Annotated in this window: 206 protein-coding genes, 1 tRNA gene and 1 pseudogene (1 of these 208 cut by a window edge); 78 read left to right on the top strand and 130 right to left on the bottom strand. The window is 38.8% G+C overall.

Features of this window, described 5'->3' with window-relative positions; all coding sequences use genetic code 11:
* Window positions 1–506, top strand: partial view of a trypsin-like peptidase domain-containing protein gene (locus J8L70_RS06010; RefSeq protein ID WP_211054631.1) — the final stretch only. Its footprint begins 574 nt before the window's first position; 506 of the gene's 1,080 nt are visible here — the last part of the coding sequence; its start codon lies off the left edge, out of view; the stop codon is at window positions 504–506.
* 1,101 nt (window positions 507–1,607) lie between these two features.
* Here the strand turns inward: J8L70_RS06010 and murA are convergent.
* From murA to J8L70_RS05975, 7 genes are read right to left on the bottom strand one after another with little or no spacing between them, the layout of a single operon-like run.
* Window positions 1,608–2,867 (bottom strand): UDP-N-acetylglucosamine 1-carboxyvinyltransferase, encoded by a 1,260-nt coding sequence (gene murA, locus J8L70_RS06005; protein WP_211054630.1) that lies wholly within the window; start codon window positions 2,865–2,867, stop codon window positions 1,608–1,610.
* Between the two features lie 14 nt (window positions 2,868–2,881).
* A complete protein-coding gene (locus tag J8L70_RS06000; protein WP_211054629.1) occupies window positions 2,882–3,139 on the bottom strand; it encodes a BolA family protein in 258 nt (85 codons plus the stop codon).
* 5 nt (window positions 3,140–3,144) lie between these two features.
* Window positions 3,145–3,438 carry an STAS domain-containing protein gene (locus J8L70_RS05995; RefSeq protein ID WP_211054628.1) on the bottom strand — a complete coding sequence of 98 codons (294 nt, stop codon included), beginning with the start codon at window positions 3,436–3,438 and terminating at the stop codon, window positions 3,145–3,147.
* Complete coding sequence (locus tag J8L70_RS05990; protein WP_211054627.1) at window positions 3,431–4,111, bottom strand: ABC transporter substrate-binding protein; 681 nt, start codon at window positions 4,109–4,111, stop codon at window positions 3,431–3,433. Before J8L70_RS05990 ends, J8L70_RS05995 begins: the two co-directional genes overlap by 8 nt.
* Before the next feature lie 4 nt (window positions 4,112–4,115).
* Complete coding sequence (gene mlaD / locus J8L70_RS05985; protein WP_211054626.1) at window positions 4,116–4,664, bottom strand: outer membrane lipid asymmetry maintenance protein MlaD; 549 nt, start codon at window positions 4,662–4,664, stop codon at window positions 4,116–4,118.
* A 14-nt stretch (window positions 4,665–4,678) separates the two neighbouring features.
* Window positions 4,679–5,458: a lipid asymmetry maintenance ABC transporter permease subunit MlaE gene (gene mlaE, locus J8L70_RS05980; RefSeq protein ID WP_211054625.1), complete on the bottom strand. Its 780-nt coding sequence runs from the start codon at window positions 5,456–5,458 to the stop codon at window positions 4,679–4,681.
* Complete coding sequence (locus J8L70_RS05975; RefSeq protein ID WP_211054642.1) at window positions 5,458–6,273, bottom strand: ATP-binding cassette domain-containing protein; 816 nt, start codon at window positions 6,271–6,273, stop codon at window positions 5,458–5,460. The genes mlaE and J8L70_RS05975 overlap by 1 nt, the downstream gene beginning before the upstream one ends.
* 266 nt (window positions 6,274–6,539) lie before the next feature.
* Here J8L70_RS05975 and J8L70_RS05970 point away from each other — a divergent pair, with 266 nt between their 5' ends.
* The 12 genes from J8L70_RS05970 to mgtE all read left to right on the top strand — a co-directional run bounded on the left by J8L70_RS05970 (window position 6,540) and on the right by mgtE (window position 15,768).
* Window positions 6,540–7,508 (top strand): calcium/sodium antiporter, encoded by a 969-nt coding sequence (locus J8L70_RS05970; protein WP_211054624.1) that lies wholly within the window; start codon window positions 6,540–6,542, stop codon window positions 7,506–7,508.
* Between the two features lie 3 nt (window positions 7,509–7,511).
* Window positions 7,512–8,483, top strand: coding sequence for a KpsF/GutQ family sugar-phosphate isomerase (locus tag J8L70_RS05965; RefSeq protein ID WP_211054623.1), 972 nt, complete (start codon window positions 7,512–7,514; stop codon window positions 8,481–8,483).
* A complete protein-coding gene (kdsC, locus tag J8L70_RS05960) occupies window positions 8,483–9,034 on the top strand; it encodes a 3-deoxy-manno-octulosonate-8-phosphatase KdsC (RefSeq protein WP_211054622.1) in 552 nt (183 codons plus the stop codon). The genes J8L70_RS05965 and kdsC overlap by 1 nt, the downstream gene beginning before the upstream one ends.
* Entirely contained in the window at window positions 9,031–9,585 is a 555-nt protein-coding gene (gene lptC, locus J8L70_RS05955) for an LPS export ABC transporter periplasmic protein LptC (RefSeq protein ID WP_211054621.1), read from the top strand. The genes kdsC and lptC overlap by 4 nt, the downstream gene beginning before the upstream one ends.
* Window positions 9,575–10,114, top strand: a complete 540-nt coding sequence (gene lptA, locus J8L70_RS05950; protein WP_211054620.1) for a lipopolysaccharide transport periplasmic protein LptA — start codon at window positions 9,575–9,577, stop codon at window positions 10,112–10,114. Before lptC ends, lptA begins: the two co-directional genes overlap by 11 nt.
* Window positions 10,111–10,836 carry an LPS export ABC transporter ATP-binding protein gene (lptB, locus tag J8L70_RS05945; RefSeq protein ID WP_211054619.1) on the top strand — a complete coding sequence of 242 codons (726 nt, stop codon included), beginning with the start codon at window positions 10,111–10,113 and terminating at the stop codon, window positions 10,834–10,836. Before lptA ends, lptB begins: the two co-directional genes overlap by 4 nt.
* Window positions 10,837–10,904: 68 nt before the next feature.
* Complete coding sequence (locus J8L70_RS05940; protein WP_211054618.1) at window positions 10,905–12,404, top strand: RNA polymerase factor sigma-54; 1,500 nt, start codon at window positions 10,905–10,907, stop codon at window positions 12,402–12,404.
* A gap of 25 nt (window positions 12,405–12,429) precedes the next feature.
* Entirely contained in the window at window positions 12,430–12,717 is a 288-nt protein-coding gene (gene hpf, locus J8L70_RS05935) for a ribosome hibernation promoting factor (RefSeq protein ID WP_211054617.1), read from the top strand.
* A gap of 4 nt (window positions 12,718–12,721) precedes the next feature.
* Window positions 12,722–13,174: a PTS IIA-like nitrogen regulatory protein PtsN gene (gene ptsN / locus J8L70_RS05930; protein WP_211054641.1), complete on the top strand. Its 453-nt coding sequence runs from the start codon at window positions 12,722–12,724 to the stop codon at window positions 13,172–13,174.
* Window positions 13,175–13,192: 18 nt separating this feature from the next.
* Entirely contained in the window at window positions 13,193–14,038 is an 846-nt protein-coding gene (gene rapZ / locus J8L70_RS05925; RefSeq protein WP_211054616.1) for an RNase adapter RapZ, read from the top strand.
* Window positions 14,039–14,067: 29 nt separating this feature from the next.
* A complete protein-coding gene (locus tag J8L70_RS05920) occupies window positions 14,068–14,340 on the top strand; it encodes an HPr family phosphocarrier protein (RefSeq protein ID WP_211054615.1) in 273 nt (90 codons plus the stop codon).
* Window positions 14,341–14,409: 69 nt separating this feature from the next.
* Window positions 14,410–15,768, top strand: coding sequence for a magnesium transporter (mgtE, locus tag J8L70_RS05915; protein WP_211054614.1), 1,359 nt, complete (start codon window positions 14,410–14,412; stop codon window positions 15,766–15,768).
* Between the two features lie 1,201 nt (window positions 15,769–16,969).
* On the opposite strand, the gene J8L70_RS05910 is transcribed toward mgtE, so the two are convergent.
* Both J8L70_RS05910 and J8L70_RS05905 read right to left on the bottom strand, forming a co-directional pair.
* The gene (locus J8L70_RS05910) at window positions 16,970–17,650 is read right to left on the bottom strand and encodes a Fe2+-dependent dioxygenase (protein ID WP_211054613.1); all 681 of its coding nucleotides are present in this window, start codon (window positions 17,648–17,650) and stop codon (window positions 16,970–16,972) included.
* Between the two features lie 86 nt (window positions 17,651–17,736).
* Window positions 17,737–19,917, bottom strand: coding sequence for a TonB-dependent siderophore receptor (locus tag J8L70_RS05905; protein ID WP_211054612.1), 2,181 nt, complete (start codon window positions 19,915–19,917; stop codon window positions 17,737–17,739).
* Between the two features lie 221 nt (window positions 19,918–20,138).
* Here J8L70_RS05905 and J8L70_RS05900 point away from each other — a divergent pair, with 221 nt between their 5' ends.
* From J8L70_RS05900 to J8L70_RS05875, 6 genes are read left to right on the top strand one after another with little or no spacing between them, the layout of a single operon-like run.
* Window positions 20,139–20,915, top strand: a complete 777-nt coding sequence (locus J8L70_RS05900; protein ID WP_211054611.1) for a DUF3450 family protein — start codon at window positions 20,139–20,141, stop codon at window positions 20,913–20,915.
* Window positions 20,912–22,216, top strand: coding sequence for a MotA/TolQ/ExbB proton channel family protein (locus J8L70_RS05895; protein ID WP_211054610.1), 1,305 nt, complete (start codon window positions 20,912–20,914; stop codon window positions 22,214–22,216). Before J8L70_RS05900 ends, J8L70_RS05895 begins: the two co-directional genes overlap by 4 nt.
* Window positions 22,209–22,589: a MotA/TolQ/ExbB proton channel family protein gene (locus tag J8L70_RS16045; protein ID WP_211054609.1), complete on the top strand. Its 381-nt coding sequence runs from the start codon at window positions 22,209–22,211 to the stop codon at window positions 22,587–22,589. Before J8L70_RS05895 ends, J8L70_RS16045 begins: the two co-directional genes overlap by 8 nt.
* 6 nt (window positions 22,590–22,595) lie before the next feature.
* Window positions 22,596–23,000, top strand: coding sequence for a biopolymer transporter ExbD (locus tag J8L70_RS05885; protein ID WP_211054608.1), 405 nt, complete (start codon window positions 22,596–22,598; stop codon window positions 22,998–23,000).
* A gap of 1 nt (window position 23,001) precedes the next feature.
* Window positions 23,002–23,652, top strand: coding sequence for an energy transducer TonB (locus J8L70_RS05880; RefSeq protein WP_211054607.1), 651 nt, complete (start codon window positions 23,002–23,004; stop codon window positions 23,650–23,652).
* A 12-nt stretch (window positions 23,653–23,664) separates the two neighbouring features.
* The gene (locus J8L70_RS05875; RefSeq protein WP_211054606.1) at window positions 23,665–25,074 is read left to right on the top strand and encodes a tetratricopeptide repeat protein; all 1,410 of its coding nucleotides are present in this window, start codon (window positions 23,665–23,667) and stop codon (window positions 25,072–25,074) included.
* A 1,125-nt stretch (window positions 25,075–26,199) separates the two neighbouring features.
* Here J8L70_RS05875 and lpdA read toward each other — a convergent pair.
* From lpdA to ampD, 6 genes are all read right to left on the bottom strand, one after another.
* Entirely contained in the window at window positions 26,200–27,624 is a 1,425-nt protein-coding gene (gene lpdA / locus J8L70_RS05870; RefSeq protein WP_211054605.1) for a dihydrolipoyl dehydrogenase, read from the bottom strand.
* Between the two features lie 187 nt (window positions 27,625–27,811).
* Entirely contained in the window at window positions 27,812–29,698 is a 1,887-nt protein-coding gene (aceF, locus tag J8L70_RS05865) for a pyruvate dehydrogenase complex dihydrolipoyllysine-residue acetyltransferase (protein WP_211054604.1), read from the bottom strand.
* Window positions 29,699–29,709: 11 nt separating this feature from the next.
* On the bottom strand, window positions 29,710–32,376 hold the full coding sequence (aceE, locus tag J8L70_RS05860; protein ID WP_211054603.1) for a pyruvate dehydrogenase (acetyl-transferring), homodimeric type: 2,667 nt from the start codon (window positions 32,374–32,376) through the stop codon (window positions 29,710–29,712).
* A gap of 90 nt (window positions 32,377–32,466) precedes the next feature.
* Window positions 32,467–33,216, bottom strand: a complete 750-nt coding sequence (gene pdhR / locus J8L70_RS05855; RefSeq protein ID WP_211054602.1) for a pyruvate dehydrogenase complex transcriptional repressor PdhR — start codon at window positions 33,214–33,216, stop codon at window positions 32,467–32,469.
* 255 nt (window positions 33,217–33,471) lie between these two features.
* On the bottom strand, window positions 33,472–34,320 hold the full coding sequence (gene ampE / locus J8L70_RS05850) for a beta-lactamase regulator AmpE (protein ID WP_211054601.1): 849 nt from the start codon (window positions 34,318–34,320) through the stop codon (window positions 33,472–33,474).
* A 1-nt stretch (window position 34,321) separates the two neighbouring features.
* Entirely contained in the window at window positions 34,322–34,885 is a 564-nt protein-coding gene (ampD, locus tag J8L70_RS05845; protein WP_211054600.1) for a 1,6-anhydro-N-acetylmuramyl-L-alanine amidase AmpD, read from the bottom strand.
* Between the two features lie 158 nt (window positions 34,886–35,043).
* On the opposite strand from ampD, the gene nadC reads away from it, so the two are divergent.
* The 8 genes from nadC to yacG all read left to right on the top strand — a co-directional run bounded on the left by nadC (window position 35,044) and on the right by yacG (window position 43,208).
* Window positions 35,044–35,895 (top strand): carboxylating nicotinate-nucleotide diphosphorylase, encoded by an 852-nt coding sequence (gene nadC, locus J8L70_RS05840; RefSeq protein WP_211054599.1) that lies wholly within the window; start codon window positions 35,044–35,046, stop codon window positions 35,893–35,895.
* A gap of 419 nt (window positions 35,896–36,314) precedes the next feature.
* A complete protein-coding gene (locus J8L70_RS05835) occupies window positions 36,315–36,746 on the top strand; it encodes a pilin (RefSeq protein ID WP_211054598.1) in 432 nt (143 codons plus the stop codon).
* 58 nt (window positions 36,747–36,804) lie between these two features.
* Window positions 36,805–38,148, top strand: coding sequence for an O-antigen ligase family protein (locus J8L70_RS05830; RefSeq protein WP_211054597.1), 1,344 nt, complete (start codon window positions 36,805–36,807; stop codon window positions 38,146–38,148).
* 141 nt (window positions 38,149–38,289) lie between these two features.
* On the top strand, window positions 38,290–39,519 hold the full coding sequence (locus J8L70_RS05825) for a type II secretion system F family protein (RefSeq protein WP_211054596.1): 1,230 nt from the start codon (window positions 38,290–38,292) through the stop codon (window positions 39,517–39,519).
* A gap of 111 nt (window positions 39,520–39,630) precedes the next feature.
* Window positions 39,631–40,524: an A24 family peptidase gene (locus J8L70_RS05820; protein WP_211054595.1), complete on the top strand. Its 894-nt coding sequence runs from the start codon at window positions 39,631–39,633 to the stop codon at window positions 40,522–40,524.
* Window positions 40,525–40,530: 6 nt separating this feature from the next.
* Window positions 40,531–41,169 carry a dephospho-CoA kinase gene (coaE, locus tag J8L70_RS05815; RefSeq protein ID WP_211054594.1) on the top strand — a complete coding sequence of 213 codons (639 nt, stop codon included), beginning with the start codon at window positions 40,531–40,533 and terminating at the stop codon, window positions 41,167–41,169.
* A 116-nt stretch (window positions 41,170–41,285) separates the two neighbouring features.
* Entirely contained in the window at window positions 41,286–42,962 is a 1,677-nt protein-coding gene (gene pilB / locus J8L70_RS05810; protein ID WP_211054593.1) for a type IV-A pilus assembly ATPase PilB, read from the top strand.
* A gap of 18 nt (window positions 42,963–42,980) precedes the next feature.
* Entirely contained in the window at window positions 42,981–43,208 is a 228-nt protein-coding gene (yacG, locus tag J8L70_RS05805) for a DNA gyrase inhibitor YacG (protein ID WP_211054592.1), read from the top strand.
* A gap of 74 nt (window positions 43,209–43,282) precedes the next feature.
* Here the strand turns inward: yacG and J8L70_RS05800 are convergent, their stop codons facing one another.
* A complete protein-coding gene (locus tag J8L70_RS05800; RefSeq protein ID WP_211054591.1) occupies window positions 43,283–43,792 on the bottom strand; it encodes a Spy/CpxP family protein refolding chaperone in 510 nt (169 codons plus the stop codon).
* 162 nt (window positions 43,793–43,954) lie between these two features.
* Here J8L70_RS05800 and J8L70_RS05795 point away from each other — a divergent pair, with 162 nt between their 5' ends.
* Genes J8L70_RS05795 through J8L70_RS05785 form a run of 3 tightly spaced genes read left to right on the top strand, consistent with a single transcriptional unit; the run spans window position 43,955 to window position 47,015 of the window.
* Window positions 43,955–44,650 carry a response regulator transcription factor gene (locus tag J8L70_RS05795; RefSeq protein WP_211054590.1) on the top strand — a complete coding sequence of 232 codons (696 nt, stop codon included), beginning with the start codon at window positions 43,955–43,957 and terminating at the stop codon, window positions 44,648–44,650.
* The gene (locus tag J8L70_RS05790; protein ID WP_211054589.1) at window positions 44,628–46,043 is read left to right on the top strand and encodes an ATP-binding protein; all 1,416 of its coding nucleotides are present in this window, start codon (window positions 44,628–44,630) and stop codon (window positions 46,041–46,043) included. Before J8L70_RS05795 ends, J8L70_RS05790 begins: the two co-directional genes overlap by 23 nt.
* 3 nt (window positions 46,044–46,046) lie before the next feature.
* Complete coding sequence (locus tag J8L70_RS05785; RefSeq protein ID WP_211054588.1) at window positions 46,047–47,015, top strand: alpha/beta fold hydrolase; 969 nt, start codon at window positions 46,047–46,049, stop codon at window positions 47,013–47,015.
* Here J8L70_RS05785 and J8L70_RS05780 read toward each other — a convergent pair.
* Window positions 46,967–47,866 (bottom strand): cation diffusion facilitator family transporter, encoded by a 900-nt coding sequence (locus tag J8L70_RS05780; protein ID WP_348772130.1) that lies wholly within the window; start codon window positions 47,864–47,866, stop codon window positions 46,967–46,969. The two genes, J8L70_RS05785 and J8L70_RS05780, sit on opposite strands and share 49 nt — an antisense overlap.
* A gap of 111 nt (window positions 47,867–47,977) precedes the next feature.
* On the opposite strand from J8L70_RS05780, the gene trmL reads away from it, so the two are divergent.
* Window positions 47,978–48,442 carry a tRNA (uridine(34)/cytosine(34)/5-carboxymethylaminomethyluridine(34)-2'-O)-methyltransferase TrmL gene (gene trmL / locus J8L70_RS05775; RefSeq protein ID WP_211054587.1) on the top strand — a complete coding sequence of 155 codons (465 nt, stop codon included), beginning with the start codon at window positions 47,978–47,980 and terminating at the stop codon, window positions 48,440–48,442.
* Window positions 48,443–49,164: 722 nt separating this feature from the next.
* Here the strand turns inward: trmL and rlmJ are convergent.
* Window positions 49,165–50,004: a 23S rRNA (adenine(2030)-N(6))-methyltransferase RlmJ gene (rlmJ, locus tag J8L70_RS05770; RefSeq protein WP_211054585.1), complete on the bottom strand. Its 840-nt coding sequence runs from the start codon at window positions 50,002–50,004 to the stop codon at window positions 49,165–49,167.
* A gap of 214 nt (window positions 50,005–50,218) precedes the next feature.
* On the opposite strand from rlmJ, the gene zapB reads away from it, so the two are divergent.
* The 7 genes from zapB to J8L70_RS05735 all read left to right on the top strand — a co-directional run bounded on the left by zapB (window position 50,219) and on the right by J8L70_RS05735 (window position 55,496).
* On the top strand, window positions 50,219–50,449 hold the full coding sequence (gene zapB / locus J8L70_RS05765; protein WP_211054583.1) for a cell division protein ZapB: 231 nt from the start codon (window positions 50,219–50,221) through the stop codon (window positions 50,447–50,449).
* Window positions 50,449–50,754 carry a cell division protein ZapA gene (locus tag J8L70_RS05760; protein WP_211054577.1) on the top strand — a complete coding sequence of 102 codons (306 nt, stop codon included), beginning with the start codon at window positions 50,449–50,451 and terminating at the stop codon, window positions 50,752–50,754. Before zapB ends, J8L70_RS05760 begins: the two co-directional genes overlap by 1 nt.
* Window positions 50,755–50,815: 61 nt before the next feature.
* Window positions 50,816–51,838 carry an MBL fold metallo-hydrolase gene (locus J8L70_RS05755; RefSeq protein ID WP_211054575.1) on the top strand — a complete coding sequence of 341 codons (1,023 nt, stop codon included), beginning with the start codon at window positions 50,816–50,818 and terminating at the stop codon, window positions 51,836–51,838.
* Window positions 51,839–51,892: 54 nt separating this feature from the next.
* On the top strand, window positions 51,893–53,359 hold the full coding sequence (locus J8L70_RS05750) for a LysM peptidoglycan-binding domain-containing protein (RefSeq protein WP_211054574.1): 1,467 nt from the start codon (window positions 51,893–51,895) through the stop codon (window positions 53,357–53,359).
* A gap of 64 nt (window positions 53,360–53,423) precedes the next feature.
* A complete protein-coding gene (locus tag J8L70_RS05745) occupies window positions 53,424–53,912 on the top strand; it encodes a peptidylprolyl isomerase (protein WP_211054572.1) in 489 nt (162 codons plus the stop codon).
* A 19-nt stretch (window positions 53,913–53,931) separates the two neighbouring features.
* Complete coding sequence (locus J8L70_RS05740; protein WP_211054570.1) at window positions 53,932–54,660, top strand: SDR family oxidoreductase; 729 nt, start codon at window positions 53,932–53,934, stop codon at window positions 54,658–54,660.
* Entirely contained in the window at window positions 54,657–55,496 is an 840-nt protein-coding gene (locus J8L70_RS05735) for an amidohydrolase family protein (protein ID WP_211054639.1), read from the top strand. Before J8L70_RS05740 ends, J8L70_RS05735 begins: the two co-directional genes overlap by 4 nt.
* A gap of 71 nt (window positions 55,497–55,567) precedes the next feature.
* Here the strand turns inward: J8L70_RS05735 and J8L70_RS05730 are convergent, their stop codons facing one another.
* From J8L70_RS05730 to J8L70_RS05705, 6 genes are all read right to left on the bottom strand, one after another.
* Window positions 55,568–56,743, bottom strand: coding sequence for a mandelate racemase/muconate lactonizing enzyme family protein (locus J8L70_RS05730; protein WP_211054568.1), 1,176 nt, complete (start codon window positions 56,741–56,743; stop codon window positions 55,568–55,570).
* A 9-nt stretch (window positions 56,744–56,752) separates the two neighbouring features.
* Window positions 56,753–57,520 carry a class II aldolase/adducin family protein gene (locus J8L70_RS05725; RefSeq protein ID WP_211054567.1) on the bottom strand — a complete coding sequence of 256 codons (768 nt, stop codon included), beginning with the start codon at window positions 57,518–57,520 and terminating at the stop codon, window positions 56,753–56,755.
* Between the two features lie 134 nt (window positions 57,521–57,654).
* Window positions 57,655–57,978: a c-type cytochrome gene (locus J8L70_RS05720; protein ID WP_211054565.1), complete on the bottom strand. Its 324-nt coding sequence runs from the start codon at window positions 57,976–57,978 to the stop codon at window positions 57,655–57,657.
* 89 nt (window positions 57,979–58,067) lie between these two features.
* Window positions 58,068–58,607 carry a DUF2058 domain-containing protein gene (locus J8L70_RS05715; RefSeq protein ID WP_211054563.1) on the bottom strand — a complete coding sequence of 180 codons (540 nt, stop codon included), beginning with the start codon at window positions 58,605–58,607 and terminating at the stop codon, window positions 58,068–58,070.
* A gap of 133 nt (window positions 58,608–58,740) precedes the next feature.
* Window positions 58,741–59,244: a prolyl-tRNA synthetase associated domain-containing protein gene (locus J8L70_RS05710; protein WP_211054561.1), complete on the bottom strand. Its 504-nt coding sequence runs from the start codon at window positions 59,242–59,244 to the stop codon at window positions 58,741–58,743.
* A gap of 1 nt (window position 59,245) precedes the next feature.
* Window positions 59,246–59,662 carry a hypothetical protein gene (locus J8L70_RS05705; RefSeq protein WP_211054560.1) on the bottom strand — a complete coding sequence of 139 codons (417 nt, stop codon included), beginning with the start codon at window positions 59,660–59,662 and terminating at the stop codon, window positions 59,246–59,248.
* Between the two features lie 172 nt (window positions 59,663–59,834).
* Here J8L70_RS05705 and J8L70_RS05700 point away from each other — a divergent pair.
* The 4 genes from J8L70_RS05700 to J8L70_RS05685 all read left to right on the top strand — a co-directional run bounded on the left by J8L70_RS05700 (window position 59,835) and on the right by J8L70_RS05685 (window position 66,793).
* Window positions 59,835–59,910: transfer RNA gene (locus tag J8L70_RS05700), tRNA-Ala, on the top strand.
* A gap of 141 nt (window positions 59,911–60,051) precedes the next feature.
* Complete coding sequence (locus J8L70_RS05695) at window positions 60,052–61,314, top strand: extracellular solute-binding protein (RefSeq protein WP_211054559.1); 1,263 nt, start codon at window positions 60,052–60,054, stop codon at window positions 61,312–61,314.
* The gene (locus tag J8L70_RS05690; protein WP_211054557.1) at window positions 61,314–64,544 is read left to right on the top strand and encodes an ATP-binding protein; all 3,231 of its coding nucleotides are present in this window, start codon (window positions 61,314–61,316) and stop codon (window positions 64,542–64,544) included. Before J8L70_RS05695 ends, J8L70_RS05690 begins: the two co-directional genes overlap by 1 nt.
* Window positions 64,545–64,582: 38 nt before the next feature.
* Entirely contained in the window at window positions 64,583–66,793 is a 2,211-nt protein-coding gene (locus J8L70_RS05685) for an EAL domain-containing protein (protein WP_211054555.1), read from the top strand.
* A 74-nt stretch (window positions 66,794–66,867) separates the two neighbouring features.
* On the opposite strand, the gene J8L70_RS05680 is transcribed toward J8L70_RS05685, so the two are convergent.
* A complete protein-coding gene (locus J8L70_RS05680; protein WP_211054554.1) occupies window positions 66,868–68,115 on the bottom strand; it encodes a glutamate-5-semialdehyde dehydrogenase in 1,248 nt (415 codons plus the stop codon).
* Entirely contained in the window at window positions 68,112–69,218 is a 1,107-nt protein-coding gene (gene proB, locus J8L70_RS05675) for a glutamate 5-kinase (RefSeq protein ID WP_211054553.1), read from the bottom strand. Before proB ends, J8L70_RS05680 begins: the two co-directional genes overlap by 4 nt.
* A 791-nt stretch (window positions 69,219–70,009) precedes the next feature.
* Between proB and J8L70_RS05670 the strand changes: the two genes are divergently transcribed.
* Window positions 70,010–71,851 carry a sodium:proton antiporter gene (locus J8L70_RS05670; RefSeq protein WP_211054551.1) on the top strand — a complete coding sequence of 614 codons (1,842 nt, stop codon included), beginning with the start codon at window positions 70,010–70,012 and terminating at the stop codon, window positions 71,849–71,851.
* Between the two features lie 61 nt (window positions 71,852–71,912).
* Here the strand turns inward: J8L70_RS05670 and J8L70_RS05665 are convergent, their stop codons facing one another.
* The 15 genes from J8L70_RS05665 to cutA form a co-directional block, all read right to left on the bottom strand.
* The gene (locus J8L70_RS05665) at window positions 71,913–72,551 is read right to left on the bottom strand and encodes a tetratricopeptide repeat protein (protein ID WP_211054549.1); all 639 of its coding nucleotides are present in this window, start codon (window positions 72,549–72,551) and stop codon (window positions 71,913–71,915) included.
* 122 nt (window positions 72,552–72,673) lie between these two features.
* Window positions 72,674–73,987 (bottom strand): adenylosuccinate synthase, encoded by a 1,314-nt coding sequence (locus J8L70_RS05660; RefSeq protein WP_211054548.1) that lies wholly within the window; start codon window positions 73,985–73,987, stop codon window positions 72,674–72,676.
* Between the two features lie 205 nt (window positions 73,988–74,192).
* The gene (hflC, locus tag J8L70_RS05655; RefSeq protein ID WP_211054546.1) at window positions 74,193–75,071 is read right to left on the bottom strand and encodes a protease modulator HflC; all 879 of its coding nucleotides are present in this window, start codon (window positions 75,069–75,071) and stop codon (window positions 74,193–74,195) included.
* 5 nt (window positions 75,072–75,076) lie between these two features.
* Entirely contained in the window at window positions 75,077–76,246 is a 1,170-nt protein-coding gene (gene hflK, locus J8L70_RS05650; RefSeq protein ID WP_211054544.1) for an FtsH protease activity modulator HflK, read from the bottom strand.
* 106 nt (window positions 76,247–76,352) lie between these two features.
* Entirely contained in the window at window positions 76,353–77,636 is a 1,284-nt protein-coding gene (hflX, locus tag J8L70_RS05645; protein ID WP_211054542.1) for a ribosome rescue GTPase HflX, read from the bottom strand.
* Window positions 77,637–77,651: 15 nt separating this feature from the next.
* Window positions 77,652–77,918 (bottom strand): RNA chaperone Hfq, encoded by a 267-nt coding sequence (gene hfq / locus J8L70_RS05640; protein WP_211054540.1) that lies wholly within the window; start codon window positions 77,916–77,918, stop codon window positions 77,652–77,654.
* A gap of 78 nt (window positions 77,919–77,996) precedes the next feature.
* Window positions 77,997–78,914 (bottom strand): tRNA (adenosine(37)-N6)-dimethylallyltransferase MiaA, encoded by a 918-nt coding sequence (gene miaA / locus J8L70_RS05635; RefSeq protein ID WP_211054638.1) that lies wholly within the window; start codon window positions 78,912–78,914, stop codon window positions 77,997–77,999.
* Between the two features lie 10 nt (window positions 78,915–78,924).
* Window positions 78,925–80,751 carry a DNA mismatch repair endonuclease MutL gene (gene mutL / locus J8L70_RS05630; protein WP_211054539.1) on the bottom strand — a complete coding sequence of 609 codons (1,827 nt, stop codon included), beginning with the start codon at window positions 80,749–80,751 and terminating at the stop codon, window positions 78,925–78,927.
* A gap of 27 nt (window positions 80,752–80,778) precedes the next feature.
* On the bottom strand, window positions 80,779–82,122 hold the full coding sequence (locus J8L70_RS05625; protein ID WP_211054537.1) for an N-acetylmuramoyl-L-alanine amidase: 1,344 nt from the start codon (window positions 82,120–82,122) through the stop codon (window positions 80,779–80,781).
* Between the two features lie 16 nt (window positions 82,123–82,138).
* Complete coding sequence (tsaE, locus tag J8L70_RS05620) at window positions 82,139–82,603, bottom strand: tRNA (adenosine(37)-N6)-threonylcarbamoyltransferase complex ATPase subunit type 1 TsaE (RefSeq protein ID WP_211054535.1); 465 nt, start codon at window positions 82,601–82,603, stop codon at window positions 82,139–82,141.
* 131 nt (window positions 82,604–82,734) lie between these two features.
* Window positions 82,735–84,075, bottom strand: coding sequence for an acetyl-CoA carboxylase biotin carboxylase subunit (gene accC, locus J8L70_RS05615; RefSeq protein WP_211054533.1), 1,341 nt, complete (start codon window positions 84,073–84,075; stop codon window positions 82,735–82,737).
* Between the two features lie 26 nt (window positions 84,076–84,101).
* Window positions 84,102–84,569, bottom strand: a complete 468-nt coding sequence (gene accB, locus J8L70_RS05610) for an acetyl-CoA carboxylase biotin carboxyl carrier protein (RefSeq protein WP_211054531.1) — start codon at window positions 84,567–84,569, stop codon at window positions 84,102–84,104.
* Window positions 84,570–84,646: 77 nt separating this feature from the next.
* The gene (gene aroQ, locus J8L70_RS05605) at window positions 84,647–85,099 is read right to left on the bottom strand and encodes a type II 3-dehydroquinate dehydratase (RefSeq protein WP_211054529.1); all 453 of its coding nucleotides are present in this window, start codon (window positions 85,097–85,099) and stop codon (window positions 84,647–84,649) included.
* Between the two features lie 251 nt (window positions 85,100–85,350).
* A complete protein-coding gene (locus J8L70_RS05600; protein WP_211054528.1) occupies window positions 85,351–87,153 on the bottom strand; it encodes a protein-disulfide reductase DsbD in 1,803 nt (600 codons plus the stop codon).
* Window positions 87,153–87,473: a divalent-cation tolerance protein CutA gene (gene cutA, locus J8L70_RS05595; protein ID WP_211054526.1), complete on the bottom strand. Its 321-nt coding sequence runs from the start codon at window positions 87,471–87,473 to the stop codon at window positions 87,153–87,155. The genes J8L70_RS05600 and cutA overlap by 1 nt, the downstream gene beginning before the upstream one ends.
* 174 nt (window positions 87,474–87,647) lie before the next feature.
* Here cutA and J8L70_RS05590 point away from each other — a divergent pair, with 174 nt between their 5' ends.
* The 3 genes from J8L70_RS05590 to groL all read left to right on the top strand — a co-directional run bounded on the left by J8L70_RS05590 (window position 87,648) and on the right by groL (window position 90,221).
* A complete protein-coding gene (locus tag J8L70_RS05590) occupies window positions 87,648–88,127 on the top strand; it encodes an FxsA family protein (protein ID WP_211054524.1) in 480 nt (159 codons plus the stop codon).
* Window positions 88,128–88,236: 109 nt separating this feature from the next.
* Window positions 88,237–88,524: a co-chaperone GroES gene (locus J8L70_RS05585; RefSeq protein WP_211054522.1), complete on the top strand. Its 288-nt coding sequence runs from the start codon at window positions 88,237–88,239 to the stop codon at window positions 88,522–88,524.
* A gap of 47 nt (window positions 88,525–88,571) precedes the next feature.
* Window positions 88,572–90,221 carry a chaperonin GroEL gene (groL, locus tag J8L70_RS05580; protein WP_211054520.1) on the top strand — a complete coding sequence of 550 codons (1,650 nt, stop codon included), beginning with the start codon at window positions 88,572–88,574 and terminating at the stop codon, window positions 90,219–90,221.
* Window positions 90,222–90,403: 182 nt separating this feature from the next.
* Here the strand turns inward: groL and J8L70_RS05575 are convergent, their stop codons facing one another.
* Window positions 90,404–91,246: an AraC family transcriptional regulator gene (locus J8L70_RS05575; RefSeq protein WP_247664709.1), complete on the bottom strand. Its 843-nt coding sequence runs from the start codon at window positions 91,244–91,246 to the stop codon at window positions 90,404–90,406.
* Between the two features lie 260 nt (window positions 91,247–91,506).
* On the opposite strand from J8L70_RS05575, the gene J8L70_RS05570 reads away from it, so the two are divergent.
* The 5 genes from J8L70_RS05570 to J8L70_RS05550 all read left to right on the top strand — a co-directional run bounded on the left by J8L70_RS05570 (window position 91,507) and on the right by J8L70_RS05550 (window position 95,820).
* Window positions 91,507–92,457: an SDR family oxidoreductase gene (locus J8L70_RS05570; protein WP_211054497.1), complete on the top strand. Its 951-nt coding sequence runs from the start codon at window positions 91,507–91,509 to the stop codon at window positions 92,455–92,457.
* A 37-nt stretch (window positions 92,458–92,494) separates the two neighbouring features.
* The gene (locus J8L70_RS05565; protein ID WP_211054496.1) at window positions 92,495–93,190 is read left to right on the top strand and encodes a fibrobacter succinogenes major paralogous domain-containing protein; all 696 of its coding nucleotides are present in this window, start codon (window positions 92,495–92,497) and stop codon (window positions 93,188–93,190) included.
* Window positions 93,191–93,198: 8 nt separating this feature from the next.
* Window positions 93,199–93,939 carry an alpha/beta fold hydrolase gene (locus J8L70_RS05560; protein ID WP_247664705.1) on the top strand — a complete coding sequence of 247 codons (741 nt, stop codon included), beginning with the start codon at window positions 93,199–93,201 and terminating at the stop codon, window positions 93,937–93,939.
* A 590-nt stretch (window positions 93,940–94,529) separates the two neighbouring features.
* Entirely contained in the window at window positions 94,530–95,036 is a 507-nt protein-coding gene (locus tag J8L70_RS05555) for a hypothetical protein (RefSeq protein WP_211054495.1), read from the top strand.
* Between the two features lie 241 nt (window positions 95,037–95,277).
* Window positions 95,278–95,820: a redoxin domain-containing protein gene (locus J8L70_RS05550; protein WP_211054494.1), complete on the top strand. Its 543-nt coding sequence runs from the start codon at window positions 95,278–95,280 to the stop codon at window positions 95,818–95,820.
* 71 nt (window positions 95,821–95,891) lie between these two features.
* Here J8L70_RS05550 and J8L70_RS05545 read toward each other — a convergent pair whose 3' ends face one another.
* Window positions 95,892–97,076 carry an NAD(P)/FAD-dependent oxidoreductase gene (locus tag J8L70_RS05545; RefSeq protein ID WP_211054493.1) on the bottom strand — a complete coding sequence of 395 codons (1,185 nt, stop codon included), beginning with the start codon at window positions 97,074–97,076 and terminating at the stop codon, window positions 95,892–95,894.
* Window positions 97,077–97,281: 205 nt separating this feature from the next.
* Here J8L70_RS05545 and rsuA point away from each other — a divergent pair, with 205 nt between their 5' ends.
* The gene (gene rsuA, locus J8L70_RS05540; RefSeq protein ID WP_211054492.1) at window positions 97,282–97,980 is read left to right on the top strand and encodes a 16S rRNA pseudouridine(516) synthase RsuA; all 699 of its coding nucleotides are present in this window, start codon (window positions 97,282–97,284) and stop codon (window positions 97,978–97,980) included.
* Here rsuA and J8L70_RS05535 read toward each other — a convergent pair.
* Together J8L70_RS05535 and J8L70_RS05530 are read right to left on the bottom strand one after the other, a co-directional pair.
* Window positions 97,970–98,743, bottom strand: a complete 774-nt coding sequence (locus J8L70_RS05535) for a YggN family protein (protein WP_211054491.1) — start codon at window positions 98,741–98,743, stop codon at window positions 97,970–97,972. The two genes, rsuA and J8L70_RS05535, sit on opposite strands and share 11 nt — an antisense overlap.
* Before the next feature lie 169 nt (window positions 98,744–98,912).
* Window positions 98,913–101,342, bottom strand: a complete 2,430-nt coding sequence (locus tag J8L70_RS05530) for a zinc-dependent metalloprotease (RefSeq protein ID WP_211054490.1) — start codon at window positions 101,340–101,342, stop codon at window positions 98,913–98,915.
* A 167-nt stretch (window positions 101,343–101,509) separates the two neighbouring features.
* Between J8L70_RS05530 and J8L70_RS05525 the strand changes: the two genes are divergently transcribed.
* The gene (locus J8L70_RS05525; protein WP_211054489.1) at window positions 101,510–102,481 is read left to right on the top strand and encodes a class 1 fructose-bisphosphatase; all 972 of its coding nucleotides are present in this window, start codon (window positions 101,510–101,512) and stop codon (window positions 102,479–102,481) included.
* A 1,140-nt stretch (window positions 102,482–103,621) separates the two neighbouring features.
* Here J8L70_RS05525 and J8L70_RS05520 read toward each other — a convergent pair.
* A complete protein-coding gene (locus J8L70_RS05520) occupies window positions 103,622–103,957 on the bottom strand; it encodes a hypothetical protein (RefSeq protein ID WP_211054488.1) in 336 nt (111 codons plus the stop codon).
* A gap of 39 nt (window positions 103,958–103,996) precedes the next feature.
* Between J8L70_RS05520 and J8L70_RS05515 the strand changes: the two genes are divergently transcribed.
* The gene (locus J8L70_RS05515; RefSeq protein ID WP_211054487.1) at window positions 103,997–104,362 is read left to right on the top strand and encodes a DUF5522 domain-containing protein; all 366 of its coding nucleotides are present in this window, start codon (window positions 103,997–103,999) and stop codon (window positions 104,360–104,362) included.
* A 135-nt stretch (window positions 104,363–104,497) separates the two neighbouring features.
* On the opposite strand, the gene J8L70_RS05510 is transcribed toward J8L70_RS05515, so the two are convergent.
* The 4 genes from J8L70_RS05510 to J8L70_RS05495 all read right to left on the bottom strand — a co-directional run bounded on the left by J8L70_RS05510 (window position 104,498) and on the right by J8L70_RS05495 (window position 110,205).
* Window positions 104,498–104,923 (bottom strand): adenylyltransferase/cytidyltransferase family protein, encoded by a 426-nt coding sequence (locus J8L70_RS05510; RefSeq protein ID WP_211054486.1) that lies wholly within the window; start codon window positions 104,921–104,923, stop codon window positions 104,498–104,500.
* 69 nt (window positions 104,924–104,992) lie between these two features.
* On the bottom strand, window positions 104,993–106,060 hold the full coding sequence (locus tag J8L70_RS05505) for a CDP-glycerol glycerophosphotransferase family protein (protein ID WP_211054485.1): 1,068 nt from the start codon (window positions 106,058–106,060) through the stop codon (window positions 104,993–104,995).
* A 346-nt stretch (window positions 106,061–106,406) separates the two neighbouring features.
* Window positions 106,407–108,716 carry an EAL domain-containing protein gene (locus J8L70_RS05500; protein ID WP_211054484.1) on the bottom strand — a complete coding sequence of 770 codons (2,310 nt, stop codon included), beginning with the start codon at window positions 108,714–108,716 and terminating at the stop codon, window positions 106,407–106,409.
* A 385-nt stretch (window positions 108,717–109,101) separates the two neighbouring features.
* Window positions 109,102–110,205, bottom strand: coding sequence for a phosphoribosylaminoimidazolesuccinocarboxamide synthase (locus J8L70_RS05495; protein WP_211054483.1), 1,104 nt, complete (start codon window positions 110,203–110,205; stop codon window positions 109,102–109,104).
* A 191-nt stretch (window positions 110,206–110,396) separates the two neighbouring features.
* On the opposite strand from J8L70_RS05495, the gene J8L70_RS05490 reads away from it, so the two are divergent.
* The 3 genes from J8L70_RS05490 to J8L70_RS05480 are packed head-to-tail and all read left to right on the top strand — an operon-like array spanning window position 110,397 to window position 112,950.
* Window positions 110,397–111,083, top strand: coding sequence for an ABC transporter ATP-binding protein (locus tag J8L70_RS05490; protein ID WP_211054482.1), 687 nt, complete (start codon window positions 110,397–110,399; stop codon window positions 111,081–111,083).
* Entirely contained in the window at window positions 111,080–112,435 is a 1,356-nt protein-coding gene (locus J8L70_RS05485; protein WP_211054481.1) for an ABC transporter permease, read from the top strand. Before J8L70_RS05490 ends, J8L70_RS05485 begins: the two co-directional genes overlap by 4 nt.
* A gap of 14 nt (window positions 112,436–112,449) precedes the next feature.
* Complete coding sequence (locus J8L70_RS05480; protein ID WP_211054480.1) at window positions 112,450–112,950, top strand: DUF3299 domain-containing protein; 501 nt, start codon at window positions 112,450–112,452, stop codon at window positions 112,948–112,950.
* 104 nt (window positions 112,951–113,054) lie between these two features.
* Here J8L70_RS05480 and J8L70_RS05475 read toward each other — a convergent pair whose 3' ends face one another.
* Entirely contained in the window at window positions 113,055–113,981 is a 927-nt protein-coding gene (locus J8L70_RS05475) for a manganese-dependent inorganic pyrophosphatase (protein WP_211054479.1), read from the bottom strand.
* Between the two features lie 118 nt (window positions 113,982–114,099).
* On the opposite strand from J8L70_RS05475, the gene J8L70_RS05470 reads away from it, so the two are divergent.
* Together J8L70_RS05470 and mutM are read left to right on the top strand one after the other, a co-directional pair.
* On the top strand, window positions 114,100–114,606 hold the full coding sequence (locus tag J8L70_RS05470) for a hypothetical protein (RefSeq protein WP_211054478.1): 507 nt from the start codon (window positions 114,100–114,102) through the stop codon (window positions 114,604–114,606).
* The gene (mutM, locus tag J8L70_RS05465; protein ID WP_211054477.1) at window positions 114,606–115,415 is read left to right on the top strand and encodes a bifunctional DNA-formamidopyrimidine glycosylase/DNA-(apurinic or apyrimidinic site) lyase; all 810 of its coding nucleotides are present in this window, start codon (window positions 114,606–114,608) and stop codon (window positions 115,413–115,415) included. The genes J8L70_RS05470 and mutM overlap by 1 nt, the downstream gene beginning before the upstream one ends.
* Before the next feature lie 134 nt (window positions 115,416–115,549).
* On the opposite strand, the gene fdx is transcribed toward mutM, so the two are convergent.
* From fdx to trmJ, 8 genes are all read right to left on the bottom strand, one after another.
* Complete coding sequence (fdx, locus tag J8L70_RS05460; RefSeq protein ID WP_211054476.1) at window positions 115,550–115,888, bottom strand: ISC system 2Fe-2S type ferredoxin; 339 nt, start codon at window positions 115,886–115,888, stop codon at window positions 115,550–115,552.
* 10 nt (window positions 115,889–115,898) lie between these two features.
* On the bottom strand, window positions 115,899–117,761 hold the full coding sequence (hscA, locus tag J8L70_RS05455; RefSeq protein ID WP_211054475.1) for a Fe-S protein assembly chaperone HscA: 1,863 nt from the start codon (window positions 117,759–117,761) through the stop codon (window positions 115,899–115,901).
* Between the two features lie 45 nt (window positions 117,762–117,806).
* Window positions 117,807–118,334 (bottom strand): co-chaperone HscB, encoded by a 528-nt coding sequence (gene hscB, locus J8L70_RS05450; RefSeq protein WP_211054474.1) that lies wholly within the window; start codon window positions 118,332–118,334, stop codon window positions 117,807–117,809.
* Between the two features lie 75 nt (window positions 118,335–118,409).
* Window positions 118,410–118,733 carry an iron-sulfur cluster assembly protein IscA gene (gene iscA / locus J8L70_RS05445; protein ID WP_211054473.1) on the bottom strand — a complete coding sequence of 108 codons (324 nt, stop codon included), beginning with the start codon at window positions 118,731–118,733 and terminating at the stop codon, window positions 118,410–118,412.
* A gap of 9 nt (window positions 118,734–118,742) precedes the next feature.
* On the bottom strand, window positions 118,743–119,126 hold the full coding sequence (gene iscU, locus J8L70_RS05440) for a Fe-S cluster assembly scaffold IscU (RefSeq protein ID WP_008131649.1): 384 nt from the start codon (window positions 119,124–119,126) through the stop codon (window positions 118,743–118,745).
* A gap of 41 nt (window positions 119,127–119,167) precedes the next feature.
* Entirely contained in the window at window positions 119,168–120,385 is a 1,218-nt protein-coding gene (locus tag J8L70_RS05435; RefSeq protein ID WP_211054472.1) for an IscS subfamily cysteine desulfurase, read from the bottom strand.
* A 24-nt stretch (window positions 120,386–120,409) separates the two neighbouring features.
* Entirely contained in the window at window positions 120,410–120,901 is a 492-nt protein-coding gene (gene iscR / locus J8L70_RS05430) for a Fe-S cluster assembly transcriptional regulator IscR (protein ID WP_211054471.1), read from the bottom strand.
* A 185-nt stretch (window positions 120,902–121,086) separates the two neighbouring features.
* Window positions 121,087–121,809, bottom strand: coding sequence for a tRNA (cytosine(32)/uridine(32)-2'-O)-methyltransferase TrmJ (trmJ, locus tag J8L70_RS05425; protein WP_211054470.1), 723 nt, complete (start codon window positions 121,807–121,809; stop codon window positions 121,087–121,089).
* A 327-nt stretch (window positions 121,810–122,136) separates the two neighbouring features.
* On the opposite strand from trmJ, the gene J8L70_RS05420 reads away from it, so the two are divergent.
* Window positions 122,137–123,225, top strand: a complete 1,089-nt coding sequence (locus J8L70_RS05420) for a GGDEF domain-containing protein (RefSeq protein WP_211054469.1) — start codon at window positions 122,137–122,139, stop codon at window positions 123,223–123,225.
* An 18-nt stretch (window positions 123,226–123,243) separates the two neighbouring features.
* On the opposite strand, the gene J8L70_RS05415 is transcribed toward J8L70_RS05420, so the two are convergent.
* From J8L70_RS05415 to prlC, 3 genes are all read right to left on the bottom strand, one after another.
* The gene (locus J8L70_RS05415; RefSeq protein ID WP_211054468.1) at window positions 123,244–123,999 is read right to left on the bottom strand and encodes a class I SAM-dependent methyltransferase; all 756 of its coding nucleotides are present in this window, start codon (window positions 123,997–123,999) and stop codon (window positions 123,244–123,246) included.
* 59 nt (window positions 124,000–124,058) lie between these two features.
* Window positions 124,059–125,264 (bottom strand): response regulator, encoded by a 1,206-nt coding sequence (locus J8L70_RS05410; protein WP_211054467.1) that lies wholly within the window; start codon window positions 125,262–125,264, stop codon window positions 124,059–124,061.
* A 101-nt stretch (window positions 125,265–125,365) separates the two neighbouring features.
* On the bottom strand, window positions 125,366–127,417 hold the full coding sequence (gene prlC, locus J8L70_RS05405) for an oligopeptidase A (RefSeq protein ID WP_211054466.1): 2,052 nt from the start codon (window positions 127,415–127,417) through the stop codon (window positions 125,366–125,368).
* Between the two features lie 130 nt (window positions 127,418–127,547).
* Between prlC and gorA the strand changes: the two genes are divergently transcribed.
* Entirely contained in the window at window positions 127,548–128,909 is a 1,362-nt protein-coding gene (gene gorA, locus J8L70_RS05400; protein ID WP_211054465.1) for a glutathione-disulfide reductase, read from the top strand.
* Window positions 128,910–129,001: 92 nt separating this feature from the next.
* Here the strand turns inward: gorA and tldD are convergent, their stop codons facing one another.
* The 25 genes from tldD to J8L70_RS05275 all read right to left on the bottom strand — a co-directional run bounded on the left by tldD (window position 129,002) and on the right by J8L70_RS05275 (window position 158,243).
* Window positions 129,002–130,441: a metalloprotease TldD gene (tldD, locus tag J8L70_RS05395; RefSeq protein ID WP_211054464.1), complete on the bottom strand. Its 1,440-nt coding sequence runs from the start codon at window positions 130,439–130,441 to the stop codon at window positions 129,002–129,004.
* Complete coding sequence (locus J8L70_RS05390) at window positions 130,438–131,265, bottom strand: carbon-nitrogen hydrolase family protein (protein ID WP_211054636.1); 828 nt, start codon at window positions 131,263–131,265, stop codon at window positions 130,438–130,440. Before J8L70_RS05390 ends, tldD begins: the two co-directional genes overlap by 4 nt.
* Entirely contained in the window at window positions 131,258–135,106 is a 3,849-nt protein-coding gene (locus J8L70_RS05385; protein ID WP_211054463.1) for a YhdP family protein, read from the bottom strand. The genes J8L70_RS05390 and J8L70_RS05385 overlap by 8 nt, the downstream gene beginning before the upstream one ends.
* Window positions 135,106–136,578 carry a ribonuclease G gene (rng, locus tag J8L70_RS05380; RefSeq protein WP_211054462.1) on the bottom strand — a complete coding sequence of 491 codons (1,473 nt, stop codon included), beginning with the start codon at window positions 136,576–136,578 and terminating at the stop codon, window positions 135,106–135,108. The genes J8L70_RS05385 and rng overlap by 1 nt, the downstream gene beginning before the upstream one ends.
* 1 nt (window position 136,579) lies before the next feature.
* Entirely contained in the window at window positions 136,580–137,149 is a 570-nt protein-coding gene (locus tag J8L70_RS05375; RefSeq protein ID WP_211054461.1) for a nucleoside triphosphate pyrophosphatase, read from the bottom strand.
* Window positions 137,149–137,628 (bottom strand): rod shape-determining protein MreD, encoded by a 480-nt coding sequence (gene mreD, locus J8L70_RS05370; RefSeq protein ID WP_211054460.1) that lies wholly within the window; start codon window positions 137,626–137,628, stop codon window positions 137,149–137,151. Before mreD ends, J8L70_RS05375 begins: the two co-directional genes overlap by 1 nt.
* Entirely contained in the window at window positions 137,621–138,463 is an 843-nt protein-coding gene (gene mreC / locus J8L70_RS05365; RefSeq protein WP_211054459.1) for a rod shape-determining protein MreC, read from the bottom strand. Before mreC ends, mreD begins: the two co-directional genes overlap by 8 nt.
* Window positions 138,463–139,506, bottom strand: coding sequence for a rod shape-determining protein (locus J8L70_RS05360; RefSeq protein ID WP_211054458.1), 1,044 nt, complete (start codon window positions 139,504–139,506; stop codon window positions 138,463–138,465). Before J8L70_RS05360 ends, mreC begins: the two co-directional genes overlap by 1 nt.
* Window positions 139,507–139,651: 145 nt before the next feature.
* Complete coding sequence (locus J8L70_RS05355) at window positions 139,652–141,676, bottom strand: formylglycine-generating enzyme family protein (RefSeq protein ID WP_211054457.1); 2,025 nt, start codon at window positions 141,674–141,676, stop codon at window positions 139,652–139,654.
* A 117-nt stretch (window positions 141,677–141,793) separates the two neighbouring features.
* Window positions 141,794–145,561 (bottom strand): H-type lectin domain-containing protein, encoded by a 3,768-nt coding sequence (locus tag J8L70_RS05350; RefSeq protein ID WP_211054456.1) that lies wholly within the window; start codon window positions 145,559–145,561, stop codon window positions 141,794–141,796.
* Entirely contained in the window at window positions 145,558–146,046 is a 489-nt protein-coding gene (locus tag J8L70_RS05345; RefSeq protein ID WP_247664704.1) for an agglutinin biogenesis protein MshP, read from the bottom strand. The genes J8L70_RS05350 and J8L70_RS05345 overlap by 4 nt, the downstream gene beginning before the upstream one ends.
* Entirely contained in the window at window positions 146,036–146,878 is an 843-nt protein-coding gene (locus J8L70_RS05340; RefSeq protein ID WP_348772129.1) for a type II secretion system protein, read from the bottom strand. Before J8L70_RS05340 ends, J8L70_RS05345 begins: the two co-directional genes overlap by 11 nt.
* Window position 146,879: 1 nt before the next feature.
* The gene (locus tag J8L70_RS05335; protein WP_211054454.1) at window positions 146,880–147,428 is read right to left on the bottom strand and encodes a type II secretion system protein; all 549 of its coding nucleotides are present in this window, start codon (window positions 147,426–147,428) and stop codon (window positions 146,880–146,882) included.
* Window positions 147,415–147,906 carry a type II secretion system protein gene (locus J8L70_RS05330; protein WP_211054453.1) on the bottom strand — a complete coding sequence of 164 codons (492 nt, stop codon included), beginning with the start codon at window positions 147,904–147,906 and terminating at the stop codon, window positions 147,415–147,417. Before J8L70_RS05330 ends, J8L70_RS05335 begins: the two co-directional genes overlap by 14 nt.
* Before the next feature lie 9 nt (window positions 147,907–147,915).
* Window positions 147,916–148,452: a prepilin-type N-terminal cleavage/methylation domain-containing protein gene (locus tag J8L70_RS05325; RefSeq protein WP_211054452.1), complete on the bottom strand. Its 537-nt coding sequence runs from the start codon at window positions 148,450–148,452 to the stop codon at window positions 147,916–147,918.
* A gap of 20 nt (window positions 148,453–148,472) precedes the next feature.
* Complete coding sequence (locus J8L70_RS05320; protein ID WP_211054451.1) at window positions 148,473–149,072, bottom strand: agglutinin biogenesis protein MshB; 600 nt, start codon at window positions 149,070–149,072, stop codon at window positions 148,473–148,475.
* A gap of 1 nt (window position 149,073) precedes the next feature.
* Window positions 149,074–150,294, bottom strand: a complete 1,221-nt coding sequence (locus J8L70_RS05315; RefSeq protein WP_211054450.1) for a type II secretion system F family protein — start codon at window positions 150,292–150,294, stop codon at window positions 149,074–149,076.
* Window positions 150,281–152,008 carry a GspE/PulE family protein gene (locus J8L70_RS05310; protein ID WP_211054449.1) on the bottom strand — a complete coding sequence of 576 codons (1,728 nt, stop codon included), beginning with the start codon at window positions 152,006–152,008 and terminating at the stop codon, window positions 150,281–150,283. The genes J8L70_RS05315 and J8L70_RS05310 overlap by 14 nt, the downstream gene beginning before the upstream one ends.
* Window positions 152,005–153,198: a tetratricopeptide repeat protein gene (locus J8L70_RS05305; protein ID WP_211054448.1), complete on the bottom strand. Its 1,194-nt coding sequence runs from the start codon at window positions 153,196–153,198 to the stop codon at window positions 152,005–152,007. The genes J8L70_RS05310 and J8L70_RS05305 overlap by 4 nt, the downstream gene beginning before the upstream one ends.
* On the bottom strand, window positions 153,195–154,097 hold the full coding sequence (locus J8L70_RS05300; protein WP_211054447.1) for an AAA family ATPase: 903 nt from the start codon (window positions 154,095–154,097) through the stop codon (window positions 153,195–153,197). Before J8L70_RS05300 ends, J8L70_RS05305 begins: the two co-directional genes overlap by 4 nt.
* Window positions 154,098–154,100: 3 nt before the next feature.
* Window positions 154,101–155,759 (bottom strand): pilus (MSHA type) biogenesis protein MshL, encoded by a 1,659-nt coding sequence (gene mshL, locus J8L70_RS05295; RefSeq protein WP_211054446.1) that lies wholly within the window; start codon window positions 155,757–155,759, stop codon window positions 154,101–154,103.
* Entirely contained in the window at window positions 155,743–156,066 is a 324-nt protein-coding gene (locus J8L70_RS05290) for an agglutinin biogenesis protein MshK (RefSeq protein ID WP_211054445.1), read from the bottom strand. The genes mshL and J8L70_RS05290 overlap by 17 nt, the downstream gene beginning before the upstream one ends.
* Window positions 156,044–156,724: a type II secretion system protein GspM gene (gspM, locus tag J8L70_RS05285; protein ID WP_211054444.1), complete on the bottom strand. Its 681-nt coding sequence runs from the start codon at window positions 156,722–156,724 to the stop codon at window positions 156,044–156,046. The genes J8L70_RS05290 and gspM overlap by 23 nt, the downstream gene beginning before the upstream one ends.
* Window positions 156,721–157,320 carry a PilN domain-containing protein gene (locus J8L70_RS05280; RefSeq protein WP_211054443.1) on the bottom strand — a complete coding sequence of 200 codons (600 nt, stop codon included), beginning with the start codon at window positions 157,318–157,320 and terminating at the stop codon, window positions 156,721–156,723. Before J8L70_RS05280 ends, gspM begins: the two co-directional genes overlap by 4 nt.
* Window positions 157,317–158,243, bottom strand: a complete 927-nt coding sequence (locus tag J8L70_RS05275; RefSeq protein WP_211054442.1) for an MSHA biogenesis protein MshI — start codon at window positions 158,241–158,243, stop codon at window positions 157,317–157,319. The genes J8L70_RS05280 and J8L70_RS05275 overlap by 4 nt, the downstream gene beginning before the upstream one ends.
* Before the next feature lie 93 nt (window positions 158,244–158,336).
* On the opposite strand from J8L70_RS05275, the gene J8L70_RS05270 reads away from it, so the two are divergent.
* Window positions 158,337–159,230, top strand: coding sequence for a pyridoxal-phosphate dependent enzyme (locus tag J8L70_RS05270; RefSeq protein WP_211054441.1), 894 nt, complete (start codon window positions 158,337–158,339; stop codon window positions 159,228–159,230).
* Between the two features lie 107 nt (window positions 159,231–159,337).
* Here J8L70_RS05270 and J8L70_RS05265 read toward each other — a convergent pair whose 3' ends face one another.
* From J8L70_RS05265 to J8L70_RS05240, 6 genes are all read right to left on the bottom strand, one after another.
* On the bottom strand, window positions 159,338–161,002 hold the full coding sequence (locus tag J8L70_RS05265; protein WP_211054440.1) for an EAL domain-containing protein: 1,665 nt from the start codon (window positions 161,000–161,002) through the stop codon (window positions 159,338–159,340).
* A gap of 577 nt (window positions 161,003–161,579) precedes the next feature.
* Window positions 161,580–162,491 (bottom strand): hypothetical protein, encoded by a 912-nt coding sequence (locus J8L70_RS05260; RefSeq protein ID WP_211054439.1) that lies wholly within the window; start codon window positions 162,489–162,491, stop codon window positions 161,580–161,582.
* Window positions 162,492–162,504: 13 nt separating this feature from the next.
* Window positions 162,505–164,058, bottom strand: a complete 1,554-nt coding sequence (locus J8L70_RS05255; protein WP_211054438.1) for a serine protease — start codon at window positions 164,056–164,058, stop codon at window positions 162,505–162,507.
* Window positions 164,059–164,211: 153 nt separating this feature from the next.
* Window positions 164,212–164,478 (bottom strand): ATP-binding domain-containing protein, encoded by a 267-nt coding sequence (locus tag J8L70_RS05250; protein WP_211054437.1) that lies wholly within the window; start codon window positions 164,476–164,478, stop codon window positions 164,212–164,214.
* A 155-nt stretch (window positions 164,479–164,633) separates the two neighbouring features.
* Window positions 164,634–165,338, bottom strand: coding sequence for a single-stranded DNA-binding protein (gene ssb / locus J8L70_RS05245; protein ID WP_211054436.1), 705 nt, complete (start codon window positions 165,336–165,338; stop codon window positions 164,634–164,636).
* Window positions 165,339–165,358: 20 nt separating this feature from the next.
* Window positions 165,359–166,726, bottom strand: a complete 1,368-nt coding sequence (locus J8L70_RS05240; RefSeq protein WP_211054435.1) for an MFS transporter — start codon at window positions 166,724–166,726, stop codon at window positions 165,359–165,361.
* Between the two features lie 202 nt (window positions 166,727–166,928).
* Here J8L70_RS05240 and uvrA point away from each other — a divergent pair, with 202 nt between their 5' ends.
* Window positions 166,929–169,757, top strand: coding sequence for an excinuclease ABC subunit UvrA (gene uvrA / locus J8L70_RS05235; RefSeq protein WP_211054434.1), 2,829 nt, complete (start codon window positions 166,929–166,931; stop codon window positions 169,755–169,757).
* 118 nt (window positions 169,758–169,875) lie between these two features.
* Here the strand turns inward: uvrA and trpS are convergent, their stop codons facing one another.
* The 3 genes from trpS to rpe are packed head-to-tail and all read right to left on the bottom strand — an operon-like array spanning window position 169,876 to window position 172,262.
* A complete protein-coding gene (trpS, locus tag J8L70_RS05230; protein WP_211054433.1) occupies window positions 169,876–170,880 on the bottom strand; it encodes a tryptophan--tRNA ligase in 1,005 nt (334 codons plus the stop codon).
* Window positions 170,881–170,914: 34 nt separating this feature from the next.
* Window positions 170,915–171,580 carry a phosphoglycolate phosphatase gene (locus J8L70_RS05225; protein ID WP_211054432.1) on the bottom strand — a complete coding sequence of 222 codons (666 nt, stop codon included), beginning with the start codon at window positions 171,578–171,580 and terminating at the stop codon, window positions 170,915–170,917.
* Window positions 171,570–172,262, bottom strand: coding sequence for a ribulose-phosphate 3-epimerase (rpe, locus tag J8L70_RS05220; RefSeq protein ID WP_211054431.1), 693 nt, complete (start codon window positions 172,260–172,262; stop codon window positions 171,570–171,572). Before rpe ends, J8L70_RS05225 begins: the two co-directional genes overlap by 11 nt.
* 192 nt (window positions 172,263–172,454) lie before the next feature.
* Between rpe and J8L70_RS05215 the strand changes: the two genes are divergently transcribed.
* Entirely contained in the window at window positions 172,455–172,721 is a 267-nt protein-coding gene (locus J8L70_RS05215; RefSeq protein WP_211054430.1) for a hypothetical protein, read from the top strand.
* Between the two features lie 81 nt (window positions 172,722–172,802).
* Here the strand turns inward: J8L70_RS05215 and J8L70_RS05210 are convergent, their stop codons facing one another.
* The 9 genes from J8L70_RS05210 to J8L70_RS05170 form a co-directional block, all read right to left on the bottom strand.
* A complete protein-coding gene (locus tag J8L70_RS05210) occupies window positions 172,803–173,654 on the bottom strand; it encodes a Dam family site-specific DNA-(adenine-N6)-methyltransferase (RefSeq protein WP_211054429.1) in 852 nt (283 codons plus the stop codon).
* 53 nt (window positions 173,655–173,707) lie between these two features.
* Window positions 173,708–175,045, bottom strand: a complete 1,338-nt coding sequence (locus J8L70_RS05205; protein WP_211054428.1) for an AAA family ATPase — start codon at window positions 175,043–175,045, stop codon at window positions 173,708–173,710.
* Window positions 175,045–176,115, bottom strand: a complete 1,071-nt coding sequence (aroB, locus tag J8L70_RS05200; protein ID WP_211054427.1) for a 3-dehydroquinate synthase — start codon at window positions 176,113–176,115, stop codon at window positions 175,045–175,047. Before aroB ends, J8L70_RS05205 begins: the two co-directional genes overlap by 1 nt.
* A gap of 29 nt (window positions 176,116–176,144) precedes the next feature.
* A complete protein-coding gene (gene aroK, locus J8L70_RS05195) occupies window positions 176,145–176,663 on the bottom strand; it encodes a shikimate kinase AroK (RefSeq protein WP_004589350.1) in 519 nt (172 codons plus the stop codon).
* A gap of 185 nt (window positions 176,664–176,848) precedes the next feature.
* A complete protein-coding gene (locus tag J8L70_RS05190) occupies window positions 176,849–178,939 on the bottom strand; it encodes a type IV pilus secretin PilQ family protein (protein WP_211054426.1) in 2,091 nt (696 codons plus the stop codon).
* Entirely contained in the window at window positions 178,926–179,465 is a 540-nt protein-coding gene (locus J8L70_RS05185; RefSeq protein WP_211054425.1) for a pilus assembly protein PilP, read from the bottom strand. Before J8L70_RS05185 ends, J8L70_RS05190 begins: the two co-directional genes overlap by 14 nt.
* The gene (locus J8L70_RS05180) at window positions 179,462–180,067 is read right to left on the bottom strand and encodes a type 4a pilus biogenesis protein PilO (protein WP_211054424.1); all 606 of its coding nucleotides are present in this window, start codon (window positions 180,065–180,067) and stop codon (window positions 179,462–179,464) included. Before J8L70_RS05180 ends, J8L70_RS05185 begins: the two co-directional genes overlap by 4 nt.
* Window positions 180,057–180,629 (bottom strand): PilN domain-containing protein, encoded by a 573-nt coding sequence (locus tag J8L70_RS05175; protein ID WP_211054423.1) that lies wholly within the window; start codon window positions 180,627–180,629, stop codon window positions 180,057–180,059. The genes J8L70_RS05180 and J8L70_RS05175 overlap by 11 nt, the downstream gene beginning before the upstream one ends.
* Entirely contained in the window at window positions 180,617–181,696 is a 1,080-nt protein-coding gene (locus tag J8L70_RS05170; protein ID WP_211054422.1) for a pilus assembly protein PilM, read from the bottom strand. The genes J8L70_RS05175 and J8L70_RS05170 overlap by 13 nt, the downstream gene beginning before the upstream one ends.
* Window positions 181,697–181,827: 131 nt before the next feature.
* On the opposite strand from J8L70_RS05170, the gene J8L70_RS05165 reads away from it, so the two are divergent.
* The gene (locus tag J8L70_RS05165) at window positions 181,828–184,326 is read left to right on the top strand and encodes a PBP1A family penicillin-binding protein (RefSeq protein ID WP_211054421.1); all 2,499 of its coding nucleotides are present in this window, start codon (window positions 181,828–181,830) and stop codon (window positions 184,324–184,326) included.
* A 72-nt stretch (window positions 184,327–184,398) separates the two neighbouring features.
* Here J8L70_RS05165 and metL read toward each other — a convergent pair whose 3' ends face one another.
* Together metL and metB are read right to left on the bottom strand one after the other, a co-directional pair.
* Window positions 184,399–186,744, bottom strand: a complete 2,346-nt coding sequence (metL, locus tag J8L70_RS05160) for a bifunctional aspartate kinase/homoserine dehydrogenase II (RefSeq protein ID WP_211054420.1) — start codon at window positions 186,742–186,744, stop codon at window positions 184,399–184,401.
* An 8-nt stretch (window positions 186,745–186,752) separates the two neighbouring features.
* Window positions 186,753–187,949 (bottom strand): cystathionine gamma-synthase, encoded by a 1,197-nt coding sequence (metB, locus tag J8L70_RS05155; protein WP_211054419.1) that lies wholly within the window; start codon window positions 187,947–187,949, stop codon window positions 186,753–186,755.
* Window positions 187,950–188,148: 199 nt separating this feature from the next.
* Between metB and metJ the strand changes: the two genes are divergently transcribed.
* Window positions 188,149–188,469, top strand: coding sequence for a met regulon transcriptional regulator MetJ (gene metJ, locus J8L70_RS05150; RefSeq protein ID WP_211054418.1), 321 nt, complete (start codon window positions 188,149–188,151; stop codon window positions 188,467–188,469).
* Window positions 188,470–188,534: 65 nt separating this feature from the next.
* Here the strand turns inward: metJ and J8L70_RS05145 are convergent, their stop codons facing one another.
* Window positions 188,535–189,776, bottom strand: coding sequence for a malic enzyme-like NAD(P)-binding protein (locus J8L70_RS05145; RefSeq protein WP_211054417.1), 1,242 nt, complete (start codon window positions 189,774–189,776; stop codon window positions 188,535–188,537).
* A gap of 569 nt (window positions 189,777–190,345) precedes the next feature.
* Window positions 190,346–190,561 (bottom strand): 50S ribosomal protein L31, encoded by a 216-nt coding sequence (gene rpmE / locus J8L70_RS05140; protein ID WP_008115018.1) that lies wholly within the window; start codon window positions 190,559–190,561, stop codon window positions 190,346–190,348.
* 230 nt (window positions 190,562–190,791) lie between these two features.
* Between rpmE and priA the strand changes: the two genes are divergently transcribed.
* The 5 genes from priA to J8L70_RS05115 all read left to right on the top strand — a co-directional run bounded on the left by priA (window position 190,792) and on the right by J8L70_RS05115 (window position 195,909).
* Window positions 190,792–192,978, top strand: a complete 2,187-nt coding sequence (gene priA / locus J8L70_RS05135) for a primosomal protein N' (protein ID WP_211054416.1) — start codon at window positions 190,792–190,794, stop codon at window positions 192,976–192,978.
* Window positions 192,979–192,996: 18 nt separating this feature from the next.
* On the top strand, window positions 192,997–193,530 hold the full coding sequence (locus J8L70_RS05130; RefSeq protein WP_211054415.1) for an SPOR domain-containing protein: 534 nt from the start codon (window positions 192,997–192,999) through the stop codon (window positions 193,528–193,530).
* An 80-nt stretch (window positions 193,531–193,610) separates the two neighbouring features.
* The gene (gene hslV, locus J8L70_RS05125) at window positions 193,611–194,129 is read left to right on the top strand and encodes an ATP-dependent protease subunit HslV (RefSeq protein WP_211054414.1); all 519 of its coding nucleotides are present in this window, start codon (window positions 193,611–193,613) and stop codon (window positions 194,127–194,129) included.
* Between the two features lie 11 nt (window positions 194,130–194,140).
* Entirely contained in the window at window positions 194,141–195,469 is a 1,329-nt protein-coding gene (gene hslU / locus J8L70_RS05120; RefSeq protein WP_211054413.1) for an HslU--HslV peptidase ATPase subunit, read from the top strand.
* 65 nt (window positions 195,470–195,534) lie between these two features.
* Window positions 195,535–195,909, top strand: a complete 375-nt coding sequence (locus J8L70_RS05115; RefSeq protein WP_211054412.1) for a gamma-butyrobetaine hydroxylase-like domain-containing protein — start codon at window positions 195,535–195,537, stop codon at window positions 195,907–195,909.
* 296 nt (window positions 195,910–196,205) lie between these two features.
* Here J8L70_RS05115 and J8L70_RS05110 read toward each other — a convergent pair whose 3' ends face one another.
* Window positions 196,206–197,240, bottom strand: coding sequence for an MJ1255/VC2487 family glycosyltransferase (locus tag J8L70_RS05110; RefSeq protein WP_211054411.1), 1,035 nt, complete (start codon window positions 197,238–197,240; stop codon window positions 196,206–196,208).
* Window positions 197,237–197,776 carry a phosphatase PAP2 family protein gene (locus J8L70_RS05105; protein WP_211054410.1) on the bottom strand — a complete coding sequence of 180 codons (540 nt, stop codon included), beginning with the start codon at window positions 197,774–197,776 and terminating at the stop codon, window positions 197,237–197,239. The genes J8L70_RS05110 and J8L70_RS05105 overlap by 4 nt, the downstream gene beginning before the upstream one ends.
* Before the next feature lie 194 nt (window positions 197,777–197,970).
* Here J8L70_RS05105 and rraA point away from each other — a divergent pair, with 194 nt between their 5' ends.
* Window positions 197,971–198,468 carry a ribonuclease E activity regulator RraA gene (gene rraA / locus J8L70_RS05100; protein WP_211054409.1) on the top strand — a complete coding sequence of 166 codons (498 nt, stop codon included), beginning with the start codon at window positions 197,971–197,973 and terminating at the stop codon, window positions 198,466–198,468.
* 70 nt (window positions 198,469–198,538) lie between these two features.
* Here rraA and J8L70_RS05095 read toward each other — a convergent pair whose 3' ends face one another.
* Both J8L70_RS05095 and J8L70_RS05090 read right to left on the bottom strand, forming a co-directional pair.
* Complete coding sequence (locus J8L70_RS05095) at window positions 198,539–200,218, bottom strand: GGDEF domain-containing phosphodiesterase (protein WP_211054408.1); 1,680 nt, start codon at window positions 200,216–200,218, stop codon at window positions 198,539–198,541.
* 220 nt (window positions 200,219–200,438) lie between these two features.
* Window positions 200,439–201,209 (bottom strand): NADP-binding protein, encoded by a 771-nt coding sequence (locus tag J8L70_RS05090; RefSeq protein WP_211054407.1) that lies wholly within the window; start codon window positions 201,207–201,209, stop codon window positions 200,439–200,441.
* Between the two features lie 114 nt (window positions 201,210–201,323).
* Between J8L70_RS05090 and J8L70_RS05085 the strand changes: the two genes are divergently transcribed.
* From J8L70_RS05085 to mutT, 3 genes are all read left to right on the top strand, one after another.
* Window positions 201,324–203,351 carry a methyl-accepting chemotaxis protein gene (locus J8L70_RS05085; protein ID WP_211054406.1) on the top strand — a complete coding sequence of 676 codons (2,028 nt, stop codon included), beginning with the start codon at window positions 201,324–201,326 and terminating at the stop codon, window positions 203,349–203,351.
* 338 nt (window positions 203,352–203,689) lie between these two features.
* The gene (secA, locus tag J8L70_RS05080; protein WP_211054405.1) at window positions 203,690–206,398 is read left to right on the top strand and encodes a preprotein translocase subunit SecA; all 2,709 of its coding nucleotides are present in this window, start codon (window positions 203,690–203,692) and stop codon (window positions 206,396–206,398) included.
* Window positions 206,399–206,490: 92 nt separating this feature from the next.
* Window positions 206,491–206,904 carry an 8-oxo-dGTP diphosphatase MutT gene (gene mutT, locus J8L70_RS05075; RefSeq protein ID WP_211054404.1) on the top strand — a complete coding sequence of 138 codons (414 nt, stop codon included), beginning with the start codon at window positions 206,491–206,493 and terminating at the stop codon, window positions 206,902–206,904.
* Here the strand turns inward: mutT and J8L70_RS05070 are convergent.
* Window positions 206,858–207,820 carry a 2-dehydro-3-deoxygalactonokinase gene (locus J8L70_RS05070; RefSeq protein ID WP_211054403.1) on the bottom strand — a complete coding sequence of 321 codons (963 nt, stop codon included), beginning with the start codon at window positions 207,818–207,820 and terminating at the stop codon, window positions 206,858–206,860. The two genes, mutT and J8L70_RS05070, sit on opposite strands and share 47 nt — an antisense overlap.
* Before the next feature lie 2 nt (window positions 207,821–207,822).
* The gene (locus tag J8L70_RS05065) at window positions 207,823–208,581 is read right to left on the bottom strand and encodes an SDR family NAD(P)-dependent oxidoreductase (RefSeq protein ID WP_211054402.1); all 759 of its coding nucleotides are present in this window, start codon (window positions 208,579–208,581) and stop codon (window positions 207,823–207,825) included.
* A gap of 177 nt (window positions 208,582–208,758) precedes the next feature.
* Here J8L70_RS05065 and J8L70_RS05060 point away from each other — a divergent pair, with 177 nt between their 5' ends.
* On the top strand, window positions 208,759–209,460 hold the full coding sequence (locus tag J8L70_RS05060) for a FadR/GntR family transcriptional regulator (protein ID WP_211054401.1): 702 nt from the start codon (window positions 208,759–208,761) through the stop codon (window positions 209,458–209,460).
* Window positions 209,461–209,530: 70 nt separating this feature from the next.
* Here J8L70_RS05060 and J8L70_RS05055 read toward each other — a convergent pair whose 3' ends face one another.
* The 7 genes and pseudogenes from J8L70_RS05055 to J8L70_RS16040 form a co-directional block, all read right to left on the bottom strand.
* Window positions 209,531–211,666, bottom strand: coding sequence for an alpha-galactosidase (locus tag J8L70_RS05055; RefSeq protein ID WP_211054400.1), 2,136 nt, complete (start codon window positions 211,664–211,666; stop codon window positions 209,531–209,533).
* Window positions 211,667–211,840: 174 nt separating this feature from the next.
* A complete protein-coding gene (locus tag J8L70_RS05050; RefSeq protein WP_211054399.1) occupies window positions 211,841–213,295 on the bottom strand; it encodes an SLC5 family protein in 1,455 nt (484 codons plus the stop codon).
* Window positions 213,296–213,355: 60 nt separating this feature from the next.
* Window positions 213,356–214,117, bottom strand: coding sequence for a SapC family protein (locus tag J8L70_RS05045; protein WP_211054398.1), 762 nt, complete (start codon window positions 214,115–214,117; stop codon window positions 213,356–213,358).
* A gap of 10 nt (window positions 214,118–214,127) precedes the next feature.
* Window positions 214,128–215,651, bottom strand: coding sequence for a tryptophan halogenase family protein (locus tag J8L70_RS05040; RefSeq protein ID WP_211054397.1), 1,524 nt, complete (start codon window positions 215,649–215,651; stop codon window positions 214,128–214,130).
* A 69-nt stretch (window positions 215,652–215,720) separates the two neighbouring features.
* On the bottom strand, window positions 215,721–218,465 hold the full coding sequence (locus J8L70_RS05035) for a TonB-dependent receptor (protein WP_211054396.1): 2,745 nt from the start codon (window positions 218,463–218,465) through the stop codon (window positions 215,721–215,723).
* 187 nt (window positions 218,466–218,652) lie between these two features.
* Window positions 218,653–219,624 carry an aldose epimerase family protein gene (locus J8L70_RS05030; RefSeq protein ID WP_211054395.1) on the bottom strand — a complete coding sequence of 324 codons (972 nt, stop codon included), beginning with the start codon at window positions 219,622–219,624 and terminating at the stop codon, window positions 218,653–218,655.
* A 190-nt stretch (window positions 219,625–219,814) separates the two neighbouring features.
* Window positions 219,815–219,901, bottom strand: a pseudogene (locus J8L70_RS16040) (acyl-CoA thioesterase); the annotation flags it as partial.
* Window positions 219,902–219,922: 21 nt separating this feature from the next.
* On the opposite strand from J8L70_RS16040, the gene J8L70_RS05025 reads away from it, so the two are divergent.
* Both J8L70_RS05025 and J8L70_RS05020 read left to right on the top strand, forming a co-directional pair.
* Window positions 219,923–220,627 carry a 2OG-Fe(II) oxygenase gene (locus tag J8L70_RS05025; RefSeq protein WP_211054394.1) on the top strand — a complete coding sequence of 235 codons (705 nt, stop codon included), beginning with the start codon at window positions 219,923–219,925 and terminating at the stop codon, window positions 220,625–220,627.
* A 128-nt stretch (window positions 220,628–220,755) separates the two neighbouring features.
* Window positions 220,756–222,108, top strand: a complete 1,353-nt coding sequence (locus tag J8L70_RS05020; protein ID WP_211054393.1) for a M24 family metallopeptidase — start codon at window positions 220,756–220,758, stop codon at window positions 222,106–222,108.
* Window positions 222,109–222,171: 63 nt separating this feature from the next.
* Here J8L70_RS05020 and speD read toward each other — a convergent pair whose 3' ends face one another.
* The 8 genes from speD to J8L70_RS04980 all read right to left on the bottom strand — a co-directional run bounded on the left by speD (window position 222,172) and on the right by J8L70_RS04980 (window position 230,109).
* Complete coding sequence (gene speD / locus J8L70_RS05015; RefSeq protein ID WP_211054392.1) at window positions 222,172–222,984, bottom strand: adenosylmethionine decarboxylase; 813 nt, start codon at window positions 222,982–222,984, stop codon at window positions 222,172–222,174.
* A gap of 93 nt (window positions 222,985–223,077) precedes the next feature.
* Window positions 223,078–223,485: an OsmC family protein gene (locus J8L70_RS05010; RefSeq protein WP_211054391.1), complete on the bottom strand. Its 408-nt coding sequence runs from the start codon at window positions 223,483–223,485 to the stop codon at window positions 223,078–223,080.
* Window positions 223,486–223,564: 79 nt separating this feature from the next.
* Window positions 223,565–223,906, bottom strand: coding sequence for a DUF3802 family protein (locus J8L70_RS05005; RefSeq protein WP_211054390.1), 342 nt, complete (start codon window positions 223,904–223,906; stop codon window positions 223,565–223,567).
* A gap of 145 nt (window positions 223,907–224,051) precedes the next feature.
* Window positions 224,052–225,521, bottom strand: a complete 1,470-nt coding sequence (astD, locus tag J8L70_RS05000) for a succinylglutamate-semialdehyde dehydrogenase (protein WP_211054389.1) — start codon at window positions 225,519–225,521, stop codon at window positions 224,052–224,054.
* 16 nt (window positions 225,522–225,537) lie between these two features.
* Complete coding sequence (gene astA, locus J8L70_RS04995) at window positions 225,538–226,554, bottom strand: arginine N-succinyltransferase (protein WP_211054388.1); 1,017 nt, start codon at window positions 226,552–226,554, stop codon at window positions 225,538–225,540.
* Between the two features lie 80 nt (window positions 226,555–226,634).
* Window positions 226,635–227,840 carry an aspartate aminotransferase family protein gene (locus J8L70_RS04990; protein ID WP_211054387.1) on the bottom strand — a complete coding sequence of 402 codons (1,206 nt, stop codon included), beginning with the start codon at window positions 227,838–227,840 and terminating at the stop codon, window positions 226,635–226,637.
* 489 nt (window positions 227,841–228,329) lie between these two features.
* Window positions 228,330–229,487: an HDOD domain-containing protein gene (locus tag J8L70_RS04985; RefSeq protein WP_211054386.1), complete on the bottom strand. Its 1,158-nt coding sequence runs from the start codon at window positions 229,485–229,487 to the stop codon at window positions 228,330–228,332.
* Window positions 229,488–229,527: 40 nt separating this feature from the next.
* Window positions 229,528–230,109, bottom strand: coding sequence for an aminodeoxychorismate/anthranilate synthase component II (locus J8L70_RS04980; RefSeq protein WP_211054385.1), 582 nt, complete (start codon window positions 230,107–230,109; stop codon window positions 229,528–229,530).
* Between the last annotated feature and the right edge of the window lie 577 nt (window positions 230,110–230,686).

Raw genomic sequence — 230,686 nt, 5'->3', positions numbered from 1 at the left:
ATTTATTACAAATGGATGCTGCTATTAATGTTGGTAATTCAGGTGGCGCATTGGTTAACTCAAATGGCGATTTAGTCGGTATCACCTCAGCGCAATTTAAAGCGCGAGAAGATTTAAATATTCAAGGAATATTTTTTGCTGTGCCGTATTCTTTAGCTAAAAAAATCATGAAAAAATTAATTCGCCACGGACGTGTAGTGCGTGGTTATTTAGGCTTTGAAGGTATTGCAGTAGATAGTACGGGCAAAGAAGTAAGCGACAGTCTAACAGCAGTTACAGGCATGCGTATTAGAAACTTAGATCCCCTCGGCCCAGCTTGGCAAGCGGGTATAAAAGATCAAGACATTGTGACAAAAATAGCTGGATTAAGCGTATCAAACCCACAAAAAGTACTCGAAACAATAGGCAATACTGAACCAGGAAAAGAAATTGAGTTTGAGCTATACCGTAACGGAAAAATAGAAAAAGTGATGGTAACGGTTGCTGAATTAGAAACTAAGTTATAAATACCTTACAAGTATTGTGTATAAACACGTGAATAAAACAACACCACAATACTGAATCACAGCTCTTAAGCGACTATATTTTAATTACTTAAAAACCAAAGACAAAAACCATTGCTCACAAAGAGCAGCAAATGAGAAGCCTAAAAACGATTCAGTTACTAAATCACTTCTCTAAAGCGCAGCGTCTCTTTGTGCATAAATGTCTTAATCACTTAACGACTTAAAAACCAAAGACAAAACCATTGCCCACAAAGAGAAGCAAATGAGGGCAAATGAGAAGCCAAAAACACAACTAAATCACTAAATCACGACTCTAAAGCGCAGCGTCTCTAAAGCGAAGCGCCTCTTTGTGCAAATAATCGCTTAATTACTTAAAAACCAAAGACAAAACCATTGCTCACAAAGAGAAGAAAATGAGGGTAAATGAGACGTGAAAAACACCTTCTAGTCACTGAATCACTACTCTAAAGCGCAGCGTCTCTTTGTGTAAATAATCACTTAACTACTTAAAAAACAAAGACAAAACCATTGCCCACAAAGAGAAGCAAATGAGGGTAAATGAGAAGCCAAAAACACAACTAAATCACTAAATCACTACTCTAAAGCGCAGCGCCTCTAAAGCGAAGCGCCTCTTTGTGCAAATAATCACTTAATTACTTAAAACCAAAGACAAAAGCCAATGCTCACAAAGAGCAGCAAATGAGGGTAAATGAGAAGCCAAAAAACGATTTAGTTACTGAATCGCTTCTCTAAAGCGCAGTGTCTCTAAAGCGAAGCGCCTCTTTGTGCAAATAATCACTTAATTACTTAAAACCAAAGACAAAAGCCAATGCTCACAAAGAGCAGCAAATGAGGGTAAATGAGACGTGAAAAACACATTCTAGTCACTGAATTACTACTCTAAAGCGCAGCGTCTCTAAAGCGAAGCGTCTCTTTGTGCATCAATAGCTAATCACTTGCTTTAATAATAAAAAAGCGATGCTCACAAAGCGAGTTATATAAAAGGGGAAAGGGAGCGTTAAAATAACGAAACACGTTTATAACGTGTTTTGTAGGTTAGCTCCTTTAACCTACAAAAATATATTAACAGTTAAGCATCGCTTAACTAGAGCGGCGTTTAATATTTGCGCCTAATGCACTGAGCTTGTCTTCAATGCGTTGATAACCTCTATCAACATGGTAAATACGATCAACAACCGTTTCACCCTGCGCCACAATACCTGTGAGTATTAAACTTGCAGAAGCACGTAAATCGGTAGCCATTACTTGCGCTCCGGTTAAGCTTTCTGTATCACCACAAATAGCAGTATTACCCTCTAAGCGAATATTTGCTCCCATACGCTGTAGTTCAGGTACATGCATAAAGCGGTTTTCAAAAATAGTCTCGGTAATGGTCGCACTCCCTTTAGCAACCACATTCAATGCCGTAAACTGCGCTTGCATATCGGTTGGGAAACCTGGGTGTGGGGTCGTTTTAATATTTACCGCTTTAAGTTCACGATTACGCATATCAAGATAAATACTATCGTCGTTCACTTCAAGTAACGCATTAGTCGCACGTAACTTCTCAATCACAGGCTCTAATGAGTGAAAGTCAGTATTTTTACAAAGTACTTCGCCACCCGCCATCGCTGCTGCAACTAAAAATGTACCTGTTTCAATTCGATCAGGTAAAATACTATGCTCACAACCCGCTAAGCGCTCTACACCTTCAATTTCGATACGACTTGTACCGGCTCCTGAAATAATAGCGCCCATTGCAATTAAGCAATTCGCTAAATCGGTTATTTCTGGCTCTCGTGCTGCATTTTCAAGTACGGTTTTACCATCGGCAAGAGTCGCGGCCATAAGTAAGTTTTCTGTAGCGCCAACACTCACCATTTCCATAAAAATTTCAGCGCCTTTTAAGCGCCCTTCTACGGTGGCATTAATATAACCATTTTCAACATTTATTTGCGCACCCATGCGCTCTAAACCTTGAATATGAATATCAACGGGGCGAGCTCCAATTGCACAACCACCAGGAAGAGAAACTTGCGCTTCACCAAAGCGAGCAACTAATGGACCTAAAGCTAAAACAGATGCACGCATTTGTTTTACTAACTCATAAGGTGCAAGTGTTTTATTAACACACGATCCGTCAATAACTAAACTATCACCATGCCATTGGCAATCGGCGCCTAAGGTTTCTAATAGCGCCTCTGTGGTTACAATGTCACGCAGGCGTGGCACATTTGAAAATGTACTTTTACCATCAGCAAGTAAGCTGGCAAATAAAATTGGTAGCGCCGCATTTTTTGCGCCCGAAATGGTCACTTCACCTGCAAGCGTAGTACCACCTTGTATTACAAATTGATCCATTTAAGGGGCCTTAATCATTGCGGTAAAATAAATTTTTGCTCTCGTTTCCACTCTGTAGGAGTAAAAGCACGAATAGAAACAGCATGAATAGTCCCGTCTGAAATAGTCTCCATTAATGGCCCATAAACCAGCTGTTGTTTTTTTACTCGGCTCAGTCCATCAAAGCATTCACCAACGGCAATCACTTCATAATGGCTACCATTGGCTTTTACTTGTATGTGTTCTAATTGTAGTTCGTCGCGTAATAATATTTCGACTTGGCTAGTTTCCATAACTCTCACTCAAATAAAGTTGTTACATGACCCAATTGCATTAAATTTTGCAGTTGTTCAGGTATGTTTTGCAATTCAAGGTGTATGCCTTGCTGCTTAAATTGTGCAAAAGAGTGAATTAACCAAGCTAAACCTGCTGTGTCAACCCTAGTTAACTCACAAAGGTCAAAATAGCAGGTTTTATGCTCATTTAATGCCTGTTTGTTTAAAAATTGGTCATCACCAATTGAGTTTCGAGTTAACTCGCCAGATACTTTAAATTGCTGCTCCCCTAGCTGAGTCACTGCTAATTTAGTCATCTGAGTTACTACCTCTAAATTGCACAGGCAACTCACTTTTTTGCTCAAGAAGTTCGCTCACACGTTTAATACCTTGTTGGCGTAATACACCTTGTAGCTCGCTTTGCTTGGCATCTAATAAGCTAATACCTTCGGCTATCATATCGTAAGCGCGCCAGTGGCCTTCTCTGTTTTCACGTACTTTAAAGTGTATTTTTATATCGGGCTTACCACTTTCAACAATTTTAGTTTTAACCACTACAACATCTTTGCCTTTATATTCTTCTGGTGCACCAAACTCAACCTGTTGATTAGAGTATTGAGTAAAAACACCTGCATAGGTTGCAACTAAATACTCTCTAAATACCATAATAAAATGCTGAATATCTTTAATCGCTTGCGCTTTTTCTTCTTTGTCTTCAATTGCTCTAATTTTAGATACTTCACTACCTAAAACACGTAAGGCGGCATATTTATAATCGATATAAGGCATTAGCTCTTGTTCAACAATTACACGTAAATGCTCTTTATCAGCAGCGATTAACGCCTGATCTTTTGCAATACGGGCAAATGTTTTATCAGCTACGGCTCGAATCATCTTGTTCGGATCTGTCAATTCAATCTCTGCAGCATCAACAAATTGAGCAACGAAAAGCACGCTAAAAACGGTAAATAAAATAAATTTTTTCAACATAATATTACTCACTACTTTGATTAAATAAGAATTGCCCAATTAGCTCTTCTAACACAATTGCTGATTTGGTATCTGATACGGTATCACCATCACCAAGCGCTTTACTTTGAACACCAAATAAATCATCGATCGCTTGGTCTTGTTCGGTACTTACAATATCTTCACCTAAGCAACGTTTTTCAGCTGACTCGGGAGCAATAACGGGGTTAATTCCTAAGTATTGCTCACCTAAAATACCCGACGTTAATATAGAGACCGAGCTAGTATCCGAAAAACGACATAAATACTGCGCATCTATGGTCATATTAACCACAGGAACAAACTCTTTTGGATGAACATAAATCGACTCCACTCGGCCAATAACAACCCCCCCTACTTTTATTGGAGCGCGTGTTTTTAAAGACCCTATATTTTCAAACTTCGCATTAAGCGAGTATGTTTCTCCCGTTCCTGCTATTCCTGAATTGGCTACTTTAAGTGCAAGCATAGCAAATGCTAAAATCCCTAATGCGACAAAAAAACCAACTAAAATTTCTAATTTACGTGAATTCATTATTTATATCCTAATTAGCTGGTAAACATTACCGCTGTCAAAATAAAGTCAAAACCTAATACTGCCAGTGAAGAGTGAACCACTGTTTCGGTGGTTGCTTTACTAATCCCTTCTGAAGTGGGAACACAATCATACCCTTTGTATAATGCAATCCAAGTAACAACGATGGCAAATACAAAGCTTTTTATTATCCCGTTTAATATGTCTTGAGTGAACGATACCTGCGATTGCATAATTGACCAAAAGCTACCTGTATCAACCCCAAGCCAGTCAACCCCCACTAAATGGGCACCTATAATTGCCACTGCAGAAAAAATAATAGCCAATAAAGGCATACTAATAAAACCAGCCCAAAAGCGAGGAGCAATAATACGTTTTAATGGGTCAATCGCCATCATTTCTAATGATGATAACTGCTCTGTTGCTTTCATTAAGCCTATCTCGGCGGTTAGCGCACTACCTGCACGACCGGCAAATAATAACGCAGTCACTACAGGACCTAACTCGCGCAATAAACTCAAGGCAACCAGAGGCCCTAAACTATCCTCAGCACCATAGCCAACTAATACGGTATAGCCTTGTAACGCTAAAACCATACCAATAAATAATCCAGAAACCATAATAATCAGTAACGATTGCGAGCCAACCATATACAGTTGGCGCACTAATAATGGCGTGCCTTTTTTAACGCTCGGTACATTTACCAATGCGCTAAATAACATATACGCTGAACGCCCAAGTGCAGCAAAGCGGCCTAATGTTTTATGACCCAGCTTTTGTAATACATCTAACATTAGCGACTTTCCCCTAATAGCTCATCAGCATAAGGCTGTGCGGGGAAATGAAATGGCACAGGGCCATCAGATAAACCCTTTAAGAATTGTTGAACTAACGGTGATTCATGTTCAAGCATTTGTGCAGGCGTACCACTACCAATAACACCTTGCTTTGCAATAATAATGACATGATCAGCAATGCTCATCACCTCGGTTACATCATGCGTCACAATTAATGACGACAAGCCCAACACTTCGTTCAGTGATTTTATAAGCTTAACCAACACTCCCATCGAAATAGGGTCTTGTCCGGCAAAGGGTTCATCATACATAATTAATTCGGGGTCAAGTGCAATAGCACGAGCCAAAGCTGCACGGCGCGCCATCCCGCCCGATAACTCAGAAGGCATTAAATCTTTAGCACCACGAAGGCCAACAGCTTGTAGTTTCATTAATACAACAAGGCGAATTAACTCTTCTGATAACTCTGTATGCTCACGAATAGGGAATGCAACATTATCAAACACCGACATATCGGTAAATAAAGCACCACTTTGAAATAACATGCTCATTTTAGTGCGCGCCTCATAAAGAGCTTTGCGCGACATGGCAGGAATACTTTCTCCTTCAAAGAAAATATCACCGGTATCGGGTTTTAATTGACCACCGATTAAACGCAACATGGTCGTTTTACCAATACCGCTAGGGCCCATAATGGCGGTTATTTTCCCTTTAGGCACACTAAAGCTCATATTTTCATATATGGCTCTATTGCCTCTAGAAAAGCATACATCCTTGACTTCTACTATTGATTGCGACAAGTCGCTCTCCATAACATTTCTCACTTTATATCCTATTTTAAGGGTTTTTGTTGCAAGATGGAAAACACAAATCGTAAGATTTTGTAATACCTAAATACAAATCAGTCTAAGCTTGACCGGCTTTAACTTAACATTCGCTTAAAAAGCGACTAAACAACAAAAAACAGCGCGCTTTTATAACATTATAATACACTAGACCCTACTCTTTTATTTATACTTTCAGGTTTGCATTTGTTACTATTCGCGCCAACTCAATTTTGAATACTTGGCTACATAACATGCTTACCTCTTTTGTTATTTTAATTATTGGTTTTGCCGGCTTAGTGTGGAGTGCTGATCGCTTTGTTTTCGGCGCTGCCGCTTTGGCCAAAAATCTGGGTGTACCAACATTAATCGTTGGTTTAACGGTCGTAGCAATGGGATCATCAGCGCCCGAAATGATGGTTTCAGCATCGGCTGCATTAGCCAATAAAACAGATACTGCCGTGGGTAATGCGGTGGGCTCAAATATAACAAATATTTTATTAGTACTGGGTATTACAGCACTATTACGACCATTATCAGTGTCTTCAAGTACTTTAAAACGCGAAATGCCATTAGTATTACTCATTTCATTGGCAAGTTGGTATATTTTTTCTGATAACTATTTTTCCTTAAACGAAGGTATTGCACTGCTAATTGGCTTTGTTGTATTTATTGTTGGCTTAATTATTATTTCGTTACGAGCTAAAGCACAAGATGACCCCTTTGTCGCCGAAGCATGCGATGAAGTCCCAGACAATGTACCAACCAAAAAAGCCGTATTTTGGTTAATTATCGGTATAATTTTATTACCCGTTAGCGCACATTTTTTAGTAGGTTCAGCCGTCGACATTGCAAAATATTTTGGCTTAAGTGATTTAGTCATCGGCTTAACAATTATTGCAATAGGTACTAGCTTACCCGAACTAGCAGCATCAATTGCTGGGGTATTAAAAAATGAAGATGACTTAGCATTAGGTAATATTGTTGGCTCAAATGTATTTAATATTCTCGCGGTATTACCTTTAGCCGGTATTATAAATCCTTCCGCGGTTGACTCATCTATTGCCACTCGCGATATCTTAATTATGTTAGGCGCAACGATTGCCTTAATTGTTATGTCATTGAACTTTAAAGGACGCCAACGTATCAATAGAATAGAAGGCGGCCTATTACTCACCGCATTTGTGGCGTATCAGGGCTATATTTTTAGTCAAGTAGGATAGTTCATGACACAGCAAAACTTTATTAAACAAGGCTTGCGTGTATTAGCGATAGAGCAACAAGCACTTAGCGATATAGCACAGTACATAAATGATGATTTTAATCACGCATGCCAGCTTATGTATCAATGCACAGGTCGTATTGTTGTTATTGGTATGGGCAAATCAGGTCATATTGGTAATAAAATAGCAGCTACTTTAGCAAGTACAGGTAGTCCTGCTTTTTTTGTACACCCCGGTGAAGCCAGTCATGGTGATTTAGGTATGATCACCGAACACGATGTCGTAATGCTAATCTCCAACTCTGGAGAGACCAGTGAAGTATTAAATATTATTCCGGTGTTAAAGCGAATCGGTGCAAAAATTGTTGCAATGACAGGCAATACAAACTCCACTATGGCTACTTTTTCCGATGTTCATATTTGTATTAAAGTTGAAAAAGAAGCATGCCCATTAGGCCTTGCACCGACAGCAAGTACCACGGCTACCTTAGTTATGGGCGATGCACTAGCTGTAGCCCTATTAGAGGCTCGCGGCTTTACAGCAAATGACTTTGCTCTATCACACCCAGGTGGCAGTTTAGGTAAACGCTTATTACTGAGTATTAACGATATTATGCACAGTGGCGATCGCACGCCTATTATTACACTCGCACAAACGATAAAAGATGCCTTAATTGAAATGTCAGCTAAAGGATTGGGCATGACCGCCATTGTCGATGAAAAGCAGCAATTAGCGGGGTTATTTACTGATGGTGATTTACGACGTATTTTAGAGCAACGCGTAGATATACACAGCACATTAATCAGTGAGGTCATGACAACTAAATGCACCACGGTCCCTGCACATATACTTGCTGCTGAAGCATTGAATATTATGGAGCAAAAAAGTATAAATGGACTCATTGTTATTAATGAACAAAACCAACCTATTGGTGCACTTAACATGCAAGACTTATTAAAAGCGGGAGTTATATAATGCAATTTGAAGACCTTTACCAACCACTTAGTCTTGACGTACAAGCCCGAGCTAAAAAAGTAAAACTACTTATTTGCGACATTGATGGCGTGTTTTCAGATGGCCGAATTTATTTAGGCAACCAAGGTGAAGAGCTCAAAGCATTTAATACCAAAGATGGATTTGGTATTAAAGAGATCATTAATAATGGATTTGAAGTTGCTGTAATTACCGGGCGCCATTCAAAAATAGTACAACAAAGAATGCAAAGCTTAACGGTACCACATATTTATCAAGGCCAAGAAAATAAGCTTTTAGCCTATCAAGAACTCAAAAATAAATTAAACTTAAGCGACGATGAAATTGCTTACATTGGTGATGACGGTCCTGATATGCCAGTAATGGAGTTGGTTGGTTTTGCTGTTGCAGTCAACGACGCTCACCCTTTAATCAAACGTATCGCTCATTATACAACCCTGTTACCAGGCGGTTTTGGTGCAGTAAGAGAGCTAACTGATTTATTAATGCTCGAAAACAATAAAGCCTTAACAACTAAAGGCACTAGCTCATGAATTCAGCTCGTATTGTCTTATTCGTTGCTTTTACCGGTTGTATGATATGGCTGTGGTTGCCTTATTTTACTCAACCAACCACAACCCAAAGCACCGATGCCGAAATACTTGCCAAACCCGATTACACAGCCAAAGCGTTAAAACAAACCGCTTATGACAAACAAGGTAATTTAAGCCACCAAGTTACAGCAACAAAAATGGAGCTTTACCAACAATTGGGTTTTACTCATTTTGAAAAACCCATTTTTACCTTATACAACAACGATCAAACATGGCAAATTAATGCTAACGAAGCTTCTTTGTATGAAAACCAACAACTCATTTTAGAAGGTGACGTTGTTGCAACAAACATGACAGAAAACGCCATGATTGAAAAAATTCATGCAGATAACATTCATGTTGATATAAACTTATTAACAATGAGTTCAGAGCAGCCCGTTATAATCACTGGCCCCAACTTAAAAGTAATAGGGAAAGGACTTCAAGCTGATTTAAACACCGAAGTGATCGAACTTATTAACCACACGCGAACTATATATTATGACCAATAAGCTATTAAAATTATTTATCGTCCCTGCGCTATTATTAAGCATGCCAAGCTATGCAAACACCGCAGAAGCTACACCAAATGCCAACCAAATTTCGATTAGTTCAGATACCCAACAAGGGCAATTAAAAGAAAATGTAGGTATTTTTGAAAAAAACGTTGAAATAGTACACGGTAACCGACTAATCAAAGCGGATCGCCTTGAGGTACATAAACGTGATAACTTAGGTAACGATAAGCAGTTATTGATTGCAACAGGAACCCCCGCTTACTTTGAAGAAAAGCAACCTGACGGAACAATAATCAGTGCCAGTGCAAACGAAGTTCGTTACGATGTTTCTACACGTACCTTAGTTTTAAATGGTGATGCAAAAATCACCCAAGCAGGTCAAAAAATACAGGCTAAAAGTATCACTTACGATATTGAACAACAGTTAATTAATGCCGAAAAAGACGAAGATTCATCAGAACGAGTACACACTATTTTAGTACCCGTAGAAAAAAAATTAAAAGGCGATGAAGGTCAACCATGAGTACACTAAAAGCAGCATTACTAGCAAAAAGCTATAAAGGCCGCCAAGTCGTAAAAAATGTTGGCTTAGAAGTAGAAGCAGGCAGTATCGTTGGGTTATTAGGGCCTAATGGCGCCGGAAAAACTACAACGTTTTATATGATTGTTGGCTTAGTTCCGAGCGATAAAGGCACAATAAGCATTGATGATAACGATATCACCTTATTGCCTATGCATAGTCGCGCGCGTTTAGGTATTGGCTATTTACCGCAAGAATCATCTATTTTTAGAAAACTCACTGTGTATCAAAATTTAATGGCTATTTTAGAAACTCGAAAAGAACTGAGTAAAGCCGACAGAGAAAATACATTAAACAGTTTACTTGATGAATTTAGCATTCAGCATATTCGAGATAGCCAAGGCATGGCATTATCTGGTGGTGAGCGCCGACGGGTCGAAATAGCGCGCGCATTAGCAGCAGATCCAAAATTTATTCTTTTAGATGAGCCTTTTGCTGGTGTTGACCCCATTTCAGTGTTAGATATAAAGAAGATAATCGAACACCTTAAAAATCGTGGTATTGGTGTGCTTATAACCGACCATAATGTAAGAGAAACACTTGATGTATGTGAAAAAGCCTACATAGTATCTCATGGTGAGCTAATAGCGTCGGGTACTCCTGAACATGTATTAAGTGACAAAACAGTGCGCGATGTTTATTTAGGCGAACAATTTAGACTATAACTTTAAGATAAGTCTAATAAGCATCTGCTAGTATTAATTCATATCAAAAAAAGGATTGTTAGAGATACATGAGGCAATCATTACAGCTGCGCATGGGCCAGCAACTTACAATGACTCCACAACTGCAACAGGCTATTCGCTTGCTGCAGTTAAGTACGTTGGATCTTCAGCAAGAAATCCAAGAAGCGCTCGATAGCAACCCACTACTTGAAATAGAAGAACAAGATTACACGCAAGAAACTGCTGGAAAAAATGAACAAAAATCTGAAAACGATGAAGTAACCGTTAGTGCCTCCGCAGATGAAAAACCCAGCGAGTATGAGCAAGACGCCGGCGAAGCACTTACCAAAGATACGGTAAGTGATGAAATGGCTATGGATGTAACGTGGGATGAATACATGAGCGCAGCACCAGGGTCATCATCAGGCCCAATGCCAGAAGATGAATCTATTTATCAAGGCTCTTCAAGCGAAACTCTCCATGAATATTTAATGTGGCAATTACAGCTCACCCCCTTTAGCCCTACCGATGAAGCCATTGCGATTGCGATTGTTGAAGCGGTTGATGATTCGGGGATTTTAACGCTCAGCTGTGAAGAAATTTTAGAAAGCTTTAATCAAGAAAACGTAGAAGAACAAGAAGTTGAATTAGATGAAATTGAAGCGGTATTAAAGCGCATTCAATTATTCGACCCAGTTGGGATTGCAGCTCGCAGCCTACAAGAGTGCTTATGTATTCAGCTCAATCAATTTGATCAAGACACCCCATACTTAACCGAAACAAAAATGGTGTTAACCGATCATATCGACTTACTGGCAGCGCGTGATTATCGTACGTTAATGAAAAAAACAAAGCTTAAAGAAAATGAGCTTAAAGAAATAATGACACTCATTCATACGCTTAATCCAAAGCCTGCAGATACCATTGTGCGCGAAGAGTCTGAATATGTTATTCCTGATGTGTCAGTAAAAAAAGCAAAAGGACGCTGGATCGTAGAACTAAATCCAGACAGCATGCCTAAAATAAGAGTGAACAACCAATACGCAGCAATGTCTCGCACAGTCAAATCAAGTGGAGATAGCCAGTTTATTCGCTCTCACTTACAAGAAGCAAAATGGTTTATTAAAAGCCTTGAAAGCCGTAACGATACATTACTCAAAGTAACCAATTGTATTGTAAAACAACAACAAGCATTTTTTGAACATGGTCCTGAGGCAATGAAGCCAATGGTACTTAACGATGTTGCTGAAATGGTCGAAATGCACGAATCAACGATTTCGCGTGTTACAACACAAAAATACATGCATACGCCTCGTGGTATTTTTGAATTAAAGTATTTTTTCTCAAGCCACGTAAGCACAGAAAATGGCGGAGAATGTTCTTCAACCGCTATACGCGCACTAATTAAAAAGCTAATTGCTGCAGAAAACTCAGCTAAACCATTGAGTGATAGTAAAATTGCAGATATATTGGCAGAACAAGGTATTAAAGTAGCTAGACGCACAATAGCAAAATACCGTGAATCGCTAGCTATTCCACCGTCAAATCAGCGAAAAAGCTTGATTTAAGACGAAAACAAAGAGGAAAACGCTTATGCAATTAAACTTAACTGGTCGCCATGTAGAAGTTACTGATTCTTTAAAAGATTATATTAATACTAAGTTTGCGAAACTACAAAGGCATTACGACCACATCAATAACGTACACGTAATACTCGATGTAGAAAAGCTAAGCCAAAAAGCAGAAGCGACAATTCATGTCAGTGGGGCCGAATTATTTGCATCCACTGAGCACCAAGATATGTATGCAGCCATTGACTCGTTGATTGATAAGCTAGATCGACAAGTAATTAAACACAAAGAGAAGCTTGCTCGACACTAATATGATGAAATTAAGTTCACTAATATGTCAGGACTGCAGCAAGGCTGCGGTCCTTTTTAATAGTAAAAAACGGATCTTAGAGTTCATCAGTGAGCTTGCGCATAATAAATTACCGTATTTAGCGCAGCAAGATATTCTAAATTCATTAATGGCCAGAGAAAAACTTGGTAGCACCGGAATTGGCCGAGGCATTGCAATTCCTCACGCAAGAATGAACGGGGCACAAGACCCTCTTGCGTTAATATTAATTAATGAAAAACCAATCAGTTTTGATGCAATTGATAACCGCCCTGTCGATATTTTTGTTGCTTTAATCGTACCCGATGGTGATAACAGTCAGCATTTAAAAACGCTATCGACTATTGCTGAAAAACTCAATAATAAAGAGTTTTGTAAGCAATTACGCAGTGCGCAAAGCGATGAATCTTTGTACCAAATTATCGTAGAACAATCGTAACTAACAATGGAGAGTTAAATGGAGTTAATCATTATAAGTGGCAGTTCGGGTTCGGGAAAATCTGTTGCTTTAAGGGTTGTAGAAGATCTCGGCTATTACTGTGTAGATAACATTCCATTAAACTTATTACCTTCATTAGTACGCAGCGTATCTGATAATTATAATAAAATAGCCGTTAGTATAGATGTACGAAATCTACCTAAAGAACAACAAGAATTTAATGAAATTTTAGAGTACCTACCGGCCTTTACAAAACCCACAATATTTTATTTAGATAGCGAACATCAAACACTCATTAAACGCTTTTCTGAAACCAGACGATTACACCCATTATCAATGGATTCTTTACCGCTAGACATCGCCATAAAAAAAGAAAAAGAATTACTCGATGTTTTAATTTCAAGTGCCGACTTTATTATCGACACCACCGATTTAAGCGTACACCAATTAGCAGAATCAATCCGCGAAAAAATTCTCGGGAAAAAAGACAAAAAACTCATTATCACGTTCGAGTCTTTTGGTTTTAAACACGGTATTCCTAAAGAAGCCGACTATGTGTTTGACGCACGCTTTTTACCTAATCCACATTGGGAGCCAGAGCTAAAACCCCTTACTGGGTTAGACCAACCCGTTAAAGACTACTTAGCGAATCATAGCATAGTGCAAAAATTCACATGGCAAATCCAAACGTTTGTACAAACTTGGTTGCCGCATTTAGAACGAAATAACCGTAGCTACCTCACAATTGCTATTGGGTGTACAGGCGGTCAACACCGCTCTGTTTATTTAGCTCAAACAATAGGGGAAAGCTTTTTAACAAGTCACCCTAATGTAAAAATTAGACATCGCGAACAAGAAAAATAATTAAAGGTTCATATTAAACAAGGTAGTATATGCGCTCTGAAGATACTTTTTTAATACAAAACAAACTTGGTTTACACGCAAGGGCAGCCACTGTACTTGCACAGTTAGCAGTAAAGTTTGATGCCAGCATTACTTTATATCAAGATGAAAAAGAAGCCGCAGGCGATAGCGTGTTGGCACTGATGTTACTTGAAAGTAGTAAAGGTAAAGAAGTAAAAGTAGTTTGTGAAGGCCCCGATGCTGCACCAGCACTGGAGGCAATTGGACAATTAATAGCCCAACGATTCAACGAACAAGAATAGCCATAGCACACGCCAATTAACTAATATACACTAATAAGGCCTTGCTAAAATAAACAACTAAGGACGCCAATGCCTGAAGCTTTTGAACAAGATTACCCACTACAACAACTTAAGCAAGTTACACAATCGCTTAATAGTGGTCAATTTGTTCAAGTGCGTCGTACCTTAGCCAAAACAGCCCCCTGTGATACCGCCCTTTTACTTGAATCTTCGCCGCATAAAATACGTCGTTTATTATGGAAATTAGTCGACCCTGATGTTCAAGGTGACGTACTTGAAGAGCTTTCTGAAGATGTACGCCTAGGCATTATTGCACGAATGGAACCTGAACATATCGCTGCGGCAACAGAGGATATGGATCACGATGATCTAGGTGAAGTATTACGTAGTTTACCCGATACCGTATACCAAGACGTTGTAAGCGCAATGGACAGCCAAGATAGAGAAAGAGCAACTCAAGCCCTCTCTTATCAAGAGCGTTCAGCTGGGGCACTAATGAACACCGATACGGTCACCATTCGCCCCGATGTCACCCTCGATGTAGTATTACGCTATCTTCGCTTACGCTCAAAACTGCCTGAAGGCACCGATGACTTATATGTCGTCGATAAACATAATTGTTTTTTAGGCGCTTTATCGCTCAGCACTTTACTGACTAATCCGCCTGAAAAAATAGTTAAAGACTTAATGGATGAAGACTGTGAGTCAATTCCTATTTCGATGGATGAAAGTGAAGTAGCTCAATTATTTGAACGCCACAATTGGATTTCGGCTCCGGTTGTTGACGACAACGCACATCTGTTAGGCCGTGTCACCATTGATGATATTGTTGATGTTATTAGAGAAGATGCCGAGCACAGTTTATTAAGTTTAGCGGGCCTTGATGACGAAGAAGACACCTTTGCACCGGTATTAAAAAGCTCTAAAAAGCGCTCGGTATGGCTAGGTGTTAACTTATTAACCGCTTTATTAGCGGCGTTTGTTGCTAGCTTTTTTGAAAGCACACTCGATATTTTACCTATTCTTGCCGTGCTCAACGGGATTGTTCCTTCAATGGGCGGAGTTGCTGGCAGCCAGTCACTTACCCTTGTTATCCGCGGGATTGCCGTAGGTCATATAAACCAAACCAACCAACGATTTTTAATGGCTAAAGAGCTCGCTATTGGCGCACTCAATGGTATTTTATGGTCGGTGTTAATTGCCGGTGTTATTGCACTGTGGCAATGGGATTTTATGTTAGGCGGCGTATTAGCCTTTGCCATGTTTATGAACTTAGTTGTAGCGGGTGTTGCTGGCGCTAGTATTCCTATTATTTTGAAAAAAATGAAGATAGACCCTGCTTTAGCTGGCAGTGTTGTATTAACAACAGTCACTGATATTGTGGGTATATTTGCCTTTTTAGGCACCGCCACCTGGTTGTTAATATAAAATACAGCCGCTAAATGAACAACCAAAGCACAGGTTCTAGTCACTAAAGCACCAAGTTACCACTCAAAAGCTCAGCATCTCTAAAGCGCAGCGTCTCTTTGTGCACAAATGTCTTAATCACTTAACTACTTAAAAACCAAAGACAAAACTATTGCCCACAAAGAGAAAAAAATGAGGGTAAATGAGAAGCCAAAAACACGAAAAAATCACTAATCACTAATCACTAATCACTACTCTAAAGCGCAGCGTCTCTAAAGCGAAGCGCCTCTTTGTGCAAATAATCACTTAATTACTTAATTACTTAATTACTTAATTACTTAATTACTTAATTACTTAAAAAAGACAAAACCATTGCCCACAAAGAGAAGTAAATGAGGGTAAATGAGAAGTGAAAAACACGTTCTAGTCACTAAATCACTAAGTTACTACTCTAAAGCGCAGCGTCTCTAAAGCGAAGCGCCTCTTTGTGCATAAATGGCTTAATCACTAAAAACCAATGCCCACAAAGAGAAGAAAATGAGGGTAAATGAGAAGTGAAAAATACGTTCTAGTCACTAAATCACCAAGTTACTACTCTAAAGCGCAGCGTCTCTAAAGCGAAGCGCCTCTTTGTGCAAATAATTACTTAATTAATTAAAACCAAAGACAAAACCATTGCTCACAAAGAGAAGCAAATGAGGGAAAATGAGAAGTGAAAAACACCTTCTAGTCACTGAATCACTTCTCTAAAGTGTAGCGCCTCTTTGTGCAAATAATCACTTAACTACTTAAAAAACAAAGACAAAACCATTGCTCACAAAAAGAAGAAAATAAGGGTAAATGAGAAGCCAAAAACACGACAAAATCACTAATCACTAATCACTAATCACTAATCACTACTCTAAAGCGCAGCCTCTCTAAAGCGAAGCGCCTCTTTGTGCAAATAATCGCTTAATGACTTAAAAAAAGACAAAAAGCATTGCCTATAAAATATCACCACGTACACCCAGTGATATGACTGCATATTATACTGTACCAGAAAAAACGCTAATGGAGCTTGATTGGCAAGCCGAATACGGTATTGATACCATGATGTAAGATACATGGTGATAGCAATCTAATCACCCCAGTAAGTATCAAAAATAGTAAGCTAGCAACTAAGGTTAAAGTGCTTTTTAGGCTTTAACCTTAACAAAATATTCGGTGTTATTTTAAGTTGATGCTAGGTGTGTGCCCATTGACGTAATAAATTGTGATAAACACCGGTTAACTGAATAATCTCGGGGCTATCTGCTACTTTTTCACGTAAGCCTTGAATAGACATATCTAAATCAAATAGCAAACCGCGCTTTTCATCACTATTAACCATACTCTGCAGCCAAAAGAACGAAGCCAAACGGCGGCCTTTGGTCACTGGAGTCACTCGGTGTAAACTGGTCGAAGGGTACAACACCATACTGCCTGCAGGGAGCTTTACACTGTGCGAACCATAGGTGTCTTCTATTACTAATTCACCACCTTCATATTCATCAGGCTCATTTAAAAATACCGTCATCGATACATCTGTACGCACTTTTACGGGGGTACCTGGCACTTGTCTAATAGCATTATCAACATGCACACCAAACGATTGTCCTCCTTGGTAGCAATTAAATAATGGAGGGAAAATCTTCGCGGGCAGAGCTGCCGACATAAATAGATTATTACGTGCCAATGCAGCCATAATAATCTCGCCCAACTCTAGTGCCTCTGGACTGTTTTCTGGTAATTGTAAATTATTTTTTGCTTGGCTAGATTGATAACCAGCAGTAATACTACCATCAGCCCACTGTGCTTTTAATAGCTTTTCATAGCAGTATGCTACTTCTTCTTTGGTGAGTAAATCTGGTACTTTAATTAACATGTGAGCCCCTTCACTAAATGTAAAAAAATAAGGGTAGTTATCAAGCCTACCCTTATATTTACTGCGCTATTTAATACTCAATTATATTAAAACGAGTAGCTTGCCGTTAAGCTAAATTTACGTCCACTACCTGGTACAAAGTGGCCGCCGCCCAATTGGTCAACGTAATCTTTATCGCCAAGGTTTTCACCATTTAGCTGTAAACTTAAATCAGCACTAACGTCATACGCTACCATAAAGTCAAAAATAGTATAACCCGCAGCGCGTGAGCGTGTTGCAGTTGTCCCATTAAAGCGCTCGCCTACATACTGAGCACCAAAGCCAAACGACAATTGTTCTGACATATCATAAGTGGTCCATAAACTAGCACTGTTTTTCGGGGTACGTGCTAGCTCATTGCCTATTTGTGTAACGTCATCACCCAAGGCTTTGGTTACTTCACTGTCTTGATATGTGTAAGACGCAATTACCGTCCAGTCTTTAGTAATAATACCTGTTGCTGAAAGCTCTAAACCTTGTACACGTTGTTCGCCGCCAAGAATTTCATCGCTCGCACTATCACCAAATGGGTCATCAGTAAGGGCATTGGTTTTTTCAGTGCGAAATAAAGCAGCATTAGTTTGTAGTTGGCCATCGAATAAGCTCCACTTAGTACCAAACTCGTAGCTCTTGCTTTTCTCTGCATCTAGCTCCGCGGCATTAGTACGAGTAGAAACGGTCAATCCTTCCGCCGACGGGTTGTATGAATTACCTGCACCTAAATAAATACTACCGTTCGCATTCGGTTTGTATACCACTGCTGCATTCCAGCTGGTTAAGTCATCACTGGTCGTAATTAATGCTGTTGGATCTGTGTAGCTGTTATAATAATCAGTTGTGAAACGATCATGACGTAAACCTGCTGTCACTTCCCAATGCTCGTTTAACGTCACTGTATCGAAAATAAAAATTGCTTGATTTTTAGCTTTAGCTTCAATGCTAGTGCCGTCACGTCCGTATACACCTGTAAAAGCAATCGTTGCATCTGGGTTATATAAATCGTTTCTGATCTCATCTTCAATTAAATTATCAGCCGTTGTCGCTACTAAGTTATAACGAGTAAAGGTTTCGTTTGCTAATTCAACCCCTGCAACAATATCATGCGTCAATCCACCCCATTGATATTGGCCAACCAAGTCAACTTGTAAAGCCGCTAAATCATTTTCAGTATCACGTGTTTTTTCATCAGAAAAAGTAATATCAGTATCGGTTGTCACTGAGAAGTAGCGTGGTGCAGTAGTTACCGATTCACGCTTCACTGTCCCTAAACGTACCTGCGCACGAATCATCGTATTTTGCGATAGATCATGCTCGTAACGTGCTGTTGCTGAGTATGCTTCTATATCTTCATAATCCCGATAAATATTACCGTAGAAATTATCAAAATCAACAGGAGATGGGCCTCGAGCACTGTCTGCTAATTCAGCTACAGGAGTATCGCTGCTCACCCAAGCGATACCGTAATCTGGTAGGTTATCTTGCCTTTGGTATTCGAAATTAAGATCAAAACGGCTATCTGTACCCAAACCTGTTGCAATCGCAACTGCAATTGCGTTAGTTTCATTTTCAACATAATCACGGCCGGCAACATCACCACTATCACTTAATAAGTTAACACGCAGAGCACTGGTATCGTTAATTTTAAGGTTAGTATCATAACGAGCACGGTAGTCGTTCTCTGTACCTAAACGCAAAGATACGTCATTAAATTCATCTAATTTAGCTTTTTTACTTTCAAGGTTAATACTACCACCTGTAGCACCACGACCTGATACAGCAGAGCCTGGACCTTTTGAAACTTCAACGGCTTCAATGTTATAAATATCGCGGGTGTAACCGGCAATATCACGAATGCCATCAACAAAAATATCATTGGTCGCACTAAAACCACGGATAGACATGCTATCACCAGTCGGAGCACCACCTTCACCGGCAGCTAAAGAAATCCCTGAAACATTGCGCAGTGCATCTTGTAAACTATCAACATTACGGTCTTTCATTACGGCTTGGTTAATTACCGTAATCGATTTTGCAGTATCAAGTAAGGGTTGCGTATATTTATGCGATGTTGAGTTTTCAACTATGTAACTCGATTCGGTTTGAGTTTCAGCTTTAGTTACTGCTAACTCTTGCGTATCTTGTGCATTAGCCCATGTTGATAAGGTTGCTGTAACAACTGCTGCGATAGGGGTTACGTATGCACTTCCTTTATTTGATGGCTTATTCATGTTAACTCCATAGTGTACTGATTAATTTTCGTCAACCTATTAAAAGTATTTTTAGGTCATATAAATTGCGGGAAAAGACTATCACTACAACTCAATCATGTAAATAACAATTGTTATCATTTGCATTACTTTATTTAATAAGGTATTCTAAGCACATTCAAATTGACAATAATTACTTCGTGTAATTATTTATTTTCTACTTTCAGGATCTTTGTTAAGTAATGCCAAGCGTAATTAAACTACTCCCCCTGTCTGTCGCATTTTTTGGTGCTATATCAGTACATGCAAATTCAGTTAACGAAATAGAACAACTGATCAATAAATGGCTTTCTATCGAGAATCAAACCAGTCAATTAGAGTCACATTGGCTTGAGAGAAAAAGCTCAATGTCGCAAAATTTAGTGATCTTAGAGGCTGAGCAACAGCAGCTAAAAGCATTAACTGAACGCAGGAAAAAAAATAGTACTGAATTAACAAAAAAGCGCGAACAGCTCATCACTCAACAAGCTCAGCTTGAACTAGACCAGCAGCAGTTAGAAGACCAGCTTAATACCATTTCACAGCGTTTATTATCATTGCAAGTACAGTTACCTCCTCCGCTACTTAACAGCTGGCACAATGTCGGAGATTTAACCGATCCCCAACTCAGTAGCACCGAAAAGCTTCAAATGGCACTTAAAATGTTAACCCTACTCACTGAGTTTCAACAGCGTATTTCTATTCACGAAATGGCAATTGAGCACCCTGACGGGCAAGATATATGGGTAAAACAGCTTTATTTAGGTGCCGCTCAAGCTTGGTTTGTAAGTGAAGATTTAACTTATGTGGGAACTGGTTTTGCCAGTGAATTAGGTTGGCAATGGGAATTCGACCCCAGCATAGATGCACAACAAGTTGCACAAGGCATTGCAATGCAACAAAAACAACGCCCTGCCGACTGGCTCACCTTACCTATCTTAAGTTACAAATCAGCAACGCAAAGTGAGGTGAACGAATGAAACATGTATACCTAAAAACCTTTGCCTTAGTGATGCTAGTGTTTTGTCAGCAAGTGCTGGCCGATAGCGATAACTTAAAGCACAGTGTGTTAAACGATATAAAAAAAGCACAGAGCACCCTAAACAGCACACAAGCAAACATCGCCAAGCAACAAGCACAATTAGCGAAAAAAATATTTAACAAACAACAATCTTTGCAGCAATTACGCCAACAAGCTGCCGTAAACCGTCGTTTAGCCGACGAAGACTCGCTAAGCTTAGAACAATTACAAACACGCCTAGCAACATGGCAACAGCAACAGCAATACCAAATAAATGTGCTTAACCAGTTTACTAGGCAACATAACTTAGCCACGGCAACATCAAGCGATCAAAGTGCTTTACTTAGCCAAGTGCTGGAGCAAATTAAGCAGCAAGAAGTTGCGCTCTATCCGCAGTTTAAACAACAGTCCATTGTGCTCAATAATGGAGAATTAAGCCAAGCAAGCACTTTAAAAGTTGGGCCTGTGACTTGGTTTAGTACCAGCACACCAAAATTAATGGGATTAGCAAATGAAGACCAGCAAGCGAATACCTTAAAAGTCGCGTTAGTGCAGTCTACCAGTACCGATAACCCACTAAATACCAGCTTGCAGCAAGGTGGGGTTGGCAATATGGCACTGACTTTCGATCCTACTTTAACTCAGTTAATAACGAGCCAAGCACAACAAGAAAGTCCGCTTGAGCATCTTAAAAAAGGCGGGCTTTGGGCAATTCCTATTATTTTATTTGCCTGTTTTGCATTAACTATAGCCTTACTTAAAGCAGTGCAATTGTTGCGTTTAAGTAAAATTAAAATGCACTCACAACTACAGCTGCAAACACTCTTTAATGAAAACAATAGCAGCGCCTTTTTAGGCATGCAGCAACAGTTGTTTAATTTAACCTTGGCAAGCGAGAAAGGCCAAGTAAGAGATGATCAATTATTTAATCAGCTGATCCACGATAAACACAAGCTCGACAACTTTATCGGTGCGATTGCCATTACCGCAGCTGTTGCCCCATTACTCGGTTTATTAGGTACCGTCAGTGGCATGATCGAAACGTTTAAAATGATGACATTGTTTGGCTCTGGCGATCCCGAGGTCGTATCAGGCGGTATCGCACAAGCGCTCATCACCACCGAACTTGGATTAGTGGTTGCCATTCCTGCGTTAGTACTTAATGCACTGCTGTCACGCAAAGCCAAAGCCTATTACAGCCAATTAGAAGCATTTTCTTTACAACTGAGTCAGTTAGAACAAGGAGAGCCTCGTGTTTGAACAACTTATCAGTAATCCTATTTGTTGGAGCATTATTATTTTAGCGCTTGCTGTGTACCAACTGGTGTTTCATGATTTATTACATTTAAAGCAATACCAAGCTCAGCGAAAAGGCTACTGGCAAGAAGTCAGCTCTATATTAACAGCTGCACTGCCATTATTAGGGCTATTAGGGACTATTGTTGGTTTGCTTGATACTTTTAAAGTAATGGCGCTTGGCCACAATGAACTGATGAGTGAAGCTATTGGTGATGCATTACTCACCACGCAATTAGGCTTAGTGTGCGCTATTCCGGCTTGGTTGCTCCAAGCCTACTTAGCTTACTCACAGCGCAATCCGAAATTACATACACTCAATAAACAATTGGGGTAAGCTTAAATGCAATCACGCTTAAAACATCGCCTCGAGCAAGAGCATGGCCAGCATATCGATATGTCGCCACTGCTTGATGTGGTCTTTATATTACTCATCTTCTTTATCGTTACCACAGTATTTGTGCGAGAAAGTGGCGTCGAGGTGAATAAACCCCAAGCCGTATCGGCCAGCCGCCTAGAGCAGCAAGTTATTTTTATTGCCATTACAGATAACCAACAAGTCTTTTTTGACGGCAGTCAAATAGGGGTTGCAGGGGTGCGCTCTAGTGTTGAGCAAATGTTAAAGCAGCAACAGCGACCTGTAGTGATCCAAGCTGATAAAACCGTTCCTACAGAATTACTGGTTCAGGTGATCGATGAAGCCAAGCTTGCTGGCGCAACACAAGTTAACTTAGCAACTAAATCTTAATATGCAACCAATTATAAGTCAGCCAAAAAATAAGCGGCATCCATTATTTGCTTTTATGCTCAGCCTTAGTGTACTGGCCGCCGCTTTACTCTTGCTGTGGCTAGGTCAACTTGCCGAAAATGTAATAGACGATAAAGTAGTTGTACGCGAAGTCGCTATGGTGGCACTGCCACCACCGCCGCCGCCTTCTGTCAGTCAACAGCAAAGTAGCGAGCCTTTACCAAGCCTAACAATACAAGGTGCAGGGGCAGCTATTCAAGCGGTCGAAATAAAAGTTGAAAGTAATTTTAAAGTGACAAAACCCGATGTCCCAAACACTGTAATAGCGGCACCACAATGGCAGAGCATGAGTATAAACTGGGATGCATTTAGCTTAAATCAACTTGATACCTTGCCTACACCACTGAGTACAGTCAAAGCCAGACTACCTAAAAGCTTAACTCGTCATGGTACTGGCGCATTTATAGTAAAACTCGATGTGTTTATAGATGAAAATGGCAGATTAACCTTAATTGAAGTACTTGAGAATCCTCACCCTTCACTTAAACCTGAAATAGATAGAATTATTAAAACAACGCGCTTTACTGCACCCAAAAAAGATGGCGAAACAGTTCGTACTCGCTTTATTTGGCCTATTGAATTTAAACCTTAAAGCCTATTTAACATGAAAAAAATAAATCGTATTTTAACTCCAAACTCATTCACTCGACTGTTAACACGCTTAGCTGTTGTTGCCTTACCCATTTTTAATGTTGCAGCTCAACCAATCCCTCCTCTAAAGGTCACTCTCACACCTAGTGATCCAACTTGGCAACTGGCGCTAAATAATACTTTACTTTCCCCAAGCGAAGTGCAAATTGAGCCTACAGAACGTAGTTTTGCACGCCAACTTCAGCCTTTACTACAAGGTGGTGAGTATCAGCAAGTTGCTGAACTATTTAATAGCCGCAATAACGGAAAAAACAGCCTAGCCCTTAATTTGTTACAAGCTCAAGTGTTACTCACATTAAAACAGTTTAATGATGCAGAGGCCGCTTATTTAAGCTGTTTACAACAGTCACCCAACTTAATAAAAGCACACCAAGGACTTAGCCTGCTTTACATGCAACAAGGGCAATATCAAAAGGCACAAAAGCACTTAATTCACAATATAGAGCTAGGCCAAGCTGATGCACAAAGCTATGCGCAACTTGGTTATATTCATGTCCAACAAAATAAACCTTGGAGCGCCATTGCGGCATATCGCCAAGCCCTTATGCTCACACCAAATACCGCACAGTACCAGCAAGGACTACTATTTGCGTTAATAGAATCGGGGGATTTAAGACAAGCAAATGTATTGTTACAGGAGTTATTAAATGCCGACCCCAACAATGCCGACTTATGGTTACAGCGCTCACAAATTGCCTTGCAAATTGAAGACCAAGCACAAGCATTAAGTGCTATAGAAGTCGCGTTGAAACTAAACCCCAAAGATACCAGTAACCTTTTATTGGCAGCGCAATTACATCTGAGCAAAGGTAGCGCCAAACGAGCTGTTGCATTACTGCAACAAAGTTTAAAGAGCAAAACAATAAATACACAAAGCCAAGTCATCAGCACCACAATGCAAACCCTAGGTTGGTTAGTCGCTCAACAGAAATGGCAACTAGCCCAATCGCTCATTCGTAGTGCAAAACCAATAACAAAAAAACTAGCAAAGCCAGAACAGGCACAGTTTTCGGTTTACAGTGCACAGCTTGCTATGGCACAAGGTAATACTCGCACCGCAGTAAATAGTTTAACTAAAGCACTAGAAATCAACCCAACTTTAGGTGATGCCTTATTAAGCTTAGCGAGTATTTATCGAAATAAAAAACAGCTAACTCAAGCAAGGTTAATGTACGTACGTGCTCAGGCTATACCACAATTTGAGCTATCGGCTTGGCTTGGTCTGGCACAAATAGCCATAGATAGTAAAGACTACTCAAATGCATTAAAACAGTTACGCAAAGCTTTTAATTCTTATCCTGAACGTCAAGATTTAGTGACCAATATTCGTGCCTTAGAGAACTTGGTACGCCAACAAGGTTAAAACATTGCAGCGCCACAAGGGTTGTTCTAAGCGCTGCAATCAAAGTCATGCCCTCCTGATAATTTTTGCTTTATTTAAGCTAAAGGCAATGATTTAATTAATTTTATTTCCTTCACTTTATCGCCTATACCCGACGCAATTGTAAATATAGCTTTGTGATCCAAGATGAAATTTCTTGGCGTTTACATAAGTTTGTTAGCCACATCGCTGAACTGCCATACTCTAAGGCTTAAACTGTAATAAAGCGCAGCGCCTCATCAGCGAAGCGCCTCTTTGTGCAAATAGTCACTTAATCACTTAAAAAAAGACAAAAGCCATTGCTCACAAAGAGAAGGAAATGAGAGTAAATGAGAAGTGAAAAACACCTTCAGTCACTGAATCACTTAAAAAAAGACAAAAGCCATTGCTCACAAAGAGAAGCAAATGAGGGTAAATGAGACGTGAAAAACACCTTCTAGTCCTAAATCACTAAGTTACTACTCTAAAGCGCAGCGCCTCATTAGCGAAGCGTCTCTTTGTGCATAAATGTCTTAATCACTAGCTTTAATCACTTAAAACCAAAGACAAAAGCCAATGATCACAAAGAGAAGAAAATGAGGGTAAATGAGAAGTGAAAAACACCTTCAGTCACTGAATCACTACTCTAAAGCGCAGCGTCTCATTAGCGAAGCGTCTCTTTGTGCATAAATGTCTTAATCACTAGCTTTAATCACTTAAAACCAAAGACAAAAACCATTGCTCACAAAGAGAAGCAAATGAGGGTAAATGAGAAGTGAAAAACACCTTCAGTCACTGAATCACTACTCTAAAGCGCAGCGTCTCTAAAGCGAAGCGCCTCTTTGTGCAAATAATCACTTAATTACTTAATTACTTAATTACTTAAAAAGCCAAAGACAAAAACCAATGCTCACAAAGAGAAGAAAATGAGAGTAAATGAGAAGTGAAAAACACCTTCTAGTCACTGAATCATTACTCTAAAGCGCAGCGTCTCATTAGTGAAGCGTCTCTTTGTGCATAAATGTCTTGATCACTAGCTTTAACCAAAAACAAAACCAACGCTCATATACAAAATAACAAAAAACCCAGCAAATGCTGGGTTTTTAAAACAATCTTTAAAAGTACAAATTACTTTTTCTTAACTGCTTTTTTGTTTGGTAAATCAGTGATTGAACCTTCAAATATTTCAGCCGCAAGACCAATTGATTCGTTCAATGTTGGGTGAGCATGAATAGTAAGCGCTAAGTCTTCACCGTCTGCGCCCATTTCTACTGCTAAGCCAATTTCGCCAAGCATTTCGCCTGCGTTAATACCGACCATAGCACCACCGATCACACGACCACTTTCTTTATCAAAGATAAGCTTAGTTTGACCTTCTGTACGTGCTGATGCAATTGCACGCCCTGATGCTGCCCATGGGAATACCGCAGTTTCAACTTTTAAGCCTTGCTCTTTTGCTTCTTTCTCAGTCACACCTACCCATGCAATTTCAGGGTCAGTGTAGGCAATCGAAGGAATGCATTTCGGGTCAAAGAAATGTTTCTGACCAGAGATAACTTCTGCTGCAACATGTGCTTCATGAACCGCTTTATGCGCAAGCATAGGTTGGCCAACGATATCACCAATGGCAAAGATGTGATCAACATTTGTTTTAAGTTGCTTATCAACATTAATAAAGCCACGCTCATCAACATTAACGCCCGCTTTGTCAGCATCTAGTAATTTACCATTTGGTGTACGGCCAACGGCAACAAGTACTTTATCGTAACGTACTGGTTCTGCTGGTGCGTTTTTACCTTCAAATGTAACGTATAAGCCATCATCTTTCGCTTCAACTGCCACTACTTTAGTAGATAGCATAACGTTGAACTTTTTGCTTACGTATTTTTGGTAAATCTTGATAACGTCTTTATCAGCTGCTGGTACTAACTGGTCTGCAAATTCAACAACATCAATTGCTGAACCTAATGAACGGTAAACCGTACCCATTTCAAGACCAATGATACCACCACCTAATACAAGTAGTTTTTCAGGTACATCTTTAAGCTCTAGTGCGCCTGTTGAGTCAATTACACGGTCATCTTGTGGGATGAAAGGCAAGTTAACTGGCTGAGAGCCTGCAGCGATAATAGCGTTGTCAAAAGTAATCGTTGTATTACCTTCAGCGCCTTCAACCGCTAAAGTGTTGCTACCAGTAAATTTACCGTAACCGTAAACAACTTTAACTTTACGCATTTTAGCCATGCCGTCTAAGCCGCCAGTTAATTGACCAATAACAGAGTCTTTCCATGAACGGATTTTATCTAGGTCAATTTGTGGTGCACCAAAAGTAACACCGTGCGATGACATTTCTGCAGCATCATCAATAACTTTAGCTACGTGCAAAAGTGCTTTTGAAGGGATACAACCTACATTAAGACATACGCCGCCTAATGTATCGCGAGATTCTACTAATGTTACTTCTAAGCCCAAGTCAGCAGCACGGAAAGCCGCAGAATAACCACCAGGACCACCGCCTAGTACGACAACTTGAGTTTTTAATTCGTTGCTCATGCTATTACCTTAATTGTTTGAACGGGACAATGCCCTAAAATTTAACTGCCATGTTTCTGCAAGGCAGAAAATCAGAGCAATACACAAATTTTTGCAAGTATACTGAGAGTGTATCATTGCAAATGGTAAAAATCCCAGCTAAAAACAACTGGCTAGGATTTGATTCTATTTTTTTAACCTAGGTCAACTACATGACTAACTGACGAATATCGCTCATGTAGCTTGCAAGCGTTACAGTAAAGCGTGCAGCTAATGCACCGTCAATTACTCGATGGTCGTATGACATAGAAAGTGGAACCATTAACTTAGGTTCAAAGTCTTTACCATTCCATTTTGGCTTCATTTCAGATTTAGACACACCTAAAATAGCAACTTCTGGTGCATTTACAATCGGCGTAAATGCGGTACCGCCAATGCCACCTAAACTTGAAATAGTAAAACAACCACCTTGCATATCTGATGCCGTTAACTTGCCATCACGTGCTTTAACAGATACTTCCATTAGCTCACGAGACAGTTCGATAATGCCTTTTTTATCAACATCTTTAAATACAGGCACAACCAGACCGTTTGGTGTATCTACAGCCACACCGATATTAATGTACTTTTTAAGAATTAAGCTTTCGCCATCTTGTGATAACGATGAGTTAAATGTAGGGAAGTCAGCTAATGCTTTAGCGGCTGCTTTCATTACAAATACTAATGGCGTAATTTTAACACCTAGCTTTTTCTTTTCAGCAAGAGCATTTTGCTCTTTACGGAATGCTTCAAGGCTTGTGATATCGGCTTCGTCAAACTGTGTAACATGCGGGATTTGCACCCAGTTACGGTGTAAATTTGCACCTGATAGTTTTTGAATGCGAGATAGTTTTTTCTCTTCAACTTCGCCAAATTTAGCAAAGTCTACTTTTGGCCAAGGAATTAACCCCAGCTCACCACCACCTGCATTGCCTTTACCCGCTGACAACTGACCCGATTCAACTTGCTTCACTAAGTTTTTAACATAGTTTTGCACGTCTTCTTTCACTACACGGTTTTTACGGCCAGACCCTTTAACATTAGCTAGGTTAATTCCAAACTCACGCGCTAAACGACGAACCACAGGCGATGCATGAGCATATGCGCTGTTATTTTCAAAGCTTTCGTTGCTTGCTGGGGTTTGTGCAGCTGGAGCCGGTGCCGCAGCTGGTGCAGGTTTTTCTGCAGCAGGAGCCGAAGCGACGGGTGCCGCAGCTGGCGCACTTCCGGCAACTTCAAAAACAAACACTAATGAGCCTGTTTTTACTTTGTCGCCAGTAGCTACTTTAATTTCTTTAACTGTACCTGCAAACGGCGCTGGTACTTCCATTGCCGCTTTGTCACCTTCAACATTTAAGATTGATTGATCTTCTTCAACCACATCGCCTACGACAACCATAACTTCGGTAACTTCAACTTCGTCGTCGCCAATGTCTGGTACATTTACTTCTTGTGTACTTGCTGCAACAGGCGCTGATGCTGCTGGAGCCGGTGCTGCTGCACTTGGTGCTTCAGAGGTGCTGCTAGCAACTTCAAAAACAAACACTAATGAGCCTGTTTTTACTTTGTCGCCAGTGGCTACTTTAATTTCTTTTACAGTACCTGCAAACGGTGCAGGCACTTCCATTGCGGCTTTATCGCCTTCAACGTTTAAGATAGATTGCTCTTCTTCAACCACGTCGCCTACAGCAACCATAACTTCGGTTACTTCAACTTCGTCATCACCAATATCAGGCACTGTAACTTCTTTTGTTGCAGAAGTCGTTGCTGGCGCTGCTTGTGTTGCTGGAGCAGGTGCCGACTCAGCAACTTCAGCAGATGCCGACTCACCTTCAAAAATCATGATTAATGATCCGGTAGTAACGGTATCGCCTTCTGCGATTTTAATTTCTTTTACTGTACCGGCTTGCGCAGCAGGTACTTCCATTGAAGCTTTATCGCCTTCAACAGTTAAAAGTGATTGATCTACGGTTACCGTATCACCAACACTTACTAGAATTTCGGTCACTTCAACTTCATCGCCACCGATATCTGGTACATTAATTTCAATAGTCATTGCGAAACCTCTTAAGCGTACAGTGGGTTAAGTTTGTTAGTATCAATGTTGAACTTTTTAAGCGCTTCAACAACAACTGACTTTTCAACTTCACCGCGTTTAGCAAGTTCAGATAATGTAGCGACAACTACGTATCCTGCATTTACTTCAAAGTGACGACGTAAGTTTTCACGGCTATCAGAACGGCCGTAACCATCAGTCCCTAATACTTTGTAGTTGCTGCTTGGTATAAACGAACGTGCTTGCTCTGCGTAGTTTTTCATGTAATCGGTTGCCGCAACGGTTACCGAGTCATTTAATACGCTAGTGATGTATGGTGTTTTTTGCTCGCCTTCAGGGTTAAGCATATTAAAACGCTCAACATCTTGGCCATCACGTGTTAATTCGTTAAATGAGGTTACTGAGTATACGTCTGACGCAATACCGTAATCATCACTTAAAATAGCCGCTGCTTTACGTACTTCAGTCATGATAGTACCTGAGCTTAGTAGTTGTACATTGGCTTTTTTGCCTGCATAACTTTCTAGCTTATAGATACCTTTACGAATACCTTCTTCTGCGCCTTCTGGCATAGCAGGCTGAGCGTAGTTTTCGTTCATTAACGTTAGGTAGTAGTAAATATTTTCTTGAGCTTCACCGTACATACGACGAATACCATCTTGTACTATAACAGCCACTTCAAACGCATAAGTTGGATCATAAGAAATACAGTTTGGAACCGTATTAGCCAAAATGTGGCTGTGACCATCTTCGTGCTGTAAACCTTCACCGTTTAGGGTAGTACGACCTGCTGTAGCACCTAATAAGAAACCACGTGCTTGCTGATCGCCTGCCATCCATGCCATGTCACCAACACGTTGGAAACCAAACATAGAGTAGTAAATGTAGAATGGGATCATTGGTAAATCGTTAGTGCTGTATGATGTTGCAGCAGCAACCCATGACGACATTGCACCTAATTCGTTAATACCTTCTTGCAATACTTGGCCCGAAGTTGCTTCTTTGTAGTAAGAAACAATGTCACGGTCTTGTGGTGTATAGTTTTGACCATGTGGGTTGTAAATACCAATTTGACGGAATAAACCTTCCATACCAAAGGTACGTGCTTCATCGGCAATAATTGGTACGATATTTTTACCAATACCTTTATCTTTTAATAAGATATTTAGTGCGCGAACAAAACCCATTGTGGTTGATATATCACGTTTTTGCTCATCAAGTAGCGGCTTAAACGCTGATACTTCTGGTAGTTGTAGCTTTTCAGTAAAGTTAGGAATACGCGTTGGCGTGTAACCTTTTAATGCATCACGGCGAGCATGTAAGTATTTATACTCAGCTGAACCTTCTTCAAGCTCTAAGTAAGGAAGATCTTTAAGTTGATCCTCAGATACTAAGTCTTGTAAACCTAGGCGGTCGCGTAGATGTTCAACGTGGCTCATGTCCATTTTCTTAACTTGGTGAGCAATATTTTTACCTTCAGCTGCTTCACCCATGCCGTAACCTTTTACAGTTTTAGCAAGAATAACAGTAGGACGATCGTTTGTTTGCTCGGCCTTTTTAAATGCAGCGTATAGTTTTGATGGCTCATGACCACCACGCTTAAGCGCAAAAATTTCGTCATCAGTCATATCGGCAACTAATGCCGCTGTTTCTGGGTAACGGCCAAAGAAATGCTCACGTACGTATGCACCATCTTTCGCTTTATATGTTTGGTAATCACCATCAATGGTTTCGTTCATTAATTGTAAAAGCTTACCGGTGGTATCTTTTGCAAGTAAAATATCCCAACCACTGCCCCATACAACTTTAATAACATTCCAACCAGCGCCTTTAAACAGACCTTCTAGTTCTTGAATGATTTTACCGTTACCCATTACTGGGCCATCTAGGCGCTGTAGGTTACAGTTAATTAAGTAACATAGGTTATCTAGCTTTTCACGCGCAGCAAACGAAATTGCACCACGTGATTCTGGCTCATCCATTTCACCATCACCTAAAAACGCATATACGCGCTGGTTTTTGGTGTCTTTAAGACCACGACCATCTAAATATTTTAAGAAACGAGCTTGATAAATAGAAGCAATTGGACCTAAACCCATAGATACCGTTGGGAACTGCCAAAACTCAGGCATTAACTTAGGGTGTGGGTATGAAGGTAAACCGTTACCATCTACTTCTTGACGGAAGTTATCTAGCTGAGCGGCACTTAAACGCCCCTCAACAAATGCGCGGGCATAGATACCTGGAGAAATATGACCTTGGTAATAAACTAAGTCACCACCGTCTACTTCATTGGGTGCTTTAAAGAAGTGGTTAAAACACACTTCATAAAATGCAGCTGATGATTGGTAAGACGCCATATGGCCGCCTAAGTCGAGATCTTTTTTCGATGCACGTAGAACGATCATAATCGCGTTCCAACGAATAATTGAGCGAATACGACGCTCAAGATTTACATCACCAGGGTAAGCTGGTTCTTGATCTACCGGAATAGTATTAACGTAGTTAGTTGTTGTGCCAGTTGGCATATCAACGCCGTCTAAACGGGCTTGCTCTAACACTTGCTCAAGTAAATACTGAGCGCGTTCAACACCTTCTTCACGCACAACTGATTCAAGAGCTTGTAACCACTCTTGTGTTTCTAGCGCGTCTACGTCAAATTTATTGACTTCAGACATATGGAGGTTTCCTTATGTTTAAAATACGAATGTTGGTTATTTTAATACAATCAATAGATATGCAGTGTGAATAAATATTGGTGTACTTGCTTAATTTTGCCTAGTGCGTCTTAAACTACGTTCAATTCGCGAATGTTCTTTGCCCGCTTCAAGTAATGCTTCTTCTATAAACGCTAAGTGTGCATTACTAGCTAAACGAGCACGTTCTGGATTGCTTTGAGTAACTGCATCCATTAACAAGTGCCGATGTTGAGCTAATTGATTACGAATATCTGGCTTTTGAAGTAAAGCCGTTAAGTTTTGTAATACATTTTGCTCAAGCAGCGCTTGCATCCCTCTCACTAAATGTAAAAGCACCACATTATGTGATGCTTCAGCAATACTAAAATGAAAGGCATTAATTGCTTTTGCTTTTTTGTGTAAATCGTCATTTGCTAGCGCTATTTTATCAAAACTTTGCTGTACTTTGATAAAATCATTTTCTGTACCACGTAATGCAGCATAATAAGCCGCTATTCCCTCTAAGGCGTGGCGAAACTCTAGTAAATCAAATTGCGATTCGGGATGTTTACTTAACAAATCAAATAGAGGGTCGGTAAGCCCTTCTTCGAGTTGGTTTTTAACATAAGTACCACCACCTTGGCGACGCGTTACTAAGCCTTTTGCTTCAAGCTTTTGTATTGCCTCGCGTAGTGAAGGTCGCGATACTTCAAACTGTTTGGCTAATTCCCGCTCTGGGAGTAGCTTTTCGCCTGGCGCTAACGATCCCTCAAGAATCATATTCTCAAGTTGCTGTAAAATAACATCTGATAATTTTGCTGCTTTAATCTTTAACGACATTAATCAACATCCAAGTTGCGTAAGCGATAACATGTAAAAAATAGCGTTTTAGGTAATAACTTTTACCAAAAAGGTAAATTGGTAATACCAAAAATTTCACATACGTTATCAAAAACCCTGTTTAGTGTCAATTCAGCGCTAATTTAGCATTAGCAGTAGCCTAACGTATTTATTACCAAGATGATATAGCAACAAAACTCATATAATTACGCGCTAAAATCATCTAAAAAAATTGGTCTGACCAGAGTTGAGTTATTAAGCTAAACCAGCAAATAGAGTAAGTAGTGCTATTAACACTAAATAAAATAAAACATTACGTTTAACCAGTTTAATCATACACGTGGCTTCGTAAGCGCAGCCATAATGCTGTTGCTCAATTTGCTCTGCGGCAAGTGCTGTACACGTAATAATTTGTCTGTTTGAGCTGTTAAAATCTAATGCATAACGTAACCAGCAACTGGTGCCTTTATTAAAGTTACCTATCACTAAATAGCCAAAACTAGCAATACGCGCAGGTAACCAGTCGAGCCAAAATAGCAATCGCTGTAATAACTTATAATGTTTACTAAAAATAACATTGTCATTATTACGTGCTAAATCACTATAAGTACGGATAATTGCATACAAGGTAGCTCCTGCAACGCCAAGAACCACAAACCAAAAAATAACGGCACAATAAAATCTGAAATTAACCCACGCTAAAGTCTGCCCTAAAGTTTCACCTGAGTCTTCGGCAAGCTTTTTTTGCCCTAGCTGCTCAGCATACAGAGAGGCTGCCGTATTATCTTCACGTGTAAGTGCATTTAAATACGACTTATATAATGCCCTATGCTTAGCGCAGCCAAAGCATATTAAAAGAACAACAATATTGATAATTAATTGCCACAATACAAAATCAGAAAAGAAAAATACGCCGGCAACAAAAATGACCGGTAAGCACAACCAAATTAAAAAGCCGACTTGCGAATTAAATAAACCGTTATCACTTAAAGATTTTTGCGAACGAGATAAATACTCATCACCATAGTAACTAATTTGCCAATAAGGCGAGCGCGCACCTAACCGTTCTAAAATAAGTGCAATAATTATTGATATTAAAATCATGTTATTTTTCGCCTGCTTGAATTTTTAAATGGTTAAAAAAGTAAGTCCAATCGAAGCTGATACCGGGGTCTGTTTTGCGCCCTGGAGCAATATCGCAATGGCCGACAATATGATCTGTATTTATTTTAGGATATTGTTTTAATATTGCTTGAGTAAGCGTAATTAAAGTGGTGTATTGCTTTGCTGTATAGGGTACGTCATCACACCCTTCTAGCTCAATACCAATGCTAAAGTCGTTACACCCATTGCGCCCTTTATATTGCGACACGCCTGCATGCCAGGCTCTTTTATTAAAAGGCACATATTGAATAAGCTCCCCCGTGCGTTTAATAACACAATGAGCAGATACTTCTACTCCCTTTAAATCAGCAAAGCTAGGATGAGCTTGACTATCGATGCAGCCCATAAATAGATCGTCTATATATTGCGTACCAAATTGCGCCGCCGGCAAAGAAATATTATGAATAACTAATAAGCTAATATCATTTTCATCAGGACGTTCATTATAAAAACGGCACGCACGCTGGAGCGCTGTATTTATAAAACCTCGAGAATCAATCTGCATTATATTTAGCCTTAAAATATCGATAGTAATTATATTAATAGATTTAATAGCATAATCATAGCGCAGCGCTAATATGCCCAAGCTTTACTTGCCCTTCTAATTAAGTATTAAACATAGTAAAATTTTAAATAATTTCTTATAAATAAAGAGCTTTTAGCATGTCGTTACCAAGTAACCTGATAAGCCAACTTGTGACTTTGGCCTTAAATGAAGATTTAGATCAACAAAGTGCCGAACAAGGTGATATTACCGCACAACTGATTCCAAGTACTGAACAAGCTAATGCGATAGTCATTACTCGAGAAGATTGTGTGTTTTGTGGTAAAGACATCATTATCGAAGTATTCAAACAGGTTGATCCCACGATTGAAGTGGAGATACTCGTTAATGACGGCGACACGGTGCTTGCCAATGCAACCTTATTTACAGCCAAGGGCTCTGCTCGTGCCATATTAACAGCAGAAAGAACCGCCTTAAATTTTGTACAAACTTTAGCAGGTACGGCAACAACAACAGCTCAATATGTAAAAGAGTTAGCCGGTACACACACACAACTTTTAGATACTCGAAAAACCATTCCTGGTTTACGTGTTTTACAAAAATATGCTGTTAAGTGTGGTGGTGGTGCAAATCATCGCATAGGGTTGTTTGATGCCTTTTTAATTAAAGAAAATCATATTGCAGCATGTGGCTCGATTGCCAATGCAGTACAGCAAGCAAAACTAAACCACCCATCAAAAGCGGTTGAAGTAGAAGTTGAATCGCTAAACGAGTTAGAGCAAGCGATAACCGCAGGGGCCGATATCATCATGCTTGATAACTTTAGTGTTGAACAAATTAAACAAGCTGTGGTCGTAACCAATAAGCGCGCTAAGTTAGAGGTTTCTGGCAATATGACATTAGCCACGTTAAAAGCCTATTCGCAGGCTGGGGTTGATTTTATCTCAAGCGGAGCACTAACAAAAAATTTACAATCTATCGATTTATCGATGCGGTTTAAGCAAAAATAGCCTGCTTTTAATTATTTAATGGTTTTTATTGCATTGACAAAGGTTAAAAAAAACACTTTAATAACCCTAAAGACTTACTTTGTTATTTGATGTTAAAAATTATTTTTATATTCTTATAAAAGTGATTAAAGTTAATAATAAATAATGATAGACTAATTTCACTGCTAGTATAATTTAGTTAATAGTAAGTTTTTATAAATGTGAAACCCATACTACTAACAATATAGTGGTTACATACAGGATGTTTACACAAGTATTGTTATGATTTTCAACAATTAATGCACTATTAGTTTATTGTCGAATAACGCAAAACAAGTAATTATTTTAAGAAAACTGTAATACAACTCAACTAAAATTAATTAACATAAAAAAGGTTTTAGTTCACTGTATTACAACCCATTATCCTCTAGGAGATATACATGAATAAAATGACACAACAAGCGCAAAAGGGTTTCACCCTAATCGAATTAATGATTGTAGTTGCAATCATCGGTATTTTAGCAGCAGTAGCATTACCTGCTTATTCTGATTATCAAGCTTCGTCTAAACTAACCGCCGGTTTAGCTGAAATTACAGGTGCAAAAACAGAGTTTGAAATTAAGAAAAACAACGGTGAAGCAATCTCAGATATAAGTGATCTAACTAGCATTAAAGTAACAGAAACTCAAAACTGTGATATTACTGCAACCGCTACAACTATAGTTTGTACTATTCAAAATGCACCATCACAAGTAACAGATGCCACTATCACTTGGACAAGAGATAATGCAACGGGTGCATGGAGTTGTAAAACAGGTAATATTACCGGTGATGATTCGTTAGCACCAAAAAGCTGTCCAGCAGGTAGCTAATATAGCCTTATACATATTCTAAGCGCCCTTCAGGGCGCTTGCTTTTTTTAGGTTTTGCATGAATAAAGATATTCGTTTTTTTTCTCAATATATTCCTCTTTTAATAATCTCTTTCTTCTTTGTTGTTTTACTCCCTGTTATTCCCATTTTTTCTTACGATAACTATAACCATCAACGCATATGTCAAATTTTTCTTGTATTATTATTATCGAGTTCAGTTGTATATAAGTTTTGTTTTACTAATTCCACTAAGCCCTTAGCTTTAGATAGTAAATTTGTTCCTTTTTTTGCTATTTTTGCCGCTGTCGGAATAATTTCAGCCTCCATTAGCAAGGAGCCTGTTTATAGCCTGTTTTACTGTTTACACATAACACTGCTTATTTTTTTCTTATTGCCCAACCTATCAATAAAGCACGCAACTTTACCGTTAATTTATGCTTTAGTAATAGCACATTCTATATTGGTACTTTATTGTTTTTTAAAAATATTATTTACGGTGTACGAACAGCAGCCATTAAACGCGACTGTCATTTATAGTGGTTTTAACAATATCCGTTTTTTCAATCAGGTACAGGTATTCGTACTGCCCTTTTTAGTTTTTTTGCTAAGTTACCAAAAAATTCAACGGGTTGTATTTTTTATTTTAATACTCAATTTACTACTCATGTTTATTGGCGGAGCTCGGGGGGCACTACTTTCCTTGATTTTTATTTCCATAGTCTCTTTTTATTTTACGCCCCAATTAAGAAAGAATATACTTAAAGGCTTTTTATGTTTGCTGTTGAGCTATCTCGCATACATTACATTAGAGTATATTGTAAGCCCAGAATATACAGCCTCAATGCGCACCAGTTCATCGGGTCGTGTCCGTATGTGGTTAGAAATTTTAGCTGATTTTTCTTTTCAAAATATTTTCTTTGGTCATGGGCCTGGTATTTACGACATAACGTTTAATCCAGCTAAGCACCCACATAACTCTTTTTTTGAAATACTTAATGAATGGGGTGCAACTGCACTTATTACTTTTATCGGAGTAGTGTATTTTACTTATAAAGCAACTACGCATTATATAAAGTCACACCGTAATGATAAAGTTACCATAACATTGGCTTATTCATTATCTTGTGCCGCCATGTATTCTCTTTTTTCAGGGGTGCATGTTATGCCAATCCCACAAACTCTATTAATTATTTTTTGGGGCGCACTTTTAGGCCGTGTGTATCGCCCAACGGTAACGATAATTAAAATAAATAACGTAGTGAAACTGGTATTATTTTTAATATTTATGATTACTTGGGCTTTTTACCTTTACAGTGCTCTGACCCTGTATAACGCCATTGACCCAGCACAAGGGTATACACCAGCCCCTCGTTTTTGGTCTATAGGGCAGCGGGAACTTTAAACAAATTACGTGCTTTATTTATGCTTCAAATCAGGTGTTTAGTATATGCTAATGAAACTGATATACTCTAAACAATTAAATATCAGTGCTTGTTTGTACTGACTTTATACCGTACTCCATTATTGCAATAGGAATATAACAATGGCAAAAAAACAAGAAGACAAAGGAATCGATATCTTCCAGTGGGTCGGTGTAAGTGCTCGCGGAAAGCGCCTAGAAGGAGAATTGTCAGGTACAAGTATTGCTATTGTTAAAGCGCAATTACGTAAACAGGGGATCACCCCCTCTAAAGTTAAACGTAAACCTAAACCATTATTTGGGATTGCCAGCACACAAAAGATTACCCCTAAAGATATTGCCTTAGTAACACGACAAATTGCCACTATGCTAATGGCGGGCGTCCCCTTAATACAAGCGCTTGAAATGATAGGCTCTGGTACGCCTAATAAAAGTGTTGGTAAGCTAATGGGCACTATTGCTGATGAAGTTAAAGCGGGTCAACCCTTATCCCTTGCGCTAAAAAAACACCCTCGTTATTTTGATGATTTATATTGCGATTTAGTTGCCTCGGGTGAGCAATCGGGCGCTCTTGATAAAATATTTGACCGTGTCGCCCTTTATAAAGAAAAGTCTGAGGCGTTAAAATCAAAAATTAAAAAAGCAATGTTTTATCCTATTTCAGTATTAGTGATTGCGGGTATTGTTACCTCTATTTTGCTTATTTTTGTTGTTCCGCAATTTCAGGATATTTTTGCTGGTTTTGGCGCGGAGCTTCCTGCATTTACTTTGTTTGTTATTGGTATATCGGAGTTTATGCAAGAATATTGGTGGATTATTCTGTTAGCCATGTTCGCTTTTAGCTTTATATTTAAAGAGGCTAAATTAAGAAGCTTAGCGCTGAGAGATGCGGTCGACCGCGCTATTTTAAAGCTTCCTGTTATAGGCATGATTTTAAATAAAGCGGCTGTAGCAAGGTATGCACGTACCTTATCAACCACTTTTGCTGCTGGTGTACCTTTGGTAGATGCACTTGACTCTGCCGCTGGCGCTTCGGGTAATGCCGTTTACCGTTATGCAATTTTAGATATAAAAGCCGAAGTAAGCTCGGGTAACCAAATGAACTGGGCGATGCGTAATTCAAAAATATTCCCCGATATGGTGATTCAAATGGTGGCCATTGGTGAAGAATCGGGGTCACTCGATGGCATGTTAGCTAAAGTGGCGACTATTTATGAGCAAGAAGTCGATGATGCAGTAGATGGTCTTTCGAGCTTATTAGAGCCATTAATTATGGCTGTACTCGGGGTGTTAGTGGGTGGCTTAATTGTGGCAATGTACTTACCAATTTTCCAACTGGGTTCAGTTATTTAATTATAGTTATAGTATAGCTATTAGAATTTACTCGGTATCTACTTGTCGCTATACACCTATTAATAAATAAACAAAAACATTTATTTTAAAACGTATATTTTAGGGCTTTTAATGCAAAGTATTATTGAAGTAATGCAAGCGCAGCAGTGGTTTTTTTTACTTACCGTAGGGTTAGTAAGCCTGTGCGTAGGCAGTTTTTTAAACGTGGTCATTTATCGTTTACCCGTTATGATGCAACGTGAATGGCAAAGTGAATGCCGAATGTTATTAACCGATGAGCTAGCCTCTAAAGGTGAATCAGAAAAACAAAAACCTCAGCAGCCTTTTAATCTAGTAAAACCTAATTCTACTTGCCCTAAATGTAAATCGGCAATAAAGCCGTGGCAAAATATTCCTATAATTAGTTGGGTGCTGCTCAAGGGGCAATGCGCTAATTGCCAAAATCCAATATCACCACGCTACCCTATTGTTGAAGCCTTAACAGCCGCTTTTAGTACCGCCATTGCTTATTACTTTGGTGCCACCGAGCTCGCTCTATTATATATTTTTGTTACCTGGGTATTAGTTGCCCTCACCTTTATTGATATTGATCATATGCTGCTGCCCGATCAGCTAACACTCCCCTTAGTATGGTTAGCATTAATTGCTTCGGTACTTGGTTATACGGTTTCGCCCACCGACGCAATTATTGGCGCGGCTTGTGGATACATGAGTTTATGGAGTGTATTTTGGCTATTTAAATTATTAACCGGCAAAGAAGGCATGGGTTATGGCGACTTTAAGTTACTTGCTGTATTTGGCGCCCTTTTAGGCTGGCAAGCATTACTGACCATTATTTTGCTTTCAAGTATTGTAGGGGCAATTATCGGTATTTTATTATTGAGTATTCAAGGTAAAGATAAAGCCACTCCAATTCCATTTGGCCCTTACTTAGCCATTGCTGGTTGGATAACCTTAATTTGGGGCGATTCGTTAAGTGCATATTACTTTGGCTTAATAGGTTAATAACACATGCAGCAATTAAATAACCCAGTAAAAAACTGGGTATTAGGGTTAACAGGAGGCATAGGCTGCGGTAAAACAGCAGTGAGTAATATACTCGCATCACAAGGCGTTAATATTGTTGATGCAGATATTGTGGCACGCGATGTTGTTACACCCGGTAGTGAAGGCCTAACTGCAATTACAGCACATTTCGGCAAAGCGATTTTATTACCCAATGGCTGTTTAAATCGCGCCGAACTTCGTAATATTATTTTTGAAAATGATGAGCAAAAAAACACTTTAAATAAGCTATTGCATCCACTTATTAGGCAACAGTTATTAACTCAACTTAACACCACAACAAGTAGTTATAGTGTGTTAGTCGCTCCATTATTATTTGAAAATGAGCTTAATCGCCACTGCCAACATACCTTGTTAATAGACCTACCTAAAGAAAAGCAAATTGAACGTACCATGGCACGTGATAAAATCAGCTTAGCGCAAACACTAAGTATTATTAAATCGCAAATGTCACGAGAACAAAAACAACAAAAAGCAGATGATATATTAGATAATAGTCAGCGCTTAGAAACTGTAAAAATAGAGTTATTAACTTTACATCAACAGTACTTAAACTACGCTAAATGCTATAAAGAAAACGTTTAGCCTTTAATAAAAATAACAATTAGCGTTAGTTAATATGCAGAATAATAAAAGGGAATTCCCCACCCTACTTTTTTCTGATAAATTAAACGCTACTATAGAAATAAAACAGGTGCGCAATGAATACAAACTCGCCGTTACTTCGAAAATTTATCACTCTTGGCCGCATTGATGCAGACACAGTTAAAGCCAAGCAACAAGATTTCACCTCGACCGCTGAGCTTATTTCTAAATGCGCCAAAATAGAAAGTATTGATTTAGCTGAGCAATGCATTGAGCTATTTCGCGTCCCATTTTTTGATTTAAAAGATTTTGACACATCACGGATCCCAAGCGACCTTGTTAAAGAAAAGCTTATTCGTAAACACCATATTTTACCGCTAGTACAAAAAGGCAGAAAAGTATTTATTGCCGCATCAGATCCGACTGATTACGGCGCCTTCGAAAACTTTGAATTTAGTACAGGGTTATCGTGTGAAATTGTCGTGGTTGATTATCAACAATTAGAACAAAAAATTGATCAACTACTTGATGCTTCTGGCAGTTTAGATATCTCTGACGATGAGTTTAAAGAATTTGCAGATTTAGATACACAAGGCCCAAGTGACACTCACAGTCATGAAGAAGAAAAAGACGATGCACCAATTATCGTCTACATTAATAAAATTTTAATGGATGCGATAAAAAAAGGCGCATCGGATTTACACTTTGAACCATATGAACATAAATACCGTATTCGTTTTCGTATCGATGGCATATTGCATGAAGTAGCTAGCCCACCCAATACCCTTGCAACAAAATTATCGGCACGTATTAAAGTTATGTCTCGATTAGATATTGCTGAAAAACGAAAACCACAAGATGGCCGTATAAAACTTAAAATATCAGACAGAAAAAGTATCGATTTTCGTGTCAGTACTATGCCGACCTTGTGGGGCGAAAAAATAGTAATGCGTATTCTTGATTCATCAAGCGCAATGCTAGGCATCGATATTTTAGGCTATGAAGCCGAGCAAAAAAAATTATACATGGATGCTTTAGCACAACCTCAAGGCATGATATTAGTTACAGGGCCAACCGGCTCTGGTAAAACCGTCTCTTTATATACCGGTTTAAATATTCTCAATCAGCCTGAGCGAAATATAAGTACAGCCGAGGATCCGGTAGAAATAAACTTAGAAGGCATTAACCAAGTACAAATTAATCCTAAAGCCGAGATGACGTTTGCTAATGCATTACGTGCGTTTTTACGTCAAGATCCTGACGTGGTAATGGTCGGTGAGATACGTGACTTAGAAACCGCAGAAATATCAATTAAAGCGGCACAAACTGGTCACTTAGTTATGTCTACACTGCATACAAATTCAGCACCAGAAACAATTACCCGTTTACTTAATATGGGGGTTCCTGCGTATAACGTTGCCAGCTCGATTAGTTTAATCATTGCACAGCGACTTGCCAGACGACTATGCCCTAAATGTAAATCAGCCGAAAATCTACCTGAAGAAGAGCTACTTCGCCAAGGTTTTAATCATAGCCAAATAGCAGAAATGACACTGTATGAGCCAAAAGGCTGTGAAAGCTGTACCGATGGCTACAAAGGTCGAGTTGGTATTTACGAAGTGATGCAAATAACGCCAGAAATAGCCGAAATCATTATGCGCGGAGGAAATTCGTTAGAAATAGCAGAGGTTTCATTAAAAGCCGGCTTTAATAATTTACGCTTATCGGGTTTACAAAAAGCCGCCGACGGCCTAACCTCTCTTGCTGAAATAAACCGTGTAACTAATGCTTAAAATAAATAAAGAGTACGTATGACAACCGTTGTAAATTGCCCTACATGTAAAAATAACGTTGAATGGTCTGAAAACAGTCCGCATCGCCCTTTTTGCTCAAAGCGCTGTCAACTTATAGACTTAGGTGAATGGTCATTTGAAAATAATAAAATTTCAAGCCCTATCACTGCCACCGATCAAATCAACCAAGATATGATTGAAGACATCGAGGCGATGATGGCCAAAAACGATGATTTCTTTCAATAAGATAAATTTAGCAAAAAAAAACGTGGGCAAGCCCACGTTTTTTATTTTGGTTGTTTAAATTGTGTTGGGGTTAATTAGCTATCTTCACGGTCGCTTTTTTTGCGATCTTTTTTATGGCCTTTTTTCCCTTTACGTTTTTTCATTTTAGCCATTTTCTCTTGCTGTTCAGCATTTAACACTTGCATCACTTCGTACTGAGTTTGCAGGCGTATCAGCGCAAATTGCTCACCTTTAGCTTGACGCTCGGCCAGTAATTCTTTAGCTGCATTTTCATCAAACGTCGCGCCAGATAATAATGCATCCATTTTAGCTTTATGTGCTTGACGCTCTGCTTTACGTGTTTCTTTATCACCTTTCAAAGCTTTAAGCTTATCTTTTTGAGAATTAAAAATAACGGTTAGTTTATCTTGCTGCTCTTGAGTTAGGTCTAATTTTTCAGCACCTCGTTCAGAGAGTAAGAAACGCGCTGGTGAGTGATCTTTACCATGCATACCGCCTTTTGCGAATACGCTACCAGCGCCTAAAGCAGCCGTTGCTAAGCCACAAATTAATACTAATTTTGAAAGTGTATTTACTTTTGTCATAATCATTACCTTACTTAGTTGTTGCTGTTAATCAGTTAGTGAGTTAACTATACCGCGTGCAATGCAAAGTAACGCAAAGCAGTGTAAAGGTTATGTAAAGATTCACTTTTACCTTATATAACACGTAAAATATGACTTAAATAATTAGATAAGGGCTTGTAAATGAAACTATTAATGATTGATGACGATACTGGTTTATGTGAATTACTAAGTGAATACTTAAGTACACAAAACTTTGAAGTAGAAGCAGTACATGATGGTGCACAAGGCTTAAAGCTGGCGCAAGATAACGATTACGCCCTTATTTTACTTGATGTGATGTTACCGAGTATGGATGGCTTCGAAGTATTAAAGCAATTACGCCTTAGTAAATTAACCCCAGTAATAATGCTAACAGCCAAAGGGGAAGACTTTGACCGTATTTTTGGATTAGAACTTGGTGCCGATGATTACATCCCTAAGCCGTTTAACCACCGAGAGTTACTTGCTCGTGTTAAAGCCATAACTCGCCGTATTGAACACATAAACACCTTAAGCAGCAGTGCCCCTGCTAATAATAAATTAAATATTAATGGCCTTACGATTAATACAGCTGCACGTGAAGCGAGTATTGATGAGCATACATTAACGTTAACAGGTACCGAATACGAAGTGCTTACATTATTGTGTAAACATGCAGGCGAAGTTGTCAGCAAAGAAAAAATAAGTGAAGAAGTGCTAGGTCGTCGCCTAGCTTCATTCGACCGCTCTATAGATATGCATGTTAGTAATATAAGAAAAAAAATTGCAGAGCACATCAAAACTGAACGTATAAAAACCATGCGAGGAACAGGCTATGTCTTCATACAAGGAGAATAATACAAACTATTTTGCATGGCTAAAACACCCGACACAGTATTTGTTTTTTAAAATATTTATTTGGTTTTGGTTAACGTTAATTAGCACCGTCGCTGCCTTGGTTTTTTTAAGCCAATTAACAGCCACTAATTTAGTTATGAACGAGCCACTAAACGGGCCAATGAAAAAAAACCTGATTTATACTGCCAAAGGCATCGAGCGCTCTGTTGTAAAACATAAACGCACGTTAAGTGAAGTATTGGCACACCCTAGATACGCTAAACGAAAACTTTTATATATCACCAGTAATCACTCAGATGATGTTTATACCAATATTGATATCCCCAAAGATATTGATTTAAGCTTACTAAATTTTACAAAACAAATGTCTGCGCAAGTTATCTTTAGTGATAAATATCAAGCCTATGGCCCTATTCACCTTGAGCTACTTGATGGCAGCTACAATATCTACGAAATAGATATAAAACACCAACCGCCGTTATTACTTAGCTTAAAAATAATGCCTAACTGGATGAAAGTAAGCATTGCTGTTATTGCTTCGCTTATTTTAAGTTTTATATTTAGCCGAAATATTATTGCGCCGATTAATAGCTTAAAAAAAGCAGCCATTAAACTCTCCGGTGGTGATTTAACCGCCCGAGCAAAAATACCAACGTCACGTAACGATGAGTTAGGTATATTAGGACGTGACTTTAATGCGATGGCAAACCAATTAGAGCAACTATTAAGTGCACAAAAACGCCTACTCGCTGATATTTCACACGAATTACGCTCGCCATTAACTCGCTTAAAAATGGCTACTGGCTTAGCGCAAATACAAGCTAACGATGCCAGTCAATCTTATCTACTTAGAATAGAAAAAGAAGCAAATCAACTAGATAAAATGATTGCTGATGTATTGCAAGTTTCTCGCCTTGAAGCTAAAAGCCAAGCGTTATCGTTGCAATATCAACCGCTGCAAATCATTCTCAACCACGTGATTAACGACGCCCAATTTGAGGCAAAACAACATAATAAGCAGCTAGTCGTCACAGGTAACGCCGATATTAACTTTAAATGCGACGAAGCGCTCATAGCCAGCGCATTAGAAAATTTACTACGTAATGCAATTAAATACGCCAATAACAGCATTGCTTTAAAGCTCAATTGCACCGATACCATAAATATAGAGATTTGTGATGATGGCCCCGGCGTACCAGAGCAACAACTCAGTAAATTATGCGAACCTTTTTTTCGTCAGTCTGACGCCCGAGACCGTGTAAGTGGTGGCACAGGACTAGGCCTAGCCATTGCAAAAAATGCGATTACGGCTCATAACGGTACTTTATCGCTATCGAATAAAGCACAAGGTGGCCTGTGTGCTAAAATCACGTTTGCAATCACAAAAGAGTAACCCATGTTTTATAGTACTGAAGCTGATATTGAGCAAAATTTAACAGCCATCGAAAAATTTTATGACTCGACGCTCAATAAAGCTTATTTAACGACCCCAACAGGTGATTTATTTTATGCTTATGCACTACCTGAACACGCCAAATATGCCATTGTATTTAGTTCTGGGCGTATAGAAGGACTTGATAAGTATCAAGAATTATTATGGGAGTTATACAATAATAATATTGCGGTCTTTATTTTAGATCACCAAGGGCAAGGGCGCTCATATCGTCACTTGGCAAATCCTCACAAAGGCTTTGTTCACCAATTTAGTGATTACAGCGCTGATTTTTCATTGTTTAATCAAAAAATAGTGGATTCACTGTGGCAGGGTAAAAAGTTTTTAGTGGCGCATTCGATGGGGGGAGCAATTGCCTTAGATTACTTATCGCAATACAGCCACAGTTTTAGTGGTGCTTATTTATCAGCCCCCATGCTTGACGTACATACTAAAGGCATACCTAAGCCGTTAGCTAAATTAGCCGCCAGCAGCGCTAAACTATTTGGCTTGTCGGGGGCTTATGCAATAGGACAAAAAAATTACTTACCAGTAGACTTTACACTTAATGTACTTACCAGTAGTAAAATACGTTATGGCTTATTTCGTAAAGTGTACCAACAAACGCCATTATTACAGCTAGGCGGTGTAACCTATGGCTGGTTAAATAGCGCTTTTTCGTTTATTGCTTGCGTAAATACCTTAGAGCTCAACAACCTCCCCGTTTATATTGCCAGTGCCGAAAATGACGAGGTAGTTGATAATCAAGCGCAACACGCGCTTGCTAAGCGCTTAAACAATGTAACCTTAAGGGTATTTAACAATGCCAAACACGAACTTTTCTTTGAGCGTGATGAGGTGAGAAAACCGCTTTTAACTAGCCTTTATAAATTTACCGAAGGCCTTTTAAGTACCGACAACGGATCTAAATGAATTAAAATATCAACCTCTCCTTCAAAGTGGGCCGTAAGCTGTAGCTCAACCTCTTCAGCCACATTATGAGCAGACAATAAGCTAAGTTCGTCTTCTAGCTCTAAATGAAGTTGAATAAACTTAATTTTACCGCTTTGGCGGGTACGTATTGCGTGAACACCATGAACTAAAGCCTGCTTATTAGCAATATCATAAATAGCTTGCTGCTCACCTTGTGCAAGCTCTTTATCCATCAAATGATCAGCACTTTCTCGCGCTATATCCCAGCTGTTATAAAGCAAATAAAAAGCGACACCAATAGCAAAAATAGGATCGGCGTAACGTATGCCGTAGTAAGAAAGTAAAATTCCCACCAGCACGGCTAAATTAAGAATTAAGTCGCCTTTGTAATGCACCGAATCGGCCTTAATCGCTATCGATTCAGTATGATTAACAACCTTTGTTTGTACAATTACAATCACTAAGGTACACACAATTGCAAAAATGCTAACCCATACACCTAATAACGAGTGAGTTAATTCGATAGGGTTAAAAATACGTTCAATGCCGTGAAAAATTAAAAAACAGCCAGACCCTGCAATAAATGCAGCTTGACCAAGACCTGCAAGCGCTTCGGCTTTACCATGACCAAAGCGATGATCATCATCCGCAGGTCGAAGTGCATACCCAAGCACTAACAAACTCATAGCAGTGGCTGTAATATCCATTAACGAATCGGTTAAAGAGCCCAGCATGGCTGCAGACCCTGATGCAAGCCATGCCCACACTTTAGTCGCAATCATCAAACTAACCATAACCATAGTGACGATGCTTGCGCATTTTACCCAAAATTCATAACTACGATGATGCACGTTTATACCTAATTTAAAGCGTTATTCATAACCTTGAGTATATCATTTTTTTTCTGGCTTTCGTGTATACTGCTCACTAGCAAAATTACCACATTATTGAAAAGGCTTACTATGTTAGACATTGTTTTATATCAACCTGAAATTCCACCTAACACTGGAAATATTATTCGTCTTTGTGCTAACAGTGGCTTCTCATTACACCTAATAGAACCATTAGGGTTTGAGTGGGATGATAAGCGCGTAAAACGTGCTGGATTAGATTATCACGAATTTAGCAGTGTTCAGCGACATGCGTCTTTTGACGATTATTTAGAAAAATGCAAACCAAAAACAGTCTATGCTTGTACAACTAAAGGTAGCCAGTTTCATCATCAAGCTCAATATCAAGCCGGAGATTGTTTAGTGTTTGGTCCCGAAACTCGTGGCTTACCAGACGATATGATACAAGCTCTACCAAACGAGCAACGTGTGCGCATACCAATGCAAGCGAATAGCCGTAGTATGAACTTATCAAATGCTGTTGCGGTATTTGTATATGAATCATGGCGTCAGCTCGGTTTTCCTAACGCACAGTAACCCAGTAATAAAACATTTAGATAAGTGTTCTCATTATATGGCTTAGGTTTTTGCCTACTCATTGTGCTTCTTTATGTGAATATTGTTTTTCTTTTTTAGTTATTAAATGATTAAGACAATTTTTCACAAAGAGGCGCTTCGCTTTAGAGTAGTAACTTGGTGATTTAGTGACTAGAACGTGTTTTTGACTTCTCATTTACCCTCATTTACTTCTCTTTGTGAGCATTAGTTTTTGTCTTTTGTTTTTTAGTGATTAAGCCATTTATGCACAAAGAGGCGCTTCGCTTTAGAGACGCTGCGCTTTAGAGTAGTAACTTAGTCGTTTAGTGACTAGCTCGTGTTTTATTTTGTGTTTTGGCTTCTCATTTACCCTCATTTACTGCTCTTTGTGAGCATTGGTTTTTGTCTTTGGTTTTTTAAGTGATTAAGCCATTTATGCACAAAGAGGCGCTTCGCTTTAGAGACGCTGCGCTTTAGAGTAGTAACTTAGTGATTTAGTAACTTAGTAACTTAGTCGTTTAGTGATTTAGTGACTAGAGCGTGTTTTTCACTTCTCATTTACCCTCATTTTCTGCTCTTTGTGAGCATTGGTTTTTAATCATTAAGGCGGGTTATTAAATTACTGATGTATAAAGTAGGGTGATATTTATTAGCAAGGTGAAAAGTTAGTTCTGGTTTTCAAAAAATACGGCACCATTGGTTAATGGCGCCGTGAAATAACTTTACTCGGCCACAAGCTGCTCACTGCGATAAAACCCACTGTTATCACTTAAAATAGAAACTAACTCGGGTAACACATCATCCATCGCTTGTTTTAGTTTCCACGGAGGATTAATAACTATCATTCCCGATGCTGTCATACCATGCACCTCAGTATCCGCTGTCGTGGCTAATTCGAACAACTGAATATTACGAATACCCGATGCCACCAGCCCCTGCTCCATAGCATCAATACGCTCTCTATCAACAACCGGGTACCAAATCATATAAGTGCCGGTTGCAAATCGTTGATACGCTTTAACAATCGTGTTTACAACAGTTTCATAATCATCTTTTATTTCATAAGGAGGGTCTATAAGCACACAAGCGCGGCGCGATGCCGGCGGTAATAAACCAACTAACCCAGCAAAGCCATTTTCACCACGCACCCTAATTGAGCGCTTACCCTGCATATTTTGCTCAAGTAATGTTAAGTCGCGCGGATGTAACTCAAAAAACCACCCTTTATCTTGGCGACGTAGAAAGTGCTCAGCTATTTTTGGTGAACCTGGATAGAATGCCAACTCACGGTTATCATTAAACGACTTTATGAGCTCAATATATTCATTCAATGCCGATTGTTCGCTGTTATGATGCCATAACTTCTCAATCCCCTCTTTGTACTCTTGTGTTTTTTGCGCATCTGCCGCATCTAACTCAAAAAAGCCTGCCCCAGAGTGTGTATCAATATAATCAAGTGGCTTATCTTTTATGGTTTGATAACTTAGCACCTGTGCTAACACTAAATGTTTTAGTACATCGGCAGGATTACCGGCATGAAATGAATGTCTGTAACTAAGCATGATATATTTGCCTTACTAAATAGATAAGCGCAGTGAACCATAAGCACCTTGCTTTGGCAACCGAGCATGAATGAATAATGAATGAAATACCCTTGTAACTGAATTATCCCTTAACAATAAATAAAAATCAGCTAAAACCACCGTAAACACTGGAAAATAGACAGAGTTTGCTTTACATTTGCAAGACTTTATAAACAGTTACATGAGCGCCTTAATGAACAACACAACTCTTCAACAACTCGAACAACTGATCGATCAACTAATTGAAAAAAATAATCACTTAACTAACGAAGTGGCTAGCCTAAAAGAGCAATGCAATAAGTTAGTTGATGACAACGAAACACTACAATTAGAAGTGCTTGATAGCGAAGAAAAGCAAAAAGATACTAGCTCTACGCTAACAGGCTTACTTGAGAAGTTACAAAGCGCGCAACAGGATAGCTAATGGCTGAGCTGCAAAACCAAGGAGTAACAGTCACGTTGCTCGGTAAAGAGCAGCAATTTGCTTGTCCTGTAGGGCAAGAAGGTGCCCTTATTGCAGCAGCAGAACATTTAAATGACATGGTAGAGGATATGAAACAACGCTCTACTGTGCGAAATGATCAAAAAGCACTTCTCATGGCTGCTTTGAATTTAAGTAACGATTTACTCGCCATTCAAGCAGACCAAGCTCAGCAGCTCAAGCAGCAAGATCAGCTTATTGATAAACTAAGTCAATATATAGCAGACTCTTCTAGCAGTATAAAATAAAAGCGTTTTTAACGCTTTTATTTTATAATTCTGGCCATTGTTTTAATCATTACTGCTTTTTATGACTCTTCATGCTTGTACCTTTTTAGGTAACATAATAAGAATTAGTTTATTTTATTGCTTATTAATACCCTGCTTTAATCTTAACGCGGCAAGTAGCTGGCACCCAATAAACGACAATATTCAGTTTATAAAACAACCAGATAAGCTCAGGTTTTACGATTCAAACCAAGTATTAATTGAAGGCGACAAGTGTGCTTTATTATATGATGCAGGTGGTAATTTTGCGCAAGTTGAGCATTTAGCAAAAGCACTCAAAGCGCGGTTAAATACACCGTTATGCTATTTAGTTGCCAGTAATGGCGATAATGAACATCTTTTAGGTATGGCTGTTCTACAACATGCGTTCCCAGATGCAAAATTAATTGTACATGAAAACCTAGCCCTTTTATTCGAACAATACCAAAATGCCTACAATGACAAACTTGAAGGTTTCAAAAAAAGTATTGAACTGAGTTTACACCGCATTACTAATTTAGAGAAAGATCAACAATTACACTGGGAAAAAAAATTAGCACTGGCTAAAACAAGATTAATACGCTGGCAAGATTATCAGTTACAAGTCCCTCAAATAACCATTGCTAAAACCACGACTATAAATTTAGGTCAGTTTAACGTTGTTATTTCGCCACATAGCGCCTACAGCAAAGGTGATTTAACATTATCGACCAATAATGGCAGCATATTAATTGGCTCAGATATTGTAAATTGGCTTCCCTATCTCTCACAAGGTAATTTAAAGCAGTGGGAAAAATTATTATTAACTTATGGCCAACAACCACAGTTAACGACTATTATCCCCGGACACGGCAATTTATTAACGCCCTCTCAATTACAACAACCAAGGTTATTTTTATCCGAAATCATCGCGCATACTGCCAAAAACCCAAATAGCAGTATTGAACAATTAAAACTATCATTTCCAGCTGATATTATGAAACCATACCAAGCTGATATTTTAGATAAAAAAAATAGTGCGCTCTTTTTACAAACAGGTCTATTACGTGCACTAAAAACAAAATAACGAAATACACAGGGCTGTGTTAAAATGATAATAGGATGTTAATTAGTGGTTTTTATGCGTATTTTAGTATTATTTTTATGGTTAGCCTTAATAGTTGGGTGTCAAAGTACAACACCAGAGCCAATTGCTGCGCCTAAAATCTTTACCCACTTTGAGCCCACTTACGAATATACTGAGCCGCCGGAAGAGCAGCAAACAAAAACAGTCAGTACCACTGCTAAAAAAGTAAGCCCTACCAATTATGTGCTAAAAAAACCAACTCAAGCACCCGATTTATGGCAGCATATTGCCAATAATTTAAATATGAAAGTTTACCTTAATAGCACCTTAAAAAAGCGTATTAACTGGTATTTAAAACAACCTAACTACCTAAAAATAGTCAACAAACGCGCCGCTCCTTACTTGTACCACATAGTTAAAAAAGTAGAAAAAAGTAACATGCCCATGGAGCTTGCATTATTGCCATTTGTAGAAAGCGATTTTCGTCCTGCGGCACGCTCATCAGAGCATGCTGTTGGGGTGTGGCAGCTGGTTGCAGCAACTGCTCATCATTTTGGGATTAAAAGCGACAAGTGGTATGACGGACGTCAAGATGTATTAGCAGCCAGTGATGCTGCATTACGTTATTTACGTTACTTACACAAGCGTTTTGATGGTGATTGGTTGCTCGCTCTAGCGGCCTATAATAGTGGCGAAGGAAGAGTACAGCGCGCAATTAACTATAATAAAAAACGTGGAAAAAGCACCGATTACTTTGCGTTAAAACTGCCAAAAGAAACAGCCGATTATGTGCCAAAACTCCTCGCTTTAAGCTATTTAGTAAAAAATCCGAGCAAAGGATTAAAACGCCCAAAGCTGAGTAACCGCGCGACCACTTCGATTATTAATATTGGCCAGCAATTTGACTTCTCTGTTATTGCAAAGCTTTCTGATATAAACATAAAAACACTACACCAGTTAAATCCTGGATATTTAAAAAATCAAAGTTCACCTAAGGGTCCACACACTTTAATATTGCCGATTAAAGAAAATGCTTTATTTAAGAATCAATTTTTTAAAACTAATTTTTCTACCGGCTATAAAGTGAAAAGAAATGACACGCTATACTCTATTGCCAGACAGTTTTCGATGTCAGTTCATACCTTAAAAGAGCTTAATAACAAGAAAAGTAATTTAATTCGTGTCGGTGAAAACCTACAAGTAAGTCGCATAACCGCCTTACCGAAAAACCTCACTATTGATTATAATATTAGCCCTTATTTAGAGCCCCCCGAGATCATTGTCCCAACGGTTGAAATTAATTACCAAATTAAAAAAGGGGATTCGTTGTGGAGCATAAGCCAACAATACAATGTGCCTTATAGCGATTTAGCAACATGGAATAAGCTAACCCCTAGTAGTGTGCTAACACCGGGTAAAATACTAACAGTCCATATTCCACAACAACCCAAACCGGTGCAAGCTGCCACACAAGAAAATTTATTATTAGACTTACAAAAAGTACTTAATCAGCCGCGCTAAGTTTATAAACAGCATTAAATAGCGTAAAATTGTACTTTTATTAAGATAATGCAAAGAGATAAGCATGCAAATTACTCAAGATTCTGCTGTAGAGTTTCACTACACCTTAAGCGAAGCAGGCGAACAAATAGAAACAAGCACAAACGATCAGCCGCTTAGTTATATCCATGGCGGAAAAGGCATGCTAGAAGGCTTAGAAACAGCATTAACGGGTAAAACCGCGGGTGAGAAGTTTAGCGTTACCCTTGCACCAAGTGAATCTTATGGTGAACGTGTAGATGACTTAATTCAACGTATTCCATTAAAGCACTTACAAGGCGATACAAAAGTGTGGAAAGCCGGTATGACAGCAATGGTGCATTCAAATCAAGGTCAGCACCAAGTAACGTTGGTAAAAGCAGGACGCTTTAATGCCGATTGTGATTTAAACCACCCTTTTGCAGGTAAAACACTCACTTTTGATGTTGAAGTGGTGTCTGTACGAGCTGCGACAAGCGAAGAAATAGAACATGGTCATGTTCATTCTGAAGACGGTTGTGGTCACTCTCACTAATAATTAGGAATAAATAGCTATGTCTAAAGTTGCTATTGTCACCGGCGGAACTAAAGGGATTGGTTTAGCAGTGATAAAACGTTTGTTACTTAGCGGGTATGATGTTCATAACCTTGATATTGAGCATAGTGAATATGGTCAGTTCCATCATTGTGATGTGAGTGATGTCAATGCAGTGAAAAACTGTATTGCAACAATATCCCAGCAAACTCAACGTATAGACGTACTTGTTTCTAATGCAGGTAAACATCTCAGTGCCAATATAGAATGCACAGATGAGCAAACATTCGATGCCCTATTTGCACTTAATGTAAAAGGGGCATACGCAGCGGTGCAAAGTGTATTACCGACAATGAAACAACAACAACACGGTGCAATAATACTAATTGCGTCCGATCAAGCCATCATCGCAAAATCTAATTCGTTTGCTTATAACCTAACCAAACACGCCCTTGCCTCAATGGCAAAAACAACCGCACTTGATTACGCCCCCTTTAATATTCGCGCTAATGCCGTTTGTCCTGGCACCATAGAAACCCCGCTATTTCATCATGCAATCGATACTTATTGCGAAAAAAGTGGTGCTAACAAAGCCGATATTGTGGCAGAAGAAGCAGCTTTACAGCCATTAAATCGCTTAGGTAAAGCCGATGAAGTTGCCGCGTTAGTGCAATTTTTAGCGAGTGACGATGCCAGCTTTATCACCGGCAGTTTGCAAAGTATTGATGGCGGCTATAGCGCTCAATAACCATGAAAATTATTGACCCTCATGTACATTTTTTTAATTTAAACCAAGGCCAATATGCGTGGTTACAAGGTAGCACCTCACCAAACTGGCCTAATTTAGAAAAAATAAAGCAGCCGGTAAGCGCCACTCAATTAAACCAAAGTACATCGTTTGAACTGGCCGGTTTAGTGCATATTGAAGCGGGGTTTGATAACCATGCGCCCATTAACGAATTACATTGGCTTAGCGCTCATCTTAAACACGTTAACTACAAAGCCGTCGCTTATACTTGTATTAATCAAGCACCTAATGATTTTAAAGCGGCAATAAATGCGCTAAACCACCCTTCTTTAATTGGTATACGCGATATCACTGAAGGACATGAGGCACAGCGGCTAATTCATCCAAATTGTATTGACAACTTAGCCCACTTAGCTAAGTGCCAACTACATTTTGAAGCACAGTTTAGCGTTGAAAATCAACCTATTACCAAAAAGTTAATACACTATTGTACTGAGCACCCACATTTAACAGTCATTATTAATCATTGCGGTTTAGTACGTGATATCCCTTTGTGGGAGCACGCTATCGCAGCGCTTGCACAGCAAAAAAATATACTGATAAAGTTTTCGGGGTTTGAATTGCTCACGCTCAATAAGCAACAGCAATGTGCATGCTTTAACTATTTATTACAGCACTTTGGTGATGAGCGCGTCATGTTTGCAAGTAATTTTCCGGTGTGTCAAATTAATCAAAGCTATCAGCAAGTGTGGCAAAATTATTTTCATTTGTGTCAAAGTCGCGACCACTGGCAACGCCTGAGCTACGATAACGCAAAACGAATTTACCAACTGTAATGAGTAAGGATGGGTGTAAAGCAACGTATTAAGTCTGCGAAAAAGCAAACTTAATACGTAATATCAATGAGTTATTTTATTTCTACGCGTTGTGAGCGCATTACTATCTCATCATTTAATTCAATGCCAATGCCCGGCTCTTCAGAGACTTCAAAAAAGCCATTTTTTGGTTGAGGGTCTTGTAAACACAGCTCTCTATTCCACTTTTTAATCGCATAGGTATGGTGCTCATGAATTAAAAAGTTAGGGATTGCGGTTTCTAAATGCAATGATGCGGCCGTTGCCACTGGGCCACCACACACGTGTGCTTGAATACGCACATCAAAAATATCGGCGTAATCACACACTTTTTTAGTTTCAGTAAAACCACCACATAAGCCAATATCTGGCTGTAATACATCAATGCTTTGATCTTCTAAATACGGACGTACACCCCAGCGGTTATATAAACGCTCGCCACCCGCAATAGGAACCGCCACTTTATCGGCTACTTTGGCATGTAACGAATGATTTAAATAATTAACCGGCTCTTCGTAATACATACAGTCAAATTCTTCTGCAATTTCACCCAGTTGAATCGCCGATGTTGCGCCAGGTAAACTATGGCACTCAAAAATAATATCAACCTCATCACCCACCGCTTCACGAATGGCCTGCATGCGTGCACGGTATAGTTTCATTTCACCACGTGAAATGATTTTAGTGCGGTCATAGTAAGTGTTACCATCTTTATCGTATTGAATCGGATCGACTTTTACCGCATCGTAACCTTCAGCGACAGCTTTTAATGCGGCTTCTGCGTATTCTTGTGGCTGTACAAGTGCTTTAAACTCGCTATCCCAGTCAAACTGTAACTGCGATGCATAAGTGCGTAGTTTATCGTTAACTTTACCGCCAAGTAATTGATAAACAGGTAAACCCAGTGCTTTGCCTTTAATGTCCCAAAGCGCGGTATCAATTGCACTCATTGCTGAGTACACAACCGGCCCTCCCCCTAAGCCCCAAAAGCTTTCGCGTAACATACGCGACCATAATTTTTCGGTTTGAAATGGGTCGTGGCCAATTAAAAATGCATCAGCCATTTCTTTAATCATCGCGGCGGCTGCACTGTGACCTAAATCGTAAGCCAGCCCAGCTTCACCGACACCGCTAATACCTTCATCAGTATGAATACGCACAAAAACAGGGGTCCAAGCTGGGCGCTCAGGACAATGAATATCAAATACTTCTACGCGAACTACCTTCATAAAAATTCCTTAATTAGCAAAACTAGGATCAAGTTTGTATGCTTTGCGTAGCATAGCTGGCCATGCTAATTGGCCACCCGTACTGCCGCTGTGCACTACATTGGCTTGATTATAAATATTGTCGATAATAGGCTGCGGCACAGGTATTACTTCCTCGCCACTCGCTTGTAACGCAAGTTGAATTTCACATGCGCGTTGTAAATCATAAAAACGCATAAACGCATCGCCAATGGTAGGCCCCACAGTTAAACCACCATGATTAACCAATAACATATGATTAGTATTACCTAAATCATCTTGTAATATTTTGCGTTCGTCATCATTAACGGCAAGCCCTTCATAACTATGATAAGACAAAGAAGGCAGTGAAAACATCGAGTATTGACTAAGCGGCAATAGGCCATTTTTTTGCGTTGCAACAGCAATAGTTTCTTTTGTATGTAAATGAATCACACAATGTGCATCTTCTCGCACTTCGTGAATTGCGCTGTGGATGGTAAAACCCGCTGGATTTATTTTAAATGGCGTATCATCAATAATGTTACCGGCCAAATCCACCTTGACTAAATTAGACGCCGTCACTTCATCAAAAGTGAGGCCAAATGCATTCACTAAATAATGATCAGTTCCAGGTAAACGAGCTGATAAATGGGTATAAATTAAATCCCCCCAACGAAAATACTCAACCAGCCTATAACACGCTGCTAAATCAACACGTAATTGCCATTCTTGATCAGACACTTTATTTTTTAAATCGAGTTCAGGGAGTTCAAACATAATTAACCTTAAAAATACGCGCAAACCAATTTGCACGAATAGATGTTTAGAAGTCTAAAGCAGTATGTGATTTATAGCAAATACAAACAAAAAAGCCACACAAGAGTGTGGCTTTGTATCAATAAAGGCTGAGATTATTTTACATTAGATAAATAATCAGCAATGGCCTCAAATTCAGCATCAGTGACACCTGCAACCATGGCCTTCATAGATACTGCCAAGCCGTTCGAACGCGCGCCCGATTTAATGTCTTTCATTTGTGCAACTAGGTAATCTTTATTTTGACCACTTAATTTAGGGTATGCAGAAATAATAGGCGCTTTACCTTCTGCGCCATGGCACGTTTGACAGTTTTTAGCTGTATATAACGCCTTGCCATCTGCAGCCTGAGTATTAAATGACATGCTAGCAACGATGCTAATGCTAGCGCCTAATAATAATGTTTTTATCTTGCTCATAGTCTTTCTCTTTTATTAACGGTTAGAAAAATTGTAAATACCCTTTATTCATACGTAATAAATAGCAAAATTAGTTCAAAAAAGTATGTTTACCACACTAAATCATCTGGGACTTCAAAGTCAGCATAAGGGTCATCATCATCTTTTTCCTTATTATCAGCCTCAACATGAAATACAATGTACTTTTCGTCTACTTCAGCCACTTTACGTGCAGGCTCATCTTCGAGTACATAAAATACGCCTTCTAGCACACAAATCGCTAATCGACCTCCTGATAATGCTTTTTGTGTTGCTTCATTTACATCAAGCTCTTTTACTTTATTTTCATAGGTAAAGTTGAAAGTACGTTCACCACGAATCGTATCTTGATTATGATGCTCTAAAATCTGTTTAACTCTCGCTACTTGCTCTCGCTGTTTTAGATCTTCTTGTTTAGCTAGGTTAAGTTCTTCGGCTTTTTTCTGCTGCTCTAACTTAGTTTGCTCAATATGTTTTTGTAAGTCATTTGGGTTGCTAGTCGCCCCTTTCTTTTTCTTTTTTTGCTGCTTACGTTTTTCGGTTTTTGCAACCTTAGCTTTGTGTGATGTAGTTAACCCTGCTTGTAGCAATTGGTCTTGTAATGAACCCATGGCTTATATTCCAATAAAAAACGAGTAAATAGTAGTTGCTGGTTATTTTAATCATCAAAGCACACAAATAACAGTGTTACTGGTATTAATCTATCAAACAGAAGATAATTAAAATATGATCCAACGCAATGTGTTATTGTTTTGGCGGTAAATACATTACTTTAGCTGTATGCCCAGTATGTTGAAAAAACGCCATTAAGTCGTTTTTTTGCATTAACCACGTTTGTGTATTTTCAAATGGGTGACAGTGAAATAACGCATTAAACCAAACGTCTTGATCTATCCACAAAGCCACTTCATTTTGCTTATCGTTAAGTATGGCCAACATAGATACGCAGCCAGGGGCTACTTTTAAATACCGCGCTAAACGTTCATCAGAGGCAAAACCTAATCGAGATAACCCTTGTTGCTGCGCTAACGCTTTTAAGTCGAGTTGCTTATCATGGGCTGTGATCACTAAAAAGTGACGCTTACCTTGATTATCTCGTAAAAATAAATTTTTAAGCCGTGTGCCTTCTCGTTCAACCATTAATAAGTCAGCGTCTAAGCTAGTATGAAGAGCGGGATGTTCTATCACCTCATAGTTTATTGCTAACTGTGCTAATACAGCAGCTAATTTTTGCTTATCTGCATACATGTTACAAACAACGCCCTCTTAATTGCACACTTAAATCACGCCACAATACTTCATCTATTTTGTAATCATTAGCACAGTAGTTATTTTGCTGTAATTCTGCAGTTAATAATTCAACAGCTTGATCTTCTAACTGAAGTTTTAATACACTCGATTCTGAAAAATATTCTTTTTCGTACTCGCGTCTAATTTCATTGCGAGATGGTTTCCTTTCTTTTCCCCTTCCTCGCTCACCTGTATCTTTTGAGCTCGCTAGACTTCGTCGTTCAGCCGCTTGTACCGACACTACATAAGCAAATATTTTATTACCTTGCTCATCTAATTTTTCATGAAACTGTTTATCGCTAATATTGTAAGGTGGTTCATCTTGCGTTGCACAACCGGCAAGTAAAACAAATAAAGCTAAAGTGCATTTTTTCATTATATATAATCATATTATGTCGTGGTGTTATCGAGTCTACCAAAAAAAAATATATATAACTGTTAAAAATAATTAAAAAATACTTGACCCAAAAGGCAAATATATTTAAAGTTCACCCCGCTTTGAATCGCAGCTCAAAGCATATTATGTTCATACATAATATTTGGAATGTGGGGCTATAGCTCAGCTGGGAGAGCGCCTGCCTTGCACGCAGGAGGTCAGCAGTTCGATCCTGCTTAGCTCCACCACTTTCCAACTTCTTCAGTATTTATCAAAAAATCCTATATTTATATACTACCCTCTTTATTTTCTACATTTTAGTACCCAAACTTGAAACTTGCCCACTCTATATCTATACCTTATATACCTCTTTAAATTAAGTGAATGCAATGGATGCTTCAAAACGCACTACTTTAAAAAAAATGGCTTTATTAGGATGTACAGCCAGTGTTATTAATCATGTGCCTTATGTATTTGCCAGAAAAAAAACCTCTCTTCGGGTGCTTGGCACTCATGTTACTTTGCAGCCCGCTATACGCCAGCAAGCAATGCAAGATTTAGGCATTGATCTTATTTTCCAACCATTAGGTAGCGCAGCGGTATTACAAAAAGGCTCTATGAATCCAGGTTCATTTGATATTTACGAGCAATGGTCAAATAGTATAAATATTTTATGGAATGCAGGAACTATTCAACCAATTGAAAAGAAAAAGCTAACCTACTTCAACGAAATAAATTCATTAACAAAAACAGGTAAATTAACCAAGAACGCGAATATAGGTGCAGGCGATGCCCCTTATAAATTATTAAATGTGCAGCCCAATGGGACCCTCAGTGAGCAAGAAAGTGATCATATAAGCTTTTTACCCTATGTTCATAACGTTGATTCTTTTGGTTATAACACCCAACATATTCCATCAGGAACTGCGTATCAAAGCGAAAGTTGGAGCTGGTTATTAAATAAAGAGTTTGCTGGTAAAGTAGGTATTGTTAATGCCCCAACCATTGGTTTGTTTGATTTAGCGCTCGCAGCTCAAAGTAAGGGGTTTATTCAGTTTAATGATATCGGTGCTATTTCTCGCTCAGAGCTAGATCGCTTATTTGCAATTTTATTAGACTTTAAACGACAGGGTCATTTTAGTGGTTTTTGGAATTCGGTTCCCGAATCCATTGATTTTATGAAGAGCAACCGTGTACACATAGAAAGCATGTTCTCTCCTGCGGTTAGCGCTTTAAACTCACAAAATATGAATATCCGTTTTGCAGCTCCAAAAGAAGGTTACAGAGGGTGGCATGGTGTTATGTGCTTATCTGCCAATACAAAGGGCAGTATTAAAGATGCCGCTTATGATTATATGAATTGGTGGCTTTCAGGTTGGCCTGGGGCGTTTATTGCTCGCCAAGGTTATTATATAAGTAATCCACAGCGTTCCAAAGCCCTGTTATCACCTGAAGAATGGGATTTTTGGTATGAGGGGAAACCGGCCCGAAAAAGCCTATTAAATACCGAAGGAGACGTGGCTATCACAAAAAATCAGACGCGTAATGGAGGAAGCTATAATAAACGTTTCAGTAATGTTGCAGTATGGAATACAGTTATGCCAACATACGAATACAGCTTACAAAAATGGTTTGAACTAATAAGTCGCTAATGAAAATAAATTCAATAAAATCAAAAGTGATACTTACTTTAAGTGTATTAGTTATTTTACTCATTGCGCAAAGTTACACATTTAATATATCGCAAAAGCAATTGTATACTTTACAAGTAGATCAACATCAAGCATTAGAACAATCAGATAATATAACTGAGCTAGAAAATCATATTTTATCGCTACAAAGCCAAGCCAATTTGTACACTAATAACCCTCATGAATACACGGTTGATAAACTTCATCACTATCTTGATTTAGCTAAACAAGATATTAACGCATTAGACAAGCATGCGATCGAACATAATAGCCATTATCAAAAAAGCCTATCAAAACTCTTTGAGTATCTGAATAACTATCAAGATACGTTTAATCAAGTTGTACTAAATAAAAAACAAAGAGAATCATTGTATCAACAACAGTTTCAGGCACCTTTAAATCAATTAAAAAAAGACCTTGTAGCAAAACAAAAAACAGCCAGTGATGAACAAAAATCAGATTATGTCGATATTATTTTGTTGATCACAAATATTGAACAAAATACACAAAGTTATTTATACAATCCTGCTTTTGATAAGAGTAACAGCACACAATTAAACTTACATCACTTACAATTAAAGCTCAGCGCTGACCCAATATTATTAAATGATAAAATGTACATAGTCAGTCAATTAGAGCGCACGCAAAAAAAGCTAGTAACATTAACTCGTGGCTATAGTTACTCTATTAAAGTCGTTCTTACAGGCATTGAAAATGAACTTTTGTATTTAGTCGGTAATATAAAAAAAATAGAGCAAAAAAAATTAGCCAACACCGAAAATCAACTATCATTAACCCTAGAAAAAAATATACGCCACTCTAATATTTTTATTATATTTAGTACGAGTTTAGTTTTAATTATTATTTTATTTATGATCCGCTCTGTGATCCGCCCTATTAGTAAATTAACTCAATTACTAAATGATATGGCCAACAATAAAGCAGTGGTATTAGAAAAAAATAAAACACAAAGCAGCGAAATAAAAACCGCTATTGTGGCGGCGAATACGCTTTATTTAAATAATAAACACAACACAGATTTATTAGTCGAAACTCAAAACTTAAATAGCCAACTGCAAACATCTAATAATCAGTTAGAAAATGCCATTGCAGAAGCAAGAGTAGCAAATAAAGCCAAAAATGATTTTACCGCAAACATCAGCCATGAATTAAGAACCCCGATGAATGGGGTGTTAGGTATGCTGCAATTATTAAAAGACAGCCCATTACCGAGTAATCAACGTAACTATGCAGAAAAAGCGTTAAGTAGTGCCCAAGGGTTACTCACAACCCTTAATGATATATTAAGTTTTGCCAAGCTAGAATCACAGCAGTTTCAACGAGAAGAAACGACTTTTACTTTGCAAAGTGTTATCACTCAAGCTAGTAACTTATTTTTGCACATTGCCACTCATAAAGGGATTAAATTAGAGTTTATAAGCCATACTGACACCAAAATAAAATTGCTTGGTGACCCATTACACCTAGGACAAATTATTAATAACTGTATTGCTAACGCCATTAAATTTACCGAGCAAGGGCACGTTCAATTAATTATTGATATTAGCGCGCAACATAATAATACGATCCATTATACCTTTCGTATAAAAGATACGGGGATAGGGATACGCCAATCACAAATTAGTGAAATATTTAAATCTTTTCATCAAGGTGACAGTACGACCACCAGACGATACGGTGGTACTGGTTTAGGTCTGACTATTAGTCAACAACTAACCGAACTACTAGGGGGAGAGTTAAATGTTAAAAGCCAATGGGGTAAAGGCAGCGAATTTTATTTTACCTTGCCATTTGTACTTGAAACAACAACGAAAAAAGAAAAACGCGCACTCATTATAAACCCTAATGATAGCCAGATAACACGCTTAGGTGATCTATTAGTTAAAGCAGGGTTTACAGCTCAAATATCGCATGAACCTTTTCGTGCACTGAGTATGTTAAAACACAATAGTCATGTGTTTAGTACAATTATATTGCATATAAAACACCATGAGATGGAAAATAATTATCTCTTTCAGCAATTAAAAACATATCCCAATGAGCACAATAATGACTTATCTGTTATTGCGATTCTTGCTGATTGCTCAACATCAAATTTGACTCATTCTTCACATATTAAACTACTGGGTAATGACTATAGCGATCCACAGTTATTAAGATTATTACTTCCCAGCAAGCAACTGGATATAAATTTAGCAATAGAAAATAAAATATTTGCAGGACACACAGCATTAGTCGTAGATGATAATCCAGTTAACCAAGACGTTGTATGTGCGATGCTAGAGAAGTTATCCATCAATGTGATCACCGCCCCTAATGGTAAAGAGGCAATAGAAAAAGCATGTCAAAATACGGTTCATATCATTTTTATGGATATTCAAATGCCCATACTCGATGGTTTAGAAACGACTAAAATATTACGTAGTAAAGGGTGTAAATTACCTATTATCGCCACAACCGCAGCGGCATTTCCTAAAGACAAACAAGCGGCATTTGATTCAGGCATGAACGACTTTATTGCTAAACCTATTATATTCGATGATTTCTTTTTTATTATCGCAAAGCACGTCAGTAATATTTATAGGCCTCAAATGATAAATGTCACGACGGCATTAGAAAATGTTGATCATGACCAAGCAGTGCTATTAAACGTATTAAACAAGTTTTACATAGACTATAAAAATTTCAATGCACAAGTATCAACCCAATTAAATGCCGAACAACATCATAAGCTTGTCAGTGATATTCATACATTAAAAGGCCTTAGTGGCACATTAGGCTTAGAACAACTTACACACGTTATTCATAAAGTGGAAGAAAGTTTAAAGCAACAATCGTTTTTTGAGCTAGGTGAACTAACGCATACATTAACATTAACGTTAAAGGCCATTGAACAATACACTATCATGAAAGATGTAAATATCACTTCTAATACTCTTATAGAGGGTGATTCGCTCGATACAATTTTAAAGCAAATTTATGATTTAGCCGTTCAATCAAAGCCCATTTCTAACCAATTAGTAATAAAATTAAACCCATTTATAACGCAGCAAAGCTCATCCTTGTTAGCTTTAAAAGAAGCGATTAATAATTTTAATTATCAAATGATTATAGAAATAATTGCCGAATATCAAAATAAAAACAAAGGCTATGAAAAGCCGCTTAATTAAGTTATTTTATAACGATATTCTCAATATAAGGAGTTCATGTGCATTCTACTTATTTATCGAGTCAAAATAGCAAGTCAGAGCAGAAACCTCTGATTCTGATTGTTGATGACGAGCCAAATAATCTACATATTTTAGTAGAGGGTTTAGTAGGCGATTACGATGTTCGTATTGCCACCAGTGGTGAACAAGCACTTGCATTTGTGGAAAAAACACGCCCAGATTTAATTTTACTCGATATCATGATGCCAAAAATGGATGGTTATGAAGTATGTAAAATATTAAAAGCTAAAAAGCATACACAAGGCATCCCTGTCATTTTTGTGACAGCCTTAACCGAAGAAGAATCTGAAGAGCATGGATTTGCTCTTGGCGCTGTTGATTATGTTCACAAACCTTACAAACTCGCATTAGTACGCGCACGTATTCGCACTCATATAACGTCTCAAGGTATGTTAGACAGGTTGATTGAAAAAAACTTCGATCTCAACGACAAACTCCTTGAAATAGAATTATTAGCACAAGAATTAATCCAACGTGAAGAAGAGTTGAAAGAGCTTTCAGCTAAGCAAAAGCTATTTTATCAAGCGCTAACCAGTACTGCAGATGGTGTTGTGATAACAGATGCAGAAGGCTGTATCATTGCCGTAAACCCTTCTTTTTGCCGTATAACAGGGTACTGTGAAAGCGAAGCAATAAACGAAAAGTTACACACTTTAAAAAATAATAATCAATCTGATATTAGCTTTGATGATGTTTGGCACTACGCTAAAAAAGCCGGTTATTGGAGTGGCGAGATCATTAATCGACGCAAAAATGGAGAACTCTACCCCGAGCTGCTCACTTTTAGTATGGTTAAAGGCGATAAAGATACTAAAGTTCATTACATTGGGGTATTTAGTGATGTTTCGAGCTTAAAAGTCACACAAGAGCGTATTGAATACTTAACTTGGCACGATGAGCTAACCGGACTACCTAACCGAAATAGCTTTTTAAAACAACTAGATAACAATCTACAGCAGAGCCGCAGTGATAATAATTACGCCTACTTTATGGTCGTAGATATTGATAGTTTTCATTCTATTAATGATGGCCTTGGTTTACTTGCCGGAGATACTGTACTTAAAGAAATCACGGCAAGAATGAAGCATAGCTTATGTAGCCAAGCGAGCATTGCGCGCTTAGGTGGTGATGAATTTGCTGCTTTATGTACACTTGAAAAAGGGGTTGGTCGTAGCAGAGCACAAACCCTTGCGCAAACGCATGCCCAGCAACTACAAAAGCAGCTTGGACAACCTTTTTATATTGATGAGCAAGAATTTAGTCTAACAGTCAGTATTGGTATTTATATTTTTCCACGTGAAGATAATTGCGACAGCGCCATTGAAACCCTTCGTCATTGTGAAGCAGCTTGTTATAAAGCAAAAGAAAATGGTGGCAATCGTATCATGCTTTTTGACACCTCATTTGGTGAGCAAGCCAAACGTCGATTTGAAATAGAGCAAGACTTACGAAAAGCGATTATACAAAACGAATTATCGTTAGTTTTTCAATCACAATTTAATCATGACTTAAAAATAAGAAGTGCCGAAGTATTATTACGATGGCAGCATCCTCAAAAAGGGTTTATTAGTCCGGCTGAATTTATCCCGATTGCTGAAGAGTCTGATATTATTTATGATTTAGATTGTTGGGTTTTTACCCATGCACTGAAAACACTTGATGAAAAAAGCAGCACCCACCCAACGCTAAAATTATCGATTAATGTAAGTGGACGTCATTTTCATGAAGAACGTTTTTTACATTTTGTAGAACAACAACTCCAGCATTTCTCTATCGCCCCAGAGCGCATCACGATTGAAATAATAGAAGGGACACTACTTAACCATATGGAGGCAGCGATTGAGGCTGTTCACTTCTTATGTAAGTTAGGTGTGCAAGTATCTATTGATGATTTTGGTACTGGATATTCAAGTTTAACTTACTTAAAACGCTTACCAATTCAAGAGCTAAAAATAGATAAAAGCTTTGTGTTAGAAGCACCATTTGAAAAAAATGATAAGCTGATTATTGATATGATTGTGAGTTTAGGGCGCTTGTTCGACCTGAATGTAGTTGCCGAAGGCGTTGAAGAAAAAGCCCATTTTGATTTATTTAAAGAGTACCCTGAAGTGATACTACAAGGCTATTATTTACATAAACCAGAGCCAGCAGAAAGCTGGTTAGAAACCAAGCCTATACACCGTCATTAAAAAGCCACATTAAAAAGCCGAGCAATATTTATTGCTCGGCTTTTTAATTCATGAATACTACGAATAATTAATTATTATTCACGCACTTGACCGACACCATTCACTAAGTACTTTTCTGTCGTTAGCGACTCTAATCCCATAGGGCCATAAGCATGAAGCTTTGTAGTCGCAATCCCAATTTCAGCCCCAAGGCCTAATTGTGAGCCATCAGAGAAACGTGATGAAGCATTAACCATAACGACTGATGCATCAATGCTACGTTGAAACAGCTCTGCCGACTGCGCATTTTTAGTACAAATAACTTCAGTATGATTTGAGCCAAACTGTGCAATATGATCTACCGCAGCAGCAAAATCAGGTACTACTCGAATAGCAATTTCTAAATCTAAATACTCTTCACCAAACTCATTGTCATTTAATATCGTGGCATCATCAAAATAAGCAGCGGCTTGTGCATCAGCATTAATTTTTACCCCTTCTTGGCGTAACACAACGGCACACAAGTTTAAAAACTCATCGGCAATATCTTGGTGCACAACTAAGCCTTCAAGCGCATTACATACACCGGTTCGCTGTGTTTTACCATTGAGTAAAAGATTAATGGCAACTTCAAGATCTGCATCTTTATCAACATATAAATGACATACGCCTTTAAAGTGTTGAATAACTGGAATAGTGCTATTTTCTGTTACATAGTTAATTAAGCCTTCTCCACCACGAGGAATAATAAGATCGATACTCTCTCGTTGCTGCATTAACTCCATTAATAAACCACGGTCTGGATCAGGTATAACCGAAATCAGTGCAGTGGGTAAGTTATTCTTTTCAAGCACTTTATGCATAACGTTGGCAATGGCTTGAGAGCTTTTAAGCGCCTCTTTACCACCACGTAAAATAACGCCATTGCCCGATTTAAAACATAAAGCACCTGCATCAGCGGTCACATTAGGGCGTGCTTCATAAATCATGCATACAACACCAAGTGGTACACGCATTTTACGAATTTTTATACCATTAGGACGCTCTGTAATATCACGTAATTGTCCTACTGGATCATCCAGGCTCACAATAACTTCAATGCCTTGCGCCATCGCTTCAATGCGCTCGTCATTTAACGTTAAGCGGTCGATCATAGATGCCGCTAAATTATTATCGCGTGCTGCGGCTAAATCACTTTCATTTTCTTTTATAATAAATTCTTTTTCGCTGCGCAGTGCTGCAGCCATTTCACTTAACACTTGATTTTTAGTCTCGGTATCGAGTAACGCAAGTGTTGTTGCAGCCTTTGCTGCTTGGCGTGAAATATCTGTAATTAAACTCATGACTTCTCCAATAATGCGATGTCTTTTTCTGAAATAATAGGCCCAATCGAGCCTTGCATTTTTTCGCTAAATTCACTTTGTTCGTTATCTGCTATAAAGTTTAACAAACAACTACTATAATTTGCGGTCGCTTTTGCTAAGCGTGTACCGTCTTCATTACGAACTAATATGGTATCGCCCACAGCAAACTCGCCATGTACTTCCATAATTTCATCACCACGGATACAGCCTGTTTCACCTTCTTCAGATTCATCAAAGGTGCCATCAACCACTACTTCACCTTGTTCATTGGCAGTATGGGTCATCCAGTGAACGGCTTCTTGCATTGGTTTTTCGTATGGCGTAAATATAGTACCTGGGTTCTCACCGTCTAATAGTTTACTGAATGTCTCATCTTCAAAACCATTGGCAATATAAGTTGCAATACCATGAGAGGTTGCTTTTTCCGCAGCTTCAATTTTAGTTTTCATCCCCCCAGTCCCCACTGCACTGGTAGCACATCCTGCCATAGCATAAACTGATTCATCAATTGATTTTATTTCAGGCAACAATATCGCATCATCATGTAAATTTGGGTTTTTATCGTATAAGCCTTTTACATCTGAAAAAATGATTAATGCGTCAGCATCCGCAGCAGCAGCAACCATTGCTGATAAGTTATCATTATCGCCCACTTTAAGATCATCTGTTGTTACGGTATCGTTTTCATTAATGATGGGCAGAACACCGTTTTCAAGTAATGTAAATGTCGTTTCACGTATACTTTCATAGCGTTCACGGTCACGTAAATCGCCGTGTGTTAATAATATTTGCGCCGAAGGGAAATCAAAGAATCGGTCCCACATTGCCATCATTTCCGTTTGACCAGCCGCAGCCATTGCTTTTTTCATTGTTACCGTGCGTGGTTTATCTGTAGGAAATAAGTGAGCACCTGCGGCAACAGAACCCGAAGAAACTAAAATAACTTCAATACCGCGCGCTCTACAACGCACAATAAACTGCGCGATTGAAAGTAAATAACGAGAACGGCAGCCATCTTGTTCTGGCGCAATCAGTGCGCTGCCAACTTTAAGTACGATACGTTGCCATGTTAATTTTTGCATAAATGTTCAACTTTCCATTTTTTGCTTTCATCACGATGATGAATTTTTTACTAATAATTACGTTAAAAGCGTAATTTCGAATACCAACACACACGCCTACACTCACACTATATCTATTGATATAGATGAATAAAAAAGACGTGATAATAGAGCAACTCAAAAATTGAGAAGTACTAATTAGGTATATAAAAAAGAGTTGTTTATGTATCGCTGCAAAAGTTATGTGAAACTTTTATAGACTATTTTCATAGAAATAGATTTATCAACAACATACATAGAGCCTCTAAAGTCTGGTACACCAACAGATAGGGTGATGACTTAAGGACCGAGATTTAACCACCACGATGGGGGATAAATATTGAAAGATAATAATTCAACTCAAACAAATCACCTAAAAAACAAATTAATAAGTGTGTTCAAATAAATTATATCAAAATAAGTTTGTGTGCATCATAGTACTATTTAAAGCTTAATAATCAATGAACAGATTAATAAAAGCATAAAAAACAAACACACAATTCAAAACCAACGTTATTGTACTATAAAATAAAATTAGACAACTAATTGTTTGAATACGAACTATATTACTCTAATTTCACTATATAAATCAAGGTTAAATTTCAATCAGCTCTATATTGAAACTTATAACAACGCAAAAAAAATCAGTTTTTCGTTATCTTAATTTGCTACTTCGTTATATTTAAATCGTTTAGACCTGTATTAATAAGCAACAAAAGTTATACTGTAATTAGGTACTTATAAAAAAGTTTCAAATAAGGAATAGTATATATATGTCAGCAATTTATATCGCCGGAATTGCATTATGTTCGGTACTTGCTCAATGGATTGCTTGGGCATTTAAGGTCCCTGCTATCGTATTTTTATTAATCACGGGGTTACTACTTGGCCCATTTAGTGGCGTATTGAATCCAGATGATTTGCTGGGTGATTTATTATTTCCTGTTGTGTCTCTTAGTGTAGCTATTATTTTATTTGAAGGTTCACTAACGCTACACTTTCGCGAATTAAAAGGTATTGGCAAGGTCGTTAGAAACCTATGCTCCATTGGAATGTTAGTAACCTGTATTGTAATTAGTTTAAGTGCTTATTGGATACTAGAACTAAATTGGCGAGTAGCCGCTGTATTAGGAGCGGTATTAGTTGTGACGGGTCCAACGGTTATTGCCCCCTTACTCAACTCTATGCGTCCGAACCAAGATATTGATCGTATTTTACGCTGGGAAGGGATTGTGATTGACCCTATCGGTGCCCTATTTGCAGTATTGGTATTTGAAGCTGTTATGCTGGTAGGTCAAGGTGAAGTGCTCTCTCATACTATTATTGCATTGGTTAAAACGTTAGGTGTTGGCCTTAGTATTGGTGTCGTTGCTGGATGGTTAACCACACAACTTATTCGCAGAGAATGGCTGCCTTTTGAACTGCATAAGTTTGCTATTTTAGCTTTAGTCCTCATTAGCTTTACCGTATCAAATCATTTAAGCCATGAATCAGGGCTTCTTGCTGTGACCGTATTTGGCATTTGGCTAGCGAATCAAGACGATCTTGAAATAGACTCTGTTTTAGAGTTTAAAGAAGACCTATCAATGATCCTTATTTCATCTTTATTTATACTGTTGGCAGCACGCTTACAGTTATCTGATTTAATGATGCTTGATGGTGATGTCTTTATATTTTTAGCCGTGGTGTTATTTATTGCACGCCCTTTATGTATTGCAGTATCCACATTTGGTACCAGCCTCCCAGTTAAATCACGATTAGTACTGGCTTGGATTGCTCCTCGGGGTATTGTTGCAGCTGCGGTAGGCTCTGTATTTGCATTAAGCATGATGGAAGCGGGTGTGGCTGATGCAGAAAAAATTGTCCCTTTAATTTTTACAGTTATTATCATTACGGTCATTTTGCAAAGCTTAACAGCAACACCGGTTGCAAAATTATTAGGGGTGAGACAGCCCTCACCAAATACTATTTTAATTATAGGTGCCAACCATGTTTCACGTGCTATAGCATGTGGGCTAAAAGATCAAAACATTGCGGTACATTTATCTGATCCCGCATGGGAGAACTGTAAAATGGCGCGTATGGATGGCCTTCCTTGTTATTATGGTAACCCGCAATCAGAACATGCCGAGCGCTACCTACCACTAACCACTATTCGTAGTGTTTTAGCACTATCACCAAATCGTCATCATAATGCGCTAGGCGTGCAATACTTTTCGCATTTATTAAACGAAAAAAATGTATTCTCTTTACGCTCTTCTAGCACGCATGCTAAAGCGAACAGAGACAGTGCCACTTTTTTATCTCGTCAAATATTATTTGGTGATAATGGCTCTTATGCTAAATTAAGTAGCATGATTGCAAAAGGTGGAAAAGTAAGCGCTACACGCATTTCAGACGAATTTGATTGGGATAAATACCTCGAGATGAACCCAGATGCCATACCTTTATTTATTCTCACTGGAGGAAAAGATGGCGACGAAGATAGCCCGATAAAACTAAGACCATTTACCAGTAACTTAGAAAAGGCTCCTCACCATGGTGAACGTGTTGTAGCGCTGCAACCTGCTAAAGTGTCTTTGTTAAAAGAACAAGCCAAGCCAAAAGAGCAATAAGACTATAAAAAAGCCTAAATATTATTTAGGCTTTTATTTATATAAGTAAAAAATAGCTTAGCTACATGGGTAAACGAGCACGCTCAACCACACTATTAGGCATTTTTTGTGCAAGTTTAGTTAATGCATTTTTTACTTTATTATGCATATTTTTATCTGCTACCGTTGAATTAAACAACCACCGATACGCATTTTCAAAATCGCGAGGGCTGCCATAGCCTCGGTTAAATAAGTTTACTAAGCGTAACTGCGCTTTTAAGTTACCTTGTGCCGATGCTTCACGTAAATATACGATAGCTTGCGCTTTATCTTCTTGTACTAACTTACCAATGTCGTAGTAACGTCCAAGTTGCTCTAATGCGCCTGCTAAGCCTTGCTCAGCTGATTTACGCATATAATGAACACCCAGTGCCACATTACGCTCTACACACACGCCATAAGCTAACATATCGCCATATAAAAATTGATACGAAGGCAATGCCAATTTATTGGCTCTGGCTTCAATATCTTGTACTAATTGGCAATCATCTGCCTTAACTCGTGCTAAATGTGCGTTTTTATCAATCAAAGCGATTAGCTCTGACTCAGTATATAAAGGCACTGCACCTAACACTTCTTGCGCCAACACATTGTTAGAAAACAATAAACTGGCTAATACGCTCGCCTTAGCTAAATTTTTATAACAAAATGATAAACGCATAAATATCCTAAGTAGCAATAAACTTAAACAAAACTATACAAAGATCGTTCCATTATTTTACAGGTATAAAATTTACAGGCATAAAAAAAGCTGCAAAAGCAGCTTTTTTATCAATGATGGTATTATGCAAACGGGTTGCGAAGTACCATTGTTTCTACACGATCTGGGCCGGTAGAAATAATATCAATAGGCACACCGGTGATTTCTTCAATGCGCTTAATGTAGTCAATCGCCGCTTTAGGCAAACCGTCAAGGCTAGTTACGCCCACGGTATTTTCTGACCAACCAGGCATTTCTTCGTACACAGGAGTTACTTTTTCGTAACCTTCAGCTGCAAGCGGTGTAACGTTCGTTACGGTGCCATCTTCAAGCTGGTAACCAGTACAGATTTTAAGTGTTTCTAAGCCATCTAATACATCTAACTTAGTTAAACAAAAACCTGAAATACTGTTAATTTGTACTGCACGACGCATTGCAACAGCATCTAACCAACCGGTACGACGTAAACGCCCTGTTGTTGCACCAAACTCATGACCTTTATCACCTAAATGCTTACCGACTGGGTCTTGCTTTTCAAGGCCGTCGTAAAGTTCAGTTGGGAATGGACCTGAACCAACACGTGTTGTGTATGCTTTAATAATACCTAAAACATAGTCAAGGTTTAATGGACCAAAGCCTGCACCTGTTGCTACACCGCCAGCAGTTGTATTTGAAGACGTTACATATGGGTATGTACCGTGATCGATATCAAGTAATGTACCTTGTGCACCTTCAAATAAAATGTGCTCACCCGCTAAACGGGTTTGATCTAACAGTTCAGTTACATCAACCACCATTGCTTTTAGAATATCGGCAACAGCCATTGCATCGTCAAACGTCTTTTGGAAATCAACAGCGTCTACTTTGTAGTAATTAACTAAAGTGAAGTTGTGGTATTCAAGTACTTCTTTTAGTTTTGCTGCAAATAACTCTGGATTGAATAAGTCACCTACGCGTAAACCGCGACGAGCCACTTTATCTTCATAAGCAGGTCCGATACCACGGCCTGTTGTACCAATTGGCTTATCGCCACGCGCTGTTTCGCGCGCAACATCTAATGCTATATGAAATGGTAAAATTAATGGACATGCTTCACTAATTAACAAACGCTCACGTACAGGTACGTTACGCGCTTCAAGCATGCCTATTTCTTTCATTAATGCTTCTGGTGATAGCACAACGCCATTACCAATTACACATTTAACATTGTCACGTAATACACCCGATGGAATAAGGTGTAGAACCGTCTTTTCACCGTTAATAACTAAAGTATGGCCAGCGTTATGACCACCTTGGTAGCGTACCACTAAAGATGCTTTATCTGTAAGGAGATCAACTACCTTACCCTTACCTTCATCACCCCATTGGGTGCCTAATACAACAACGTTTTTGCCCATTGTAAATTCACTTAGAAAAAATTAGGACAAGATTTTACCAGAAAACCAATATAAAGTTCACCCTGTTTAGGCTGTTTTTTCAGCAAACGTTATTTAAATCCTCAAAAAAAAAAGAAAACTCTTAAATAACAGAATCTTATTAAAATCATCAACTATAAAAAAGCCCCGTATAAACGAGGCTTAATTAATAAAGTACTACGTTACATTACTGTACCGAAGCGCCTTTCATATATTTAAAGAAGTCGCTATCAGGTGAAAGTACCATAACATCTTGCTTATCTTTAAAGGTATTTTTGTAAGCTTCTAACGAACGTACAAAGCCAAAAAACTCTGGATCTTTGTTGTACGCTTTTGCGTAAATAGCCGCAGCATCAGCATCACCTTGACCACGCACTGTACGTGCATTACGTTCAGCGTCAGCAAGCATTACTGTTACTCTACGATCAACATTTGCGCGTATCGTTTCTGCTTTCTCCTGACCTTCAGAGCGATGCTCTTTAGCCACAGCAGTACGCTCAGCACGCATACGTTGATAAATAGAACTGCTTACCTCTTGTGGTAAGTTAATTTGCTTAACGCGCACATCAAGCACTTCAATACCTAACTCTTGAGCACTTTCAGAGGCTTGAACTAACGCCTCTTCCATTAACTCACTACGTTCACCCGATACAATTTCACGAATAGTACGAGTACCAAAGTTAGTACGTAAGCCATTATTTACTTTTTGTTTAAGGAGTGTTTCAGCGTATTGTTTATCACCACGAGCACGTAAGTAAAATGCACTAAAATCGTTAACACGCCACTTTACAAACGAGTCAACAATAAGGTCTTTTTTCTCGCTAGTAACAAAACGATCAGGTGCACCATCTAGCGTTTGAATACGTGCATCTATACGACGTACTTGGCTAAAAAATGGTACTTTAAACTGTAATCCCGGACCATAAACAATCGCTTTATCATCGCTATCTTTTTGTACTTTACTAAATAGCATGACGATTGCTTTTTGTCCTTCAGGTACAACAAATACCGATGAAAAACACATAACAATGGCAGCTAACAGTATTACTAAACTAAAGTTTTTCATTATGTTTATCTCCCGTTATTAAAGCGATCGTTGTTAAAGCGGTCGTTGGTGCTATTAACAGTGCTATTGCGCGATGTATTTACTTTATTGCGTAAATCTTGGATATCACTTGAGCTTGGTAGCGCAACACGCGTTGCCGAGCCTTGTTTTTCCATGATTTTATCAAGAGGTAGATACATCATATTATTGCCACCTTTAACATCAACAATCACTTTTGAACTACTACCTAATACTTCTTCCATTGTATCTAGGTATAAACGCTCACGAGTTACTTCTTTAGCTGATTGATATTCAGGTAGTAACTTTTCAAAACGCGCCACTTCACCTTGCGCTTCAAGTGTAATACGTTCTTGATAACCTTCGGCTTCTTGTGTCATACGCGTTACTTGTCCACGTGCACGAGGTTCAATTTCACGCGCATATGCTTCCGCTTCACGAATAAAACGCTCTTCATCTTCTTGCGCTGCAATCGCGTCATCAAATGCATCTTTAACTTCAGTCGGTGGACGAGAGTCTTTAAAGTTCACATCAGTAACAATTAAACCTAAGTTATAAGGTTCAATGATTTTGTTAAGCTCATCCCACGTATTTTGACGAACGACTTCACGACCATTCGTTAATACTTGATCCATTTTTGCATGACCAACAACATAACGTAATGCACTATCTAACGCTTGCTCTAAGCTGTTATCAGCATTAGTTACGCTAAACTCGTAAAGGTATGGGTCAATAACACGATATTGCACTTCAAACTCAACGCTTACTACGTTTTCGTCTTCAGTTAGCATAAAGCCTGCTGCAGATAATGAGCGTACTGCTTCAATATCAACAGGAATAACCGTTTCAATAAAGGTCATTTTCCAACGTAAGCCTGGATCTGCAATGCGGTCATATTTACCAAATTGCATTACCACACCACGTTCAGCTTCTTTTACTGTGTAAATACCACTTAACGCCCACACAATTACGGCGATAATAAGGATAAATGAGATACCGGCTCCGCCAAGTCCACCGCCACTATTTTTGCCAGATTTTTTTCCGCCAAATAAGCCGCCAAACTTGTTACTAAACTTACGAAACACCTCGTCTAAATCAGGTGGGCCTTGATCGCGTCCGCCTTTTTTATTCCACGGATCTTTATCATTGCCATTATTACCCGGTTCATTCCAGGCCATAGCTATACTCCACTGTTATCTAAATTAATTAGTAAATTAGGGTAAATCTATCAAATCTACCGCGTTTCTCATACTAAAACCGACATTAATCATATAATTTTTAATGTTAGTTTATAAAACCTTCGATTTCTGGACCAAATTCTTTCACTAAACGATGCCATTCGACCATAGGTAAACGTACATCGAGCAACCACTGACCGTTTTCATCAAACCGCTCATTGTGCACAGCATTTAAACTAAATAATGCGGCTCTAAAACGCCCATATTGCGGCCCTAGCAGCAAGGTTTCACCAAACATTTGTTTAGCGAGTAAGTCACTAATCGCATCGCTTAATAGCTCACAACCTTCACCTGTTTGTGCCGACAACCAAACCCGAATAGGCTTACCCTGATCATCTCTATCAATACGTGGACTAACATCTTCTAGCGCATCAATTTTGTTATAAATTAATAACTGTGGCACTTCGTCTGCTTCAATTTCTTTTAAAACAGAGTTTACCTGTTCAATATTTTCTTTTCGTCGCGCATCTGCAACATCAATCACATGAAGCTGTAAATCTGCTTCACGTGTTTCAGTTAGTGTCGCTTTAAAGGCGGCCACTAAATCATGTGGTAAATGACGAATAAAACCCACCGTATCGGCTAAAATAATCGAACCTACATCGCCAATATCTAATTTACGTAACGTCGGGTCTAAGGTGGCAAATAATTGGTCGGCGGCATAAACATCAGAATCGGTAATACGATTAAATAATGTTGATTTACCCGCATTGGTATAACCGACTAACGATACTGTCGGTATTTCATTTCGAGTACGCGCTCGGCGGCCTTGCTCACGTTGCACTGCCACTTTAGCTAAACGTGCACGAATATTTTTAATACGCGCTCTTAATAAGCGCCTATCGGTCTCTAACTGAGTTTCACCAGGTCCTCGTAAACCTATCCCCCCTTTTTGCCGCTCAAGGTGAGTCCAACCACGGATCAATCGCGTTGACATATGGCGTAATTGCGCCAATTCAACCTGCAATTTACCTTCATGGGTACGCGCTCTTTGCGCAAAGATATCGAGGATTAGTGTTGTCCTATCAAGTACCCTACACTGACAAACGCGTTCTAAATTACGCTCTTGAGAGGGACTTAATTGATGGTTAAATATGACAACATCTGCATTGTGGATTTTGACAATTTCAGCTATTTCTTCTGCTTTACCGGTACCGACGAATAGTTTCGGATGTGGTGCTTGACGGCTGCCTTGCACAACCGCCAAACTACTAACACCAGCAGAGGATACCAACAATTCTAATTCGTGAAGATCTTCGCGATCTCCCTCTTTAGGCAAGTCGATATGAACCAAAATCGCCTGTTCGCCGGATTCATAGCGATCAAACAAGCATTACGCTCCTAATTAAAAATTTCCTACTTCAGGTTCTTCATCAGTGCTTTCATCACCTTGAACACCTTGAAAATTAACTGCACGAGCAGGAACTACGGTTGAAATTGCGTGCTTGTAAACCATTTGGTTTACAGTGTTATCTAGTAAGATAACAAATTGGTCAAATGACTGTATTTTACCTTGCAGCTTAATACCATTTACCAAAAAAATTGATACTGGAATGCGTTCACGACGTAATGCATTCAAAAATGGGTCTTGGAGCGATTGGCCTTTTGCCATGTTATTATTCCTTCGTTTTTAGGTGTTATTATAATTAAGTGGCTGAACTCATTTAATAAATTAAACATTCAACTACTACTAGCTTAGCGAACTTACTACACGATGCAAGTTTTCTTCATCATCTGTTGTTAACCACGTTAACTCGGGCCAACTTCGTAACCACGTTAATTGCCGTTTAGCCAATTGTCGTGTAGCTGCGATGCCTCTAAAAACCATTTCATCATGGTCAATTTCGCCCGCAAGGTAATCCCACATTTGTCTGTAACCCACACAACGAATTGAAGGCATATTGGGATGTAAATCCTTACGTATATATAGGGTCGAAACTTCTTTTTCAAACCCCTGTTCGATCATTATTTTAAATCTTTGCTCAATTCGCGCATGTAACTCGCTGCGATCATCAGGTGCAATAGCAAACTGATGGAATGTATAAGGTAATGGCGGTTGCTTTTGTTTTTGCAATTCCGTCATAGATTGACCTGTTATACGGTAGACCTCTAAAGCTCGATTAATTCTTTGTGAATCATTCTCACTTATTTTTTCGGCCGCTTGGCTGTCAACTTTAGCTAATTCTTTGTGTAAGTGTGGCCAACCATGTTGTTTTGCCTGCTGTTCAAGCTCTAAGCGTATATTTACATCGGCTTCAGGCAATGGTGATAAACCATCAATTAATGACTTAAAGTACATCATGGTGCCACCAACCAACACGGGGACTTTGCCTTGGCGATGAAACTCATCTATTTTAGCAATCGCGTCACGTCTAAAATCAGCAACTGAATACGATGCACTCGGGTCAAGGAAGTCGATTAAATGATGCGGCGCCACTTGTTGCTCTTGAGCATCAGGTTTTGCGGTACCAATATCCATACCTTTGTATATGAGTGCCGAATCAACACTTATGATTTCTGTTTTTAAATGCTCACATAGTTCAATGGCTAATGCTGTTTTTCCTGCAGCAGTAGGGCCCATTAAAAATATGACCGGTAATTTACTCAACACGATAACCTTAATTTATTTGCGCTAAATAGTCTTGTATGTCTATTTTAACTGCTTTTTGCCTCAAGCGTTGCAAAGTTTGTGGATTATTTTTCATTTCCTGCTGCTGAGCCATAAAGGCACTACTATTGTAAAAACGCGAAGGAACGCAGCTTACTAACCATGATAGCCATTGTACTAACGTGTCTTCTTGTACATTACATTGTGCTAATAAGTTATTTATCGCTTCGCTAACATCAAGTAAATACATGCTATGAGGCAGCTTTTTAACCATAACAAAGTTTTTTTCTATAACTAAATCAAAACCGAGTAAAGTAAACCACGACTGCTGTTTAGTTAATACTATCGCGTCTTGCTCTGTTAAATTTACGCGCACTGGCAATAACAATGCTTTGCCGTCTAAACTACCGTGTAGTTCTATCTGACTGTACCAGTGTTCGCTTAACACATACTTAAAATGGGAACAAAATAATTGATTATCTTCACTAAATGCACACGCCCCATTCGCTAAAGAAATGATCATCGCATTAGGTTGTGAAATTTGATTTGGCTCTGGCTGAGTTTGTATTGTATTGACTTGATCAAAATGCGCAGCTTGTTGCTCACTTACACCTTGGTAAAAAGCATTTACATCATGGTGATTAGCTGCGGTGCTTTTTTCGCTAGCACGGCCACCACCCGAATAAGTCCCTTGAGCACTGGCATGACTTTTTAACGATGATTTAGGGTAATCAAGGCCGTTGTCTGTGTGTTGTATACTTGGCGCATAATTTATTGAGCTATGTTCTAAAGTGGTGGTGTTATTTGCTGCACTACCTTGAGTATTTTCGGGATGCGTTAACTCACCTTGTAATGGCACAACAACTTGTTTAATTGCCTGTAAAATAAAGTCGTGCACTAAACGCCCTTGATGAAAACGTACTTCATGTTTTGCTGGGTGTACGTTCACATCAACTTGGCGTGGGTCAATATCAATATAAATAACAAAACCCGGTAAAGGCTGTTCACCGGCAACCTCTTCAAACGCTTGTCGTATAGCATGCAATATGAGTTTATCGCGCATCATGCGATTATTCACATAAGTATATTGCGTGGTATTAGCAGCTCCCACAGGAAGTACCCAGCCTGTGAGTTGTAGCCCAGGCTCTCCCGATACTATATGCAAGCCTTGCTCAGCAAATGCTTTACCTGCAACTTGAGCAACCCGACTAATCGCTTGGCAAGGATCTGGTTTTGCACGATACTGCCTAACAACTTTTTGGTTATGAGTTAAGGTTATTGTGACATCAAAGCGACTCAAAGCAATACGCTTAATAAGCTCATCGATATGACTAAACTCTGTCTTCTCAGTACGTAAAAATTTGCGCCTAGCGGGGGTGTTAAAAAATAAATCTTTTACTTCAATCGAGGTGCCATCGGGATGTGCAACCGGCTTAACTTCTACCGCCATATCGCGCCCTTGTGCAAAGGCCTGCCAAGCGGCGTCTTGTGATTTAGGTTTTGAGCTAAGTGTTAAGCGCGATACAGAACTAATCGACGCAAGTGCTTCGCCTCTAAAGCCTAACGAACAAATATTTTCTAAATCATCTAATGACTTTAGCTTGCTTGTCGCATGACGTGACAAAGCTAAAGTGAGTTGCTCTTTAGCAATGCCACTACCATTATCTGTAATTTTAATTAACTTATGACCACCACGTTCAATTTCTATTTGAATGCGAGTTGCCCCAGCATCTAAACTATTTTCAACAAGTTCTTTAACTACCGAAGCTGGGCGTTCAACTACTTCACCCGCAGCTATTTGGTTTGCTAATCGCGCAGGCAGTATTTCAATGCTCATGTGATGTCCTAAAATAGTGGTTAGCAATTAGCTTTGCGGGATATTCAGTTCTTGGCCAATAAACAACGTATTCGATTTAAGGTTATTTATTGTTTTAATTTTACTTACCGATACCCCGTAACGATTTGCTAATAAACTTAATGACTCTCCCGAGCGTACTTTATATTTGGTTGGGTTTTGAGCCTTCATTTTTGCAAATAATGAATCATCAGGAGGGTTTTTCAAATAATAGCTTTTAATTGAAGTAAAAATAGCTTTAGCCAAGCGCTGTTGATGGCTGGCGCTTTTTAATAAACGTTCTTCACGGTGGTTAGAAATAAATCCTGTTTCAACCAAAATAGAAGGAATATCTGGCGACTTTAACACTGCTAAGCTGGCATGTTGTGGCACTTTTTTGTGTAGCTTAGCTACCTTTTTTAATTCTTTAACAACTTCTTCGGCTACGCTTAACCCTGTTTTCATCGAATGATCCATCGACATATCAAGTAACGCTTGGGCTAAATACTTTTCGTTAGCGGCATCTTTAATAACATCGGCTGCGCCACCTAATAGCTCTGAATGTTTTTCTTTGTCTTCTATCCATTTACCAATTTCAGAGTTTGCTCTGCGTAACGATAATACCCACACTGACGCTCCATTTGGACCGGGGCTGGTAAATGCATCAGCGTGAATCGACACAAAAAAGTCAGCTTTTTTCTGACGCGCCCGATTAGTACGCGTGTTGAGTTTTACAAAGTAATCGCCACTTCGTACCATTCTTGAGATCATGCCTTTTTCGGCATCAATTAATTTCTCTAAGCGTTTAGCAATTTGTAAGGTAATCGTTTTTTCATACGTTCCCGATGGTCCAATTGAACCAGGGTCTTCACCACCATGTCCTGCATCTATTGCAATAACAATATCGCGCTCTTGTCTTAGCTTACGGTTTTTAGCTGCCGTTTGGGCAGCGCTATTGGTTGCAACGGGTTGCGACTTATTATACAAGTCGACCACTAAGCGGTTTTTATAAGGACCCGTTGGCGCTAACGCAAATACAACCGGTTTTATCGGAACATCTAATTCAAATACAAAGCGTACACTATCCTTATTTTTGGGTGTTGAATAGCGTAACTTATTAACAATTTTATGCTTACTGGGGATACTCGGTAAGTTTTTAATCTTAGGGGTGTGCTCTAAATCAACCACTAACCGGCTAGGATTTTTTAGCATAAAGTAACTAAATTCGGGTTTTTCTGCTAGGTCAAATACCACACGAGTGCTATCTGGAGATGGCCACACTCGTACACTATTAATGGTGTTTTTAGCCCATGCGGGAAAATTCACTAAAATTAATGTAAGGATCACTAAACACTTAACAACACCCTTGTTCATTAAACAATAACCGCCTTTATTTTTTTAATTTATTTATTATTGCTATACCGCGCTCACTGGCACTTTCAATATGTATATTACGTTCATTTTTAACATAGCTTAAAGTGATATTTAAATCAGGAGTTGGAATAAAGTCCCCTCCTTTTTCTGGCCACTCAACAATACAAATAGCGTGGCTCGAAAAATAATCGCGGATCCCCATAAATTCTAGCTCTTCTGGGTCGCCTAAGCGGTATAAATCAAAGTGGTAAACATTAGCACTGGCCAATTCATATGGTTCTACCAAGGTATAAGTAGGGCTTTTAACTTTCCCCACATGACCAAAACCTTGCACTACACCGCGTGTAAACGTGGTTTTTCCTGCGCCTAAGTCACCATGTAAATAAAGCACTGCGCCATTATCAATAATAGTCGCTAACTGATTACCCATGCTTACAGTGGCATTCTCATCAATTAAGTGCGCTGAAAAGCACGCTGTCATTTATACCTCAAAAAACTATCTAAACATCTATTGGCTATAATCATACCAGAATATTTTTTTATGGCGATAGAATGGCGTTTTAGACATAAAAAAACCGACTATATAAGCCGGTTTTTCAAAAAACTAAGAATTTAAAGCCCTAGTTTTTTCTCAAGGTAGTGGATATTAGTTCCACCATTTTGGAAGTTTTCATCAGCAAGAATTTTTTTATGTAATGGTGTATTCGTTTTAATACCATCAATAACTAATTCGCTTAATGCATTGCGTCCACGCGCTATCGCAACATCACGGTTTTCTCCATAAGTAATAAGCTTACCTATCATCGAATCGTAATGTGGCGGTACTGAGTAATCTGCGTAAATATGGCTATCCCAACGAATACCTAAACCACCGGCAGGGTGGAATCGTGTAATTTTACCCGGCGAAGGAATAAATGTATCTGGGTCTTCGGCATTAATACGACACTCAATAGCATGTCCACGAATAACCACATCGTCTTGAGTAAATGATAATGGTTGGCCCGCTGCAATTTTTAATTGCTCTTTAATTAAGTCAACGCCTGTTACCATTTCGGTTACAGGGTGCTCAACCTGAATACGGGTATTCATTTCAATAAAGTAAAACTCACCGTTTTCGTATAAAAATTCAAACGTACCCGCACCGCGGTAGCCAATTTCAATACATGCACGTGTACAGCGCTCACCAATAAACTTACGCATTTCGGCAGTAATACCTGGCGCAGGCGCTTCTTCAACTACCTTTTGATGACGACGTTGCATTGAACAATCTCGTTCACCTAAGTGCACGGCATTACCTTGTCCATCTGCAAGTACTTGAACTTCGATATGGCGAGGGTTTTCTAGGAATTTTTCCATGTAAACCATGCTATTACCAAAGAACTGCTTCGCTTCTTGCTGAGTAAGCGCGATAGAATCTATAAGTTCTGATTCACTACGAACAACACGCATACCACGACCACCACCGCCACCGGCCGCTTTTATGATCACAGGGTAACCTATGCGTTTTGCAATTTGCATATTACGTTCGTTATCGTCAGTTACAGGGCCATCAGAACCTGGTACACACGGAACGCCCGCTTTACGCATTGCTTCAATTGCCGATACTTTATCACCCATCAAACGAATGGTATCGCCTGTTGGACCAATAAATACAAAACCACTTTGCTCAACTTGGTCGGCAAAATCCGCATTTTCAGACAGGAAACCATAACCTGGATGAATCGCTACAGCATCAGTTACTTCAGCTGCCGCAATAATACGCGGTATATCTAAATAACTTTCAGTTGCTGGAGGTCTACCAATACAAATGGTTTCATCTGCAAGTAATACATGCTTAAGATCGCGATCCGCCGTTGAATGCACAGCAACCGTTTTGATCCCAAGCTCTTTGCAGGCGCGCAATACACGAAGTGCAATTTCACCTCGGTTTGCAATGACTACTTTATCTAACATAAGAGTTGGCCTTAAAAGTTGCGTAATTATTCAATGATGAATAGAGGTTGATCAAATTCTACTGGTTCGCCGTTTTCTACTAAAATTGCTTTTATAGTACCGGCTTTATCTGATTCTATTTGGTTCATCATTTTCATTGCTTCAACAATACATAATGTATCGCCTACTTTTACTTGTGTACCGACTTCTACATATGCAGGTGCATCTGGTGACGCTGCAGTGTAAAAAGAACCAACCATAGGTGATAAAACCTGATGACCTGTTGGTGCTGCTGGTGCTTGTGCTGATTCTTCAGCAACTGCAGGAGCAGTTACGGGTGCCGCTGTTGGTGCCGGCGCTGCAAATTGTGGTGCGTACTGAGGAGCGTATGCTGGGCCTGCGCTCATATTATTACGATTAATACGTACCGACTCTTCACCTTCGGTGATCTCAAGTTCAGCAATACCCGATTCTTCTACTAATTCGATAAGTTTTTTAATCTTGCGAATATCCATTTAACGACCCGCCTGTTAGTTTGTGTGTTAAAACCAAAGCTATTTGCTCACGCTTAATAACTGAGGTTAAATTTAAATTAAAGTGTATTTTGCAAACGCATTACCGCAGCTGTTAATGCTGCTTTATAACCCATTGCACCTAATCCGCATATTACGCCTTGCGCCACATCAGAAAAATAAGAATGATGTCTAAACGCTTCACGCGCATGTACGTTACTTAAATGAACTTCATAAAACGGTACCGAAATACTTAACAGTGCATCACGTAAAGCAACGCTAGTATGCGTAAATGCAGCAGGGTTTATAATGATAAAATCAACCGCTTGCCAAGCATCGTGAATACGTTCTATTAAAGCCTGTTCACTATTACTTTGAAAATGCGCTAACTCAACATCTAGACTCTGAGCAACCATATTTAGTTCGCTCATAATCTCGGCTAACGTTTGTGAACCATATTTATCTGGTTCACGTTTACCAAGCATGTTTAAGTTGGGGCCATTTATAACTAAAAGTTTAAATTTTGCAGCCATAATACGCGATATATCCTATAAGTAATGAGTTAAACAATTGCTAACTAGCTTTTCGATATAACATAAGTACAAAAAAGAAAAATAGCAACACTTTCTCACGTTAGCGCTCTATTATAGTCAGTTCGACGTAAATAGCAGCAAAATACTGGTCTAATCTCTATTGGAGGGAAATGTAACGAAGAATTTACAGGCTTATCGCTAGCATTAAACCAGTGATAAACCTGCAGTATAAATAGCCGACTTTTGTACGACTACTGGGCGTTGGCACGCACTCTAGAAAGGTGGTTCGCAAAGTCATCTGCGTTTAAAAAACCTGTTACTCGTAAGTCATTGAGCTCTTTACCTTGGGTATTAAAAAACAAAATACTGGGTAACCCAAATACACTATATTCATCCATGACTTCGATGGTTTCGTTATCACTTTGCGTTAAATCTATTTGAATAAGCGTAAAGTGCTTAAATTCACTTTGCACTTGTGCTTGAGGAAAGGTGTAATGCTCAAACTCTTTACACGCCACACACCAATCAGCATACAAATCGACCATAACCGGCATACCTTGCTTATTTGCCTTTGCTACCGCCGTTTTTAACTGGGCTAAATCTGCCACTTTTGTAAACGTATTTTCCTGCTTAACTTGCTGTGTATGCGCCTTCTGCGGCCAAAGGGCTTGTTTAACTAAGGTAAAACTTGTCAGCACTAATAGCGTTGCAATTAACCATAAAGCGGTTTTAGATTTACTTTGTCGCTGACTACTTTGCCAATAATGTAAATAAACAGCTATCGCTAATGCTAACCCACCAGCAAGTAGCAAAATAATATTAAAAGCAACAATGCGTTCAAGCAAAATAAGCGGGATAGCCAACATAATAAAACCAAATAAGGTTTTAACTTGCTGCATCCAAGCGCCCGCTTTTGGCAGTAATTTTCCACCCGATGTTCCTAGTAACAACAGAGGTAACCCCATGCCTAAACTCAGTACGTATAAGGTTATTCCGCCAATAAAGTAATCGCCACTTTGTGCCACAAACAATAATGCAGCCGATAATGGCGCCGTTGTACACGGTGAGGCAATCAACCCCGACAACACTCCCATTAAAAATACACCGAGGTAATTTCCGCCCTGTTGCTTGTTGCTAACATGCGTTAATTTATTCATTAAACCGCTAGGTAATTTTATTTCGTACCAGCCAAACATCGACATAGCCAATAATACAAATAATAAGCTAAAGCTAATTAATACATAGGGGTGCTGTAAATACCCTTGTACTTGCCCGCCTAATGCAGCAACGACTAATCCTAAAATAGCATAGGTAACTGCCATGCCCTGAATGTACACAAATGACAATATAAATGCTTTTTTAGTTGAAAGGTTTTGTTGCCCAGCAATTAAGCTCGATAAAATAGGAAACATAGGAAATACACACGGCGTAAATGCAAGCCCTACACCTAATACAAAAAATATTACTAAGTTAGTAAGTAAACCCTGGCTTGCTAAACGCTCTGCGAAGGTTAATTCGCTTGTTGTGGTGTTTGTGTTTTTATTAGGTGCATTTTGTATGCTTTGCGGTGCCGATAAAGCACTTTTTTCACTCGCAGTGGCTTGTTCGGTATGAATGAGGCTAAGTGGTACACTGATTACCTCCGGTGGATAACACAACCCAGCTTCTGCACACCCCTGATAACGTATTTTAACCACCGCATCGGTGGTAATATGGCTTAAATGACTTGTTAAACTAACACGATTAAAAAAGACTTCGGTTTTGCCAAAAAATTCATCTTCAATAATCTCGCCCAGCCCTAAATCACCTACTTTTATCGTGGCATTTTTAGCAATTAGTTCAATTTTTTTCTTATATAAATAATACCCAGGCGCAATATCCCAGCTAATATCAAATTCACTCCCTTGCTGTGAAAAATTAAATACAAAAGCTTGATCTACAGGCAAAAATCGCTGTTGCGGAGCATCATTAATAAAATCATTTAAAAAACTATTATTTGCAGATAATGAAGGAGCCGAAGCTATAAACAGCAAGCAAAAAAACAACCAACGCATTAACTTAAAACCTCATCCATCCAATTAAAGTACGCTAAATTACCGGTACTTACATCAACCACCTGAATTTCAGGTACTTCATAACTGTGTAACGATTTAATGGTATCGAACACGTCATTTAATTTTTCAGCTTTGGTTTTAATCAATAACTTAACCTCTTGAGATTCAACCAATGCTTGCTCCCACATATAAATAGAAGTGACTTTAGGTAAAATATTGACACAAGCAGCTTGTTGTCGTTTTACCAGTGCAGTAGCAAGCACTTTGGCTTCTTGTTCGTTTTCGCACGTCGTAAAAATTAGCTTAAATTGCGTATTCATAATTAACCATATTAAAACTGAGGATATTTTGATATATCCATAGTATCTGATAGCTAAACCAATGTGTAGATAACCTTATTAAAGGATAGGCTAATATGCTCTCTTGAAAAAAGACCCCTGCACCCTCATTAATATTTCACCAACTCTATTGAGTTTCATTAATTAGAGAGCTTTATGTTTAGATTTTTATTTGTGTTGTTTATTATCATTCCCATTATTGAAATAGCCCTACTCATTCAAGTAAGTGAAGTGATTGGTGGCTTTGCAACGATTGCATTAGTCATACTGACCGCCATACTTGGGGCAAAAATGGTAAAACAACAAGGCATGGGCGCAATGCAAAATGTGCAAAGCCAAATGGCACAAGGGCAAATGCCAGCTAAAGAATTATTTACCGGAATATGTGTAGTGATTGCGGGTGTATTATTACTAACTCCCGGCATTATGACCGACGTTTTTGGGTTGCTATTACTCACTCCAGCTATACGTAATAAATTAGCAGCCGGACTTGCTAGCCAAGCCACTGTAAAAATGAGTGCTTCAATGCAACAAAACCAACGTCCAAGTGGTTTTTCACAGCAAAGTACACAACAAAATAATCATCAAGTAGAGCATCCAACAACAATAGATGGTGAATTTGAAAGAAAAGATTAAAAATTTATCGTTTTTTCTCTTGGAATTTTTCACTCCACCCCCATTATTGAATGCAAATTAGCAAAGCTTTTATTCTGTATTGTTCAGAAACTGTTAGGAGTAATAAAAAATGAACATTCGTCCTTTACAAGATCGCGTAATCATCAAGCGCTTAGAAGAAGAAACCAAATCTGCTGGCGGTATTGTATTAACTGGCTCTGCAGCTGAGAAATCAACTCGCGGAGAAGTTATTGCTGTGGGCAATGGCCTAGCTTTAGAAAATGGTGATATTAGAGCACTAGAAGTAAAAGTAGGCGAAACGGTTATATTTGGCAGTAATGTTGAAAAAATTGAAAAGATCGAAGGTCAAGAGTACCTGATCATGCGTGAATACAACATTTTAGGCATTGTAGGCTAAACCTACTTTTCTTTAACAAACATTTAAGAATTTAGAGGAATAAAATCATGGCAGCAAAAGAAGTACTTTTTGCAGGTGACGCACGCGCTAAAATGCTAACTGGCGTAAACATCTTAGCAAACGCAGTAAAAGTAACATTAGGTCCTAAAGGCCGTAACGTAGTACTAGACAAATCATTTGGCTCTCCAGTAATCACCAAAGATGGTGTTTCTGTAGCAAAAGAGATCGAACTAGAAGACAAGTTCGAAAACATGGGCGCACAAATGGTTAAAGAAGTAGCATCTAAAGCAAATGATGCTGCTGGTGACGGTACAACAACCGCAACCGTACTTGCACAGTCTATCGTAAACGAAGGTTTAAAAGCGGTTGCAGCGGGTATGAACCCAATGGATCTTAAACGCGGTATCGATAAAGCAATCATTGCTGCTGTTGCAGAGTTAAAAGCATTATCAGTACCTTGTGCCGACACTAAAGCAATTGCACAAGTAGGTACTATTTCAGCTAACTCTGATAAAGAAATTGGCGAAATCATTGCTGATGCAATGGAAAAAGTAGGCCGTAATACCGGTGTGATCACAGTTGAAGAAGGTCAATCACTAGAAAACGAACTTGATGTTGTAGAAGGCATGCAGTTTGACCGTGGTTACTTATCACCTTACTTCATCAACAACGCAGAAAAAGGCGCAGTTGAGCTAGATAACCCATTCATTCTACTTGTAGACAAAAAAGTATCTAACATTCGTGAATTATTGCCTACATTAGAAGCCGTAGCTAAAGCAAGCAAGCCGCTACTTATTATTGCTGAAGACCTTGAAGGCGAAGCGCTAGCAACATTAGTTGTAAACAACATGCGCGGTATTGTTAAAGTATCGGCTGTTAAAGCACCTGGCTTTGGCGACCGTCGTAAAGCAATGCTACAAGATATCGCTGTATTAACTGGCGGTACTGTTATTTCAGAAGAAATCGGCCTTGAGCTTGAAAAAGCAACAATCGAAGATTTAGGTACTGCTAAGCGCGTAGTTATCACTAAAGACGATACAACGATTATCGATGGTGCTGGTGAAGAAGACGGCATTAACGGTCGTGTTGCACAAATTAAAGCACAAATTGAAGAAGCAACGTCAGACTACGATAAAGAAAAACTACAAGAGCGTATGGCTAAATTAGCCGGCGGTGTTGCAGTAATTAAAGTAGGCGCAGCAACCGAAATCGAAATGAAAGAGAAAAAAGACCGCGTAGAAGATGCATTACATGCCACTCGCGCAGCGGTTGAAGAAGGTGTTGTACCTGGTGGTGGTGTTGCATTAGTACGTGCTGCTAGCAAGCTAGTTGAACTACTTGGCGATAATGAAGATCAAAACCATGGTATTAAAGTTGCACTTCGTGCAATGGAAGCGCCACTTCGTCAAATCGTAACTAATGCGGGCGATGAAGCATCTGTTGTTATTAACGCAGTTAAAGGTGGTGAAGGTAACTACGGTTACAACGCAGCTTCTGGCGAGTACAACGACATGATTGAAATGGGTATCTTAGATCCAACTAAAGTAACGCGTTCTGCTTTACAGTTTGCCGGTTCAATTGCAGGTCTTATGATCACAACTGAAGCAATGGTTGCTGAAATTCCTAAAGACGAATCTGCTCCAGCTCCTGATATGGGTGGCATGGGCGGAATGGGTGGCATGGGCGGCATGATGTAATAGGTTTTAAACCTATACTATAACCTTAGCCCAACCACTTAAAAAAACTGAATAGTGAAGTAACCCCCAATAATTGGATAATCCAATTATTGGGGGTTACTTAATAGCTATATTCAGTTTTTTTGTTCAGAGGGAAGAGATTGTTGGAGTATTCTGTAGCTAAAGGTTTAGTTAACCCTCTTTTATGTCACTCTTCCTTTAGGTATTTGTTGTGACTGTGTCCAATGCTTCGGTGATTGTCCGTACATTCGTTTGAACTCTCTACTAAATTGAGATGAGCTAACATAACCAACCTCCATTGCGGCATTGTTAACGTTCATGCCACCAGCAATTTTCATAGCCGCAGTGTTAAGCCTCATCGACTTAACAAATTGAAGTGGTGACATGGTAGTGGCTTGTTTAAATTTTCGGTGAAATACGGCTCTGCTCATGCCAACCTGAGCAGCAATATCTTCTATGGTAAATGTATCATTTAGACGAGAAGACAAATACTCAATGGATTTTGCTATTTCATTACCTAAACCAAAAGCCCGTTTTGCAGACTCTCCCGCTTCACCTTTTAATACAGCATAATACAACTCTCTCAGTCGACCATCGCCAAGTATTGCACTATCCGATGAACTGTTAGTGACTATGAGCAGGCGATAAAGTGCCTCCGTAAAAGCATCATCCCAATGGGAAAGTGAGAATCCAGGAGGAAGTGAAGCTCCCTCAGGTTTTCGAAAAACACCTACAGCTCCCTCCATTGCAATTGCAAGCTCTGTCATTACTTTCGTATCTAGGGAGATATAAACACCTAAAAGCGGATTTTCAGGAGAAGCTGTGGGTGTTCCCGCTTCAACAGGCATCGACATCGAACAACACATATATTGATTATTGTTATAGATATACCTTTTTCCGTCTAATATAGCCTCTTTAGCACCGCTCACTATCGCGACAATAGTTGGTTCATATACGGCTGGAGCGCAGTTAAGTGGACTTGTTATCCGAAAAAGCTGTACCCCCTTTACACTGGTTTCCACCATGCCGTCTTCACAGACACTGCTCTCGATAATTTGTTTAATTAATGCTTGAGTCATAAGCTTCATGCCATTTAATGGTACATAACGTCAAAGTATCAGTGAAAAATCCAAAGCTCAACGGTTTGATACAAATAGGCATATTTTAAAGATAAATCCGCCTATTTATGCCTCTAAATGATATTTATAATTATTTTATATCGAAGTATGGTTGTACTGATTATACCGTACAACTAAATATCAACATCAAATTGAGGTGTTTTAAAATGACGAGTAAAAAGCTATTTGGCTCAAAAGGCTGGACACCGGAACGATTGGGCTCTCTATCAGGTAAAACTTATATTATCACTGGTTCTAATACGGGAACAGGATTTCAGGCAACGCGGATACTGCTTTCTAAAGGTGCAAAAGTAGTGATGTTAAATCGCAACCCGCATAAATCGAAAGATGCTATTGAGGTGTTACGAGAAGAGTTTGGTAATCATACTGAAGTCTCTTTTATCCGTATGGATTTAGCCGATTTGAACTCTATACGTAAAGCAGCTTCAGAAGTATTGGAAAAGGTGAGTCATATTGATGCATTACTGTGTAATGCTGCTATCGCACAAATTGCTAAACAAGAACTCACTGTTGATGGTTTTGAAAGTCAATTAGGTGTCAATCATTACGGGCACTTTCTTCTGTGTGGCTTACTCTTCAATCGTATTGAAGAGTCAAAAGGACGTATTGTGGTTGTCTCAAGTGAAGGTCACAAAATGGGACATCGAACCATTCAGTTTGACGATATCAATTGGGATAAAAACTACCACCCCAACAAAGTTTACAGCCAGAGTAAATTGGCACAAATGATGTTCGCCTACGAACTTCAAGATAAAATAAAATCTGCAAAAAAGCAGGTGAAAGTTTACGTTTGTCATCCGGGGGCATCTAATACATCACTTATCAATGAAAAAGCCAATTTTGCGACAAGGTTCTCGTGGTCTTTGATGGTCAAGTTAGGTGTCGCTCAAACAGCTAACAAAGGAGCATACCCTGAAGTTATGTGCACAACTGAAGAAAACTTAAAAGAACGTGCTTACTATGGCCCTACAGGACTAATGAACTTTGGTGGGCCTGTAGGTCAAGGAAAACTTGAGCCTTTTGTTCTAGAAAAGAACGCATTAACTAAATTGTGGGCATTATCAGAGAAAGAAGTATCGTTTAACTGGCCGCTTTAATTCAATTAATGACACTCTGCATGCCTAGGCAGGAACAATGAAAAAATTACTTTTTACACTAGGACTTTTTATGTTAAACCCACAAACGTCAGCAGCAAGTTACTCTAACTCTGCGCAAAGTGATGACCATAACACCGTGCACGATAGTGACGGGAATGTTTACCGCACCGTAAAAATAGGCGGCCAAGTTTGGTTGGCTGAAAACTTAAGAACAACGACTTTTCAAGATCGATCAAAAGTTAGCACCGGTTATATTCCTAATGATGACGAAAGCCAACTTTTGACATATGGAAGGCTTTACAATTGGCTGGATGTCATTGATGAGAGAAATATTTGCCCAACAGGTTGGCGAGTTGCTTCGGATGATGACTGGAAAGCGCTTGAAAAAAGCATAGGCATTTCTGAGTCTGAACTTAATAAAGAAGGTTGGCGAGGTGAAAATGATATTGCAATAACACTTAAAGCAGTGCAGCCAGATACAGTATTTAAAAATTTCGAACAATCACAAGTTAATCTGCATCGTTTTTCAGCTCAACCTGCCGGCGTAAAACTTGGTAATTGGTATACCACTCAGGGTATGTATACTGAATTTTGGACAAGTAGCAATGCAACAGACAAAGAGGCTTACGCAAGAACACTTGCTTATTCTTGGTGGAATTCACATAAAGGTGAAATTCGCCGTACAAAATTAAAGAAGAGCTATATGTTTTCAGTTCGGTGCGTAAAAATTTAGGTGAATAAATGAAAAAAATAATGGTAACGATGATATTTATATTTGCTTGCTTCCATTTGACCGGTTGTTCTCGATCTGAAGCACAAATTACTGAGTACCAATCCACCGATGAACTCGTTGTACTTGCTCATGGTTTAGGGAGAAGTGACGGAGCCGTGTGGCTTTTCGCTCAGCGATTAGCAAATGCAGGGTATAAAGTGTGCCGATTAGACTACGCGACTATTGGTGAAAGTATTGATGATGTTTTAGCGGAAACGACAAAACAAATTGACGCTTGTCTATTACACGCACCCAAAGTCCATTTTGTTGGGCATTCACTTGGTGGATTAGTCATTAGGGCATATCTACAAAACAATCAGTATCAGCTAGAAAAAATTAATATTGCCGAGGTTGTATTAATAGGCACACCGAACAAAGGAAGTGAATTGGCAGATCACTTAAGTGACGCTTGGTTAATGGAAGTCGGAGGCGGGATAAGTCGCGCACTTGTCACAGGAAGAAGCAGCTTAGGTAATAACCTTGATGAAACAGATGCGAATATAGGCATAATTGCGGGCACAAAATCATCCAACCTGACTAATGACCTATTTGACGGACCAAATGATGGCTTCGTGTCGGTAGAGTCGACAAAGCTGAGTAGCATGAGTGATTTTATTACTATTGACGTTAGTCATTCTATGATGCGCTATAACTTAGACGTTGCCGAACAAACTATTAATTTTTTGCAAAATGGAAAGTTTCAGCATTAATAACAAACCGAAGCTTTATAAACCGCTTAGAGAATGATTCACTCAAACTTAATCAGCCAAATATATATTTTCAATATCTGAATTTACCTGATTTCCTTAATATTTCACTTTAGTACTTTATACCTAGAGGTATAAAGTGAGTATCATTGCTTCCATAAAATAACTAAGACAATAAAAACAAAAGGATAACTCGTTAATAGGCGACATGATGTAAAACCGTTCCCCCATGATCGCATAAGCGTTCATAAAGCTTTATAAGGCCCGCAAGACATTGTTTTGCGGGTTTTTTTATAACTTTAATAAGTTCACAAGATTTCATTGGCTCTCTTTAAATTTAGAACGTTTAGGCAGTATTGAGGGGGTAATGTGGGGTATTTCACAAATATCGAGATAAAAATAGATTCAGTTTTTAATAAACCCCCCCTATTCTAATCAAATAGGTATTTATAAATGAAGCTGATTAATAAGCAATCAAAGTATTAAAATACCGATTAAATTAGTGATCCACAGCGCTTCCCCCAAAAAGGCGTATAAGTTGGCTTTAATAGATAAACAGGCCCTAGTGCATTATTTTTATAGTTAGGATAACAATGCAACAACGTAAAAAATTTAAAAACCCTTATATTGGGTTAACCAAAGAGGACTTTGTTACCATTACAGATAGCCTACAAGAATCATTAATTAATGAAATGAATAAAGCTGATCTTAACGGTGAATCACTCGCTTACTTTAGAATTGACGGTGATTTTTTCTACGATGGTATTTATTATTCTGCTGATATTTTAGTTCCTAAAACTCACTGGTTAAACTCTCGAAAACAAAATCAAAGAAAGCTCTGGATTGCAGTCATATATAATGTCGCTTATGGGGAAAAGTTAGATGCTGAATTTGATTTTGATAAAATTGAAGATCCCAACTTTGGTGTAGTAAAAACAGTACAACTGAGTGAGCTTAACGAGCAAGAACTGGCCTATGAAAAAATAAGGCGTGTTGAAATGCTTGCTGATATTGAAAAGGCCGCCATCAGGGATAAAGCATCTCAAGTAGAAAAAGACCGAATTTTGGCTGAGTTTTTAACTAAAGTAACAAAGCACTAAAGTTCTTTAACTTAGGGTGACTCATTGCTTAGTTATATACTGGGTATTTATAGTGTACAAGCTGCAATATTGATGTAACTTTTTCATACTATTGACTGTACTTTAGTTAAACTTAACACACTAAAAAACAATTTAACGATTAAAAACAGCGACCTATAAAGTTGGTTAGCAGCTTGCTACATACCATTATCTATTAATGGCTAACATTTAAGTTATGCCACCTATATTATGGAGATAGCAAATGCAAAATACCAAATTAGTCGCCGGTGAACAGTTTCCCGCAATTAATGTAAGCAATCAACAAGGCAATAAAGTAGACCTTGTTAACGCTGCTAGTGCTGCTAACACCTCAAAAGAATGGTCTTTAGTTATTATCTACCGCGGATTTCATTGCCCTATTTGTTTAAAATATTTAAATGCGCTTAACGACTACAACGATAAGCTTGCTGCGATGAACATTAACCTTGTTGCCGTTTCGGGTGATTCTCAAGAGCAATTAAAGGCAATGCAAGATAAAGGTCTAAACGTAGATTACCCTATATTGACTGAGTTAAGCGTGGCACAAATGCAGCAATTAGGTTTATATATTTCTGATCCTATGAGTGATTCTGAAACCGATCATACGTTTGCCGAACCCGGACTATTTTTAGTTAATCCACAAGGTAAAACGGTGATGATTGAAATAGCAAACGCCCCCTTTATACGTCCCGATATAGAACAATTGGTTAGCGGAATAGAGTTTGCTCTTGAGAATGATTACCCTATTCGTGGTACACATCGTTAAATAATAACGATACTTGCGTAAGGTTAGTGCTCAACTAACCTTACTTTTAGCGAAAACACCTTTAAATACAGCTAACAATACTGTCCGGCGGCAAAGCCACAACTCCAAGCGTATTGAAAGTTATATCCCCCTAACCAGCCGGTCACATCCGTTACTTCGCCAATAAAATAAAGACCCGGCGCTTTTTTAGCTTCGAATGTTTTTGAGCTTAGCTCGTTAGTATCCACTCCACCTAAAGTCACTTCGGCGGTACGGTAACCCTCTGTTCCATTAGGCTTAATTTGCCATGCATGTATATAGTTAGCGAGCTCGTCGATTTGAGCATGAGTAAGCTGATTTATATTACAATCAGGAATGGCGTTGTTATCGTGGAGTATTTCAACAAAGCGTTTAGGTAAAATAGTGGCTAAACTGTTTTTTAACGATTTTTGAGCTTGTATTTCTCGCCACGCACCCAACTGCTGTTTTAGGTTATTATCTGGCAGTAAGTTAATCGTTACGGCCTGACCCGCACGCCAAAAAGAGCTAATTTGCAATATAGCCGGACCCGATAAACCTCGATGTGTAAACAATATATTTTCTTTAAATGCAGTCCCGTCTTCACTCGACACTTCGCAGGCAATACTAATCCCCGAAAGCCCCTCAAAACGTTCTTTATCGTGCTGGTGCAATGTAAAAGGCACTAATGCAGCCATTGTTGGCAATACATTTAAGCCAAATTGTTCAGCTATTTTATAACCGATTGGGGTAGCACCTAATTTGGGCATGGTTAAGCCACCCGAAGCGATGACAAGAGAATCACAGCTAAATGTTTCTTGCTCTGTTGTAACCTGATAGCCCGAGTCTGTTTTACTGACATTCAAAACTTCATTACGTAAATTAATGCTAACGCCTGCCCACTCACATTCGGTAAGTAAAATATTAACGATATCTTGCGCGCTGTTATCGCAAAATAATTGCCCTAATGTTTTATGATGGTATGCCAATGAGTGACGGTCGACTAAATCAATAAAGTCATGTTGGGTATAACGACTTAAACACGATTTAACAAAATGAGGGTTACCACATAAGTAGTTACTTGGACTGGCATTTTCGTTAGTAAAATTACAACGACCACCACCACTAATGAGTATTTTACGGCCTGGCTTTTTACCCATATCGAGCACATTGACACTGCGCCCTCTATAGCCTGCTTGTGCAGCACACATTAAACCTGCAGCACCTGCGCCAATAATAATTACATCTGTGTGGGTCATGTTAATCTCTCAAATATTTTTGCCGATTATAGCAAATAAAATTTATATAAACCGAAACATCTCTCAGCTAAATGGTGGCTAATTTTGGCCTTTAAAAGTCGTTTAAAGCCGATTATTGGCTGTTTTAACAATGCATGCTTTTGTCTTATTTTAAGGTATCGGCTATACTCGCGCACACTTAAGATGACTAACAATGTGAACCTCAATGAAATTCCCTTGCCGCTTAGATAAATTTATTAGCCATTTAGCCGAATTACCGCGTTCAAAAGCACGCGCAGCCATTAAACGTCAGGACGTTAGCGTTAATGATGAAACCGTAACAGCATTTGATTTTCAAATAAAAGCGCAAGATTCAGTTGTATTTCAGGGTGAACAGTTAGCCTTTTTAGGTAAACGTTATTTTATGCTACATAAGCCTGCAGGTTATGTGTGTGCAAATGTAGATGAATTGCACCCCACTGTATTTGATTTGCTCGATGAGCCGAATATGGCTGATTTTCATATTGCTGGGCGATTAGATATTGATACCACGGGGCTTGTTTTAATTACTAACGATGGTGATTGGTCGCATCGTATTACCTCACCTAAGCATCAAAAATTAAAAACCTATTTAGTTGAAACCTTAGAGCCTTTAACCTCTCAAGCCTTAACACAGCTTCGTGAAGGTGTGCAGTTACATAACGAAAAAGAACTAACCCGCCCTGCTATTGCAGATGCACTTGAAAGCTATAGTTTGCGATTATCGATTAGCGAAGGGAAGTATCATCAAGTAAAGCGCATGTTAGCGGCGGTAGGTAATAAAGTCGTTGAATTACATCGTGAGCAAGTGGCTAATATTGTATTAGATGAAAACTTACAAAGTGGTGAGTATAGAGCACTAACCGACGCTGAAATTAAGATTTAATTTGCACTAAATCAAAGTCAGTCATGCTAGGCACGATAGCTTGCAAGCGCGATTCGGTCATATCGAGTGTATTTAAATACTCACAGTATTCGGTCGCTTTTAAGTCGAGCTGTTGAGCTTTTTTTTGTAATGATTTATCTATTTCTTTTGAAATAATATCCATACGTTGCCCCATGTCGTTAATTCGGTCTTCAATATTGCCTTCACGTGATTTAAACGCATCACCTAACGATACCAATATAGAGCCTAACGAACCATGTACTGCTGAGTGAATTTTAGTGCTTATTTCTTCGGTAAAAAAGTCATCTATTTGTGATAATGATTGAGGGGCAATAAAATAAAAGTCATCGCCTCGTTTAAATTTATCCATAAGCGCTCGCTCAACATACTGTAGCTGCGTTTTTAGCACCTCTGGCTCTTTATCCGAGATCCCCTCAACAACATGCTCTATTGCACTTAAACCTAAATTAACACCATCGGTTGCAAGATTTACAAGCTCTGGCACTGTATGGCGTATTCCTGCACTAAACTGCTGAAGTACTTTGCTTTCATCTTGACTTAAATCAACCCAGTATCCGCGAATGAACAATTGATTATTATTGTTTATTTGCACCCGAGTTTGCCCTTTATCAACAATCCTAATTACATCATCAGTAATAATTAAACCATGACGAAGCTCTACATCACATTGTTTTTCGGCCACTGCATGACTACTTGAAAGCGCAATAGATAACGCCAGTATAGAGCGAGAAAAAAACGTCATAGACACCTTCAAAAGAATAAAAATTAGACCTGTAGACTAACAAAAAAAATACCTGAAGCAAGAAAAAGGTCGCGCCACTGTAACAAGTATACTTGCCTCGCGACGCTCATCTTTAATTCTTAATCGGTATCATAACCTGTAGCAAGTATATACTTGCTGTTATTACACATTAAATAGGCGAACCTGGTGGAATAGGCAATGCTTTAAAGTTATTTGGCCATGTACCGGTATTTAAAAACAATTTTATTTGTTCAACCAAATACTGCTTAAATGCACTTTCGCCTTCGCTCGTGTGACTAATGAATGAGTTTTGCTCAAAATCATTCATTAGTTTTACTAAATAATAATTGAGCTGTGCTTGCACTTCTGGGCTAGTGTTAGGGCTGGCAATTACATCGGCCATGGTTTTAGCGGTTAAATACTGTACCCGTTGAGTGACTTTACCCGCCATAGTATTAGGTGTAGAAACTTTAAATACACTAGCGTATAGCTCAGTTAATAGCTCATTTAAGCTATAAAATTCGCTATGACGTGCTTGTTGTTGCGCTAAACGATTCAAACGCTGGCTATTTAATAATAACGATAAACTATGTTGCGCAGCAACTTCAGGCAAGGCCATAGCGTCGAGTGTTAAACCGGTACGCCCTACAATGCTTTCGCGCGATTTAGATTCACCATAAGCTTTTGGCGGTATCAGTGAAAGTATTGATTCAGGTACAACCAAGTTTTTTGCTTTAAGTGTTGCCAGTATGGCAGTTACCGCCTGTTGTTGTTTTATTTTATCAACAACTTGCGCGCCTTTTGCCGCTTGCTCACTACGGGTTTCGTAGTGATAATCAACCCCTGCAACCAATTTTACGGCTGCCTCAATTTGATAACGATGAAACAAATATAAAGGCACTAGCATTTCTTCTAGATTAGATAATGCAGCGCCGGTTTTAATATTATTTATACCAAATTGAGCGAGCGCCTGCTGACGCACCTCAAGCACTCTAAGTAATTCTTCACTTGGATTACTGCCATTATCCCAAAGGTGCGCTGTTGGATGCGCGCCGCCTTTTGCACGGGCATCACTATCAGAAATAAACGCTAAGCCTTTGGCTTTATTTTCGGCCAAAATAGCCTTAAGACCGCTCTCTTCGTTTTGATTAGTAAAATCGCTGTAGCCATATTTAATAACTTGCGTATCCCAAACACCCATTCCTTTTGCATAGCCACGCGATACATCAAGCTTACCTTGCTCGTTAAAACTTAATAACGGGTGCGGGTAATCCATAACCGATGCTCTATCGTTTACCGAAGCAGCAAAGTTATGAGCAATACCTAGTGTATGTCCAACTTCATGAGCACTTAATTGACGAATTCGATCAAGCGCCATCGCTTGCAGCGTTTTAGTTACCTCGTTACCTTTTATGTAAGGTGCGCTAAGTGCTTGTGCAATTAATAAATCTTGACGAACCCTTAACGATCCAAGCGTTACATGGCCTTTAATGATTTCTCCGGTACGAGGATCAATCACTGAGCTCCCATAAGACCAACCGCGCGTAGCACGATGCACCCATTGAATAACGTTGTATCTTACATCCATAGGATCGGCATTACTTGGCAGTACTTTTACCATAAAGGCATTTTTAAAACCGGCCTCGGTAAATGCATTGTTCCACCATTTTGCACCTTCTAATAAAGCCCCTTTAACAGGCTCAGGTACCCCAGGATCTAAATAATAAACAATAGGTTCAACAGGTTCACTCACCGGTAAGTTAGGATTTTTTTTAATTAAACGATGACGTGGTATATAACGCACATACATAGACTCACCTAAAGGCGCTGAGTAATCTTTGTGTTCAACACTCCAAAAACCCGACTGCGTATTAAACTGGCGAGGTGTGTAGTTGTTATCGGGTAATTCTATAAGCGAATGATGCATATGTACCGTTAACGAATATGGGTCTGCACTGACTTGGCGAACATATTTACCAACGTTACTGCCTTTAAAAGTTAATACTGCTTCTAATTCAGTATTTTTCATGAAGGCTTTTGAGCGCTCCATAAATACAGCACTACGCGTGTTGTCTAAACTAAAATTACCTTGTTTACGTGCTGCTAATATGCGGCTTACTCCATGCACATCTGACAATAAATAAGGGGTATAATCGACTAATGCAGCGTCACTATCTTGTGCTACAACTTTAAGGCCTGCCAAAATACTCGAAGCAAATGCTTCTTTTACACTTTGTTTTTCGGCTTTATTTGTGGTGTTTGCACGGTAGTAAGTGTTTACAGCTCGGAGCATGACTTTATCGCCAAAGCGTTCGAACTGCACTAAATGCGTATTACCAAGTTGGCCTCTATCTAACCCTATGTCGTTAGAACCCACTCCATACGGTAAGCTTTGTTGTAATAAAAATTGCTGTTTTAATTTATCTACTTTTAAGTAAACTTTTCCTGCTTGTGTATCATAATAGAATGAAAAGTAGCCCGGAAAGTGATTCATTTTGTCAGTAAATTCATCAATAGACTTAATTGCTGCGTTCGCTTGGGTTATGATGGTAAGCAACACAGTAAAGAACATGTAACGTAGTAATGGAATTTTTTGCATAATCTTATCTTTGTTATTGGCGTTTTAAGTATGATTAGGTAGCCCTATTATGTAGGACCTATTTAAACAATACAGTTATTTAAGACGAAATTCAGCGCTTTAAGTTAATCTCTCTCACATTATGATTAACTTTTGCCAATGGTATAACTTGTTATCAGGAAAATAGAATGCGTAGACTCCCCACAGTGATGTTAGAAGACGGCTGTTCAAACGAACTTCTTTTATTAATTCGTACAGTACTTGCTGCCTGTAAAGAGATCTCGTTTAGAGTAGGCCAAGGCGCACTTTCAGGCGTGTTAGGCTCAACTCTCGATGAGAATATTCAAGGTGAAACTCAAAAGAAACTTGATGTTTTATCTAACCAACTTTTAAAGGATATTTTACTTGAGTCTGGTTATGTGAAAGCCATAGCCTCTGAAGAAGAAGACTACACTGTTGCGGGTAATCCCGACGCTAAATATATTGTTGCCTTTGACCCACTTGATGGCTCGTCAAATACCGATATTAACTCGTTGGTAGGCACTATCTTTTCTATTATGGAAGCACCTGAAGGTTCTGATGCTGCTGATGAAAGCATTTTTATGCAACCTGGCCATAAACAAGTAGCTGCCGGCTATGTGCTTTACGGCCCATCAACCATGCTTGCGTTAACCATTGGTAAAGGGACTCGTTTATTTACCTTAGATAAAACTCAGGGTAGCTTTTTACTTACTCAAGATTTTTCGGTTATTCCAGAAGATACCAATGAGTTTGCCATTAATGCGTCAAACCAGCGCCATTGGCAGCCGGCTATGCAAAACTATATTAATGACTTAGTGGCTGGCGATACGGGTCCTCGTGCTAAAAACTTTAATATGCGTTGGATTGCTGCAATGGTTGGCGATGTGCATCGTGTTTTAAGCCGCGGTGGTATATTTGCTTACCCAACTGATACTAAAGACCCTAAAAAACCGAATAAGCTACGTTTGTTATACGAAGCAAACCCTATGGCTATGTTGGTTGAACAAGCTGGCGGTATTGCTTCTACAGGCAGTGAGCGCATTATGGATATTCAACCCGATGCTATCCACCAGCGTGTGGCCGTTATTTTGGGTTCTAAAAACGAAGTTGAAACATGTTTAGGTTATCATAAAGATTAACCCTTCGTTTTTACGTTAAAAAACACCGCGCTAATATACGCGGTGTTTTTGTATGTAGCTGATGAGTAGTAACCAGAACGTTTTTATAGCTTCTCATTTACCCTCATTTGCTGCTCTTTGTGAGCATTGGTTTTTGTTTTTTGGTTTAAGTAATTAAGTGATTAAGATATTTATGCACAAAGAGGCGCTTCGCTTTAGAGACGCTGTGCTTTAGAGTAGTGATTTAGTGACTAGGGCGTGTTTTATTTTGTGTTTTGGCTTCTCATTTACCCTCATTTTCTTCTCTTTGTGAGCATTGGTTTTTGTTTTTTGGTTTAAGTGAATAAGCCATTTATGCACAAAGAGGCGCTTCGCTTTAGAGACGCTGCGCTTTAGAGTAGTGATTTAGTGATTTAGTGATTTAGTGACTAGGGCGTGTTTTATTTTGTGTTTTGGCTTCTCATTTACCCTCATTTTCCTCTCTTTGTGAGCATTGGTTTTTGTTTTTTGGTTTAAGTGATTAAGTGAATAAGCCATTTATGCACAAAGAGGCGCTTCGCTTTAGAGACGCTGCGCTTTAGAGTAGTAACTTAGTGATTTAGGACTAGAACATGTTTTTCACTTCTCATTTACCCTCATTTACTTCTCTTTGTGAGCATTGGCTTTTGTCTTTGGTTTTAAGTGATTAAAGCTAGTGATTAAGCCATTTATGCACAAAGAGGCGCTTCGCTTTAGAGACGCTGCGCTTTAGAGTAGTAACTTAGTGGTTTAGGACTAGAGCGTGTTTTTCACTTCTCATTTACCCTCATTTTCTTCTCTTTGTGAGCATTGGTTTTTGTTTTTGGTTTTTAAGTGATTAAGTGATTAAGTGATTAAGCCATTTATGCACAAAGAGGCGCTTCGCTTTAGAGACGCTGTGCTTTATAGTAGTGATTTAGTGACTAGGGCATGTTTTATTTTGTGTTTTGGCTTCTCATTTACCCTCATTTTCCTCTCTTTGTGAGCATTGGTTTTTGTTTTTTGGTTTAAGTGATTAAGTGAATAAGCCATTTATGCACAAAGAGGCGCTTCGCTTTAGAGACGCTGCGCTTTAGAGTAGCGACTAGAACGTTTTTATAGCTTCTCATTTGCTTCTCTTTGTGAGCATTGGCTTTTTAATGGCTAGTCAGGGGTGTTGTTTAACAGGTGTAATATTTGTACTAGCTTTGCAATCGTTAACTCACCCATTTGATCGTCATTACTGAGTGCGTAAATGACTCCCTCGGATTCACCGCAAGCAATATCATCTCTCGATTCAATAACATTTGCCCATAACAGCAAATCATCTAATGGAATTTCATTATTAACGACCCGCTCAAGCACCTTAATAACCTCTTGCGTGGTTACGCTATAGTTTATATCTTGGCCATAACTTGGCGTGGCAGCGATGACACCAATGGCCGTTTCTTTATTATCGCCAAAACCAACAAATTCGGCTAATGCTGTTTTTATATTCATTATGTTATTCTTACTACATTAATACTTAAAAGACATATCATGCTCCAACTTAACTGCTCTCAATGTAATACATTACTTACATGCAATGTAAACGATATATCTGCATGTTGGTGCAGCGAATTGCCCGCTATTTTACCTCTTGATGCAGAAGCAACAGCTTGCCTATGCAGAACTTGCACCTTAGCTAAAATAAATCATTTCTTACAGCACATTTATACTCAGCCGATTAAAACCCAACTCGCTTTTGCTAGGCCATTTAAAAATAATGACAATCTCATAGCAGGGCTTGATTACACAATGGAAAATAATTACATGGTTTTTTCTAAGTGGTTTTTTTTAAAGCGAGGAACGTGCTGTAAAAATAATTGTAAAAATTGCCCCTATGGATATAAAAAACAGAAATAAAGGTGCCTTACTGTTACTCCCCTCTATTTCTTATTTATAATCTGACGACAATATACAGATTAGGCACTCATCAAAGTGCCTAATTACAACGTATTATTTTATAGAGATAACTTTCTAAAGCGCGGGTTGAATAATTTAAGACGCAGCAGTGATTTTATCTAAAACCTCACGAAGCTTTGTACTTGAAGTGTGCGAAGTATAAGAAAAATAGCAAATTTCTACATTAATTTTAGCGAAATCGGCTTCTATTTTTTTCCATTTATCGGTCCCTTGCCAGTCATCACCAACAAACATTTTATCAAACTTTAAATTATTCCACGCTTCTTCTTTATCGTAATTAACCTGAGGTACCACTTCATCAACAAACTTTATTGCTTCCACAAGTTCAAGTCGCTCTTGAAAAGGGATCACAGGTACTTTATTTTTAGCTGACTTACAAAGCTCATCGGTGGTTACACCTACAATTAAGTAATCGCATTCTAACTTAGCTCTTTTTAAAATATTTAAATGACCTATATGAAACAGATCAAAAACGCCTGTGGTGTAACCAATTTTTTTCATTTTTTAACCTAATAGTTATTTAGAACTTAAAGTCTTTTAACATTTACTTCATCCTTGTATTTTTACGTGTTAAATAGAATTATTTTTCAGATATTCGACAATTCTTTGACTTGCTTTTCCATCTAATGTTCCAGCAAGTTTCTTCGATAATGATAATCTTTTATCTGCCAAGTGATTTGGTTCGGCTAATTGCTGCTCTACCAAATTTTTTAAATTTTTATATTTTTTTGCATGTACGGCTAAATCAGCATATTCACCATAATCTTTATCCATTCTTTTTTTAAAGCGATAAGAAAATATACCTCGGTAGCTCCATCTTAATTTAAGGAAGTCACACCAAATAACAGGCTTATTTAATAAGGCAAATTCAAATAACGCAGACGATGCGTCACTGATTAGTAAGTCAGCCTCAGCTAAAAAAGGAACTAAAGAGTAATCTTCTACGCTAGCTAAATACACATTGGGGTATTCAGCCCAAGCCTTTAACAACTCGACATGCTTTTGATATTTTTCTTTACTAATTGAAAAATAATGGGGTTTAATTAATATATTATAATTAGCAAAGTGCTCTGGCCAGTTTTTAGGAAATAGCTCTAAACTGCTTGGGTAAAAGGTTGGCGCATATAATATTGTTTTCTTTTCTTTACTGAAATGAGTTAAATTTAAAGCCCCATCTATCTGCTCATTATTAAATATGGGATCTAGTTTACAAAAGCCAACATCAATAAATACATCTTCTGGGTACATCGTTTTTAAACGACTGCAACGATATTCCCCTTCAACAAAGCGAACGGTCATCGACTTGCTTGATTTGGTATAATAACTCGCTTTTGGCCCAATACCGTGACCTAACTGAGCACTTTTAGATACTTTGTGTAAGCGTTCTAAGTAAGGAAATGAATTTGCAAAGAAAACCCAATCAGCCTTTTCTTTCTCATAAAAGCTAATGGCCTCAGACTCTTTATCGACCCAGATATGGTCTAGATTATAGTGATTAATAACGTTTTGAATTAATGGTGAGTGAGGGTTTTTATAAAAAACAAATTTACTTTTAATACCCTCTTTAGATAGCTCTTTAAAAACAGGGATGTATTGAGGTAAATAATAAAGGCTTTGGGTATCGAAAATTACTTTCATATTAAATCACTATATTTTTATATCAATACATAACAAAAAAATGTTATTTGAAGACGAGTAAACCTAGATAATTATATCATATAAGTAGGCTATGAAATCGCGCAGTTATATTAAACATTGCACTTATTTTATTAAAAATTTTTATAAACGTTTATTAATTTGTAAATAAAAATATTGTTTCATAAGGAGTCAATCAGTCGCTCAAGAGCATATTACATTTATTAAAAGCCATACTAAATGTGCCTTTTAATAAATGCAATATTGCGTATGCTCTATGGCTATATTTACTATTTTTTTGCTAAATTGATTCGGTTCATTGTTTCTAAAAAGCAATCGTATGAATTATTTATTCTTTTTGATTAGTATAATAGTCGACTAACCATAACTCTAATAAATCGGCTTTTAATGGACGGCTCAGAAAGTAGCCTTGGGCATGATCACATTTCATCGCGTTTAATAACTTGAGTGAATTAAGATTTTCAACGCCTTCGGCTACGACGGTAAAGCCCAGCTGATGCCCTAATGTAATAGAAGACTGAACTATAAATTGATCTTTTTCCGATTCATCTAATTTTAAAATAAAGCATTTATCGAGTTTTAGCTCATCAATAGGAAGTGTTTTTAAACGACTGAGTGATGTTTGCCCTACACCGTAATCATCTAATGATACTTTTACGCCAATTTTATTTAACTCTTCAAGCGCTAATATCCCCTTAGCTTCATTTTCGATCATATCGCGCTCAGTTAGCTCAATAGTGATCAACTTAGGGTCTACTTTATTTTGATTTAAAATAGTTAGTAAGTTGCTATGAAAATTGGGTTGCGCAATATCTTGCGCAGAGACATTAATAGCGGCTTGCATATTAATACCTTTACTTTGCCATTGGGCTACTTGAGTAACGACTGTTTTTATAACCCACTGTGTTAATTCAACAATTAACCCCGACTGCTCGGCTAAATCAATAAATACCTCAGGTGATACCCAGCTGCCATCCTCACGCTGCCAACGTATTAATGACTCTACTTTATCGATTTTTTTAGTTTTAAAATGCAGCTTTGGTTGATAGGTCATAAATAATTGACCATCGTTGTTGTTTAAGGTTTGCTTGAGTGCATCGAGCATTTCTAAACGCTCTAAGTATTCCTCATCTTCACCATTTTCATAATAATGTATTCCATCAACGGTATGAGCCGCACTATCAACCGCAATAAGGACTCGTCGAATTAAGTCATCAGGGTTGAGTCCTTGCGCGGGGTATTGCAATACCCCAACACTAAAGTTCAATGCAATACTCAGTTTTTTAACAATATAACACGCCTGTAAACTGGCCATTAATTCGTTAATATTTTGCTGGGCTTGCGTTGGAAAAACAGCTAATAGTTCATCCCCACCAATACGCGCATTAAACCCGCCAAACCTTTCGCTAAATTCAGAAATGCGAAGTGCGACTGTTTTAATACATTGATCGCCTACCTGAGGACCAAGCTTATCATTGATATGCCTAAGGCCTTTAATATCAATTGCGACCAAAGTATAAGCCTGTTTTTCATCCAGTTGCTTAGCAAGCACTTCAAGCATTGCTGAGCGTGTATATAACCCTGTTAACGAGTCATGGCGAGCTTGAAAACTTATTTGTTTTTCACGCTCATTAATATCATTACCCATGTTATTAAACGCATCAACCAAGGTTGAAATCTCTATACTTTGCTTTTTAGTACTAAACTCAACATTGTAGTTACCTAATGCAAACTGCCTAGCCATTGCTGCTAAATGTGATAATGGGGTTGTTAAATTATTTGCTAATAAGCTACTGGTTACTACACCTACAAAAATAGTTAAAATAGCCACAACAATAACGGTTAAAAACAATTTTTCTAAATCTGTATAGCTTTGTGTTAAATCTGCACTTAATAAAATATTTACTGGATGTTTGCTCAGTGATGGTAAATCTATATTGCGATTTCGATACACTGGCAGTTCGCCAAATAACCGTGAAGTACTCGCCTGTTTAAAGTATTCGGTAGGAAGTATATCCTGCTTATTTGACTCTAGAGAGCTTTTAGCTAATTGATCTGCACTAGCTATAAAGCTTACATCCATACTCGTAAGGCTTTTTAGCTCTTTGGCAACATCAGTGCTTATTTTAAATCCAACTAGACTATAAGCTACGGTTCTAGGTGCATTTACAGGTAATAAAATAACTTGATAGAGTTGTTTATTTAATACTACAAAATTTGATTGCTCTGGTTTTGATAATAGCTCATGCATTAATGCTTCAAGGTTATGCTCAAATCTATCAGCACTATTGTTAGCAGAAATGAGTTGCCCTTTTAAATCAAGTAAGAGCATTAAATCTGCATCAATACGCTGGCTATGATTAAACAATACACTGCTAATAGTGCCGGCATCTCGGGTAGCAACCGCTTGCTTAAAGCCAAAGTCAGAGGTTAAAACTTTAGCGGCGGTAAGTAGTAAGCTTTCTTTTGATTTTAAGTATTGTTTATAAACACCTTCGGCAACTTGTATATCTTGGTTAACTTTTTCTTCTTGAAATTTACTAGCCGAAAACCAAAAACTAAATAGACTTGCTAATGTGGTTAATAAAATTAAACCAACACATAATAACATTATTCGGTTTTTTAAACTGTTCGTCATTAATTAGCCTTAAACTGGTTATTCAAAATAATGCGCAGTGGAGTATATAAACGTAAACCTTCTTCAATTTTAGCGCTAATATTTATTTTTTTAATTTTTATTTGTTTAAATATTGTCTTTCAACACATGCGATAAATTTAATTAATGATTAAAAAGAATGATTTGTTAGATGAAAAATATCTTACGTGATATCAAGTATATTGACATGTTTAGAAAGCACTTAATACTATTTAATTATGAACCACAGTAAAAATCAGTTTATCAAAAAACACCTTAAATTAATCTTCTGTTAAGTTAATTAAAGTTGCGGTGTAATTGCAAGTATAAATACCCCATAATTAAAAATAACTAAATAATTACGAGGTATTCAACGACTTTAGTATTATTATTTTACAATTAACCCGTAGTCTGTATCTAAAATATCAATGACTTCTTGGCGCGGATCGGCTGGAATAGTAATTTCATTACCAATAATTTTACTCGCTATCCCTACATACGTATTAGACACTTCGAGCATGACTGACTCAGGCAAAATGTAATCTTTAGCTAATTGCTCACGTTCGCCCATACGATCTTTATTTAATAATACGTCGCTGTCGGGGACATTGCTGATAAGTAGTTGTCTAAACCCTTCTTTTGAATTTTCAACAATTTTACCATCACGATAAGCTGCGCCATCCCATATGCGAGACGAATCTGGCGTGCCTACTTCGTCGATGTATATGAGGTTTTGACTGCCATCTATGTCTTCTACATAACCAAATTCAAATTTAGTATCGACAAATATTTGATCAAGCTTGCTAAGCTCTGCGCTTATAACATTAAAGCCTTCAACTAATAGTTGCTCGTATTTGCTCACATCATCAACCGAGTTAAAGTTAAATACCGCTAGATTGTTCGTGATATTGTCGCGAGTGATATTTACATCATCAACAGGGGGGATCTCAGCAACCCCTTCAATAATACCTTTAGTTGATGGAGTAATTAATACGTTGTCGAGCTTTTGATTAGCGTTAAGCCCTTCGGGTAAATCAATGCCACAAAAGTTGCGTACACCTTTTGCGTAATCTCGCCACATACTACCGGTAATATATTGACGAGCAATCGCTTCAACTTTTACAGTACTTGCTTTGCGTACAATCCACACATAAGGATGAGGAATATCGACAATATGATTACCTGCAAGGCCTGCATTATCAAATAACGAAAACCAATGAGCCGCGACTGAATTTAATGCGATGCCTTTACCTGGCACACCATTTAAGCCATTCTCGCCTTGCCAAATGCAATCAAAAGCCGAAATTCTGTCGGAAATAACCATAATTGCCAACTCAGTACCTTGAGGGACTTTATAACCTTTATCAGCAATCAATCGGGCACTGTCTTCATCGGTAAGCCAGTAAACAGAACGCACTTTTCCGCTGTGCACTTTGCCTTTGGTGCGAATTGGTAAATCGTCATTAACATCTAAAACTTTATAGCTGGTCATGCTATCTCCGGGGGTTAGGGATGCTCAAAGAGCAAAGTATGGTATGGGGTTATAAGCGCTGTATAATAATCTAGCATACTAAAAAGCTCAAATAATAAAGTATAAACGTTTTACTTATTACAAGCCTTTCACACTCATAAGTTGCATGGCATTATAGTGGTAACACTGTATTTTAAATATTATTAGTTGTTATGATCACTTTATCTAACATTTCGTTTAAATGGCATAAAAAAGCCCTCTCGAATACTCTCAATATTCCTTATTTATCAATAAATAAAGGTGAACACGTCTTTTTACATGGCCCAAGTGGCTGTGGTAAGTCTACTTTATTAAGTTTATTAGCTGGCATAAATAGCCCCACCAGCGGGGAGTTAACTATTTTAGGTAAATCGCTACAAATGCTAACAAAAGCGAAGCGTGATGCATTTAGAGCCGACAATATAGGCTATATTTTTCAAAACTTTAATTTATTACCCTATTTAACGCCTATTGAAAATGTGGTGCTTGGATGTCAGTTTTCAACGTCACGCAAACGCAATGCACTAAAACATGCCAGTAGCTTAGAACAACAAGCAGCCCATTTACTTAATGCGCTTGGATTAGATACCAATCTGCATTACAGTAATGCTGCTGATTTAAGTATTGGCCAACAGCAGCGTGTTGCCGCTGCACGTGCATTTATTGGCAGCCCCGCCATTATTATTGCCGACGAGCCAACATCGGCACTCGATACTGATAATCGCCAACACTTCATAAACTTATTATTTGAACAAGCTAAAAACAGTAACAGTACGTTAGTTTTTGTCAGCCACGATAATTCACTGCAACCGCTATTTAATCGCAGTATTAACTTGGTTACTTTGCAGGATAAATTATGATTTTAGCCAAACTTGCTTTTAAAAGCTTATTAAACCGCCGCGCCAGTGTGTGTTTAACCTTATTAACGATTGCGATTAGCGTGATGTTACTACTAAGCATTGAGCGTATAAGGCTTGATGCAAAAAGCAGCTTTAGTAACACCATATCGGGAACCGACTTAATTGTGGGCGCGCGCACTGGTGATATACAGTTATTATTGTCGTCGGTATTTAGAATTGGCCATGCTAATAATGGTATTAGTTGGGAAAGTTATAACTACATAAAAAATCAACGCGGTGTTAAATGGACAATCCCAATTAGCTTAGGCGATAGCCACAAAGGCAACGCTGTATTAGGAACTTCGCCAGATTACTTCACCTATTACCGTTATGCTAAAAAACAAAACCTTCGTTTCGTAGCAGGCCAGGCTTTCAAGCATATTAACGACGTGGTATTAGGTAACGAAGTGGCTACTAAATTAGGATATAAACTGGGCGACAGCATTGTTATTTCACACGGCATGGGGAATACCAGTTTTCATCATCATAAAGATAACCCTTTTACTGTTGTCGGTATATTAGCCCCCACAGGAACGCCAGTTGATAAAACATTGCATATTCCACTAGGAGCTATTGATTTAATTCATGCCTCTCATAGTCGTCATGCATCGAGTGCTCACGATGAGCATGATGAGCATGATGAGCATGATGAGCACGATGAGCACGATGAGCACGATGAGCACGATGAGCACGATGAGCACGATGAGCACGATGAGCACGATGAGCACGATGAGCAAAATAATGCATTAATTGGTCAACCTAAACAAATAACAGCTTTTTTGATGGGGTTTAACTCTCCACTTTATACTTTGCAAATGAGACGAAATATAAATCAATATAAACCCGAAGCATTACTGGCCATCATGCCTGCGGTCACACTTAAAGAGCTATGGGAAATGCTCACGATTGTCGAAAAAGTGCTGTTATTATTTTCAGCCGTTGTCGTACTAATAAGTCTACTTGGCATGCTAACCACTTTGTTGGCAAATTTAAATCAGCGTCGCAGAGAGCTTGCTATATTACGCTCAGTGGGTGCTAAGCCATGGCATATATTTACGCTTATGAGTATCGAATCGCTCTTTATAACTTTACTTGGCTGTATAGTCGGCTGCATTTGGTTTTATGTGTTAATGCTAACAAGTGCAACCTATTTACAAACTCATGCTGGTATAAGTATTAACATTACGTCGCTGTCATACTATGAACTCACATTAATAGCGATTATTATGGGATCTGGTTTTATTATTGGCTTAATACCCGCAACCCGCGCTTACTTTTATTCGTTAACTGATGGTATGAGCATAAAAGTATGATTTTTAGGAACACCATGACATTTTTTAAAGTACATTTTTATTCATGGCTGACAATTAGCTTGCTAGTTGTCAGTTTTAATAGCTTTGCAAACCCACCCAAAGAAATTTTTTGGGAAGACTTAATTCCCAAAGGGCATTTACAACTAAATTCACAAGAACAAGCTAATCACGAAGGTACTGAACAAAATTGGGTACAACCTGATTTAGATGCCCCTACCGTCACTGAATTAAATGGTCAGTCGGTGAGCTTACCTGGTTTTGTCGTTCCGCTTGAGGGAGATGAAAATACCATTACCGAATTTTTATTAGTGCCTTACTTTGGAGCCTGTATTCATGTGCCGCCTCCGCCGCCAAATCAAATCGTGCATGTGAGCATTAAAGGTGGAGTACCTATTGAAAGCCTTTACGATGCCATTGTAGTTACAGGTATCATCACCACAGAGTCATGGTCAGGCGAAATTGCACAGGTCGGTTATAAAATAAATGCTGTCGGTGTCGCTCCATTTGAGCTGTAAATAACATGCACCTTAGCTAAAGATCATGCGTGTTTTATATTTTATTGATACAAATAAAAACGGGCCGCTAACATTCGCGGCCCGTTTTTAACTAATCACTTTAATTAAAGCTTAGCAAATGCATCTTGTAGTGGCGGTACAACTTGCTTTTTACGGCTTAATACACCATCTAACCATACTTTAGCGTTTTGTGGCACAACCCCATACGCTTGCTCTACTAATGTTTCATCATCAGAAACAATCAGCATTTCAGAGCCTTCTTTCATAATATCGGTTAAAAGCAAAAATACAGAGTGGCGACCACCCTCTTCTTTTAATTTTGCTATATCCGCTTCAAGATCAGCTTTAATATCATCAAATACAGCTAAATCAATTACTTCTAGTTGGCCAATACCCACTAGCTTGCCATTCATATTAAAGTCTTTAAAGTCACGCATTACTAGGTCACGTGCTGGGGTATCTTCAACAGCCGACTTAACACGGAACATATCCATGCCAAGCTCTTTAAAGTCTTCAACGCCAGCAATTTCAGCTAATGCTTCAACACATTTAATATCAGCTGTAGTGCATGTTGGCGATTTAAAAATAACAGTGTCGCTTAAAATAGCGCACATCATAATGCCTGCGATATCTTTAGGGATTTCTACACTGTAAAAATCGTACATCATTTTTATAATCGTATTTGAGCAACCCACAGGGCGGATCCAACACTCAAGCGGTGTAGAAGACGTTAAATCGCCTAGTTTATGGTGATCAACAACACCGACTACGCGCGCTTGATCAATATCATCTGGCGCTTGTGTTTTTTCGGTATGATCAACAATGTATACATCTTCACCGGCATAGCTTAATTTTAGCTCAGGGGCTTCAAAGCCAAATTTATCTAAAATAAACTGCGTTTCTGGCGATACATCACCTAAACGTGTTGGAATTGCAGGCTCATCGATTTGATTTTTTAAATAAGCCAGTGCAATTGCACCACAAATTGAATCTGAATCTGGGATTTTATGGCCCACTACATACATAGACATTGACGGAACTCCTATAAATTTGCCGATATTCTAGCAAAGTATACGGCTTTTAACATATAGACAGCGCAATTAAGTTTTAGTTACACTTTAAATCCCCAAGTTATACAGAGTTAGTGCAATGAAATTAGGCCGTAAAGGTTGGAATAACGTTATCATTTTTTCTATGTTAATTATGATTTTCTTTTTGAATGGTTGGCATAAATCGTTATTTAATCAACAACAAGCACCTAGCATGGAACCAATCCTTCCTATACAAAGCTTTGTTTTAACCGTTAAATTTGCCGATCAAATGATTGAGCGAATTGGAACCTCTTGGCGTATCAAAGCAAATCAAACATCACAATGGCAACCAAGCGAACAACAAATTAGTGAATTAATTAATCGCTGGCAAACCTTAACACTCATGCCCGAACACGAAACCGTAGTGTTTAACCCTAAAGCGCCCCTATATGTAGCGTCCTTTGAATTAGCTGGCGAAAAGCTACCTTGGGTTTATTTACTTTATCAAGGGAATGACCGCTATTACCTGCTAGAAAAAAATACTCAGCGTATATTAGGTCTCGATCTTAGTACTGCAAAAACACTATTCCCAAGTGCCGTTTTTACTAAAGGAGACACTAAATAATGCCAGAGTTACCAGAGGTAGAAGTGAGCAAAATGGGGATCACCCCTCATATCCTTAATCAAACCGTTATTAAAGTAAACATTCACAATCCGAATATGCGCTGGCCTGTACCTGAAGAAGTATATCAATTAGAGCACCTAGCAGTGACCAAGGTAGAGCGCAGAGCTAAGTACCTATTACTGCATTGTGAGCTAGGCAGCGTTATATTACATTTAGGGATGTCGGGCAATTTAAGGGTAGTTAGCGCTAACGAGCCTTTAAAAAAGCACGACCATATTGAGTTTATTTTTGAAAATAATAAAGCACTTAGATTAAACGACCCGCGACGTTTCGGTTGTTGTTTATGGCAAGAAAACGACACAACCCATAAATTACTTTCTAAATTAGGCCCAGAGCCATTAACCGATGAATTTTTAGCTAAACGTGTATTTGAGCAATCTCGCAATAAAAAAACACCTGTTAAACAATTTATTATGGATAATGCTACCGTTGTGGGGGTGGGCAATATTTACGCAAACGAATCATTATTTAAAGCAGGTATTCACCCTAAGCGCGAAGCGGGTAAAGTCTCGTTAAAACGCTATCATACATTAATTCCCATCATAAAAGACACGCTAAGTGAGGCTATTACACAGGGGGGCACGACATTAAAAGACTTTGCTCAAAGCGATGGAAAGCCGGGGTATTTTGCACAAAAATTATTAGTTTATGGCCGAAAAGGTCAACCTTGTACTATATGTAAAACAGAGCTTGAGGAAATACGCCTGGGGCAACGTAGCACTATTTTTTGTAAAAAATGCCAAAAATAAGAACTTTAGCAAGTTAAATTTAATAAATTGCAAATCAGTACCTAGCTGTACAATAGCAACCTTAAGCTAATAAGTGGTTATAAAAAAAGCTTTGTCGTAATACGGCAAAGCTTTTTTAACGTGCTATCTAGCTGTTAATGTTCTTCATTAACGATATTTAGGTTGTATTTTGGTATTTCTACCACTAAATCTTCGTCTTTAATTACCGCTTGGCAACCTAAGCGCGACTCAGACTCTAAACCCCATGCTTTATCTAGCATATCGTCTTCTAGCTCATCACTTTCATCAAGTGAATCAAATCCTTCACGGATCACTAAATGACAGGTTGTACATGCACATGATTTTTCACACGCATGGGCAATACTAATCCCATTTTTTAATGCAGCATCAAGTACAGTTTGCCCTGTTGGTGCTTCTACTGCTGCGCCGTCAGGACATAATTCCGGATGGGGAAGAAAAATAATTTGTGGCATTCTAACCTCTTTAAACGTTGTCTACTGACTGCCCTTGCAGGGCTTTTTTAATCGATGAATCCATTCTACGCTCTGCAAATACGCTACTTGCATTATCTACTTTGCTAATGGCTGCTTTTATATCACTTGGCTCAGTCGCTGTTTGGCGCACTTGTGCAAGCTCGGCTATTTCGCTTTGTAAACGAGTTAGCTCTTCATTACTTAATAATTGCGAATCAGTTGCTAATGACGCTTCAAGCGCTTCGATAACGCGTAGAGCTTCAACTTGTTGCTCTTTTAGCATACGAGCTTGCATATCGCCCTTTGCATTGCTCATAGACTCTTTAAGCATACTTGCTACTTGTTCATCAGATAAACCAAATGAAGGTTTTACTTGAATTTCAGCTTGCACACCGGTTGATTTCTCCATTGCCGACACACTTAACAGACCATCGGCATCAACTTTAAAAGTAACACGAATATGCGCCGCACCAGCGGCCATGGCTGGAATGCCTTTTAAGCTAAATTTGGCTAATGAACGACAATCATCAACTAGCTCGCGCTCACCTTGTAACACGTGTAACGACATCGCCGTTTGACCATCTTTAAACGTGGTAAATTCTTGTGCTCGCGCAACAGGGATCGTGGTATTACGTGGAATAATCTTTTCAACTAAGCCACCCATCGTCTCAAGCCCCAATGATAAAGGGAGCACATCAAGCAGTAACATATCAGAATCGGGTTTATTACCCACTAATACATCGGCTTGTAACGCCGCACCTAATGCAACAACGCGGTCAGGGTCGATTGATGTAAGTGGCTCTTTATTAAAAAAGCTTTCTACTTGGCTACGGACTAGCGGCATACGTGTAGAACCACCGACCATAATCACTTGCAGCACTTCTTCGTTTTCTATGCCAGCGTCTTTCACTGCGCGACGACAGGAGCGTAGCGTTTTTTTAACTAAAGGTGTGGCTAGCTCATTAAATATTTCGCGGGTAACTTCTACCGTATGGCTTTGTCCATTAAACTCTAGCCCTACGTTTACTTTAGCGTACTGACTTAATGCTTCTTTACATGCTTTCGCTTTATTAATAAATAAGCGTAAATCAGAAGGCGATAACGCCGTCACACCCGTTTGTTGCTTAAAGTACTCAACCAATAGTGAATCAAAATCATCACCACCTAGGCTTGAATCACCACCGGTTGCCATAACTTCAAACACACCTTGGTGTAAGCGTAAAATAGAAATATCGAAAGTACCGCCGCCTAAATCGTAAACGGCAATGATTCCTTCTTGCCCCGAATCAAGGCCATAAGCAACCGCAGCCGCTGTTGGTTCGTTTAATAAACGAAGTACATTAATACCCGCTAATTCTGCTGCATCTTTCGTACTTTGACGTTGAGCATCATCAAAATAAGCAGGAACAGTAATTACCGCACCTAATATATCTTGATTACCAAAACTTTGCTCTGCACGTGCTTTTAACGACGCTAAAATATGGCTAGAAGCTTTAACAGGGCTAATTTTACCCGCCGCAGTTTCAATGGCTAACGATCCATTATCTTCACAAAACTGATAAGGCAATTGACCATAACTTTGTTCTATTTCGGCTTGTGTTTTACCTAAAAAACGCTTCACTGAAATTAATGTATTAGCAGGGTCTTGGGTTGCAGCCTGTGCTGCATCGCTACCAACACTAATGCCATCAGCTTGATAACGCACAACCGATGGTAGCATCGCAGTGCCCGAATCATCATTAAGTGTACGTGCTTCGCCACTTTGTACTGTTGCCACTAATGAATTGGTTGTACCTAGGTCAATACCTATTGCTAACTTATGTTCATGTGGTGCCGCGCTCTGCCCCGGCTCAGCAATTTGCAATAATGCCATAATGCTCTTTAAACTCGTATAACTTGCTTTGCAGCAAATGAATGATTAATCGTCGAATAAACTGTCTTCAATACGCTCTAATTCGTCGCGTAATTTATACACAAATTTTAATTTACGAATATTGTCGGCGGCTTGTTGATATGCCTGCTCATTATTACTGGCTAGTTGCTCGGCTAATTGTGCACTATATTGCGTGTTTAATTGTTTTATTTTTTCTTCAAATTGCGCAATAGCAGCATCGACATCGGTGGCTGAAGTAAGTTCTTCAAGCTCTTCTCGAAGTTCCATTTGCTGCATTAAAAATAGTGGATCTTGCAACGTTTGTTGCTCAGCTCTAATATCTACACCTAACTCACTTAGCATATACTCGGCACGTTTTACCGGATGCTTTAACGTTTGTAGTGCATCGTTAATTTCGGCAGCACTTTGCACAGCCATTAACTTATCGCGGCTACTTGCATTAGCGTGACGATCAGGGTGCACAGCACGTTGCAGATCAAGGTAATTTTTATTGACTAAAGCCAAATCTACATTGTAATCAACGGGTATAGCAAACAACTTAAAATAGCGCATCTTAAAACCATATAAATTTCAGATAGAACAAAGCCCTACAGTTGCAGGGCTTAAGAAAACAATTACACAAAGTAATTAAACGGTGAAGCTTTCGCCGCAACCACACTCATCAGCTTGGTTAGGGTTAGTAAATTTAAACCCTTCATTTAAGCCTTCTTTGGTGTAATCAAGCTCAGTACCATCAATATAAACTAAGCTTTTAGCATCAACAATTAAGGTAACACCTTTTGCTTCAAATGTTTCATCGTCTTCGTTTAAATCGTCAACAAACTCTAGTACATAAGCAAGACCTGAACAGCCTGTCGTTTTAATGCCTACGCGCAGGCCTAAACCTTTTCCGCGATTTGCTAAAAAAGATTGTACGCGGTTTGCTGCCGCATCTGTCAATGTCACTGCCATGAGGTTCTCTTACTTCGCTTGTTTACTTTTGTAATCTGCAATAGCTGCCTGAATCGCATCTTCGGCTAAAATTGAACAGTGAATTTTCACTGGTGGTAATTCTAGCTCAGCACTAATATCAGTGTTTTTAATCGTTGCAGCTTCGTCTAATGTTTTGCCTTTTACCCACTCTGTTACCAAAGAAGATGAAGCAATGGCACTACCACAGCCGTACGTTTTAAATTTTGCATCTTCAATAACGCCTTCAGACGATACTTTAATTTGCAATTTCATTACGTCACCACATGCTGGTGCGCCAACCATACCCGTTGCCACTGACGGATCATTTTTATCAAGAGCACCTACATTACGTGGGTTTTCTACGTGGTCGATTACTTTGTCGCTATAAGCCATAATTCTTTCCTCATTACCTGCTACGGTATGTGCTCACACTATTAGTGGTGAGCCCATTCTACTGAATCTAAATCTACGCCATCTTGATGCATTTCCCATAAAGGAGACATCTCGCGTAGGCGGCCGATAGAGTTTTTCATTAACTCAACGGTATAATCAATTTCTTCTTCGGTAGTAAAACGCCCGATACTAAAACGAATTGAGCTATGCGCTAACTCATCGTTACGACCTAAAGCACGCAATACATACGACGGCTCTAAGCTTGCAGAAGTACATGCTGAACCCGATGATACAGCAATATCTTTTACTGCCATAAGTAACGACTCACCTTCAACAAAGTTAAAGCTAATGTTTACAATACCAGGTACTGATTGATCTTGTGTGCCGTTAAAGTACACTTCGTCCATATCGGCCATAATACCGTCTATTAAACGCTTACGCAGTGCACTGATATGTGCGTGATCTTTTTCAAAATCTTGTTTAGCAATTCTAAATGCAGCGCCCATTCCTACTAACTGATGCGTTGCTAAAGTGCCTGAACGCATACCACGCTCGTGACCACCACCGTGCATTTGTGCTTCTAAACGAGCACGAGGTTTACGACGAACGTAAAGTGCACCAACCCCTTTTGGACCATAAATTTTATGACCAGAGAACGACATAAAGTCAACTTTAAGCTGCTGTACATCAATTAATACTTTACCCGCGCTTTGTGCTGCATCTACGTGGAACATAATCTTACGTTCACGACACATTTCGCCAATAGTCGCAATATCTTGAATAACACCTAGCTCGTTATTTACGTGCATAATACTTACCAGCACAGTGTCTTCGCGCATAGTTTGCTCAAGTTTTTGCAAATCTAATAGGCCGTTTTCTTCAACGTCCATATAGGTAACTTCAAAGCCTTGACGCTCTAGCTCACGACAAGTATCGATAACTGCTTTATGTTCAGTTTTAGCGGTTATAACGTGCTTACCTTTCTTTTTATAGAACTGTGCAGCACCTTTAATTGCTAGGTTGTTTGATTCTGTTGCGCCCGATGTGAAAACAATTTCACGTGGATCTGCATTAATTAAATCAGCGATATCTGTACGTGCTTGATCAACTACTTCTTCAGCTTGCCAACCAAAACGGTGCGAACGTGATGCTGGGTTACCAAAATTGCCATCCATAGTAAGGCATTGCATCATTTCTTTCGCTACACGCTCGTCAACCGGTGTAGTTGCTGCGTAATCTAAATAAATCGGTAACTTCATTTTTCTCTCCGCTACTCGTCAACTTTAAAGTTGACAGCTTACTTGAATATTTTCTAACTGCTTGATTGCATCGTTTATGCTGTTATCTTGGCGAGATGCGACGGCTTTAACATCTGACTTTTCGACCAATTCAGCAAGAGTAATATTATTTAAAAAATCTTCTATTCGTGCGCTTAGCTCTGACCATAAAGTATGTGTTAAACAACGCATACCACTTTGGCATCCAGTATTAGCACCTTGACAACGCGTTGCGTCTACCGACTCATCTACCGCGTTAATTACATCGCCCACCGAAATAACACTTGCTTCACGCCCTAATAAATATCCACCACCAGGGCCTCTTACCGAACTCACTAACCCATTTTTACGTAAACGCGCAAATAATTGTTCAAGATAAGATAATGAAATTTCTTGGCGCTGAGATATATCAGCAAGGGCTACGGGGCCAACACTTGCGTGTAGCGCAACATCTAGCATAGCTGTAACGGCATATCTGCCTTTAGATGTTAATTTCATAACGACGCCCCATGCACAAAAGAGTGCAAATTTTAATTACCAGAGTAAAATAGTCAAGTATTATCTTAAGCTCTAAGTATGCACTTTAATTCTAATCTCATTAATACCCGACCCTTTTAGTCAGGTATTATGTGCATTTTAATTACCTGAGTAAATTAGTCAAGTATTAGCCTTATAACTTTGGTTTATTTTATAGACTTATTTATAGAAGTTAAAATACCACGCAAGATATTCAACTCGGCATCTTCTGGGCGTGCACGGTTAAATAATCGACGAAGCTTAGTCATTACCAAACCCGGGTGCTGCTTAATAATAAAACCAGTATTGTGTAATGTATCTTCTAGGTGATCATAAAACAGTTCGGTTTGTTTAGAGCTAGGGTAAACAGTGTCGTCTTGCTCTTCTTTTTGTGGCTGCTGATTTAAAAACGCCATACGCGTTTCATAACATAAGGTTTGAACCGCCATCGCTAAATTAAGTGAGCTGTATTCTGGATTTGCAGGGATGCATACATGATAATTACAAAGCTGTAGTTCTTCATTTGTTAAGCCACTGTTTTCTCTACCAAACACAAGAGCTACTGGCCCATTTACCGCTTCGCCAACTAGCTTTTCACCACACTCACGTGGCTCAACCATTGGCCAAGATAAAGTACGCGAACGCGCACTTGTGCCAATCGTAAGTGCACAACCAGCAATCGCATCTGCAACAGTATCAACAATAACCGCATTACCGAGTACATCGGTTGCACCTGCAGCTAACGCACTAGCATGGCTGTCTACTTCACATGCTGGGTCGACTAAATATAATTTAGATAGTCCCATGGTTTTCATCGCGCGTGCCGCTGAACCAATATTACCCGAGTGAGACGTGTTAACTAAAACAATACGAATATCATCTAAGATCATTATTATGTTACTTACTTATGCCAAAAAATTGCGCGAATTCTATCAGAGATCACCTCAAGATCCTAGGATCCCAAGCCTTAACCTATATGTACAAAATACACTTTAAGCTAATTAACCGCTTGCTGATCTGTTTGTTACTCAGTGTTAAACATCTAACTTATTGCACTCGCTGTTTTGTTAAAAGTTATAAGTTAAACATTTATTATTTTTACTTTAAAAGTGCATACTCACTTGTTAAATAGCGATAAAAAATAAACACTAAAACTATAATAAGTAAATAAAATAAGTAATAATCTCAGAATCAACTGCAATACTAAAGCCAATTTAATGCTCAATTTATGGTACAAACAATTCCCTAAACAGCCAAAAGATCATAAAGATTTTTGGCGCACTCGCCTTATTGCCAGTTTGTTGCTGTTAATGACTGTTTATTTTTTTATTTTAACTGCACTTAATGTTTTTTATTTTGCTAGTTATGATTTAGCCATAATTGATGCCACTGGTTTATTTTTATCACTTGTTGTTACGTTATGGTTTTGCAAAAAAGCAACGGTAAATCAAGCATCTTGGGCAGTTGTTTTACTCACGGTTGGTTTAATAATGGCATTTATTATTTCAGCTAAAGGGTATGCACATTCTTTATTTTGGGTCACCCTTATACCGCCGTTAGCATTTTTCTTAGTTGATAGAAATTCTGCCACGCTCGTTTGTATTGTTACATCAGCTATTTGTGCTTACCTTGTTTATCAACAATACCAACAAACGGTCATAATAAGCTTAGGGTCTTTATTTAATATTATAGAAGTCTGTATCGCACATATTTTGATGTTTAGGTTTTACGAAAAAACCCATAATTCAGCCTATACCTATTTATCTTTACGTAATGTCCAAATACAAAATCTAGCCGATACAGACAAGCTAACCGGCGTGTATAATAGGCAAAAGTTTGATCGTAGTTTAAGTAAGTTATTAAGCGATATACCCCAAGACACAACACATCATATCTTGCTTTGTGATATTGATTACTTTAAGCGTATTAATGATCAATATGGGCATCTAACCGGTGATAAAGTATTAACTGAGTTTGCCGCAACTCTAAAAACTTATTTTAGTAGCAATGTATTTATTGCCCGCTGGGGCGGTGAAGAGTTTACCATTGTTTTATCAAATACTGTCGAGTCAACTGCGTTACAACAAACACTGGACTTTAAAGAGTTTATTAATACTCAAATGTTTAGTGACATCTCTTTAACTATCAGCATTGGCCTGACATTAATAAACAAAGATGACACGGTTTTAAGTATTTTAGAACGTGCTGATAAAGCATTATATGAAGTTAAAAATAATGGCCGCAATGCAGTGTGTACTATTGATAAAGTGGGCAATACGACAATCTATAAAACAAAACCGGTTTAAAGCGTCAAATTCGATTGTTTAAACCATTGCCGCTTTTACATATACATCAAAGCGGTTCTTTTTTGTTTTTATTTGCATACTGGGTGCTTTATCATTTAAAAACGGGGCGTAGTCAGGACGTTTTACTACCACTCTTTTACTTGCTAAAGGATAAGCAAAATCAAGTAAGTCATCGGCATCGGCATCACCACCGACTAGTTGTTGAAACACGCGCATTTCTTTTTTTACCAGCGCTGACTTTTCTCTATGTGGGAACATAGGATCTAGGTATACAACATCTGGCATACTTTCGCATTGAGAAAGTAAAGTATGGCTCGAGCCAAATATTAAGGTCATATTTTGCTGCATCCAAGGGCCTATTTCGCTGTTACTGTAAGCACGTTGCAAACCATCATAAAGTAAAGCGGCCACCACAGGATGTCTTTCATGTAAAATAACTTTACAACCAAGTGATGCAAGTACAAAGCCATCTCGGCCTAACCCGGCAGTTGCATCAAGCACAACAGGCGTCGCTCCTTTGTTTAATCCTACAGCCTTGGCGATTGCTTGCCCTTTACCACCACCAAACTTACGCCGATGAGCGGCTGCACCTGTCACAAAGTCTACGTTAATAGCCCCTAATTTAGGTTCGTCCGTTTTATATAAGCTTAAGCCTTGTTCGTCGTAATGTAACGAAAAGTGTGTTTGCGACTGCGCCCATTGCTCCAAACCAAAACGCTGTTCTATGTCGTTAAGGTATGAACGCATTTCTTTAAACTGACACTTTATAACCAAAATAGTCTCCGAACTAGATTAAACGCACCCAGTATAACAAGTCCCATAGGGTAGGCACACTAAAATAGCTCAATATCCGGTGTTGAATCGTGATCATCTAATGTGTTTTTATCGTGCTTATCATACTGTTTTGGCACTGCTCTTTGTTGGAGAACTTGTAATAATTCGTTCCGACTTTGTGTAATTTGCTTTAATTGGTAGCGTATATACGCTAAATCACTGTTAGCAGACGCAAATTGTTGCATCGTCTGGTCTAATTGATTGATGTACAGAGAAAGATCTTCTGGCAAGGTTAATTTTTTGCGGGTATTAACCGCAGATTCTAATGAATGAAGCTGCTCTATAAATTGCTTGGTAGATTTATTTTGTTCTATATTTTGCGTGTTAAGTTGCTCTACCACTTCTTTTAAAGTATTTGTAATACGAGCAGCCTGCTCTAAAGTATTTTCATGCTTTTCCATAACCACTACTTTTTCATTTGTAACTTCGAGAATATGTGGAAATAAATCTTTATATCGTCCATATAACACACTGTTTTCAAGCGGCATATTCTTCGCTAATAAAGACACTTTTGGATAATTTACTATCGTGATATCGCCAATATCAACAAACCGACTTTCAAACTTATGCTGCACTAATAACTCTTGCTCTAGTGGGCATACTCCACTGTCGTGGCAATAATATAGCGCCCGCCCTTGGTACCAAAAAACCACCACCACGTCGATGTTTAATGGTGTAAAAAATGCTAATAAATATTGGCTTAGCGATTCGAGGGTTTCACAATGATAACTTTGTCCAACAAAGCGAACTATTCTGCCCATATCGCCATTTTCTGTCATGGCTATTTCGGCAGTGGTATTAGCGCTTTCTACATCTCGCTTTAATTTAATGCATTGCTGACGATAGTGATAAAGTACTTTTATACGTTCTTTTAATTCTTCATGATTAAAAGGCTTATACACAAAATCAGAGCCGCCGACCTTATAACCTTGTACACGCTCTTCAAGCTCAACTTTACATGATAAAAACATGACGGGAATGTCTTTTGTATGCTTATTTTGTTTTATTTTTTTACATACCTCATACCCATTTAAATCGGGCATTTCTATGTCAAGTAACACAATATCAGGGTGATATTGATTAATTAATTTGAGCCCATCGTCACCACTGCTAGCATGCAATACTTTACAAAAACCAGACAAAGCATTATCAATAATATGATGAACATAGCTATCGTCATCTATGGCCAGTACCAACTTTGCCATTACTCATTCCCTTTTTAATCGCTATATTTATAGCATAGTACGCAAGCAAAAATTGTCGAAAAAAAAAGCGCCAATTAGGCGCTTTATATTTTATTTTTAAATTACACGGCAATACCGCTGTGGCGTAATAAAGCATCCACACTGGGCTCTCGTCCTCGGAATTTTTTAAATAACTCCATTGGCTCTTCGCTACCGCCTTTTTCTAAAATATTTTGTAAAAAGGCTTGGCCTGTTTCTGGATTAAAAATACCTTCTTCTTCAAACTTAGAAAAGGCATCAGCAGAGAGTACTTCGGCCCACTTATATGAGTAATAACCGGCACTATAGCCACCAGCAAAGATATGGCTAAAACCATGTTGGAAACGATTAAACTCAGGTGCTTTAACAACCGATGTACGACTACGCACATCATCTAAAATACGTTGAATTCGACATGCTTTACCTGGTTGATAATCGGTGTGGATTGCAAAATCAAATAATGAAAATTCAATTTGACGCAACATTTGCATCCCTGAATTATAGTTTTTAGCTGCCAGCAACTTATCGAGTAGCTCTTTTGGTAATGGCTCATTAGTTTCGTAATGACCAGAAATAAAGCTCAGTGCTTGCTCATCAAAACACCAGTTCTCTAAAAACTGACTAGGAAGCTCTACTGCATCCCACGCAACACCACTGATACCCGATACCGCAGCGGCATCAATTTGTGTCAACATGTGATGTATTCCATGACCAAACTCATGGAATAAGGTCGTGACTTCATTATGGGTAAACAACGCTGGTGTATCGCCGATTGCTTTATTGAAGTTACATACCAAATAAGCTACTGGGTTTTGTAATGTGCCATTTGCTCGGATTGTACGGCTCATGCATACATCCATCCATGCCCCACCACGTTTTCTTTCACGCGCATATAAATCAAGATAAAAACTACCACGTAAAGTGCCAGTGCTATCTACAATATTAAAAAAGCGCACGTCGTTATGGTATTTATCAAATTCAAATACTTCTTTTACGGTAATACCAAATAAGCGATTGACCGTCTCGAACAAACCACTTAGCACTTTATCGGCTGGGAAGTAAGGACGTAGTACTTCATCTGAAATAGCGTACTTTTCTTGTTTTAGTTTTTCACCATAGTAGCCAAAATCCCAGCTTTGCAATTCGGTTACATTATGTTTTTCGCTGGCATACGCTTGTAGCTCTGCAAGTTCTTGCTCTGCTTGTGGTTTTGATTTTGCAGCTAGATCATCTAAAAATGAAAATACCTGTGCTGGGCTTTGCGCCATTTTTGTTGCTAATGACTTTTCACCATAGTTTTTAAAACCAAGTAATTGGGCTAGTTCGTGTTTTAACGCCAATTCTTCACTCATTATGTCTGAGTTATCAAATTCACCGGCATTAGGCCCTTGATCAGACGCGCGAGTGCAAAAAGCCGTGTACATTTCTTTGCGTAATTCGCGGTTATCAGCATAGGTCATTACTGGTAAATACGACGGTATATCTAAAGTAAATAACCAACCATCAAGATCTTTACTTTTTGCGGTGTCAGCAGCAAGTGCCAGTGCTGATTCAGGCAAGCCTGATAACTCTTTTTCATCCGTAATATGTTTTTGCCATGCAAGCGTAGCATCCATCACATTATTGCCAAACGTCGAGGACAACTCAGATAAACGTACACTTATTTCACCATAGCGTTTTTGCTGTGCTGGCTTTAACGCAATCCCTGATAACTTAAAATCGCGAAGTGCGTTGGTAATCGATTTTTGCTGCGCGGTATTTAATGTTTTAAACTCATCGCTGTTATAAAGCGCATTGTAGGCCTGGAATAACCCTTGATGTTGACCAACAAAAGTAGAGTACTCTGAAAGTAATGGTAAACATTGCTCGTATGCTTGGCGAAGCTCATCGTTATTCATAACAGAGTTTAAATGCGATACCGGCGAAAATAAACGAGATAACTTATCATCACTTTCTTCTAATGGAACAATAAGATCATTCCATGTGTAAGATTGCTTAGCAATAACTGTCTCTATTGTATTTTTACATAGCGCTATTGCTTGCTCTAATGCGGGCACTACATGCTCTGGCTTAATAGCTGAAAAAGGCGGTAAGCCTTCAAGGCCTATTAATGGGTTGTTAGATAAATCGCTCATACTGGCTCTCAAATCGTTACGAATATGTTTTTAAAGTTGGGGCAAAATAGCGAAATACAAGGGGCTTTTATCGGGTCTACATGTGTTACTATTTAGAAATAGACCTTTTAAATGAACTTGAGGACATAAAATGACACAACACTTTGACTATATTGCCATCGGTGGTGGTAGTGGTGGTATTGCCTCGGCAAATAGAGCCGCCATGCGTGGAGCAAAAGTCGCACTTATTGAAGCTAAACATATGGGCGGCACCTGTGTAAATGTAGGGTGTGTACCTAAAAAAGTAATGTGGCATGGTGCTCAAGTTGCCGAAGCAATTAATTTATATGCGCCAGATTACGGCTTTAATGTTGAAGTTAAAGACTTTAATTGGAGTAAATTAGTCGAAAGCCGTGAAGCTTACATTGGTCGTATTCATAAAGGTTATGATAATGGCTTAGCGAGTAACGGCGTACATGTAATCAAAGGTTTTGCTAAATTTATAGATAACAAAACAGTTGAAGTAGAGGGTACACAATACACTGCCGATCACATTTTAGTGGCAGTAGGCGGACGTCCAACTATTCCTAACATCCCTGGTGCTGAGTTGGGTATCGACTCAAATGGCTTTTTTGAACTAAACGAGCAACCAAAGCGTGTTGCTGTTGTGGGTGCAGGTTATATCGCCGTTGAAATTGCAGGCGTATTACACAGCTTAGGTACTGAAACACATTTATTTGTTCGTAAAAATAAACCTCTACGAAGCTTTGACCCTTATATCATCGATACGCTTACCGATATTATGGAAAAAGAAGGCCCGACTCTTCATACCGAGTGTTCGCCAAAAGAAATTATTAAACAAAGCGATGGTAGCTTAACGATTCACTTTGAAAATGGCTACAGTCAAAATGTTGATCACGTAATTTGGGCGATTGGGCGTACCCCTACAACCGATAAAATTAACCTTAGCGCTGCTGGTGTCGAAGTTAATGAAGGTGGTTATGTAAAAGTAGATGAGTATCAAAATACGACGGCTAAAAATATTTATGCTGTCGGTGATATCATCGAAGGCGGCATTGAGCTGACTCCGGTTGCAGTTAAAGCAGGGCGCACTTTATCAGAGCGCTTGTTTAATAAAGACTTACCTAACGATTTAAAAATGGACTATAGCCTAGTTCCAACCGTGGTATTCAGTCATCCTCCTATCGGAACAATTGGTTTAACAGAACAGGAAGCCATATCGCAGTACGGTGACGAAAACGTTAAAGTGTATAAATCGGGCTTTGCCGCTATGTATACCGCCGTCACTCAGCACCGCCAAGCATGTAATATGATGTTAGTGTGTGCTGGCGAAGATGAAAAAGTTGTTGGCTTACACGGTATTGGTTTTACTGTTGATGAAATGATTCAAGGCTTTGCCGTAGCAATGAAAATGGGCGCAACTAAAGCCGATTTTGATGCTGTGGTCGCACTGCATCCTACAGGTTCAGAAGAGTTTGTTACTATGCGTTAAGCACTTAGTTTTAACAAAAAAGCTTTGCTGTTTTACAGCAAAGCTTTTTTTAACGGTCTCGCCGCAAGATGTTATTTCACTTCTTACTGCTTCTATGCAGTACCGCCGACAGTCAGTTCATCGATTTTCAAGCTTGGTTGACCAACGCCTACCGGTACACTTTGACCATCTTTACCGCATACACCTACGCCTTTATCTAAAGCAAGGTCATTACCTACCATTGATATTTTTTGCATCACTTCAGGGCCATTGCCAATTAATGTTGCGCCTTTAATGGGCTGAGTGATTTTACCGTTTTCTATTAAGTAAGCTTCTGAAGCACTAAATACAAACTTACCTGAGGTGATGTCTACTTGCCCACCACCAAAGTTAGGAGCAAATACCCCCTTTTTAACTGAACTTATAATATCAGCTTGGCTATGTTCACCACCTAACATGTACGTGTTAGTCATACGTGGCATAGGTAAGTGTGCGTATGATTCACGTCGACCATTACCAGTTGGGTTCACACCCATTAAACGTGCATTTAACTTATCTTGCATGTAGCCTTTTAAAATGCCATTTTCAATTAATACATTATAAGCTGCGGGTGTCCCTTCATCATCTACATTTAGTGATCCACGACGATCTGAAATCGTTCCATCATCAACCACAGTACATAGCTCTGAGGCCACTTTTTCACCAACTTTACCACTAAATGCCGACGCCCCTTTACGGTTAAAATCACCTTCAAGTCCATGTCCTACTGCTTCATGTAATAACACGCCTGGCCAGCCTGCACCGAGCACCACTTCCATAGTCCCTGCGGGTGCATCAATCGCTTCTAGGTTTACTTTTGCTTGGCGTACTGCCTCTTCAGCAAACTCCATCCAACGCGGCTTACCATCGACTAACTCTTTAAAATAACCGTAGTCTAAACGTGCACCGCCACCTGCACCGCCTCGCTCTCTGCGGCCATTTTTTTCAAGTAATACCGAACAGTTTAAACGTATTAATGGGCGAATATCGGTGGCAAATGTACCATCACTCGCTGCAATTAATACCTCTTCGTATACTGCCGACATTGAACTAATAACTTGCTCTGCATCGGGAGCTAGTTCACGAATATAATTTTCAAGCTCACGCAGTAAACCAACCTTATCACTATCACTCATACTTGAGATGGGTTGATGCGGTGCATATTGCTGTTTGGCACTGACATTACTAAATACTTGAACTGTTTTATCTTGCCCTGCATCGGCAATACTGCGTGCAGCGGTAGCGGCTTTATTTAACGCCTCTAGGTTAATTGCATCAGAGTATGAAAAACCTGTTTTTTCTCCACTAACAGCGCGCACACCAACACCACGCTCTACATTGTATGAACCTTCTTTCACTAAACCATCTTCGAGTACCCAAGACTCATGATGGCTTGATTGAAAATATAAGTCGGCATAATCCACTTTATGTTGATGAATGTAGCCCAGTGTTTTTTCTAATTCTTCACGTGTTAATTGGCTATCTTGAAGTAAATGCTGTTCAACCGAATTCATAATAATTGCTCTTTAAATCGTTGATGAGATTGCACTGGCATATCTCGTCGAATGAGGTGTAGTGATGTTAAATTTAGCTCGCTAGTGATTGCGCCCATGCCATCGGGCAATTCACTTATTGTATCACCCCAAGGTGAAATAATAATACTGTGGCCATAGGTATGACGGCCATTTTCGTGATGACCTGATTGGGCCGCTGCCACAATGTAAGTCTGCGTTTCAATCGCTCTAGCTTTTAATAGTGTATGCCAATGAGCTTGCCCTGTTACAACGGTAAACGCACTTGGCACCAATATAATTTCAGCGCCTTGGCGCGTTAATGCATTATATAGTGCACCAAAGCGCATATCATAACATACCGTTAAACCTATTTTGCCAAATGGCGTTGCTAGAACCACAACATCGTTACCCTCTTGGGTAAAGTCAGACTCTCTATACTGCTGTGTTTTATCTGCGACAGTGACATCAAATAAATGCATTTTGTTGTAACTTGCAACAATCTCGCCTTGATCGTTAAATAAGTGCGATGCTGCATAATATTTATTTTTGCCATAGGGTTCTGGCATCGTGCCGGCATTTAGCCAGATTTTATGAGTTTTACATAGCTGGCTTAACTGCTGTTTATAATGCTCACTGTGTTGTGCTGTCGCTAAAGTATCTTCTCCACTTTTAGCAAAGACTAAAAATGCTTCTGGTAAACAGACTAATAACGGGCGCTTGCTAGGTAAATGCGCTAATAAGGCTTTTAATTGTGCCATATTTTGCTCTGGGCTAATACCTGAGCACATTTGTAAGGCAATAACTGCTGAGTTGATATTACTCATTGGTGGCGCTGGTGTTTGCATCTTTTAACTTTAATTCAACCGCAGCTTGGGGCTGATTTTGAGCCGCTTGTGGTAAGGTGACTTCGCGGCTCTTTCTGTCTAACTCTTGTACGATAGGCTTGCTCATGGTGCCTGTTACTTTAAAATTAATTTCAGAGATCACCCGTGCAGAGTGGATAACTTTATCAATCGCTAAAGCGGCAAGTCCCGTAACAGGGTTAACCATCCATGCTACGATAACCGGAATGCTTGAAGTTACTTGCGGTGCCACTGCTAAATCATAGTTTATATCAAGGGTATTTAGGTTTGCATAACCTTTAATCGTTAAATCTGCGGGCACACCGTCCATACTGGTATCTTTAGTGTATGCAATTCCTTTATCTAGCTGCAAAGTGCCTTGCATGCTGTTATAAAAAAAGCCTTTTGAAAATACGTCTCTAAAATCGAGTTTTAATTTTCGCACTAATGAATCCAAACTCAGTAAAGAAAACACCCGTGCACCGCCATCACTAATTTCGGTTAAATGGCCTTCACCTAATTGCCACTTTATCTCACCCGATAAGCTTCCAATATCGACTGCATAAGGAGCGCCTTGCCATGCAAGGTTATAGTTAATTTCGGCATCGGAGTCTTTAACAGTGGTCGTAATATCAAATTCATTTAATAAAGCCCCAATATTGTCACTTTTTAGCTCACCTTCTAACTGAGTTTTACCACCTTGCCACTGACCAAAAGCACGCAGTTGGTGTTCGCCTTTATCAACAAATAATTCAGGTATCGTTAACCGCGTCCCATCGCCTGCCAATGACGCATTAACTTTATCAAGTTGATAGCTATCAATTTTACAATCACCACAGATAAACTCAATGGCAGGTAAATTTGCCAGCCAAGATAAATCTAAAGGTTGGCTTGGTGTTTCTATTGGCGGCTGTGAATCGTTAAAGTTCACTCGTAAATAATCACTATTAATACGTATAGGCTGATCTGCTGCATGCGGTAAAAACACCTCAGCTCTTAGCTCTTTCGCACTCAGTTTTAGTTGCATATCATTGTTATAGGGCGCTAGGCGTAAATCAACATCATTAAATTGTGCGCTACTGACGGATAAATTATCAACATGTGCTACCACTTGATTAAAAGCAGGCATGATACTGTTATTTTTATTAGTTGGTTGCTTAGCAAGCTTTGTTATTTGATCAACCACTCCTAGCCAAGGTATCAACTCAGTTTGCTCTAAATTAATAGCCACCTCTAAACCACGTTGGTTTAGCCCTAAATTTTGCGAACCTAAAATAAAATGAGCATTGCTAAACTGGGTTTTTCCATTTTCTAATATCGCATTAAAGTAAAATGCATCGTTTACGTTACTGGTTATTAAGTTAGATATATTATCACCTTGAACCACCACGCTTAATGGCCAAGCCTGCTCATCGGTTTTGTTATAAGGTGTTGGTAACTGGCTAGAAATACCAATTAATGAAGATGTGACATCAGCTCTATAATTAAAGCCTTGCTCAGTAAAGTTTAATCCTAAGTCAACCGCGATATCACTTTTCCCAGTAATAAAGCCATCAAGTAAGCCGTTACCATGCTCAATAAATGTTTGTGCATTTGCTAGTAAGTTAATATTTACGTTTGCTTGGTATTCGTTATTATTTGCTGCACTGGTGTAGTTAATATCAAGTGGCATTCCAAGCCACGATCCCGTGGCTTTAGTTAGGCTTATTTTATCATTTTCAAAATGTACAACCCCACTCACATCATCAACCTGTATCCCTGGAGCGGCAATAAAAACAGGGTTTTTATTTAATGTAATATCACCACTCACACTTGCCCAATTTTTATATTTAGAACCAATTAACAGCTCTATATCGGCATTTGCCTGGCCTTTACCTTGCACGACTTCAAATACATTTGCTAACGGGGTTGCAAGCGGTGTTGCGGCAAAAAAGGCATGCATTTTTGCCATGTCAGCTTTTTTATTAATCTTAATTTTAACTTCATCAACATCAGTTAAATCAGCAATACTAACATGTACTGCATCTTCAATAGACAGGTTAACTAAATGCCCCTGTTGCGAAAAAATGTCCATTCGTTGATTATTAAATAACAGCTTAACTTGTGCTTCAGTGACCGCAGGCCATTTAGAATCAAACGAAAAGCTCGCATTGTCTATTTGTGCTGCAACACTAAACTGCCCATTACTTTCTGAAAATGGGTAACCATTTTGTAATGGACCCGAAAACAAAACCTGAGCTTGCGTTACTTCTCCTGCTAAGATGCCATCAGATAAATAATCCACTAACCCCTGCGGCATCACTTTTAGCGGAAAATAATGTTCAGCATTTGTCGCATCGGGTACATAAACCTCTGCATATAAATCTAACCTGGGGATATCTGTCAGGCTGAGCTGCATTTCACCTGCAAAGGTAAGCTCATTGTTATCAAACCATAAATTGTCGCTGCTAATTTGCCAGTAGCTATCACGTTTGACTAAATCTAACTCAATATTAATTTGGTTATAAGCAATAGGGTGCTTAAAGCTAGTGCCGGTTGCTAAAGTACCGTCTTCACCAAAAATGCTAATACGCCCACGCTGAGGACTTAATTGCCCATTAATTCTTAATGCTTGAGCCGCTGGGATACCATTTTTTTCTTGCCAACCAAGCTGTTGACCTTCAAACCATAGTTTCCATTTATCGTTATTACTATAACTAATATAGGCGTGTTTAATTTGCCCCGTCGGATTACGTTCGGTTAAAGGAGCAAGTTGTTTAAAGTTTGTTAAAAGCGCTAAATCGTTTAATAAACCAAAGTCTACTTGTTGTAACCATAGTTTATTTTGCTCCCCAAATAATGCTTCAAACTCTAAACTAGGCCATGCTTTATCATTGCTGCTTATCGCTAAACCGGTGCTCTTTAAGTGCCAGCTTTCTTGCTCAGGGAACAGGTGAAATCCCCCTTCGCTTAAACTTATCTGTTGCGCTTGTTGGTTTTCTTGCCAACGGATAAAGCTTGGTAACCACTGCATATTAACATCACTGATCAAGCCTTTATCTATGCTCAACCAAGCTTGTAGATTAATATCACTATGCAACTGTTGTTTTTCAGTGTTGATAAACTGTGCGAGCCAATTGGTAACATCCACATTAGCAACTTGTAAGTAGATATCTCCCGCCATCGCTTCAAGTGTATCGCCTTGCAGCGCTATATGCGCATCAAAACTACCCACTGAAATACCCGGCAAAGCTAAGGTACCACTGCCTAAGTGTTGCTGTTTTTCGTTTTGCCATACGATATCGTTAAATAAAATTTTACGCTCAGTACCATCACGAAGCACAAAATTAATACTACTATTCTCTACAGCAAAGTGGCCTGTTTCACCAAGAAACAGCTCTTCTATTAGCTCTATCTGCTGAAACGATACATCCTCATCATCATTTCGATTTAAGACATTTGATACGTTAACGGTGGTGTGAAATCCATTAATTACAAAGTAATTAGATTTTATTTGAAAGGTTTTTATACTTTCCCATAAATTCAGTTCTAAGCTGGTTTTTGCGATAGTTAATGCAATGGGAGAAGATTCATTATTTTTAAACGATAAGTCTTCTAATACTAAAGCGGGGCCATTGCCATGCCAACTCGCCGATATGGTGCCTATGGCAAGATTAATATTAAATTTATCGTGTAAGTAGTGCTCTAAATTACCTTTGTAATCATTAGCATAAGGGAGAGTATATTTTAATATTGAAACAATAACGGCCAATAATACCAAAGTTATGGCGCAAATTTGCCATAACTTTCGTAAACAAAAAAAACAGACCGTCTTCGCACTCATTACATCATCACCACATCAAACTGCTCTTGACTATATAAGCTCTCTGTTTGAATGTTGACCTGCTTACCTATAAATAGTTCAAGCTCTGCTAAGTTATGATATTCATCATTTATTAGTGCCTCGCTTACAGCGGGGGCAGCATAAACCATAAACTTATCGGCAGCATACGCTCTATTAACCCGCACTATTTCACGTAAGATTTCGTAGCATACGGTTTCGACTGTTTTTTGTGAACCGCGCCCTGAACAAGCTGGACATACATCACATAACACATGTTCTAAGCTTTCTCGTGTACGTTTACGAGTCATTTCAACTAAACCAAGTGCTGATAAGCCATTAATATTTGCTTTTGCTCTATCTTTACCAAGTGCTGCTTCAAGTGAATGAAGTACGCGGCGCTTATGCTCTTCGCTTACCATATCAATAAAGTCGATAATGATAATACCGCCTAAATTACGTAGCCTTAGCTGTCGTGCTATTGCTGAAGTGGCTTCGACATTGGTATTAAAAATAGTTTCTTCTAAATTACGATGGCCTACAAAAGCTCCGGTATTAACATCAACGGTAGTCATCGCTTCGGTTTGATCGAATATTAAATATCCCCCCGACTTTAATGTCACTTTTCGATGCAGCGCTTTTTGAATTTCGCTTTCAACATCAAATAAATCAAAGATTGGGCGTTCGCCTGGGTAATATTCCAACACTTGCGATAATAATGGGACAAACTCATCTGTAAATACTTTTAGCTCTTCATATGAAAGTCTGGAGTCAACTCTGATCCTTTCCATATCTTCCCCGACATAATCACGTAAGGTTCTAAAAGCAAGAGTAAGGTCTTCGTGAAGTATTGTCGCTTTATTGGTTTTTTGACGGCGACTGGTTATTTTTTTCCATAATTTACGTAAGAATTCAGCATCATGCCTTAACTCTGCTTCAGCAGCGCCTTCGGCTGCGGTTCGCACAATAAAGCTGCCATCTTCATCACCGTATTCCGCCACGATGTTTTTCAGCCTTGAGCGCTCGGCTTCTGTTTCAATACGCTGACTAACCCCTACATGCGTAGCATCAGGCATAAAAACTAAATAACGAGATGGTATGGTAATATCGGTCGTTAACCGAGCCCCTTTAGTGCCAAGAGGGTCTTTCACCACTTGCACCATAATATACTGGCCTTGGCGAACAAGCTCTCGAATATCTTGTACTTTTTTAACGGGTTCGTCGTCAACACCTTCTACAATTGAAGCGCTGTTAACAATATCTGATGCATGTAAAAAAGCGGCTTTATCTAAGCCGATATCCACAAAAGCAGCTTGCATACCAGGCAACACACGGCTGATTTTACCTAAATATATGTTGCCAACAATCCCTAGATTGCCAATACGCTCTAACTGTATCTCTTGTAATACACCGTTTTCAATTAAGGCAACACGGCTCTCACTTGGTGTGACATTGATCAGTAATTCTGTGCTCATATTACCTCTTTAAAAATCTGGTTAATAACGCTTCTGTTTCATATAAAGGTAAGCCGACAACTGCAAAATAGCTACCCGCAATATGGGTAATAAAACGCCCGCCTAATCCTTGTATACCATAACCTCCCGCTTTATCATGCGGTTCGCCTGACTGCCAATAGGCGGTAATTTCTTCGTCTGTTACGGTTCTAAAAGTCACATCAGTACTTACGACACAACTTAATACTTGTCGCTCATCGGCAAATGCAATGGCTGTAAGTACCTGATGTGTGTTACCAGATAGGCGCTTAAAGGTTGTATAAAAATCATTAAAATCGACAGGCTTAACTAACGCTTGGTTATCTATAACCACCACCGTATCGCTTCCTAAAACGGGACGATCGGTATAGCCTTGTTGCACACCGGTTTGTGCTTTTAAGCGCGCTAAGCGCTCAACGTAAACCTGGGGGGATTCATTATTATTTTGGCTTTCATCAGCATCGACACTAAATTGTGTAAACTCAATACCTAATTGACTTAAAAGCTCTTTTCTTCGAGGTGAGGCCGAAGCCAAATAGATTGCGGTAGTCATTACCTGATCCTAAAATGTCTTCTGTATTTACGTAATAGTAAAAATACCCACGGCCAGCTTATCATGCCTGTTACTACCGGCCATAAGTACTGTGGATTAAAGTAAACACCCAGTAAAAAATGATTCAGCCAAAACTGAAGTAAGTGGTACAAGGTTAAAAATAAGCCAACTAAAATCCCTTGTTGCCAAAGTGAAAAGTTTCTTATTTTTTGAAAATTACTTGCCGTCACAAAAATACAAATAGAGTAGGTTAATGAGTTAACACCTAATGGCGAACCTGAGGCTAAATCTATTAATAATCCCACAACCCATGCTGTCGCAATATTAAGGCGGTGTGGTAGCGCAAGAGACCAATACATTAAAACTAACAGCACCCAATCAGGTCTATATGGCTCGAGTGAAAACGGCAATGGCATTAAAGCGATAACCAGTGCAAAAAAGATAGTAATTGCAATCAACAATGAATATCGATTAATCATCGCTAATTTGCTCCTGTAAATTACGCCATAAAATCACTAATAAGCGAATACGATCTAGCTGTGCAATCGGTTCGGCGTAGACTTGCGCAAAGGGACGTCCTTCATCGCGATTAATTTCGGTCACAACAGCAACAGGGTAACCTTCAGGAAACGTCCCCCCTAAGCCAGAGGTAACCAGTACATCACCGATTCGAATATCTAAGCTATGTGGTACATGTGAAAGTTTAACCAGATTGATTTTGCCAATACCTTCAACCACCGTACGTACATCATTTCGCAAAATGCGAACCGGCGTTGCGTGTGTAGTATCTGTCATTAATAATACGCGAGAAGTGGTTGTGCCCACTTTAGTGAGTTGCCCCACGACTCCCATTTCGTCTATTACAGCTTGTCCTTCACTTAAGCCGTCGGTGGTACCACGATTAATCACAACTTGATGACTATATGGGTTTGAATGTACCGATAGTACTTGGGCAATAATTTTACGATTTGATTGCTTCGCGGATGAACCGAGTAATGCGCGTAATTTTTGATTTTCTCTGGCTAAAAATTGATATTGTTGCAATTGTTCACTTTGTAACATTTGCTTTTCTGTCAGTACTTTATTTTCAGTGAGTAGCTGCTCTTTTGTATGTAAGCTTTTCGCTCCTAAGCTAAATAACTCATACGGTAGATTGGCAACATAAATAAGTGGGGTTACTAGCGTATTTAAGCTGGTACGAACAACCGTCCCCCCCTGGGTATACCTATCGCCAATAATTAACAGCACACTCAAAAGCACTGCGACAAAAAGTCGCAGTTGCAAAGAAATAGTTCGACCAAACATTAACTTCATTAGTCGTAACTAAATACGTCACCGCCATGCACGTCTATCATTTCTAGCGCTTTACCACCACCACGAGCAACACAAGTTAATGGATCGTCAGCAACCACCACCGGAATACCGGTTTCTTCCATTAGTAAGCGATCTAAATCTTTTAATAATGCACCGCCACCTGTTAATACCATGCCATGTGCAGAGATATCAGATGCAAGCTCTGGAGGTGACTGCTCTAATGCAACCATCACTGCACTCACAATTCCCATTAATGGCTCTTGTAATGCTTCTAAAATTTCATGCGAATTTAATGTAAATGAACGAGGAACACCTTCAGCAAGGTTACGTCCGCGTACTTCAATTTCAATCGGTTCATCCGTTTTAAAAGCCGAACCTATTTGGTGTTTTATACTCTCTGCGGTCGCTTCACCAATTAGGCTACCAAAATTACGACGAACATAATTAATTATTGCCTCATCAAACTTATCGCCACCGATACGTACTGATGATGAATACACCACACCATTGAGTGAAATAATAGCAACCTCAGTGGTACCACCACCGATATCAACAACCATTGAACCTGTTGCTTCCGATACAGGTAAACCGGCACCAATTGCCGCCGCCATAGGCTCTTCAATTAAATACACTTCACGGGCACCTGCCCCCATTGCAGACTCACGTATAGCACGTTTTTCTACTTGTGTTGCTCCACATGGCACACAAATCAAAACACGTGGGCTTGGTCGCATAAAGTTATTGTTATGAACTTGCTTGATAAAGTGTTGTAACATTTTTTCGGTAACATAAAAATCGGCAATAACACCGTCTTTCATCGGTCTAATTGCTTTAATATTACCTGGTGTACGACCTAACATTTGTTTTGCTTCAGTCCCTACTGATGCAACACTTTTAGGTCCACCAGCACGCTCTTGGCGTATAGCAACCACTGAAGGTTCATTTAAAACAATACCTTCTTCTTTAACATAAATTAGGGTATTGGCTGTACCCAAGTCGATCGATAGATCGTTTGAAAAAATACCACGGAGTTTTTTAAACATGAGGCTGGATGACCTTTGAAATACGTTCTAATGTTAGCTGCCCTAACTTTAACATGCTTAATTATATGAGCAATATAAAGCGTAACATCCTTTGTAAATTAGTAAAAAGGAAGCCTGGCTTCCTTTTTACAATAAATATGTTTCGTTATCTTTCTCGGACTAAGCGAAAACCAATGTAGTTTGCGCGAAAGTCTGGCGCTAAGATTAAGCGCGTTGATGCACGAGCAAGGCTAGGTGCAAAGTTCCATGCCCCGCCTCTTACTGCAATATCTAATTGCCCTGTTTCTTTTGCAGTCCATTCCCAGACATTACCTACGGTATCGTATAACCCAAAGGCATTGGGAGAAAATGAACCCACAGGTGCAGCTCGTTTATTTGAATACTCGCTACCACACCAACCACAGTTAGCTAAGTTTTTACCGATTTCGTTACCCCACGGGTATTCAGTTTCGGTACCAGCACGGGCAGCATATTCCCACTCAACCTCTGAAGGCAAGCGAAATTGCTGTCCAGTTTGACCTGATAACCAATCGGCATATGCTTTCGCATCGTAATACGTTAAACATACTGCAGGGAATTCATCGTTTTGAGAAAACCCAGGGCTGCGCCAGTTTAAATCTGCGTCCCAAATAGGTTCGCCATTTAAATAATATGCACACCCTTTTCCTTTTTCGGCTTCAGTTTTATATTTACTGTTAGCAACAAATTTTTTGTAAGCACCCACCGTCACTTCTTTGCTTTGCATGGCAAATGAATTGGCAATAACCTTTTCAACTACGGGGCGCTCGTTTGCTAAACCCGTTCCATTAATATCGCCCATTTTAAACCAACCAGCGGGGATAACAACGACAGATTCAGCGCGTGTATCAGTATTGAGTTTTCTAGCCACTTGCCTTTGTCTTGCTGGTGTCGCTTCGGTTGCTTGCGGTAAAGAAGCAGCAACCGAATCAGGCTTTTTTACTAAATTGGCATGGATCGTTTGTGGTTTGTTTAAGTTCACGCGTGTTTGATACGATTTATAACCCAGCTTACGAATTTCAACATTATGCACGCCTCGTGGTAAACGAGTCACTAAACGAGTTGAGCCGAAGCTAACGCCATCGATAAACACCTCGTCATCGTATACATTAGAGCGAAGTGTTAATTCTATATGTTGATTTTTATCTTTTTTAGCGACCAATGGGTCTAAGCTTGGAATTGCTTTTACTAAATAATTACTCACCGGCTTAGTCATTACTGGCGAAACCGTAACATTGCTGTTATTAAATGCGACTTGGTTATCCGAGTAGGTATTTGAATAATTAGCTTGATAACCGGTTGCCAGCGGTGTGCCGTACTCAGAACAAAAGCGGTTATCAACACTTAGTAAACTACATAAGCGGCTGCTGTTAACTTCGCCACGCATTGTCACACTCAGGTTTACATTATAATTACCTTGGCCACTAAACCCACTGCTTACAACATGGCTACTTAAAATCTGCACTTGGGCGCCAGCTAGATTACGCTTTGGCTCAACAACACGTTCTTCAGTTAAATTAGCAAATATTTGATCAACAAAACGCTTTGTCGCTTTTTGCAAACCCATTTGCTGTCCACGTTGTTCACATGCAGCCAATGTTTCTGTGCGCTTACAGTTTATCGTATGATTAACTTCTAAGGTGCCTTCGCGAGTAAACTCATTACGCAATCTTTCTACTCGTGCTGTTGTTAATTGTTCTTTTAAACTTTCGAGCGTATTTAATAGAGTATGTTTGGCAACGCGAATTTGCTCTATATCTTTTCGGTGAGATGCAATTGCCGCCAACTGCATAGAGATGTCATCTTTATTTTGCTTATGATCCATCACCGCTTTTTGATAACGACTTTGTGCTTTAGAAATATCTAATGCAGGGTCATCGATTAATCGACGATACATTTCGTTCATCGCATCGAGCGCTTGGTTTTTTTCTTTATCAAGCTCGGTAGAACGACTTCTTAAAAGTTCTAGCTGAGCTTGTAGCTGGCTTTCTTCTTTTAAATGTTTATCAAGTATTGTCGTAGAGTTATCGTATTCTGTTTGTTTTATACTGATCTCTGATTCAATTCCGCTCACTGTTGCAGTATCTTGTGCAAATGCACTACTTGCTAACAAACTAACAGAAATTAAAAGAGATAAAGGAGCAATTCGCATATATTCCAGTCCCAAAAGCGGCAATTATTTGGTCATTATTATTTTATAATTAACGCCTATGCTATGTATTTGCAACGCAAAACACAAGCATTGTTCAATTATTATCTGAGTTTACAACTATTCACGGGTTTCACGCCAGTAAATAACACGATCATTTCCTCGAAATTGACCAAATTGCAATACGGCTCTGGGGTCAATGTGAGTTCCATCCCCTAGCCAGTCCCAATGCAGCCAATTATCGGTATCATATTGTAAAATGTATTCTCCTGCACCATTTCCAATAGCATAAATTGCATTATCAACTGGGTAACCCCCCGCTTCTAATATTCCGCTACTGCCTGTACCATACTGATAATTTAATATCGGTGAATTAGGGCTTATCTGAGCCACCTTGGTGTGCTCAAATGAGGTACAATAATCTTCACTATTACGCACAAACCCTGTGCCATCCCAATATTGTGCTTGCATGGGGACTTGTAAATTATCTAAGTCAGAACCGGTGTTGTTTCCAAGCACCAAACGGCCAAACCTAAATGTAATAGGCACGCTATTTAAACGTACGCTATCACAATTATTAACACAACTTACTTCACTATTCGGTAAATCATTGGCTCCAAGTAAAGTCGCACCTTCAATATTTGTTAATGTCGCCATTAAGTTCACCATATTAAAAGGGCCATCGGGTTGGTCTATGGCTAAACGCGTTAACTGCACATTACTTTGTTGAACATAGTATTCGCCATTATTCACATCTCCCCAGTTTTGGCTGCCTAAATTAATAAGCCGAGATGAAAACTCATCCCCTGACACATAATTGCCTACCTGGCTATTTTCTGCATAAATATTTACCAATGACTTAGCGAATCCTTGGTTATAATTACTCATTAATTGATTTTTATGATTTAACGCCTGTACCGTAAACCCTAATTCAAATGGTTGATCTAAATAAGTTAAGTTACTGCCATACTCGGTACAACTACCCTGAGCTTGAATTCCATGCAACTGAAATTGTGAAGGTGCAAAACGGCCAACATTTTTCAGCTCTCCCCTTACATCCCCAGCACCTAAATAATCACCATCTTGCAAACTGGCGGTTAAGTCGATAATGCCAACATTATCGTAATGATATTTTGATATTGACTCACTTTGAATGCCTGTATCACCAAATGGTGCTACATATTCTGGCGTAAGCTGTCCGAGTGCGCCTGCGGCTGGGGTATTTAATGAAGGGGTTACTTGAGGGTACTCATTAATAAAATGCTGTGCAATAAGATTACTATGGATCTGAGAGTAATCATCAGGGTAACCATTACTATCATTATCTTGCCCTGCACTCCATTGCACCGCGTGCAATGTTAAATCAAATGGCTCACCGGTCAGTTTAAATAAACTCCCATTGGCATCATCTGCAACCCCATTACTCCCTATCTCCATTGATAGGCCAAAAGGTTTTACAACATATTCGTTTGAGCTGCCCGTCATAGCCACCGAGAGATTACTCACAGGGTCCAGCACAATCGTCGCTGAGACATTTAAGCTTAATTGCCCAGCATCTGGGTATTGCAACACAATAGGGGCTTTAGAATCAGCATCAAATTGTAGATTAACCGTTTTATACGCCTGCTCTATACTATAGTTAGTTCCGTTATTACTCAGAGTCACCGGTTCAGAGCAACTCGAGCTAGCGCCACAGCTATAGGCTAATTGTAATGGTACTTCTAACCCGACCGGAAAAGCCGCTTCACATGCACCGGTTGTTGTATTTGTTTTTACTGCCTGTATCGCTAATGAAGCCGCATTAAAACCTGTATCTGAGGGCTTACCGGAAAGCTGTGTGGCAATAGTCGTATTATTATCGGTGTCGTTTTTAAAAATAAATCCGGCATCAGAAAAAACCACCTTACAATTACTCAAGCCAACATCCACGCCACCGATATAGCAACGCATTGGCGCAGAAGGGTCTGCGCTGTTGTATCCCAATGCCACAGTACCTGTTGTACGCTTAGCAAAGGCTAACTCTGTCGAGCCTGTAAACGTAATATTCTCACCACTTACCCATTGTTGCTTACCGTTATTATCAGGTGACAAATCAAGGCTTGCTGGCTCATCATATACCAAGCTACAAGCATCATTAGAACAGGCTGTTAGTGTCATTTCTTTTGCTTGGCAAGTCAGCCCTTTATTATCACTTAAAGTAATTCTGTAGTGATCAAGTGTTGTCGGAATATAAATACCACAAAAGCCGGGGATATAATCAGGCACTTCTGATGCGGTAAAACGCGAGCTTCCTTCTGTGATTATTTGCGAACCCGAGGTAATTGAGCCTGTATAAGTCACCTCTTTTGCAATGCGCACTTCTCCTGTAGCTACAATAAATGACGCTATATTGGCATTGGCAGCAATCGCGACATCCCCATCAACATAGATGGCTAAATACGCCCCCTCTTGTAACACTATATTTGTCTGTCCAATATTTAGGTATGAACCTAAATTAGTACTATTGCCGCCTAATAAAGTTTGTGTATTTTTTAAAAAGATGCGAGTTGGCTCTGTCACTACATATTCAGGCTCTAGCATGTTTAACACTATTTCATTATAAAAATAATCGCCTGCTAATGAGGCTGGAACGGCTCCTTGTGAGCTACCGTCATTTGTAACAGTGGGTACTTGAGAGGCTTGAGATTCGTCTAATGCATTGTCCCCATTAGCTAAACATCCTTGCCCGTTACACTGAGGGTTTGCACCAAACGGAGGTACCTGTAAAGTGGTCGTTGTTAATAGTGGTCCATTATTATCAGTAATTTGCACACCATCGACTAAAAATATCTCGCCATTATCATAAGTTGCAATTGCGCCTGGGAATAAAGTGTCACAGCTTAAAATATCACCATTAGAAACAAAGGTACTGGTCATCGCTAAAATAGAGGCTTCTTCGAATGTTTTATGATTACGTTCGTTATCACTACTTCTATCTTCATCAACCACGATACCGAGTCGATCGGTTCTTAAATTACAGCTTCTGAGCCACCCTCCGTCACTATCTTCTCGAGAATTTTTGCTTGCAACAACTAAAGGTGCAACATCGTAATCGTTATTAAAGTAAAAGTAATTACAGCCATCATTCCAGCCATCTACTTTAAAATCGGTGAAAAAACTCTCCCATATTACTTCGACCCCATTATCATCGATAAAAGAGCGATTAAATCCTGGTTCTACAACTAAATAAGCAACGGTTTCATCCGCTAAAATATCACCCCGAATGGTTTCTGACGCTTCCAAGGCAATATTTACTTGCTGCGTGGTTAGTGAGCCACTTTGCACAGCAACAGTAAAAAAAGGGACCAGTGCTTCTAATGGAGGATTACTATTTATATTATTCAGTGTTTGCAACCCATGAAAAAAATTAGGCCGCTGTGAAAAAGTATGTGTAAAGCTAATGTTTTTATAGCCTTTTGGTAAAGGAGAGAATCCTGATTTGTCACCATACTGCAATGCCGTTGCATCTAATGCTGTTTTTCCGACCTCCATGATTGTTCCATCAGGAAATTCATGTACACCATATTCAACAGCCAAATAATGCGCCCCCATTGTAATATGAGCGCCATCCTCACCAGAAGGCTCCAGTGGTAAGGCTTCAAAACTGGTGGTAGTCACGTTGCGAACTTTAACAATAGCAGGGTTTCCCCCCTGATTTGTCGAGAGCATAAATACCGCTGGCGGCGTAATGTATTGCTGCTGAAAATTTATTTTTGTCCAAATTGGAGAGGTGTAAGTATCTTGTAATTCTATATAACGCCCTTCAATTTTAGGCACTACAGCTAAGCTTAATGGGCTTACAAAAATAGTAAATAGGATGCAATAATAAACGACTATGTATTTTCTCATGGTAATGTTTTAGCCTCCAACGATAATGTCCGTTGAGTTTGCCAATATTCTTTGCGGCATTCTTCTGCGACAGGGCAGTCGCTATTATCACAAGTTGCCGTACTGGCTAAGTAATAAATATTAACAGCGCCACTTTGTGTACTGTTATCTGGCAGTTCAATATACTCATCACAGCTAATATTAACGTTGCAAAATGCCAAATAAGGTACATTAAAAGTTAAATGGGTCGTTACGCTTGCGCAGTTTTGTGAGTCATTGTTAATGGGAAAAAGTTCTGTTAAACCACTTTCTAAACCACTTTGTGCGGCCATAAATGCACGCGCACCATAATACTCCACTGCATTTTGATTTGCCGCGCCAGAAAGCACTCTTACCAGCGCTAATCCTAGGGCTAAAATCACAATGATAATGACAAGCGAAACAATAATAAAATTGCCTTTTTGCTTGGTCTTATTGATTAACCTTGGCATTTTTTTAAGGGACATTAGGAACGTGCACCTCATGATTAAAAGTAATACTTTCGCTGTCATTAAAGCTAAATTTTGCAAAAACATTAAGTACAGAATTACGTTTTAGGCTCAACTCACCAATTCGAAAAAACAAATTATTTCTTAGATTATTAGCAATAAAAATGGCTAATAAATCTCGCTTTATTCCAGTTTGTGTTTGTAATGTAGCTGCATTTAACTGATTTACATGAAAGCCATAATTGGTATAGCGATATAACTGACTTCCTTCAACACAAAAGCTCACAGGTTGATCCAATAAATACAGGCGCTTTGAAGGCGATTCTTGTGCAAATGATTGCTCAAATTGCCATTGATCGATTGCACTGGTTGTTGAATCGATAAAGTTACTTAACCGCAATCTCTTATTATTGTTTTCGTTATAAATATCGCCACTATTTAATGGGTATATCGTAGCCCAATCGCCTATTTCTGGTTTAGTAAGTTGATTTAATTCAAAATCGACCGCAGTCACAATAAATGGCGCACTACTAGGCAAGTAATTAGTGTAATGCGTAGCCGATATAAACGGGGTAAATTCAAGACATTGCTGCACATTGCAGTTGCCGTTAAGATTATTATCACAACTTAAACGCAATGAATTAGGTGTTGCGTGGCGGATCTCTTTTGATAATCGTGTAATTAAAAATCGCGATTGCGCCACGGCCTCTTGGCGCTCTACACTTTGGCTATAAATACTAAATCCGGTATTAATAAATGCAAACGAACTCACGGCTAAAATACCTAAAATAACTACAACTAATAATAGCTCGATAAGTGTAAATGCCCTTTGTCGCTTATTAATTAACACTTTAATAATTCCCCTTGTAAGCGGTAAAACCAAAAACTTGGCTCTGTGGGGACGTTACTTCAATAGTAATACGTTTAAATTGAATACCATCATTCACGGTCGCTTGATTAAAATCACTATCGTATTGCACTGACACCACGACAGAAAATGCCTTATATTGCGCTAATGACTCACCTAAGCTATTTGTAATTGGTTGTCCTGTTAATGCAATATAATCATCAACATCGTTATAGTTTGCTCTCGTTTCGCTATTATCTGGACCAAATTCGTCGGCATGTGTGCAAGGCTGCGCCCCTAAACTGGTTTCGCCACACCGGCGAAATGGCGAAGCTCTTTCGCTGTTTTCATCAAATGATTTACTTTGAATTTCGTTTATTAAAGATTGACCTAATTCAGAGGCTCTTAGCTGAATTAAAGGCGCAGCACTTTGCTGAGCTTGTGGGGCAATGAGTGTAACTATCACAGTTAATGAAACTGAAAACATCACAATACCTATAATTAATTCAATTAAGGTAAAGCCTTGTGTTGTTTTAAGGTTACTGGCAAGCATATATTAGCCCCTCCCCCGTTATACATACTGCCGCTAAAGTAAAATCAATACGGCACTCATTACTACATGATTGATTTACGCGTCCGAGGGGATCAAAACTAAGGTTAGTAAATTCAAGTCCGTTACTGTCTTGGGTATTAAAACGTACATCACTGCGTTGTTGATCAATTTGTATAACTAAAAAGTCTGCGTTATTTGTACTCCCGCCTCCTACACAGCTATCAGGCGCTGGAGGGGCAATTAAATCATCGCTTATATAAAGGGTGTGACATGCACTTGTTGCCGTATTTTGCATTGCTCTGAGTTGCATGGTTCGAAGTGCAGACAAGGTACGATCTCGATAGGCATACGCATCTTCTGTTGAACTCCCTAGAAATTTAGGGGCTACCGTAATTGATAGCACCCCTAAAATAACTAGCGTAATAATTAATTCAACTAGCGTAAAGCCACCCAGTCGTTGCTTAATACTACTTTTCATCAATCGTTATTAACAGCCCGATACTGTTGTAACAACTGTAGGAGGGCTAACAACGGTTGTTGTATTACCATCAGTATCTGTATTTACCACTGCCGTCGCTTCACTATAATCGATACGACATGCATCAGTGGCAACATAACTATTTGGGTAAATAATTAAACTACCCGTCGCCGAATCATCAATATTAAAATCAGCCGAATCATCAGCAGCAAATGTTACATCTAGAAACGCTTCAAATGCAGCTTGCGTTGCTTCTGGGTAGCCGTAAACTAAATCAACATTACCAGTATCAACAACGACAGCCGAATCCTCTAATTTTTGAGAGCTGGCAATAATAGCTTTACCATTAACAATATTCATACCACTGCGAATTGAGCCTTCTAAACCTTCAAGCGTAGCTGCATTGGCATCTCCTTGTAAGTTTAAAAAACGAGGAGCTGCCACGACCGCTAAAATACCTAAAATAACGATAACAATGATTAGCTCAATTAAAGTAAAACCAGCTTGCTTAGTCACTACTTGTGAATTTATAGATTGTGTTTTCATATCAATGCCTCTTTGGGTTACTAATTATTAAAACTATTAAATGTTACTACTTTCCCATGCTCTGGAAAGTAAGAAAAACCGACCGTTTCGGGTACAATTGCACCGTTATCAGGTAAGTTATTTACCTCTAAATAATGCGTTAAATAGTAAATACATTGCTTTTTCTGTGCATCGTATCTCACTAAAAACACTTTATCTTTTACTCTAGAACTCGCTTGTGTAAGTGCAGTACTTGGCGCATCTTGCAAAATTGCGTTAAATACTTGTTGGCACTTATTTGCATTTATCGTGGCTGCTTGCGTACTACTTTGTTGTGTTGATCCGGTTGTCGGATAACCTGTTTCTCCATCTACGCCAACCAATACACCTCCATAATTAACAAATGTTACTTGTAATGACCCATTACTACCTTTAGGACGCCCCGTTAACTCCCATTGCCCACGAACCATCGTTACCGCCGTAGCAAAACCACCAGCAACTGTTTTAGCTACAGCGCTATGAGCTTCATCTTTTACATTTTCAAAATTAGGTACTACTACCGATAACAACACCATTAATACAATGACCACGATCACTAATTCGAATAATGAAAACCCTTTTGCTTTTGTTAGGGTATTCAAATTAATTACCCTTAATTGCTGACATCATGTTCCACATAGGCATAAAAATCCCCAGCGCTAAAATAAGCACCATAATGGCAACAAATACCGTTAAAATCGGTTCAATTTTTGCAGTTAAACTACGTAAGTCATAATCCACTTCTCGCTCATAATAATCAGCGGCCTCTTGAAGCAATTCATCTACCCGTCCAGTTTCTTCGCCTACTGCAACCATTTGTAGTACCAATTGAGAAAACAACCCACTCGATTTTGATGCCCTTAATAAGCTTTCGCCTTTTTCTATATCTTGGCGCATCGTAACAATGGCTTTTTCCATAAAGCTGTTATCAACAGATTGTGCCGTAAGTGAAAGGCCGGTTGTCATTGGGACTCCCGAGCGTAATACCATTGCTAAACTGGTACTGTAGCGAGCGAGTAAAGTACGTTTTAATATATCACCGATAAGTGGTATGCGTAATTTATAGCGATCCCAGTTATAGCGCCCTACAGAGGTATTTAAATAGTTGTTCCACAACACAATAACTAGCCCAGATACACCCAGTAATACCCACCAATAATTGACAAAAAAGTGGCTGGTTGCGATTAGTACTTGTGTCATTAATGGGAGGTCAGCTTTAAATTTAAGAAACATATTGGCAAAGGTCGGTATCACAAAAATATTTAAAATAGTGATGGCAACACACAGCGCTAAAATCACAAAAATAGGATAGCGCATTGCCGCTTTAATACGTTTACGCGTTTCTTGTTCTTTTTCAAAGTACTGGGCTAATTGGTGAAATGCATCTTCTAAACGACCAGAGCCTTCACCCACTTTAACCATGGAAATAGTTAATCGACTAAACACTTTATTGTGCATACTCAGTGCACTGGATAAATCTCGGCCTTGCTCTAATTGTTTGGTGACATCCATAAGCACTGCTTTAAACGATTTATTCTGCGTAGTATCAGCTAAACCAACCATAGCGCGAATAATCGGGATCCCCGCTTTAAGTAAAGAATACATTTGCCGAGCAAACATGATCATATCTTCTAGCGTGATTTTTTCTTTAAATATTTGATCAATAAATAAAATATTATTTTTAGTTTCAATTAGTAAAATTGAAATAGGGATCAATTGGCGCTTCATTAAACTATCGGCAACGCCAGCTGAATTAATGGCCTCTAACTGACCTTTAATGACCGACCCTTTAGTATCTCGTGCTGTATAGCTATAAAGTTGCATCTTCATCTCCCATTATTTCGGGGACATATTCAGCAACCTTGAATACCTCATTCAAGCTTGTAATACCTTGTGCGGCATACTGTAATGCCATCATGGCTAACGGTGTAAAGTTAGCACTGCTTTTAGCTGCACTAACAAACTTTTGCGTGCTATTTGCACGTAATGCATCCATCATGGCATCGTTCATTTCAAGTAATTCAAAAATACCGACTCGGCCTTTATAACCACTGTGATTACAACTACTGCAGCCTTTACCATGCCAGTATTGTGCTTTGTGAGCATCATTTCCTAAATAACGTAACCAACTTAACTCTTGTTGATCGGGGCTATAAGGGACTTTGCATTCATTGCATACACGTCTAACCAAGCGTTGTGCGATAATTGCTCGCAAAGAACTGGCAACCAAATAAGCCGGAGCACCCATATCAATGAGCCGCATGGCACTGGTTATAGCATCATTTGTATGTAAGGTAGAGAGTACCAAGTGACCAGTTAATGCGGCTCTTAGACCAATATCAACGGTTTCTTGATCGCGCATTTCACCGACCATAATAATATCGGGATCTTGTCTTAGTGCGGTGCGTAAAATAGTAGAAAACCCAAGCCCAATTTTGTTATTTGTTTGTACTTGATTAATACGCCCTATCCGATATTCGACTGGGTCTTCTACGGTGATTATTTTATTTTGCTGTTGGTTTAGCTCACTCAAGGCGCCATACAAAGTGGTTGTTTTTCCTGAGCCGGTAGGCCCTGTTACTAAAACCATACCATGAGGACGTTTAATAATATTACGCACACGTTTTAATATTTGCGCTGGCATGCCTGTTTCATCAAGTGTTAATAGCCCTGCTGATTGGTCGAGTAAACGCATTACCACCGACTCACCATGTGCAATAGGCATGGTTGATAAACGCACATCAATACTATGGTTACGTACTTTAATGTTAAAACGGCCATCTTGTGGTAAACGCTTTTCAGAAATATCTAAGCCCGACATCAGCTTTAAACGCAATACCAGTGCAGAAGCGATTTTGACTTGCTTTAAAATATGCTCATGTAAAATACCATCGACACGTTGACGAATTCTTAATAAACCATCATCCGGTTCAATATGAATATCTGACGCACGCACCTGAACTGCATCTTCAAAGATAGACTGTAACAATTTGACCACGGTCGCATCAGAAGTATCATCGGCCAAAGAGTTCAAATCGAACTCTTCTACATCTTCATATTCTTCGTGAAGTTGCTCAGCAAAATTGGTGATTTCTTCTGTACGGCGGTAAACGTTATCAAACGCCGTTAATATTTGACTCTCTTGTATAACGGCTAAATCAATACGTTTAGGCGATAATAAAGGCGCTAATTGATCCAGCCCTCTTAAGTCAGTTGGATCGCTCATACCCAGCAGTACTGAGTCACCATTGTCTTCTATTACCAAGGCGCGGAAACGTCTTGCATGAGTCTCTGATAATAACTTAGACACCTCACTGGCAATTTTGCGCTGTGAGATATCTAAAAATGGGACTTTTAATTGCTGCGCTAAAAAACGCAGAAGCTCCGGCTCGCTTATAAACTCTAATGAAATTAATGTCGCACCTAGTTTACGCCCTGTTGCAGCTTGCACATTCAGAGCTTCACTTAACTGAAGCTCAGTGATCATGTGCTCATGCACCAATAAATCACCTAAACGCATTTTTAAACTCGGTCTCATACACCCTCCTGCAACACAATAACTCGCTGTAGCGCATGCTGAGTCATAGCAGCACTTAAGCCGCCTAAATCTAATGCAATTTGATATAACCTTTTTGCATCTTTATATCGTGTTAAGGCGTCAGTAGAAGTCGCTAGTGCCAGCCACCATTTTGCTTGCTGCGGCTGTAATTTAGTTAACTGTTGAAAACAATCAATTGCTTGTTGGTGTAAATTAATACTTTGTGCAGCAGTGCCTTTTAACAACCAAAAGTCTACCCCACCTTGATCATTAAAACGTGTATCTAATAACGTGATAACCTGGTCATATTGTTGTTGCATAATCAATACTTTACTTAGCATTAATCGCCATAGTAAAACGTCACTATTCAGGCTAATACCTTGTTGTAGCACTTGTTGAGCCGAGACAATATCTTGCTGCTGAAAAAAAGTGTTCGCCAGTAATGTCCGTGCTTCAACATGCTGTTTATCACGAGTTAAAATAGCGCTTAAATCATTAATTGCATCGTTATATAAACCAAACTCTAATGCTTGTTTTGCTTGTTTTAACTGTTGTTCATTAAGTTGTTGAGGCGTTTTTATAGCCACATTACTTTTAACCATTTGGTTGTTATTTACGCGTACCGGTGTACTTAAAGGGGGTGTTTTTAGTGACACGTTATCATCAGCACTTGTCATGCCCTTTGTCGTTACATTTTTTGCTACGATGCTTTCATCAAGCTTTTGGTTAACTACGTTTTCAGTAGCTTCCTTAACGTCACGTTTAACATCCTCTTTAGCAAGAGCTAATACTTTACTGTCGATCTCTTTTGCCATGGCACCATCGTTAGAGCTCATCTTTTTAACGACAGAAACTGTTTCTTCTTTGTCAGCTATATGTTCATTAGGATTGGTATGCTGAACTACATCATCGAGCGATTCGTTAACAATCACATCGACTGCATTTTGAGCTTCATTTGCCAAAGGGCTCTTTTTTTGGGCTTGTAACTGAGGTTCAGATAAAGAGGCATCATTTGCGGGTATGTATAAATAGGCAATGACAATCACGATAATCGTCGTCAGTACAATACCGCCTTTAATTAACCATGCTTGATAATCGTTAATCGGTTCAACAGATACTCCCGCGGTGGTACTAACAGGCTTACTTTCGCGTTGGTCTATGTTCTTTAGCATGCTATTTATCACACTCATAGCGCTTGTCTCCATAAGCCAAGTACCGCAATACTCAATACTGTGATAGCAATAGCAAAATACGCCCACTGCTTGTTAAAAGTCATCGCTGTGCAATCTTCAGTATCTTTTACTGCAAGCTTAATATGCGCGGCACTGACACTACTTACCCCTTCACCGTAAGCTTGTAGCAATGTTTTATGGCATAAAATATTCACTAAACGAGGGATCCCTCTACTCGCCCTAGCTATTTTCAGACCTAATTGATTATTAAATAAAGGAGGCTGATTAAACCCAGCGACTTGCAATCGATGATTTATATAATAAATAACTTCTGCTGCCGTCATTGCTCGAAGCGTGTATGAAAAACTAATACGCTGACGAAGTTGTCTAACTCGATTGTTCGCTAACTTGTCATCGAGTTCAGGTTGACCAAACAGGACGACTTGAATTAATTTTTCACTTTCAGTCTCTAAATTAGTAAATAAGCGTAAAGCTTCTAAAGCATCCCAACTTAAACATTGTGCTTCGTCTATCAGTAATACAACTCGCTTATTTTCGCTTTGTAACGCCAATAGGTGGTGATTTATTAACTGACTTAATGCTTGCTGGTCGAGTGTTTTATCAACCTCCATGCCTAACTCTACAGCAAGTGCCCAACGTAATTCATCAGGCCCTAAATAGGAATTGGGCAAGTATGCAACACAATACTCTTGCTCTATTTGATTGAGTAATTTTCGACATAGTAACGTTTTTCCTGTGCCTACTTCGCCAGTTACCTTAATAAATCCTTCACCCATTGATAGTGCGGTCGTCAATACTTGCATTGCTTCATGATGAGGGGCCAGCGCACAAAAAAACTGTGTATTTGGGGTAAGCGTGAATGGCATTTCACTGAGATTAAAAAAACTTAAATACATCGCTTAGTTCTCATACCAAGTGTTTAATAACTGGCGACTATGTGCTTGTTGTTTTTGCCATGTATCGGGCATTACTACAGTTGGCTTTATTAAAATAATAAGCTCTTTTTTCTCTTGCAGTTTATTAATACTTTTAAAAAAGTTACCGACTAAAGGGATATCCCCTAAGACAGGAGTTTTAGATTCTTGATCTTGTGTTGTAGTTTGCATTAACCCGCCAATCACAACTATTTCGCCACTTTGTGCACGTATTACGGTGTCAGACTCTCGAATATTACTTTGCGCTAACGGCAGTTCAAAGCGTTGATCATCTAATGTAATCACTTTTAACTGCTCTTGCGTTTCTGTGACCGAAGGATGTACATGTAAAATTACCGAACCGTACTTATCAATTTGTGGTGTCACATCTAACGCAATACCAGAGAAAAAAGGCGTAAGATCGATCTCTGGCGAAGTGGTTGTTGATGTACCTGTAACCGTAGTATTAGAAACATTAGTAACAAAGTATTCATCTTGGCCTACTTTAATAACTGCTTTTTGATTATTCGTTGCTGTCACACGAGGATTAGACAACATTTGAACATCGCCTTGGGTTTCTAAAAGACTAATGACACCACTAAAATCACCTTTTTCTATCGTTAATGACGACACACCACCCAACGTTGCAGAAATTGTATTACCAATAGCTCCTGCTGAAGTGGCAAATGAAATTCCGCCGCCTAAACCACTTGAAATACGATCCCAATTAACACCTTGCTGGTATTCATCGGTGAGTGTTATTTCAACAATTTTAGCTTCAAGTATGACTTGGCGTTGAAGATTCTCTTGGCTTTGACGTAAAAACTCTTTTAATTGATGTATCTCACTCGGTAATGCGTTTACCGTTACTAAGCTAGCTTGTGGACTCGCGATAACATAACGGCCATCACTTGCTCCTATGAGTGATTGAAGGGCAACCTCTAAATCTTTCCAAAAATCATTTTCGCTCGTCGTTTGAATCCGCGAGCCATTCATATTGCTATTTTGATTATTGGCATTACCCCCTTGGTTATTACTTAATGAATTATTTGCTGAGCTATTGCCTGAACTTATGTTGCCAGCTTGGGTGTTTTGACTAACCCCTCCGGCAACTACACTAACTGTAGATTGCCCATGTCGTTTCATCATTAGATAATTGACAGGGATTGTTTCAGTGCGCATTTTAGAAGGGAGTACCTGAACAATACGCCCCTCATTAACAATATCCAGTGGATACATACGTTTAATAACAGCGATAACCTCATCAAAAGAAACATTTTTTAAATTTAAGCTAATCGTCCCATTCACTTCAGGGTGAACAGCAACACTGTATGGGGTGCCATCAGTCAAACCAGTAAAAAATGCATTGATATCAACATCCTTAGCAGCAACATCAAAACGCTTTATAGATACTTGATTGTTTAAACCGGCACCCGAATCAATGCCCGACAGTAAACTTTGTGTTAGCGTATTGGGCACCTCAAGCGGCACGACAGGCGTGATTTCTTGCTGCTGTGACACCAATTCTTTTTCAATGTGTGGTTTTATCTCTTTGCCTGGGTCAAAGCTATGGCAACCTGCTAACATCGCCGGTAATAAAAACATAGCAAGCCATTGGCGATATAAATTATTTTTTAATTTCATAATGATATAGGTCTAATTTTATTTGCTTATCGTTATTTGCTAACACTACTTGTTTGGCAGTAATCGTTAGCACTCGAAGGTTGTTAACCGTATCGCCAACCTGATAAATGGTTCCTGAAATAATGGCTTTATATGCCGTGCTAGTTTTAATAATTGTTTGTAACTTCAAAGTGGTTTTATTTACAAGATCACTCTCAATCACACGCTGTGTTGGTGGTTTTGTCGGATCTAATAATTGCGACGCAAAACAGTTAGCACCTAAACATAATGCCGCCAAACAAACGTTATAAAATAATAAATGTTTCATTTGCCCCCACCGTTGCTATTTGCAAAGTTAATTTAGCATTTGGGTATTGTGTAACTTGGTAGTTAAACGCTCGGATCAGTAGTTTTTTTTGTCGATGTTGTAAACTTGCAAGGTATTGCTGTAAATCAAAGTAGCTCCCCTCTAAGGTAACCAACATTTGATGTTCAAAAAATAATGTTTGTGCATCGTGCTCACCTAGCTTCTCAACATCAATCGCTTTAGCTGGCATAACTTCAAAGGCCACCACTTGCACATTAGGTGTACTTAAAAGTAAATCTTTTAGTACAACAGGTACTTGTTTGGCAGCAGTAAAGCTTTGACTAAACTGGCTTATTTTTTCGTTTATTTGCTTGAGTGACTGCTTGGTTGTACTAATTTCATCACGTAATTTCTTTGTATAATCAACATTAAGCGCCTGTTTTAACATGGAGATTTGCTGTTCAACCTGTTTAAGCTCTTGTTGTTTAACAGTCGCAAGCGCTTCCTTTCTTTGCGCATTTAGCTTGGTTGGTGAAATGACAAATACCCAGCCCAAATACAGTACGACAAAAAAACCAACAAATAGCGACGCGTATTTTTCACGTTTATGTAACCGAGAAAATTTTACTTTTGCTGTACCCCACCAGCTCAACCGATGACGTTTATTACTATCACTCATGGCTTTACCTCGATGGTAGATATGTCGGTTGCCACATTAAAACTCATTCCATCGCCGTCTTGACTAAATTCCACAACCGAAAACTCTTTGTCTATAAAAAAGGACGATTTATGCAGGTTACTAAACCATAATGGTAAATACTTTGATTCACTGACATGCCCTTGTAATAATATTTTTTGACCTGAAAATTGTAGCCGTGTTAGCCAAACATTCGGCTCATGATATCTCGCTAAATCTTGCATAACTTGTGCATAATCAGTAATGGCTTGTGTTGAAGCATCAGCTAAATACGCAAATATTTGCCGCTTGTGCAATTGCTCTTGTTGCAAGCTTCTTAATTGTTCTATGAGAGGTTGCTTATATTGCTTATCGCTAAGCTGAGTTTTTAATTTTTGTAATTTTAACTTAGCCTGAGCTAGTTCGTTGATACTTTGTATTGAAAGGGAGCTTTGTATATTTTGTTGAAAAAAATATCCTCCCCATACAATAAAAACAAACACGAATGCAGCTAACCAAGTACCCAGTAATAACGCCAGCGGAACGGGATCGTATTTTATTCTCAATGATTTTTGATAAAAATTAATCCGGTTTTTCATTCGACTAACTCCGTATCAATTAATTGAAACGCAGCCCCAAGTGCATAGTAGTAACTAGGTTCGAGTGATTGGGCTATATCTATTTGGGGAGTAAAGTCAGTTACTTGAATTTCTAAATACTCAGCTAAACCGGCCTTTAGTGATAAAGACGATAAATCATCACATTGTAATTGAATACTTCTGATAGGAGGTTGCTTTAACTGGCTTTCAAAAAAATCCATCGAGCGTTGGATTTCAAGCCCTAACGACTCAATTAAAGATTGACTGTTATTAATAAGACCTAATAACCCATTTAAGCGCCGTGCTAGTAGCAGTTGCCCATTTCTAATTATTAAAATTCGAGGTTCGTGCCCTACATGCTGCACGATAAGCATATGAGCATGACTATCATTACCAAATAGCGTTACTAAAATCATTTCTTCAGATGTAATTGAACGTAATGCCGGTTTTAACTTTTTAAAAACATCGACTAATGGCTTTACTTGCTCTTTATTAGTAATAAATACATTCATTTTATTACTTTGCATTGGCAAAGAAATGGGGTAATCGGTAAAATCGGCAACAATATTTTCGGGGGCAATATCAACAAAATCTTTAGCTAACCAAGGTAAAGATTGCGTTATTTCATCATCTGATAAGGTTGGCTTTTCCATTTGCACTATTTGATAAAAAAAATGCGGAAGAACTAGGTTTACTTTACAAGGTTCTTTACATACTGCATTTGTACACGCAGCGATAGCCGCCATATAATCACTTTCATCTGAAACATCTATAGAGTGATATTTAGCAACTAGCCATTGTCCGTTACTTTTAGTTAGGCATACTGCGTTTACCGCACTGCCGTAAACAGCAATACCTAAAACTGTATTTTTACTTAAACCTAATTTCAACCATGGAAATAACGAAAACAGCTTACTACTCATATAAACACTTATGTTAAAAAACTGTGTATCTAATTGTGGTACATTTTTATAAAAATACCAAGTAATGAATTTAAAAAAGTGAAAATAAAAATAATGAATGAAAAAAAACTCCATTTACAACAAATAAATAGCACCCTACTTATGCATAAAGGTGTGTCTTTACATGTACAGCGTGATGACCAAATCCACATGTTAATAAATGGTAACAAATGGCGAAAACTTAAGTATAATTTAGTGCAAATGAAGCAATACAATAAATCTGAATTACTGACGTTTGGCGGGGCATTTTCAAATCATATTCACGCGTGTGCCGCTGCCGGAAAACACTTTAACTTTATAACTCATGGGATCATAAGAGGCCCACAATTAGATATAAATAATCCAACATTAAAGTTCGCCAAACAATGTAATATGCAATTACATCCCGTGACTCGTTTAGAATATAAAGAACGTAACAATCCTGAATATCTACATGAATTACAACAACGCTTTCCTAATGCTTATATTGTTCCTGAAGGGGGTAGTAATGAACTTGCTATACCGGGCTGTATGGAATTAGCACAAAGTTTGCCTGAGCATGATGTGCTTGTATGCCCTACTGGTAGTGGAGGTACGCTTGCAGGACTCATTGAGGGTAGTAATAAATTAACACAAGTTATTGGTATTGCCGTATTAAAACAAGCTGAGTATTTAAAACAAGAAATTTGTAAATTAAGTTCAAAAGCAGCCACACAAAATAATTGGCAATTAATGTGTAATTTTCATGATGGTGGGTACGGTAAATTCACACCTGAGTTATGGCAATTTTGTCAAACTATGCAAACACAACATAACTTGCCACTAGAGCCAATTTACAGTGGGAAAATGATGTATGCTTTATGGCAATTAATAGAGCAAGATTACTTTAGGCCGAACACTCGCATTATTGCGATTCATACAGGAGGCTTACAAGGACTCGACGGATTAAAATACCGAGGATTAATATAAAAATGCCCTATTTAACTCATAAATAAAGCCGTTAACTATGATTCAGATAACAATAAACCCTATATTTTATAGAGTTTGAATGTTATCCATTCACCTAACATAAAAAATTAATGAAACACAACTTGATTAAACTCACCTAGCGGCTCAGAAAAATAAAACCCTTGTGCAGCACTTACCCCTAACTTAGTTAATGTGTTTAATTCACTTTTAGTTTCAATACCAACAGCATACACAGGTATTTGTAGGCTACTCGACAGTAAAACAATTTCTCTTACTTGGCGCTGTAATTGCTCATTAATATTAATTAAATGGACCAACTGATAACTTAACTTTATTGCTTTTACATTAATACACTGAGATAACTCAAAAATATTTTCAATGCTTTGTATATCATCAATAACAATACACATATGCTGCAAGTGTAATAATTTTACGATATCTAAAATGGCTTTTTTATGGGTCATAAAGTGACTTTCTTTAATCCCAAACTCAATTTTTTTATTAAACTGTTCATGATTTAACTGCGCCAATAACCACTGCCAAAAACTATAACTAACCCAATTATTAGTATGTAAGTTAACACTAATTTTAATAGAACTAGGTTCGGTCGAAAGTGTTTTCTTTACTTGCGTAATAACTGCTTTGTCGACTAATAATGCGTCATCCACATTTTTAACCTGCTCTATAAAAGAGTGAGCAGCAATAAGACCGTCAGCCGTACTTTTTATTCTAATAAGTGCCTCATGTTGTATGATCTCACCTTCTGTTAAATCAAATAAGGGCTGAAATAAAATAATAAACTTATTCTCTTTAATACGATTAACCACTTTTATATTAGATAACGTACCTAGCTGTTCACGATTCATTTCATATCGCCATATATCTTTTCCTTGCTCTTTAAGCACCTTATTTAACGCCGATCTAGCTAATAAATATACCGATACCTGTTCAGCATCAGCGTAATAGTTACATACGCCAAATTTTATTTTTTGTTTTATCGCTCTCTCATACCGCTGACAACACACATAAACGCCCTGATATACTTGCTGTATAAACTCATCTATATTTGTTGTTTTTACATCTAGAATTGTAATTGCAAACTCATCATTTTTTAATGATTTAACAGAAACCTTAGGGAAGCTTAAAAGTGAAGACTTTAAAGCGCTTTGAAGAATACCGACTGTATTTTTGAACGAATGAAACTCGCCGCTGATATTGGCTATAATAAATATATTTTGTAAAGAAGGGTTGCTTAAAACACTTGTTTTTGGAAGCTTTAAAAAATGCTCGGCTGCTTTTTTAACTACAGGTCCCCCTTTGTTAAAAACAGACACTTTTAGTGGCTCTTTAATAACAAATAACGTACTCCACCATCGTATTCCCCATGCAATAGCCCCTAACAACACAATATTTAATAAAATAAAAACATAGCTTTTAATCACCCACGCAGGCCAATGATATAAACTAAGGCTTAATGTTTTAAAGCTAAAAACCTCCCGCTCTAGTTTAATAATATGTTGAAAATATTTGGGTGAATCAGTGGGCTCAAGCATAAAGTGGCTGTTTTTCAGCAATGCATTCGTTACTTCTTTATGTAGAACAGGATCCAACTGAAGCATATAAATTTGTTTAACAAGTAACTCTCCAACATTATGAAGATGCTGATGCAATGCATGATTCAGTAATATATTAAAAGTGATAACAATCAATACAGAAATACCAAAGTAAACTTGTTTTGAATGCTTTAAAAACGCCGATTGACTGTTTAACATAGCGTGTTCACAAAAAAAATAATGGTTAAAGTGTTGTTCAAGATCCCAATAAACACAAGCTTTGCGCGTATATTTATCATTCAATATACTTTAACAACCCACTTTGTTAAAACAGCCTACACGGTTTAATACCAATGCTATTTTTTGTGGTTATCGCGTGCTGTTTATTAGAAATAGTTACAGGTTATAAATTAAAAGGACTGATGAGCGACATAAATCAGATATACATTTCATTAATGATGCACCCAATTTAAACCAAAATTTACTCTAATTGAATGGTTATTGTAATCAATAAAAAGCCCAGTAAAAATACTGGGCTTGTGATTTAACTACTGTAATTTAGAATTTTAATTTACAGTTTTATTTTTGTCTTTGGTTAGAACGGTAATGAACACATAAACCCATAACAGGGTGAGTGAGTGAATATAAATCCCTTTTAAAACATAGCCTCAAGAAGCAGTTTGAAATTATTATATACACTTCAATCGCAATTTGTAGATTAACTGCATTTATAGGGCTTAAAACTACGTTTAATCTACATTTTAAGCTTAGCTAAAGGAAGTGTTAGTTAAGCTCATTACCACTCTAATTTACCTGACATCTTATCAATATCAGATGTTTTAGCTAATGTTTTAAACTGATAAAACTCATAACCAAATGATTTCTCAATGAAGACCTCGGTAGCAAACTGATGTTCTAATTTATCATCAACCACTTGAGGTCTTAAAGCAACCACAGGCTCTCCCTTCGCTTTTACTGACGAGTAGAGAACACCATCGCACTTCTCAGTCAAAAACACATTACTCAGGGCTGACGTTACTTGATACAAGCGTTCACTTCCTTGACGAGATAATATATCTGCAAAGAAACGATCTGTTAACTCATAAGCAAAAAGCAATTCTCGGCTAAACTGCTTAATCATATGCTTTCTTGCCTCAGTGTAATAGTCAAATGTATCTTGGCTTAAATAATACGGTTTTTCATTTCGCCTTACTTGTTCCCATATACCTATAATTCGTAGGTATAAGACAGTGCCATTTACTTGATGAGACCTCAGTTCATTAAGACGATCAAACTGTTTCGCTTGAGCCTCAGACAACACAACTCTTAATGCCATATCATCTTGTTTAACAGGTATAGAAGCATAGAACAGCGCCTGACCTGTAAGATTTAACCTACCTACCTTTGGAAACGAGCAAGAGGTTTCCTTAATGTAAGATAAGTCGGAAACATTAGTAAAGTTTTGACCTTCACAAAGTCTAACTCTCAGAAATTCAAGTTCATTTATTGGGTGATCGAGTGTAATTGTCATGCAACCAGCTAAGTAATCTATTTTAGACTCGATTTCATGCTTCGTTAATTCGCACGTGCCGTTTATGTGCGCATTTAATTGACTAATATAAACAGAAGAGTGGAGTAAATTAGTGTACCCACACTCTACCGATGCTTTTTGATCAATTAACGAAATTAATTCAGGGGCTAATACCATTATATCCCCTTCATCACTCTGCTATAACAAGAACAACACTATTTGAAATTCTCTCAATCAGCTCTGTTTTATCTAAGGTTTTTTGCTTGGCTGGTTCAATATAGTCTACACCGTGATTTATCAGCATTGGCAATGCATAAGCTATTTTAACGGCATAATTTACATTTTGAGCCAATGTTCCCGTAGCTTTAATAGCTGCTGATTGATTTAACGATGCTGAAGCAATGCCAATGACAACACCTTGATTATTTACCATCGGACTGCCTGAGTTTCCGGGCTGTATAGGGGAATCAATTTGAAAATACCGAGTATCACCTTGGATGCCAGAATTGGCATTAACATACCCAAATGTCGCTTTTTGTTCGTTGCCTTGTAAGCCTATATTTGGATAACCTAAAATGGCGATTGCGGTTCCTTGCTTTGTTTTGTTTTTAAGCTCAATCGGTAAACCTTCAACTACCTTATCTACTTTCAACAAAGCGATATCATTGCTAGGGTCATGATCAACCAATGAAGCTGATACCGATTTACCATGTAGAATAATCGATATGTTTGATGACCCTTCTATTACGTGACTATTGGTAAGCACATAGCCATCATTAGAAATAAAGAAGCCCGTGCCTGTAGAAATACCTTTAGGCAACTCAGGCTTTTTGTTGTCAGGTTTTGTTCTCACGGTTGATGGAGTAACATTCTGAGAGTCATATCTTTGCTTCATAGCTAGTGCAAGCTGTCCTGCACTGCTTGCTCTATTTACCAATGTCGAGGCTTGAATTGATACTTTTAAAGTTTCATCTGTATAGCTCTCTGGTAAGGTAACATTTTCTTTTTGAGTACCAAACTGCCATTTCTGATGAAATACCCCATATTTACTTTTCACTACAATATACTTGTCAGGCTTGTCAGCGTTCATATCGTAGAAGCCCCAAGTTGTAAAAGTTGGCTGGTTATTTTTATCAAAGAACTCTCTGGCTCCAAAGAAACGCAAATTGCCGAATTGTCCTGATAGCTTAGCAAAACCATTAGCATAGTTCTTTCTTACAACTCCAATGAATACTCCTGTTGTAAGACTTTGCTCCCCTTGTGAATATATGGAATCAATATCTCCATTTGGTTTTAATGACGCATGGTTTTGTAATTTTTTAGTCATTTTGTCATTTTCACGGACATACGTGCCAAACTCGACATTATTTGTTCCTTCAACCCATAGGTAATAAAGTTGATCCGTAATTCCTTTGTTATGGTAAGTGATCTCAAAAGCTCTAACACTACCATTTATAACACTAATTTTACCAAGTCCCTCGGCTTTGCCGTCTTTACAGTTCCCATCCCACTCTATTGTGCCTTGATGGGGTTGCTCGGTATAGCCTTCAATTAGCATTTCACATTTCTCGGACTTATTTGCAGGCTGAATCCAATGTGGAGAATAACTTCCGGCTCGAAAGTCTGTAATCTGGCTTTGATAATTTGAAACTTCTGATTCAGAGACTTTTCGATAATTTGGCGTGGAATTACAGCCTGTTAATAGAATGCTGATCCCTATGACTAATGGTAAAATCTTTTTCATACCAATTCCCTTTATAATCTTTTTTGTCTTATATTTTTATTAAGCTAAATATAACCAATTAAAAATATTATGTCATTGTTCTAGTACACTAAGCGATTAAATTAAACAAACCTGTTACAAAATTTGCACTTCCAATGAATTTCCCTTTCCAGACTAAATCAGCTCAAATGCTAAATTTACCCTTTCTCTCAGAAAAGTGGCACGATTTAACGCCCTTGAACCCACCTTAATCGCCTTTTCAATTACACTTTCATCGCTCATCACCACAAGCCTTTCACTTGGACGAGTTGATGCGGTGTATAGCAATGTTTGGTCTATCATTTTTTCCGCTTCATTGGGTAACATGATAAAACAATTAGGCCATTGTGAACCTTGTGATTTGTGGATAGTAATGGTATATCCAAGGTGTAGTTTTTCCAATAGCTCAGCAGTCCATTACTAAAAAGCTATTATCTCAGCCTTAATATCTACAATAATTTATGTATGAATCCTAGGCTATTTTTCTAATAAAACTAAAAAAGCCGCTTAGTAGCGGCTTTCTAAATTTTTTATCAACATTTTATTTTTGTCTTTGGTTAAAACGGGATATCGTCATCAAAATCAATGGTTGGTTCCATTGGGTTTGATGCGCCACCTTGTGGTGCACTTTGTGGTTTAGGAGCAAAACCGCCACTTTGAGGTTGTTGCGAACCACCGCCATATTGATTGCTTTGTTGTGGTGCTGCAGCAGGCGCTTGCTGTGGTGCGGCTTGTTGTGGCGCAGCTTGTTGCTGTGGTGCATAATTATTTGGCTGCGCTTGATTGTTATTTTGGTAATTATTGCTTTGCTGCTGGCCTTGATAACCATTATTTTGTTGGTTATTTTGATAATTATTTTGTTGGCTGTTTTGCTGGTTATTTTGATAACCACCACCATTTTGTTGATCACCACCACGTGCACCTAACATTTGCATTTGACCTGTAAAGCCATCAACTACAATTTCGGTTGTGTATTTTTCTTGACCTTGTTGATCGGTCCATTTACGTGTTTGTAATTTACCTTCTACGTATATTTGAGAACCTTTACGGCAGTATTCACCGACAATTTCAGCTAATTTGCCAAAAAATACAACACGGTGCCATTCAGTTTTATCAACCATTTGCCCGGTGTTTTTGTCTTTGTAGCTATCTGATGTTGCTAGGGTAATATTTGCTACGCCATTGCCATTTGGCATGTAACGCACTTCTGGATCTTGCCCTAAATTACCTACTAATATTACTTTGTTCACACCGCGTGCCATGGAACTATCTCCTATAAACGTTAGATTAAACCAGCAACTTTACGTGCTTGGTCTAGGTCGAATTCTTTATCATTAATCTTTAAATAGCTACGATTTTCATCGCGAACTACTGTTGCCTCTAGTACACCTGGTAGGGCTACTAATTGAGAGGCAAGTGTTTGTGCTTGTTGCTCTGAGCTTAATGTGGTCATTAAACTAATTATTTTGCTTTTTGGTGGAATTTGCATTTTCCACGCAATAATAAGCCATATTAACCCAACAAGTGCTGCCGCGGCAAACACCGTTTGCGCACTCATTGTTTGTGCAATATATCCGCCGAGTATTCCCCCAAAAAAAGCCCCTAAAAACTGACTAGATGAGTAACCACCCATAGCAGAGCCTTTTTGATTGGCAGGTGAAATTCGCGATACCAATGCCGGCATGGTCGCTTCTAAAAAATTAAAAGCAACAAAGTATAGCAGCATACAAACGGCAATACCTATTACACTATTTACCCATATAGCCATGGCGAGCATACTTAAAGTGAGTAATAACACCGAGCCTAAGAAAGCCTGCTTTTCTTTTTCTTTTTTAATGGCAATAATCATTATTGGCACCATTAAGAAAAAAGCTAAAAACAACACTGGAATATATAAATGCCAATGATGTTCAGCAATTAATCCATCACTGATAAGTTGACTAGGTAATACAACAAAAATAGTGGTTAATGTTAAATGCAGTAATAACACCCCCAAATTTAAGCGTGCTAATTGTGGATGCCTTATTAATTTTTTAATGTCATTAAAACTGGCGAGAGTATCGCCTTTAGGGGCTTTATTAATGGCACTTGGAACTAAAAAGGTAACAATTAAAATACCACATAAAGCCAATATAGCCGTTAGCCAAAAGACACCACTTACTCCCCATGATGCAGCCACGATAGGCCCTAAAAGCATAGCAAAAGCAAAGCTCATGCCTATACTCATACCTATAACAGCCATTACTTTTGGACGTTGATCGTCTCGGCTTAAATCGCTAGCAAACGCAAGTAGCGCGCTGGCTATAGCTCCCATTCCTTGCAATGCCCTACCCACCGTCACCATTTGAATAGAGTCAGCTAAGGCCGCAATCACTGAGCCTAAAGCAAATACCAATAAGCCACCAACGATCACTTTTTTGCGACCAATTTTATCCGAAAGCCGGCCCATTGGGATTTGTAGCGCAGCTTGTGTTAAGCCATAAGCACCAATAGCAAATCCAATCCATATGGGTGAAAAACCTGTTAGCGATTGACCATAAATAGCCAGCACAGGCATAAGCATAAATAAGCCGAGCATTCTAAATGCAAACACACTCGCTAGCGAAACTGCGGCGCGCTTTTCTCGTGAATTAAGTGAAGATGCAGTCATTTTCTACGTAAACTTTTTATATGTGAAAATTTGAACACGGATTCTACCATAAGCGCGCCAATAGTTAATCGTCAATTGGTAAGGATTTTTCATTGATCAGTAATTAATCTTGTTACGTATTATGCGATACTAAAACATGTTAATCTTTCTAACTCAAAGGCTAACACCCTCTTTTAACAATTTTGGTAATAAACGAGATAGCATGGAAAATATTGAAGTCAGAGGCGCACGTACGCACAACTTAAAAGACATCAGCCTAACCATTCCCCGTGACAAGCTAATTGTGATCACAGGACTATCTGGTTCAGGTAAGTCTTCACTTGCGTTTGATACATTATATGCAGAGGGGCAACGTCGTTATGTTGAATCTCTTTCGGCTTATGCTAGGCAGTTTTTATCGTTGATGGAAAAGCCCGATGTCGATCATATAGAGGGGCTTTCTCCTGCAATCTCGATAGAACAAAAATCAACATCACATAACCCACGCTCTACAGTGGGAACTATTACCGAAATTTACGATTATCTTAGACTTATGTTTGCCCGTGTTGGCGAGCCACGTTGTCCTACACATAATTTACCTCTTGCAGCGCAAACGATCAGCCAAATGGTGGATACTGTTTTAGCGTTGCCAGAGAGTAGTAAATTAATGCTGTTAGCTCCGGTGGTTAAAGCACGTAAAGGCGAGCACGTAAAACTATTGGAGCAATTAGCAAGCCAAGGATATATTCGTGCCCGTATTGATGGCGAGGTATGTGATTTATCTGATCCTCCAACATTAGAGCTTCATAAAAAGCATACTATTGAGGTGGTCGTTGACCGCTTTAAAGTTAAAGATGGTTTGCAACAGCGTTTGGCTGAGTCATTCGAAACAGCCCTAGAGCTTTCTGGTGGTGTAGCCACGGTTGCACATATGGACGATGCCGGTTTTACCGAAATGCTCTTTTCAGCAAACTTTGCTTGCCCAACCTGTGGCTATGCAATGACCGAGTTAGAACCGCGATTATTTTCATTTAATAATCCAGCTGGAGCATGTCAAAGCTGTGATGGTTTAGGTGTTCGCCAATACTTTGATCCAAATCGAGTGGTACAAAACCCAGAGTTAAGCCTTGCCGGTGGTGCCATAAAAGGCTGGGACAAACGCAGCTTTTATTATTTTCAAATGCTACAAGCGGTTGCTGAACATTATAACTTTGAATTAGATGTGCCATTTCAAACACTGTCACCAGAATCACAGAAAATTATTTTAGAAGGCTCAGGCAGTACTAAAATTGCATTTAACTATCGTAACGACCGTGGTGATTTAATTACCCGCAATCATGAATTTGAAGGCGTGTTAAATAACATGAACCGGCGTTATCGCGAAACTGAGTCAAACTCGGTTCGTGAAGAGCTTGCTAAATACCAAACAAGTCAGGCTTGTCCTAGCTGTAAGGGTTCTCGTTTGCGCGAAGAAGCGCGTAATGTATTTATAGGACAAACCACATTACCTACCATTACAAATATGAGTATTGGTGAGGCGATGGCCTTTTTTGAAAATTTATCACTCAGCGGTCAAAAAGCACAAATTGCCGAAAAAATTCTAAAAGAAATTCGTGATCGTTTATCGTTTTTAATTAATGTTGGCCTTAACTATCTGTCTTTAGAGAGAAGCGCAGATACTTTATCTGGTGGTGAAGCACAGCGTATTCGCCTAGCAAGCCAAATTGGTGCTGGTCTTGTTGGTGTGATGTATGTATTAGATGAGCCTTCGATCGGTTTGCACCAACGCGACAACGATCGTTTATTACAAACATTAATTCATCTACGTGATTTAGGTAATACTGTTATTGTTGTAGAGCACGACGAAGATGCTATTCGCGCAGCCGATCACATTATCGATGTAGGCCCTGGTGCGGGAGTGCATGGCGGGCATATTATTGCACAAGGTACACGCGACGAAATTCTCGCAAGCAAAGATTCTGTTACCGGACAGTTTTTATCGGGAGTGCGAAAAATAGACGTACCGCAAGAACGTAATCCAACGGGTAAAAAGTGGTTGGAGCTTTTTGGAGCGACGGGCAATAACTTAAAAAATGTAGATTTAAAAATTCCGTTTGGGTTAATGACATGTATTACTGGTGTGTCGGGGTCGGGTAAATCAACGCTAATTAACGACACCTTGTTTAAACTTGCACATACAGAATTAAATGGAGCAACAACCGCTGAAGCAGCCCCTTATAAATCAATTAGCGGGCTTGATCACTTTGATAAAGTGATTGATATTGACCAAAGCCCTATAGGGCGTACGCCGCGCTCAAACCCTGCTACCTACACCGGTATTTTTACTGGTATTCGTGAGTTATTTGCTGGTACACAAGAAGCACGCTCACGAGGCTATAAAGTTGGCCGCTTTAGTTTTAATGTAAAAGGTGGGCGTTGTGAAGCCTGCCAAGGCGATGGCGTTATAAAAGTAGAAATGCACTTTTTACCTGATGTCTATGTTCCTTGTGATGTATGTAAAGGTGAGCGCTATAATCGCGAAACTCTCGAAGTACAATACAAAGGTAAAAACATTCACCAAGTATTAGAAATGACCGTTGAAGATGCGCACGACTACTTTGATAAAATACCAGCTATTGCGCGCAAACTTAAAACCTTAATGGATGTAGGATTGTCTTATATTCGCTTAGGACAAGCTGCGACAACTCTTTCGGGAGGTGAAGCACAGCGTGTTAAATTGGCAAAAGAGCTTTCTAAACGCGATACAGGTAAAACACTTTATATACTTGATGAGCCTACCACTGGACTCCATTTTGCCGATATTGAACAATTATTAGTGGTCCTGCATCGTCTTCGTGATCATGGTAATACGATTGTCGTTATTGAGCATAATTTAGATGTAGTAAAAACAGCCGATTGGGTAATAGACCTAGGGCCTGAAGGCGGCGCCGGTGGCGGTGAAATTTTAATTGCTGGCACCCCTGAGCAAGTATCCGAATGTGAGCGTTCACATACAGGGCATTACCTAAAACCACTGTTACAACAAAACTAAAAAACGATTAAGCACGGCTTTTAACAACGATTGACCGTGCTTATCAAGCTTAGTTTAAAACAAAAAAATGCCGCTAATTATTAGCGGCATTTTTTTACTATTAAATTAACCTAACTGTTTACGGGCGAGGAATAAAACCAAGTGCATCGTAAACCGATTTTAATGTAGTTTCGGCACGGGCACTGGCTTTTTCTGCGCCTGATTTCATTATGCTATCAAGTAGGTTTTGATCTTCTCTTATGTCTTTAAAACGAGCTTGAATTGGCTCAATCATACTGACAATCGCATCGGCGGTGTCTTTTTTTAGATGGCCATACATTTTATCTTCGTACTCTGGCACTAAATCCTCAACTGAGCGTTTTGTTGCAACACTAAGTAAAGTTAATAAATTAGAGACTCCAGGTTTTTCAGCACGGTCAAAGTAAATACGTGCTTGCTCATCAGAATCTGTAACTGCTTTTTTAAGCTTTTTAACAATCTTTTTTGGTTCATCAAGTAACATGATATAACCATTTGGATTGTCATCTGATTTAGACATTTTTTTAAGCGGATCTTGTAAGCTCATTACACGCGCACCAAGCTCTGGAATGTAAGGCTCAGGAATTTTAAATACATCACCGTATAAGTTGTTAAAACGGGTTGCGATATCGCGAGTTAACTCTAGGTGCTGCTTTTGGTCATCACCAACCGGAACTTGGTCGGCTTGATACAATAAAATATCGGCAGCTTGCAAAACTGGGTACGAAAATAAACCCACATTAACATTGTTGGCATGCTTTGATGACTTATCTTTAAATTGCGTCATGCGGTTAAGCTCACCCATTTGCGCATAACAATTTAATACCCAAGCTAACTGTGCATGTTCTGGTACTTGCGATTGTACAAATAGAGCTGATTTTTCAGGGTCAATACCACATGCCGCGTAAAGCGCAATACCATCTAAAACACGAGAACGGAGCACTTCAGGTTCTTGGCGAACGGTAATGGCATGTAAATCCACCAACATAAAGAAACTCTCGTGGTCTTCCTGTAGCTTTAGCCACTGGTTAATAGCGCCAACGTAGTTGCCTATTGTCATACCACCGGTTGGCTGAATGCCACTTAAAACTACTGGTTTACTCATGATGTTCCTTTATTATTAGTTAAATTAAAAATGCTTAACGCGCTGAAAGAATCGGTATTATATCTAAGAAGTTGTCGCATAGGTACTGCGGATTATAATCAGATAAAGTTTCGCCCTGATTATACCCATAACTGAGTACTGCAACATCTATATTTGCAGCTTGTGCCGCTAATACGTCACTTTTTGAATCCCCTATCATTAATGTTTCGCTAGGTAAAACGTTTAGCTTTTCACAGGCAAATAACAATGGCACTGGTGAAGGTTTTTTAACCATATCATCACCACACACGACAATATCAAAGTGACTACTTAACGCCAATTTTTCTAGCAGTACCTCGGTAAATTGTCGGGCTTTATTGGTAACAATCGCTTTAGGTATTGTGCGAAGTGCTGATAAACCGGTTTCAACATGTTGGAACAAAACACTATTTTCACCAACTTGATCAGCATAATGCTGATAAAATCGTTCTGTAGCACGCTTAACCAAGGCATCATCTAAGTGTTCACTAATTTGCATATCACCACTTAACGCACGCATTACTAACGTTTCAATACCATTGCCTATCCAGCTTTGTACTAACTTTTGGCTAGCAATAGGAAATGCTAGTTCACTAAGGGTTAAATTAACTGAGATGTATAAATCATATACGCTATCAATTAAGGTTCCGTCTAAATCAAATAAGGCGGCATTATACTTCATTGTTTACATCCTTTAACTGATCGCGCATTTGTGTAATAACCTCTGCATAATCAGGTTGATTAAAAATGGCTGAACCTGCAACAAACATATCCGCTCCCGCTTGTGCTGCGGCGGCAATATTATCTACTTTTATGCCCCCATCCACTTCTAAGCGAATATCTCGGCCAGATTCAATAATACGCTGCTTTGTTTGGCGTAATTTTTCTAAAGTGTGGGGTATAAAGCTCTGTCCTCCAAATCCAGGATTAACCGACATAAGTAAAATAACATCTAATTTGTCAATCACATGGTCAAGGTAACTTAAGCTGGTTGCTGGATTAAACACTAATCCGGCTTGGCAGCCATTTTCTTTAATTAGCTCAATGGTGCGATCTATGTGTTCACTTGCTTCTGGATGAAATGAAATAATAGATGCGCCTGCTTTAGCAAACTCTGGAATTAAACTATCTACAGGTTTTACCATTAAATGAACATCGATAGGAGCCGTAATACCATAATCGCGCAGCGCTTTACAGACCATAGGCCCTATCGTTAAATTTGGTACATAATGATTATCCATTACATCAAAATGTACTACGTCTGCTCCGGCTGCTAAAACATTATCAACCTCTTCACCTAGCTTGGCAAAATCAGCGGATAAAATAGAGGGCGCAATTAAATATTTTTGTTCTGGTTTAAACATATTAATTCCAGCAATAATTTATGATTACATAATGTAACCTAATACATTCATTAACCCAATACACAGTAGGTTATAGGTTACTATTTTCTTAATGTGATTGATTTAGTGCTTAGAAATCAGCCTTTAGGATGCTTGTTTTTCATACTGAAGTTACGATATTATTGTATAAGTATTTATTTATAGTGATTTATTATGCGTGCATTTAAAACTGGGATGTTAATTGCTTCTGTATTCGTCGTAGTTGGTGTTGTTTCATTTCTACCTGAAAATAAACCGGCCACTATTGCACAAATCAATTGTGCTCATAACAACGAAGATCACACGCTAGTAAGCACTCAACATAAGTGCCTAAATATCGAGCAAAACAAATCATGGGCTGCTTGGTTAAAAGGCGAGAGCCGCAGCGCACAGTTCCATTATCTCGATTTATTAGAACTACTTTCAACACCGTTTATGTAACCGTTGTAGTTATTCTTTAGTAAACCTTATAAATCCTTACCAAAGCTATTAACACCTCAACATGCGTGCTTTAACAACATGTTATTTATTCATCGTTTGTTTCGGTGCGATATACATAGCCATTAGCTCAGCGACTTTATTTCTTGATCCACCTTTAGGGCTAATAGTTCGCTTCACCTGAATTTGCTCAATACTCGATTGACTATAAATTTTACGTGTCCAGACGGTATCGTGATTTGAAATTAAAACAGGGGTTTTATGCTCAAAAGCTGCTTTTTCAGCAAGGTTTGCTAAGTTGGCTTGATCGTCTAAATTAAAGCCGCCTTTAGCATAAGAAGTAAACGAAGCCGTTTTACTTAAAGGTACATAAGGGGGATCGCAGTAAATCACCGCATTACTTGGCACCATATTAAATACTTCGCCATAACCTAAACAAGTAAAAGTCGCTTGCTGAGCTTTACTAGCAAAGTAGAACATTTCTTTTTCGGGGAAATAAGGTTTTTTATATTTACCAAATGGTACATTAAAAATACCTTTTAGGTTGTAGCGACATAAGCCATTATAACCATGACGGTTCATGTATAAGAATAAAATCGCGCGCTCATATACATCACGGCTTTGATTAAACTGTACACGATAGTCGTAATACGCATCAGCATGGTTATTTAAGTCAACAAAAAGCTTTCTTGCATCACTTATAAACTCATCTGGTGAGCGCTTAAGTTCTTTATAAAGATTAATTAAATCAGCGTTAATATCATTAAGAATATAATGCTTAAAGTTGCTATTTAAAAATACAGAACCAGCCCCAACAAAAGGCTCTACCAAAGTATCGGCGTGTAAACTTGCTTGGTTTAAACGCGCATTAATATCTTCAACAAGACTATACTTTCCGCCAGCCCACTTTAGGAAGGCTCTACTCTTTTGCTGCATGGGCTCTTTACTTCAATCTGATGTTGCGCGATCTTACACTAAAGCCAGCTATTTTACTGATCAACACGTGCAATTTCTTGTTTAATTTTACTGATTGTTTTAAAAAACGGCTTATTTTTTTGTAAATTTACAGGTAATTGAGCTAATCCTTTTTGCGCTTCTGCAATATTATTATAAATACCATAAGTTACAATCCACCACAGCTTATTATTACGACGTGTTTGGTAAACGTGAGACTGATTTTGTAAATTATTGTTGGCAATAAATTGGATACTCACCTTCTCTTGTGTCACAGCTAATAGCTGAATAACAACTGCATTGTCCTGCTGTATGCTAAACCATGTCTTTTCACTTTCGGCTGTGATATCTACAGGAGTATTAACTTCTTTAACAGCGACATCTGGCGTAGCAGGTACATCAGATTCTTGAGCAACACTGTTAACCGTTAAGCTATTTAAAATAGCTGGCACGTCATTGTCTGCCGCTAAAGCAACTGCTGTTTGCGATTCACTATCTTCTATTTCAGTAACAATGTTACTCGTATCTTTAGTGCTATTTTCGCTTGGTAGTAAAACAGCAGGTGACACTTCTGGTTGTGTTATTGTCGTTACATCAAGCGCGGTTTTAACTTCATCACCCTCTTCGATTTGCTCATTTTGCTCTTGCCACCATAAACGCATATCATTTTGATACAGCACACCAATCATTAATAACATAATAATTAATAGCAAAGTAATTAAGTGCACACGCCATGAGACTTTATCTTTACTGACAACTTCAATTTGTTGCTCTTGTGCTTGCCACGCTAACAATAACCCAGGATTACCATTTGCCTCAGCTAAAAAAGTGCTAAATATAGGATCTTCGTCATAGGGGAGTTCTGCAAAGTAACCTTGCATCAACTGTTTACTTTCTTTTAAATTTAACGGCTCTAAATGCATTTCTACTGACTGACTAAACTGCCCCTTTGCTTGTGAAGCCACCATAATGTATAAGGTTGTTGGGCTGTTTTTAGAAAGCGCTTCTAACTCAATGACCATCTCATCTGAAAGCTGTTTAGCCCCATCAATAACCCACAAGTAGGCTGTTGTTGGCTGCTGTGCACTTAACTGATAAAAGTTATCGGCTAAACTTAAATTATGATCAATTAAAGGGGAGCTAAAGCTTTGCTCTAATAAGGATGCCATACATTGCACATCCGTCATTTGAGCCGTTACATTTACAAAAGCTTTATTAAATTCAGGATATTTATCGGTAATAAAGGTTTCTAATAAGTAGCTTTTACCCAAGCCAGATGAACCCAGTAAAACAATTAAGTTTTGCCCGTACTCAAATTGCAATGCAATTCTGTCAACCAGCGCTGCACGACTGGGTAAAATTTTTGCCTGCATTATTGTGCTATTAGTTCTCTAACTTGCTCATCAGATACATCATCAACTAATTCACAACGGCCAAATTGCGTAGGTAAAATAAAACGAATAGTTCCTTTTTTATTCTTTTTATCTTTGCGCATATGCATTAAAAAGTGTTCGCTAGTCATATTACTAGGGATCGTTGTTGGCAACGAATAATCAGCAATTAACTGTGTGATACGTTGCACTTGTGTACGTGATAAATCATTACGGCGATGCGCAAGTTCACTGGCTAATACCATCCCCGTTGCAACGGCTTCGCCATGAAGCCACACCCCGTAGCCCATTTGAGCTTCAATTGCATGAGCAAAAGTATGGCCTAAATTTAATAAGGCACGTAAACCATGCTCTTTCTCATCTTGAGCTACAATTAATGCTTTAATTTCACAACAACGAAAAATAATATGTTGCAAAGCATCTTCACTCAGTGATTGTAGCTCTTTGATATTTTTCTCTAAGTAAGAAAATAACTCAGTGTCGTAAATAAGCCCATACTTAATAACTTCAGCCATACCCGCTGCAAATTCACGCTCAGGTAACGTGTGCAATGATAAGGTATCAATAAAAACTGCTTGAGGCTGATAAAACGCCCCAATCATATTTTTACCTAGTGGGTGATTTACTGCCGTTTTACCACCTACAGACGAGTCAACTTGCGACAATAATGTCGTTGGAATTTGAATAAATGGCACACCACGTTGATAACACGCAGCAACAAACCCCGTTAAGTCACCAATGACACCACCGCCAAGAGCAATTAAGCAAGTATCTCGCCCACAGTTATTCTCAAGTAAAAAAGCCGATATTTTCTCAAACCAAGTGAGTGATTTATATTGCTCACCGTCTGGAATAATAAATGATAGCGGGTTTAAATCGCTTAACGAATCCAATAGCCCCTGCAAATAAAGAGGAGCAACGGTTTCATTAGAAATGATAACAGGCCGAGAATCACCAATATGGTGAATTAAACGGCCTTTGTCTTGTAAAACAGATTTACCAATAAAAATAGGATAACTTCGCTCGTCCAAATTAACAGTTAATTCAAGCATGCTGGTTATTCCTTTTTTATTATTGGTTTTTAAAAATCTAATTTCTCAATGATTTGATTTGCAACAACTTTAGCGCTTTGCTCATCAGTGCGTACCACAAAGTCTGCAACTTCTTTATAAAGCGGCTCACGTTCTTCTGCTAAACGCTCTAGAACATTACGAGGTGCTTCTTCGGTTTGCAATAATGGACGACGCTTGTCGCGTTGTGTGCGTGCTACTTGTTTTTCAATCGGTGTCTCTAAGTATACAACAATACCTCGAGCAGAAAGCTTGTTTCTAACTTCTTTACTCATTACTGAACCACCACCTGTTGCAAGTACAATACCTTGCATTTCGGTTAAATCGCCAATAACAGATTCTTCACGAAGTCTAAAGCCTTCTTCACCTTCAAGGTCAAACACCCAGGCAATATCTGCACCGGTACGACGTTCGATCTCTTGATCAGAATCAACAAATTCAAGGTGTAATTGATCAGCAATGTGACGACCAATTGTGCTTTTGCCAGCCCCCATAGGGCCAACTAGAAATATATTACGTTTTTCAGCCATATCTTTTAGTACAAACGAACTCTAAAATTTGAAAATAAAACCCCGCCTAACGACCTGGCCCCAAAATTAAGGAGGGGATTATCTCAGTAATTGGTAAGGTATTTCAAGTCAATTAATATAAAAAGCCAATAATCGAGCAATTAATCTAGTTTATTACCTAATTATTAGTAAATATATGCATTGATTTAATCAATTTGTATCCTTGGTGTGACAAAAATCAATAATTCACGCTTCTCATTATACTCAGATGTATTTTTAAATAGCCTTCCTAAGTATGGAATATCACCTAAAACAGGTACTTTGCTCGTTGAATTAATAATTTGTTGCTGAAATATTCCGCCTAATACGACAGTTTGACCATTATCAACGAGTACTTGGGTTTCTATTTGCTGAGTATTAATTGCGACAGCTTCACCTGTTCCTGTTGATACTGTATCGCCTTGTGTATCTTGCGTAATGACTAAATCGAGTATCACTTTATTGTCAGGTGTAATATGCGGTGTTACTTCTAAGCTTAATACTGCCTTTTTAAAGCTAACTGTTGTAGCGCCACTTGATGCTGATTCAACATACGGAATTTCTGTACCTTGCTCAATACGCGCCTTTTGCTGATTAGCTGCAGTAATGCGCGGGCTAGCAATAATTTCACCTTTATTTTCTTCCTCAAGTGCACTGAGCTCTAAATCGATTAATGTACCATTACCTAATTTTGCTATTTGCATGCCAATACTAGCCACTGGGTTTGCAATTGGTAAGTTTACATTTAGTCTGTCACTTAAATCAGCTACGGTACCCGATGCAGTAGAGTCGGCACCTTCTAATGACCCTGAAATTGCCACGTCATCTTGCAAATTACTTAGCCCCCAACGTACCCCCATGTCTTCAGATACATTATCAGAGACAGTAACCATACGAGCTTCAATAACAACTTGCTTAACCGGGATATCGAGTGTTTCAATCATACGTCGAATGCTTTCAATACTTTTCGCCGTATCTTTAATTAACAATGTATTTGTACGGACATCTACCGACACACTACCACGCGCTGTAATAATGCTATTACGTTCTGTTTTTAATAATTCAGAAAAGCTTTCGGCTTTTGCGTAATTTAAACGAATATATTCACTATACAATGGTTCTAAATCTTCAACTTGGCGCTGTGCCTGTAAATCTTTAGCTTCTCGCGCAGCAAGCTCTTCTGAAGGTGCAACCATCAAAATAGAACCGTCCATACGTTTATCAAGGCCTTTAATCTTTAATACAACATCAAGAGCTTGATCCCAAGCAACGCCATCTAATCGCAACGTAATGTTGCCAGTAACTGAATCGCTAGTAACTAGGTTAAAATCGTTGTAACCGGCAATAATCTGCAATACTGCGCGTACGGGGATATCTTGGAAGTTCAATGTCATCGGCCGACCTTGATATTCCTTACCGCCTTCTAAATATGAACTTTGCGTTTCATCTTTTTCTACAGTTAACGTGAATACATTGTCTATTTGTTGATAGGTAAAATTAAACTCAGTATTAGGCTCAATAATAATACGACTCGAATTACTCTCTTTAAATGTTTCGATTGAGCTAACAGCTGTACCAAAATCAAGAACATCTAATTCATACAATAAATCGTCAAGAATATCGGTATGGTGAAAATCAGCGATAATTTTGCCACCACTTTCTTGTACTTCTATTGCAGCTTGCTTCTCTTGTAAGAAAACCAATATTTTAGCTTCGCCCTTTTCACCACGACGAAAATCTATTGATTGAATACTATTAATGTAATTCCCATCATAGGTTTGTGGTTGTTCATCAAGTTCAGTAACTTGTTCAGTGAGTGGGTGATCAGAAATGCGCAGCGATACTAAATTATTTTTAACCTCGGTTTGATAAATCTTTAAACGTTCGAGGTTTATCGTCACTTTTAAACCTTGTTCAGTCATGACGCTGGAAACGTTATTAATGCCAGCTTGATCTACTGGCACATTATTTAAGCCCTCTTCAAGCGTGGCATTTTTAAATAACATTTCAACACGTGCTGGCGTATTAAACACTTGGATTGTTGGCTCTGCTTGCAATTCTTCATCAAATACCAATTGCAGCTCGGTTTCACCTTTTAGCAATGGATTATAACGCACATCATAAAGCAAAGGCTCTGCAGATACCGTTTTAACAAAAAAGAGCGTTAGGGTTAAAAATAAAGCGCAGTTAACACGAGCTCTCAAAAGTACATCCTTATGCATATTTATATTACCTTTTACTGTATTAGTTTGAGCCATTATCTGCCGCCTCTAACATTTCTAACTTAGTCAAGCGCTCTTTCCAACAACCAGACCCATCAGGAATTAATTCAACAATTTCTAAATAATCACTATGTACACTTTGTACTTTTCCGTCATAACTACCTAAGTAGTTACCCACTCCAGCCCTATGTAAAGTACTGTCGCTGGTCGCTTCAATTAATGCCCATGTTTTACCATTTGATCCTAGCGTCCCTTTCATTGCTAAATTATCTAATGGGTACTTCTCTAAAGGCTCACGTTGGCGACTTTGCTCTGGATGTAGACAATTTTTTATTTGCGTTAACTTATTTTGAATAATTTCTGGTTGTGGCGCCACAAAGGGGCTGCGTAATTGCGATGCATTATATTCAAAATGCTCAAACTCAATTAAATTTGGAATATCTTCTATTTTAGGCGTTGTACTTGCTTTAACTTGATCGATAAACTCTTTTTGCTCAGTCGTATCTGCATTACAGCCAACTAAAAAAATAGTAATAAGAGAGGTTAAGGTTAGTTTATTCACTTTTTATCCCTCTCCTCATAACGATAGGTTTTAGCAATAACACTAAATGTTAGCTTTTTTTCACCTGCCGAAGCAATACTAAAGTCATGTAAGCTTACAATTCGAGGCAATTGAGCAACTTTATCAACAAAATTCCCAAATTCATGATAAGCCCCTACAACTTCAATTTTAATCGGCAGCTCTGTATAAAATTCTTTTTCAACTTCTGGCAACCAGCCAATTTTTAAAAACGTTAAACCGCTAGTTGTACCTACATAAGATAAATCATCTAAAAGTCCTGGGGTTTCATTTGAAGTTGGTAAGCGCTTTAATAATTGCGAAAACTCATCTTCCATTTGCACCATTTGATTGCGATAAACATCTAATTTACTCGCTACGGCATACTTAGCCTTATAAGTATTTCTAAGCTCAGTCTCTTTTTGTACTGCATTACTGTATGCTGAAATTTCATCAGAGACTAATAAACTATAACTAAAAAATAATACAATAAAGGCAAGCACAACTGAACATAATGCTTTTACAACAACAGGCCAGTCCCCAATGTTATCAAGTTCTATTTCATTCCAATCGATATCAAATAACGCTTTAAGATCAAGGTTCATTGGCAACCTCACCTATTTTATCAAATGGTTTGATATAAAATTCCATATTAAAGTCACTCAATAACCGACCGGTACTTTCACCTGCAACAATCCCTTGCATAATTGGCCTTTCTAATAAATAAGAATTTTGTACTTCGCGTAACATGCTCGATAGCCTGTTATTTGATTCGCTTCGCCCAGAAACCGTTACTTTTCTATCCCGACGTTCTAATTTTGTTAAATAAACACCTGCAGGTACGATACGGGCAACCTCATCCATTAACTGTGTGCCTAAATTACGGCTACCTTGAAGCTCTTCTATAAGCTTCATTCGTTGTTTAAGGTTTTCCTTTTTCTTATCTAGCTCTCTGATATCACGAATACGCTTATCCAACATGCTAATTTCAGAGCTTAAGTAGTTGTTTCTTAAATTTTGGCCTTCTTTTAAGCTGCCATAATAACTGCTTAATACATACATAAAAGCAAAACATATTACTGCGATCCCCCCTAAAAAAATCAAAAATTTCTTTTTCGATTCTTCTCTTTGGTGTTCACGCCAAGGAAGGAGATTTATATATGGCATGATGAAAAGCTCCTTAATGCCAGCCCTGTTGCAATTGCAAATTGGCTACGATGTCTTTGCAACATATTACGATCTACTTTAGGTGATATTTCCATACTTACAAACGGCTCCACTGCCACGGTATGTATGCCAAGTTCTTCAATTAATAACCTTTCAAGCCCATCAATCATCGATGTGCCACCCGTAAGCACGATGTAATCCACTTGATCTTTACCACTGGTCGTTAAAAACATTTGCACTGCTCGGCGTACTTGTTGCAAAAATGCAGTTTGAAACGGGGCAAGTACTTCAAAAGTATAATTTGGAGGTAAATCTCCCGTGGTTTTACCAATTTCAGCCTCATCAAAGCTTTTATTATAATAATTAACAATGCTGTTAGTGTATTGCTCGCCACCAAATACTTGGTCACGGGTATAAATCGTTTCTCCAGCTTGTACAACGCTTACTAATGTTAATACTGCGCCAATATCGACAATCGCAACACACTTATCAAATGCATCACTTGGTAATTGCTTATAATACACGTCCATCGATCGACTCAAAGCATAACTTTCTACATCGACAACTTTTGCTTTTAAGTTAGCAACCTCTAATGCACCTACTCGCGCTTCAACACTTTCAGTTCGTGCCGCTGATAACAACACGTTAACCTTACTAGGATCCGCTTCGTTAATAGCTAATTTTTCAAAGTCGATATTTACTTCATCTAACGGGTAAGGGATTAAACTGTCGGCTTCAATTTCTATTTGCGATTCAAGTTCAGCATCCGTTAAAGTGACATCCATAAAAATAACTTTCGTTATTACGGTTTGCCCTGATACAGCCACAGCGGCAGATTTAAGCTGTTTAGGTAACTTTCTTTTTAATTTAGTTATGATATTACCTATCGCTTCAATATCTTGAATTGAGCGTTCACTCATCGCCCCTTTGGGCATCGGTTCTATTGCCAGTGCTTCAAGTCGAAATCCAGTTTCAATTTCTGTTAAAAGCACCGCTTTTATAGAGTGAGATCCAATATCAATTCCTACCATCATTTCAGATGGTTTTTGAAATAGTTGACTTAGCATGTTTGCAACTTTGCCTTTGTAATAAATTAAACAAGTTATAATTTTTTGCTGAAAAAATATTATTCAATTTTTAATCAATATATACTACCAGTGTCCAATCGTAATTGGGAGTCCAATAAGGGAAATATTAAGTGATTTTATTAAAACGAACTTTACAATTTTTTATCATTTGCACGTTATTTAGTTTGATAACACTCATCAGCCTTTATTACTACGTTAAACCTGATATCCCCAGTGTGCAAGTTTTAAAAGACGTACAATTACAAACCCCTATGCAAGTTTTCACTAAAGATGGTTTGTTAATCAATCAATTTGGTGAGAAAAGAAGGATACCTGTAACGATAGAACAAATCCCTAAGCCATTGATTCAAGCGATATTAGCAACCGAAGACAATCGTTTTTATGATCATTATGGTATTGATCCAATAGGTATTGTTCGCTCCGCTTTAGTCTTAATTTCAACGGGTGAAAAAAAGCAAGGCGCCAGCACAATTACCATGCAATTAGCGCGAAACTTCTTTTTAACACGAGAAAAAGCCTACATTCGAAAAGTTAAAGAAATATTTATTGCATTACATATTGAGAATGTTCTCAGTAAAGATGAAATTCTCGAACTCTACCTAAACAAAATTGAATTAGGTAATCGGGCTTTTGGTATTGGTGCTGCAGCTCAAGTTTATTATGGTAAAGAACTAAAAGATTTAACTTTAGCGCAAATGGCAATGATTGCTGGATTACCAAAAGCTCCTTCAGCATTAAATCCTATTAGAAACCCAACACGAGCAAAGTCTCGTCGTAATGTCGTATTGGGGCGCATGCATACCGAAGGGTATATTACTGATGATGAATTTATAAGTGCAAAAAACGCACCAATAACAGCATACTTTCATGGCGCTGAAATTGACTTATATGCCCCTTATATTGCAGAAATGGTACGTGCCGAAATGGTCACGAAATTCGGTAAAGACAATGCCTATAACCAAGGTTTTAAAGTCTTTACCAGTGTTAATTCCAAAGTACAAAAAGCAGCTCAAACAGCCCTTATAAATAATCTACATAATTACGATATGCGCCATGGTTATCGTGGTGCAGCTGCAATATTATGGGATAACGAGACTCAGCAGCCATTAGCAACTCAAGAAATACTTAAAAAACTAAACACAGTGAATGAGATATCACCATTAATTGCCGCGGCGGTTACTGAAGTATCACAGTTATCTGCACAAGTATTATTAAAAACCGGTGAGCAAGTTACCCTCTCATGGGATAATTTAAAGTGGGCACGTAAATACATCACACGCTATCGTCAGGGGTTTGCTCCTAAAACCGCAAATGAAATACTCACCCCTGGGGAGCAGATATTTTTACGCAAAAACAAAGACAACAGCTATATATTGAGCCAGCTTCCTGAAGCCGCTAGTGCATTGGTTTCATTAAACCCACAAAATGGTGGAGTCAAAGCGATTGTTGGTGGCTATAGTTTTACTCAGAGCCAATATAATAGAGCCGTTCAGGCAAAACGACAGGTAGGCTCTAACATCAAGCCATTTATATATTCTGCTGCGCTTGAAAAAGGTTATACATTAGCTTCAATTTTAAATGACGCCCCTATAAACCAGTGGGATAAAAGCCAAGGTGTTGCATGGAGACCAAAAAACAGTCCAGCCGTTTACGATGGTCCAATAAGAATTAGACGCGCGTTAGCTCAATCTAAAAATGTAATTTCGGTGCGCTTGTTAAGAGGTGTCGGCTTACAACGTACTGCCGATCACTTGTTAAAATTTGGCTTTGCAGATGAAGATATTAACCGTAGTGAATCGCTTGCATTAGGGAGCGCAGCAATCACCCCGATTGAACTAGCTCGTGGCATGAGTGCATTTGCCAACGGGGGCCACCTTATAGAACCTTATTTTATCGAAGAAATTCAAGACGCTTATGGCAAAGTACTTTTTAAAGCCAACCCCACCATTATTTGTGAAGAACAATATAGTGATATTCCCTCTATTCAATTAACGACTAACCACTCCACAGAAGTAGACAGCGAGCCGCAACCTAACTGTGCGCCTCAAATTATTTCAAAGCAAAACGCCTTCTTGATTTCTCAAGCAATGCATAGCGCTATATGGGGTGGCGGTAGTTGGAGCCATAAAACAGGATGGAGTGGTACTGGTTGGCGTGCCCAAGCATTAAAGCGTCGTGATTTATCAGGGAAAACCGGCACCACCAATGATGCTGTAGACACCTGGTTTAGTGGTTTTAATAAAAATTTATTAACCTCAGTGTGGGTTGGCTTTGATAACCCGGGTAACCCATTAGGCCGTACTAGCCGTAATACCAACCTGGGAAGTGATCAGATTGCAGGTGCAGAGGCTGGAGCTAAAACAGCGCAACCTGCTTGGGTAGAGTTTATGGCTGCGGCTCTTGAAGGCACACCCGAAGCCCCTATTGAGCCCCCGGAAGACTTAGTTTCGGTACGAATCGATTTAGCAACGGGTTTATTAAGTCATAAAAATGATTATACCAGCCGTTTTGAGTACTTTGAAAAAGGCACTGCCCCAACAAAGTATGTAACAAAACATCCAAGTAACATTTTTGAAGAAAAGACTAAAACAGTAGATAACTTATTTTAACAAATAGAAAATAAATAGCCTTTTCAGTTTTTGAAAAGGCTATTTAAGTGCATACAACAAACTAACTACGGCTTACTTAAGCGCTTGCACTAACCAAAATAAATCAGAATGAATACCCGCAGCAGTCACTTGCGTCCCGGCACCAGGGCCTTGAATAACAAGTGCATTATCTTTATAAAATTGGCTGTTAATCACAAAGATATTATCGCCAGGCGTTAAATTTGCTAAAGCATGTCCCTTCGCAACAAAGTTAATACCGACTTGTGCTACGACTTTACCTTCAATCACTTCTAACACCCCTGTATAGCGTAAAACAGCGTTGTTTTGCTCCGCTAAATCAGCTTGCTCAGAGATAAAACTATCGAGTAACTGCTTATTATCAATAAAGTCATCCCAGCTTCCACTGGTTAATGCTTGAGGCATTAAAGGACTCAGTGAAATATCAGCTAGATCAAGCTCTATTCCTAATTCTCGCGCTAAAATAAGTAACTTTCGCTGCATATCACGACCAGACAAATCTTCTCGTGGATCAGGCTCTGTAATTCCCATTTTTTGGGCGTTAAAAAGTAACTCTGAAAAAGCAACTGAGCCATCATAGCGACTACATAACCACGATAAAGTACCTGAAAAAACACCTTCTATTTTTATCACTTCATCGCCACTATTTTGCAAATCAGCTAATGCAAAGTTGATTGGTAAACCAGCACCAACACTGGCGTTATAACGCCAATGCAAATTACGTTCAGCAAGATGATTTCGCAGTGTATTATACCAAGGAGTTGCAGCAGTGCCGGCATACTTATTAGCACTAATAAGGTGGCAGTTTAATTGTGAAAATTGCAGATATAACTGACTAAATGAATGACTGGCAGTAATATCAATCACCACTTTGTGATCATAATCAAGCGCTTTAATTTGCTCAAGTAAATCAGCAGTTTTATAAGGTGCCGCTTCACTCTTATATTGCTTTTGCCACGTATCTAGACAAACCCCTGAAGCATTAAATAGCATCGTTTTTGAACGCAATAATCCGACTAACTTCACATCAAAGTGCTGAGCTAATCGGTTTATTTGATTAGACAACTGGTTAATAAAAACCTCACCCACATTGCCTAACCCAGCAATAATTATCGCCAGCTCTTGTCCTTTATTAATTAATCGCTCATGCAGTTCACTAAGCACATCACTGTCGATTACCTGCTCAGTTAATATTATTGCATACGACCCACCTTGATGAATAAATCGAGGCTCTATACGCTGTTGGTTCAATAACTCTTGTGCTTGTGTGCATAACTGTAGCGCCTCACTTTCACTCGCCACCAGCGCACACCCATTTAAATTAGATTCACTAATATTTGCTCTACCAGCAAAGTAACTCACCACCTGATGAGTATAGTGTGCAGGTACTATGATGTAGGTTTCGCCGTGTTGATTAAAATGATGCAAACTCTGTTGAATAAGCTGACTTACATGCGCAACTTCTTTACTATGCAGCCCTTCAACTCGTAATAAATCAACATTAGTTAAAGTCGTAATAAAACGTTTTTGTTTGGTGTAACCTTCTTTCACAACTTCAGTTGGAGTCGCTTCAATATCAAAACTACTGCGAACAGCCAGTTTTATATCTGTATTTTTTAATGGCGAAAGTGTTTTAGCATGTAATACAGGATTGCCTAAAAGTGCCAATAAATGAGCTTGCCCGCGACATACTTTGCTATATTTAATCGCCTGTTTAACTTTTCGCGGGTCGGTACTAAATACACCTTGTGTATCAGTCCAAATACTTACTGAATTAGCATGGCAATAATAAGCCAATAATGAAGCGCTATAATCGCTACCATTACGTCCAAATGTAACCGTTTCACCTTGTACATTTGCAGCAATAAAGCCGGTCACCACATTAATTTTTTCAGCTAAAATATATTGACCCGTCTGCTGTATATTTTTTTGCGTTAGTAGTTGCCCATCACTAAGAGTAAATAAAGTACGCGCATCTAAAGCGTGCGCAGGTATCGCTAAGGTTTGTAAGTAAGCAGCGAGCAAACGCGCTGACCACAGTTCACCATGAGCTAATAACGCAGCCTCTGATAATTTTTTTTGTGAAATGTGTTGATTGATTATCAGCAACTCATTATCAAGTTGCTGTAATGTTTCGTGCTTAATATCCCCATGTAATAAAGGATCTATTAAGCCCTTTTGCTGATTGTGCAGTAGTAACAAAATGTCATTAAGTGCTTGGCTATCTTTTTGCAGGTAGCTTTGCCATAACTTAACTAAAGTGTCAGTGGTTTTGCCCGCCGCCGACACCACCACACAATCACCGGCCTGACTATTGGCAATAATAATTTTTGCGACATGTTGATAGCGCTCACTGGTACTGAGACTCGACCCACCAAACTTATGAACCGTATTAACCATAATATGGCTTACGCCCCTCTTGATGCTCTGTTTACATTTTTATTTGTTCCTGGCTGTACCTTTGCAAACACGCGAGTAAAATCAGCTATCAGATCGTTAATATCTTCGATACCCACCGAGATTCGGATTAACGTATCGCCCACTCCGGCTTCAATACGTGCATCAGCATCCATACCTGCGTGAGTCATTGTTGCAGGATGACAAATTAAGCTCTCAACACCGCCTAATGACTCCGCTAAGCTAAATACTTCAAGGTTTGTTAAAAATGCAGCAGCATCGTCAATATTTCCTTTAATATTAAAACTTACCATGCCACCAAACCCCTCTTGTTGTTCTTTAGCTAATTGGTGTTGTGGGTGCGACTCAAGTCCTGGGTAATAAACTTGGTCAACGTAATCCGAAGTTTCTAAATACTTTGCAATCGCAAGTGCATTCTCTTGATGCTGTTTTAAACGTACATTTAAAGTACGTAAGCCACGTAATGTTAAATAACTATCAAATGGCGCACCCGTAATACCAATATTATTTGCCCACCACGCCAACTCTGCTCCTAACTCTGCTGTTGCCGCCACGACAGCCCCACCGACCACATCCGAATGGCCGTTAATGTATTTAGTTGTTGAGTGAACAACAATATCAACGCCCATTTTTATAGGGTTTTGCAACGCAGGAGATAAAAAGGTGTTATCGGCAGCAACCAAAGCTCCACACTGTCTAGCGATATTCGTTATTGCTCTGATATCCGTTAAGCGCAGTACGGGGTTGCTTGGTGTTTCGATCCAAATTAATTTAGGTTTAATGGTGAGTATTTTATCTAAATTGTCTGACTTAGTTAAATCGAGCACCTCAACCTTAAGCAACCCACGTTTCGCTAAAGAGGTAAATAAACGGTAACTGCCACCATAACAATCATGAGGGATAACCAATGTATCATCGCTATTTAATAGCTGAGTTGCCAAATGTACGGCAGCCATACCTGTTGCAGTAATAATCCCCTTTGCACCGCCTTCAAGTTTAGCGATTGTATCAGCCAAAATATCACGATTTGGATTCCCGCTTCGGCCATAATCGTAATCACGCTTAACATCAAAATCAGCAAATGAATAAGTTGTTGTTAAATATAATGGGGGAACAACCGCACCATGATGCTTATCAGCTTCTACACCATTACGCACTGCAACGGTCGATTTATTCTTTTCGCTCATGTTTGATACCTGCTTTATTTGGAAGTTTAGACGTCTAAAAGATTAAGTTATTCAGTTCAAGAAGTCAAAACATTTAAATTTCTAGATGGCTAGCCAACTATTGTTTGACTATCTTTTTTAAAACGATAGAATTTCAAGCATAATTACACGCTTTTTATGCGTTGTGAGCAATAATAATTTTGAGGCATTGATACATCTTATGGCTAAATGGAATGGTGAATACGTACACCCCTATGCAGAACACGGGAAAAAATCAGAACAAGTAAAGAAAATCACCGTTTCGATCCCCCTTAATGTATTAAAAGTATTAACCGACGAACGTACCCGTCGTCAAATAAACAATTTACGTCATGCCACTAACAGCGAATTGTTATGCGAAGCATTTTTACATGCATTTACTGGACAACCTTTGCCTAACGACGATGATTTACGTAAAGATAATCCTGAAAAAGTACCTGAAGAAGTGAAAAAAATAATGCAAGAAATGGGGTTAGAAGTCCCTATTTTAACTGAAGATTAATTGCTTTAAGACATAAAATAACCTCCATTAAGTGAGGTTTTTTTATGTCTTATAAAATAACGCCCTTAACTCATATAATTGTCAGGTAGAGGGATTTGAGCGACCCCTGAGTTAATCGCAGCTTGCGCCACGGCCTTTGCTATACGTGGTAATAACCTTGGATCCATTGGTTTGGGAATAATATACTGCGCACCAAACTCAAGTGACTCTACATCTGCCGCTTTTAATACTTCAGCAGGCACCGATTCTTTTGCAATACTACGAATTGCTTCAACCGCGGCTATTTTCATTTCATCATTTATTGCACTAGCACGCACATCAAGCGCGCCTCTAAAAATAAACGGGAAACATAATACATTATTAACCTGATTTGGATAATCAGAACGCCCCGTAGCCATAATTAAATCATTGCGAGCACCGTGAGCTAGCTCAGGTGATATTTCAGGGTCAGGGTTAGAGCATGCAAATACAACGGGCTTGTCTGCCATTAATTTTAAATCATCTGCACTAAGTAGATTAGGGCCTGACACACCAACAAACACATCCGCATTGGCAATGACATCTTGCAAAGTACGTTTATCGGTATTATTGGCAAATAATTTTTTATATTCGTTTAAATCATCACGGCGGGTATGAATCACCCCTTTACGATCAAGCATGTATATATGCTCTCGTAATGCACCACATTTTATCAGTAGCTCCATGCACGCAACCGCGGCAGCTCCCGCACCTAAGCACACAATTATTGCATCACTAATATTTTTACCTTGTACTTCAAGCGCATTTAACATGCCTGCGGCAGTAACAATCGCTGTTCCGTGTTGATCATCATGAAATACCGGAATGCTACAGCGCTCTATTAACGCTTTTTCTATTTCAAAACATTCAGGGGCTTTTATATCTTCCAGGTTAATGCCGCCAAACGTGTCGGCTATATTTGCAACCGTATTAATAAAGTCTTCAGTGCTTCGGTGCTTTACTTCAATGTCGATTGAATCAAGGCCGGCAAAACGCTTAAATAATAATGCTTTTCCTTCCATCACCGGTTTTGATGCAAGCGGCCCTAAATTACCAAGCCCTAAAATAGCGGTACCATTTGAAATAACGGCGACCATATTCCCTTTGCCTGTATATTTATACGCATTTGCAGGATCAGTTGCTATTTCACGAACGGGTTCAGCCACACCGGGGCTATACGCTAAAGCAAGGTCTTGAACAGTTTCAGCAGGCTTGGTTAGCTCTATACTAATTTTACCTGGGACGGGGTGGGCGTGGTAATGTAATGCTTGTTCACGAAAGTCAGACATAATGCACTATTCCTGAAATAATAAGTTAAGTGAGTGGCCAATGTTGACGCTACAATACGCGCATTATTTTTAGATTCCAAGCGATATCAGGTCTATCCTGTTATCGCCATTATCGATAAATTTCATCTCTATTTTAAACAATTTAAACGAATTTAATTAAAGTAAGGTTAAATAAAAACACACTATAAATAGCACTTTTTAGAATCATTTAACCTTTTGAGTAAACGCTATATATAAGCAGTTTTAATTCATTAAAAATAACGAAAAAACAAAAAACTGAACATGTTAGGTGCAAATCACTTCATATTATTAGCAGTTAAAGCATTGTCTAACGTTTAAATATTTTAAAATAGAATCAATACGAGACCCTAGGTCAGTAAAGGTTTATGCATATACAAAAGAGTAACCAGAAATAGTTATGCACACAGCCAAAGAAAGGAAATTCGATAAGATAAGGAGGGATACGGTACGAATGAGGATTTTAAACGTAAATAACCGTTACTAAAATGAAAAATATTCAGCCACAAAAAAAGCACCCTAAGGTGCTTTTTTTAACTAAACAGCAATAATTACTTTTTGCTGCTAAGTGCACCGAAGCGCTTGTTGAAGCGATCAACACGGCCGCCAGTGTCTAAAATCTTTTGCTTACCAGTGTAAAACGGGTGACACGCAGAACATACGTCTAAGTGAATATCTTTACACAAAGTAGAACGAGTTTCGAATTTATTGCCGCATGAACAAGTTGCAGAAATTACTTCGTACTTAGGGTGAATACCTTCTTTCATAGGAACCTCTAGTTAAGGCCGCATCGCTCTCCAAACCCGAAGTTTGGTACCATACGTCGTTAAAACAAATTTATAAGCCGCGGATTCTATCCAACAACTAACACACACACAAGCTTTTATTCAGCTTTTTGTCAAAAAACAACCAAGGCTAAAGCAAACACCATTTGTTAGTAGGTTTTTAATGTTATATTTAGTACATTAAAGCATTCAGTTTATCGCGTTGAGTTATTATGTATTTTGTTGAAGTTGCTATAAAAGTTCCATTACCACGCGCCTTCGATTATAAAGTAGATGAGCAATTAGCAGGACTGACTGCAAAACTCACCCCTGGCATGCGTATTTTGGTTCCTTTCGGTACTCAGCGCAAAGTAGGCGTTGTACTGGCGGTAAAAAACGACACCCAAATTAATGCCGATAAAATTAAAACAATTATCGATGTTATCGATACTGCACCAGTGCTATCTCAATCACATATTGAGTTACTACGCTTTACTGCGCGTTATTATTGCTACCCCTTAGGTGAGACAATTCACATTGCACTCCCTAATGCACTGCGCCAAGGTGAGTCTCCCGATAAAACAAGCATTAATATGATTAGCCTGAGCGAAAAAGGCGCAAAAATCCCCTCGTTAAAATCTAAATTACAATTAGGTTTGTTAAAACAACTTGCTGAATCAGGTAAATCATCGCTGACCGAATTAAAAGCACTCGGATTTAGTAAAGCCACAATAGATAGTTTATTAAAAAAAGAATACATCAATCAAACTATCGAACACGACAACCAATGGCAAACTAACCCGCTGATAGTCGGTGAAAAGCCCACATTAAATAAAGAGCAAGCCGTTGCCTGCACCACAATAAATCAAAGCATTGGTTTTAAATCTTTTTTACTTGAAGGGGTCACCGGTAGTGGTAAAACAGAAGTGTACCTACAGTGCCTTGAAGAAATAATAAAAAAAGGTAAACAGGCATTAGTATTAGTGCCTGAGATAGGCCTAACACCACAAACCGTTAACCGCTTTCGCCGCCGTTTTCCCAATACCCCAATCATGCTATGGCATTCGGCACTCACTGATAATGAGCGCTTACAAACCTGGCGATTTTGCGAAAAAGGCAGCTGTGCCATAGTGATTGGCACCCGCTCTAGTATTTTTTTACCCTTTTTATCGTTAGGCATGATTGTTGTTGATGAAGAGCACGACTCCTCATTTAAGCAACAAGATACATTACGCTATCATGCGCGAGACTTAGCTGCATACCGTGCTTTTCAGCATCAAATTCCATTAATATTAGGCACCGCAACCCCAGCTTTAGAAACCTTACACAAAGCAATAAATAACAAGTATCAATTACTCAGCCTCACTGAGCGGGCACAAACAGCAACCGATAATCAATTTGTATTACTCGATATGAAAGGCCAGCCCGATCAAGCCGGTATTGCTCACGCCAGCTTAGCCACGATGCGAAAGCATTTAGCGCTAGGTAAACAGGTCATGGTGTTTTTAAACCGCCGTGGTTTTGCTCCAACCTTAATTTGTCACGAATGTGGCTGGCTGAGCGAATGTAGTCGCTGTAGCACCAGTGCAACGTTTCACAAAGGGATAGGACAAATGATTTGCCACCATTGTGGCGACCAACATCGAGTGCCACACCAATGCCCCGACTGTGGTAGTACACAAATATTTCCTAACGGAAAAGGCACTGAACAAATTGAAGAGTTTTTAACAAACGAATTTACCGACGTACCTGTTACACGAATTGATCGTGATTCAACACGGCGCAAAGGGAGCCTTGAAAAGGCACTCGATGAAATAAACCAAGGCGGTGCACGTATTTTGGTTGGTACGCAAATGCTAGCCAAAGGTCACCACTTTGCCGATGTTAGCTTAGTGCTTATCCTCGATGTTGATAGTGGGCTTTACTCGTGTGACTTTAGAGCAACGGAACACTTAGCACAACTGGTTACCCAAGTGGCAGGAAGAGCGGGACGCAGCGGAGAACCCGGACAAGTGCTATTACAAACGCATTTCCCCGAGCATCCTTTACTGCAAGATTTAGTGAATAATGGCTATCAAGATTTTGCTCGTTATGCGTTAACCGAAAGAGAAGATGCGGACCTTCCCCCCATTACCAATATGGCCATTGTACGAGCACAAGGACAAAATATAAGGCAAGTTGTCGATTTTTTGACAGATTTGGTTCCTGTTGCTGGGGTAACTGGTATACAATTGCTCGGGCCGATACCTGCGCCACTTGAAAAAGTAGCCGGAATGTATCGCTTTCAATTACATATACAAGCGCAAGATCGTAAAATATTACATCAATATCTGGCGCAAATGGTTGATTATTTAAGTACCAGTAAACTTGCTTTAAAAGTGCGCTGGAGCTTAGATGTTGACCCTATAGACATGATTTAGGTTAAGGCCAAAAGCACTATGGCACAGCACGATTTTATAAATAAAGATCCAAATAAAAGAAACACAAAGAAGAAACAAGCTACAAAAAAGCCTTTTCCTTATATTGCGCTTATCTTAAGTATCCTATTAATAGGCGGGTTTGCTTATGGTTTATGGTATATAAAGCATAACGCCGATCCTAAACTTGTTGAATTACAAGCAAACCCAAATACTAAAAAATCGGCTCCAGAGCCAATAGCTAAACCACGGCCACCAGAGTTTATTCAAGAAATAAAAGATCACGAAGTACAAGTTAAAATAAAAGAAATCGAACAAAAAGGCCCTTATGTTATGCAATGTGGTTCGTTTAGAACCGAAAAACAAGCTGAAACGTTAAAAGCTAAAATTGCCTTTGCAGGATTGATTTCAGAAATTAGAAAAACCAATGGCAAAAATGGCGTTTGGTACAAAGTACGATTAGGGCCATATAAAAGTAAACGCCAAGCAGAAAGTGACAAAAATAAACTCAAACGAGTTAACGTTGTTAGTTGCGGTATTTGGGGTTGGACTTGAATTTAGGGTATTCACCCATATAACCTCTTCATCAATCGTTTTTTAAGTGCTGCATAAGCAGTACGATGATGAGGAATAACATGACCACTATCGTAAGTGTACGTCGCGACAATAAAGTAGTAATTGGTGGCGACGGCCAAGTTTCGCTTGGTAATACCGTAATGAAGGGCAACGCCCGTAAAGTTCGACGCCTTTATAATGGCAAAGTGATTGCTGGTTTTGCCGGTGGTACCGCTGATGCTTTTACTCTTTTCGAACGTTTTGAAAGCAAATTAGAAATGCACCAAGGCAATCTCACCAAGGCCGCCGTTGAAATGGCCAAAGATTGGCGCAGTGACCGCGCACTACGTAAACTCGAAGCCCTGTTAGCTGTAGCAGACGAAAGCGCTTCACTAATCATTACCGGTAATGGCGATGTAGTTCAGCCAGAAAATGATTTAATTGCTATTGGTAGTGGTGGTAACTTTGCTCAATCAGCCGCCACTGCACTACTTGAAAATACCGATTTAAGTGCCCACGAAATTGTAGAAAAAAGCCTAACAATTGCAGGCAATATCTGCGTATTCACCAATAACTTCCAAACTATCGAAGAATTGTAATAGGAATAACTATGTCTGCAATGACCCCAAGAGAGATTGTTCACGAGTTAGATCAACATATCATTGGTCAAGCTAATGCTAAAAAAGCGGTTGCGATTGCCCTTAGAAACCGCTGGCGCCGTATGCAATTAGATGAAGATTTACGTAGCGAAGTGACGCCTAAAAATATTTTAATGATTGGCCCAACTGGTGTAGGTAAAACAGAAATTGCTCGCCGCCTTGCTAAATTAGCAAATGCACCTTTTATAAAAGTTGAAGCCACTAAATTCACCGAAGTTGGTTATGTTGGTAAAGAAGTTGAAACGATTATTCGTGACTTAGTCGATGTTGCGATTAAAATGACACGTGAACAACAAACTAAAAAGTTTAAGCATCGTGCCGAGGAAGCTGCCGAAGAACGTATTTTAGATGTTTTACTACCACCAGCCAAAGACCAATACGGTGAAACACAACGTGATGACAATTCATCAACACGCCAAACGTTTCGTAAAAAACTACGCGAAGGCCAGTTAGACGATAAAGAAATTGAAATCGATTTAGCGCAAGCTCAGCCAAATGTTGAAATCATGGCTCCTCCTGGTATGGAAGATATGACCAACCAGTTACAAAGCATGTTTCAAAATATGGGCGGCGAAAAACGCAGTAAGCGTAAGCTAAAAATTAAAGAAGCATTTAAACTTTTAGTTGAAGAAGAAGCCGCTAAATTAGTGAATCCCGAAGAGCTAAAAGAGCAAGCTATTTTCTCAGTTGAGCAAAATGGTATTGTATTTATCGATGAAATAGACAAAATTTGTAAGCGCGGTGACTCATCAGGTCCCGATGTAAGCCGAGAAGGCGTACAACGTGATTTACTGCCATTAATCGAAGGCTCTACGGTAAGCACTAAGCACGGAATGGTAAAAACCGATCACATGCTATTTATTGCCTCGGGTGCATTTCAGATGTCAAAACCATCAGATATGATCCCAGAGCTGCAAGGGCGTTTACCTATTCGAGTTGAGCTTGAAGCATTATCGGCTGATGACTTTAAACGTATCTTAACCGAACCACATGCTTCGCTAACAGAGCAACAACGCGAACTATTAAAAACCGAGCAAGTAGCTATAGAATTTGCAGATGATGCCATTGAACGTATTGCAAAAGCGGCATGGCAAGTAAACGAGAAAACCGAAAATATCGGGGCGCGTCGTTTACACACGGTTATGGAAAAGCTGATGGAAGAAATTTCGTACGATGCATCAGAGCAAGCCGGAACGACACTAACGATTGATGCTGCCTATGTAGAAAAACATTTAGGTGCATTAGTAGAAGATGAAGACTTAAGTCGCTTTATTCTTTAATCAAGTTTATACCGCTATACTTAAAGCCTCCGCCTTGGAGGCTTTTTATTAATATTGAGCAAAACATGAAACTTGTTACAAAAGTACATTACCATAGCGTGAGTAAAACCTTAGACGTTTACTTTGATGATGACACAAAAGCGATTTTTAGCTGTGAGTTTTTACGTGTGCACTCCCCTTCTGCCGAAGTGCAAGGCCATGGCGCAGAGCCAATGAAACTGGTATTAAACAAAAGTAATGTCGCAATTAAAAACATTGTGCCTGTCGGGCACTATGCACTTCGTTTAGATTTTGACGATGGTCATAATAGTGGACTATTTAGCTGGGCATATTTTACCTACCTACAAGGCTCACAAGATACATTATGGCAAACATACCAACAACGCTGTACTGAGCAGCAAGCACAACAAGACAGCGTACCGATTAAATTTATTCCTTAATTACAATCAAGTAATAAAAGAAGACTAAGAGGCCCTTCGCTTTAGAGTAGTGACTTAGTGATCTAGTAATTTAGTGATTGTGCTTGTTTTTTGGCTTCTCATTTACCCTCATTTACTTCTCAGTGTGAGCATTGGTTGGTTTTTGTTATTGGTTATATCAGCAAGTAAATCACTGGTTTTATGTACCTATCCTGCGCTTTCTTGTTCTTACTAACAACATTGTTCCATAATACTAACCACTTCATTCGTACGCTGCTTTATGCCTTGGATATTACAGCTATAAAAACGATATTGAACTACTTTAAACTGACATTTTTCCACAAATTGTTATGTAACGAACACGTCTCATGCCATTGCTTTTTCAACAACCATTGCACTAAAGGTTCTGGATTATTAGGAAAGTTTATCGGTTTATTTTGTGGTGCATTATTCCACTCATCTAACGCTTGCGGATTAAGATAGTTCATAACATGCGCAGCTTTCATCGCTAATAAGGTTTTTGCATTTGCACCTTGTTCAAATTGGCCCCCTAATGGCTTTAATAGTAGTTTCTTTCCTAATTTTAATGCTTCACTTGCAAGCTCAAATCCAGCATTACCAATGACGCCACTTGCATTTGCTAAATCGTTTAAAAAACCATTACGTGAAGGAGGCCTTATATGAATATGCCCATGTGATCTGTTTCTTGCTCCAGGGTAATAGCAATAAAACTCTTTTTCGGGAAAGTCTTTTAAATAGGCGATGATATTAGCTAGATTCTCAAAAGGTAAATACACTAATATTTTATTATATACAGGTACGGGATTAACATGCTCATGGTGCGCAATGAAAGGCGGTATAATTGTTTTATCAAAAGGTTGCCAATGAACACCTAAATATTTATCGGCAGGTGCATATTGTTTTATTAATGATTTTCTAAAAAATCCAGATCCAAACAATGGGACATTATTAGATAAAAAAGCCGCTTGATGACTAATACCAATGACAGGTATATTTTGTTGCTTAGCCGCCCATGCACTAAGTGGCTCAAAGTCATTTATAACTAAATCGTACTGTGTTAAATCGAGTGATTTTATATCTTTAAGTAACTGACAAACACGCGCGTTTCTTAAGGTTTTGTAGCCTTTTATCTGACCATTCTCAGTGCAAAAAGATAATCCCCTAAAGCACCGATAATCACCAAACTCTTGCATATCAAAATAGTCTTTCTGATTTCTTCCGGAGAAGAGATAATCAACCCCCACTCCCATTTCGTTAAAGCAATTAGCCATAACACGCGCACGTGTTATATGACCATTACCTGTGCCTTGAATACCGTACAATATTTTCATAACGTAGGTAACAATAATAAAGCACACAACCCACATGTACTGCCAATGATTGATCCAATAATAATATCTGCGGGAAAATGAACTCCCAATATTACTCTTGAGCATGCAACTGATGCAGCCCAACTAAACCACAAAACGCTATATGCAGGTACATAAGCAGCTAAAATAATAGCAACCAAAAATGCAGCAGCACTGTGCCCAGACGGTAAACTAAACTTATCACTGGGGACAATTAAGGCTGTCGTTACTAAATAATCGCACGGCCTTATTCTGGCAAAGCGCTTTTTAGCAAAAAAATAGATAGGTCGCTCCATTAAGAAACCCAACAATAGTGTACTTGGTAATAACTGTAAGTGTTCATTGTGATTGAACCACCAAAACAATAAACCACCCGCTAGGTATAGCCCACCATTTCCACTTTTAGATAGACACAGCGCAGTGACTTTTAACCACCAAGGCAATTTACCATTAAACAAAGTTAAAAATAGTTGCTGGTCTAATTGGGCTACTCTTTTTAAAGCGCGGCTATGAGTCATGTTTATCCTTTGCTATGCAATCAATGTGAACACTTATTAAGCATAGAGGGTTAAAATAACAATTCAGTGACGATTTTAAGACACAATTGTTGCGGTGCAATATTTAACCTAGATGATCTTAATTAAGTCGTTGTTATTGATATTAAGGAGGGTATACTGAAATTATAACTTAATGTATTTTTGAGGATAAACCAATGGATTATAGCACTTCAGACTTATGCGATACTTTTCCTGATGCGATTGATGTGCTGGAACCTATGTTCATCAACTTTGGCGGATTAAGCAGCTTTGGTGGTTGTATTAAAACCGTTAAATGTTTTGAAAATAATGAACTGATACGCGATATATTATCTCAAGATGGTGATGAGAAAATACTACTCATCGATGGTGGTGGGTCTACTCGCCGCGCTTTAATAGATATAGAACTTGCTGAGCTAGCACTTGAAAATAACTGGCAGGGGATTATTGTTTACGGTGCGGTTCGCCATGTCGATGAACTAGAAGAAATAGATGTTGGTATTCAAGCAATTGCTTCTATTCCTGTTGCCGCCGATAGCGAAGGCGCTGGCGAAGAAGAAGTGGGTGTTAATTTTGCGGGCGTCTCATTTTTTGATGGTGATTTTATTTACGCCGACAGCACCGGCATCATTTTATCGACTGAAGAATTAGTTATTGAATTAGTTCCAGAATAAATATCGTCTTACAGTTAAAAATAGGGCGCTATCGCCCTATTTTTAATAGTCTCAATTTTAAGTTACTCAATTAAATAGAGATGTTTTTTTGCTCTAAGCGCCACTGCTTTAACCAATTCATTAAACCAACACTACTTAACGGATGACCAAAGTAATAACCTTGAGTCGCATAGGCATTTAAGCTTTTAACGAATTTAAGTTGTTCAGCGGTTTCTACCCCTTCAAAAATGACTTTTGTGTGTTGCTGATTATGCATATCAACCATACCACTCACTAAGCTACGAATATTATTTTGATTACTAAAGTCAGCTGTTAACGCCGGCGATATTTTTACATATTCGACGGCTAAACCAGGAAGCTTTGCAAGTAGCACAGGGTTATCACCTAAGCCATCAACACACAGTTTTAAGCCCATACTATTAAGGCGTGCAACCATTGCTTGTCCCTGATCATCAAGATTAGTAAATATATGCAATGGGCACTCGATGACTAACTCCCCATTAAAAAGCTGATGTTCACTGAGCAACGCATCGATATACTCAACAAACTCCTCATTTAGCATTTCAGGTCCAAACACATTAATACTTAAAGGGACTGAAATATTCTCACGTTTAAGTGCACAGGCAAGCTCAGCTGCCCGTTTCATTACAAACTTTGCTAAGGGGTAACCTAAACCGGCAATTTTAATATCATCAATAAATCGATGCGCCGATAAAATACCTTGTTTAGGATGCTGCCAGCGCAACAACAATTCTAAAAATGCGATATGGCCATCATTATTACAAATGACTGGTTGAAAATATAATTCTAGCTCACTAGAGAAATCAATATTCGCTAATTCTGCAATCCTAGCCTGTTGCTCTAGTTGTGCAATCATCATTTGCGGTTGATAAACAACAACTTGCTGTCTTTCTTGACTATCAAGCGCTAAAAAAGCAGCGCTGATTAAACCATCATCAAATTCATTAAAGTGGGCACAATCAACATAACTTGCTCTTACTTTTATTTCGACGGTGCAATTGGCCACATTAAACGGCTTTAAAGTCGCATTTATAATTTTTTGAATAAGCTGTTCATGTATATGATTTTGCTTTGCTAAAGAACAAATAAAAGCAAAATTTAACCCGCCTAAATGAGCTAACTTATGCTCAGAAGATAACTGAATGACCTGATCGTGCTCTATCGCGTTTTTTATTCTATTCGCCGATTGTGCTAAGAGTAAATCACCAAAATCTCTTCCAATATGTTGATTTACTTGCTCAAAGCCTTCTAAACGAAGAACGACCACCCCCCCTTTAAATTGGTTTTTTAGTACGCTAAAAATATGGTTAAACATTGCTTTTCTAGTGGGTAAACTAGCCAATGGAGAGCTACTAATATAGTTACTTGAGCTCTCTGTAATTCCGTGTTCATTTACCTGTTTACTGTGCGTAGGCTGATCGACTGGCATAATCGTAACAATTGCCAATAAAATAATTGCCAACACCACCCAATACAACCGCACATCAAGCAATAAATAAGCAAAAAACAAAGCAATAAACAACACAATAGCCAACGTGCTTAATATGATTACTAGCGTATTTTTACGCTCAAATGATTTCCATAAATGAAAACAAAAGCTAAATGCTAAAAGGATATTCAGCCAAGGTATATCGGTGCTAATAATAGCAAGCCCGATCAACCCCGCGGCCAAAAAGTTGAAGCGTAATAATGAATTTTTAACACAAAAAAGTGAGCAAATCATTGCCATTAATAAGGCCCCACTAAAAAATATGGGGATATTATTATTACCAAGAACAGCTAGGTTACTAGCACTTATAGCAAATGAAAAAGAGGGTAAAAGCATTGTTATTTTAATATATTTAATACGAGCTAATTAAGTGTACTGAATATCCTTCAATTTAACAGTTTAATTACCCAAAACAGGAGATAATTTTCACAACCCATTATTTATCGCCATAAACATAAGCTTAAATTGAATGTTGATAGCTAAACCCAAGCGCTTCAATAGCACTGCCTATTATTTTTCGCTCACCCGGTTCATTATGTTTAAACACAGGCATATCACTACCATGTTGTTGACACTTTTGCTGATAGTATTGCTGTTTAGTTGGGTGTTCTGGATTAACAATATTATAAATGCTTTGTCCATGGGGCCAATGCTCTATCACCTTAAAAATAGCATTAATGACATCTTGTTGATGCACCATGTTAACGACCTGATGACTTGACGTATCGAGTGTTTTGCCTGCAATAAACCGCCCCGGCTCTCTTTTAGGCCCAACCAAACCAGCTAAACGTAAAACTTTGCCATTATGCTCAAGCACTAACTCTTCACTATTGTATAATTTCGTTTGCCTAGGCGTAGAACACGTAATTTCGCTGCTTTCGGTATATATCGCATTTTGCTGATCGTAAACTCCTGTTGAAGAACACAAAATAAAGCCCTTAGCATTTAACTGTTCACTAAGTTTTAATGCCTTTTGTAATGTTTGACTATAATTACTTTCACTTGAGCGGCTACGTGGGGTCATAGCGCACACCCAATATGCATTATATAAATCTACATTATGGGTAAGCTTCTCACCTTGCAAAACAAACTGACGCTCAAAACCGTTTGTTGATGCGTGTACACGATGAGTTCCTTGTACTTGCCAGTGTTTATCCAGTGCTTGTTTACATAACTCATGTCCTAGCCACCCGGCTCCTAACACAACTAATTTATTATCTACTTTTGTCATTATTTGTAATCCTATGACGTTATTTAATTTAGTTATTTTGACCTAACAATATAGTGATTTTAAGTTATTTATGCTTAGATATATTTACAATAAAAGATAATAAAGTGCGTGCTTATGCTAAATAACCTATCTCTAAGAAAAAAAATATTATTGCTAATCGGCTCAACCACCAGTGTATTACTGATCGTAGCATCCATTTTTTTCATCAATTATATTGCCAAACTTTCACGTGAAAATATTGAAAATGAAGCTAAAAGCTACCTGCAAAGCGAGCAACTTTCAATGCAAGGTTATTTTGCCCAGTATGGCAAAGTGGTCAATACCTTTGTTAATGACCCCCACCTAGTACATTTTTTTTCGAATTGGAATAAACGCGACCAACCTATTGAGAGTGCCCCTGGTTACGAGTATATCAATCAAAATTTTTTACGAATAAGTAATACAGACGATAACATTCTCTCGGCTTTTTTTGCGTCAGCAATTACTGGCGAATACTTTAAAGAAAATGAACGCACAACACATTATAACGGCCAACCCTACTTTGCTTATAAACGAGGATGGTGGCAAGAAGCAATGCAAATTAATCAGCTTTATGTTGGCCCTATTTCTGTTGATTTAACCACAGGAAATGCCTCAGCGGTCGTGCAGCAACCAGTTTATAACCAGCAAAATAAATTAATTGGGGTTAGTGGTGTCGATTTACAATTAAATAAAATAAATGACATGGTCGAAGCTATCCGCTTTAAAGGCCAAGGGTATGGCTTTTTGCTCGATAACAATCAAAAAGTAGTTCACTTATCGAAAGCCACTGGGCACACCTTATCTATCACCGATGAAGGTGATAATACTAAAGACGGGTTAGATAAATTAGAACAGCAATTTAGTGATACTACAGGCTTTAAAGCTTTAAACTCAGCAATGAAAAAAAGCTTAAATGGCAGCCAAATGATTAGCCTAAAAGGTGAATCATACTATGTGGTTTATCAGCGTTTACAGCTACAGCAGCCTAAAATCGACTGGTACTTAGGGTTACTTGTACCAACGACCTTGATAGATGAACCCGTTAACGATGCGGTTGTGAGTATATCAATTATTGTATTGATAATATTAACAGCCATGCTAGCAATGATATTGTGGGCCTCTCATTTAATCACAAAGCCTATTTCTAGCCTGACCGAGATAATGAGTGATATAGCATCAGGAGACGGTGACTTAACTAAAACAATTAATATTAATAGCACCGATGAAGTTGGCCAGCTTGCTAAGCATATGAATGCATTTATTTCTCATTTACATACTATGATGCAACAAACTGCAGCCCAAGCTCAGCATCTTCATCAGGCAGCTAATGCATTAGAAACCGTATCGGAACAAACCAACGCCGAAATTCAACAAGAGAAAAAACAAGTAGATAGTGTTAGCTCTGCGGTGACAGAAATGGCAACAACCGTGTTAGAAATTTCACGTAGCGCCCAACAAACTAACAATGCAGCAGAAGACGTTCAACTTATTACTGCCGAGGGCGTAAAGCGCTCAACTCAGTCGCAAACAATGATGAACGAACTGGCACAACATATTGGTGAGGCCGCTGATGTGGTGTCGGGTCTTGCTGAGGAAAGCCATAATATTGGTGCATTAGTCGATGTTATTAACGCCATTGCCGATCAAACTAATTTACTTGCGCTTAACGCTGCAATAGAAGCTGCGAGAGCCGGTGAACATGGCCGCGGTTTTGCTGTCGTAGCAGATGAAGTGCGCACTTTAGCAAGTCGTACGCAAGAATCAACCGACGATATACGTAATATGATTTTACGATTACAAAATATAGCGCAGCAAGCATCAAGTATGATGCTGCAAGGGCAACAGCAAACGCAAAACTCAGTAAAATATACAAAAGAGGTATTAGGGTCACTGCAAAGCATTGGAGATGCAGTGAGTTCAGTGCAAGGACAAAGCCATCAAATAGCCACAGCGACTGAACAACAAACCCTCGCTGCTGAAGATGTGAACAACTCACTTAGTGTGATTAATAATTTAGTCAATAACACTGCCGAGCATGCCGAAGTACTTGCAACAGAAGCGTCGGAGCTGAGCCAACTTGCCACTGGACTGAATAAGATAGTAAGCCAATTTAAGCTATAACTTAGCTATATATGGGGCTTGTTTTTCATGAAATAAGCTCCATATATAATAAGCTAGCGTAAGCACACCAGCGCAACTTAATTTACGATAACAAGTACCTCAACAATTAAAGTAAATTTTATTGCTTTAAATCAGTATCTTTATAGTTCAAATGGTTTGTTGTTTGCCAGAGTCTGGTATAGTAGCGCACGTAATAAACAGCGCGTTTTATACGTATTCACACTTAATTGCTAATTAATATGCTCTAAATGTTATACAAAAGTACATATTAATTATCAATTGTTAAAAATAGGTTAGCTGATGGCAGCTAACAAAAAATATATTGTAACGGTTTTATCATGATATCTAATTTATTTACCAAGATTTTTGGTAGTCGCAATGACCGCACTATTAAAAACCTAAGAAAGACGGTCGCGTTAATTAACGCTTTAGAAACGCAATTAGAAGCGCTTTCTGATGAAGATTTAAAAGCTAAGACAGCTGAGTTTAGAGAACGTTACGATAACGGGCAAAGTCTTGATGATATTTTACCAGAAGCCTTTGCGGTGGTAAGAGAGGCATCAAAACGCGTTAATGGCATGCGCCACTTCGACGTACAGCTACTAGGTGGCATGGTGTTACACCAAGGCCGTATTGCTGAAATGCGTACCGGTGAAGGTAAAACACTAACGGCAACCCTTCCAGCATATTTAAATGGTTTAACAGGCAAAGGTGTGCATGTTATTACCGTAAACGACTACCTGGCAAAGCGTGATGCTGAAACCAACCGTCCATTATTTGAGTTTTTAGGTTTAACCGTTGGCTGTAATGTACCAGGCATGATGGGCCCACAGAAAAAACAAGCCTATAGCGCTGATATCACGTACGGTACAAATAACGAATTTGGTTTTGATTACCTTCGTGACAACATGGCATTTAGTATTGATGAACGCGTACAGCGTCCACTTTTTTATGCCGTAGTCGATGAAGTAGATTCAATTTTAATTGATGAAGCACGTACCCCACTCATTATTTCTGGCCCAGCAGAAGATAGCTCTGCACTTTACACCGAAATAAATACCATAGTGCCACTGCTTGAACTGCAAGAAAAAGAAGATGAAGAAGGCGTTGAAGGCGATGGTGATTACACTATCGACGAAAAATCAAAGCAAGTTCATTTAACTGAGCGTGGCCAAATCAAAGTCGAAGAACTACTCTCAGAGCGTAACTTAATTGAAGAAGGCGATTCGCTTTACTCTGCCGGTAGTATCACTTTACTAAGCCATGTATATGCCGCTTTGCGTGCGCACAAGCTATATCAAAAAGATATCGACTACGTTGTTAAAGAAAACGAAGTTGTGATTATTGATGAGCATACAGGGCGCTCTATGGAAGGTCGTCGTTGGTCAGAAGGTTTACACCAAGCTGTTGAAGCAAAAGAAGGTGTAAAAATTCAAAACGAAAACCAAACATTGGCGTCAATTACATTCCAAAACTACTTCCGTTTATACGAAACGCTTGCCGGTATGACCGGGACAGCCGATACAGAAGCTTTTGAGTTTCAGTCAATTTACGGCTTAGATACCGTTGTAATGCCAACAAATAAACCAATGGTTCGCGATGATCGCGCCGATTTAGTTTATTTAACGCAAGAGGAAAAATACGAAGCTATTTTAATTGATATTAAAGACTGTCAAGAACGCGGACAACCTGTTCTCGTCGGCACGATTTCAATTGAAAGCTCTGAGTACTTATCACAGTTTTTACGCAAAGAAAAAATTAAACATAACGTACTCAACGCGAAGTTCCATGCTCAAGAAGCTGATATTGTTTCTGATGCTGGTTTACCTGGTACAGTTACTATTGCAACTAACATGGCCGGACGTGGTACCGATATTGTACTGGGTGGTAACTGGCATAGCGATGTAGAAAAACTACAAAACCCAACACCTGAACAAATAGCCGACATTAAAGCGGCTTGGCAAATTAGCCATGATAAGGTTATTGCTGCCGGTGGCTTGCATATCATTGGTACAGAGCGCCATGAATCTCGCCGTATCGATAATCAATTACGTGGTCGTTCGGGTCGTCAAGGTGATGCCGGTTCGAGCCGTTTTTACTTATCAATGGACGATTCACTGATGCGAATTTTCGCTGGTGAGCGCATGACAAACATGATGCGTAAACTAGGCATGCAACGTGGTGAAGCAATTGAACATCCATGGGTAAACCGTGCTATTGAAAACGCTCAGCGTAAAGTAGAAGCACGTAACTTCGATGTGCGTAAGCAATTATTAGAATACGATGATGTAGCAAATGATCAACGTCGTGTTGTTTACTCTCAGCGTAATGAATTACTTGAAGAAGGTGACATTTCAGAGACAATCACTGCTATTCGTGGTGATGTATTAAGTGGTACTATCGATCAATACATCGCACCGCAATCACTGGCTGAAATGTGGGATATTCCAGGTCTTGAAGAACGTTTAAAACAAGATTTCTTAATTGATTTACCTATTACTCAGTGGTTAGCCGACGACAATAAGCTGTATGAAGAAAAACTTCGTGAGCGTATTGAAGAAGCTGTTGAACACGCATACAAACAAAAAGAAGAAATGGTCGGTGAGTCGGTACTACGTCAATTCGAAAAAGCGATTATGCTACAAAGCCTTGACCAACACTGGAAAGACCATCTTGCGGCAATGGATCATTTACGCCAAGGTATTCATTTACGTGGTTATGCTCAAAAGAACCCGAAACAAGAGTACAAGCGTGAATCGTTCGAACTATTTACTGAGATGCTTGAAAACCTAAAAGTGGATGTTGTAAGCATATTAAGTAAAGTGCAAGTTCGCGCAGAAGAAGATGTTGAAAAGGTAGAAGAACAACATCGTAAAAGTGAAAATGCACCACGCGAGTATCAGCATGAAGAAGCTGAGCAAGTCGGTGGCGAAGCACCGCCAAGCAGTACGGTTATGGCACGCACTTCACCTAAAGTAGGGCGAAACGATCCATGTCCTTGTGGCTCAGGACAAAAGTTTAAGCAATGTTGTGGTAAATTAAAGTAACCTAACATAGCCAAAAAAAGCGGCGCTAGCGTCGCTTTTTTTATGACCAAATTTAATTAATAAAGAAATGCCGTACACATTAAAGGTTTAATATGTCTAAAAAAGTTGTTCGCGTAGCCGTAGGTGTTATTAAAAAAGATAACCAAATCTTTATCTGTAAACGTAACGAAAACCAACATCAAGGTGGATTATGGGAGTTTCCTGGTGGAAAGGTCGAGTCTGACGAAACATTATTTGAGGCACTTTATCGCGAATTAAAAGAAGAAATAGGTTTAAGCATTAATAGCTCCTCAGAACTAATGGTCATTGAACATGACTATGGCGATAAATACGTAAAACTGGAAGTACATCTTGTAAATGACTTCAAGGGTATAGCCCATGGAGCTGAAGGACAAGAACATGCATGGGTAGCTATCCAGGAATTGAAAAACTATACCTTCCCAGCAGCAAATAAAGCAATTATAAAGGCGATTGAGACGCTATCTGTTGATGGTGTAAATAATTAAAGCCTGATAACGTAGCGGTATGCACTGAAAAAGTATCGCATTGCACACCGACATGGCTTAATGCCGTAGCAAAGCAACGATTTAATTGCTCAGTGCCAATCACCACCACTTTGCTACCTGGTACTAGCTGCCATTCTGTCGCATAACGTGCAGCGCGTACATCACTGCCAATTAATACTCCCGATAAATACGCTTTCGCCTGCACCGAATCAAGTTCTTTAGATAACTGTCGGGTTCTCACACTAAAAATACCATGTGCTAAATTTCCGCTATTACTGCCTAAAGTTAGATTGCAGCCTTGCTCATAGGCTTGCCAATCAAACTCCCCGCCTTGACAATCATTCGCAATTAAAACACTTTGATGGCACAGTAAATCATAAAACTCACCTGTCATTGCCGTTTTAAAACACACTATTAAGCCATCTTCTAACAACACCCACTTGGTATGCGTTCCAGGTAAACAAAGTAAAACTTTTCCTTGGCTGTAAGCTGGATTTTGTTTTAAAAACCCTAGTATTTGTAACTCCTCCCCGCGCATAACATCTAGCATCGTATTATGCAGCACGCATTGTGCACCGGGTAATGCCGTAATCGCATACTGTTTACTATTTTGCTTTAAGGCACTACTGAGTAATTTTTCAGGATTGACTGGGCATTTCATATATGGCGTTTCAATCCAGCCAATACTTGAGGTAATTTGCCCCGCCATTAATACTGCAGGCGTACCATACTCATGAGCCCAAGGCGCGATAGCTTGTTCCATAATCTGTGAAAAGGTTTTTTTTCCTTTAATAACACCAGGCCCATCACGTTGCGCAATTAATTCAAAGCGTTTATCACTGTATGTGTTACAAAGATAAGCGCGTAAATGACTCGTCCCCCAATCAATAGCAATAAAAGTATTTTTTAATGACATGACTATAGCCTCCCGCCATCTATTTTTATTCCTTGGCCGGTAAGCATGCTGCTCTCATCAGAGGCTAAAAATAGAGCTAAGTTAGCGACATCTTCAGGCGTCACTAATTTTTTTAATGCCATTGCTTCCATCCACTTTACCTGCTCTTGCGCAGTAAACCAGCTGGCTAACTGGCGCTCTGTGGCCACCCAGCCCGGTAAAATAGCATTAACCCTAATGCCAAATTCACCATAATCACGCGCCAATGCTTTTGTCATTCCGATTAAGCCTGCTTTGGCGGTAACATACCCTGCCATTTGAGGTTGCCCCATAATGGCATTAATAGAGCTAAAGTTAATAATGCTGCCACTATGTTGTTGCTTCATAAAAGACATTGCCACTTGCGAAGCAAAGAAGGCCGGATTTAAGTTAATTTGTAAGCATTGATCCCAATCTTGCACAGTCACATCTTCACTTGGTTGACGCCGATCGTTGGCGACATTATTTACCAAAACATTAACAGTACCTAATACAGCACATGCATCAACGAGGGACTGCTGTAGCGCACTTGCATCTGTTACATCAACTTGCCGATACCATATATTGTGATCCATCAATTCATTTTTTAATGACTGCGCTGCACTATCGTCAATATCAATAAACGCGACCTTGGCACCTTGGGCAACAAATGCCTTAACCATAGCACGACCAATTCCAGAGGCTCCACCGGTAATAAATACAACTTTATTTGCAAGGCTGTGATAATGCACTGAAAGAGTCATAAGTAGCTCCTGTCGAATAATAATGCGTAAACAACGTACTTTAGCGATATGGTTCGGTTTTATTAGCTAGCCGCAAAAATAGCACACCACCTACTTCATGAATTAATATCATACCCCCATGTTTATTAATATGATATATGTTATATAATTAAGCAAAGCCTTATTCGGAAATTTGTCATGAAAAGCCAACCTCGCCAAAATTTAACTCAGCAGCTTGCCCACGATTTAGGGTTTGAAATTGTCCGTGGTGTATACCCTATCAACGAGGGCTTACCTTCTGAAGCCGATCTATGTATAAAATATGATGTGAGCCGCAGTGCCACTCGCGAAGCTGTAAAAATGCTCTCGGCAAAGGGACTGATTTCATCAAGGCCTAAACAAGGTATTCGTGTATTACCTGAAAGTAACTGGAATATGTTCGACACCGATGTTTTACGTTGGATATTAAGTAGCAAACCCTCTTTATCACTACTTAAAGAATTTACACAAGTACGTGTAGCACTTGAGCCACAAGCTGCTGCCCTTGCTGCTGTGAGTGCAAGTGCTGAGCAACTTGAAAATATCGATAACGCATTAGCAAGAATGGCCGATGCCGATATCGGATTAGATGATCCTTTAGAGGCAGATATTGCTTTTCATACCAGTATTTTAGTCGCTAGTAATAATCGTTTTTTTGTTCAGCTAACTGAATTTATTAGTACCGCTTTACGTGTCAGTATTCGCTATACAAATCATATTAAAGGGGTCCCTGGTGCCGATGTTGCTAAACATGCTGACATTTTAAATACGATAAAATCACGTAATCCAGAGAAAGCGAAACAAGCGGTAGACACTATCTTAGCCGAAGCGCTTGAATTGATTGAGTCTAAGCTAGATTAAACTAAGCATAAAAAAGGAGCCAACTAATCGGCTCCTTTTTAAAAGGTTTAAAGTCCAGACTAGCTCAACCCTAATGACATTTATTTAATGAGAAAATAAGTGATGTTTGTGGAAATGAAATAGGCATTTGCAAACCAAACTCCATCAGTGCCTCACCAGTATATGTTTGCCCATTTACCGCAGCAATTGCCGAGGGGCGATATTCATCAAATATCACTGGCCACACTAAATTAAGTGTGTATTGCGTATCGGCTTCAAGTCCCACAAATCGTAATTTATTAGGGGCTGTGCGAGGGGTTTCGCGGACACTGTTATAAGCAAATAATGCCGCGGTTTTATCTTGATTAATTAAACCAAAATTAATTGATAAACCATCACTATCTAAACGATATAAATCGGCACTATGAATAAAATCACGATACTTTTGATGCAATGCAATTGCAGACTTTAGCGTATTGTACTCATGATCGGTTAACTCTCTTGGGTCCATTTCAATTCCCATGTGACCAAACAAAGAAACCGCAGCACGCATTTCAATACTAATATTACGCCCCGTAATGTGACATTCGCGTGGTCCTACGTGTGCCCCCATAACCGATGAGGGAAAAAAGAATGAACAACCTCGTTGGATTTCAAGCCGATCAAGTGCATCATTAGAGTCTGAGGTCCATACCCTATCTGTATGTGCAAGCACGCCATAATCAACACGTGCCCCCCCCGATGAACAACTTTCTATTTCAAGCCCTGGGTGCGCTGATTTAATACGATCAATAAGTCGGTACAATGCTAATGTTTGTTGATGAATAGCCGGTTTACCGGCAAAATTACCGGCATGATTAATATCTCGATTCATATCCCATTTTATGTATTTTATTAGCGGATATTCACACAAAATATCGTTAATCGCTTGATAAAGATACTCTACGACCTCGGTACGCGTTAAATCCAGTACTAACTGGTTTCGAAAACTCAATTGCTCATTATTCTGTGTACTCAACACCCAATCGGGGTGAGCACGATATAAATCGCTATCGGGGTTAACCATTTCGGGTTCAAACCAAAGCCCAAACTCCATACCTAAATGGTTAACATGCGCAATGATAGGTGCTAATCCCTGTGGATAAATTTCTTTATCGACAACCCAATCACCTAAACCAGCATTATCACCACGACGCCCTTTAAACCAACCATCATCAAGAACAAAACGTTCAACACCTAATGGGGCTACTTTATCGGCTAGCTGTTTAAGTGTTTCGATGTCATGGTCAAAGTAAATGCCTTCCCAGGTATTATAATGAACAGGGCGTGCCTTGCGTTGCTGCTCATCAGACAACAAATTAGCTTTGACAAAGCCATGGAAGTTACGTGATAAAGCACTAAACCCCTGTTCGGAAAACGATGTATATAGGGTAGGACTTTGATAAGTTTGACCTTTTACTAGAGTTAATTCGCCGGGTAATAATAACTCGCCCATTTGCACATAACGACGTCCTTCTGGCAGTAGTTCGGCACGCAGTTTGGTATTACCACTCCAACCTAAGTGAAAACCAAAACACTCTCCAAATTGCTCACCCGCACCATCGTTATGCATCAATAAACCAGGGAAGACATCATGGGAGGTTTTGCCTTTGCGATTTTCACGTACAAAAGCACCTAAAAATAAATCAACTGGTTGGCGTTGAAATTCATTGGACCAACGCCCTTCAAAGCTCACTACGTTATTCATATTATCCGGTAATGGAAAGCTAGGTGCAGCACAGTAATTAACCTGCAACGCAGCATCACCAAGATTCGTTAATCGCGTAGAAGCACTTAACACATTATGATTGTAATCAAGGGTTATATGATGAGTAACCTCAACACCACGTAACGCATCAAGGCTGATAAATACCAGCCCATTCCCATTCGTTTCATCCACGCGTTGCAAAGTAGGCCCTAACGACCATGCAATTGATTCATTTGTCAGCTCAATGCCCGGTGCACCTGTAAAGCCTTCTCCTAACAACGGAGATAATGAAATGGGTGCTTCGAGCACCGCGGCGCATTTAACCTCTTGTCGTGTTGCAAGCTGCGAAAGCATAATATCGCTCGTGTATTTAGATAGGCGTTTTCCAAAATATAGTAACGCGGGTGTTTTACCTTGGCAGTCAAATATAGCGGTGCAATGTTGACTATCTAATCGATAAAACGGGTTAAACTTAGCCATAGAGTCCTATCCTCTTTTTTATTCGTGTGTGTAAATGTGTGTTAAAAATTATCAGTGTTAAATAAACTAAAATTAGTCGTATGTAACGTACAAATAATTAAGTGTCGTGTTATATAAAATCAGCCAAGTATTCCTTGGCCAATTTTACCTCGCTAATATTTAAAAATTTTTATGCTAGGTTGTTGGTTCTTGAGATCTAAAAGCCCATTGCGCAGTTTGCTTAAACACTAATTTATTCACTAATAATGCAAACGACACACAGACAATTAAAGTAATTGGCATTAAGTGAATATAATGAACATCGCTGTGCAATGGGGATGTTTTAAATGTGAGTGCCCCATACATAACAACACCTAAAATAACGGCCGAAATCCCTGCGCGAGCATCTACATTTTTAAACAGTAAACCCACTACAAAAATAGAAAATATTGGCATACTTAATAAGCCATTCAACTGCTGCAATAAGTTGATAATACTGTCTGCTTGTTGATAAATAGGCACTAATATCAGTGTTAAACTGGTTAATAATAAAGTGACATAACCACTGAGCTTCACAACGCTTGGGGTTTTATTAAAATATGCTTGGTGAATATCACATACGTATAATGCAGTGGCAGAATTTAGTAAGCTGTTATAAGTAGACAACACTGCCGCAGCCATTGCTGCAGCAAAAACACCCGTTAACCATGCTGGCATAATATCCCCGACAATACGGCCATACGCCGCATCACCAATATCGCCGTATAGCTTGAATGAAATAATACCTGGTAAAACAACTATTGCAGGAACAATTAAAAACCGGATCCCGGCCGCAGCAAATACACCTTTTTGCGCTTCTTTAACCGTTGGTGCAGCCATTGCTCGCTGTGTAATTGTTTGATTAGTCCCCCAATAATACATTTGAATAAATATCATCCCAGTTAACAACGTAGGCCAAGGAATGGGTGAATCAGGGCCACCAATCAAGGTTAACCGCTCAGCGGGAATGCCACTAAAATCATAATCTATTGCACTGAGAGCCAAAAACACCACTAAAACTGCCATTCCCAGTACTAATAACCCATTAAAAGTATCAGAAACTGCAACGGCTCTTAACCCACCAAAAAAAGCATACACAGCGCCCACTAAAGCAAAGGGTGTGGCTATATACATTAATGGTATATCCACTTTAAACATGCTCTGCATGAATAAAGCACCTGAGTAAATTACTGCTGGCATATAAATCAGTGCATTACCTAAAAAGAATAAGCCACCAATAACGGCCCGAATATGTTTATTGTTATAGCGTTTTTCAAGTAACTCCGTTGTGGTAGTACAATTGTATTTGTAATAAACAGGAATAAATACTTTGGCCAATATAATAAGCCCTAAAATGGCAGCAAACTCCCACCACACCAATAATGCCATTTGGTTACCATTCATTCCCACCAGCTGATCAGTACTCAAATTAGTCAATGTGATTGAGCCGGCAACAAACATCCAAGTTAATCCGCCTCCTGCTAAAAAGTATTCTTTGGTTTGATTACCACCTTCGCCACGATTTTGACCCCGGCACTTCCAATAAGTAAGCCCCCCGATCAAGGTGGTAACAAAAACAAATACCACCAGCTGTAAAATGTTGTCTGACATGTGTGTGTCCTCTGCGCATTATGCGCAACCTTTTGTGTGTGTGTTTTACAATGTGTGTAATTAAAGTGTATTAAGATTATTACTCACCATTAATTTAACCTGCTTCAAGGTGTTTAAATGAGGTTGTTTATTATGTAATTTAACCAGTGCATTAAGCTGAAAAAGCGATAACAACATCGCATTTATTACACTCATATAACCGAGCTTGTGCAGCTCAATAATGGTATTGTCGTCGAGCGTTTTAAGTTTATCTTCATCAATTGTGCTTAACCCTTGAATGGTTTGTGCTGCAATGCCTTCAAATTCAAGAACAATATCAATGCCTTTAATTAGCCCTAATTGCGTCATTTTTTCGATAAATTGATAACTCAAGTAATCATTATTTAAATCGCTTTCGAGTAACTTTTTTTGTGCCGATAAATACAAACTCGGATTGCCGTTATCATCAAATAATGCCTGCCCATCACTCTCATTCAGCGCTTTGCTTGTGTCATCTATGGCGATAAAATAATCTCGGCTATTTGCTGCGCGCGTTAATAACTGCAATGGATAAACTTGCATACACACAGGGGTATACAAAGCCTGCCACTGTAAGTTATTTACAAACAAATTTTGCTTTACACTAAAGCTTGCCAATGCCGATAAAGTGTAATGGCCATTATGTGAATTTCGAGCAAAAAACACGCTCTGTTCACAGGCGACTTTGGCCACTTCGGTTACGCGTATATTCATTAAATGTTGAGTGTTTGCGTACTCAATACCGGCATAATCACTTACTTTAAGTGCTTTATGCTTATTACTTGATAATTCACTCATTGCCATTTTTATGCCCTTAAACAGATTGAGTTGCCAACCATTGCTCTATAAAAGCACGGTGAGGGGGTAAGGTTTGTAACATTTGCTCAGTAAGCTGGCTGTTACGTTCAATGATTTGCTGAGCTTGAGCGTGTTGCTGATATAAATAAGCATGTTGAGAAAAATCAGGCTGAAATCCCATGCCATATAACACATATTGATAACTTGCAGCGGGGAATAGCTCTAATGGTCCTTGAAAATCTTGTATTTGTGGACCTCGAGTACTCCATAATAATAAATCCTCTTGTAAGCTTTGAGGAATGCTATTTGGCTGGGTATGCGCCAGCCAATAAGGCTCCTTTCGTTTCGTAAGCATATAATGTAATTTTAAAAAATCGATAATACGCTGCCAACGATAATCCATTTGGTTATTAAAGCGCTTAGCAATGATAGGCATCACTTGAGTATTTGTTGGCATTTGCTCGGCAACAAAACGCGCTGAAATTTCAACTAACATAATAGCAGTGGCCTCTAAAGGCTCAACAAACCCTGCTGCCATACCAATTGCGACACAGTTTTTATGCCAAAATTTTTCACGGTACCCGGATTCAAAAGTAATTTTGCGTGCAGTTAATCCCTTAGCCGCATCGCCCAAGTAGCGTCTTAGATTGATTTCAGCCTCTTCATCTGAAATAAACTTACTCGAATATACATGCCCAACCCCCCGACGATGAGTTAAGCCAATATCCCATATCCAACCCGTATTTTGTGCTGTCGCAATCGTATGACTAGCTAAAAGAGGCTGATTTTCATCATAAGGTACTTGCATGGCTAAGGCGCTATCGTTAAATAGAACATGATCCATTTTTTTAAAGGGTATTTTTAGCGCCTGACCTAATAAAAGTGCAGAAAAACCGGTGCAGTCTATATATAAATCGGCTTCAATTAGCGTGTCTGTATCTTGTAGGATAAGTGAATTAATAGCACCGCTGTTATCAAGCTGAACCTCTTTAACCGTGCCAACAACATGCTCGACCAATAAAGCTTCTTTACAATGTTGTTTTAATAAATTGGCAAATGCTCCAGCATCTAAATGATAGGCGTAATTACAACTCCCTTGATACTCACCCTGAGCGATATTTCGAGGAGCTAAACTTGCTTCACACACTTCATGTTGGAAATTACTTTGTTGTGCAAAGTTTTCTACATTATTTACATAGGGGGCCAGATCTATACGACCATAACCTAATGGGACAGTAAAAGGGTGATAATAAAAGTCACCAGAGCCATACGTCCAATCAACAAACTTCCCCCCTTGTTTAAAACTGGCATTGCAGGCTTTAAACACATCGATTTCGCGCAGGCCAATTTGCTGTAAAGTGTTTTTCATTGTCGGCCAAGTACCCTCACCCACCCCAACCGTTGGAATGTCTGACGATTCAACTAAAATAACCTTTAGCCCACCTTGCTGACTTTTATGTTCAGCGGCAATAATTGCTGCGCTCAACCAACCAGCGGTGCCTCCCCCAACAACGGCAACTGTTTTAATTGCTTTTTGCATAATTTACTCTTTCGTTGTTTACTTAAAACAAATACGTGCTCATTGCTGAGCACGTATTAAGGCTATTGATTAATAAGTACCACGAATACCAAAAGCAAAGCGTGAGCCATTATCTTCAACTGAGTAAATTTGATTAGCAAAGCGTCCTGTTTGTACTAGCTCCTCACCTGTAATATTGATACCTTCAGCAAAAATAGTGAAATTTTCGTTAATATCATAACTCCCACTAATATCCCATTGGCCATAAGTTTCTACATTAACAGGCTCGCCATTAAAGCCATTATCAACTAAGCGTAAAAAGCCTTCACGGTTATTAAAAGCAATGCGGGCTTGCCAATTATCTTGCTCATAAAACACCACTAAATTTTGCGAATCACCTAACCCTTCAAGCGCAAACGTTTCACTTGAATCTGCCGAAATACTCACATCACTATCAACAACAGTGGCATTTGCAATAATACCGAAACCATTGTCGAATAAATGAGTAATACCAATTTCATACCCCGTTACTTTTGCTGATTCACCATTTTGTGGACGACTTACAGTGTATATCTCAGAGCTACCATTAAGCTCAGCATCGGTTTCACCATTACATGAAGTACAGGCATAATCAGGGCCAGTACGATCAGTCATGTTATAGGTTTCTTCTCCCGTTAACGTCACAATAAAGTCATCAACTTCTTTACTAAACACTGCAAAACTAAATAAGTTTGCATCGTTGTAATACCACTCATAAGAGATATCCCAATTTTCTGATTGGAACGGTTTAAGTGCAGGATTTCCCCCGCTTGCGGTTAAGTTTTGGCGACGCGGTTCGTTAAATGTAGTTGCCGGTGATAACTGCGACATCGTTGGCCGTGTAATGCTATCGTAAGCTGCAAAACGTAAAACCATATTTTCTTGTAATTCAAGTTTTGCATTAAATGATGGGAGCAAATTAGAGTAGCGAGTACCTTGTGTAATATCGGTAGCAGGGCCAAACACATTTGCAAATAACGTGGCATCAGAGGTAGGTACTACATCAGCAATAAAGCTTTGTACTGCCGAAACATCTATATCTGTTTGTGAATAACGAGCACCAAAGTTAATAGTGACCGGCATATCTTCAATATCAAACCCTAATGTAAAGTCCATATATAAACTAGAGATGTCTTCGTTTATAGTATAGCGGTTATTTTGTAAGGTTGCTTCAATAGGGTAACCTTGCTCAGCTAAGTATTGCTCCATTTTTTCGCCATCAAAACTGTAAAATGTATCAATTAAGCCAGGGAAGTAATTACTTGCAGTGTACGCTTCAAAGTCTATAAAATCAGTTGGCGCTGCGCTGCCATATCCACAAAACTGACACTGACTACCAAAAATTTGAAAGCTCGATTTCTCGCGTTCCTGTCGATAAGCCCCAAAATTAATCGCCTCTAAAGGTCCTCTATCGGGTACGTATACAAAATCGGCTTTCAATTCAGTAATTTCATCTTGATCAGTAAATTGATTACCTTGCTCGTTGTAATGTAAACGCGCAAGGCTAGCATCTGGTAGCTCACCATTTTCAAAACCGTCGTGAATGACCGTAGGTATACTGCCTGTTGCATCAAAACTATAACTATTAATGATACCCACGACGTTAAAGCGATCTTGCCCTGCACGATCATTTTCAGCGGTTGAATGAGAAGCATCAAAAGTGGCTTTTAATGAGTCATTCACTTGCCAATCTACATTCACACCAAATGCTTTATTTGTAACATCACGAGAGTTACGTGTATGTGACACAAAATCGGTAGCAGGATCACCGCTAGGTGCACCTAATCCTGTTTCTTGAGTGAATGATAGTAACGTACCCGTTTCTGGGTCAATTGTTGCACTGCCCACTCGGTCTGGTTCGAACCACGATGCTAAATCGCGCACTGTCGAATCCACTTCAAATTTAGAAATAAAGCCATCGAGTGTTACAGTAACATCATCAGATGGGGCATATTGCAGTACTAAACTTGCGTTTGTGCGCTCTCTGTCTTGTTCATCGACCACCTGATCCCAGTTACGTGGAATATAAGCATCTTCAAATAATACTCCATCGGTAGGGTTAGAAATAGTTTGTCCGCCCCGCCAGCCTGCCGTAAGAATTTGGTTGTTTTGTAGTTTACGTTGCTGGTTGGTAATAGCAAAAAGCACACCTAACTTGTCATCATTAAATGTGTTACTAAATAAAAAAGAAGCCGAAGGAGATACTTCTTCTGATAAATCTTCGTACATCCCCTTCACAGAGCCAATAATATGCATACCACCAAAATCGAAAGGACGTGCAGTCGTTACATTGATAGTACCGCCAATACCGCCTTCTTGTAGCTTAGCACTGTTACTTTTATAAATATCTGCGCCCGTAATTTGATCGGCAGCTAATACATCAAAGTTAAATTCGCGCCCAGCACTATCGGTTGCTATTTGTCGGCCATTAACTAATACAGTATTAAACTGTGGTCCAAAACCACGAATCGTCACTGCTTGACCTTCTCCACCGCTGCGGTCAATCGCCACACCGGTAATACGCTGTAATGATTCGGCTACATTCAAATCTGGAAACTTACCCAAATCTTCAGCTTTGATACCATCAGTAACGACATTAGAGGCTTTTTTATCTAACATTGAAGAGCGTAAGCTACTACGAATACCTGTAACTGCAATGATTTCTACACCTTTAGATACTGAAGTTGTGTCGACTTCAGCATCTTGTGCAAATGCGTGACCACTTGCCAAGATACCTGCAATAGCAATACTAAGCGTGGTTTTCTTATTTAACGATAATGTGTTGTTAATTATCATCTTTAAAAACTCCTGAGTGTGTGTTTGTTGTCTTTTGTGTGTGTGTACTTATTTATTCATGTATTATTTATCATATAAATACTTTAATTCCTTAAAAAGTGCAACTATTTAGTCAATAACCGCACTAATAAAATTACTATTTTTTATCTTTTTGCTTGCTAAATATTAACAAATAACAAATTGTTAATTAACTAAATGCATAAACAATGGTGTGGCAATATTCTTCGTTGGGTTTTAAGCTCGCAGTAGGAAAATCATCTCGGTTAGGTGCATCCGGCCAGTTTTGAGCTTCTAAACAAATACCTTGTCGTACCAAGAACGGTGCCTCTAAATAATTCCCTGTGTATACTTGCAAACCGGGTTGTGTACTTGAAACTGTTAATGTAACCCCGCTGTTTAAAGAGCTTAAAGTGGCCAGTTCTGTGCATTTGTTGTCATTTTCAAATATATAGCAATGGTCAATACCATTACACAGAGTAAGCTGCTGATGAGAATTTGAAAGTGCATCAGCGATGCGTGTTAAATTAGTAAAATCAAATGCGCTACCAACGACACTTTCAGCTTTCTCCTTGGGGATAGCATTTTCATCAACAGCTAAATAATTGTTACTATTTACTTGTAGTACATGATCAAGCATAGAACCACTATTATCTAAGTTAAAATAACAGTGATTTGTAAGGTTAATAACGGTTTCGGCGTCGCTAGTGGCAGAAAATCGGATACTTAGCTTTCCTCTATCTACACTGATATGTTGATAAATATCTACATTACCAGGAAAGCCTTGATCACCATCAGGTGAACGATAAAATAAAGTAAGCTGTTCACTCGAATGATCGATCACTTGCCAAAGTACTTTGTTAAAGCCAACTAAACCACCGTGTAAGCAGTTTGTGCCATTATTTTTGGCTAGCTGATATTGCTTTCCCGCTAAGGTAAACCGGCCTTTGGCAATACGATTGGCAAACCGCCCAACAGTGGCTCCTAAATAACACGGGTTATCTAGGTAATAGTCGTTATCAGCAACCGACAATGTCATTTCTTGAGTGCGCCATAAAATGCTTTTTATGGTGGCACCAAAGGGCAGTATGCAAACCTCTAAACCTGCTCCATCGGTTAAATGAACCTCCTGCATTTTATTTTCTCTTAACAATCCTGTCATGGTCACACCTTAATCATACAAAACAAATAATTAATATATATTATAAATACGATTTAATTAACCCATACAATTTATTATGTGTCAATGCGAGGCTGTTTTGTAAAGCGCATGTAATAACACGAATAAGCTATGTGCTACGTTTTCTGTATTTTTGTTATTATTACTGAATCGATTGGCATAAATATTTTCTTTCAAACCACACAGGGAGTGCGGTATTGTTAATGTGTCCGAACGCATCAGTTTCATATAAGCGCGGCACCCAAGTATTAATAAACATAATAATTCCAATAGGTAATCCATGACGGACTTTATACGCACTTACGATAATGCATTAAGTAATGAATTTTGCGATAGTTTTATCACTATGTTTTCACAAAGCCCCCACCTAAAACAAGGTATCACCTCTGGTGGTGTTGATTTAAATAAAAAAGATAGCCATGACTTACATTTAAATAATTACCCTGAATATGCAAAACAACTAAAGCATATTCAACAGGTGGCTGCTGCGCATATACTTAAATATATTGAAGAGAATATTTTTATGTTAATTGGTGCATTTGGCCTTAAGGTTTATCATCCTAAAACAGGCAAGCCTACCGATTTAACAGCGCAAAATTATACCGAAATAGGTAAGCCTCAGTTGCCAGTTTTAGTGCAACAAATTTTCCGCTTAGGCAATATACAAGCACAAAAATACGATATAAATAAAGGGGGTTATCCATACTGGCACAGTGAGGTTTACCCGCAACCACAGCACAATGAAGCATTACACAGAGTCTTATTATTTATGTTTTATTTAAATGATGTTGAAGAAGGTGGCGAAACTGAATTTTATTACCAAAAAAGGAAAATAGCGCCAAAAAAAGGGACAATGGTCATTGCTCCAGGTTACTTTACTCACACCCATAGAGGTAACAAACCCATTTCTAATGATAAATATATTTTAACATCTTGGGTGTTATTTAATCATGCTGAAAAAATTTATGGGGCACCCCGTAAATAAAAAGCAGAGAAACTAATTTAAAACGGTTTATGCTTCATTGGTTGATAATATGAGTTATTTGTCTCAAATAGCTGTTGTTTTACACCACTTATGCCATGTTATAAAAAACAATCTTTGTAACATGGCCTATGAAAACATTAAAATTAATAAAAATACGCTTTTTATACTGCACTTACCTTATCGCTTTATTATTCACAGCTTTTAGCAATGCCGCTAACCCCATCGATATATTATCAATGAAAGAACGAGCTCAATTTATTGATAATATGACCGACTTACGCATAAAAACGCTTATGCCTAAGCTAATGAATGAACACAATATAGATATGTGGATTTTAATTAGTCGAGAATATAACGAAGACCCAATTGTAAAAACCATGCTCCCAGCAACATGGTTATCCGCTAGGCGCACGACTATTTTAATGTTTGCACGCAATAAAAATAACAAAGTAGATGCGTGGGCTATTGCCCCTTATAAAATAGGAAACAGCTTTAAAAAAGGCTGGGATAAAACCACTGAGCCAAATCAATGGCAAGCGTTAAACGCATTAATTACTAAATACCAACCTGATAATATAGCCCTTAACACGTCAACCCACTGGGCACATGCTGATGGGCTCACTGTTGGTGATCAGCAACGCTTTTTAGCGAACCTACCACAGCCATATCATAATAAGATCATATCAAGCGAACCATTAGCGATTGCTTGGTTAGAGCAACGGATTGCGCCAGAAGTCGAAATGTATAAAAATATTGTTGCTATTGCTCATGAAATTATTGCAGAAGGGTTTTCTACTAAAGCAATCACCGTCGGTGAAACCACCAGTGATGACTTAGTATGGTGGTTTAGAGAGCGTATTCGACAACTAAAATTGCAAACATGGTTTCATCCAAGTGTCGCCATACAACGAGCCGACAATAAACAATTTGATCATGAACAAAGCTTTACCAATGGTTACAACGATAAAGTGATTCGAGCCGGTGATTTATTACATGTTGATTTTGGTATCACTTATTTACGATTAAACACTGACACCCAGCAACACGCCTATATTTTAAAACCGGAAGAAACACAGGCACCCGCGTATTTAGTAAACGCTTTTAACAGTGCGAATAAGCTACAAGATATATTTACCGCTGAGTTTAAAGCCGGAAAAACAGGAAATCAGGTACTTGCTGCGGCTCGACGCAAAGCCATTGCTCAAGGGTTAAAGCCAACTATTTACACTCACCCTTTGGGCTATCATGGCCATGCTGCTGGTACCACATTGGGGATGTGGGATTCTCAACAAGGTGTTGCAGGCGATGGTGACTACCCATTGCATTTAAATACCGCGTACTCTATTGAGTTAAATAATGCCGTATTTATTAAGCCATGGAATAAAGAAATAAGAATTATGCTCGAAGAAGATGCGTTTTTTGATAACACGGGTGTATGGTATTTAAATTCTCGTCAAACAAAGCTCATACTTATAAAGTAATATGGCTGTTAGGAGCAGTAGAAAGGTTGAAGGGTGTTTTAACACCCTTCTAGTATTAAGTGCTTACTCTGTATCTGGTAAGTTACGACCATAGAAAATTTCTTGAATTTCACGATTCAATTTAGAGCGAATCTCATCTTCTTCAGTATCTGTTAAATCTTTAGTAGATAAACCAAACAAGTACGTATTAAGATCAGTTTCTTTGAGCATCATTTTGGTATGAAATAAGTTTTCTTGGTAAACATTTACATCCATCATTTGATACAGCTCTTTAGTATCTTCAGTCATGTAATTTTGAATTGAGTTTATCGCATGATCAATATAATGCTTAACGCCATTTACATCACGAGTAAAACCACGAACTCGGTAATCAATGGTAACCACATCAGACTCTAAACTATGAATTAAAAAGTTAAGTGCTTTAAGCGGTGAAATAATACCACAGGTCGATACTTCAATATCTGCTCTAAAGGTACAAATACCATCATCAGGATGAGCTTCTGGGTAGGTATGAACACATATATGGCTTTTATCTAAGTGTGCCACAACTGACTCTGGCAACGGGCCTGGCGCTTCATCGATAACATAAGTTTGCGGTGCTTCTACCGGCTCTTCTGACACTAAGATAGTTACACTTGCACCTTGAGGTTCATAATCTTGGCGCGCAACGCTTAAAATATTAGCACCAATAATATCGACCACTTCACCTAAAATATCCGTTAGACGATCTGCACTATACTGCTCATCGATATACTCAATGTATTCTTTACGTTGCTGTTCCGTTTTAGCGTAACAAATATCGTAAATACTAAAGCTTAAACTTTTTGTTAAATTATTAAAGCCATGAAGTTTAATTTTGTCGAAGGGTTTGTTCATACTAAACTAACCTATAATTGAGTGAAATCTGCAGCTGCAGAATTAAAGTTCGCGGATTTTATACGAATTTTCTTCATGGAAAAAGTGTTATTTTTACTGTTCACAAACAACTTCATGGCTATGCGTAATTTCTACTGTTTTATCAAGCATTAAAGCTACTGAGCAATACTTCTCTGCCGATAAAGAAACCGCTCTTGCTAAGTGCTTTTCAGATACATTTTTACCCGTTACAACAAAGTGTAAATTAATTTTTGTAAAAACGCGTGGCGCTGATTCAGCTCGTTCGCTACTAAGCTTAACTTGCACATCGCTAAATTCTTGCTTAGATTTTTTTAAAATACTCACCACATCGACCGATGAACAACAGCCCACCGACATTAATACCATTTCCATTGGGCTTGGCGCTGCACTGTTTGCACCCGCATCAAACACAACATTATGATTAGAACCAGAGCGACCAATAAACGTATCGCCTTCAACCCACTGTACATTTGCTTGCATTGTTATATCTCAATCGTATTACTAATTATTTAAGTCGTTATTAATGTGATTATTAACTAATAACGTATAGAAGGGGAATTTAATGCGCTAACGCACTATCAAACAAGTTTTTTACTAACCCTGCAAATTCATCTATGAAAGCATGCTGCTCAACAGTCACCGGCTGCGATATAATACTACTAAGCACTTCTTGTAAATCATATACTATACCATCTACCTCACGCACTATCAGAGCACGCTCTTCGGTATTCAGCTCTGTGTGCTGCTGACAAAGGCGCATTACATTTTCAGCAATTACATCTTCAATTAATTCCATGACAGTTGGCGCGTTAGCCTTTATCTCTCCCGGCTTTTCAAATAAGGCTAAGTGTTGAGTTAGGTACATAATTAAATCGTCGTAACCCTGCCTATCTAACACCATTATTTTTCTCTCTACTGGATTATTTGATTCAATTTAAGCAGAAAGCCATCCTAATTACTAGGATAACAAAAAGGTTATACTAAAAAAGCGGCAAAAGCCGCTTTATTAACGATATAAAACCACACTACATGCTTATTTATAAAGCTTAATCAATCGATAAACCAGGGCTTAGCGTGGCAGGCATCGCGACCTTTTCAAGTTCAACCGACGCAACTGGGTAAGCACAATAGTCAGCAGCATAATAAGCACTTGCTCTATGGTTACCCGAAGCACCAATACCACCAAATGGAGCAGCACTTGATGCACCGGTAATTGGGCGGTTCCAATTTACGATACCAGCACGTATACGACGTAAGAAATGAGTGTAATCATCTTCGTTATCGCTTAATAAGCCTGCTGATAAGCCAAAGCTAGTGTCATTCGCTTTAGCAATCGCATCATCAAAGTTTTCAAAACGAAATACTTTAAGTAATGGCCCAAAATGCTCTTCATCAGGGAAGTCGGTAATGTTAGTACACTCAATAATCCCAGGTGTCACAAAGCCGGTATTTTCAGTGTGAACTAATTCAACTAATACTTCTCCCCCTAAAGCAGCTAATTGCTGCTGCGCTTTCGCCATTCCTGCCGCAGCGGCATTAGAGATCATAGACCCCATAAATGGCTGCTCTTCATCATCATAGTTACCTACTTTGATCGCTTTGGTCGCCTTAATTAAACCAGCTAAAATCGCATCACCTTGTTCACCACTAGGTAAAAACAATTTACGAGCACATGTACAACGTTGACCACTAGAGATAAAAGCTGATTGAATGATGTCATGAATGGCCGCTTTTTTATCTTCTACATCGGTAATAATGAGTGGGTTATTCCCCCCCATTTCTAAAGCTAATATTTTGCCCGGTTGGCCAGCAAATTGCTCATGTAAAATATGACCAGTACGAGAAGAGCCGGTAAAAAACAAGCCATCAATACCGGTATGAGACGCCAGCGCTTTACCTGTTTCTACCTCACCTTGCACTAAGTTTATTACCCCTGCTGGTAACCCAGCTTGCTGCCATAATTTAAGTGTTAGTTCGGCAACTCCAGGTGTTAATTCTGAAGGTTTAAATACAACCGTATTCCCAGCTAACAATGCTGGAACAATATGCCCATTAGGTAAGTGACCTGGAAAGTTATAAGGTCCAAATACAGCAACAACCCCATGAGGTTTGTGTCGTATCATTGCACGCCCTAATGGCATTGCATTTTCTACATCACCCGTACGCTCTAAAAATGCTTTTTCAGAAATAGCGATTTTACCTACCATGGCGCCAGCTTCAGTACGAGTTTCCCAAAGTGGCTTACCTGTTTCTTTTGCAATCGCTACTGCAAGTTCTTCACTGTGTTCTTTTAAAGTCAGGGCAAACGTTTTAACAATCGCTAAACGCTCTGAAAATGTTTTGTCAGCCCAAGTATAAAATGCTTCACGTGCAGCGTTTACTGCGCTGTCAACCTGGCTAGCTGTCGCTGAATTGGCTTGATAAATAATTTCGTTATTCGCTGGATTTACAGAGTTAAACGATGCGCCTTGACCTTGCGACCATTGGCCATTAATAAATTGTGCAGGATGAGTCATTATACTTTGCTCCTAATTAAATAATTGTAGCACTGAGTGTATCGCCAGCTTGTAATAACAAAGCATCAGCGAGTTGCTGTGACAACACTAAGGTTTTAGCTTTCTCGTCGAAAGCTAAGGCAGAGACTGTTGCTCTAAAGTCAGTTAATTTATCGTTTGCAAGTAACACCATGGTGTTGCCGCTGTTTTCGCCAATCTCAACGATGAATTTTTTTGAGTTACGAATCGTGGCAATATTATCAACCTTCGCCTCAACAGTCGGCCCGGCATCAAAAATATCAACATAGCCGTTAAAGGTGAAACCTTCACTTTTTAATAACTCAATCGCTGGACGTGTATTGCTGTGCACCTCACCAATAACAGCCTGGGCACTTTTGCTTAATAAATTTACGTAGATCGGATATTTAGGCATAAGCTCGGCAATAAATTCTTTTTGCCCGATACCTGTTAAATAATCTGCCGTAGGAAAATCCATAGAAAAAAAGTGTTCTTCTAACCACTGCCAAAATGGGCTATCACCATTTTCATCAGATACACCACGCATTTCAGCAATAACGGTTTCTGCAAAGCGCTGTTTATGCTGATTGATAAACATAAAGCGGGCTTTAGATAACAACTTCCCATTACAGTTTTTACGATAATCATCTTTTAAAAATAAAGTACATAACTCAGTAGCCCCTGTGTAATCATTACACAGCGTTAATATATCAACTGCTTTATATACATTTAATGCTCGAGATGAATGAATAACTTTACTTAAATGATAATGGTAAAAAGCGTCACTTAAACCAACGGCAGCTTCAATGGCAGATGTACCTACCACTTCGCCAGTTTCAGTATCTTCCAAAACAAACAAGTAGCCTTCATCATTTGGCTGGCTAGTTTGCTTAGAAAAAGACTCAATTGAAAGATCGATTTTTTTTTGTAGTAGCGCTTCATTATTTGGTAAAGAAGTAAAGCCGTGTCCTGATTCATGGGCGATATTAACTAAAGCCGAATAATCATTTTGCTGTATAGGACGTAAAACCATCATGAGTCAGCTTGCTCCTTTGTAGTGAACGATAATTAAGGTGTATAGGGCAAGTTATACTCACCCTATAAAATAGTTTGTTGTTAAGCGTTTACAACACTTGCAACCGCTTTTTCAAAACGGGCCATACCTTCGCGTATATCATCTTCTGTGATCACTAATGAAGGAGTAAAGCGCACAACATCAGCACCTGCAACTAAAGTCATTAAACCTTGCTCTGTTGCCGCAACCAGAAATTCTTTAGCGCGCCCTGCAAACTTTTCGTTTACGACGGCACCAATTAATAGACCTTGACCACGAATTTCACTAAACACATCATATTTAGCATTTACCGCTGTGAGTAACTCATTAAATAATGCTGCTTTTTCAACTACCCCAGAAAGCACCTCAGGCGTATTCACGGTATCAAATGCTGCTTCTGCAACTGCACATGCAAGAGGATTACCACCGTAAGTTGAGCCATGTGTACCTACTTTTAAATGCTTTGCAATATCGGTTGTTGTTAACATTGCACCAATAGGAAAACCACCGCCGAGTGCTTTAGCAGTAGTTAATATATCAGGTACCACGTCTAAACCTTCATAAGCATACAAATGACCTGTACGGCCAACACCCGTTTGTACTTCATCAAAGATTAATAACGCATTATGTTTGGTACAAAGATCACGAACCCCTTTCGCAAATTCGTTAGAAGGCGATACGATACCACCTTCACCTTGTAATGGTTCCATCATCACGGCACAGGTATTATCACTAATTAGCGCTTCAAAAGCAGCTAGGTCGTTATAATCACAATGTACAACATCGGCTGGCTTAGGACCAAAACCATCTGAATAAGCAGCTTGGCCACCTACAGTTACAGTGAAGAAAGTACGACCATGGAAGCCTTTATTAAAAGCAATGATTTGCGATTTTTGAGCGCCGTATGTATCTAACGCAAAGCGACGTGCTAGTTTTAACGCCGCTTCATTTGCTTCAGCACCTGAATTAGCAAAATACGCTTTTTCTGCAAACGTAGCATCTACCATTTTCTTTGCTAGGCGTAATGCTGGTTCATTGGTCATCACATTTGATAAATGCCAAATTTTTTCGCCCTGCTCTTTTAATGCTGCAACTAAAGCGGGATGACAATGACCTAAACAGTTAACAGCAATACCACCGGCAAAATCTATAAATTCTCGACCTTGCTGATCCCATACTCGAGAACCTTCGCCTCTTACAGGGATTACACTCGATGGAGCGTAGTTTGGTACCATTACTTGATCAAATAATTCGCGATTAACTGTCATTTTATTTCCTCTTAATTGTAAGCAACCGAACAATATAGATTCGTTGCATTGATAACCCATAAGCTAAAAAGACAAAGTAGACTCTTTATAATTGCTTGACGGTTCAATTTTCAGACGTCCATTATTTCAGAAAAAAAAGCCGCTGTCTTGGGTAAAGAATTCGTGTAGCCCTTTAAAATAAAGGGGTTGAGATATTATTTCAAAGATAGTGAATAACTATTTGCATAAAAAAAAGCCAAATCTAACTTTACTTCGTATACATCCATAAAGCACGCAGCGCTTAAGTTTAATAAGTTATATGTAAGTTATTTATTGAGAGTGAATGATTAGTCGTAAATAATTAACAAAAAATTTAACTAATTTTTTTAAACGCAGCTGAAAAGCTCAAATTATCGACTTAATAATTAAAATTTATACTGCCCGGATTACTCACAAGCGTATTAAAATAACTTATAAGTTAGTTAGCAGCGATAATTTCGCAAGCGATTATCAATCTATCTTAATCGCTAAATTGCTAAAGTTAACCGATTCTAAAAGCCTTAGCTCATCGTTTTTAAAGTTATAGTATGAGAACCACGTAATAGCCTCGTCAGATTCAATTAACTGATGTTCTTTTAGGCTAATAAATTGAGAATAACATTGAGCTTTTTGTATAACTTCAGTCAAAGGCAATAGCGTCTCACCTTTTGCAACACCCTCTGTTAATTGTGATAATACACTATTGAAAGGTAAGAACTTTAACTGCATCTTTTCGATAACTTTTGCAGTGAGCTTTGTGGATCTTTCATTCAACAAGGTAGTTAAAAATAAAGGGTCCGGTTTAAGTTCTAATAACGCTGTATGTAAATTCTTTTTTCTTTCATTACGCGCTAACTGAACTTGCCTTTGCCAAACGGCTTCAAATGTTTTTAAATATAAACGCACCAAAGCAATTTTACCCACATCTAACAACATCCCCAGTGTAAAAGCATGGTTTTCATTAACGCCTTTAAACTGGGCAATTTTTTGCGCTGCAATGGCACAAGCCATCGAGTTATCGCGTAAGCGGCGTTTAAGTAATGAAAAAGGTTCTGTGCTATGAGGCATCCAATGGCGTACAGCAAAGGTTGGCACCACCAACTGTAAGTTATCTAACCCAATGTATCGAAGTGCTAATTTAGGTGAATCAACCTTCACAGACGTCTGGGCACTTAATTGTTTACGGTAGTAAGGCGTATTAACTAAAGTAACTAAATCCCTTCCCAACCAAGTTAGGTTATTAACCAAAGGCTCTAAACGCCCTACTGAAGCAGATTTAACAGCTAGAAGATCGAATAAAGCAGCCACCGTTTCTTCGATTCCAATTGTATCTTTTATTACTTTATCTATATCATTTAATTGCTTTGCAATCGCTGATTCAATTACACCATGTAATTGCTGACTCGCTTGTGCACGAAACTTATGGTGGGCAGTACTCGATTGCTGACGCTTATTAAGAGCGGCAATTTCAACCTCTAATAAGGTTCGCTGCTTCATAGGCTGGCCATAATCAATATCTAAAGTATGGATAAAACCCATTTGTTTGTGTGCAAAGCTATGGCCTAGCAGTAGATCATGCGCTCGCTGTTCAAACGTGCGTACTTTTTGTTTTTGCACCAAATCCGACATTTTTACCCTATGAGATAATTACTCTACAACTAACAACAGTCTAAAAGCGGCTAACAAAGTTATCAAGCAATTCTAAACCAAACTCAGTTAATATTGCTTCAGGATGAAATTGCACCCCTTCTAGTGCCAAATCTTGATGTAGTATACCCATAATTTCACTCTCGACACCCAGTTTATTTTCAGTCCAAGCAGTAACCTGTACCTCTTTGGGTAAAGTAAGTTTTTCAACAATTAAGGAATGATAACGGCAAACAGTCAAAGGGTTAGGTAAGTTGTTAAAGACGCCCTCACCATTATGAGAAATAGCAGAGGTTTTACCATGCATAACGTTAGCTGCATGTATAATATTGGCACCTAAGGCTTGTGCAATTGTTTGATGCCCTAAACAAATACCTAAAATAGGGTAACTTCCTTTTAGTTTATCAACTACATCAAGTGAAATACCCGCCTCATTAGGGCTGCATGGCCCTGGAGAAATAACAATGTGATCAGGTTTAAGCTGTTTTATATCTGCAATCGAAATTTCATCATTGCGTTTTACTAATACATCTTGATCTAACCGCTGAAAATACTGAACTAAGTTATAAGTAAAAGAATCGTAATTGTCGATCATTAACAGCATGAATAAACACTCAAATAATAAGGGCAAAAGAAAGCTATCGAGTAGGCTTATAGTATACAGATAAAATATTCGATAAAACAGAAAGGTTTAGTAGCCTCAACCTTTTATAAACGTCAAACTTACAAAATTGAAGACTCAATATTTTCACCAGAATTTGCGACTAGAAAACTGAATTTAAAATCGTGATTGCTTTTTTCCACCTCATTTTCTTCTCTGTGTGAGCAATGTTTTTGGTTTTAAGTCACTAAGACAAATTTGCACAAAGAGGCGCTACGCTTTGGAGACGCTGCGCTTTAGAGTAGTGATTTAGTGACTGATTGACTAAGCCATTATTTTTAATGTCTTTTCACTTCTCATTTACTCTCATTTTCTTCTCTTTGTGAGCAATGGCTTTTGTCTTTGGTTTTAGTAATTAAGACATTTATTCACAAAGAGGCGCTGCGCTTTAGAGAAGTGATTTAGTGATTGAGTGACTAAGCCATTATTTTTATGTCTTTTCACTTCTCATTCACTCTCATTTGCTTCTCTTTGTGAGCATTGGTTTTGTCTTTGGTTTTTAGTGATTAAGACAAATTTT

Source organism: Pseudoalteromonas sp. MMG010 (assembly GCF_018100905.1).
Taxonomy (GTDB): domain Bacteria; phylum Pseudomonadota; class Gammaproteobacteria; order Enterobacterales; family Alteromonadaceae; genus Pseudoalteromonas.
The sequence above is the reverse complement of the archived record's forward strand: the minus strand, read 5'-3'. Positions and strand labels throughout refer to the sequence as shown.

What these genes read in the sequence shown, in the direction of transcription:
- murA (WP_211054630.1), bottom strand. Translation starts at nt 2,867, where the DNA reads ATGGATCAATTTGTAATACAAGGTGGTACTACGCTTGCAGGTGAAGTG.
- J8L70_RS06000 (WP_211054629.1), bottom strand. Translation starts at nt 3,139, where the DNA reads ATGGAAACTAGCCAAGTCGAAATATTATTACGCGACGAACTACAATTA.
- J8L70_RS05995 (WP_211054628.1), bottom strand. Translation starts at nt 3,438, where the DNA reads ATGACTAAATTAGCAGTGACTCAGCTAGGGGAGCAGCAATTTAAAGTA.
- J8L70_RS05990 (WP_211054627.1), bottom strand. Translation starts at nt 4,111, where the DNA reads ATGTTGAAAAAATTTATTTTATTTACCGTTTTTAGCGTGCTTTTCGTT.
- mlaD (WP_211054626.1), bottom strand. Translation starts at nt 4,664, where the DNA reads ATGAATTCACGTAAATTAGAAATTTTAGTTGGTTTTTTTGTCGCATTA.
- mlaE (WP_211054625.1), bottom strand. Translation starts at nt 5,458, where the DNA reads ATGTTAGATGTATTACAAAAGCTGGGTCATAAAACATTAGGCCGCTTT.
- J8L70_RS05975 (WP_211054642.1), bottom strand. Translation starts at nt 6,273, where the DNA reads ATGGAGAGCGACTTGTCGCAATCAATAGTAGAAGTCAAGGATGTATGC.
- J8L70_RS05970 (WP_211054624.1), top strand. Translation starts at nt 6,540, where the DNA reads ATGCTTACCTCTTTTGTTATTTTAATTATTGGTTTTGCCGGCTTAGTG.
- J8L70_RS05965 (WP_211054623.1), top strand. Translation starts at nt 7,512, where the DNA reads ATGACACAGCAAAACTTTATTAAACAAGGCTTGCGTGTATTAGCGATA.
- kdsC (WP_211054622.1), top strand. Translation starts at nt 8,483, where the DNA reads ATGCAATTTGAAGACCTTTACCAACCACTTAGTCTTGACGTACAAGCC.
- lptC (WP_211054621.1), top strand. Translation starts at nt 9,031, where the DNA reads ATGAATTCAGCTCGTATTGTCTTATTCGTTGCTTTTACCGGTTGTATG.
- lptA (WP_211054620.1), top strand. Translation starts at nt 9,575, where the DNA reads ATGACCAATAAGCTATTAAAATTATTTATCGTCCCTGCGCTATTATTA.
- lptB (WP_211054619.1), top strand. Translation starts at nt 10,111, where the DNA reads ATGAGTACACTAAAAGCAGCATTACTAGCAAAAAGCTATAAAGGCCGC.
- J8L70_RS05940 (WP_211054618.1), top strand. Translation starts at nt 10,905, where the DNA reads ATGAGGCAATCATTACAGCTGCGCATGGGCCAGCAACTTACAATGACT.
- hpf (WP_211054617.1), top strand. Translation starts at nt 12,430, where the DNA reads ATGCAATTAAACTTAACTGGTCGCCATGTAGAAGTTACTGATTCTTTA.
- ptsN (WP_211054641.1), top strand. Translation starts at nt 12,722, where the DNA reads ATGAAATTAAGTTCACTAATATGTCAGGACTGCAGCAAGGCTGCGGTC.
- rapZ (WP_211054616.1), top strand. Translation starts at nt 13,193, where the DNA reads ATGGAGTTAATCATTATAAGTGGCAGTTCGGGTTCGGGAAAATCTGTT.
- J8L70_RS05920 (WP_211054615.1), top strand. Translation starts at nt 14,068, where the DNA reads ATGCGCTCTGAAGATACTTTTTTAATACAAAACAAACTTGGTTTACAC.
- mgtE (WP_211054614.1), top strand. Translation starts at nt 14,410, where the DNA reads ATGCCTGAAGCTTTTGAACAAGATTACCCACTACAACAACTTAAGCAA.
- J8L70_RS05910 (WP_211054613.1), bottom strand. Translation starts at nt 17,650, where the DNA reads ATGTTAATTAAAGTACCAGATTTACTCACCAAAGAAGAAGTAGCATAC.
- J8L70_RS05905 (WP_211054612.1), bottom strand. Translation starts at nt 19,917, where the DNA reads ATGAATAAGCCATCAAATAAAGGAAGTGCATACGTAACCCCTATCGCA.
- J8L70_RS05900 (WP_211054611.1), top strand. Translation starts at nt 20,139, where the DNA reads ATGCCAAGCGTAATTAAACTACTCCCCCTGTCTGTCGCATTTTTTGGT.
- J8L70_RS05895 (WP_211054610.1), top strand. Translation starts at nt 20,912, where the DNA reads ATGAAACATGTATACCTAAAAACCTTTGCCTTAGTGATGCTAGTGTTT.
- J8L70_RS05885 (WP_211054608.1), top strand. Translation starts at nt 22,596, where the DNA reads ATGCAATCACGCTTAAAACATCGCCTCGAGCAAGAGCATGGCCAGCAT.
- J8L70_RS05880 (WP_211054607.1), top strand. Translation starts at nt 23,002, where the DNA reads ATGCAACCAATTATAAGTCAGCCAAAAAATAAGCGGCATCCATTATTT.
- J8L70_RS05875 (WP_211054606.1), top strand. Translation starts at nt 23,665, where the DNA reads ATGAAAAAAATAAATCGTATTTTAACTCCAAACTCATTCACTCGACTG.
- lpdA (WP_211054605.1), bottom strand. Translation starts at nt 27,624, where the DNA reads ATGAGCAACGAATTAAAAACTCAAGTTGTCGTACTAGGCGGTGGTCCT.
- aceF (WP_211054604.1), bottom strand. Translation starts at nt 29,698, where the DNA reads ATGACTATTGAAATTAATGTACCAGATATCGGTGGCGATGAAGTTGAA.
- aceE (WP_211054603.1), bottom strand. Translation starts at nt 32,376, where the DNA reads ATGTCTGAAGTCAATAAATTTGACGTAGACGCGCTAGAAACACAAGAG.
- pdhR (WP_211054602.1), bottom strand. Translation starts at nt 33,216, where the DNA reads ATGTCGTTAAAGATTAAAGCAGCAAAATTATCAGATGTTATTTTACAG.
- ampE (WP_211054601.1), bottom strand. Translation starts at nt 34,320, where the DNA reads ATGATTTTAATATCAATAATTATTGCACTTATTTTAGAACGGTTAGGT.
- ampD (WP_211054600.1), bottom strand. Translation starts at nt 34,885, where the DNA reads ATGCAGATTGATTCTCGAGGTTTTATAAATACAGCGCTCCAGCGTGCG.
- nadC (WP_211054599.1), top strand. Translation starts at nt 35,044, where the DNA reads ATGTCGTTACCAAGTAACCTGATAAGCCAACTTGTGACTTTGGCCTTA.
- J8L70_RS05835 (WP_211054598.1), top strand. Translation starts at nt 36,315, where the DNA reads ATGAATAAAATGACACAACAAGCGCAAAAGGGTTTCACCCTAATCGAA.
- J8L70_RS05830 (WP_211054597.1), top strand. Translation starts at nt 36,805, where the DNA reads ATGAATAAAGATATTCGTTTTTTTTCTCAATATATTCCTCTTTTAATA.
- J8L70_RS05825 (WP_211054596.1), top strand. Translation starts at nt 38,290, where the DNA reads ATGGCAAAAAAACAAGAAGACAAAGGAATCGATATCTTCCAGTGGGTC.
- J8L70_RS05820 (WP_211054595.1), top strand. Translation starts at nt 39,631, where the DNA reads ATGCAAAGTATTATTGAAGTAATGCAAGCGCAGCAGTGGTTTTTTTTA.
- coaE (WP_211054594.1), top strand. Translation starts at nt 40,531, where the DNA reads ATGCAGCAATTAAATAACCCAGTAAAAAACTGGGTATTAGGGTTAACA.
- pilB (WP_211054593.1), top strand. Translation starts at nt 41,286, where the DNA reads ATGAATACAAACTCGCCGTTACTTCGAAAATTTATCACTCTTGGCCGC.
- yacG (WP_211054592.1), top strand. Translation starts at nt 42,981, where the DNA reads ATGACAACCGTTGTAAATTGCCCTACATGTAAAAATAACGTTGAATGG.
- J8L70_RS05800 (WP_211054591.1), bottom strand. Translation starts at nt 43,792, where the DNA reads ATGACAAAAGTAAATACACTTTCAAAATTAGTATTAATTTGTGGCTTA.
- J8L70_RS05795 (WP_211054590.1), top strand. Translation starts at nt 43,955, where the DNA reads ATGAAACTATTAATGATTGATGACGATACTGGTTTATGTGAATTACTA.
- J8L70_RS05790 (WP_211054589.1), top strand. Translation starts at nt 44,628, where the DNA reads ATGTCTTCATACAAGGAGAATAATACAAACTATTTTGCATGGCTAAAA.
- J8L70_RS05785 (WP_211054588.1), top strand. Translation starts at nt 46,047, where the DNA reads ATGTTTTATAGTACTGAAGCTGATATTGAGCAAAATTTAACAGCCATC.
- trmL (WP_211054587.1), top strand. Translation starts at nt 47,978, where the DNA reads ATGTTAGACATTGTTTTATATCAACCTGAAATTCCACCTAACACTGGA.
- rlmJ (WP_211054585.1), bottom strand. Translation starts at nt 50,004, where the DNA reads ATGCTTAGTTACAGACATTCATTTCATGCCGGTAATCCTGCCGATGTA.
- zapB (WP_211054583.1), top strand. Translation starts at nt 50,219, where the DNA reads ATGAACAACACAACTCTTCAACAACTCGAACAACTGATCGATCAACTA.
- J8L70_RS05760 (WP_211054577.1), top strand. Translation starts at nt 50,449, where the DNA reads ATGGCTGAGCTGCAAAACCAAGGAGTAACAGTCACGTTGCTCGGTAAA.
- J8L70_RS05755 (WP_211054575.1), top strand. Translation starts at nt 50,816, where the DNA reads ATGACTCTTCATGCTTGTACCTTTTTAGGTAACATAATAAGAATTAGT.
- J8L70_RS05750 (WP_211054574.1), top strand. Translation starts at nt 51,893, where the DNA reads ATGCGTATTTTAGTATTATTTTTATGGTTAGCCTTAATAGTTGGGTGT.
- J8L70_RS05745 (WP_211054572.1), top strand. Translation starts at nt 53,424, where the DNA reads ATGCAAATTACTCAAGATTCTGCTGTAGAGTTTCACTACACCTTAAGC.
- J8L70_RS05740 (WP_211054570.1), top strand. Translation starts at nt 53,932, where the DNA reads ATGTCTAAAGTTGCTATTGTCACCGGCGGAACTAAAGGGATTGGTTTA.
- J8L70_RS05730 (WP_211054568.1), bottom strand. Translation starts at nt 56,743, where the DNA reads ATGAAGGTAGTTCGCGTAGAAGTATTTGATATTCATTGTCCTGAGCGC.
- J8L70_RS05725 (WP_211054567.1), bottom strand. Translation starts at nt 57,520, where the DNA reads ATGTTTGAACTCCCTGAACTCGATTTAAAAAATAAAGTGTCTGATCAA.
- J8L70_RS05720 (WP_211054565.1), bottom strand. Translation starts at nt 57,978, where the DNA reads ATGAGCAAGATAAAAACATTATTATTAGGCGCTAGCATTAGCATCGTT.
- J8L70_RS05715 (WP_211054563.1), bottom strand. Translation starts at nt 58,607, where the DNA reads ATGGGTTCATTACAAGACCAATTGCTACAAGCAGGGTTAACTACATCA.
- J8L70_RS05710 (WP_211054561.1), bottom strand. Translation starts at nt 59,244, where the DNA reads ATGTATGCAGATAAGCAAAAATTAGCTGCTGTATTAGCACAGTTAGCA.
- J8L70_RS05705 (WP_211054560.1), bottom strand. Translation starts at nt 59,662, where the DNA reads ATGAAAAAATGCACTTTAGCTTTATTTGTTTTACTTGCCGGTTGTGCA.
- J8L70_RS05695 (WP_211054559.1), top strand. Translation starts at nt 60,052, where the DNA reads ATGGATGCTTCAAAACGCACTACTTTAAAAAAAATGGCTTTATTAGGA.
- J8L70_RS05690 (WP_211054557.1), top strand. Translation starts at nt 61,314, where the DNA reads ATGAAAATAAATTCAATAAAATCAAAAGTGATACTTACTTTAAGTGTA.
- J8L70_RS05680 (WP_211054554.1), bottom strand. Translation starts at nt 68,115, where the DNA reads ATGAGTTTAATTACAGATATTTCACGCCAAGCAGCAAAGGCTGCAACA.
- proB (WP_211054553.1), bottom strand. Translation starts at nt 69,218, where the DNA reads ATGCAAAAATTAACATGGCAACGTATCGTACTTAAAGTTGGCAGCGCA.
- J8L70_RS05670 (WP_211054551.1), top strand. Translation starts at nt 70,010, where the DNA reads ATGTCAGCAATTTATATCGCCGGAATTGCATTATGTTCGGTACTTGCT.
- J8L70_RS05665 (WP_211054549.1), bottom strand. Translation starts at nt 72,551, where the DNA reads ATGCGTTTATCATTTTGTTATAAAAATTTAGCTAAGGCGAGCGTATTA.
- J8L70_RS05660 (WP_211054548.1), bottom strand. Translation starts at nt 73,987, where the DNA reads ATGGGCAAAAACGTTGTTGTATTAGGCACCCAATGGGGTGATGAAGGT.
- hflC (WP_211054546.1), bottom strand. Translation starts at nt 75,071, where the DNA reads ATGAAAAACTTTAGTTTAGTAATACTGTTAGCTGCCATTGTTATGTGT.
- hflK (WP_211054544.1), bottom strand. Translation starts at nt 76,246, where the DNA reads ATGGCCTGGAATGAACCGGGTAATAATGGCAATGATAAAGATCCGTGG.
- hfq (WP_211054540.1), bottom strand. Translation starts at nt 77,918, where the DNA reads ATGGCAAAAGGCCAATCGCTCCAAGACCCATTTTTGAATGCATTACGT.
- mutL (WP_211054539.1), bottom strand. Translation starts at nt 80,751, where the DNA reads ATGAGCATTGAAATACTGCCTGCGCGATTAGCAAACCAAATAGCTGCG.
- J8L70_RS05625 (WP_211054537.1), bottom strand. Translation starts at nt 82,122, where the DNA reads ATGAACAAGGGTGTTGTTAAGTGTTTAGTGATCCTTACATTAATTTTA.
- tsaE (WP_211054535.1), bottom strand. Translation starts at nt 82,603, where the DNA reads ATGACAGCGTGCTTTTCAGCGCACTTAATTGATGAGAATGCCACTGTA.
- accC (WP_211054533.1), bottom strand. Translation starts at nt 84,075, where the DNA reads ATGTTAGATAAAGTAGTCATTGCAAACCGAGGTGAAATTGCACTTCGT.
- accB (WP_211054531.1), bottom strand. Translation starts at nt 84,569, where the DNA reads ATGGATATTCGCAAGATTAAAAAACTTATCGAATTAGTAGAAGAATCG.
- aroQ (WP_211054529.1), bottom strand. Translation starts at nt 85,099, where the DNA reads ATGGCTGCAAAATTTAAACTTTTAGTTATAAATGGCCCCAACTTAAAC.
- J8L70_RS05600 (WP_211054528.1), bottom strand. Translation starts at nt 87,153, where the DNA reads ATGCGTTGGTTGTTTTTTTGCTTGCTGTTTATAGCTTCGGCTCCTTCA.
- cutA (WP_211054526.1), bottom strand. Translation starts at nt 87,473, where the DNA reads ATGAATACGCAATTTAAGCTAATTTTTACGACGTGCGAAAACGAACAA.
- J8L70_RS05590 (WP_211054524.1), top strand. Translation starts at nt 87,648, where the DNA reads ATGTTTAGATTTTTATTTGTGTTGTTTATTATCATTCCCATTATTGAA.
- J8L70_RS05585 (WP_211054522.1), top strand. Translation starts at nt 88,237, where the DNA reads ATGAACATTCGTCCTTTACAAGATCGCGTAATCATCAAGCGCTTAGAA.
- groL (WP_211054520.1), top strand. Translation starts at nt 88,572, where the DNA reads ATGGCAGCAAAAGAAGTACTTTTTGCAGGTGACGCACGCGCTAAAATG.
- J8L70_RS05575 (WP_247664709.1), bottom strand. Translation starts at nt 91,246, where the DNA reads ATGGTGGAAACCAGTGTAAAGGGGGTACAGCTTTTTCGGATAACAAGT.
- J8L70_RS05570 (WP_211054497.1), top strand. Translation starts at nt 91,507, where the DNA reads ATGACGAGTAAAAAGCTATTTGGCTCAAAAGGCTGGACACCGGAACGA.
- J8L70_RS05565 (WP_211054496.1), top strand. Translation starts at nt 92,495, where the DNA reads ATGAAAAAATTACTTTTTACACTAGGACTTTTTATGTTAAACCCACAA.
- J8L70_RS05560 (WP_247664705.1), top strand. Translation starts at nt 93,199, where the DNA reads ATGAAAAAAATAATGGTAACGATGATATTTATATTTGCTTGCTTCCAT.
- J8L70_RS05555 (WP_211054495.1), top strand. Translation starts at nt 94,530, where the DNA reads ATGCAACAACGTAAAAAATTTAAAAACCCTTATATTGGGTTAACCAAA.
- J8L70_RS05550 (WP_211054494.1), top strand. Translation starts at nt 95,278, where the DNA reads ATGCAAAATACCAAATTAGTCGCCGGTGAACAGTTTCCCGCAATTAAT.
- J8L70_RS05545 (WP_211054493.1), bottom strand. Translation starts at nt 97,076, where the DNA reads ATGACCCACACAGATGTAATTATTATTGGCGCAGGTGCTGCAGGTTTA.
- rsuA (WP_211054492.1), top strand. Translation starts at nt 97,282, where the DNA reads ATGAAATTCCCTTGCCGCTTAGATAAATTTATTAGCCATTTAGCCGAA.
- J8L70_RS05535 (WP_211054491.1), bottom strand. Translation starts at nt 98,743, where the DNA reads ATGACGTTTTTTTCTCGCTCTATACTGGCGTTATCTATTGCGCTTTCA.
- J8L70_RS05530 (WP_211054490.1), bottom strand. Translation starts at nt 101,342, where the DNA reads ATGCAAAAAATTCCATTACTACGTTACATGTTCTTTACTGTGTTGCTT.
- J8L70_RS05525 (WP_211054489.1), top strand. Translation starts at nt 101,510, where the DNA reads ATGCGTAGACTCCCCACAGTGATGTTAGAAGACGGCTGTTCAAACGAA.
- J8L70_RS05520 (WP_211054488.1), bottom strand. Translation starts at nt 103,957, where the DNA reads ATGAATATAAAAACAGCATTAGCCGAATTTGTTGGTTTTGGCGATAAT.
- J8L70_RS05515 (WP_211054487.1), top strand. Translation starts at nt 103,997, where the DNA reads ATGCTCCAACTTAACTGCTCTCAATGTAATACATTACTTACATGCAAT.
- J8L70_RS05510 (WP_211054486.1), bottom strand. Translation starts at nt 104,923, where the DNA reads ATGAAAAAAATTGGTTACACCACAGGCGTTTTTGATCTGTTTCATATA.
- J8L70_RS05505 (WP_211054485.1), bottom strand. Translation starts at nt 106,060, where the DNA reads ATGAAAGTAATTTTCGATACCCAAAGCCTTTATTATTTACCTCAATAC.
- J8L70_RS05500 (WP_211054484.1), bottom strand. Translation starts at nt 108,716, where the DNA reads ATGACGAACAGTTTAAAAAACCGAATAATGTTATTATGTGTTGGTTTA.
- J8L70_RS05495 (WP_211054483.1), bottom strand. Translation starts at nt 110,205, where the DNA reads ATGACCAGCTATAAAGTTTTAGATGTTAATGACGATTTACCAATTCGC.
- J8L70_RS05490 (WP_211054482.1), top strand. Translation starts at nt 110,397, where the DNA reads ATGATCACTTTATCTAACATTTCGTTTAAATGGCATAAAAAAGCCCTC.
- J8L70_RS05485 (WP_211054481.1), top strand. Translation starts at nt 111,080, where the DNA reads ATGATTTTAGCCAAACTTGCTTTTAAAAGCTTATTAAACCGCCGCGCC.
- J8L70_RS05480 (WP_211054480.1), top strand. Translation starts at nt 112,450, where the DNA reads ATGACATTTTTTAAAGTACATTTTTATTCATGGCTGACAATTAGCTTG.
- J8L70_RS05475 (WP_211054479.1), bottom strand. Translation starts at nt 113,981, where the DNA reads ATGTCTATGTATGTAGTGGGCCATAAAATCCCAGATTCAGATTCAATT.
- J8L70_RS05470 (WP_211054478.1), top strand. Translation starts at nt 114,100, where the DNA reads ATGAAATTAGGCCGTAAAGGTTGGAATAACGTTATCATTTTTTCTATG.
- mutM (WP_211054477.1), top strand. Translation starts at nt 114,606, where the DNA reads ATGCCAGAGTTACCAGAGGTAGAAGTGAGCAAAATGGGGATCACCCCT.
- fdx (WP_211054476.1), bottom strand. Translation starts at nt 115,888, where the DNA reads ATGCCACAAATTATTTTTCTTCCCCATCCGGAATTATGTCCTGACGGC.
- hscA (WP_211054475.1), bottom strand. Translation starts at nt 117,761, where the DNA reads ATGGCATTATTGCAAATTGCTGAGCCGGGGCAGAGCGCGGCACCACAT.
- hscB (WP_211054474.1), bottom strand. Translation starts at nt 118,334, where the DNA reads ATGCGCTATTTTAAGTTGTTTGCTATACCCGTTGATTACAATGTAGAT.
- iscA (WP_211054473.1), bottom strand. Translation starts at nt 118,733, where the DNA reads ATGGCAGTGACATTGACAGATGCGGCAGCAAACCGCGTACAATCTTTT.
- iscU (WP_008131649.1), bottom strand. Translation starts at nt 119,126, where the DNA reads ATGGCTTATAGCGACAAAGTAATCGACCACGTAGAAAACCCACGTAAT.
- J8L70_RS05435 (WP_211054472.1), bottom strand. Translation starts at nt 120,385, where the DNA reads ATGAAGTTACCGATTTATTTAGATTACGCAGCAACTACACCGGTTGAC.
- iscR (WP_211054471.1), bottom strand. Translation starts at nt 120,901, where the DNA reads ATGAAATTAACATCTAAAGGCAGATATGCCGTTACAGCTATGCTAGAT.
- trmJ (WP_211054470.1), bottom strand. Translation starts at nt 121,809, where the DNA reads ATGATCTTAGATGATATTCGTATTGTTTTAGTTAACACGTCTCACTCG.
- J8L70_RS05420 (WP_211054469.1), top strand. Translation starts at nt 122,137, where the DNA reads ATGCTCAATTTATGGTACAAACAATTCCCTAAACAGCCAAAAGATCAT.
- J8L70_RS05410 (WP_211054467.1), bottom strand. Translation starts at nt 125,264, where the DNA reads ATGGCAAAGTTGGTACTGGCCATAGATGACGATAGCTATGTTCATCAT.
- prlC (WP_211054466.1), bottom strand. Translation starts at nt 127,417, where the DNA reads ATGAGCGATTTATCTAACAACCCATTAATAGGCCTTGAAGGCTTACCG.
- gorA (WP_211054465.1), top strand. Translation starts at nt 127,548, where the DNA reads ATGACACAACACTTTGACTATATTGCCATCGGTGGTGGTAGTGGTGGT.
- tldD (WP_211054464.1), bottom strand. Translation starts at nt 130,441, where the DNA reads ATGAATTCGGTTGAACAGCATTTACTTCAAGATAGCCAATTAACACGT.
- J8L70_RS05390 (WP_211054636.1), bottom strand. Translation starts at nt 131,265, where the DNA reads ATGAGTAATATCAACTCAGCAGTTATTGCCTTACAAATGTGCTCAGGT.
- J8L70_RS05385 (WP_211054463.1), bottom strand. Translation starts at nt 135,106, where the DNA reads ATGAGTGCGAAGACGGTCTGTTTTTTTTGTTTACGAAAGTTATGGCAA.
- rng (WP_211054462.1), bottom strand. Translation starts at nt 136,578, where the DNA reads ATGAGCACAGAATTACTGATCAATGTCACACCAAGTGAGAGCCGTGTT.
- J8L70_RS05375 (WP_211054461.1), bottom strand. Translation starts at nt 137,149, where the DNA reads ATGACTACCGCAATCTATTTGGCTTCGGCCTCACCTCGAAGAAAAGAG.
- mreD (WP_211054460.1), bottom strand. Translation starts at nt 137,628, where the DNA reads ATGATTAATCGATATTCATTGTTGATTGCAATTACTATCTTTTTTGCA.
- mreC (WP_211054459.1), bottom strand. Translation starts at nt 138,463, where the DNA reads ATGAAGTTAATGTTTGGTCGAACTATTTCTTTGCAACTGCGACTTTTT.
- J8L70_RS05360 (WP_211054458.1), bottom strand. Translation starts at nt 139,506, where the DNA reads ATGTTTAAAAAACTCCGTGGTATTTTTTCAAACGATCTATCGATCGAC.
- J8L70_RS05355 (WP_211054457.1), bottom strand. Translation starts at nt 141,676, where the DNA reads ATGCGAATTGCTCCTTTATCTCTTTTAATTTCTGTTAGTTTGTTAGCA.
- J8L70_RS05350 (WP_211054456.1), bottom strand. Translation starts at nt 145,561, where the DNA reads ATGAGAAAATACATAGTCGTTTATTATTGCATCCTATTTACTATTTTT.
- J8L70_RS05345 (WP_247664704.1), bottom strand. Translation starts at nt 146,046, where the DNA reads ATGTCCCTTAAAAAAATGCCAAGGTTAATCAATAAGACCAAGCAAAAA.
- J8L70_RS05335 (WP_211054454.1), bottom strand. Translation starts at nt 147,428, where the DNA reads ATGCTTGCCAGTAACCTTAAAACAACACAAGGCTTTACCTTAATTGAA.
- J8L70_RS05330 (WP_211054453.1), bottom strand. Translation starts at nt 147,906, where the DNA reads ATGAAAAGTAGTATTAAGCAACGACTGGGTGGCTTTACGCTAGTTGAA.
- J8L70_RS05325 (WP_211054452.1), bottom strand. Translation starts at nt 148,452, where the DNA reads ATGAAAACACAATCTATAAATTCACAAGTAGTGACTAAGCAAGCTGGT.
- J8L70_RS05315 (WP_211054450.1), bottom strand. Translation starts at nt 150,294, where the DNA reads ATGCAACTTTATAGCTATACAGCACGAGATACTAAAGGGTCGGTCATT.
- J8L70_RS05310 (WP_211054449.1), bottom strand. Translation starts at nt 152,008, where the DNA reads ATGAGACCGAGTTTAAAAATGCGTTTAGGTGATTTATTGGTGCATGAG.
- J8L70_RS05305 (WP_211054448.1), bottom strand. Translation starts at nt 153,198, where the DNA reads ATGAGTGTGATAAATAGCATGCTAAAGAACATAGACCAACGCGAAAGT.
- J8L70_RS05300 (WP_211054447.1), bottom strand. Translation starts at nt 154,097, where the DNA reads ATGTATTTAAGTTTTTTTAATCTCAGTGAAATGCCATTCACGCTTACC.
- mshL (WP_211054446.1), bottom strand. Translation starts at nt 155,759, where the DNA reads ATGAAATTAAAAAATAATTTATATCGCCAATGGCTTGCTATGTTTTTA.
- J8L70_RS05290 (WP_211054445.1), bottom strand. Translation starts at nt 156,066, where the DNA reads ATGAAACATTTATTATTTTATAACGTTTGTTTGGCGGCATTATGTTTA.
- gspM (WP_211054444.1), bottom strand. Translation starts at nt 156,724, where the DNA reads ATGAGTGATAGTAATAAACGTCATCGGTTGAGCTGGTGGGGTACAGCA.
- J8L70_RS05280 (WP_211054443.1), bottom strand. Translation starts at nt 157,320, where the DNA reads ATGAAAAACCGGATTAATTTTTATCAAAAATCATTGAGAATAAAATAC.
- J8L70_RS05275 (WP_211054442.1), bottom strand. Translation starts at nt 158,243, where the DNA reads ATGAGTAGTAAGCTGTTTTCGTTATTTCCATGGTTGAAATTAGGTTTA.
- J8L70_RS05270 (WP_211054441.1), top strand. Translation starts at nt 158,337, where the DNA reads ATGAATGAAAAAAAACTCCATTTACAACAAATAAATAGCACCCTACTT.
- J8L70_RS05265 (WP_211054440.1), bottom strand. Translation starts at nt 161,002, where the DNA reads ATGTTAAACAGTCAATCGGCGTTTTTAAAGCATTCAAAACAAGTTTAC.
- J8L70_RS05260 (WP_211054439.1), bottom strand. Translation starts at nt 162,491, where the DNA reads ATGGTATTAGCCCCTGAATTAATTTCGTTAATTGATCAAAAAGCATCG.
- J8L70_RS05255 (WP_211054438.1), bottom strand. Translation starts at nt 164,058, where the DNA reads ATGAAAAAGATTTTACCATTAGTCATAGGGATCAGCATTCTATTAACA.
- ssb (WP_211054436.1), bottom strand. Translation starts at nt 165,338, where the DNA reads ATGGCACGCGGTGTGAACAAAGTAATATTAGTAGGTAATTTAGGGCAA.
- J8L70_RS05240 (WP_211054435.1), bottom strand. Translation starts at nt 166,726, where the DNA reads ATGACTGCATCTTCACTTAATTCACGAGAAAAGCGCGCCGCAGTTTCG.
- uvrA (WP_211054434.1), top strand. Translation starts at nt 166,929, where the DNA reads ATGGAAAATATTGAAGTCAGAGGCGCACGTACGCACAACTTAAAAGAC.
- trpS (WP_211054433.1), bottom strand. Translation starts at nt 170,880, where the DNA reads ATGAGTAAACCAGTAGTTTTAAGTGGCATTCAGCCAACCGGTGGTATG.
- J8L70_RS05225 (WP_211054432.1), bottom strand. Translation starts at nt 171,580, where the DNA reads ATGAAGTATAATGCCGCCTTATTTGATTTAGACGGAACCTTAATTGAT.
- rpe (WP_211054431.1), bottom strand. Translation starts at nt 172,262, where the DNA reads ATGTTTAAACCAGAACAAAAATATTTAATTGCGCCCTCTATTTTATCC.
- J8L70_RS05215 (WP_211054430.1), top strand. Translation starts at nt 172,455, where the DNA reads ATGCGTGCATTTAAAACTGGGATGTTAATTGCTTCTGTATTCGTCGTA.
- J8L70_RS05210 (WP_211054429.1), bottom strand. Translation starts at nt 173,654, where the DNA reads ATGCAGCAAAAGAGTAGAGCCTTCCTAAAGTGGGCTGGCGGAAAGTAT.
- J8L70_RS05205 (WP_211054428.1), bottom strand. Translation starts at nt 175,045, where the DNA reads ATGCAGGCAAAAATTTTACCCAGTCGTGCAGCGCTGGTTGACAGAATT.
- aroB (WP_211054427.1), bottom strand. Translation starts at nt 176,115, where the DNA reads ATGCTTGAATTAACTGTTAATTTGGACGAGCGAAGTTATCCTATTTTT.
- aroK (WP_004589350.1), bottom strand. Translation starts at nt 176,663, where the DNA reads ATGGCTGAAAAACGTAATATATTTCTAGTTGGCCCTATGGGGGCTGGC.
- J8L70_RS05190 (WP_211054426.1), bottom strand. Translation starts at nt 178,939, where the DNA reads ATGGCTCAAACTAATACAGTAAAAGGTAATATAAATATGCATAAGGAT.
- J8L70_RS05180 (WP_211054424.1), bottom strand. Translation starts at nt 180,067, where the DNA reads ATGAACCTTGATCTTAAAGCGTTATTTGATATCGATTGGAATGAAATA.
- J8L70_RS05175 (WP_211054423.1), bottom strand. Translation starts at nt 180,629, where the DNA reads ATGCCATATATAAATCTCCTTCCTTGGCGTGAACACCAAAGAGAAGAA.
- J8L70_RS05170 (WP_211054422.1), bottom strand. Translation starts at nt 181,696, where the DNA reads ATGCTAAGTCAACTATTTCAAAAACCATCTGAAATGATGGTAGGAATT.
- metL (WP_211054420.1), bottom strand. Translation starts at nt 186,744, where the DNA reads ATGGTTAATACGGTTCATAAGTTTGGTGGGTCGAGTCTCAGTACCAGT.
- metB (WP_211054419.1), bottom strand. Translation starts at nt 187,949, where the DNA reads ATGAGCGAAAAGAATAAATCGACCGTTGCAGTGCGTAATGGTGTAGAA.
- metJ (WP_211054418.1), top strand. Translation starts at nt 188,149, where the DNA reads ATGGCTAAATGGAATGGTGAATACGTACACCCCTATGCAGAACACGGG.
- J8L70_RS05145 (WP_211054417.1), bottom strand. Translation starts at nt 189,776, where the DNA reads ATGTCTGACTTTCGTGAACAAGCATTACATTACCACGCCCACCCCGTC.
- rpmE (WP_008115018.1), bottom strand. Translation starts at nt 190,561, where the DNA reads ATGAAAGAAGGTATTCACCCTAAGTACGAAGTAATTTCTGCAACTTGT.
- priA (WP_211054416.1), top strand. Translation starts at nt 190,792, where the DNA reads ATGTATTTTGTTGAAGTTGCTATAAAAGTTCCATTACCACGCGCCTTC.
- J8L70_RS05130 (WP_211054415.1), top strand. Translation starts at nt 192,997, where the DNA reads ATGGCACAGCACGATTTTATAAATAAAGATCCAAATAAAAGAAACACA.
- hslV (WP_211054414.1), top strand. Translation starts at nt 193,611, where the DNA reads ATGACCACTATCGTAAGTGTACGTCGCGACAATAAAGTAGTAATTGGT.
- hslU (WP_211054413.1), top strand. Translation starts at nt 194,141, where the DNA reads ATGTCTGCAATGACCCCAAGAGAGATTGTTCACGAGTTAGATCAACAT.
- J8L70_RS05115 (WP_211054412.1), top strand. Translation starts at nt 195,535, where the DNA reads ATGAAACTTGTTACAAAAGTACATTACCATAGCGTGAGTAAAACCTTA.
- J8L70_RS05110 (WP_211054411.1), bottom strand. Translation starts at nt 197,240, where the DNA reads ATGAAAATATTGTACGGTATTCAAGGCACAGGTAATGGTCATATAACA.
- J8L70_RS05105 (WP_211054410.1), bottom strand. Translation starts at nt 197,776, where the DNA reads ATGACTCATAGCCGCGCTTTAAAAAGAGTAGCCCAATTAGACCAGCAA.
- rraA (WP_211054409.1), top strand. Translation starts at nt 197,971, where the DNA reads ATGGATTATAGCACTTCAGACTTATGCGATACTTTTCCTGATGCGATT.
- J8L70_RS05095 (WP_211054408.1), bottom strand. Translation starts at nt 200,218, where the DNA reads ATGGCAATGATTTGCTCACTTTTTTGTGTTAAAAATTCATTATTACGC.
- J8L70_RS05090 (WP_211054407.1), bottom strand. Translation starts at nt 201,209, where the DNA reads ATGACAAAAGTAGATAATAAATTAGTTGTGTTAGGAGCCGGGTGGCTA.
- J8L70_RS05085 (WP_211054406.1), top strand. Translation starts at nt 201,324, where the DNA reads ATGCTAAATAACCTATCTCTAAGAAAAAAAATATTATTGCTAATCGGC.
- secA (WP_211054405.1), top strand. Translation starts at nt 203,690, where the DNA reads ATGATATCTAATTTATTTACCAAGATTTTTGGTAGTCGCAATGACCGC.
- mutT (WP_211054404.1), top strand. Translation starts at nt 206,491, where the DNA reads ATGTCTAAAAAAGTTGTTCGCGTAGCCGTAGGTGTTATTAAAAAAGAT.
- J8L70_RS05070 (WP_211054403.1), bottom strand. Translation starts at nt 207,820, where the DNA reads ATGTCATTAAAAAATACTTTTATTGCTATTGATTGGGGGACGAGTCAT.
- J8L70_RS05065 (WP_211054402.1), bottom strand. Translation starts at nt 208,581, where the DNA reads ATGACTCTTTCAGTGCATTATCACAGCCTTGCAAATAAAGTTGTATTT.
- J8L70_RS05060 (WP_211054401.1), top strand. Translation starts at nt 208,759, where the DNA reads ATGAAAAGCCAACCTCGCCAAAATTTAACTCAGCAGCTTGCCCACGAT.
- J8L70_RS05055 (WP_211054400.1), bottom strand. Translation starts at nt 211,666, where the DNA reads ATGGCTAAGTTTAACCCGTTTTATCGATTAGATAGTCAACATTGCACC.
- J8L70_RS05050 (WP_211054399.1), bottom strand. Translation starts at nt 213,295, where the DNA reads ATGTCAGACAACATTTTACAGCTGGTGGTATTTGTTTTTGTTACCACC.
- J8L70_RS05045 (WP_211054398.1), bottom strand. Translation starts at nt 214,117, where the DNA reads ATGGCAATGAGTGAATTATCAAGTAATAAGCATAAAGCACTTAAAGTA.
- J8L70_RS05040 (WP_211054397.1), bottom strand. Translation starts at nt 215,651, where the DNA reads ATGCAAAAAGCAATTAAAACAGTTGCCGTTGTTGGGGGAGGCACCGCT.
- J8L70_RS05035 (WP_211054396.1), bottom strand. Translation starts at nt 218,465, where the DNA reads ATGATAATTAACAACACATTATCGTTAAATAAGAAAACCACGCTTAGT.
- J8L70_RS05030 (WP_211054395.1), bottom strand. Translation starts at nt 219,624, where the DNA reads ATGACAGGATTGTTAAGAGAAAATAAAATGCAGGAGGTTCATTTAACC.
- J8L70_RS05025 (WP_211054394.1), top strand. Translation starts at nt 219,923, where the DNA reads ATGACGGACTTTATACGCACTTACGATAATGCATTAAGTAATGAATTT.
- J8L70_RS05020 (WP_211054393.1), top strand. Translation starts at nt 220,756, where the DNA reads ATGAAAACATTAAAATTAATAAAAATACGCTTTTTATACTGCACTTAC.
- speD (WP_211054392.1), bottom strand. Translation starts at nt 222,984, where the DNA reads ATGAACAAACCCTTCGACAAAATTAAACTTCATGGCTTTAATAATTTA.
- J8L70_RS05010 (WP_211054391.1), bottom strand. Translation starts at nt 223,485, where the DNA reads ATGCAAGCAAATGTACAGTGGGTTGAAGGCGATACGTTTATTGGTCGC.
- J8L70_RS05005 (WP_211054390.1), bottom strand. Translation starts at nt 223,906, where the DNA reads ATGGTGTTAGATAGGCAGGGTTACGACGATTTAATTATGTACCTAACT.
- astD (WP_211054389.1), bottom strand. Translation starts at nt 225,521, where the DNA reads ATGACTCATCCTGCACAATTTATTAATGGCCAATGGTCGCAAGGTCAA.
- astA (WP_211054388.1), bottom strand. Translation starts at nt 226,554, where the DNA reads ATGATGGTTTTACGTCCTATACAGCAAAATGATTATTCGGCTTTAGTT.
- J8L70_RS04990 (WP_211054387.1), bottom strand. Translation starts at nt 227,840, where the DNA reads ATGACAGTTAATCGCGAATTATTTGATCAAGTAATGGTACCAAACTAC.
- J8L70_RS04985 (WP_211054386.1), bottom strand. Translation starts at nt 229,487, where the DNA reads ATGTCGGATTTGGTGCAAAAACAAAAAGTACGCACGTTTGAACAGCGA.
- J8L70_RS04980 (WP_211054385.1), bottom strand. Translation starts at nt 230,109, where the DNA reads ATGCTGTTAATGATCGACAATTACGATTCTTTTACTTATAACTTAGTT.